Origin of the sequence: Pseudonocardia sp. ICBG162 (assembly GCF_020496225.1) — a bacterium.
Classification (GTDB): domain Bacteria; phylum Actinomycetota; class Actinomycetes; order Mycobacteriales; family Pseudonocardiaceae; genus Pseudonocardia; species Pseudonocardia alni.
This window is the reverse complement of sequence record NZ_JAHLJD010000013.1, coordinates 803843-1034528: the sequence shown is the minus strand read 5'-3', so window position 1 is coordinate 1034528 and position 230686 is coordinate 803843. Positions and strand designations below refer to the sequence as shown.

Annotated in this window: 171 protein-coding genes (2 of these 171 cut by a window edge); 85 read left to right on the top strand and 86 right to left on the bottom strand. The window is 74.8% G+C overall.

All coding sequences use genetic code 11. The features are described 5' to 3' along the window. The 7 genes from KPL60_RS07965 to KPL60_RS07935 form a co-directional block, all read left to right on the top strand. Window positions 1-539, top strand: partial view of a cytochrome P450 gene (locus KPL60_RS07965; RefSeq protein ID WP_226356749.1) — the end only. It extends 718 nt beyond the left edge of the window; the window shows 539 of its 1257 coding nt (coding positions 719-1257); the start codon falls outside the window, past its left edge; its stop codon occupies window positions 537-539. A gap of 161 nt (window positions 540-700) precedes the next feature. After that, window positions 701-913: a ferredoxin gene (locus tag KPL60_RS07960; RefSeq protein WP_226356750.1), complete on the top strand. Its 213-nt coding sequence runs from the start codon at window positions 701-703 to the stop codon at window positions 911-913. Between the two features lie 84 nt (window positions 914-997). Further along, entirely contained in the window at window positions 998-1930 is a 933-nt protein-coding gene (locus KPL60_RS07955; RefSeq protein WP_226357475.1) for a PDR/VanB family oxidoreductase, read from the top strand. A 67-nt stretch (window positions 1931-1997) separates the two neighbouring features. Then, window positions 1998-3254 carry an aromatic ring-hydroxylating dioxygenase subunit alpha gene (locus KPL60_RS07950; RefSeq protein ID WP_226365405.1) on the top strand — a complete coding sequence of 419 codons (1257 nt, stop codon included), beginning with the start codon at window positions 1998-2000 and terminating at the stop codon, window positions 3252-3254. Further along, window positions 3251-4234 carry a GNAT family N-acetyltransferase gene (locus tag KPL60_RS07945; protein WP_226365404.1) on the top strand — a complete coding sequence of 328 codons (984 nt, stop codon included), beginning with the start codon at window positions 3251-3253 and terminating at the stop codon, window positions 4232-4234. Before KPL60_RS07950 ends, KPL60_RS07945 begins: the two co-directional genes overlap by 4 nt. A 22-nt stretch (window positions 4235-4256) precedes the next feature. After that, window positions 4257-5000 carry a Zn-ribbon domain-containing OB-fold protein gene (locus tag KPL60_RS07940; protein WP_226365403.1) on the top strand — a complete coding sequence of 248 codons (744 nt, stop codon included), beginning with the start codon at window positions 4257-4259 and terminating at the stop codon, window positions 4998-5000. Window positions 5001-5012: 12 nt separating this feature from the next. Then, on the top strand, window positions 5013-6188 hold the full coding sequence (locus KPL60_RS07935; RefSeq protein WP_226356754.1) for a transporter: 1176 nt from the start codon (window positions 5013-5015) through the stop codon (window positions 6186-6188). Between the two features lie 48 nt (window positions 6189-6236). Here the strand turns inward: KPL60_RS07935 and KPL60_RS07930 are convergent, their stop codons facing one another. The 3 genes from KPL60_RS07930 to KPL60_RS07920 all read right to left on the bottom strand — a co-directional run bounded on the left by KPL60_RS07930 (window position 6237) and on the right by KPL60_RS07920 (window position 10389). Beyond that, complete coding sequence (locus KPL60_RS07930; RefSeq protein ID WP_226365402.1) at window positions 6237-6926, bottom strand: TetR family transcriptional regulator; 690 nt, start codon at window positions 6924-6926, stop codon at window positions 6237-6239. Window positions 6927-6991: 65 nt separating this feature from the next. Beyond that, on the bottom strand, window positions 6992-9202 hold the full coding sequence (locus KPL60_RS07925) for a molybdopterin-dependent oxidoreductase (RefSeq protein WP_226366051.1): 2211 nt from the start codon (window positions 9200-9202) through the stop codon (window positions 6992-6994). A gap of 143 nt (window positions 9203-9345) precedes the next feature. Beyond that, window positions 9346-10389, bottom strand: coding sequence for an ABC transporter ATP-binding protein (locus tag KPL60_RS07920; protein ID WP_226356756.1), 1044 nt, complete (start codon window positions 10387-10389; stop codon window positions 9346-9348). Between the two features lie 303 nt (window positions 10390-10692). On the opposite strand from KPL60_RS07920, the gene KPL60_RS07915 reads away from it, so the two are divergent. The 10 genes from KPL60_RS07915 (at window position 10693) to KPL60_RS07870 (ending at window position 21327) form a co-directional block, all read left to right on the top strand. Then, window positions 10693-11463, top strand: a complete 771-nt coding sequence (locus tag KPL60_RS07915; RefSeq protein ID WP_226356757.1) for an ABC transporter permease — start codon at window positions 10693-10695, stop codon at window positions 11461-11463. Window positions 11464-11474: 11 nt separating this feature from the next. Next, window positions 11475-12305: an ABC transporter permease gene (locus KPL60_RS07910; protein ID WP_226356758.1), complete on the top strand. Its 831-nt coding sequence runs from the start codon at window positions 11475-11477 to the stop codon at window positions 12303-12305. 4 nt (window positions 12306-12309) lie between these two features. After that, window positions 12310-13686, top strand: coding sequence for an MCE family protein (locus KPL60_RS07905; RefSeq protein WP_226365401.1), 1377 nt, complete (start codon window positions 12310-12312; stop codon window positions 13684-13686). Beyond that, window positions 13683-14861, top strand: a complete 1179-nt coding sequence (locus KPL60_RS07900; protein WP_226365400.1) for an MCE family protein — start codon at window positions 13683-13685, stop codon at window positions 14859-14861. Before KPL60_RS07905 ends, KPL60_RS07900 begins: the two co-directional genes overlap by 4 nt. Beyond that, on the top strand, window positions 14858-15919 hold the full coding sequence (locus tag KPL60_RS07895) for an MCE family protein (protein WP_226356761.1): 1062 nt from the start codon (window positions 14858-14860) through the stop codon (window positions 15917-15919). The genes KPL60_RS07900 and KPL60_RS07895 overlap by 4 nt, the downstream gene beginning before the upstream one ends. Next, window positions 15919-17166 carry an MCE family protein gene (locus KPL60_RS07890; RefSeq protein WP_226356762.1) on the top strand — a complete coding sequence of 416 codons (1248 nt, stop codon included), beginning with the start codon at window positions 15919-15921 and terminating at the stop codon, window positions 17164-17166. Before KPL60_RS07895 ends, KPL60_RS07890 begins: the two co-directional genes overlap by 1 nt. After that, the gene (locus KPL60_RS07885; RefSeq protein WP_226356763.1) at window positions 17166-18476 is read left to right on the top strand and encodes an MCE family protein; all 1311 of its coding nucleotides are present in this window, start codon (window positions 17166-17168) and stop codon (window positions 18474-18476) included. The genes KPL60_RS07890 and KPL60_RS07885 overlap by 1 nt, the downstream gene beginning before the upstream one ends. A 1-nt stretch (window position 18477) precedes the next feature. Continuing rightward, window positions 18478-19833, top strand: a complete 1356-nt coding sequence (locus tag KPL60_RS07880) for an MCE family protein (protein WP_226365399.1) — start codon at window positions 18478-18480, stop codon at window positions 19831-19833. Window positions 19834-20035: 202 nt separating this feature from the next. Then, complete coding sequence (locus KPL60_RS07875) at window positions 20036-20755, top strand: hypothetical protein (protein ID WP_226356765.1); 720 nt, start codon at window positions 20036-20038, stop codon at window positions 20753-20755. 8 nt (window positions 20756-20763) lie between these two features. Next, the gene (locus KPL60_RS07870) at window positions 20764-21327 is read left to right on the top strand and encodes a hypothetical protein (RefSeq protein ID WP_226356766.1); all 564 of its coding nucleotides are present in this window, start codon (window positions 20764-20766) and stop codon (window positions 21325-21327) included. Window positions 21328-21378: 51 nt separating this feature from the next. On the opposite strand, the gene KPL60_RS07865 is transcribed toward KPL60_RS07870, so the two are convergent. Continuing rightward, window positions 21379-22185, bottom strand: a complete 807-nt coding sequence (locus KPL60_RS07865) for an SDR family NAD(P)-dependent oxidoreductase (RefSeq protein WP_226356767.1) — start codon at window positions 22183-22185, stop codon at window positions 21379-21381. A gap of 232 nt (window positions 22186-22417) precedes the next feature. Here KPL60_RS07865 and KPL60_RS07860 point away from each other — a divergent pair, with 232 nt between their 5' ends. The 5 genes from KPL60_RS07860 to KPL60_RS07840 all read left to right on the top strand — a co-directional run bounded on the left by KPL60_RS07860 (window position 22418) and on the right by KPL60_RS07840 (window position 28717). Next, window positions 22418-23530 (top strand): NDMA-dependent alcohol dehydrogenase, encoded by a 1113-nt coding sequence (locus KPL60_RS07860; RefSeq protein ID WP_226356768.1) that lies wholly within the window; start codon window positions 22418-22420, stop codon window positions 23528-23530. Beyond that, a complete protein-coding gene (locus KPL60_RS07855) occupies window positions 23527-24312 on the top strand; it encodes an enoyl-CoA hydratase/isomerase family protein (protein WP_226356769.1) in 786 nt (261 codons plus the stop codon). Before KPL60_RS07860 ends, KPL60_RS07855 begins: the two co-directional genes overlap by 4 nt. A 31-nt stretch (window positions 24313-24343) precedes the next feature. Further along, window positions 24344-25324, top strand: a complete 981-nt coding sequence (locus KPL60_RS07850) for a nitronate monooxygenase family protein (RefSeq protein WP_226365398.1) — start codon at window positions 24344-24346, stop codon at window positions 25322-25324. Between the two features lie 101 nt (window positions 25325-25425). Then, window positions 25426-26940, top strand: a complete 1515-nt coding sequence (locus KPL60_RS07845) for a class I adenylate-forming enzyme family protein (RefSeq protein ID WP_226365397.1) — start codon at window positions 25426-25428, stop codon at window positions 26938-26940. An 88-nt stretch (window positions 26941-27028) separates the two neighbouring features. After that, entirely contained in the window at window positions 27029-28717 is a 1689-nt protein-coding gene (locus KPL60_RS07840; protein WP_226365396.1) for an FAD-dependent oxidoreductase, read from the top strand. A gap of 61 nt (window positions 28718-28778) precedes the next feature. Here the strand turns inward: KPL60_RS07840 and KPL60_RS07835 are convergent, their stop codons facing one another. Then, window positions 28779-29702 (bottom strand): TIGR03621 family F420-dependent LLM class oxidoreductase, encoded by a 924-nt coding sequence (locus KPL60_RS07835; RefSeq protein ID WP_226365395.1) that lies wholly within the window; start codon window positions 29700-29702, stop codon window positions 28779-28781. Between the two features lie 92 nt (window positions 29703-29794). On the opposite strand from KPL60_RS07835, the gene KPL60_RS07830 reads away from it, so the two are divergent. Both KPL60_RS07830 and KPL60_RS07825 read left to right on the top strand, forming a co-directional pair. Beyond that, window positions 29795-30958: a CaiB/BaiF CoA-transferase family protein gene (locus KPL60_RS07830; protein ID WP_226365394.1), complete on the top strand. Its 1164-nt coding sequence runs from the start codon at window positions 29795-29797 to the stop codon at window positions 30956-30958. Window positions 30959-31065: 107 nt separating this feature from the next. Further along, entirely contained in the window at window positions 31066-32208 is a 1143-nt protein-coding gene (locus KPL60_RS07825; RefSeq protein WP_226365393.1) for an aromatic ring-hydroxylating dioxygenase subunit alpha, read from the top strand. Window positions 32209-32229: 21 nt separating this feature from the next. On the opposite strand, the gene KPL60_RS07820 is transcribed toward KPL60_RS07825, so the two are convergent. After that, on the bottom strand, window positions 32230-32835 hold the full coding sequence (locus KPL60_RS07820) for a TetR/AcrR family transcriptional regulator (protein WP_226356776.1): 606 nt from the start codon (window positions 32833-32835) through the stop codon (window positions 32230-32232). Window positions 32836-32874: 39 nt separating this feature from the next. After that, window positions 32875-33903: an LLM class F420-dependent oxidoreductase gene (locus KPL60_RS07815; protein WP_226365392.1), complete on the bottom strand. Its 1029-nt coding sequence runs from the start codon at window positions 33901-33903 to the stop codon at window positions 32875-32877. Window positions 33904-33988: 85 nt separating this feature from the next. On the opposite strand from KPL60_RS07815, the gene KPL60_RS07810 reads away from it, so the two are divergent. The 3 genes from KPL60_RS07810 to KPL60_RS07800 all read left to right on the top strand — a co-directional run bounded on the left by KPL60_RS07810 (window position 33989) and on the right by KPL60_RS07800 (window position 36527). Then, entirely contained in the window at window positions 33989-34750 is a 762-nt protein-coding gene (locus KPL60_RS07810) for an SDR family NAD(P)-dependent oxidoreductase (RefSeq protein WP_226365391.1), read from the top strand. Window positions 34751-34839: 89 nt separating this feature from the next. Next, window positions 34840-35682, top strand: a complete 843-nt coding sequence (locus tag KPL60_RS07805; RefSeq protein WP_226365390.1) for an enoyl-CoA hydratase/isomerase family protein — start codon at window positions 34840-34842, stop codon at window positions 35680-35682. Next, window positions 35679-36527, top strand: coding sequence for a glucose 1-dehydrogenase (locus tag KPL60_RS07800; protein ID WP_226365389.1), 849 nt, complete (start codon window positions 35679-35681; stop codon window positions 36525-36527). The genes KPL60_RS07805 and KPL60_RS07800 overlap by 4 nt, the downstream gene beginning before the upstream one ends. 45 nt (window positions 36528-36572) lie before the next feature. Here KPL60_RS07800 and KPL60_RS07795 read toward each other — a convergent pair whose 3' ends face one another. Both KPL60_RS07795 and KPL60_RS07790 read right to left on the bottom strand, forming a co-directional pair. Beyond that, on the bottom strand, window positions 36573-38099 hold the full coding sequence (locus KPL60_RS07795) for a class I adenylate-forming enzyme family protein (protein ID WP_226356781.1): 1527 nt from the start codon (window positions 38097-38099) through the stop codon (window positions 36573-36575). Window positions 38100-38133: 34 nt separating this feature from the next. Further along, complete coding sequence (locus KPL60_RS07790; RefSeq protein WP_226365388.1) at window positions 38134-39510, bottom strand: MFS transporter; 1377 nt, start codon at window positions 39508-39510, stop codon at window positions 38134-38136. A gap of 339 nt (window positions 39511-39849) precedes the next feature. Between KPL60_RS07790 and KPL60_RS07785 the strand changes: the two genes are divergently transcribed. Both KPL60_RS07785 and KPL60_RS07780 read left to right on the top strand, forming a co-directional pair. Beyond that, window positions 39850-41310 (top strand): MFS transporter, encoded by a 1461-nt coding sequence (locus tag KPL60_RS07785; protein WP_226365387.1) that lies wholly within the window; start codon window positions 39850-39852, stop codon window positions 41308-41310. Window positions 41311-41312: 2 nt separating this feature from the next. Next, the gene (locus KPL60_RS07780; RefSeq protein ID WP_226365386.1) at window positions 41313-42461 is read left to right on the top strand and encodes an acetyl-CoA C-acyltransferase; all 1149 of its coding nucleotides are present in this window, start codon (window positions 41313-41315) and stop codon (window positions 42459-42461) included. Window positions 42462-43133: 672 nt separating this feature from the next. Here KPL60_RS07780 and KPL60_RS07775 read toward each other — a convergent pair. Beyond that, window positions 43134-43748, bottom strand: a complete 615-nt coding sequence (locus KPL60_RS07775) for a TetR/AcrR family transcriptional regulator (protein ID WP_226356785.1) — start codon at window positions 43746-43748, stop codon at window positions 43134-43136. A gap of 94 nt (window positions 43749-43842) precedes the next feature. Here KPL60_RS07775 and KPL60_RS07770 point away from each other — a divergent pair, with 94 nt between their 5' ends. Further along, complete coding sequence (locus KPL60_RS07770) at window positions 43843-44781, top strand: alpha/beta fold hydrolase (RefSeq protein WP_226356786.1); 939 nt, start codon at window positions 43843-43845, stop codon at window positions 44779-44781. Between the two features lie 207 nt (window positions 44782-44988). Continuing rightward, window positions 44989-45414: a VOC family protein gene (locus KPL60_RS07765; protein ID WP_226365385.1), complete on the top strand. Its 426-nt coding sequence runs from the start codon at window positions 44989-44991 to the stop codon at window positions 45412-45414. Here KPL60_RS07765 and KPL60_RS07760 read toward each other — a convergent pair. The 10 genes from KPL60_RS07760 to KPL60_RS07715 are packed head-to-tail and all read right to left on the bottom strand — an operon-like array spanning window position 45390 to window position 79125. Beyond that, window positions 45390-46190 (bottom strand): thioesterase II family protein, encoded by an 801-nt coding sequence (locus KPL60_RS07760; RefSeq protein ID WP_226356788.1) that lies wholly within the window; start codon window positions 46188-46190, stop codon window positions 45390-45392. The two genes, KPL60_RS07765 and KPL60_RS07760, sit on opposite strands and share 25 nt — an antisense overlap. After that, window positions 46187-47320, bottom strand: coding sequence for a class II histone deacetylase (locus KPL60_RS07755; RefSeq protein WP_226365384.1), 1134 nt, complete (start codon window positions 47318-47320; stop codon window positions 46187-46189). Before KPL60_RS07755 ends, KPL60_RS07760 begins: the two co-directional genes overlap by 4 nt. A 1-nt stretch (window position 47321) precedes the next feature. After that, window positions 47322-47627, bottom strand: coding sequence for a hypothetical protein (locus tag KPL60_RS07750; protein ID WP_208818543.1), 306 nt, complete (start codon window positions 47625-47627; stop codon window positions 47322-47324). A gap of 30 nt (window positions 47628-47657) precedes the next feature. After that, window positions 47658-51596, bottom strand: coding sequence for a bifunctional SDR family oxidoreductase/pyridoxal phosphate-dependent aminotransferase family protein (locus KPL60_RS07745; RefSeq protein WP_226365383.1), 3939 nt, complete (start codon window positions 51594-51596; stop codon window positions 47658-47660). Beyond that, the gene (locus KPL60_RS07740; protein ID WP_226356792.1) at window positions 51593-52711 is read right to left on the bottom strand and encodes a DNA alkylation repair protein; all 1119 of its coding nucleotides are present in this window, start codon (window positions 52709-52711) and stop codon (window positions 51593-51595) included. The genes KPL60_RS07745 and KPL60_RS07740 overlap by 4 nt, the downstream gene beginning before the upstream one ends. 45 nt (window positions 52712-52756) lie before the next feature. Continuing rightward, window positions 52757-58834: a type I polyketide synthase gene (locus KPL60_RS07735; protein WP_226365382.1), complete on the bottom strand. Its 6078-nt coding sequence runs from the start codon at window positions 58832-58834 to the stop codon at window positions 52757-52759. 1 nt (window position 58835) lies between these two features. Beyond that, the gene (locus KPL60_RS07730) at window positions 58836-67487 is read right to left on the bottom strand and encodes an SDR family NAD(P)-dependent oxidoreductase (protein WP_226365381.1); all 8652 of its coding nucleotides are present in this window, start codon (window positions 67485-67487) and stop codon (window positions 58836-58838) included. Next, window positions 67484-76687 carry a polyketide synthase gene (locus KPL60_RS07725; RefSeq protein ID WP_226365380.1) on the bottom strand — a complete coding sequence of 3068 codons (9204 nt, stop codon included), beginning with the start codon at window positions 76685-76687 and terminating at the stop codon, window positions 67484-67486. The genes KPL60_RS07730 and KPL60_RS07725 overlap by 4 nt, the downstream gene beginning before the upstream one ends. Further along, a complete protein-coding gene (locus KPL60_RS07720) occupies window positions 76684-77853 on the bottom strand; it encodes an SRPBCC family protein (RefSeq protein ID WP_226365379.1) in 1170 nt (389 codons plus the stop codon). Before KPL60_RS07720 ends, KPL60_RS07725 begins: the two co-directional genes overlap by 4 nt. Before the next feature lie 30 nt (window positions 77854-77883). Beyond that, a complete protein-coding gene (locus KPL60_RS07715) occupies window positions 77884-79125 on the bottom strand; it encodes an NAD(P)/FAD-dependent oxidoreductase (protein WP_226365378.1) in 1242 nt (413 codons plus the stop codon). 204 nt (window positions 79126-79329) lie between these two features. On the opposite strand from KPL60_RS07715, the gene KPL60_RS07710 reads away from it, so the two are divergent. Both KPL60_RS07710 and KPL60_RS07705 read left to right on the top strand, forming a co-directional pair. Beyond that, window positions 79330-80913 carry an acyl-CoA carboxylase subunit beta gene (locus KPL60_RS07710; protein WP_374228610.1) on the top strand — a complete coding sequence of 528 codons (1584 nt, stop codon included), beginning with the start codon at window positions 79330-79332 and terminating at the stop codon, window positions 80911-80913. Beyond that, on the top strand, window positions 80910-81191 hold the full coding sequence (locus tag KPL60_RS07705) for an acyl-CoA carboxylase epsilon subunit (RefSeq protein WP_308016691.1): 282 nt from the start codon (window positions 80910-80912) through the stop codon (window positions 81189-81191). Before KPL60_RS07710 ends, KPL60_RS07705 begins: the two co-directional genes overlap by 4 nt. Here KPL60_RS07705 and KPL60_RS07700 read toward each other — a convergent pair. After that, complete coding sequence (locus KPL60_RS07700; RefSeq protein WP_226365377.1) at window positions 81124-81453, bottom strand: hydroxyisourate hydrolase; 330 nt, start codon at window positions 81451-81453, stop codon at window positions 81124-81126. The two genes, KPL60_RS07705 and KPL60_RS07700, sit on opposite strands and share 68 nt — an antisense overlap. 281 nt (window positions 81454-81734) lie before the next feature. Here KPL60_RS07700 and KPL60_RS07695 point away from each other — a divergent pair, with 281 nt between their 5' ends. Further along, window positions 81735-84608 (top strand): BTAD domain-containing putative transcriptional regulator, encoded by a 2874-nt coding sequence (locus KPL60_RS07695; RefSeq protein ID WP_226365376.1) that lies wholly within the window; start codon window positions 81735-81737, stop codon window positions 84606-84608. 136 nt (window positions 84609-84744) lie between these two features. Here the strand turns inward: KPL60_RS07695 and KPL60_RS07690 are convergent, their stop codons facing one another. Both KPL60_RS07690 and KPL60_RS07685 read right to left on the bottom strand, forming a co-directional pair. Next, the gene (locus KPL60_RS07690; protein ID WP_226365375.1) at window positions 84745-85491 is read right to left on the bottom strand and encodes a Crp/Fnr family transcriptional regulator; all 747 of its coding nucleotides are present in this window, start codon (window positions 85489-85491) and stop codon (window positions 84745-84747) included. A 163-nt stretch (window positions 85492-85654) separates the two neighbouring features. After that, window positions 85655-87148, bottom strand: a complete 1494-nt coding sequence (locus tag KPL60_RS07685; protein WP_226365374.1) for an MFS transporter — start codon at window positions 87146-87148, stop codon at window positions 85655-85657. A gap of 78 nt (window positions 87149-87226) precedes the next feature. Between KPL60_RS07685 and KPL60_RS07680 the strand changes: the two genes are divergently transcribed. Further along, on the top strand, window positions 87227-87838 hold the full coding sequence (locus KPL60_RS07680) for a TetR/AcrR family transcriptional regulator (protein ID WP_226356803.1): 612 nt from the start codon (window positions 87227-87229) through the stop codon (window positions 87836-87838). 18 nt (window positions 87839-87856) lie between these two features. Here KPL60_RS07680 and KPL60_RS07675 read toward each other — a convergent pair whose 3' ends face one another. Continuing rightward, entirely contained in the window at window positions 87857-89062 is a 1206-nt protein-coding gene (locus tag KPL60_RS07675; RefSeq protein WP_226356804.1) for an NAD(P)/FAD-dependent oxidoreductase, read from the bottom strand. A 214-nt stretch (window positions 89063-89276) separates the two neighbouring features. Beyond that, window positions 89277-89738: a MarR family winged helix-turn-helix transcriptional regulator gene (locus KPL60_RS07670; protein ID WP_226356805.1), complete on the bottom strand. Its 462-nt coding sequence runs from the start codon at window positions 89736-89738 to the stop codon at window positions 89277-89279. Between the two features lie 87 nt (window positions 89739-89825). Here KPL60_RS07670 and KPL60_RS07665 point away from each other — a divergent pair, with 87 nt between their 5' ends. The 11 genes from KPL60_RS07665 to KPL60_RS07615 all read left to right on the top strand — a co-directional run bounded on the left by KPL60_RS07665 (window position 89826) and on the right by KPL60_RS07615 (window position 117322). After that, window positions 89826-90980, top strand: a complete 1155-nt coding sequence (locus KPL60_RS07665) for an NAD(P)/FAD-dependent oxidoreductase (protein ID WP_226365373.1) — start codon at window positions 89826-89828, stop codon at window positions 90978-90980. 254 nt (window positions 90981-91234) lie between these two features. Beyond that, window positions 91235-92227 carry an iron-siderophore ABC transporter substrate-binding protein gene (locus KPL60_RS07660; protein ID WP_226356807.1) on the top strand — a complete coding sequence of 331 codons (993 nt, stop codon included), beginning with the start codon at window positions 91235-91237 and terminating at the stop codon, window positions 92225-92227. A 662-nt stretch (window positions 92228-92889) separates the two neighbouring features. After that, entirely contained in the window at window positions 92890-93099 is a 210-nt protein-coding gene (locus KPL60_RS07655) for an MbtH family protein (RefSeq protein ID WP_226365372.1), read from the top strand. Window positions 93100-93167: 68 nt separating this feature from the next. Beyond that, on the top strand, window positions 93168-93575 hold the full coding sequence (gene panD / locus KPL60_RS07650) for an aspartate 1-decarboxylase (RefSeq protein WP_178375031.1): 408 nt from the start codon (window positions 93168-93170) through the stop codon (window positions 93573-93575). A gap of 36 nt (window positions 93576-93611) precedes the next feature. Next, window positions 93612-97067, top strand: a complete 3456-nt coding sequence (locus KPL60_RS07645; protein WP_226365371.1) for a non-ribosomal peptide synthetase — start codon at window positions 93612-93614, stop codon at window positions 97065-97067. An 87-nt stretch (window positions 97068-97154) separates the two neighbouring features. Beyond that, window positions 97155-111383, top strand: a complete 14229-nt coding sequence (locus KPL60_RS07640) for a non-ribosomal peptide synthetase (protein WP_226365370.1) — start codon at window positions 97155-97157, stop codon at window positions 111381-111383. Continuing rightward, window positions 111383-112741 carry an MFS transporter gene (locus tag KPL60_RS07635; RefSeq protein WP_226365369.1) on the top strand — a complete coding sequence of 453 codons (1359 nt, stop codon included), beginning with the start codon at window positions 111383-111385 and terminating at the stop codon, window positions 112739-112741. The genes KPL60_RS07640 and KPL60_RS07635 overlap by 1 nt, the downstream gene beginning before the upstream one ends. Next, window positions 112738-113421 (top strand): formyltransferase family protein, encoded by a 684-nt coding sequence (locus KPL60_RS07630; protein WP_226365368.1) that lies wholly within the window; start codon window positions 112738-112740, stop codon window positions 113419-113421. Before KPL60_RS07635 ends, KPL60_RS07630 begins: the two co-directional genes overlap by 4 nt. Window positions 113422-113508: 87 nt before the next feature. After that, window positions 113509-114876 (top strand): salicylate synthase, encoded by a 1368-nt coding sequence (locus KPL60_RS07625; protein ID WP_226365367.1) that lies wholly within the window; start codon window positions 113509-113511, stop codon window positions 114874-114876. Then, a complete protein-coding gene (locus KPL60_RS07620) occupies window positions 114873-116513 on the top strand; it encodes an AMP-binding protein (protein ID WP_308016689.1) in 1641 nt (546 codons plus the stop codon). Before KPL60_RS07625 ends, KPL60_RS07620 begins: the two co-directional genes overlap by 4 nt. Next, on the top strand, window positions 116510-117322 hold the full coding sequence (locus tag KPL60_RS07615) for an alpha/beta fold hydrolase (protein WP_226365366.1): 813 nt from the start codon (window positions 116510-116512) through the stop codon (window positions 117320-117322). Before KPL60_RS07620 ends, KPL60_RS07615 begins: the two co-directional genes overlap by 4 nt. On the opposite strand, the gene KPL60_RS07610 is transcribed toward KPL60_RS07615, so the two are convergent. Then, entirely contained in the window at window positions 117309-118331 is a 1023-nt protein-coding gene (locus tag KPL60_RS07610; protein WP_226365365.1) for an ABC transporter substrate-binding protein, read from the bottom strand. The genes KPL60_RS07615 and KPL60_RS07610 overlap by 14 nt on opposite strands. A gap of 223 nt (window positions 118332-118554) precedes the next feature. Here KPL60_RS07610 and KPL60_RS07605 point away from each other — a divergent pair, with 223 nt between their 5' ends. After that, entirely contained in the window at window positions 118555-120069 is a 1515-nt protein-coding gene (locus tag KPL60_RS07605; protein ID WP_226365364.1) for a class I adenylate-forming enzyme family protein, read from the top strand. 24 nt (window positions 120070-120093) lie between these two features. Here KPL60_RS07605 and KPL60_RS07600 read toward each other — a convergent pair whose 3' ends face one another. The 5 genes from KPL60_RS07600 to KPL60_RS07580 are packed head-to-tail and all read right to left on the bottom strand — an operon-like array spanning window position 120094 to window position 127052. Further along, entirely contained in the window at window positions 120094-121854 is a 1761-nt protein-coding gene (locus KPL60_RS07600) for an acyclic terpene utilization AtuA family protein (RefSeq protein ID WP_226365363.1), read from the bottom strand. Then, a complete protein-coding gene (locus KPL60_RS07595) occupies window positions 121851-122678 on the bottom strand; it encodes a TIGR03084 family metal-binding protein (RefSeq protein WP_374228609.1) in 828 nt (275 codons plus the stop codon). The genes KPL60_RS07600 and KPL60_RS07595 overlap by 4 nt, the downstream gene beginning before the upstream one ends. A gap of 11 nt (window positions 122679-122689) precedes the next feature. Next, the gene (locus KPL60_RS07590; protein WP_226365361.1) at window positions 122690-123451 is read right to left on the bottom strand and encodes an enoyl-CoA hydratase/isomerase family protein; all 762 of its coding nucleotides are present in this window, start codon (window positions 123449-123451) and stop codon (window positions 122690-122692) included. A 1-nt stretch (window position 123452) separates the two neighbouring features. Beyond that, the gene (locus KPL60_RS07585; RefSeq protein ID WP_226365360.1) at window positions 123453-125441 is read right to left on the bottom strand and encodes a biotin carboxylase N-terminal domain-containing protein; all 1989 of its coding nucleotides are present in this window, start codon (window positions 125439-125441) and stop codon (window positions 123453-123455) included. A gap of 9 nt (window positions 125442-125450) precedes the next feature. Then, window positions 125451-127052 (bottom strand): carboxyl transferase domain-containing protein, encoded by a 1602-nt coding sequence (locus KPL60_RS07580; protein ID WP_226365359.1) that lies wholly within the window; start codon window positions 127050-127052, stop codon window positions 125451-125453. A 305-nt stretch (window positions 127053-127357) separates the two neighbouring features. Here KPL60_RS07580 and KPL60_RS07575 point away from each other — a divergent pair, with 305 nt between their 5' ends. After that, window positions 127358-129076: an AMP-binding protein gene (locus KPL60_RS07575; RefSeq protein ID WP_226365358.1), complete on the top strand. Its 1719-nt coding sequence runs from the start codon at window positions 127358-127360 to the stop codon at window positions 129074-129076. Between the two features lie 78 nt (window positions 129077-129154). Here KPL60_RS07575 and KPL60_RS07570 read toward each other — a convergent pair whose 3' ends face one another. Beyond that, the gene (locus tag KPL60_RS07570) at window positions 129155-130078 is read right to left on the bottom strand and encodes a DUF5996 family protein (RefSeq protein WP_226365357.1); all 924 of its coding nucleotides are present in this window, start codon (window positions 130076-130078) and stop codon (window positions 129155-129157) included. A gap of 32 nt (window positions 130079-130110) precedes the next feature. Further along, a complete protein-coding gene (locus KPL60_RS07565; RefSeq protein ID WP_226356824.1) occupies window positions 130111-130857 on the bottom strand; it encodes a flavodoxin family protein in 747 nt (248 codons plus the stop codon). Between the two features lie 81 nt (window positions 130858-130938). Between KPL60_RS07565 and KPL60_RS07560 the strand changes: the two genes are divergently transcribed. Beyond that, window positions 130939-133734: a LuxR family transcriptional regulator gene (locus KPL60_RS07560; protein WP_226365356.1), complete on the top strand. Its 2796-nt coding sequence runs from the start codon at window positions 130939-130941 to the stop codon at window positions 133732-133734. 117 nt (window positions 133735-133851) lie between these two features. Here the strand turns inward: KPL60_RS07560 and KPL60_RS07555 are convergent, their stop codons facing one another. Next, the gene (locus KPL60_RS07555; RefSeq protein ID WP_226365355.1) at window positions 133852-134514 is read right to left on the bottom strand and encodes a TetR/AcrR family transcriptional regulator; all 663 of its coding nucleotides are present in this window, start codon (window positions 134512-134514) and stop codon (window positions 133852-133854) included. 141 nt (window positions 134515-134655) lie between these two features. Between KPL60_RS07555 and KPL60_RS07550 the strand changes: the two genes are divergently transcribed. From KPL60_RS07550 to KPL60_RS34575, 5 genes are read left to right on the top strand one after another with little or no spacing between them, the layout of a single operon-like run. After that, entirely contained in the window at window positions 134656-135936 is a 1281-nt protein-coding gene (locus KPL60_RS07550; protein ID WP_226365354.1) for an MFS transporter, read from the top strand. Between the two features lie 53 nt (window positions 135937-135989). Next, a complete protein-coding gene (locus KPL60_RS07545; protein ID WP_226365353.1) occupies window positions 135990-136922 on the top strand; it encodes a sugar phosphate isomerase/epimerase in 933 nt (310 codons plus the stop codon). Window positions 136923-136948: 26 nt separating this feature from the next. Next, window positions 136949-138517 (top strand): GMC oxidoreductase, encoded by a 1569-nt coding sequence (locus tag KPL60_RS07540; protein WP_226365352.1) that lies wholly within the window; start codon window positions 136949-136951, stop codon window positions 138515-138517. Window positions 138518-138551: 34 nt separating this feature from the next. Next, window positions 138552-139844, top strand: coding sequence for a Gfo/Idh/MocA family protein (locus tag KPL60_RS07535; protein ID WP_226365351.1), 1293 nt, complete (start codon window positions 138552-138554; stop codon window positions 139842-139844). Next, window positions 139841-140962, top strand: coding sequence for a GDSL-type esterase/lipase family protein (locus tag KPL60_RS34575; protein ID WP_226365350.1), 1122 nt, complete (start codon window positions 139841-139843; stop codon window positions 140960-140962). Before KPL60_RS07535 ends, KPL60_RS34575 begins: the two co-directional genes overlap by 4 nt. An 84-nt stretch (window positions 140963-141046) precedes the next feature. Here the strand turns inward: KPL60_RS34575 and araA are convergent, their stop codons facing one another. Genes araA through araB form a run of 3 tightly spaced genes read right to left on the bottom strand, consistent with a single transcriptional unit; the run spans window position 141047 to window position 144976 of the window. Beyond that, window positions 141047-142558, bottom strand: coding sequence for an L-arabinose isomerase (araA, locus tag KPL60_RS07525; protein ID WP_226365349.1), 1512 nt, complete (start codon window positions 142556-142558; stop codon window positions 141047-141049). Between the two features lie 31 nt (window positions 142559-142589). Beyond that, on the bottom strand, window positions 142590-143276 hold the full coding sequence (locus KPL60_RS07520) for an L-ribulose-5-phosphate 4-epimerase (RefSeq protein ID WP_226365348.1): 687 nt from the start codon (window positions 143274-143276) through the stop codon (window positions 142590-142592). After that, window positions 143273-144976: a ribulokinase gene (gene araB, locus KPL60_RS07515; protein WP_226356834.1), complete on the bottom strand. Its 1704-nt coding sequence runs from the start codon at window positions 144974-144976 to the stop codon at window positions 143273-143275. Before araB ends, KPL60_RS07520 begins: the two co-directional genes overlap by 4 nt. A gap of 554 nt (window positions 144977-145530) precedes the next feature. Between araB and chvE the strand changes: the two genes are divergently transcribed. The 3 genes from chvE (at window position 145531) to mmsB (ending at window position 149515) form a co-directional block, all read left to right on the top strand. Next, complete coding sequence (gene chvE, locus KPL60_RS07510; protein WP_255655606.1) at window positions 145531-146661, top strand: multiple monosaccharide ABC transporter substrate-binding protein; 1131 nt, start codon at window positions 145531-145533, stop codon at window positions 146659-146661. Between the two features lie 89 nt (window positions 146662-146750). Then, window positions 146751-148268 (top strand): sugar ABC transporter ATP-binding protein, encoded by a 1518-nt coding sequence (locus KPL60_RS07505; protein WP_226366048.1) that lies wholly within the window; start codon window positions 146751-146753, stop codon window positions 148266-148268. Further along, window positions 148265-149515, top strand: coding sequence for a multiple monosaccharide ABC transporter permease (gene mmsB, locus KPL60_RS07500; protein WP_226356836.1), 1251 nt, complete (start codon window positions 148265-148267; stop codon window positions 149513-149515). The genes KPL60_RS07505 and mmsB overlap by 4 nt, the downstream gene beginning before the upstream one ends. Window positions 149516-149595: 80 nt before the next feature. Here the strand turns inward: mmsB and KPL60_RS07495 are convergent, their stop codons facing one another. The 5 genes from KPL60_RS07495 to KPL60_RS07475 all read right to left on the bottom strand — a co-directional run bounded on the left by KPL60_RS07495 (window position 149596) and on the right by KPL60_RS07475 (window position 155480). Continuing rightward, window positions 149596-150603: an aldose epimerase family protein gene (locus tag KPL60_RS07495; RefSeq protein ID WP_226365347.1), complete on the bottom strand. Its 1008-nt coding sequence runs from the start codon at window positions 150601-150603 to the stop codon at window positions 149596-149598. After that, window positions 150600-151625, bottom strand: a complete 1026-nt coding sequence (gene yjfF / locus KPL60_RS07490; protein WP_226356838.1) for a galactofuranose ABC transporter, permease protein YjfF — start codon at window positions 151623-151625, stop codon at window positions 150600-150602. The genes KPL60_RS07495 and yjfF overlap by 4 nt, the downstream gene beginning before the upstream one ends. Next, window positions 151622-152635, bottom strand: coding sequence for an ABC transporter permease (locus tag KPL60_RS07485; RefSeq protein ID WP_226366047.1), 1014 nt, complete (start codon window positions 152633-152635; stop codon window positions 151622-151624). The genes yjfF and KPL60_RS07485 overlap by 4 nt, the downstream gene beginning before the upstream one ends. 148 nt (window positions 152636-152783) lie before the next feature. Further along, a complete protein-coding gene (locus KPL60_RS07480) occupies window positions 152784-154358 on the bottom strand; it encodes a sugar ABC transporter ATP-binding protein (protein WP_226365346.1) in 1575 nt (524 codons plus the stop codon). Between the two features lie 108 nt (window positions 154359-154466). Continuing rightward, window positions 154467-155480 (bottom strand): ABC transporter substrate-binding protein, encoded by a 1014-nt coding sequence (locus KPL60_RS07475; protein ID WP_226356840.1) that lies wholly within the window; start codon window positions 155478-155480, stop codon window positions 154467-154469. A gap of 451 nt (window positions 155481-155931) precedes the next feature. Between KPL60_RS07475 and KPL60_RS07470 the strand changes: the two genes are divergently transcribed. Next, complete coding sequence (locus tag KPL60_RS07470; RefSeq protein ID WP_226356841.1) at window positions 155932-156921, top strand: LacI family DNA-binding transcriptional regulator; 990 nt, start codon at window positions 155932-155934, stop codon at window positions 156919-156921. Between the two features lie 11 nt (window positions 156922-156932). On the opposite strand, the gene KPL60_RS07465 is transcribed toward KPL60_RS07470, so the two are convergent. Further along, a complete protein-coding gene (locus KPL60_RS07465; RefSeq protein ID WP_226365345.1) occupies window positions 156933-157928 on the bottom strand; it encodes an LLM class flavin-dependent oxidoreductase in 996 nt (331 codons plus the stop codon). A gap of 128 nt (window positions 157929-158056) precedes the next feature. Between KPL60_RS07465 and KPL60_RS07460 the strand changes: the two genes are divergently transcribed. Further along, window positions 158057-158431: a phosphotransferase gene (locus KPL60_RS07460; protein WP_308016745.1), complete on the top strand. Its 375-nt coding sequence runs from the start codon at window positions 158057-158059 to the stop codon at window positions 158429-158431. 25 nt (window positions 158432-158456) lie between these two features. On the opposite strand, the gene KPL60_RS07455 is transcribed toward KPL60_RS07460, so the two are convergent. After that, a complete protein-coding gene (locus KPL60_RS07455; RefSeq protein WP_374203877.1) occupies window positions 158457-158951 on the bottom strand; it encodes a MarR family winged helix-turn-helix transcriptional regulator in 495 nt (164 codons plus the stop codon). Window positions 158952-159019: 68 nt separating this feature from the next. On the opposite strand from KPL60_RS07455, the gene KPL60_RS07450 reads away from it, so the two are divergent. Further along, window positions 159020-159463 carry a Rid family hydrolase gene (locus tag KPL60_RS07450; RefSeq protein WP_226356843.1) on the top strand — a complete coding sequence of 148 codons (444 nt, stop codon included), beginning with the start codon at window positions 159020-159022 and terminating at the stop codon, window positions 159461-159463. Window positions 159464-159470: 7 nt separating this feature from the next. Here KPL60_RS07450 and KPL60_RS07445 read toward each other — a convergent pair whose 3' ends face one another. After that, window positions 159471-159953: a CGNR zinc finger domain-containing protein gene (locus tag KPL60_RS07445; protein ID WP_226356844.1), complete on the bottom strand. Its 483-nt coding sequence runs from the start codon at window positions 159951-159953 to the stop codon at window positions 159471-159473. A gap of 96 nt (window positions 159954-160049) precedes the next feature. Between KPL60_RS07445 and KPL60_RS07440 the strand changes: the two genes are divergently transcribed. Beyond that, window positions 160050-160916, top strand: a complete 867-nt coding sequence (locus KPL60_RS07440) for an alpha/beta fold hydrolase (protein WP_226365344.1) — start codon at window positions 160050-160052, stop codon at window positions 160914-160916. Window positions 160917-160944: 28 nt separating this feature from the next. Here the strand turns inward: KPL60_RS07440 and KPL60_RS07435 are convergent, their stop codons facing one another. After that, the gene (locus KPL60_RS07435; protein WP_226356846.1) at window positions 160945-161580 is read right to left on the bottom strand and encodes a TetR/AcrR family transcriptional regulator; all 636 of its coding nucleotides are present in this window, start codon (window positions 161578-161580) and stop codon (window positions 160945-160947) included. Between the two features lie 130 nt (window positions 161581-161710). Here KPL60_RS07435 and KPL60_RS07430 point away from each other — a divergent pair, with 130 nt between their 5' ends. Beyond that, on the top strand, window positions 161711-162328 hold the full coding sequence (locus KPL60_RS07430) for a hypothetical protein (RefSeq protein ID WP_226365343.1): 618 nt from the start codon (window positions 161711-161713) through the stop codon (window positions 162326-162328). A gap of 44 nt (window positions 162329-162372) precedes the next feature. Here the strand turns inward: KPL60_RS07430 and KPL60_RS07425 are convergent, their stop codons facing one another. The 6 genes from KPL60_RS07425 to KPL60_RS07400 all read right to left on the bottom strand — a co-directional run bounded on the left by KPL60_RS07425 (window position 162373) and on the right by KPL60_RS07400 (window position 171758). Next, the gene (locus KPL60_RS07425) at window positions 162373-163929 is read right to left on the bottom strand and encodes an FAD-dependent oxidoreductase (RefSeq protein WP_226365342.1); all 1557 of its coding nucleotides are present in this window, start codon (window positions 163927-163929) and stop codon (window positions 162373-162375) included. 100 nt (window positions 163930-164029) lie between these two features. Beyond that, entirely contained in the window at window positions 164030-165748 is a 1719-nt protein-coding gene (locus tag KPL60_RS07420; protein ID WP_226365341.1) for an ABC transporter ATP-binding protein, read from the bottom strand. A gap of 157 nt (window positions 165749-165905) precedes the next feature. After that, window positions 165906-167024, bottom strand: coding sequence for a histidine kinase (locus KPL60_RS07415; RefSeq protein WP_226365340.1), 1119 nt, complete (start codon window positions 167022-167024; stop codon window positions 165906-165908). Then, window positions 167021-167674, bottom strand: coding sequence for a response regulator transcription factor (locus KPL60_RS07410; RefSeq protein ID WP_226356850.1), 654 nt, complete (start codon window positions 167672-167674; stop codon window positions 167021-167023). The genes KPL60_RS07415 and KPL60_RS07410 overlap by 4 nt, the downstream gene beginning before the upstream one ends. Window positions 167675-167745: 71 nt before the next feature. Then, the gene (locus KPL60_RS34570) at window positions 167746-169077 is read right to left on the bottom strand and encodes an alpha/beta hydrolase family protein (protein ID WP_226356851.1); all 1332 of its coding nucleotides are present in this window, start codon (window positions 169075-169077) and stop codon (window positions 167746-167748) included. Further along, window positions 169074-171758 carry a phosphatidylglycerol lysyltransferase domain-containing protein gene (locus KPL60_RS07400; protein WP_226365339.1) on the bottom strand — a complete coding sequence of 895 codons (2685 nt, stop codon included), beginning with the start codon at window positions 171756-171758 and terminating at the stop codon, window positions 169074-169076. The genes KPL60_RS34570 and KPL60_RS07400 overlap by 4 nt, the downstream gene beginning before the upstream one ends. A 224-nt stretch (window positions 171759-171982) precedes the next feature. Here KPL60_RS07400 and KPL60_RS07395 point away from each other — a divergent pair, with 224 nt between their 5' ends. From KPL60_RS07395 to KPL60_RS07380, 4 genes are all read left to right on the top strand, one after another. Further along, the gene (locus KPL60_RS07395) at window positions 171983-172879 is read left to right on the top strand and encodes a cation:proton antiporter (protein WP_226365338.1); all 897 of its coding nucleotides are present in this window, start codon (window positions 171983-171985) and stop codon (window positions 172877-172879) included. Next, window positions 172768-173274, top strand: a complete 507-nt coding sequence (locus KPL60_RS07390) for a cation:proton antiporter (protein ID WP_226365337.1) — start codon at window positions 172768-172770, stop codon at window positions 173272-173274. Before KPL60_RS07395 ends, KPL60_RS07390 begins: the two co-directional genes overlap by 112 nt. 94 nt (window positions 173275-173368) lie before the next feature. Next, complete coding sequence (locus KPL60_RS07385; protein WP_226365336.1) at window positions 173369-175288, top strand: alpha/beta fold hydrolase; 1920 nt, start codon at window positions 173369-173371, stop codon at window positions 175286-175288. A 91-nt stretch (window positions 175289-175379) separates the two neighbouring features. Continuing rightward, window positions 175380-175736 (top strand): VOC family protein, encoded by a 357-nt coding sequence (locus tag KPL60_RS07380; protein ID WP_226356855.1) that lies wholly within the window; start codon window positions 175380-175382, stop codon window positions 175734-175736. A 9-nt stretch (window positions 175737-175745) separates the two neighbouring features. Here KPL60_RS07380 and KPL60_RS07375 read toward each other — a convergent pair whose 3' ends face one another. The 5 genes from KPL60_RS07375 to KPL60_RS07355 all read right to left on the bottom strand — a co-directional run bounded on the left by KPL60_RS07375 (window position 175746) and on the right by KPL60_RS07355 (window position 181980). Further along, on the bottom strand, window positions 175746-177791 hold the full coding sequence (locus KPL60_RS07375; protein ID WP_226356856.1) for a DEAD/DEAH box helicase: 2046 nt from the start codon (window positions 177789-177791) through the stop codon (window positions 175746-175748). A gap of 396 nt (window positions 177792-178187) precedes the next feature. Continuing rightward, on the bottom strand, window positions 178188-179183 hold the full coding sequence (locus tag KPL60_RS07370) for an amidohydrolase family protein (protein WP_226365335.1): 996 nt from the start codon (window positions 179181-179183) through the stop codon (window positions 178188-178190). Between the two features lie 82 nt (window positions 179184-179265). Next, window positions 179266-179889, bottom strand: a complete 624-nt coding sequence (locus tag KPL60_RS07365; protein ID WP_226356858.1) for a TetR/AcrR family transcriptional regulator — start codon at window positions 179887-179889, stop codon at window positions 179266-179268. A 32-nt stretch (window positions 179890-179921) separates the two neighbouring features. Continuing rightward, window positions 179922-181229: a cytochrome P450 gene (locus tag KPL60_RS07360; RefSeq protein ID WP_226356859.1), complete on the bottom strand. Its 1308-nt coding sequence runs from the start codon at window positions 181227-181229 to the stop codon at window positions 179922-179924. 91 nt (window positions 181230-181320) lie between these two features. Further along, entirely contained in the window at window positions 181321-181980 is a 660-nt protein-coding gene (locus tag KPL60_RS07355; RefSeq protein WP_226365334.1) for an HAD family hydrolase, read from the bottom strand. A 129-nt stretch (window positions 181981-182109) separates the two neighbouring features. On the opposite strand from KPL60_RS07355, the gene KPL60_RS07350 reads away from it, so the two are divergent. After that, on the top strand, window positions 182110-182607 hold the full coding sequence (locus KPL60_RS07350) for a bifunctional nuclease domain-containing protein (protein WP_226356861.1): 498 nt from the start codon (window positions 182110-182112) through the stop codon (window positions 182605-182607). A 16-nt stretch (window positions 182608-182623) separates the two neighbouring features. On the opposite strand, the gene KPL60_RS07345 is transcribed toward KPL60_RS07350, so the two are convergent. The 4 genes from KPL60_RS07345 to KPL60_RS07330 all read right to left on the bottom strand — a co-directional run bounded on the left by KPL60_RS07345 (window position 182624) and on the right by KPL60_RS07330 (window position 187452). Continuing rightward, the gene (locus KPL60_RS07345) at window positions 182624-183466 is read right to left on the bottom strand and encodes a glycosyltransferase family 2 protein (protein ID WP_226365333.1); all 843 of its coding nucleotides are present in this window, start codon (window positions 183464-183466) and stop codon (window positions 182624-182626) included. Beyond that, window positions 183463-184749 (bottom strand): bifunctional PIG-L family deacetylase/class I SAM-dependent methyltransferase, encoded by a 1287-nt coding sequence (locus KPL60_RS07340; protein WP_226365332.1) that lies wholly within the window; start codon window positions 184747-184749, stop codon window positions 183463-183465. Before KPL60_RS07340 ends, KPL60_RS07345 begins: the two co-directional genes overlap by 4 nt. Continuing rightward, complete coding sequence (locus KPL60_RS07335) at window positions 184749-185645, bottom strand: acyl-CoA dehydrogenase (RefSeq protein WP_226365331.1); 897 nt, start codon at window positions 185643-185645, stop codon at window positions 184749-184751. The genes KPL60_RS07340 and KPL60_RS07335 overlap by 1 nt, the downstream gene beginning before the upstream one ends. A 214-nt stretch (window positions 185646-185859) precedes the next feature. Then, window positions 185860-187452, bottom strand: coding sequence for an NAD(P)/FAD-dependent oxidoreductase (locus KPL60_RS07330; protein ID WP_226365330.1), 1593 nt, complete (start codon window positions 187450-187452; stop codon window positions 185860-185862). A gap of 162 nt (window positions 187453-187614) precedes the next feature. Between KPL60_RS07330 and KPL60_RS07325 the strand changes: the two genes are divergently transcribed. Continuing rightward, window positions 187615-188232, top strand: coding sequence for a DUF4383 domain-containing protein (locus KPL60_RS07325; protein WP_226365329.1), 618 nt, complete (start codon window positions 187615-187617; stop codon window positions 188230-188232). 32 nt (window positions 188233-188264) lie between these two features. Here the strand turns inward: KPL60_RS07325 and KPL60_RS07320 are convergent, their stop codons facing one another. Then, window positions 188265-188570, bottom strand: a complete 306-nt coding sequence (locus KPL60_RS07320) for a hypothetical protein (protein ID WP_226365328.1) — start codon at window positions 188568-188570, stop codon at window positions 188265-188267. Between the two features lie 127 nt (window positions 188571-188697). On the opposite strand from KPL60_RS07320, the gene KPL60_RS07315 reads away from it, so the two are divergent. Continuing rightward, window positions 188698-189882 (top strand): alcohol dehydrogenase catalytic domain-containing protein, encoded by a 1185-nt coding sequence (locus KPL60_RS07315; RefSeq protein ID WP_226365327.1) that lies wholly within the window; start codon window positions 188698-188700, stop codon window positions 189880-189882. 63 nt (window positions 189883-189945) lie between these two features. On the opposite strand, the gene KPL60_RS07310 is transcribed toward KPL60_RS07315, so the two are convergent. Beyond that, complete coding sequence (locus tag KPL60_RS07310; RefSeq protein WP_226356869.1) at window positions 189946-190215, bottom strand: hypothetical protein; 270 nt, start codon at window positions 190213-190215, stop codon at window positions 189946-189948. A 123-nt stretch (window positions 190216-190338) separates the two neighbouring features. Here KPL60_RS07310 and KPL60_RS07305 point away from each other — a divergent pair, with 123 nt between their 5' ends. Continuing rightward, window positions 190339-191367, top strand: a complete 1029-nt coding sequence (locus tag KPL60_RS07305) for a LacI family DNA-binding transcriptional regulator (RefSeq protein ID WP_226365326.1) — start codon at window positions 190339-190341, stop codon at window positions 191365-191367. Window positions 191368-191468: 101 nt separating this feature from the next. Continuing rightward, window positions 191469-193691 carry a cytochrome P450 gene (locus KPL60_RS07300; protein ID WP_226365325.1) on the top strand — a complete coding sequence of 741 codons (2223 nt, stop codon included), beginning with the start codon at window positions 191469-191471 and terminating at the stop codon, window positions 193689-193691. A 13-nt stretch (window positions 193692-193704) separates the two neighbouring features. Here the strand turns inward: KPL60_RS07300 and KPL60_RS07295 are convergent, their stop codons facing one another. The 8 genes from KPL60_RS07295 to iolC all read right to left on the bottom strand — a co-directional run bounded on the left by KPL60_RS07295 (window position 193705) and on the right by iolC (window position 202953). Next, on the bottom strand, window positions 193705-194862 hold the full coding sequence (locus KPL60_RS07295) for a Gfo/Idh/MocA family protein (protein WP_226365324.1): 1158 nt from the start codon (window positions 194860-194862) through the stop codon (window positions 193705-193707). Beyond that, window positions 194859-195212, bottom strand: a complete 354-nt coding sequence (locus KPL60_RS07290) for a universal stress protein (RefSeq protein WP_226365323.1) — start codon at window positions 195210-195212, stop codon at window positions 194859-194861. Before KPL60_RS07290 ends, KPL60_RS07295 begins: the two co-directional genes overlap by 4 nt. 22 nt (window positions 195213-195234) lie before the next feature. After that, a complete protein-coding gene (locus tag KPL60_RS07285) occupies window positions 195235-196653 on the bottom strand; it encodes a sugar porter family MFS transporter (protein ID WP_226365322.1) in 1419 nt (472 codons plus the stop codon). A gap of 125 nt (window positions 196654-196778) precedes the next feature. Further along, entirely contained in the window at window positions 196779-198284 is a 1506-nt protein-coding gene (locus KPL60_RS07280) for a CoA-acylating methylmalonate-semialdehyde dehydrogenase (protein ID WP_226365321.1), read from the bottom strand. Between the two features lie 14 nt (window positions 198285-198298). Continuing rightward, entirely contained in the window at window positions 198299-200218 is a 1920-nt protein-coding gene (iolD, locus tag KPL60_RS07275; RefSeq protein WP_226365320.1) for a 3D-(3,5/4)-trihydroxycyclohexane-1,2-dione acylhydrolase (decyclizing), read from the bottom strand. 1 nt (window position 200219) lies between these two features. Beyond that, a complete protein-coding gene (iolB, locus tag KPL60_RS07270) occupies window positions 200220-201089 on the bottom strand; it encodes a 5-deoxy-glucuronate isomerase (RefSeq protein ID WP_226365319.1) in 870 nt (289 codons plus the stop codon). Further along, complete coding sequence (locus KPL60_RS07265; RefSeq protein WP_374203878.1) at window positions 201086-201985, bottom strand: class I fructose-bisphosphate aldolase; 900 nt, start codon at window positions 201983-201985, stop codon at window positions 201086-201088. The genes iolB and KPL60_RS07265 overlap by 4 nt, the downstream gene beginning before the upstream one ends. Continuing rightward, the gene (gene iolC / locus KPL60_RS07260) at window positions 201982-202953 is read right to left on the bottom strand and encodes a 5-dehydro-2-deoxygluconokinase (protein WP_226365318.1); all 972 of its coding nucleotides are present in this window, start codon (window positions 202951-202953) and stop codon (window positions 201982-201984) included. The genes KPL60_RS07265 and iolC overlap by 4 nt, the downstream gene beginning before the upstream one ends. Before the next feature lie 134 nt (window positions 202954-203087). On the opposite strand from iolC, the gene KPL60_RS07255 reads away from it, so the two are divergent. Continuing rightward, a complete protein-coding gene (locus KPL60_RS07255) occupies window positions 203088-203840 on the top strand; it encodes a GntR family transcriptional regulator (protein ID WP_062402928.1) in 753 nt (250 codons plus the stop codon). Between the two features lie 29 nt (window positions 203841-203869). On the opposite strand, the gene KPL60_RS07250 is transcribed toward KPL60_RS07255, so the two are convergent. The 4 genes from KPL60_RS07250 to KPL60_RS07235 are packed head-to-tail and all read right to left on the bottom strand — an operon-like array spanning window position 203870 to window position 207762. Next, entirely contained in the window at window positions 203870-204751 is an 882-nt protein-coding gene (locus KPL60_RS07250) for a sugar phosphate isomerase/epimerase (protein WP_226356879.1), read from the bottom strand. After that, complete coding sequence (locus tag KPL60_RS07245; RefSeq protein WP_226365317.1) at window positions 204748-205749, bottom strand: Gfo/Idh/MocA family oxidoreductase; 1002 nt, start codon at window positions 205747-205749, stop codon at window positions 204748-204750. The genes KPL60_RS07250 and KPL60_RS07245 overlap by 4 nt, the downstream gene beginning before the upstream one ends. Before the next feature lie 43 nt (window positions 205750-205792). After that, window positions 205793-206575 (bottom strand): SDR family oxidoreductase, encoded by a 783-nt coding sequence (locus KPL60_RS07240; RefSeq protein WP_226365316.1) that lies wholly within the window; start codon window positions 206573-206575, stop codon window positions 205793-205795. Then, entirely contained in the window at window positions 206572-207762 is a 1191-nt protein-coding gene (locus KPL60_RS07235; protein WP_226365315.1) for a phytanoyl-CoA dioxygenase family protein, read from the bottom strand. The genes KPL60_RS07240 and KPL60_RS07235 overlap by 4 nt, the downstream gene beginning before the upstream one ends. 89 nt (window positions 207763-207851) lie before the next feature. Between KPL60_RS07235 and KPL60_RS07230 the strand changes: the two genes are divergently transcribed. Together KPL60_RS07230 and KPL60_RS07225 are read left to right on the top strand one after the other, a co-directional pair. Further along, window positions 207852-208862 (top strand): LacI family DNA-binding transcriptional regulator, encoded by a 1011-nt coding sequence (locus tag KPL60_RS07230; RefSeq protein WP_226365314.1) that lies wholly within the window; start codon window positions 207852-207854, stop codon window positions 208860-208862. A gap of 208 nt (window positions 208863-209070) precedes the next feature. Beyond that, window positions 209071-210471, top strand: a complete 1401-nt coding sequence (locus KPL60_RS07225) for an IS1380 family transposase (RefSeq protein ID WP_226365313.1) — start codon at window positions 209071-209073, stop codon at window positions 210469-210471. Window positions 210472-210607: 136 nt separating this feature from the next. On the opposite strand, the gene KPL60_RS07220 is transcribed toward KPL60_RS07225, so the two are convergent. The 4 genes from KPL60_RS07220 to KPL60_RS07205 all read right to left on the bottom strand — a co-directional run bounded on the left by KPL60_RS07220 (window position 210608) and on the right by KPL60_RS07205 (window position 214563). Continuing rightward, on the bottom strand, window positions 210608-211615 hold the full coding sequence (locus tag KPL60_RS07220; RefSeq protein WP_226356884.1) for a Gfo/Idh/MocA family protein: 1008 nt from the start codon (window positions 211613-211615) through the stop codon (window positions 210608-210610). After that, window positions 211615-212430, bottom strand: a complete 816-nt coding sequence (locus tag KPL60_RS07215) for an ATP-binding cassette domain-containing protein (RefSeq protein WP_226356885.1) — start codon at window positions 212428-212430, stop codon at window positions 211615-211617. Before KPL60_RS07215 ends, KPL60_RS07220 begins: the two co-directional genes overlap by 1 nt. A 7-nt stretch (window positions 212431-212437) precedes the next feature. Next, the gene (locus tag KPL60_RS07210; RefSeq protein ID WP_226365312.1) at window positions 212438-213520 is read right to left on the bottom strand and encodes an ABC transporter permease; all 1083 of its coding nucleotides are present in this window, start codon (window positions 213518-213520) and stop codon (window positions 212438-212440) included. 68 nt (window positions 213521-213588) lie between these two features. Then, a complete protein-coding gene (locus KPL60_RS07205) occupies window positions 213589-214563 on the bottom strand; it encodes a substrate-binding domain-containing protein (RefSeq protein WP_226356887.1) in 975 nt (324 codons plus the stop codon). Between the two features lie 180 nt (window positions 214564-214743). Here KPL60_RS07205 and KPL60_RS07200 point away from each other — a divergent pair, with 180 nt between their 5' ends. Then, entirely contained in the window at window positions 214744-215505 is a 762-nt protein-coding gene (locus KPL60_RS07200) for a GntR family transcriptional regulator (protein ID WP_226356888.1), read from the top strand. 7 nt (window positions 215506-215512) lie between these two features. Here the strand turns inward: KPL60_RS07200 and KPL60_RS07195 are convergent, their stop codons facing one another. Beyond that, window positions 215513-216550: a LacI family DNA-binding transcriptional regulator gene (locus tag KPL60_RS07195; RefSeq protein WP_226356889.1), complete on the bottom strand. Its 1038-nt coding sequence runs from the start codon at window positions 216548-216550 to the stop codon at window positions 215513-215515. 146 nt (window positions 216551-216696) lie between these two features. Between KPL60_RS07195 and KPL60_RS07190 the strand changes: the two genes are divergently transcribed. Genes KPL60_RS07190 through KPL60_RS07180 form a run of 3 tightly spaced genes read left to right on the top strand, consistent with a single transcriptional unit; the run spans window position 216697 to window position 219532 of the window. Further along, window positions 216697-217623 (top strand): sugar phosphate isomerase/epimerase, encoded by a 927-nt coding sequence (locus KPL60_RS07190; protein ID WP_226356890.1) that lies wholly within the window; start codon window positions 216697-216699, stop codon window positions 217621-217623. 35 nt (window positions 217624-217658) lie between these two features. Further along, window positions 217659-218648, top strand: a complete 990-nt coding sequence (locus KPL60_RS07185; RefSeq protein WP_226365311.1) for a Gfo/Idh/MocA family protein — start codon at window positions 217659-217661, stop codon at window positions 218646-218648. Continuing rightward, window positions 218645-219532 carry a sugar phosphate isomerase/epimerase family protein gene (locus KPL60_RS07180; protein WP_226365310.1) on the top strand — a complete coding sequence of 296 codons (888 nt, stop codon included), beginning with the start codon at window positions 218645-218647 and terminating at the stop codon, window positions 219530-219532. Before KPL60_RS07185 ends, KPL60_RS07180 begins: the two co-directional genes overlap by 4 nt. Window positions 219533-219538: 6 nt before the next feature. On the opposite strand, the gene KPL60_RS07175 is transcribed toward KPL60_RS07180, so the two are convergent. Further along, window positions 219539-220021: an Lrp/AsnC family transcriptional regulator gene (locus KPL60_RS07175; protein ID WP_226365309.1), complete on the bottom strand. Its 483-nt coding sequence runs from the start codon at window positions 220019-220021 to the stop codon at window positions 219539-219541. 81 nt (window positions 220022-220102) lie between these two features. On the opposite strand from KPL60_RS07175, the gene KPL60_RS07170 reads away from it, so the two are divergent. From KPL60_RS07170 to KPL60_RS33595, 3 genes are all read left to right on the top strand, one after another. Then, window positions 220103-220723: a LysE family translocator gene (locus KPL60_RS07170; RefSeq protein WP_226365308.1), complete on the top strand. Its 621-nt coding sequence runs from the start codon at window positions 220103-220105 to the stop codon at window positions 220721-220723. 30 nt (window positions 220724-220753) lie between these two features. Further along, the gene (locus tag KPL60_RS07165; protein ID WP_226365307.1) at window positions 220754-221317 is read left to right on the top strand and encodes a hypothetical protein; all 564 of its coding nucleotides are present in this window, start codon (window positions 220754-220756) and stop codon (window positions 221315-221317) included. Window positions 221318-221458: 141 nt separating this feature from the next. Beyond that, window positions 221459-221587, top strand: a complete 129-nt coding sequence (locus tag KPL60_RS33595) for a hypothetical protein (RefSeq protein ID WP_255655334.1) — start codon at window positions 221459-221461, stop codon at window positions 221585-221587. A 13-nt stretch (window positions 221588-221600) separates the two neighbouring features. Here the strand turns inward: KPL60_RS33595 and KPL60_RS07160 are convergent, their stop codons facing one another. The 4 genes from KPL60_RS07160 to KPL60_RS07145 form a co-directional block, all read right to left on the bottom strand. Beyond that, entirely contained in the window at window positions 221601-222401 is an 801-nt protein-coding gene (locus tag KPL60_RS07160) for a glycosyltransferase family 2 protein (RefSeq protein WP_226365306.1), read from the bottom strand. Beyond that, the gene (locus KPL60_RS07155) at window positions 222398-223438 is read right to left on the bottom strand and encodes a glycosyltransferase (RefSeq protein ID WP_226365305.1); all 1041 of its coding nucleotides are present in this window, start codon (window positions 223436-223438) and stop codon (window positions 222398-222400) included. The genes KPL60_RS07160 and KPL60_RS07155 overlap by 4 nt, the downstream gene beginning before the upstream one ends. Beyond that, complete coding sequence (locus KPL60_RS07150) at window positions 223435-224529, bottom strand: glycosyltransferase (protein ID WP_226365304.1); 1095 nt, start codon at window positions 224527-224529, stop codon at window positions 223435-223437. The genes KPL60_RS07155 and KPL60_RS07150 overlap by 4 nt, the downstream gene beginning before the upstream one ends. A 111-nt stretch (window positions 224530-224640) precedes the next feature. Continuing rightward, window positions 224641-225543 (bottom strand): WcbI family polysaccharide biosynthesis putative acetyltransferase, encoded by a 903-nt coding sequence (locus KPL60_RS07145; RefSeq protein WP_226365303.1) that lies wholly within the window; start codon window positions 225541-225543, stop codon window positions 224641-224643. Between the two features lie 75 nt (window positions 225544-225618). Here KPL60_RS07145 and KPL60_RS07140 point away from each other — a divergent pair, with 75 nt between their 5' ends. The 4 genes from KPL60_RS07140 to KPL60_RS07125 are packed head-to-tail and all read left to right on the top strand — an operon-like array spanning window position 225619 to window position 230002. After that, complete coding sequence (locus KPL60_RS07140) at window positions 225619-226632, top strand: glycosyltransferase family 1 protein (protein ID WP_226365302.1); 1014 nt, start codon at window positions 225619-225621, stop codon at window positions 226630-226632. After that, on the top strand, window positions 226629-227588 hold the full coding sequence (locus tag KPL60_RS07135; protein WP_226365301.1) for a hypothetical protein: 960 nt from the start codon (window positions 226629-226631) through the stop codon (window positions 227586-227588). The genes KPL60_RS07140 and KPL60_RS07135 overlap by 4 nt, the downstream gene beginning before the upstream one ends. Continuing rightward, window positions 227585-228838, top strand: coding sequence for a glycosyltransferase family 2 protein (locus KPL60_RS07130; protein ID WP_226356902.1), 1254 nt, complete (start codon window positions 227585-227587; stop codon window positions 228836-228838). Before KPL60_RS07135 ends, KPL60_RS07130 begins: the two co-directional genes overlap by 4 nt. Before the next feature lie 45 nt (window positions 228839-228883). After that, window positions 228884-230002 (top strand): hypothetical protein, encoded by a 1119-nt coding sequence (locus KPL60_RS07125; protein ID WP_226365300.1) that lies wholly within the window; start codon window positions 228884-228886, stop codon window positions 230000-230002. Window positions 230003-230349: 347 nt separating this feature from the next. Here KPL60_RS07125 and KPL60_RS07120 read toward each other — a convergent pair whose 3' ends face one another. Next, on the bottom strand, window positions 230350-230686 hold the final stretch of the coding sequence (locus KPL60_RS07120; RefSeq protein ID WP_226365299.1) for a hypothetical protein. It continues 905 nt past the right edge of the window; the window shows 337 of its 1242 coding nt (coding positions 906-1242); the start codon falls outside the window, past its right edge; the stop codon is at window positions 230350-230352.

The window sequence follows — 230686 nt, the reverse complement described above, 5'->3', positions numbered from 1 at the left end:
CCGACGACGAGCTGGCCCGGATGTTCTTCCTGCTGCTCATCGCGGGTCTGCACACCACGCAGGGGTCGTTGGCGTGGATGATGCTGCACCTGTCGCAGAACACCGAGGAGCGCGACAAGATCATCGACGATCCGGCCGCCGTGCCGGCCGCGGTCGAGGAGATCCTGCGTTTCGAGGCGGCGGTCGCGATGGGCCGCAGGGCTCTGGAGGACACCACCGTCGGTGGGGTCACCGTCCGGGCGGGCGACCAGCTGCTGCTGCTCCTCTGTGCCGCGAACCGGGACGAGCAGGAGTTCGAGGAGCCCGCGACGCTGGACGTCGAGCGGACGCCGAACCGGCACCTGACGTTCGGGTCCGGCCCCCACCGGTGCATCGGCTCGCACCTGGCCCGGCTGATGCTGACGATCGCCGCCGAGGAGATCCACCAGCGGATCCCGGACTACCGCCTCGACCCGGAGGACCCCCCGGTGGTCCTGCCGAGCCAGGTCCGGGGATTCGCCCGGTTGTCACTGCGGTTCACGCCGGTCACCACGGGCTGAGCGCCCGCACGGCCGGGTGCCGCGGGCGGGACCGGGCCGTACGGGCCGCGCCCGCCCGCGACCGTGGCGGCGCGCCCGGTCCTCCCGTCGCGGGAGGCCGGGGCGCCGGTGCCCGGGACGCGGCGGCGGACGGCCGCACGGTGTACGAGGAGGAGGACGAGATGGACCAGCATCTGACGGTGGACCGCACGGCGTGCGCCGGACACGGTCTCTGCTACAGCACGGCGCCCGCGCTCGTCGACTGCGACGACCAGGGTGACCCGGTCGTGCCGGCCGGTCCGGTGCCCGAGGAGCAGCTGCGCGACGCGCGGCGTGTGATCGACATGTGCCCCGAGCGGGCACTGGCGCTGCAGGCGGTATCCCAGCCGGCGTGACCGGCGGGCCGTCCGCGGCTCCGTGACGAGGAAGGTGGCATCGAGGTGGGACGGTCGGACGCGGCATCCGCGGAGACCCTGGAGATGGAGGTCGCCGAGCGCGAGCCGGTCGCCGACGGCGTCGTACGGCTCACGCTGCGGCGCCCGGACTCCGCGCCGTTGCCGGTGTGGGAGCCGGGCGCGCACCTGGACCTGCACCTCGGTGCGGACCTGGTCCGGCAGTACTCGCTGTGCGGTGACCCGGCCGACCGCACCGCCTTCCAGGTCGCGGTCCTGCGCGAGCAGGACGGCCGCGGTGGCTCCGCGCACGTGCACGACGTGCTGGAGAAGGGGACGGTCCTGACCGTCCAGGGCCCGCGCAACAACTTCGCCCTGGCCGGGTCGGACGAGTACCTGTTCGTCGCCGGCGGGATCGGCATCACCCCGATCCTGCCGATGGTCGCCGCGGCGGAACGCGCCGGCGCGCGGTGGCGGCTGGTGTACGGCGGCCGGGCCCGCGGCTCCATGGCGTTCGTCGACGGACTGGTGGACCGCTACGGGGACCGCGTGGACGTGGTCCCGCAGGACGAACGCGGCCTGCTCGACCTGGACGGTCTGCTCGGTGTGCCGCGCGACGGCGTGCTGGTCTACTGCTGCGGGCCCGAGCCGTTGCTGGCGGCCGTGGAACAGCGGTGCTCCGCCTGGCCGCCGGGTGCGCTGCACCTGGAGCGGTTCTCGCCGAAGGAGGTCGCCGAGCCGGGCACCGGGGCGACGACGTTCGAGGTCGAGTTCGCCGGGTCCGGCGTGACGGTCGAGGTGCCGCCGGGGGTGAGCATCGTCGACGCCGCGGCGGAGGCCGGGGTCGAGATCGAGACCTCGTGCCGCGAGGGGGTCTGCGGCACGTGCGAGTCCGCCGTGCTGGAGGGGGTCCCGGACCACCGGGACTCGGTACTCACCCCGGACGAGCAGGCGGCCAACGACGTGATGTTCCCGTGCGTGTCGCGGTGCCTGTCCGGGCGTCTGGTGCTCGACCGCTGAGCGACTCCCGGCGGCGACGCCGGGCCGGAGCGTGGACTCCCGCTCAAAACCTTAAGGCTGTAGGATAATGACCGGACCAGTTCTCGATCCGCGACGTCTGCTGTCGCGGGAGCAGGAGGCGACAGTGGCGACCGACCAGAACGGGGCCAGTGCCCGGCAGGCGGATGAGCTCGTCGCCCGCAACGATCGGATCCGGCGGGCGCTCGACCACATCCGCAACGACAGCACCGACGAGTTCGACGGCGTCTCCTCGTTCACGGCGGAGGAGTTCACCGACCCGGAGATCGCCCGGCGGGAGCGCGACGCGGTCTTCGGCACCGTGCCCTCGATCGTGTGCCACGGCAGCGAGATCCCCGAGCCGAACGACTTCATCACCCTGCAGATGCCGCGCAACAACGTGATCGTGGTGCGGCAGAAGGACCGCTCGGTGAAGGCCTTCGTGAACCTCTGCCGGCACCGCGGAGCGTTGCTGGAGGAGCAGGAGAAGGGCCGCTGCCGGCTGTTCTCCTGCGGCTACCACCGGTGGTCCTACGACACCGACGGCTCGCTGCGCGCGATCACCCGCGACAACACCTTCGGCACGATCGACCGTTCCCGGTACGGCCTGATCGAGCTGCCGACCGAGGAGCGCCACGGGTTCGTCTGGATGATCGACGACGCGGACGCCCGGATCGACGTCGCCGCGTGGCTGGGTGCGGAGATGGACGGCATCCTCGCCGGCTACGGCATGGACAAGCTGGTCTCGGCACAGGCCGAGGGCTTCGACGAGCCGGTCAACTGGAAGATCATGCAGGACGCGTTCCTGGACGGGTACCACATCCAGTACGCACACCCGAACACCGCGGCCAAGCACATCCACACCAACGTCATGGCCGCCGAGGACTTCGGTCGGCACGCGCGCTTCATCGCGCCGCGCAAGACGATCGACAAGTACCTCGAGGAGCCCCCGGCGCCCGACGAGGATCTCTCGCCCTACATCACCGAGACCCACTTCCTCCTGCCGAACAGCACCCTGCTGCGCCAGCCCGACCACTTCGAGCTGCTCACCTTCCGGCCGCACCCCACCGACCCGGGCCGGTGCCGGATGGAGATGCGGCTCGTCGTGCCCACGATCGAGGACTCGGGCATGACCGAGGAGCGCTGGCACAAGATCTGGGACAAGAACTGGAAGATCCTGCTGGCCGTGCTGCACCAGGAGGACTTCCCGCTGCTGCGCAGCTCCCAGCGGGGCATGACCAGCGCCGACGCCGGCGGGATGCTGCTGGGGCGCAACGAGATCATCAACCAGATCTTCCACCGTGAGCTGCGGAAGCTGGTCTCGTGATCGATGTCGAGTGGTACCGGCCCGACGGCCCGGGCCTCGCCCCCGACGTCGAGGCGGAGCTGCGGGAGATGCTCGTCGAGGCGGCGGAGGCCGACGTGGAGGCGGGCTTCCCCCGCCTGTCGGTCGACGACCCGGTGGAACCGGGCACGTCGTACCTGCTGATCTGGCTGCTGCCCGACGAGCGGTCCGGGCGCACCGTGCCACTGGTGCCGAGCCTGGCGGGATTCCTGCGCGTCGAGCCCCTGCGCGACGAGGACGCCGGGACCGGCGAGGTCTCCTACGTCGTGCGGCCCGCGTACCGCTCGCGGGGCATCACCACCCTGCTGATCGAGAAGATCGGGCTGGAGCTCGGGACCCCCGACGGCTGGCAGGGCACCGGTGTGTCCCGCCTGCGGGTCTGGGCCCGGGCCAACCACCCGGCCGCGCTGCGGATGGCGCTGCGGTTCCGCCGCTACGGGATCCGCACCGCGCTGCGCGAGTGGCAGATGCTCGCACCGGTGCGGATCGGCAGGGAGGTCGATCCCGGTGCCGAGTCCCGCGGACCGGACGTGCACGAGGTCACCGCGGGCGCCGGGCGCGCGGCCGCCGCCGAGCTGTGGACGGCGTCCGGGCGCAGGCACGCCCCGCCGGACCGCTGGGTGCTGCTGGTCGGCGGCCCGGACGAGCGGCCCGACGGCGCGGTCTGGATCGACCCGGACTCCGCCGAGCCCACCGAGTACGGCACCGCGGGCCGCCTGGTGGCCGTGGTGACCCGGGACGGTCGTGCGGACCGTGAGTCGGACCCGTTGGTGCGTGCGCTGCTGGTGGCCGGGCTGGAACACCTGCGCGACGCCGGTCTGCGGGTCGGCGCCGCCACGATCGACTCGGAGGACCGCTCGCTCGTGCACGAGGCACGGACCCTCGGGTTCATGCACGACCAGACCGACGTCCAGTACACCGTCGAGAACCGGACCGCCGAGCCCCGGCCGGCGGCCCGATGAACCCGCCGGAGGCGGCACACCGATGACCGACACACGATTCCCCGACGTCCCCACGGACCTGGCCGAGGGGGTGGAACGCCACGGCCGGGCCGTCGCCGCCGGCGAGAACGACGTGGTCCTGGCCGACTTCCGGCGTGACCGGATCGGCCAGCTGCTCGCCTCGGCGCGACCGCCGGACCGCATGAACGCATCCGAGCTGCTGTCGATCGAGCCGGGCCCGGACGAGCTCTACACCGCACACATCCGCTACACCGGCGCCGGCGGTGACCAGGCGGTCTTCCGGTCCCGCTGGATCGAGATCGACGGCACGTGGCTGGTCACCCAGGTGCGGAACGTGCCGGACACACCGCCGGTCACGCCCTTCGCCGAGCCGTCCGAGGACGGCCTCGACACCCCGCACTGGGAAGGGCTCGCCGCCGGCGAGCTCCGGATCCAGCACTGCCCCGCCTGCGACGAGTGGATCTGGTCCCCGCGCCCGATCTGCCCCGCCTGCCACCACGGCGAGCTGGAGTGGCCGTCGGTCGAACCCGTGGGAACGATCTACGGCTGGACCCGGACGTGGCAGGCGTTCCACCCCTCCGTCACCGGACACCTGCCCTATGTGGTCGTGGCCGTGGAGCTGCCCGCCGCGGGCAACCGCCGGGTCGTCGGAGTGCTGCTCGACGGTGACGGCGCCGACGTGCACGTCGGCCTGCACGTGAAGGCCGAGTTCGACAGCGCCCCGGATCCGGCGACACCGCCGTTGCTGCGCTGGCGCCTGTCCTAGGAACGGAGAAACATGACGACACCCGATCGGTTCCGCGGCGCCACCGCCGTGGTGGGAGCGGCGAACACGGCGTTCCACAAGCGGGGCACGGCGACGTCGACCTCACTCGAGCTGACACTGCGGGCGATCATCGACGCAGCGACGGACGCGGGTATCGACGCGCACGACATCGACGGCTTCGTCTCCTACGCGAACGACGACAACGAGGGACTCGCCGTCGGTGCGGCCCTGGGCGTCAAGGAGATCCGCTGGTCGAGCATGGTCTGGGGCGGCGGGGGCGGCGGGGTCGCCGCAGCGGTGAACGCCGCGGCCGCCGCCGTCGCGTCCGGCCAGGCCGAGACCGTCTGCGTCTACCGGGGCATCTCGGAGGCCGACGCCGGGCGGCAGAGCTACAGCAAGGGGCACATCGGTCCGCTCTACGGGGCGCACGGGGTGTTCGCGCCCGCGCAGATCTGTGCGCTGCGGACCCAGCGGATGATCGAGGTCGACGGCGTCCCGCGTGACGCGCTCAAGGCACTCGTCGCGGCGTCGTACCACCACGCCCAGAACAACCCCGCCGCCGTGGCCTACGGCAAGCCGCTCACCCCCGAGGTGTACGACGACTCCCGCATGATCTCCGAGCCCCTGCGGCTCTACGACTGCTCCCGGGAGAACGACGCCGCCGGAGCGGTGATCGTGACCAGCGCGGCCCGGGCCCGCGGTCTGCGGCAGAAGCCGGCGTTCGTCCTGTCCGGTGTGCAGGGCGCCGGACCGTCCTGGACCGAGTCGGTCGAGAACGAGAACCCCTACACCAGCGCCGGGTTCCATCCCGCACTGGTGTCGAGGCTCTGGGAGGGAGCGGGCCTGAAGCCGGGCGAGGTCGACGTGACCCAGGTCTACGAGAACTTCTCCGGGCCCGCCGTCGCCTCCCTGATCGACGTCGGTCTGGTCCCTCCCGGTGCGGAGGCGGGCCGGGTGATGCAGGTGGAGAACCTGGTCGCCCCGACGGGCCGGCTGCCGGTGAACACCGCAGGCGGCAACCTCGCCGAGGGATTCGTGCACGGGTTCGGCCTGATCGTCGAGGCGGTCCGCCAGATCCGGGGGACCTCACCGAACCCGGTCCCGGGAGCGGAGGTCTCCCTCCTGCTCGGTGGGCCGATGGCACCGTTGGTCAGCGCGACGGTGTTCGGGTCCGAGTCCACCCTCTGAGTGGACGGAGCCTCGCTCCTCGTCGCACATGGGCGAGGAGCGGGGCTCTCACGATGCCGCGGTCGACGGGAGGTCTGAGACCTTCCCTCCCGGGGCGCGCGCCGGTGCGGGGGCGTCGACCGGCAGCTCGGGCACCGCCCCGCGCAGGAAGCTGCGGATGGTCTCGGCGAAGGTCTCCTCGGCGGAGAGCCCGTTGTGCGCCACCGCGTCCGCGAGCGTCGGTTCGGTCCCGGGGTCGGCCGTCCCGAACAGCTCGCGTGCCTCACCGGGCTCCTTCGCGGCCTCGGTGATGGCGGCGCCGAGGGTCAGCTTGTCCAGGCCGTCGAGGACGAGCACACACCGGTCGACGGGCACGCCGAGCTCCACCAGCGTCCGTGCGCTCTGCTCGTAGGTGCGGATCAGCACGTCGCGGGGCATGAAGCTGAGCAGCAGCGGCGCGGCGTTGCGGTGCCGGAGCACGGCGTCGCGGAAGTTCATGCTGAGCGCGACGAACCACTCGATCCAGTTCGGCGTCTGCCGTGAGTCCGGCATCCGGGTCTCCACGACGATCGCCCGCGCGACGCCCCGCAGGATCTCCGCCTTGTCGGCGAAGTGGTGGTAGAGCGAGGGGGCGCGGACGTTCAGCTCTCGGGCGAGTCGCGGCAGGCTGAACGCGTCCAGGCCCTCCGCGTCGATGAGCCGCAGCGACGTCGTGATCACGACGTCGCACCTGATCAGCGGGCTGGCCGGACGGGGCATCGGGCCATTATCGCGCCCATGGTCCCGCCCGCACCGGTGGCACGGCCCACAACGACCACGACCGGTCAGACCGACCGTGCGACCGGTGCGATCCGCACCGGGATCGCGTTCATCTGGACGGTGCCGGACAGGGGGTCCAGCACCGTGCCGTCGGTCAGGGTGTTGCTGTTGACCCCGGGCCGGCGGGCGGCGACCCGCAGGCGGGCGTGGGCGTCGTCGTGACCCCAGCCGTGGGCCAGCGAGCAGACTCCCGGCGCCACCTCGTCGGTCACCCGGACCATGACCTCGATCCGCCCCACCGACGAGGACACCGCGACGGTCCCGCCGTCGTCGACGTCGTGGTCGCGGGCGTCGGCGGGGGAGAGGTAGAGCAGTCCCCGTTCGGGTCCCGCGGCGAGCCGGTCGACGTTGTGCAGCCAGGAGTTCTTGGAGCGCAGGTCGCGCCGGCCGATGAGCGAGAGCGTGCCCGGCTCGGCGACCGGCGGTTCCGCCTCGGCCAGCGCGTCCCGGATCCGTGGTGCGACGAGCTCGATCGTCCCCGACGGGGTGCGGATCACCTCGTCGAGGCGGGGGACGTGCCCGCCGAGGTCGATCCCGTGCGGGGAGTCGAGCACCCGGGCGAGGGTCAGACCGCCGGGGGACCGGCCGAAGTGGTCGCCGTAGGGGCCGGAGCGGATGCGCAGGTCGATCAGCCTGCGCGGCCCCCGGCCCGGGAATCCGGTGACGACCTCGTCCACGGGGATGTCGAGACCGCGGGCGACCGAGCTGCGCAGGCTCGCCGCGATCTCGTCGTCGATCTCGCCGGGATCGGCGTCCGGGCCGCGGCCCTCGTACACCGCACACAGCCGCAGCAGGATCTCCCACTCGGAGAGCATCCCGTCCGGCACGGGCCGGGCCGGCGGTGAGAAGCGGACGAAGTTGCGCTGGGCGAACTGGTAGAGGACCAGGTCGAAGTGGTCGCGGCTGAGCGAACCGGGCGGGGGGAGGACGACGTCGGCGTGGCGGGTGGTCTCGTTCAGGTAGGGGTCGACGCAGATCATCGCGTCGAGCTCGGTGAGCGCCTGCTGCACCGACGACGAGTCCGGCAGCGACCGGGCCAGGTTGCCGCCGTAGACGACGAGCCCGCGTACCCGCCCCGGACCGGGTGCGCGGATCTCCTCGGCCAGCGCCGCCACCGGGAACTCACCGAGCACCTCGGGATGGCCGCCGACCCGGGTGTGGTGGCGTCCGGTGGTGAACGGACGCGGCGGGCCGGAGGGCCGGCGGGTGGTCGGGGAGCCGGTGACCGGCCGGCTGAACAGCATGCCGCCCGGGCGGTCGAGGTTCCCGCACACCACGTTGAGGACCTGCAGCGCCCAGCAGGTGAGCGTGCCGTTCCGGTTCAGCGTGGTGCCGAGCCGGCCGTACAGCGCGGCGCGGTCGGTGCCGGCGATGTCGCGTGCCAGCTCGACGACGGTGTCCGGGGCGATCCCGGTGGCCCGCGCGGTCTCGTCCGGGGTCCAGCGGGCGACCAGTCCGGCGAGCTCGTCGAGACCCGACACCCTGCCCTGCGCGGCCCCCGGCCGGACGCGACCCTCCGTGAGGACCACGTGCAGCAGCCCGAGCAGCAGGAACAGGTCGGTGCCGGGACGGATCCGCAGGTGCAGGTCGGCCGCGGCCGCGGTCGCCGTCCGGGCCGGGTCGACCACGACGACCCGCCCACCCCGGGCCCGCAGCGCGCGGATGCGGCCGCGGTAGTCCGGAGCGGCCCCGACGCTCCCGTTGGACACCAGGGGGTTCCCGCCGACGATCACCAGCAGGTCCGTGGCGTCGAGGTCGGGCACGGGAGTGCTGGTCGGCTCGCCGAACAGGACCGCAGCGGTGACGGTCTGCGGGAGCTGGTCCATCGTCGCCGGGGAGTAGCTCTGCACCGTCCCGAGGGAACGGGCGAGGCGCCCGGCCAGCAGGGTGAAGGCGACGTTGTGCCCGGTGGGGTTCCCGGTGTACACGGCGACGGTGTTCCGGTCCTCGGCCAGCAGGGGGCCCAGCAGCCGGTCGACCTCGGCGAACGCCTCGTCCCAGGTCGCCGGACGGAGCTCCCCGTCGCGCCGGACCAGGGGCCGCGTCAGGCGGTCCGGGTCGTCGTCGACGGCACCGAGTGAGGCGCCCTTGGGGCACAGGTAGCCCTTGCTGTAGACGTCCTCGGGGTCGCCCCTGACCGCGACGACCTGGTCCGCGGCGTCGAGGGTGACGGTGAGACCACACATGGCCTCGCAGAGGGGACAGCCCCGGAGCACGTCCCGCCCGGGCCCCGGGATCGGCAGCGGTCTCGTCCTCCGGTCGGCAGACATGCCCCGAGCCTATGGCCTTTAGATTTCCGAGTCCATCCTTGCGCGGTGGCGGCGGCGGGCGCCTCCCGGGCGGCCGCCGCCACCGGGTCTCACCGGACGCGCGGGATCTCGGCCGTGGCCGGGCCGTCGACCAGGCCGTGTCGGCCCGCTCCGGCTCCCGCCGGAACCCTGTCCCCGTCCATGTTCGCGCGGATCGCCTCCTGGGCGGCCGGCGGGAGGGTGTGCATCATCGTGCGGACCCGCTCCTGGCGTCGCGCCACCGCGCGCCGCTCGGGCATCCCGGGGGAGGCCTGCAGCTGGGGCTTGAGCGGGGGGAGCCCCGCGAGCCCGCCGGACTCGGCCATCTCGCGCTCGGCCTGGGCGGCGTCCTTCTCCTCGGACATCCCGATCGGTCCCTGGCGACGCCCGTTGAGGAACTGGGCCACCACCGGCTCCTCGGAGGTGAGCAGCTGCTCCCGGGGCCCGAACATCGCCAGGTGCTTGCGGTACAGCAGGCCGATGTTGTCCGGGATCGTCTGGGCGGTGTTGATGTCGTGGGTGACGATCAGGAAGGTCGAGTCGGTCTGGGCGTTGAGGTCGATGATCAGCTGGTTCAGGTAGGCGGTGCGCACCGGGTCGAGCCCCGAGTCCGGTTCGTCGAACAGGATGATCTCCGGATCGAGCACCAGCGCCCGGGCCAGGCCCGCGCGCTTGCGCATCCCGCCGGAGATCTCCCCGGGCAGCTTGCCCTCGTCACCGCGCAGCCCGACGAGATCCATCTTCTCGAAGACGATGTCGTTGATCTGCGACTCGGTCTTCGAGGTGTGCTCCCGCAGCGGGAAGGCGATGTTGTCGTAGAGGTTCATGGACCCGAACAGGGCGCCGTCCTGGAACAGCACGCCGAACAACTTGCGGATCTCGTAAAGCTTCGACTCGTTGCACCGGACGAGGTCGGTGTCGTGGATCACGATGGACCCCTGCTCGGGCTTCAGGAGCCCGATCAGGGTCTTGAGGAACACCGACTTGCCCGTTCCCGAGGGGCCGAGCAGAACGGAGACCTCACCGGGAGGGAGCGTCAGTGTCACGTCCGACCAGATGTTGGCCCTGCCGAAGGACTTCGACAGGTTCTCGACCTTGACCTCAACGCCCTTCACGGCGCACCTCCTCGTGTCGCTGCCCCGGCCGTCCCGGAGGGCTCGATACTGAGACAACGAGACATCTAGCGTCGAGTGTCTCTCCGAACGGGTCACGATCGGGTGATCGCGACGGGCTTCGGTAGTCCGTTCGGGTTAACCATGAGACGAAAGACGAAACTTGTCAACGCGTAGCTCGTTGGCCTGGCACCGGAGCCCGCCGTCGACCGGAGGGCCGGTGTTCCCCCGTCGTCTCAGAGCAGAGGCCCCGATGCAGCCCGATGTTGTGACCTGCACCGCCGCCGTGCCGGACCGGGAGGCGTGATGGGTACGCCTCCGGTCGTGGCGCGGACGGTCGCGCCGCTCGGCACGTTCTTCGCGTTCACCGCCGACACCTTCGTCGCCATGTTCAAGCGGCCGTTCCAATGGCGGGAGTTCGTCCAGCAGACCTGGTTCGTCGCCAGCGTCTCCCTGGGGCCCGCGATCCTGTTGGGCATCCCGTTCGTCGCGCTGGTGACCTTCCAGTTCAACCTGGTCCTCGTCGAGATCGGCGCGATCGACCTCAGCGGGTCGGGCTCGGCGTTCGCCACGGTCACGCAGATCGGCCCGGTCGCGACGACGTTCATCATCGCGGGCGCGAGCTCCACCGCGATCTGCGCCGACATCGGCGCCCGCCGGATCCGGGAGGAGCTCGACGCGATGGAGGTGCTGGGCATCGACGTCGTCCAGCGGCTGGTCGTCCCGCGCGTCCTCGCGACCGCCGTCAACGCCTTCCTGCTGAACGGCGTGATGATCCTGATCGGTCTCGCCGGCGGCTACTTCTTCGCCGTGTACCTGCAGGACGCCAGCCCGGGGCAGTACATCGACTCCCTGACGCTGCTCGTCGGGTTCGACGACCTCGTCCACGGTGAGCTCCGGGCGGTCGTCTTCGGTGTCGTCGGCGCCCTCATCGGCTGCTACCGCGGCATGACCTGCAAGGCGGGTCCCCGCGGCGTCGGCAACGCGGTGAACGAGACGGTCGTCTACACGTTCCTCGCGCTGTTCCCGATCAACATCCTGCTGACGCAGATCCCCTACTCGCTCGGGCTGGTGTGACGACGTTGTCCGTGCTCTCCGCTGTCCGCAACGCCCTCGGAGCGCCGCTCCGGCTGCTCGACGACCTCGGCCGGCAGGCCGAGTTCTACGGCAAGGGCGTCATCTGGATCCCCAAGGCCGTCAAGAGCTACAAGACCGAGCAGGTCCGGCTCATCGCCGAGGTCGGCATGAGCACCGGCGCGCTCGCCGTCATCGGCGGGTCCTCGGTGATCACGTTCTTCATCACGCTGTTCGCCGGTGTGACCGGTGGCCTCCAGAGCTACGACGCCCTGTCCAACCTGCAGCTCGAGGCCCTCGGCGGCTTCGCCTCGGCGATCATCAACCCGCGCCTGCTCGTGCCGATCATCGCGGGGGCGGCGCTCGCGGCCACCGTGGGGAGCGGCTTCACCGCCCAGCTCGGGGCCATGCGGGTCTCGGAGGAGATCGACGCGCTCGAGGTGATGGGCGTCCGCTCCCTCCCGTACCTGGTCACCACCCGGCTCGTCGCGGGGATGATCACGATCATCCCGATCTTCGCGATGGCGATGGTGGGTGCGTGGGTCGGGTGGAAGACGACCCAGGTCGGCTTCTTCGGGCTCTCCGAGGGCACGTTCGACCACTACATGCAGACGTTCATGCAGTGGGAGGACGTCCTCTACTCCTTCGCCCAGGCGATCGGGATCGCGGTGGTCGTGATCTCGATCCACACCTACTACGGCTACACCGCGACGGGCGGGCCGGCCGGTGTCGGCCTCGCCGTCGGCAAGGCCGTCCGCACGTCGCTGATCGCCGTGCTGGCCGCCGAGCTGGCGATCTCGATGGCGCTCTACGCCGACTCCGACGCCTTCCGCATCACGGGATGACCAGGTGAACGACTCCTTCTTCACGCGGTTCAAGTACCGCGTCTACGCGCTGATCCTGATCGGGATCGTCCTCGGGTTCCTGGGCCTCTGCTCGGCGATGTACATGAACGCCTTCGCCTCCACCGTGCCCGTCACCCTGCGTGCCGACCGGTCCGGGCTGCAGATGTACCCCGGCAACCGCGTCCAGCTCAAGGGCGTCGACGTCGGCAAGGTCGGGTCGGTCTCGCTGGCCGACGGCGACCGCGGCGCCGTGGACATCGTCCTGGACATGGACTCCGACCGGATCGGTCAGGTGCCCGCCGACGTCCGTGTCTCCCTCGACCAGCTGACGGCGTTCGGTGCCAAGACCGTCCAGCTCGCGATGCCGGCCGCGCCGAACGGACGCATGCTGGCCGCGGGCGACCGGATCGACACCGGCTCGGTGACCGTCGAGGTCAACACCCTGTTCGACTCGCTGGACAGGATCCTCGACACGCTCGAGCCGCGCGAGGTCAGCGAGGTCATCGGCAATCTGGCGACCGCGCTCGACGGGCGCGGCGACGAGGTCGGTGCGACCGCCCAGCAGCTCGCCGCCTACCTGAAGCGGTTCAACGCGAACCTGCCGCAGCTGCAGACCGACTTCCGCAAGGGAGCCGACCTCACCAACCTCTACGGCGACGTCGCCGGTGACCTGGCGACGATCCTCGACAACGGCGCGGTGACGAGCCGGACGATCGTCGAGCAGCAGGCCGACCTCGAGAGCTTCCTGTTCCAGATCTCGAAGGTCTCCCGCACCGGCGAGACGTTCTTCCTGCAGAACCGCGACGGGATCCGGAACGTCACGCAGACCGCGCTGCCCACCACACAGCTGCTCCACGACTACTCCCCGATGTTCGCCTGCTGGCTGAAGGGGCTGGACAAGTCCCGCCGGCAGCTCGAGCAGCAGCAGGGCAACACGGTCCCGGGCTTCGTCGGCCTCGTGACCCTGCAGCCGGGAGACAGCCCCTACACGAGCCCACCCGTCGTCGGTGCCGACAACGGCCCGGACTGCCACGGCATGCCGGACCTCGACGGGTCGGTGTTCCCGGAGTCCCTCATGAAGAACGTGGACAAGGGCGGCGAGCCCAACCCCGACGGCGACAACACCCTGCGCATCGGGAACCCGCCGCTGGTCACCCAGCTGTTCGGTCCGTTCGCCGGTGCCGGTCAGGAGCTCGGGCTCCCGGGCGCCCAGGTCGCCCCGGTTCCCGGTCAGCCCGGTCAGCCGGGTGCCCCGGCCCCGGCCGACCCGACGGCACCCGCACCGCTCGCCCCCGGTGCCGAGACGGCTCCGCCGACCGCACCCGCGGACGACGGCGGCGGTCTGTTCGGTGGCCTGTTCGGTGGGGAGGGCGGCCAATGAGCGAGGTCTCGAAGGCCCAGAACATCACCGGGCCGCTGGTCAAGACGACGGTGTTCGTGGTCGTCACGATGTTCGTCCTGGTCATCGTCAGCATCCAGATGGGTGCCGGCGGGGCGGGGTTCGGCGACCAGCGCAGCTACTCCGGCGTCTTCACCGACACCTCGGGGATCAAGTCCGGTGACTCGGTCCGCATCGCGGGTGTCGAGGTCGGGACGGTCTCCGACGTCGAGGTCGTCGACAACACGCTCGGGCAGGTGAGCTTCACCGTCGATGCCGGCCGCGACCTGCCGACCGACACCCACCTCGCGGTCCGCTACCTCAACATCACCGGAGACCGGTACCTCGAGGTCGCCCGCGGCCCCGCGGCCACCGGGGTGCTGCCCGAGGGCGCGGTCATCCCCGTCGCACAGACCAGGCCCGCCCTCGACCTCGACGTGCTGCTCGCCGGGTTCTCGCCGCTGTTCGAGGGCCTGGCCCCCGACCAGATCAACCAGCTGAGCTCGGACGTGATCTCGGTGTTCCAGGGGCAGGGCGGGACGATCGAGTCCCTGCTGGCACGGATCGGCTCGCTGACCAACACCCTCGCCGACAAGGACGCGGTGATCGGCACGGTGATCACCAACCTGAACACCGTGCTGGGCACGCTCGACCGGCGCGCCCCCGAGCTGGAGTCGACGATCTCGGAGCTCCAGAGGCTCACCACCGGGCTCGCCGGTGACCGGGAGCGGATCGGCAACTCGCTGGAGGGGGTCAACCGGCTGACCACCAGCGTCGACCAGCTGCTGGGCAAGGTCCGCGGGCCGCTGAAGGGCACCGTCGACCAGCTCGACCGGGTGTCGAAGCAGGCGAAGGCCGGCGAGGCCGCCATCGACGAGAACCTGGCGCTGCTGCCGGGCGCGTACCTGCGGGTCAGCCGGCTGGGCTCCCGCGGCGCGACCTACAACCTGTTCATCTGCTCGCTGCGGGTGAAGACGACCGGCCCGACCGGTGACCCCGTCTACTCGCCGTGGCTCGGCCCGGCCGACAACGTCGACCGCTGCAAGTTCGGCAACTCCCCGCTGGAGACCCCCGAGCAGCGCGAGGCGAACCCGATCCCGCAGCAGGACGCCGCGGACCAGGGACAGGTCCCCGACCAGATCCTCCGCACCGACGACACCTCCGGGGGTGGCCGATGAAGCTGCGATTCCGGGAGAAGAACCCGGTCACCATCGCGATCGCGGGCCTGGCGATCCTCGTCGTGCTGCTGGTCGCCTCGTTCCAGCTCGCCGACCTCGAGGTGTTCTCGGGCAAGCACTACCAGGCCCGGTTCACCGAGGCAGGCGGGCTGAAGGCGGGCAACACCGTGCGGGTCGCCGGCACCGAGATCGGCACGGTCACCGGCGTCGACCTGGACGGTGCCGACGTCGTCGTCGACTTCACGGCCAAGAACGTCGTGCTGAACGACCTGACCTCCGCGACGATCGGCACCCAGACCCTGCTCGGGGAGCGCAACCTGGAGATCCGCCCGGACGGGCGGGCGCCGCTGCCCGACGACGTCATCCCGCTGGAGCGGACCGTCGCCCCCTACAGCATCACCCAGGGGATCGAGGACCTCACCCGCCGGACCGGCGAGATCGACATGCGGCAGGTCGGTCAGGCGCTCGACACCTTCAGCGAGGCGTTCGCGAACACCCCCGACGACATCGGGCCCGCGTTCGAGGGCATCACCCGGATCTCGCGCACCATCGCGAGCCGCGACGCCGCGATCGGGGACCTGCTGAAGCGCGCCGAGAGCGTCACCGGCGTGCTGAACCGCCAGACGGCCAAGCTCAGCACCCTGCTGATCGACGGCAACAAGCTGCTCGGGGAGCTGGAGGCGCGGCGGGAGGTGATCGGCGAGCTGCTGGTCACCACCCGCCGGGCCACCGACCAGATCGTCGGCCTCGTCGACGACCAGCGCGGCCGCCTCGCGCCGGCGCTGAACGAGCTCAACGGGGTCCTCACGATCCTCAAGCGCAACGAGGGCAACATCGTGTCCGCGATCCAGCGGGTGTCCAGCTTCATCACCGGCCTCGGTGAGGGGCTGGCCGGCGGGCCGTACTTCGCCGGACACGGCGACCTCGGCAACGCCGCGCCGACGCTGTTCCCGGCGGCCGACTTCGTGCCCAGCCTCGCCGTTCCCACGACGCCCCTCGAGGGCGCCGCCCCCACGCTGCCGTCCGTCGGCGGCCTCATCGGCGCCGGAGGCAACTGATGGCCCGACCGAAGACCGGATCGATCCTCTACCGGGCACTCGCCGCCGGCCTGGTGGCCGTGGTCGCGGTGGCCGCGGCGGTCGTCCTGTTCAACCAGTCCAAGACCGGCGTCGCCTACTTCACCTCGGTCAAGAACATCTACCCGAACGACCGCGTCAAGATCCAGGGCGTCGACGTCGGCAAGGTGACCTCCATCGAGCCGTCCGGTGACAAGGTGCGGATGGAGTTCTCCTACGACTCCAAGTACGAGCTGCCCGCCGAGGTGAAGGCGGCGATCGTCTCGCCGACCCTGGTCGCGACGCGGTTCCTGCAGCTCGCCCCCGCCTACACCGGTGGCCCCACGATGGCCGACGGCGGGGAGATCCCGCTGGAGCGCACCGCGTCGCCGCTGGAGTTCGACGACCTCAAGAAGGAGCTCGACGAGCTCAGCACCGCGCTCGGTCCCGACCGCATGAACCAGAACGGGGCACTGTCCCGGTTCCTCGACACCGCTGCGGCGAACGCCGCGGGGCACCAGGGCGCGAAGTTCAACGAGATGATCCGCCAGGCCTCGGCCGCGGTGGAGACCCTCTCGGAGGGCCGGGGCGACCTGTTCGGGACCGTGCGCAACCTGCAGGCCTTCGTCACCGCGCTCAAGCAGGTCGACGGTCAGATCGTCGAGTTCAACCAGCGTCTGGACACCGTGTCCGGGGTCCTCACCGACAACGAGGACGAGCTGTCGGCGGCGCTGGACGGCATCTCGCGCGCGGCGAAGTCCGTCGACGAGTTCGTGGCCGACAACGGCCCCGTGCTGAACGACTCCGTCACGCAGATCGGGGACCTGACCCGGACCCTGGCCAACTCCCGTGACGACCTCGCGACGATCCTGCACGTCGGCCCGAGCACGCTGATGAACCTGTTCAACATCGTGTCCCCGCGGACCCACGCGCTGTCCGGGAAGCTCGTCGTGGACAACCTCAACACCCCGGCGGACTTCGTCTGCTCGGCCTTCACCGCGGCGAGCCAGGACCCGATCCAGGGCATCGACTACTGCAAGAGCAACCTCGGTCCGCTGTTCAACCTGCTGCGGATCCAGCAGCCGCCGATCGGCATCAGCCCGATCGCGGTCCCCGGTGCCGGCGGGCCGACCGACAACCGGCCGTCCCGTGACGCGCCGTACCGCCAGCCGACCCCGGGGCCCGAGGCCCCGCCGGACGTCGACGCCCCCGGCCTCGGTGGCCTGCTCGTGCCCCAGGGAGGCAACTGATGCGACGGACCAGACGCGTTGCGGCGATCGCCGCGCTGCTGTCCTGCACGCTGTCGCTGACCGCGTGCGACTACCGCGGGCTCAACGACTTCACCCTGCCCGGCGTCCCGGGCGTCGGCGACGGCGCCTACACCGTGCAGATCGAGATGACGAACGTCGCCGACCTCGTGCCGAACAACCCGGTACGGGTGGGGGACCAGCCCGTCGGCAACATCTCCGACGTACGGCTCGACGGCTGGAACGCCGTGGTCACCGTGACCCTCGACCCCGACGTGGAGCTCCCCGCCAACGTCCGGGCGAAGATCGGTCAGACCTCGCTGCTCGGCGCGAAGTTCGTCGAGCTGACCCGGCCGACCGACGAACCGCCGGCCGGTCGGCTCTCCGACGGCGCCCGGATCGGTCTGGACCGGGCCGGCAAGTACCCGGAGACCGAGGAGATCCTCGCCTCGGTCGCCACCCTGCTCAACGGCGGCAACCTGCAGAACATCAAGACGATCACCCGGGAGCTCAACAAGGCCCTCGGTGGCCGGACCGACGACTTCCGCAGCCTGCTGACCGAGCTCGAGACCTTCAGCCGCGGCCTCGACGACCAGAAGCAGGACATCACCCGCGCCATCGACGGCATCGACCGGCTCGCGGCCCGGTTCGCCGAGCAGGACTCGAAGATCGACGGAGCACTGCAGTCGATCCCGCCCGCGCTGACCGTCCTGAACCGGGAGCGGGAGAACCTCACCGACAGCCTCGTGTCACTGGGCGAGTTCGGGAAGGCGACCGACGCCGTCGTCGCCGAGAGCTCGGACAACCTCGCGAAGAACCTCGACAACCTGACCCCGGCCCTGAAGGGCCTCGCCGACGCGGACAGGTCGCTGACCGACTCGCTGGGCCTGCTGGGCACGATCATCTTCCCGCTGCGCAACTTCGGGGAGACCTTCCAGGGCGACTACATCAACTTCTGGCTCACCCTGGACCTGACGCTGGGGACGCTCGACCAGAACTTCCTGACCGGCACACCGGCGCAGGGCCAGCTGATCCGGCTCCAGGAGATCATGAAGGCGGGCGGGAACGCGCTGGAGGCGGCGAACCCGCTGACCGCCCCGGTGCTCCCGCAGGAACCGGGTGCGCCGGTCGGCGAGCCCGGCCTGGACCTGCTCGACGGAGCCGTCCCGAACCAGCCCCCGCCCGGTCCGCCGTCCGGAACGCTCGAACGCCCGGCGCCGCCGGAGCAGACCGAGCGCGAGCGGCAGGAACAGGAACGACCCACGGAGGCGCCGCGCGGTGGCCTGCTCGACGGCCTGACGGGAGGCAACTGACGTGATCACCCGGTACGTCAAGGTGCAGATCGCGATCTTCGCGGTGCTGACGCTCATCGCCACACTGCTGATCGTCTTCTACTACGTGCGGGTACCGCAGGTGCTCGGCATCGGCCGGATCGCGGTCACCGCGACCCTGCCGGCCGCCGGCGGCCTGTACCCGAACGCGAACGTGACCTATCGCGGCGTGACCGTCGGGACGGTGACCGACGTCGACCTCGACCCCGAGGGCGTGCTGATCCGGATGACCCTCGACAAGGACCACCTGCCGCCGACCGGCAGCCGGGCCGAGGTCCACAGCGTCTCCGCGATCGGCGAGCAGTTCGTCGACTTCGTGCCCCAGGACCCGGCGGCCGCCCCGATGGCCGACGGCGACCACGTCCCCCTGGCGCTCACCTCGATCCCGACCCCCACCGCACAGGTCCTGCAGGGCACCGACAACCTGCTGACCTCGGTCGACCAGCAGAACTTCACCACGGTGCTGACCGAGTTCGCCGACGCGTTCCGGGACCTGGGCCCGGACCTCGGCCGGCTCATCGACAACACCGGCAGCCTGGTCGGCGAGGCGGGCGAGGAGCGGAACTTCGCCGCCACCGAAGGTCTGATCAACGACTTCGAGGGGTTCGCCGACCCGCAGCTGGCCACCAGCGACTCGATCCGGAACTGGGGCCGCAACCTGGCGTCGTTCACCGGACAGCTGCGGGAGAGCGACCCCGCGCTGCGGTCGGTCCTGACCGACGGCAACCGTGCGGCCCAGCAGGCCGACTCGCTCCTGACCGACCTCGGTCGCAGCACGCCGCCGTTGCTCAGCACCACCGAGGTGCTGACCCGCCTCGCCGAGGCCTACCACGCGCCCATCGAGCAGATCCTGGTCGTCTACCCGATGTTCACGGCGGCCTCGCTGGTCGTCGCTCCGGAGAGCGAGCCGGGGATCTTCCGGTTCAACCTGGAGACCAACGTCAACCAGCCCAACTGCGTCGAGGGGTGGATCCCCGCCGGGCAGCCGGGCGGACCGCGCAACGCGATGGAGACCGGGGACGTGCCGTTGCCGGCGAACAGCTATTGCAAGCTGCCCCAGGACGACCCGACCCTCGCCCGCAGCGCGCGCAACCTGCCCTGCTTCGAGCCGGGATCACCTCCCGGCCGGCGTGCCGCGACCATCTTCGAGTGCCGTGGGTCCGGCTTCAGCCCGACCGCGGCAGGCCGCCTGACCCTCCGGCCCGAGACCCCGCTGAACAACCAGCCGGCGTTCGAGCCGCTGGGCGGGATCGGAGCCGTGAGCTCGCCTGCCACCCCGTCGGAGCGCATGACGCTGGAAGGGCTCATGACTCCGTCACCCGCAGGGGCACCGTCCTGAACTGCGGAGACAGCGGGAGAGTGCCCCGCGAGCGATACAAGTTCAGTGATGTGTCACGATCGACCAGCTGTGACGGCCGTTACCCGACCGTCCCGCTGCCGGTGCCCGCCCGGGCGGGCACCTCCGACCGGCGCCGGCGACCCCCGCGTTCCGCCCACCCCCGGGGCGGGACGATCCGACGCCGCCGATGCGAGGAGCTGACGTGGTGAGAACCTTTTCCCTCGGCCGAGGGGCGACGACGCCTCCGGACGAGAACGACACGACCCCGGACGCCCCGGCGCCCGGCACGGGGTCGACGACGCGCGCCGCGGAGCCTGCAGGCGCCGCGGACGAGGCCTCCGGCCCGGCGTCCGGGGCGGGAGAGGCCGGGCTCCCTGCGGCCGCACCCGTCGACGCCGGGACCGAGGGCGACCACCCGGCCGACGTCCGGCCGGGGGAGGACGGGCCGCGTCCCGCCGTCCGGCGGGCGGTGCTCGTGGGGTTCGCCCTGGCCCTCGTCGCGGCCGTGGTCTGCGGGGTCTGGTGGAACGGCGGACGGGCGGCGGAGGCCGACCGCGCGGCCGCGCTGGAGAAGGCACAGGCGGCTGCCGTCGAGCTGACCTCGATCAACTACGAGACCGCGGAGCAGGACGTCCGCCGGGTCCTCGACGGAGCGACCGGGGACTTCGGGGGCCTGTTCGCCCAGAACCTGGACTCCTACATCAGCCTGGTGAAGGAGTCGAAGGTCGCCACGCAGGGCGAGGTGACGGGAGCCGGTCTGGAGAACATCGACGGTGACACCGCCCGCGCGATCGTCGCGGTGAAGGCGACCGTGCACAACCAGAGCGTCCCCGCGGGGGAGTCGCGCTTCTACCGGATGGTGACCGAGTTGCAGAAGAAGAACGGTGAATGGCTGGTCGCGCGGGTGGAGTTCGTCCCGTGAGGCGCGCGGTGCGATCCGTCGGCCGCGGGGCGAGGGCTCTGGCCGCGCTGCCGGTCCGCGGTACGCGGGCGGTCACGACCTGGTATCGGACCCGCCCCCGCACGGCGACGAGGGTCCTGGCCGTCGCGGCCGTCGCGCTGGTGGCGGTGGCCGTCACCTTCTCGGTGCTGCAGGTGCGGGCGACCCAGGCCGCGGCGGCACGGGACGAGGCGCTCGCCGTCGCGAAGGAGGCCGTCCCGAACCTCCTGTCCTACGACCACCGCAGCATCAAGAACGACCTGGACGCACGGCTCGGTCAGGTCGGCGGCCGGTTCAAGGACGACTACCAGGGTCTCGTCCGTGACATCGTCATCCCGGCGTCGGACCGGGACCAGCTCGTCACCCAGACGTCGGTCGCCGCGGCCGGGGTCGGTGAGCCGGCGTCGTCGGACCGGGTCCGGCTGACGATGTTCCTGAACCAGACCTCGACCCGTGCGGGGCAGCAGCAGCCCACCCTGTCCGGATCCCGGGTCCTGGTGACCATGGAGCGCGACGGCGACCGCTGGCTGGTGACGGCGCTCGACCCGGTCTGATGCCGGGGTGGGGACGCCGGGCGCGACCGGGCGTCCCCACCCGGCACGTGGTCAGTGGCCGCTCATCCCGCCGTCGACCGCGATCGTGGCGCCGGTGACGTAGCCCGAGGCGGGCGTAGCGAGGAACAGCAGCGCCGCGTCCAGCTCGCGCTGGGTGCCGAGCCTGCCGAGCGAGGTGGTGGCCAGGAACCCGGCCAGCGTCTCGTCCGGCATCTCCTGGGTCATCTCCGTCCGCACGAAGCCCGGAGCCAGGGCGTTGACGCGGATCCCGCGACGACCGGACCACTGCCGGGAGAGGTCCCTCGTGAGTCCGATCAGCCCGGCCTTGCTCGCCGAGTAGGCCGCCTGCGGCAGGGCCGAGGCGATCAGTCCCAGCACGCTGGACACGTTGACCACCGACGAGCCGGGCTCCATCCGCCGCGCGCACGACTGGGCCATCCAGTACGCCCCGGAGAGGTTGACGTCGAGAACGCGCCGGAAGTCCGCGGGGGCCTCGCGCAGTGCGGGGACGACGGTGCTGATCCCGGCGTTGTTCACGAGGACGTCGATGCGGCCGTACCGGTCCATCGCCGCGGCCGCGACGCGGTCGCAGTCCTCCGGGACGGCGACGTCGGCCTCCACCGCGTGCCAGCTCCGCCCCCGTTCCGCCACGGCCCGTCCGGTCCCGGCGAGCCGGTCGGCGCGGCGGGCGGCCAGGACCACGTCCGCGCCGGCCTCGGCGAGTGCGGCGGCGAAGCCGGCGCCGAGGCCCGAGCTGGCGCCGGTCACGACGGCGACCTTGCCCCGCAGCCGGAACAGGTCGAGGAGCGGGGTGCCGGGAGCGGGGGCGTCCGGGCCCGGAGGTCGTGGATCGTTCATGAGACGAATCTTTACATATGTTGCGAAGAAACGGTCGAGGTGGCCCCTGAGCTGCAGCTCAGCAGCACAGGTGATCGCTCGTGAGACATCTGGGCCGGAACGTATTGACGCGTATATCTACGAACATTAGGCTGACGAGCGCTTCGGGTCGACCGTCGTTCCCCGTCGACGGGCACGACCCGACGGTCGTACGACCGAGCCATCACTCCCCTTCCCCGAGAGGAACAAGACGATGAAGTCGAGGGCAGCTGTCCTGTGGGAGGCCCCGGGCGAGTGGGACGTCGTCGAGATCGACGTCGACGAGCCCAAGGACCACGAGATCCTGGTCCGATACGTGTCGTCCGGTCTCTGCCACTCCGACGATCACCTGACCAAGGGCGACGTACCGTCCGCGCACTACCCGTACTGCGGTGGGCACGAGGGCGCCGGTGTCGTGGAGAAGGTCGGGCCCGGGGTCCGCGGTCTCGAGGTCGGCGACCACATCGTGGCCAGCTTCATCCCGGGATGCGGCCGGTGCCGCTGGTGCGCCGAGGGCAAGCAGAACCTCTGCGACAACGGCGCCTTCATGATGACCGGCACCCAGCTCGACGGGACGTTCCGGCTCCACCACGGCGACACCGATGTCGCCCAGTGCTCGTTGGTCTCGACCTTCTCCGAGTACAGCGTCCTGCCCGAGTGGGGCGCCATCAAGATCGACAAGAGCATCCCCCTCGAGTCCGCGGCGCTCGTCGGCTGCGGTGTCCCCACCGGGTGGGGGTCGGCGGTCAACGCCGGTCAGGTGCGGCCGGGTCACGTCGTGATCGTCATGGGCGTCGGCGGTATCGGGATCAACGCCGTGCAGGGTGCGAAGCACGCCGGCGCGCTCCGCGTCATCGCGGTGGACCCGGTGGCCTTCAAGCAGCAGAGCGCACTGAAGCTCGGCGCCACCGACGCCGTGGCCACCATGGCGGAGGCGACCGAGCTCGCTCGCGAGCTGACCAACGGCCAGGGGGCCGACTCGGCGATCGTCTGCGTCGGTGTCGCCACCGGTGACCACGTGGCCGAGGCGTTCGCCTCGATCCGGAAGGACGGCATCGTCGTCCTGACGGCGGTGGCGAACTTCGCCGCGACCGGTATTCCGGTGAACCTCATGGAGCTCGCCATGTACCAGAAGCGGATCCAGGGCGCGCTGTTCGGGATGTCCTCGCCGACCCGGGACGTGCCCTACTTCCTGGAGATGTACCGGCAGGGCTACCTGCGGCTCGACGAGCTGGTGACCCGCAGGTACAAGCTGGAGGAGATCAACCAGGGGTATGCGGACATGCACGCCGGCGTGAACCTCCGCGGAGTGGTCGACTTCGCGTGACCGCCGTGGCGGAGCCGGAGGTGACCGTCCGGCGCGACGGCCCGGTCGCGACGGTGGAGCTGTCGAACCCCGGCCGGCGCAACGCACTGACCGGCGCAATGCTGGCCGAGCTGTCCCGCGTGTTCCCCGAGCTCGACGACGACCCGGAGGTCCGGGTCGTCGTCGTGACCGGGCGCGGGGAGGACTTCTGCTCCGGGGCCGACCTGTCGGCCGTGGACGGGGACAGGCACCCGCTGGGCTCGATGAACCGGACCAACCGGGCCGCGCTCGCCCTGCACCGGATGGCGACGCCCACCGTCGCCCGCGTCGACGGCGTCGCCGTCGGGGCGGGGCTGAACCTCGCGCTGGGCTGCGACCTGGTCGTCGCCTCCGACCGTGCCCGCTTCTCCGAGGTGTTCGTCCGGCGCGGCCTGGCCGTGGACTTCGGTGGGTCGTGGGTGCTTCCCCGGCTGATCGGCATGCACCGGGCCAAGGAGCTCTGCCTGCTCGGTGAGGTCCTGCCCGCGAGCCGGGCCGTCGAGATCGGGCTGGTCAACCGGTCGGTCCCGGTGGACGAGCTCGACGCGACCGTCGACGAGCTCACCGCGAGGCTCGCCGCCGGCCCGGCGGTGGCGATGGCACTGACGAAACGCCTGCTCGCCGACGGAGCCGGGCGCAGCCTCCCCGAGGCACTCGACGCGGAGGCCGCCGCCCAGGCGATCACGCTGCGCGGCGAGGACGTCGAGGAGGCGTTCGGAGCGTTCCGCGAGAAGCGCGACGCCCGGTTCACCGAGCGGCTCTGACCCGTTCGGCCACAGACACGAGAGGAGAGACATGCCGCTGCGCACGAGGTTCACCGAGGTGTTCGGGGTCGAGCACCCGGTGGTGCAGGGCGGGATGCAGTGGGTGGGGCGGGCCGAGCTCGTCGCGGCAGTGGCCGAGGCGGGCGGGCTGGGCTTCCTCACCGCGCTCACCCAGCCGACGCCGGAGGATCTGGCCCGGGAGATCGCCCGGTGCCGTGAGCTGACCGACAAGCCGTTCGGTGTGAACCTGACGATCCTCCCCTCGATCGAGCCGCCGCCCTACGACGAGTACCGGCGGATCATCGTCGAGGCGGGCATCCCGGTCGTGGAGACGGCGGGCTCGAATCCGGAGCCGCACCTGCCGCTGTTCCACGAGCACGGCGTGAAGGTGCTGCACAAGTGCACCAGCGTCCGGCACGCGCTGAAGGCGGAGCGGGTCGGGGTGGACGGCGTCAGCATCGACGGCTTCGAGTGCGCCGGTCATCCCGGCGAGGACGACGTCGCCGGGCTCGTGCTGATCCCGGCGGCGACGGCCCGCCTGTCGATCCCGGTGGTGGCCTCCGGCGGCTTCGCCGACGGCCGCGGCCTCGCCGCCGCCCTGGCCCTGGGCGCCGACGGCATCAACATGGGCACCCGGTTCATGTGCACGGTCGAGGCGCCGATCCACGACCGCGTCAAGCAGGCCATCGTCGACGCCGACGAGCGCGCCACCGAGCTGATCTTCCGGCCGCTGCGCAACACCGCGCGGGTCGCGAGCAACACGGTCAGCGCCGACGTCGTGCGGATCCTCGACGACGGTGGCGGGTTCGCCGACGTCCGGGAGCTGGTGGCCGGTGTCCGCGGCCGGTCGGTGTTCGAGACCGGGGACCTGGACGCCGGCATCTGGACCGTCGGCCAGTGCCAGGGACTGATCGACGACATCCCGACGGTGGCGGAGCTGTTGCACCGCATCGTGGCCGAGGCGGAGGACGTGCTCGGCCGTCTCGCCGGGCGCGTCGTCGCGTCCGCCTGACACAGGAGGACCCGGCCGCGGTGGCGGCCGGGTGGAGCAGTGGGAACGGACAGCCGGCCCGGTGGGAACCGGCCGCGCATCGTGGCGCGAGAAGGAGAGTCATGGCGACGTCGATCGCATCTGCCCTGCACTGGTGGGCCCGTCGCAAGCCGGACCAGCACGCCGTCGTCGTGGCGGACGACGCCGCGACCTACCGCGAGCTGCAGGACTGGTCCGGCCGGATCGCCCGCACGCTCGTCGACCGGGGCGTGGAACCGGGCGACAGGGTCGGCCTGATGGGTGTCAACAGCGTCGAGTGGGTCGCCGCGGCGTGGGGCGTCATCAAGGCGGGCGCCGTGCTCGTGCCCCTGAACTCGCGCCTGGTCGCGGGCGAGCTGCAGAAGGTGCTGGGCGACTCCGGGGCCGAGGTGGTCCTGGCGGCCGAGCCGCACGAGGAGACCCTCCGGCAGGTCGGCGAGCTCGGGCACCGGCACACCCGGTTCGGCTTCGAGGAGATCAGGGGCCTGCGCGCGGGGGAGCGGGAGGACTTCCGCATCGACCGCGGGCCCTCGGACACCGTGGCGATCCTGTTCACCAGCGGATCGACCGGGCTGTCCAAGGGCGTCATCTGCACGAACCGGACGCTGCTCGACATCGTCTTCGAGAACACGCTGACCGATCCCGGGATGCGGCCCGGAGCCCGCACGCTGCTCCTGCTGCCGCTGGCCTTCACCCCGGGCCTGGTCTACGGCCTGGTGATGACGGGTGTGCTCGGCGGGACGCTCGTCGCCGAGCGCGAGATGAACCCGTCGCGGGCGGTGCAGCTGATCGAGAAGCACCGCATCACCGTGATGTTCGGTGTGCCGCTGATCTTCCAGGCGCTCGCGTCGGCACCGGAGTTCGCCGGGGCCGACCTGAGCAGCCTCGACTGCGCCATCGTGGGTGGTGCGGCCGTCCCCGTCCCGCTCCTGGAGGCCTACTCGGCCAAGGACGTGGTGCTGCGCCAGATCTACGGCATGACCGAGGTCGGTGGCGTGGCGACCGCCACCTGGCCGGAGGAGGCGGGTGACCACCCCGACAAGTGCGGCAGCGGCAGCATCTTCACCGACATCAAGGTCGTGCGGCCGGACGGCACCGAGTGCGAGCCGGGTGAGAACGGCGAGATCCTGATGCGGGGCCCGGGCGTCACCCCCGGGTACTGGAACGACCCGGACAACACCGCCCGGGCGCTCCGGGACGGGTGGCTGCACGGCGGCGACCTGGGACAGCGCGACGAGCAGGGCCGGCTGACCTTCGTCGACCGGCTCAAGGACCTGATCATCACCGGCGGCATCAACGTCTCGCCGTTCGAGCTGGAGGCGGTGATCGCCGCGATCCCCGGGGTGAAGGAGGTCTCGGTGATCGCGGCGAAGGACGAGCGGTTCGGCGAGACACCGGCCGCGATCGTCTGGGGCGAGGGACTCGACGAGGCCACGATCATCGCGGAGTGCAACCGGAAGATGGCCGACTACAAGGTGCCGCGCTACGTCGTGGTCCGGGACGAGCCCCTGCCGCGGCTGCCGAGCGGCAAGATCGCCAAGCCGACCGTCCGCACCGAGTACGCGGACATCCATTCCACCCACGAGAAGGTGCGCTGACCCCAGCGCGACGCACCGGGCCGCCGGTGGCGGGCCGTCACCGGCCGCCACCGGGGCTCCGTGCCCGGCCCGGCCACGAGGACCCCCGATGACCCATGTGATCACCCGGTCGTGCTGCAACGACGCGTCGTGCGTCGAGGTCTGCCCGGTCGACTGCATCCATCCGACCCCCGACGAGCCGGGCTACACGACCGCGGAGATGCTCTACATCGACCCGGACACGTGTATCGACTGCGCGGCCTGCATCGACGTGTGCCCGGTGTCGGCGATCGTCCCCGACGACGATCTGGAACCGGTCGACCTGCGCTACCTGCGGATCAACGCGGCGTGGTTCGACGGCCACGAGCCGGGGGAGCGGTTCGAGCGGGTCGACCCCGAGATCACCCCGCCGGAGGGGTCCGGACCACTGCGCGTGGCCGTGGTCGGGACCGGCCCCGCGGCCTCCTACGCCGCCGAGAGCCTGGTGCGCCGTCGTGGTCTCGACGTCGAGGTCACGATGATCGACAGACTGCCGGTCCCCGGCGGGCTGATCCGGCACGGTGTGGCGCCCGACCACCAGGACACGAAGGGGGCGGGCACGGCACTGGCACGCACCTGGGGGCGGCGCACGGTGACCCTGCACCTCAACGTGGAGGTGGGCACCCACGTCGCGCACGCGGACCTGCTCGACCACCACCACGCGGTGCTCTACGCCGTGGGGGCCCCGGGGGGCCGCTCGCTCGGCATCCCCGGCGAGGACCTCGGCGGCTGCGCGTCGGCGACGGACTTCGTGGCCTGGTACAACGGCCACCCCGATGCCGCGCGGCACGCGTTCGACCTGTCCGGGCACCGCGCGGTGGTGGTCGGCAACGGCAACGTCGCCCTCGACGTCGCCCGCATCCTGGTCGCCGGGACGGACCACCTGGCGGCCACCGACATCTCCTCGGCCGCGCTCGACGCGCTCTCCCGGAGTGCGGTGCGCGAGGTCGTGGTGCTCGGCCGCAGAGGGCCCGCGCAGGCGTCGTTCACCACGCCGGAGCTGATGGCGCTCGGCGATGTCGAGGGCGTCGACGTGATCGTCGACCCGGACGAGGTCCGGCTGGACGAGGCGTCCGCGGCGCAGCTCGCACGCGAACCGGACCCCGTGGTCATGCTCAAGCTCGAGGCACTGCGGGAGCTGGCCGAGCGCGAGCCCGCGGGCCACGACCGGCGCATCGTCCTGCGGTTCCTCGCCTCGCCGGAGGAGGTGGTCGGCCGGGACCGGGTCGAGGGCCTGCGCGTCGCGCGCACCGCGACCGAGGTCGACGGGGGCCGGATCGTGGCCCGGCCGACCGGGGAGACCTCCGACATCGGGTGCGGCCTGGTCCTGACCTCGGTCGGGTACCGCGGCGCCCCGGTGCCCGGTCTGCCCTTCGACGAGCGACGCGGCGTGCTGCCGAACGACGGTGGCCGGGTGGTCGATCCCGGGACCGGCGAGCCGGTGCCGGGCACCTACACCGCGGGGTGGATCAAGCGGGGACCGAGCGGGGTGATCGGCACCAACCGCTGGTGCTCCGAGGACACCGTGCGCGCTCTGCTGGAGGACTACTCCGCCGGGCGTCTCGACCCGCCCGCCGCCGGTGGGCCGGAGTTCGCCGAGCTCGTCGCGCGGCGGCGCCCCGAGGCACTCGGTCTCGCGGCCTGGAAGGCGATCGACGCGCACGAACGACGGGCCGGCCGCAGCGCGGGCAGGCCACGGGTGAAGCTCGTCGACCTGCGGGACATGCTCGACGTGGTCGAGGCCGCGTCGAGCCGCTGAGCCCGGCGCACGTCGCACCGGCCCCGGCCGCGCTCCGGCGGGGCCGGGCCGGTGCGTGCGGTCAGGTCCCGGCCAGCTCCGCGACGACCGGTGCCATCCGGTCGAGCAGCACCTCGTTGACCGTCAGGTAGCCCACCCCGGTCTCCGCGCGGCGTCGGCGCAGCTCGTCGCAGATCGCGGCGGTGTCGCCCACGAGCACACCGGGGAGCCGGGGCACCTCGGCGGGCGGCACGTCGAAGGTGTCGGCCAGCTTGTCGATGCGGGCCGTGTCCGCCCGGTCGACGACAGCGGTGATCGACATGTGCAGCTCGACCGTGGCCCCGCGGCGGGCTGCGGCCTCGCGGATCCGGGCCGCCTTCGCCGCCACCGGACCGCGACCCGTCGTCCGTGCCGCGGCCCGGCCGATCCGCCCGGAGCGCATGTCCGGCGCGATGCCCACGATGTCGGCGTGCCGGGCCGCGAGATCCAGCACCCGTCGCCCGCCGCCGCCCACGAGCAGCGCCGGTGGGTGCGCGGTGGCGCAGCCCTCGGGCATCGCGTCCAGTGAGTAGTGCGTCCCGGTGAACGACGTCCGGCCCGCCCAGCACCCGCGGATCAGCTCCAGGGCCTCGCCGAGGCGGTCCACCCGCTCGGCCGGCTCCCGGAAGGGGTGGCCGAGCATCGTGTGGTCGGCGGCCATCCAGCCCGCGCCGATGCCCAGCTCGAAGCGGCCGCCGGTCTCGGCGGCGAGCCACGCCGCGTCCCGCGCGACGACGGCCGGGTGACCGGTCTCGTTGTCCAGCACCAGGGTGCCCACGGTGAGGTGCGTCGTGGCGGCCGCCGCCATCGCGAGGGAGGGCAGCGGCGGGACGGAGGGGACGCTGAAGTGCTGCGGCACCTGCAGCACGGAGAAGCCCGCGTCCTCGACCCGTCGGGCCAGCGTCGTCCAGCCCCCGGGGCTGCTGGTGGCACCGGTGCTGAGGACGCCGAAGCGGAAGATCGACACGCTCTCATCCTACGGCCATAAGGTTTCCCGCGGCCTGAGATGTTTGACGAATCTTGTCTCATGTGTCACCGTCGAACGGTGAGGGGAGAACGATGAGCGGGTACTCGTTGCTGGAGGGCGTGCGGATCGTCGAGGTCGCGCAGCTGGCCCCGTCCTCGGTCGGCGGCCACCTCGCCGACCTCGGTGCGGACGTCATCAAGATCGAGACGCCGGGCCGCGGTGAGGGGGTCCGCCACGCCGGGGCGCGTGCCGTCGGCGGCCCGGACGGCACCGGATTCATGCATCTGCGGTGGAACCGGGGGAAGCGCAGCGTCGAGCTCGACCTGCGCACCGAGGAGGGTGCCGCCACCTTCCTGCGGCTCGCCGCCACCGCCGACGCGGTGGTCGAGGGCACCCGGCACGGATACCTCGACCGTCTCGGGCTCGGCTGGGAGCGACTGCGTGCGCAGCGTCCGTCGACGGTGCTGTGCGAGGTCTCGGGCACCGGGGCCGACGGTCCGTACCGTGACCTCGCGACCGGAGGGATGTGGTTCGACGCCTACGCCGGGCTGCGCACGGTCGACACCCGGCGGCCCTCGCCGCCCGGGGTGATGGGCGGGTCGGGCGAGACCCCGCAGGCGATGTACGCCGTCGGTGCCTACGGCGCGATGGCGGTGCTGGCCGCGGTCCTGCGCGCCCGGTCGACCGGGGACGGCACCCGCGTGCAGGTCAGCAGCGCCGACGTCGCGATCGCCTGGATGCCCGACAGGATCGACGCCGCGCTGAACGCCGACCGCACCCATGCACGGCCCGGCTGGACCCCCGACGGGCGGCTGCCGGACTGGCCGCTGCTCGACGCGTACGCCACCGCGGACGGCGGCGCGATCGTCTTCGGCTCGCACACGCCGAAGTTCTGGCAGGCGTTCTGCGGCGCGGTCGGGCGGCCCGACCTGCTGGAGGTCGACCTCACGTCGGTGGACGAGGGCTCGGAGGACCGTGCCCGGCACGTGTGGCGTGAGCTCGATGCGCTGTTCCGGACCCGTACCCGGGCCGAGTGGACCGAGCTGTTCCTCGCGCACGACATCGCGGGGGGCCCGGTCAACACCGTGGCCGAGCTCCTCGAGGACCCGCACTTCACCGCCCGCGCCACCACCTACGAGCAGGACGGGCACCGCTTCGCCGCCAGCCCCGTCCGGGTCGTCGGCCAGGAGTTCGCGCCGGGACGGGCACCGGACCTGGGTGCCCACACCGAGGAGGTGCTGTCGGAGCTGCGGTGAGCGACCGCTCCGCTCCGCACGATCCTGCGCGCATGCCCCGCGCGCCCCGTACCAGGCGCCGCCCGACCCGGGTGACGCCGGCCACCACCACTCCGGGGGACCGAACCATGACCCTGTTGAACAACGACGTCGCCCACACCCTGGCCGAGCACCTCCGTTCCGGGACCACGGAGATGTCCCCGACCGACCTGCGGGTCCCGATCTCGCACTTCGTCAGCGAGGACCGGGCGGCTCGGGAGCGGGCGCTGCTCCAGCGGCTCCCGGTGATCATCGGACACGGCTCGGAGATCGCGGCCCCGGGCAGCTTCATGACCCGTGAGGTGCTCGGCATCCCGCTCATCACCGTCCGCCGGTCCGACGGCTCGGTCGCGTCCTACCTGAACATCTGCCGGCACCGCGGCGGCCGGGTGGAGGACCAGCCGTGCGGGTCGAAGCGCATCTTCACCTGCCACTACCACGGCTGGAGCTACTCCCGCGAGGACGGCGGGTTGCGCGGCGTCCCCTACGACGACTTCTACACCCACGTCGACAAGGACCGGCACTCCCTGCACCGGGTCCGCACCGAGGAGCGGCACGGGTTCCTGTTCGCCGTGCTGTCCGGCGACCAGGACTGGAACCTCGACGAGTGGGTGGGACCCGAGGTCGACGCCCAGCTCGAGCCGTTCGGCCTGGGCGGCGCGGAGATCTTCCTCGACAGGTCGTTCACCCTGGACATCAACTGGAAGCTCGTGCTCGACGGCGCGATCGACGTGCTCCACCCCAAGTTCCTGCACCCGAACGGCGTGGGCAAGCTGATCGAGACCAACACCAGCGTCTGGCGCCAGTACGGCCGGCACGGGCAGTCCTTCAGCCCCCGGACCCGGATGGGCGACCTCGCGCGTGCCGGCGAGGACGTCGACGCCGACTTCCGGCTGATGGGCTCCAACCTGTTCCTCTACCCGAACTCGATGGTGATCTCCACGCCCGACCACGTCGAGTTCTGGACGGTCTGGCCGGACGCCGACCCGAACCGGTCGACGACGCAGATCCGGTTCCTGGTGCGCCCGGAGAAGCGGACCGAGAAGATCGAGAAGCGGGTGCTGCGCAGCTGGGAGATCCTGGAGCAGGCAGCGGTCGAGGAGGACTGGCCCATGGAGCTGTCGATCCAGCGCAACGCCGGGGCGTGGCCGCACGGCACCTACCTCTACGGCCGCAACGAGCAGTCCTGCCAGCACCTGCACCGTCAGCTCGCCGCCGACCTGGGGGAGTGACCGCACCGGTGCCGGCCGGGATCACCCGGCCGGCACCAGCGCCGGCACGACGAAGTCGGCCACCAGCCTGCGGATCCGGTCGAAGTCGTCCGGTGTGTCCCTCAGCTGGATGATGAACATGATCTCGAGCCGGGAGATCCACTCGCAGAGCCCGACGAGGTCGACGTCCTCGCGGATCTCCCCGGCCTCCCGGGCGGCGGTCAGGATCGGCTCCCAGAACATGCGGGTCAGCTCGGTCGCCAGTCCGGTCGAGCTGAGCAGCGTGTTCGCCAGGGCCATCTGCTCGGGTGAGACCAGCGCGTGCATGAGCGGGTCCCGATGGCCCACCCGGACGTTGAGGGTGATCCCCTCGACCACGCGCTCGGTGAGCGTGTCCATCGCCATGATCCGCGACCGGCTGCGCGCGATGTTCATCTCCGCGCGGCGCCGGACGAGCGCGGTCAGCAGGCTCTCCCGGTCGGAGAACGTCCGGTAGAGGGTCGCGCGCGAGATCTCCGCCGCCGACGCGACGTCCTCCATCGTCGTCTTGCCGATGCCGTAGTGGGCGAAGCAGGCGTCGGCGGCGTCGAGGATCCGTTCGACCGCCGCGGAGGGCCGGGCGGTCACCGGAGGTGGGCGGTCGGGCACCGGCTCAGCATACGGAGCACCGGCCCGCGGTCCCGACGCTCACCCGCCGACCACCTCGGCGATCCGGGCCAGTCCGCGGGGTCCGGCCCGGACGATCAGGGTGTCGATGACGGTCTCCTCCCACCGGCACAGCTCCTCGCGCACCTTGGCCGGCGGCCCGATCAGAGCGGTGTCCTCGACCATCGCGGTCGGGACGGCGGCGGCCGCCTCCTCACGCCGCCCCTGGAGGAAGAGGTCCTGGATCCGTTCGCAGGCGGCCTCGTGGCCCAGCCGGGCGAACACGTCGCGGTGGAAGTTCGTGTCGCGCGCGCCCATGCCGCCCACGTACAGCGCGAGCATGGGCCGGATCCGGTCGGCGGCCCGCTCCACGTCGTCGTCGACGACCACCGGCACGGTCGCCGCCACGCGGAAGTCCGCGGGCGTCCGCCGGGCCCCCGGCCGGGCGAATCCCTCGGCGAGCGCGTCGCGGTAGAAGTCGTCGAGCCGGGGGGAGAAGAACAGCGGGAGCCAGCCGTCGGCGATCTCGGCGGCCAGCGCGACGTTGCGCGGTCCCTCGGCCGCGAGGTGGATGGGCAGGTCGGGGCGCAGCGGGTGCACGGTGGAGCGCAGCGGCGTCCCGAGCCCGGTCCCGCCCGGGTGGGGCAGGGGGTAGTGCTCGCCGTGGTTCGTCACGCGCTCCTCGCGGGCGAGCACGCGGCGGACGATCCCGACGTACTCCCGCGTCCGCGCGAGCGGACGCGGGTACGGCTGCCCGTACCAGCCCTCGACGACCTGCGGGCCGGACACGCCCAGGCCGAGGACGAACCTGCCGCCGGAGAGATGGTCGAGGGTCATCGCCGCCATCGCGGTGGCGGTCGGCGTGCGTGCCGACATCTGCAGCACGTTGGTCCCCAGGGTGATCCGCCCGGTCGACGCGCCCCACCACGCCAGCGGCGTCAGGCAGTCGGATCCGTAGGTCTCCGCGGTCCAGGCCGAGTCGAAGCCGAGGTCCTCGGCCCGGCGCAGGGACTCCTGCGCGTCGCGGGGCGGACCGGCTCCCCAGTAGCCGAGGTGCAGACCGAGACGCAACGGGACCTCCGGATGCTGTTGAAACAATAGACGACATTCGTATCACGTGTCACGATGCGGAGGAAACCGACGAGAGGATCTCCACGTGCCGTCGCCCCCTGACACGCCCACGCGGGTCGCGTTGCTGACCGGAGGAGCCCGCGGGATCGGCGCCGCCATCGCGCGTCGGCTCGCCGCGGACGGCCATGCCGTCGCCGTCAACTACGCCACGAGCGCCGCCGCCGCGGAGGAGCTGGTGGCGGAGATCGGGAGATCCGGGGGGACGGCCTGCTGCTGGCGCGCCGACATCTCCGACCCCGATGCCGTGACCGGGCTGGTCGAGGCGGTGACCGCGGCATGGGGCGCACCGTCGGTGCTGGTCAACAACGCCGGGCTCAACATCACCGCGTCCGCCCGCAGACTCGACCCCGCGGACTGGGACCGGGTGATCGGAGCGAACCTCAGCGGGGCGTTCTACTGCACGCACGCCGTGCTCCCCGCGATGTACGCCGCGGGGCGGGGGCGGGTGGTGTTCGTGGGCAGTGCGGCCGCGGGCCGCACGGTGCTGCCCGGCACCGGCGCCTACGCCGCCGCCAAGGCCGGGGTCGGCGCGCTGGTCGAGGTGCTGGCGAAGGAGACGGCCCGCCGGGGGATCACCGTGAACTCCGTGATCCCCGGTTTCGTCGACACCGACATGACCCGCGGTGAGGGCGACGAGGCGATGGCGGTCATGCGGGCGCAGTGGCCGGAGGTCCCGGCCGACGCGATCGCCGACGCGGTGTCCTACCTCGTGTCCGACCGCGCGGCACACGTCTCGGGGGAGCAGCTCGGCGTCTGGCTGGGCGGACCCTCCGGGCAGCTCCGGTGAGCCGCCCCGTCCCACCGCCCGCGCCCGGCGAGCACCTGCCGGCGCGCCCTCCACCCATGCCGGAGCATGACACCCGAGGAGCCGACACGATGACCACCGACCGGACCGCACCGGGGGAGGCCGCCCCCGCCGTCCTCACCGACCGCCCCGAACCGGGCATCCTGCGGATCACCCTGAACCGTCCCGGATCCCTCAACGCCATGAACACCGACCTGATCGAGGCCCTGCACGAACAGCTGCGTGCGGTCCAGGAGGACTCCGAGGTGCGTGCGGTCGTGCTCACCGGGGTCGGGCGGGCGTTCTGTGCGGGCATCGACCTGGGCGGGTACGGCGTCCCGCTGCAGAGCCCGGCCGAGGAGGAGGGGCGCTCGCAGGCCGGGATGCGCGTCCAGCAGCACATCTCCAGCCTCGGCGAGGCGTTCCGCCGTGTCCGGGCACCGATCATCGGGGCGGTCAACGGTGCGGCGGTCGGCGGGGGCATGGCCCTCGCGGTGTTCTGCGACATACGGCTGATGGCCCGTTCGGCGATCCTGGAGGCCTCGTTCATCCGGCGCGGGCTCGGCGGGACCGACATCGGCCTGAGCTGGCTGCTGCCCCGCATGATCGGGTTCGCGCGGGCGACCGACATCATCCTCACCGGCCGCAGGGTCGATGCCGAGGAGGCGGAACGGATCGGCCTGGTCTCCGCGGTCGTCGACGACGAGGTCCTGCAGGAGGCCGCGCTGGAGCGGGCCCGCCTCATCGCCGGGCACAGCCCGTTCGGTGTGTGGATGAGCAAGGAGGTGCTGTGGGCGAACCAGGAGATCGGGAGCTTCCAGGCCGCGGTCGAGCTCGAGAACCGCTCGCAGATCCTGACCGCGCTCACCAGGGACCACCGCGAAGCGGTGACGGCCTTCCTGGAGAAGCGCCCGGCCGTGTTCCGGAACCGATGACCGGCCCCGCACTGGCCGGCCGGGGCGCCCTGGTGACCGGCGCGGCCAGCGGTATCGGCGCCGCCGTCGCCACGCGTTTCGTCGCCGAGGGGGCCTCGGTACTGCTCTGCGACGTCGACGAGGAGCGGGGCACGGCGCTGGCCGCGGAGCTGGGGACCGCCGCGCGGTTCCGGAGGGTCGACGTGACCGACGAGGACGACGTGGCGGGCGCCGTCGCCGAGGCCGTGGAGCGCCACGGCCGGCTCGACTGCATGGTGAACAACGCCGGCGCGGTCGGGCGGTGGCGCTTCGTCGACGACGTGCCGGCCGCGGAGTGGGACGCCGCGTTCGCGCTGCTCTGCCGCTCGGTCCTGTTCGGGATCAAGCACGCGGTCGCGCCGATGCGGGCGGCCGGAGGTGGCAGCATCATCGCCACCGGAAGCGTCGCGGGACTGCGCACCGGCTACGGGCCGCACGCCTACGGTGCGGCGAAGGCGGCCGTGGTCCAGCTGGTCCGGAGTGCGGCGGTGGAGCTCGCCGCGGACCGGATCCGGGTGAACACGCTCGTGCCGGGCGGCGTGGCCACCCGGATCGTGGGGCACGGCGCCGGCCTGACGGGTGACGCGCTGGACCGTTCGGTGGACCTGGTCCGGGCCGACCTGCGCTCGTTGCAGCCGATGCCCCGGGCCGGTGAGCCGGACGACCTCGCCGCCGCCGCGGTGTTCCTGGCCTCGGACGCCTCGGGCTTCGTCACGGGGCAGGAGCTGGTCGTGGACGGGGGCGCCTCGGTCGGCCGGCAGTGGCCCGCGGACGCGGTGCGGATGGCGGAGCGGGCGCGGCAACGCGACCGCGAGCGCGGCCGGTGACGGTGCGGTCCCGGACCGGGGTCCGGTCCGGGACCGCACCTGCCGTCAGGCTCTGGCCTCGTCCTTCAGCGCCACCGCCTCGGGCGGCACCTCGGTGAACCGCTCCCGCAGCGCGGCCTTGGTCAGCTTGCCGGAGAAGGTCCGCGGCAGCGGCTCGGGCGAGGCGAGAGCATGCCGGGGCTGCTTGAACCGGGCGAGTCGCGTGCGGGCCGTGGCGGCGAGCTCGGCGACCACGGCGTCCGGGTCGCGCTCGGAGTGGAACACGACCATCGCCACCTCGCCCCAGGTCTCGTCCGGCACGCCGATCACGGCGAGGTCGCTCACTCCCGGTACCGCCGCCAGCACCTTCTCGATCTCGGCCGGGTAGACGTTGATCCCGCCCGAGATCACCAGGTCCTTGCTGCGGTCGACGATGTACAGGAAGCCCTCGTCGTCCATCCGGCCCAGGTCGCCGGTGCGCAGCCATCCGTCGACGACGGTCTGTGCCGTGGCCTCCGGCCTGCGCCAGTACTCGCGCATCACGTGCGGACCGCGCACGAGCACCTCGCCGACGTCGCCGACGGCGGCGTCGACCCGGATCGAGGTGCCGACCAGGGCCCGTCCGCAGGACTCCGGGCGCTGCAGGGCGTCGTGCCAGGCCAGGCTGGTGACGAGCCCGGAGGCCTCGGTCAGGCCGTACACCTGGTTGAGCGGCACACCCCGCTCCCGGTAGACGCGCAGGGTCTCGGTCGCGACCGGGGCGCCACCCGCGGCGGCGTAGGTGAACGCGGCGAGGTCGGCGTCGGCGAAGCCGGGGTGTGCGGCCATCCGCTGCCAGATGACCGGGACGAACGTCGCCGCGGTGACCCGTTCGCGCACCATGATGTCGATGCTGCGCTCCGGATCGAAGTCGGCGAGCAGGACCATGGTCGCGCCCGGGTAGATCACGAGCTGGACGAACACCGAGACGACCGACCCGGTGTAGACCAGGGGAGCGGGGACCAGGACGCGGTCCCGCCACGACAACGAGTGCGCGATCATCTGCGACTGCGCCGGTGCGAGCACACTGCGGTGGGTCAGCAGCGCACCCTTCTGCACGCCCGTGGTGCCGGAGGTGTAGCAGATGAAGGCGCCGTCGTCGTCGGCGATGTCGGCGGTGGGGGCCGGGCCGGGCGTGCCCTGGAGGGTGTCGAAGCCCGGGACGTCGGTCGAGCCGAGCGACACGACCTGGTGGCGCCCGGCCTCCGCGCTCCCGGCGACCAGGTGCAACAGCCTGTCCTCGGTCACGACCAGCACGCAGTCGGCGTCGGCCAGCAGCTCGTCGATCTCCCCGGCCAGCAGCCGGAAGTTCAGCGGCACGCAGACCGCGCCGAGCTTGAGGACCGCGATCATGGTGCGGGCCAGCTCCGGGCGGTTGTGCATCAGCACGGCGACGCGGTCGCCGTGCCCGACCCCGCGGGCCGCGAGACCGCGGGCGAGGTCGTCGGTCGCGGCGTCGAACGCGCTCCAGGACTCGGCGGTGCCCTCGAAGGCGATCGCGTCGTGGTCGGGACGGGTGCGCGCCCAGAATCGGACGAGTTCGGGAACGTTCATCGGCTGCTCCGGTGGTGGGTCGGTCGGGAACGGGTCAGGAGGACGTCGCGGCGGTGGACCCGGCCGCGGCGGGGGCCGTCGCCCGGCGGGCGCGGTGCACGCGGACGACGAGCAGGGCGAGCGAGACGGCCCCGATCGCCGCCGGGACGGCGATCAGCTGGAAGATCACGCCGCCGGCGACGCCCGCGGCCATCAGCGCCCCGCCGGCGAGCGGGGCGATCAGCGACCCGATCCGCCCGGCGCCGAAGGACCAGCCGACACCGGTCGCCCGGATGTCGAGCGGGTAGATCTCGGCGGTGATGGTCGACAGGGCCTGGTTGACGCCCACGGCGAAGAAGCCGATGAGGCAGATCAGGACGGTCAGCAGCACCGGCTGGTCGAACACCGCCGGTACGGCGAGGATGACCACGACCGCGACCGGCAGGCCGACGGTGAGCGAGGCGTAGTCGCGGCGGCGGTCGATGATCACGCCCTGGGTCAGGCCGCCGACGGTGTTGGCCAGCAGGCACAGCGACATGGCCAGGATGGCCACGCCGGGGTCGACGCCCACCTGGCCGAGCAGGGTGGGCAGCCAGCTGTAGAGGAAGTAGACGATCACGTAGGTCGCGAACCAGGTGATCCACAGCAGCGTCGTCGCCGGCGCGCGACCCCCGGTGAACAGGGCGCGGACCGGGATCCGGGTGGTGCGGGCGGGGGCCGGACCGGCCGCGGGGTCGTCGAGCCGCACCGTGGCGGCCTCGGGGGAGATGCGGTCGAGCAGTGCACGGGCGCGGTCGTGCCTGCCCCGCCGCACGAGCATGCCCAGGGAGTCGGGCAGCAGTCGCCAGCACACCAGCACGAGTACGACGGGGAGGACGGCACCGATCAGGAAGACCGACCGCCAGCCCAGTGTCGGGACCGCCGCACCGGCCACGATGCCGCAGAGGAAGCCGCCGATCGTGATGCCGCACAGGACGACGAGCACCGCCTTCCCGCGTGCCCTGGCCGGCATGTACTCGGCCGACAGCGCCACGAGGTTCGGCACCACCGCGCCGAGCCCGATGCCCGCGACGATCCGTACCGCGGCCAGTTCGCCGACCGTGGAGACCAGGGGGATGACGGCGGTCGCGGAGCCGTAGAGAAGGGTCGAGCCCAGGAGCACGGTGCGCCGGCCGATCCGGTCGGCGAGCGGTGCGATCACGGTGGTGCCCACGACCATGCCGATGAGGCCGATCGTGATCGCCGGTCCGAACGTCGACGCCGGCACCGCCCACTCCGCTGCCATGGCCGGCAGCAGGTAGCCGATCGCGAGTGCGTCGAACCCGTCGGCCAGGCCGAGCAGGAAACACAACAGGACGGTCCGTTTCTGGAACCAGGAAACGGGACTCCGGTCGATGACCTCACGCATCGACTGTCCGGGCTGCTGCGGCATTGCATCCTCCGCTCCGACGAGCGCTCCGGCGGCCGCAACGGTGCGACCCGGCCGGCGCTCGCCTGTCCAGAGTGACACGTGAGACGAAAGACGTCTACAGTCTCATGACGCTGCCCGGCCGACGGTTCGTCGGGCGTGCGAGGTTGGTCCGGATCGCCCTTGACGGCGTTTTATCTACGACCATAAGGTGAGTCGGGCGGTCCGGTACACGGCGAGTTCGTGCCTCCGGCGGCTGCTCCCGGCCGGGCGCCGCGACGGCTCAGCGCGTGTGCCCGGCGGTCCCTCGGCGATTCCGCGCCCCTTCCCGGTCGGTCGTACCGACGTACACGGAGGACAACGATGTCCAGATCCACCACACGGAGCGCCGGTTTCCGGACGGTCGTGTTCACCTGTCTCGCGGTGACGGTCCTCGACGGCGTCGACCTGCTCATGTTCGGCGCCGTCCTGCCGGTCCTGCTCGGCGAGCAGGTGTGGGGCATGACGACGGTCGAGGCCGGCTTCGTGGGCAGCCTGTCCCTGTTCGGGATGATGATCGGCGCGATGCTGGCCGGCTACCTGACCGACATCGTCGGGCGGCGGCCGATCGTGCTCGCCTGCGTCGCCAGCTTCAGTGTCTTCACCGGTCTGTGCGCCATCGCCCCCAGCCTGGAGATCTTCGGCCTGTTGCGCTTCCTGGCCGGTCTCGGCTTCGGTGGTGCGCTCCCGACGGTCATCGCCCTCACCATGGAGTACGTGCGGATCGACCGCCGCCAGTTCTACAACGGCGTGGTCCAGACCGGATTCCCGATCGGCGGCGCGCTGGTGTCGGTGGTGGCGATCGTGGTCATCCCGTTGTTCGGCTGGCAGTCCCTCTTCGGCGCCGCGGGCCTGATCGGGCTCGTGCTGTTCGCGGTCGCCTACCGCAACCTGCCGGAGTCGCTCGCCTTCCTCGTCGCCCGCGGCCGGCACGACGAGGCGGCCGAGCTGGCCCGCCGGTTCGACATCGGCACCGGCGCGGAGTCCGGCCTGGCCGTGGCCGGTGGCGACGCCCCGGCCGCTCGTCGTTCGGCGCTGCAGCTGCTCGCCGCGCCCAGGTTCCGCGTCGCCTCGCTGCTGTTCCCGCTGATCAGCTTCTTCGGTCTGCTGGTCGCCTACGGGATGAACACCTGGATCCCCCAGATCCTGCGCAGCACCGGCTACGACCTCGGATCCGCGTTGTCGTTCATGCTCGCGTTCAACCTCGGCAGCGCGGCGGGGATGGTCGTGCTGACCGGTCTCGCGGACCGTTTCGGGTCCCGCCGGGTCATCGCCTCCGGTTTCCTGGCCGGGGCGGCCGCCGTCGCGTCGCTCACCCTCGCACCGGTCCAGGCGGTCGTGTTCGCCATCGTGCTGGTCATCGGGTTCTGCTCGTCGTCGCAGTCGGCGGTGTACGGCTTCGCCGGCGTCTACTACCCCCCCGGCCGCCCGGGGCACCGCGCTCGGCCTGTGCGCCGGCCTCGGCCGGCTGGGTGGTGTGGTGGGCCCGATCATGGTCGGGATCGTGATCGTCACCCCGGCGGGGGCGGGCGGGGTGTTCTGGGCCTTCACGGTCGTCGGCCTCGCCGCCGCGTTGCTCGTGGCGGTGGTGCCGCGCAGCGGTCTCACCGACCGCCGGCGTCCCCCCGGCGTCGACGGGGACCGCGGAGCAGGTCGCGGCGTGACGAGCCCGGGCCGGGCTGCACCACGCAACACATGACGGACGACGTCATTGATCATCCGGTGGTTCCGGCGGCATCGCTCGTGGTGCGCCCGGAACCGCCTGACATCGAGCTCTGGAGGTAGTCGTGCGGGATGCGGTCATCGTCGAGGCGGTGCGGTCGCCGGTCGGGAGGCGCAAGGGGGGACTGGCCGGGGTGCACCCGACCGACCTGTCGGCCCACGTGCTGCGCAGCCTGGTGGAGCGGTCCGGTGTGGACCCGGCCCACATCGACGACGTCATCTGGGGCTGCGTGTCCCAGGCCGGGGAACAGACCCTCGACATCGCCCGCACCGCGGCACTGGCCGCGGGCTTCCCGGAGTCGGTCACCGGTGTGACCGTGGACCGGCAGTGCGGGTCGAGTCAGCAGTCGGTGCACTTCGCCGCGGCCGGGTTGATCGCGGGCCAGTACGACGTCGCCGTCGCCGGTGGTGTCGAGTCGATGACCCGTGTCCCGATGTTCTCCTCCAGCCAGGGGCAGGACCCGCTGGGCTCGGACTTCGCCGCGCGTTACGGGGTGGCCCCCAACCAGGGCGTGGGCGCGGAGATGATCGCCGAGAAGTGGGGCTTCTCCCGTACCCGGCTCGACGAGTTCGCGCTGCTGTCGCACGAGCGTGCCGCGCAGGCGCAGGACGACGGCCGCTTCGAGGGCCAGATCGCACCCATCGCGGGCGTTTCGGCCGATGAGGGCATCCGCCGGGGCGGCACCCTGGAGGGCCTGGCCCAGCTCAAGACGGTGTTCAAGGACGCCGACCAGGGTGGGGTGATCCACGCGGGGAACTCCTCGCAGATCTCCGACGGCTCGGCCGCGTTGCTGATGACCACCAGTGAGAAGGCCACGGAGCTGGGTTTGACCCCGATCGCGCGGGTGCACAGCGCGGTGCTGGCCGGTGCCGACCCGGTCATCATGCTGACCGCGCCGATCCCCGCGACGCAGAAGGCACTCACGCGGTCGGGTCTGTCGCTGGAGGAGATCGGTGCGTTCGAGGTCAACGAGGCCTTCGCCCCGGTGCCCCTGGCCTGGCTGGCCGACATCGCGGGTGAGGACGCCTCGGTCGCCGAGCGGCTCAACCCCAACGGCGGCGCGATCGCACTCGGTCACCCGCTGGGTGGTTCCGGTGCGCGGATCATGACGACCCTGATCCACCACATGCGCGACAACGGCATCCGTTACGGCCTGCAGACCATGTGCGAGGGCGGCGGCCAGGCCAACGCCACCATCCTCGAGCTCCTCTGACACCCGCACGACCCGGAGGGCAGCCACAGATGGACGTCGACGGATCGGCCGCCGTCGTCACCGGCGGTGCGTCGGGCCCCGGCGTCGGCGGGGTCGGGGAGCGGTCGGACGGCATGCACTCGTCCCGTGAGGCCCCCGGCGGGCCGGGGGAGTGCGCCGTCGACACGGGTCGACCGACGAGGCCGGGCTCCACGGTCGCGGGCGCTGCTCGGCCCACGGTCCACGCAGGTGCCGGCGACCACGCCCCGCCGCCCCACCACGGCCGTCGGTGCCGCCGGGGCGGCGCCGGCGTCGTGACCGTGGGCGTCGCATGATCGCCCACGGTCGACGCGGCAGGTGGTACGGGTTCACTGCGGACGAGGCGGCGGACGCCCGGTCGACCGACCGGATCCGTGTGGACGCGCCCGTGGTGGCGACGTACGACGACCGTCACGTGGACGGCCGTGGGACGCCCTTCGACTGCTTCAACAGTGGCGCGGGGTGTGGACGAGGCGCCGCGGTCGGCCGATCCTCGACCGAGGCAGGTCTCGGCCGGTCGATCCTGTCGCGTCCTCCGTCAGAAGCGTGAGCTGACGGTCGCCGACCTGGCGGATGCGTCGGGCTCACTCGGCAGGTTGCTGGACCTCGGTCTCCGGTCGACACGATGCCTCCTCGGGTGGGGTCGGCATGCGGCTACTGCTCGGTTCCGCCACACCGGCCAGGAACCGCTGCCAGCGCCTGCTGCACGGGAACGAGGGCGACGGCGACGACGGCACGCAGGTCGGTGGCGGCCGCACCGCCCCGGCTCAGGACGGCGAGCGACTGGTTGACCGCCGCGAGGTGCAGGGCGAGGTCGTCGCGCCGGGCGGACGCGACCGGGGCGCTGTCGAGGGCCCTCCGGAGCCGCCCGCGCTGGTGGCCGACGAGCGCGGACGCGCGCGCGGCGACCGCGACGGGCAGCGACGGTGCGGTCATCACGGTCTGTGCCACCAGGCAGCCGTCGGGACGTGACGGATCGGCGATGCGGTCCAGGGTGACGTCGAAGAAGGCGGCCACCGCCTCGGACGGATCCTCCGCAGCGTTCGCGAGTGCCGCGTCGTAGAGCTCGCCGTAGCGTCGCGCGTACCGCTCGAGGCACGCCAGGAACAGCGCCTCCTTGTCCCCGAACGTGGCGTAGAGCGAGCTGCGGCCCAGTCCCGTCGCCGCCGTCAGGTCATCGACGGTGGTGGCGGTGTACCCGCGCTCCCAGAAGACCGTCATCGCCTGATCGAGTGCCGCGTCGACGTCGAACTGCTTGCGTCCTGCCATCCGCCGTGCGCCTCCTGTCGCGTCGTCCCGGGCACAATCTTGGACTGATCAGTTCAAGATGCCATAGGCTCGTCCTCCCAGGGAGGAGAGCACGATGACCGCACCCGCTCACAGTGACGTCGACGTCCCGTTCGACGTTCTCCAGGGCTTCACCCACCGCATGGTCGACGTCGACGGGGTGTCGCTGCACGCCGTCGACGGTGGTGTCCCGGGGGCTCGCACCGTGGTCCTCCTCGCCGGCGCGCCGCAGACCTGGTGGGCCTGGCGCCTGGTGATGCCCGTCCTCGCCGGGGCCCACCGGGTCGTGGCCCTCGACCTGCCCGGGCAGGGACACTCCGACCGGCCCGCCGACGGCTACGACACCCGCAGCGTGGCGCGGGTCGTGCGGCGGGCCGTCGAGATCCTCGGGGTCGGCGAGCACTGGCTCGTCGCCCACGACATCGGGGCGTGGGTCGCCGTGACCTACGCCCTCGACGCGCCAGCGGCCGGCGACGGGCCCGATCTGCTCGGCCTCGCCCTGCTCGACGCCGGGATCCCCGGCGTCAGCCTCCCCACCAGCGTGTCCCTCGATCCCGCGAGCGCGCAGAAGCTCGCCCACTTCGCCTTCAACCTCGTGCCGGACCTTCCCGAGACGCTCATCAGCGGGCACGAGCGGGACTACGTGGCCTGGTTCCTGACCCACAAGGCCGCCTCGGCCGACGTGTTCTCCGATGCCGACATCGACCGGTACGCGCGTCTGTTCGCCGCGGCCGGCGGGGTCCGGGCGATACTCGCCTACTACCGGGCCGCGCCGGAGTCGGCGAGGCAGAACCGCGAGCTCGCGGCCCGCCGGAGGATCGACGTGCCCGTCGCGGCGGTCTCCGCCGAGCACGGCTCGATCCCCGACATGGCGGCAGCCGTGCGGCCGCTCGTCGGCGACGCGGCCGACGTCCTCGACGTCCGGGCGGCCGGTGCCGGTCACTTCGTGCCCGAGGAGGCCCCCGGCCAGGTGGTCGGCGCCATCGAGGAACTCGTCGCCCGCAGCCGCCCCTGAACCGGGGCCTCCGGCGCGGGCCGGGCCGGCGGAGGGCGGCGCCGACCACCGCAGGTCCCGTCTCCGTCGGGCCGGACGGACAGGGTGCGGCGTAGCCGCGCGACCGCCACGGCCGCGGTGCGCCCGGTCGAGATCGCCCATCCGGGACGGAGCGGACGCCGCGTCCCTCGCTATGATCGTCGGGTCTTCTGGACGACGGGGAGTGTCATGCGGCCTGCCAGTGTGTATCCGGTCCTGTGTACGGAGAAGATCGAACAGTCGAAGGACTTCTACGTGGGTCGCCTCGGCTTCGAGACGACGTTCGAGGCCGACTGGTACGTCAGCCTCCGGTCACCCGGCTCGCGTCCGTTCGAGCTCGCGTTGATCGCCCACGACCACCCCACGCTGCCGAGCGCCTACCGGCGGCCGGTACAGGGCCTGCTGGTGAACATCGAGGTCGACGACGTCGACGCCGAGTGGAAGCGGGTCGTCCTCGACGGCGGTGTGCCCGCCGAGCTCGAGCTGCGGGACGAACCGTTCGGGCAGCGACACTTCATCGTCGCGGACCCGAACGGTGTCCTGGTCGACGTCATCACCCCCATCGAACCCACGGCGGAGTTCGCGGCCCTCTACGCCGAGGACGCCACCGCCTGAGTGACGGTCGGCTCCACGCCCGGGTCTCCGCGCAGCGCGTCGACCAGGACCGGGACGACCACCTCCGCCACGGGGCGCCGGTACAGGTAGAAGTGTCCTCCGTCGAACGACAGGCGACGGAAGCCGGACGTCGTCTCCACCGACCAGAGGAACATGCGCTCGGCGATCACGATCGGGTCGTCGGTCGCGCAGAGCGCGACGATCGGGACCGAGGTACCGGTCGGTGGGCGGCGGTAGGTCTCCAGCGCCTCCAGGTCCGCCCGGATGGCGGGCAGCGAGGGGCGGAGCAGCCCTCCCACGTCGGCGACGCCGTCCGGTGCCCCGCCGATGCGGTGCACGTGCCGGACCAGCTCGTCGTCGGGTAGGCGGTGGGAGTAGGGCGGCCTGCTCGGGAAGCACGGCGGCTGCCGTGCCGACACCGCGACGAGCCGCGGCCCGGCTCCGCGTCGTTCGAGCGAGCGGGTGAGCTCGTAGGCCAGCACACTGCCGAAGCTGTGCCCCACGACGACGGTCGGCAGCGGGTCGCGCGCTGCGAGCGCGTCGGCCAGGGCCGCCACGATCGGCCCGGTCCGCCGGAGCGGCTCCTCCGCCGACCGTGTCCCGCGGCCCGGCAGCTGGGCGGCGAGCAGCTCCACGTCGTCCGGGACGAGCTCCATCCAGGACCGGAAGGCCGACGGCCATCCACCGGCGTGGGGCAGGACCACGATCCGGCCGACGGGCTCCGGCCGGTGCGTACGGCCGGACCGTCGTCCGAGCGCGGTGAGCCACCCGGTCACGACGCCACCGCCGCGGCCGAGAGCAGCGGGTGGTGCGTCCGGAGGTGGTCGAGGACGCGCCGCTGGTGCGCGGCGAGCCGCTGTCCCGGCAGGTTCTCCAGGGAGTGCAGGAACGGATCGTCCGGAGCGGGCAGACCGGCGACCGCGGCGGCGACCGCGAGCAGCAGGGTGGGCTGGTACCAGGCCGAGTAGCCACCCTCGTGGGCCAGGACGATGCGCCCGGCGCAGAGCTCGTCCGCCAGCTCGCAGAGCGAGGTGACGACGCTGTGGAAGGTGCGGCTGGTGGCCATCATCCGGCCCATCGGGTCGTGGGCGCCGGCGTCGAGCCCCGCCGCGACCAGAACGAGGTCCGGGGCGAACGCGCGGGCGACCGGGGCGACGACCGTCTCCATCGCCGCCAGGTACCCGCCGTGCCCGGTGCCCGCCGGGAGCGGCACGTTCACCGTGGTGCCCGCCCCCGCACCGGACCCGGTCTCGGCGGCCGTCCCCGAGGCGGGCGGGAACAGTCCGTCCTGGTGCAGCGACACGTAGCAGACGTCCGGGTCCTCCCAGAACACGTGCTGCAGGCCGTTGCCGTGGTGGACGTCGAGGTCGACCACGAGCACGCGGCGCGCCCCGTTCCGCTGGGCGACCCGGGTGGCGACGGCGAGGTTGTTGAACAGGCACAACCCCATCGCCCGGTCGGGCTCGGCGTGGTGGCCGGGTGGACGGACGAGGCAGTAGGCGCGCCGGTGCCCACCGGCCAGGACCTCCCGGACGGCCGCGGTGCAGGCACCGACGGCCAGACGGGCGGCGGCCGCGCTGTGGTGCCCCGCGGGGGCGTACACCCCGGCGTCGCCGCCCCGGGCGGAGGTGGCCTCCACCCGGTCGACGTGGGCGCGGGTGTGGACGAGGAGGAGGTCCGCGTCGGGGGCGGGTGCGGGGGTGTGGCGGGTGAACCGGTCGAGGACACCGGACAGCCGGACGAGCCCCTCCGCACGCCGGAGGTCCGGGTCGACCGCGAACTGTCGCAGCGGCTCCACCCCCGGGCCGACCGGGAGGTGGCCACTGCCCGCGCCCGGGTCGTGCCAGAAGCACAACTCGTGCGAGAACCATGCCGGTGGCGGCCCGGCCGGCCCACCCGCGGTCATCTCAGACCGCCGCGCCGGCGCGGACGACCGAGACGCCGGAGACCCGGGAGATGTGCCCGGTGTGGAACTCCCGGTCCGCAGCGGGGGTCCGCTTGGTGGTCAGGACCGTGTCGAGCAGCGCCAGCACCTGCTCGGCCTCGGACGTCGTCGGTGCCCGGTCGCCGATCTCGGCCTCGATCTCGCGGATCCGTCCGGCCGGGGCGATGACCCCCGCCTCGTACTCGGCCGTGTCGTCGTTGTGGTTGCGCGTGCAGGCCACCGCCCGCAGCACGGCACCGAAGAACGCCTTGCCGTTGATCTCACCCATGATGATTCCCTTCGGGACGGAGTGGACGGTTCAGACGAGCCCGAGCCGGCGGCCGGCGCGGGCGAGGACCTCGACGGCGAGATCGATGTCGTCGTCGGTGTGGGACAGGTTCACGATGGTCCGCAGCCGGGGGAGGCTGCGCGGCACCGCCGGGTAGACGATGGGCTGGACGAACACGCCGTCGGCCTGGCACAGCCGGGCGAGGTCCTGGGCCTGGGCGTCGTCGCGGCAGAGCACCGGCACCACCGGCGACTCGCTGTTCAACGTGTCGAAGCCGAGCCGGTGCAGCGCGTCGCGGTAGCGCCCGGTGCGGCGGCGCAGCTGCTCGGCCATCCCCGGCGCGGCCGTCATGACTTCGACGGCGGCCAGCGCGGCGGCCGCGTTCGCCGGGGTGACGGCGGCGGAGAACATCCAGCCGCGCGCGTTGTTCTTCAGCGCGAACACCAGGTCCGCGGATCCGGCGACGTAGCCGCCCGCGCTGGGAACGGTCTTCGACAGCGTGCCCATCTTGATCGCCACCCGCTCCGGGGCGATGCCGAAGTGCTCGGTGATGCCGCGGCCGGTCCGCCCGAGCACCCCCATGCTGTGGGCCTCGTCGACCATCAGCGGGGCGTCGTGACGCTCGCAGAGCTCGACGATGCCCGGCAGCGGGGCGAGGTCGCCGTCCATGCTGAACACGGCGTCGGTGACGACGAGCCTTCCGCCGTCGCCGGCCTGGCGCAACGCGCGCTCGAGGTCGTCGAGGTCGTTGTGGGCGTAGGTCAGGACCCGGGCCCCCGACAGCCGGTAGCCGTCGAGGATGCTGGCGTGGTTGTAGACGTCGCCGATCACCGTGTCACCGGGCCCCACCAGCGCGCCGACCGTGGCGACGTTCGCCATGTAGCCGCTGGAGTAGACGATCGCGTCCTCGGTGCCCAGGAACCGGGCGATCGCCAGCTCCAGCTCGCGGTGGAGGTCGAGGGTCCCCGCCAGCAGCCGGACGCCGTGTGCTCCGGTGCCGTGCCGGCGCACCGCCTCCTGTACCCGGGCCCCGATGTAGTCGTGCCCGATCAGGCCCAGATAGCTGTAGGAGGCGAAGTTCAGGTACCACCGACCGTCGAAGCGGATCCAGGAGCCCGTCTCCTCCTCGACGACCGGCTCGTAGAAGTAGCGGCCCTCGGCGACGACGGCCCTGTCCTCCCGGGACAGGTCGTCGATGCGGCGGTCGAGGAACCCGCCGGACGGTCGGTCGGTCAGCCTGCCCGGGAGGGTGCGTCCCGGGACGCCCGCGGGCGCGGCCGGGAGCGTGGGGGGCTCCGGGCGGCGCGCCGGCGCCGCGGGCCCGGGGAGTGTGTCCGTCCCGGCGGTCCGCGGGCCCGGCGCGGAGCCCGTGGGCGGCCCGCCCGCGGGAGACGCGGGAACGGCGGCCGGCGGGGGTACGGGGGCCTGCGCGGGACCGGAGGCTCCGGAGACCGCGACGGCGGGCGACGGGGCGGCGGACCCGTCCGGCCCGGTCCGGAACCGGTCCCAGTCCGGCCGGAAGGCCGCGGGGTCCGGCGTCGTCGACCGCTCGTCCCGCGGGGCGGTCCCGCCGGTCTGCGGCGCGGGGTCCGGCCCGCCGGTGGCGGAGACGGGCGAGGGCCCGCCGCCGGCCGCGGGCGTGGCGACCGGCGTGGGCGTGGCGACCGGTGCGGGTGGGGCGAGGGGCGTGGTGGTCGCGGCGGGGGGCGGTCCGAGGTGGTCGAGGAGGTCCTGCACCCGGGTGAGCTCGAACAGGAGTGCGGGGTCCACCTCGTAGCCCGCCTTCGCCAGGCCCGCGGTGATCTCGACGGCCATCATCGAGTCCAGCCCGAGCTCGAGCAGGTCGTCGCCCGGCGCGACCGCGGGCAGGTGCATCGTGGAGGTCAGGATGGAGCTCACGGACGTCCACGCCTCCGTGGTGCCCAGCGTGCTGGTCATCGGTTCGTCCTTCGGTCGGGCGGGTGCGGACAGGACGTACTGGCCGGGCGGGCGGCCCAGCACCTCGGACAGCAGGGCCAGACCCGCGTCCGATTCGAGCGCCGGGATGCCGCGGGCCGCGGCCGCGGCGACCACGTCCTCGCCCATCCCGGCGTTCCACAGGCCCCAGTCGAGGCTCCACCAGCGCTCCCCGTCGGAACGGCGGCGGGCGGCGTAGCCGTCGAGGAAGGCGTTCGCGGCGGCGTACGCGCTCTGCCCCAGGTTCCCCCGGACCGCGCTGATCGAGCCGAACAGGACCACCGCACCTGGGCGGTGGTCGCTGTCGAACAGCGCGTCGAGTGCCTGCACACCGGAGATCTTGGGGGCCAGGACCTGCGCGATCCGCTCAGGAGTGAGCGTCCGGGCCAGACCGTCCCGCAGCACCCCGGCCGCGTGGACCACCAGGTCGAAGCGGTCGCGGCCCAGAGCGGGGTCCGGGTCGGTGACGTCGGTGGTGAGCACCCGTACCTCGCACCGCCCACGCAGCCGGTCGACCCGGGCCGCCCGCCCGCCCGCGGGCGGGGTGCGCCCCACGAGCGTGAGGTGTGCGCACCCGAGTGCGGCGAGCCGCTCCGCGGTGAGCAGCCCCAGCCCGGTCAGACCCCCGGTGACCAGGACCCGCTGTCCCCGCGACTCGAACGGCGGCCCCTCCGCGGGGCCGGCCGGGCTCGCGTGCGGGACCAGGTGCGCCCCGTCGCGAAAGCGGTGCTCGCCGCCGTCGTACGGGACGGTGGGCGGTGCCGTCGGCGCGGACGTGTCGAGGTCGACCAGCGTGACCGGTGTCCGGGGGTGCTCGGTGCGCACCGAGCGGAACAGTCCCCACAGCGCGGTGTGGGACGGGTCGGGACGCACGCCGTGGGCGTCCCGGGTGAGCACGGTCAGTGCCGGGAACGGCCGCGCGGTGGCCAGCACCCGTACCAGTGCGGCCGCCTGCTGCACCACGGCCGAGGGGTCCTCGCCACCGGCCGGGGCGTACACGACGAGCCCCGGCGGGTCGTCGGCCAGCCGGGCCCGCAACGTCCCGTCGGCGACGGCGTCGAGACCGAGACGTCCGACCGGCCCCGCGGGCCCGGGGACCTGACCCAGGACCAGCGTCCGCGGGGGCGTCGACGGCGCCGGGGGAGCCGTCGCGGCACGCCAGCCGGGGACCGTCGTCGCACCGGGCGGGCGACCGGGCGCGGTCCCGGTGGCCGGCCGGGGCCGGGGGACGGCGGGCCGGTCCGGACCGCCGGGGACGGCCCGCAGCACGATCCGGTCCAGCTCGAGGACGACCTCACCCTGTTCGGTGCAGACCGTCGCCCTGCCCCGGCACCCTGCCGCGTCCGGGCCGCCCGGGGTCCGTTCGACGAGGGCGAGCAGCGTGCCGCGGACCGGGCGCCGGACCGTGACCCGCCCGATGTACCACGGCAGGCACGGACCGGCCGCCCCGTCGTCGAGCAGCCCGAGCCCCTGGAGGACGGCGTCGAGCACGGCCGGGTCGACGACGGCGCCCGGCTCGGCGGCCGCGGGGCGCAGCACCCCGAACAGCCGGTCGCCGTCGCGGCGCAGGGAGCGGATCACCCGGTACCGCTCCCCGTAGGCGATCCCGCTCCCCGCGCGCCACCCGTCCAGGACCGCCAGCGGGGTCTCCGGTCCGGCGGAGGCCTCCATGGCGGCGGTGTCGAGATAGGTCGGAGGGGGCAGCGGGGCGCCGGCGGCGACGGCGCGGGCGTGCAGCCGGGCCGGTGCGACCGGGTCGGCCGCGGGGCGCGAGCGCAGGGCGAGCGCACCGTCGTCGGCGACGTCGACGCCGAGCTCGACCCCGCCGTCGCCGACGGTGAGCGGCTCGGCCAGCACCACGTGCTCGAGCCACCACCGCCGCGACGACCGCCCGGCGCCGACGGCCTGCAGCATCAGGTCGATCTGGGCCGCCGCCGGCAGCACCCCCACCCCGCCGATGCGGTGGTCGGCGACGACCGGGTCCTCGGCGGTGACCGTGCGGCGGCCGGTCATGTGACGAGCTCGAATCCGTCGCCGGCGACGACCCGCCCGTTGACCTGGAGATCGACGACGTGGGTGCCGGGGTAGTACCGGCGGGTCGTGACCTCGCGGACGGGGTGACGCTTCTCCAGCACCCGGCTCTCGCCGGGCCCGAGCTCGACCGCGGCGAGCTTGAACACCTTGGGCAGGGTCCGCCCGTTGCCCCGCACGTGGTGCACCACGTAGTCGACGGCGACGGTGTGCGCCCGCCGGTCGGTGTTGCGGATCTCGGCGCGCAGGGTGACCGACTCGCCGAGCCGGATGGTGGCCGGGCTGAGCACCAGCCGGTCGGCCCGGACGTGCTCCCCGCCGGTCACGCCGGACAGGGCGAGCGCCCGCTGGTCCCCGTTCTTCACCAGCACCCGCAGCGCGTGCCTGCTGATCCACCCGGTCTCCGGGGTCGGGCTCTCCACCGCCCAGCGCTCCAGCACGTCCAGCACGGAGTCCGGGTGGTCGCGGGCGATGTCGTTGAGGTTGTTCGCGACCGACTTGCGGACGTAGGGCGACGGGTCCGAGCGCAGCACCTCCAGGACCTCCAGCACCGGAGCGGGGTCCTCGACGAACCGGTGCAGGGTCCGGGCCCACGGCAGCCGCGGCCGGATGCCCTCGCTCGCCAGACGTCGCACGTTGAGGCTGGGTGACCCGGCCCAGGACCGCACCCGGTCCATCGTGGCGTCGTGGTGGCGGTCCAGGTAGGGACGGATCGCGTACTCGCCGGTGTGCCTGCGGGTGATCTGCTCGATCGCGTCGAGCGACTCCTCCGGATGACCGAGGCCGTGGTCCTCCACGAACCGGGCCACCGGCATCAGGTACCAGCTGGTGTTGAACATGCCCTCGCCCTCGCCGAGCTCGTCGCCGAGCACCGACAGCAGGATCGCGAGTGCCTGCGGGTAGTCCCCGGGCAGCCTGGTGCGCAGGCCGTCGGACAGGACCCGGACGCGGTCCTTCAGCTCGAGCGGGGGCACCAGCGCCCCGACCTCGGCCACGTAGCCGTCGAGGTCGAACGGCGGGTGCACCTGTGCCACCAGGTCGCCGAGCAGGCGGGCCGCCCCGCTGTCGAAGTGTCGCTTCAGGCCGTACTCCGTCATGGACGTACTCACTCTCCGGGGTCGCTGGGGAACCGTGCGTCGACGCTAGAGGCTCGTCCTATCGGTCGGCTTTCGCTCCTGTCGTCCGGTGTCCCCGTCGCCGACCCAGTAGCGGCTACGGGCGAACGGGAACCGGGGGAGGTCCGCGATCCCGGGGCCGGGCCGCCGCGGCGCCCCCGCCGGGTCGATGTCGGGATCGGCGGTGTTGTGGTGGTCGCACAGGTGGCGGTGCAGGGTGTCGTCGCGTCCCCGCGCGAGGGTCGAGCGGACGAACCCGGCCTCCGGGGCCAGGTCCGCGGCCAGCCGGGCGAGCACGGGCTGGGGCCCGATCTCCCAGTAGCCGGCCGGGGCCGTGCGGTGCACCTCCGACAGCGCCTCGTGGAACAGCACCGGTGTCACGAGGCCGTCGGCCCAGGTCTGCGGGTCGGTCGCGGTCGCCGCGGTGTGCCGGGTCCCGGTCACCGTCGAGGTGAAAGCGATCTCCGGCGGCCGCAGCCCCGACGTCGCGAGCTCGGCCCGCAGCGCCGGGACCGCCCCCGCCATGTCCCGCGAGTGGAAGGCGTGGCTGACGCTCAGCGGCGTCACCGCCACCGGTCGTGCGGCGGCGGCGAGGCTCGTCCGCAGGGCCGCGACACGCTCGCGCGGTCCGGCGACGGCGGTGTTGGACGGGCCGTTGTGCGCGGCGATCTCCAGCTCCGGGTGGTCCCGCAGCAGCCCGGCGACGGTCGCCCGGTCGGCGTGCACCACGGCCATCGAGCCGGTCGCCGGCCGGTCGAGCATGGCCCGTCCCCGGCAGGCGGTGACCCGCATGAGCTCGGGCAGGGCCAGGCAGCCCGCGGCCCAGGCAGCGGTGAGCTCACCGACGCTGTGCCCGATCACGTGCCCGGGGCGGACCCCCCAGGAGTCCAGCAGCCGGACCAGGCCCACCTGGACCGCGACGATCGCGACCTGCGCATGGTCGGTGCGGGTCAGCACCCGGGCCTCGGAGTGGAACAGCAGGTCGTGCAGCCCGACCGTGAGCCAGGGCGCCAGCAGGGACGCGCAGTCGTCGACGGCCGCGCGGAACACCGGCTCGTCGCGGTAGAGCACGGACCCCATGCCCGGGTACTGCGAACCCTGCCCGGTGAACAGGAACACCGGCGGTCCGCCCGCTCCCGTACCGGCCCGGGCGACCGGTGCCGCGTCCGGAGCGGTCGCGGCGACGGCGTCGAGACGCGCGGCGAGCTCGGCGCGTGTCGTGCCGTGCACGGCCACCCGGTGCCGCTGGCGGGCCCGGCCCGCGCAGGCCGTCCACGCGACGGCCGCGAGGTCGTCGTCGCCGGGCAGGGCGGCGACCGTGCGGGCGTAGCGGCCGGCGAGGTCGCGCACCGCGTCCTCGGTCGGCGCGGACACGGTCACCACGTGGTTCCGTCCGGCAGGGGCGGCAGCACGGTCGGCGACGGCGGGTTCCTCCAGCACGACGTGGGCGTTCACCCCGCCCATGCCGAAGGCGGACAGCGCCGCCCGGCGGGGCCGGCCGTCGACCCGGTGCCAGGGCAGCGGGTCGACGGCGGGGAAGAAGGGCGTGTCCTCGAACCGGATGTGGTCGTTCGGCCTGGTCAGGTGCAGGGTGGGTGGGATCGTCGCGTGCTCGAGGGCGAGCAGGACCTTGACCAGCCCGGCCAGCCCGGCGGCGGGTTCGAGGTGGCCGATGTTCGACTTCACCGAGCCGATCGCGCAGAACTGACGACGGTCGGTGTGCGGACGCCAGGCCCGGGTCAGCCCGTCGATCTCGATCGGGTCGCCCAGGCTGGTGCCCGTGCCGTGCGCCTCGACCAGCGAGATGGAGTCGGGGGACACGGCGGCGTCGCGCAGGGCCGCGGTGATGACGTCGCGCTGGGCGGTCGGGCTCGGGGCGGAGTAGCGGCTCGTGCGGCCGCCGTGGTTGACGGCGGCGCCGATGACGAGTCCGCGGACCCGGTCGCCCTCGGCGGCGGCGTCACCCGCGCGGCGCAGCACGACCGCGGACGCGCCCTCGCCGGGGACGAACCCGTCGGCCTCGGCGTCGAAGGCGGCGCACCGGGCCCTCGGGGAGAGGGCCCGCATCGCCCCCATCGAGGTGAAGTACTCGGGGCTGATCGCGGCGTGGACCCCCGCGACCACGGCGGTGTCGATGTCGCCGGACCGCAGGTGCGCCAGGGCGGTGTGCAGCGCGACCAGGGCCGACGAGCACAGGGTGTTGACGACCATGCTCGGCCCGGTCCAGTCCATCAGGTGCGAGAACCGGTTCGGGATCATCGCCTCGAGGCCCAGCCCCCGGCCGTCGCCGACGCCCAGCCGGGCGCGTTCCTCGTGGTAGTGGTCGTGGCTGTAGGCGATCCAGAGTCCGGTCCTGCTGCCCTCGGCGCGCGGACCGATCCGGCCACCGTCCTCCAGCGCCTCCCAGATCGTCTCGTAGACGATCCGCGCCTGTGGGTCGATCATCGGGGCCTCGCGCGGCGAGATGCGGAACGGTGCCGGGTCGAACCGGTCGATCGACGGCAGGAACGACGCGCGGGGCCCGTCCCCCTCGTGGCCGGTCCACCGTCCGGGTGGGAGCCCGTCGACGGTGTCGACCCCGTCGCGCAGCAGCTGCCACATCTGCTCGGGTGTCGAGGCGCCGGGCACCCGGATCGCCATCCCGACCACAGCGACGTCACGCGACGGGTCCCGGTCCGTCCGCCCGGCCGGATCCGGCTCGGCCGGGGCCACCGCCGCCGGTGCCGCCACCGGTGCCGCCGCGGGTGCTGTCGCCGCCGGCGGGGTGGCCGCCGGAGACGGTGTCCGGGTGGGGGCCGCGGGTGGGGGTGTCCCGGCGACGGGAGGCCGCCCGGTCCCGCCGCTCCCGGCACCGGGGGTGACGGGCCGCTCGCTGCGCAGCGCGCGCACCAGCGCCGGTGCATCCTCGGCCAGGAACGCGGCGAACCGCTGCGGGGTCGGGAACTCGAAGAACACCGTCGGGTAGAGCGACAGGTCCCGTTCGCGGGACAGACGCTCGCTCAGCTCCACCAGCCCCACCGAGTCGAAGCCCGCGGAGAGGAACTCCTCGTCCGCGGCGTCGCGGCCGAGTCCGGTCTCGGCCAGGAACCAGTCCAGCACCACGGCGGGTGCCGGCCGCCCGTCCGGGCCGGACGGGTCGCCGGCCTCCGCGGCCTTCGCGGTGACCGGAGCCGGGGCCGGCGCGGCCGCCGGAGCCCGGGCGGGCCCGTCGGCCGTCCGCACGGACGCCTCCGTGTCGGCCTGCGGGGCGAAGGCCGTGGGCGGAACCCGCTTGGAGGAGATGTCGCGCAGGACGAGCAGGACCTCGCCCTCGTCGTCGGTGACGGTCTGGGTGACCCGGCACGCCTCCTCGTTCCAGAAGCCGACCCGGGTGTGGACGAACGCGGCCCGCTCCAGCGACCCGTGCACCTGCACCGCGCCGATCGACAGCGGGATGAACACCGGTGCGTCGGCCCGGCCGGCGATCGGGTGGTCGAGGTCGAGCGCGGCGATCGTGACGCTGTCGAGGAGCCCCGGGAACAGCTCGACGTCGGCGTCGTTCCAGCGGCGCTGCCGTGCGCCCTCGATGCGGGCGAGCGTGCCGTCGAGGACGGCCGCGACCCAGGAGATGTTGCGGTAGTAGCGGCCGTGCCGGTAGCCGAGCGCCCGCAGCCTGCGGTACAGCGTCGTGCCGGACCGCAACGGCCCGCAGGTCCCCAGCAGGGGAGCGAGGTCCAGCCGGTCCGGTGGCCCCCCGGCGCCGGGGAGGTAGCGCCCGTGCGCGTACGGCCCGTCCGGGCCGCGAAGCTCGAACGCGCCGTCGCCGGTCGCCCGGCACGTCACGAGCTCCGGGTGGGGCGCGCGCAGCGGGCGGTGGAAGACCAGGTCGGCCAGCCCGCCGAAGCCGCCGGTCGCGGCGACCGCCCCGGCCCGCAGCAGGTCGAGCCAGGCCATCCCGGGCAGCATCGCCGTCCCGAAGACGGAGTGCTGGGCGATCGGGGTCTCACCGGGGCCGTGGAGACGCTCGAACGCGAATCCGTCCGGACCCTGCGGCTCCAGCACCCGCAGCGGCCCGCCGGGCGTGGCCGAGCGCTGCGGTTCCCGCAGGTCCAGCACCCGTCCGTCGGCCTGGGCGACGGGCACGTCGGCCCGCCGGAACCAGCGGCCACCGCGATGGCCGTCCCAGTCGAGGTCGTGTCCGTCGGCGTACAGCGCGGCCAGGACCGCGTCGAGCCGTCGGACGAGGTCGTCGGGGCCGGTCGTGCCGTCGAGGGGGCCGGGACCGCCGATCGGGCTCCCGGTGGCCAGCAGCGCCGCGACCGTCGCGGTGGGGTCCGGGTCGTCGCCCAGCGCGAAGGCGGCGGCCGCGGCGCCCGGGCCCTCGGCGGGCAGCGCCGCGCCGGGTGCCCCCAGTGCGGCCAGCGCGACCGGCCAGGCGATCGCCCCGCAGAGAGCGGCCCGGCGGCCCCCCCAGCCGTCGACCGGGTCCCCGGTCGCCGCGACGAACCGGTCCACCAGACGTGCCACGGCCGGCACGTGCGCCGACAGCCAGGGCAACCACCGCGCGGCGTCGCCGCCCGGCACCGACGGCGCGGTGGCCCGCCGCGGTGCGGGCCCCGGCCCGGTACGCAGCAGGGTGCGTCGCAGGGCCGCGCCGAGTGCGTCGGCGTCGTCGCCGCACACGGCGACACGCACGGCGCGGTGCGGCCGGGACAGCCTGCTGGTGGCGCAGGCGTCGTCGAGCCCGTCGCCGAGCCGGGGGAGTGCCTCGAGCCACTGGGCCGCCAGCTCGCGCAGTCCGTCGTCGGTCCGTGCGGACAGCGTCAGCACGAACGGTCCGGTGCCGACCGACGGCGGCGCGGGGGCCGCCGCGGTGACCACGGCGTGCACGTTCGTGCCGCCGAACCCGAACGCGCTCAGCCCGGCGCCGCGGACCGGGACGGCCGGCCACGTCTCGGCGGCACCGGTCAGCCGCAGCGGGCCGCCGTCGATCTGCAGACGCGGGTTCGGCTGCTCGACGCCCACGCCGGGGAGGACCCCGTCGCCGAGCGCGCAGAGCAGCCCCGCCAGGCCGGCGAGACCGGCGGCGGAGTGCAGGTGCCCGATGCGGCGCTTGAGCGAACCCAGCGCGACCGAGCCCGGCGCGACCCCGTGCCGGGTGAACACCTCGGTGAGGGCGCGGACCTCGATCGGGTCGCCGATCGCGGTGCCGGTGCCGTGCGTCTCGACCATCTGCACGGTGGCGGGGTCGACCCGGCGGTAGACCTCGTCGAGGAGCTCGACCTGGGCCTCCAGGTTCGGGGTGGTGACCCCCATCGTCGCGCCGTCGTTGTTGGCGGCGACGTGCGCGACGGTCCCCAGCACGCGGTCACCGTCCCGCCGCGCCGCGGCCAGCGGTTTCAGCACCAGCGCCACCGCGCCCTCCCCGGGCACGTAGCCGTCGGCGCGGCGGTCGAAGGTGCGGCACAGCCCGTCGGCGGACAGCGCCCCGGCTCCGTCGAGCAGCCGGTAGGTGAGGGGGTCGACGAGCAGGTCCACCCCGCCGACCACGGCCAGGTCGCAGTCACCGCTGCGCAGGCTCAGCCCTGCCAGCCACAGGGCGGTCAGCGACGACGAGCACGCCGTGTCGACCACCAGCGCCGGACCCGCGAGGTCGAGCCGGTCGGCCAGCCAGGCCGCGGCGAAGTTCTGGGACCGGCCCCACAGCGTCGCGGCGGGGGGTCCGGCGGGGACCTGCGGGCCGGGCGTGCCCGCGTCGTAGCCGTAGGCGTTCATCCGGCCGCCGACGAAGACCCCCGCCCGCAGGCGTCGGCGACCCCGGTACCCGGACTCCTCGAGCGCACGGGCACCGACCTCCAGCATCACCCGGTGCTGCGGGTCGATGCGGACCGCGTCCTCGGCGGACAGACCGAACGCCTCGTGGTCGAACGCGTGCGGGTCCTGCAGGAACGCGCCCCGCAGATCCGGGCGCGGGAGCAGCTCCGGGGCCCAGCGCGCGGCCGGGACCGGCGACACCGTGACGGTGTCCCCGGCCAGGAAGGCGCGCAGGTCGGTGACGTCCTCCGCCCCGGGGAGCCGGACGGCCAGTCCGATGACGGCCAGGTCGTGGGTCGGGTGGTCGGTCATGTCAGGCCTTCCCGTCCGTGCGAGGGTCGTCGAGATCGCTCAGCAGGCTGCGCAGGTCGCCCGGCGCATCCGGCGCCGGATGTGGCGCCGGCATCGGCGGCGCCGGGGCCGGTCCGGGTGCCGTACCGCTGACGGCGGTGACGAGGTCGGCGACCGTGTGGGCCCGCAGCAGGACCGAGGGGTCCAGTGACCGGCCGCTGCGGGCCTCGATCGCCGCGGTCAGCTCGGCGACGGTGATGGAGTCGAGGCCGAGTGAGCCGATCGTGACGTCCCCGGGGTCCTCGCCCAGGACGGCGTCGAACGCACCGGACACGGCCGCGGCCGCCGCCGCGCGGCCCGGTGCGGCCGGGCCGGCCGGGTCCGGGGCCGCGCCGGGGTCGCGGGGTGCCGCGGACGCCGGAGCCGGGGCGGGTGTGTCCCCGGTGGGCTGCGCGGCGGTGCCGAGGACCACGACCGCGCCGCCGTGGTCGAACGAGGCGGCGAACGTGGCCCGGCCCTGCTGCGGGGTGAGCGAGTGGCGGACGGCGAAGGCGGGGTCGGCGGTCATGCCGGTGCCGGTCCAGTCGGGCCAGGCGTGCGCGGTCACCCGCAGCGCGGGGGTGTCCTCCCGCTCGGCCAGCGCGAGCTGGTAGGCGTTGGCGGCGGCGTAGTCGACGACACCGCGGCCCGCCTCCGGCAGCCACCCGGCCACCGAGGAGGCCAGGGCGACCCAGCGTGCCCCGTGCCGGCGGGCCAGCGCGACGACGGCGTCGGATCCGGTGGTCTTGGGGGCGAGCACGCGTTCGGCGTCGGCGGAGCTCCGGCGGATGAGTGCACCCACCGGGTTCACGACCCCGGAGCAGTGCACGACCCCGCGCAGCGGTCCCCACCGTTCGGCGGACCGAGCGACGACGGCGTCGAGTCCGGAGGGGTCGGTCACGTCCGCGCGGGCGCAGGCCACCTCCGCCCCGGCGACGGCGGGCGGCTCGACGACCGACCGGCCGACCACGACGATCGCCCGGGCCCCGCGTGCGGCCAGCGCGGCGACGAGCTCGCGGCCCACCGCGCCGTGACCACCGACGACCAGGTGGAAACCGGAGGCGTCGGCGTCGCGGGGCGTCTGCTGCGCCAGCCGCTCGTGGTCACGGTGGAGCCGGCTCCCGGCCCGCAGCGCCCGCTCGGCCGGCTCGCCCGGCTCGGCCGCCGCGAGCGCGTACAGTTCGGCGGGCAGCTGCTCCACGGCGGCCGTGTCGTCGCGCCGGATGTCCACGGTGGCCGCCGACCAGCGGCGTTCCGCCGCGGCCGCGCGCACCGCCGCGCCACGGGCGACCGCCCACGGTCGCAGGTCGGCTCCCTCGCGCGGATCGACGGCCGCGGCGTCGTGCAGCACCCAGAGACAGACCGCGCCGGTCCGCAGCCCGGCGGCGACGCCGCGCAGCCGCTCCCAGAACCCGGCCGTGGTGGAGCCGGGGTCGTCGAGCACGACGACGGCGTCCGCGGCGGACAGCCCGTCGGCCGGGAGGCACCCGTCGGCGACGAGCCGGTCGAGCAGCGCGGCCCGCCGGTCGGGCCCGCCGCCGTCGACGAGCACGGCCAGGCCCACCGGGGGCCGCCCCGCCGGGGTGGACCCCGTGCGCCACACCGGTCGCGCCACCGTGGGCGGAGGCGCCGGGTCCCGCGGCCGGTCACCGGTGGTGTTCCAGTGGGCCTCGTCGGCGAAGGGATAGCCGGGCACGGTGGTCCGCCGCGCGGTCGGCGCGGAGAACGCCGCCCAGTCGAGCCCGTCGGCGCCGGCCAGGGCCGCGGCCACGAGGTCGTCCGGGCCCGCGGGTGCCGACGCCGGCGCCGCCGCGCCGCCGCGCACCACCGGGGCGGCGCCGGAGGCCACCGCGAGCAGCCCGGTCCGCAGCTCGGCCGCGGACCGGCCGGCGACGGCGGCGCGCCGGGTGAGCTGGGCGCGGCCGGTGTTCGCGGTGTGCACGACGTCGGCGAGCTCGGTGTCGTCCCCGGCGGCGCCGATCCGGTCCGCATAGGCGCGGGCCAGCCGCCGCACCCCCTCCTCGGTCGCCGCGGAGATCCGCAGCGCGTGCTCCCGGGCCGGGATCGGTGTGCGGGGCCCGCCCGCGAGCGGTTCCTCGACGATCACGTGGGCGTTGACGCCGCCCATGCCGAAGGCGGAGAGCGCGGCGCGGCGGGGGGCACCGTTGCGGTGCCACGGGGTGGGGGTGAGGACGGGGTGGAACGGGGTGTGCTCGAAGCGGATGCGGTCGTTGGGCCGATGGAGGTTGCGGGTCGGGGGAAGGGTGTCGTGGCGGAGAGCCAGGATGATCTTGGCGAGCCCGGCGAGGCCCGCGGCGGGCTCGAGGTGGCCGATGTTGGTCTTCACCGAGCCGATGGCGCAGTACTGGCGCCGGGTGGTGTACGGGGTCCACGCGCGGGTCAGCGCGTCGATCTCGACGGGGTCGCCCAGCGCGGTCCCGGTGCCGTGGGCCTCGAGGTAGCCGATGGTGTCGGGGGAGACCCCGGCGTCGTGCAGCGCCGCGGACACCACCTCCTGCTGACCCGCCACCGACGGCACGGTGAGCCCGGAGGTCCGGCCGCCGTGGTTGACCGCGGTGCCGGTGACGACGGCGTGGACGGGGTCGCCGTCGGCGAGCGCGTCGCGCAGCGGCTTCAGGACGACGGTGACGACGCCCTCGCCGGGGACGAAGCCGTCGGCGTCGTCGTCGAAGGCGCGCGCGGAACCGCTGGGGGACAGCGCCCCCAGGTTGCCCATCGCCGTGTAGTGCAGCGGTGAGAGCGCGAGCCGGACCCCGGCGACGACGGCGTGGTCGCACTCCCCGTCACGCAGGCTGCGGACGGCGGTGTGCAGGGCCACCAGGGACGACGAGCAGAGCGTGTCGACGGTGAGGCTGGGGCCGTGCAGGTCGAAGAACCAGCTGACCCGGTTCGCCAGGAACGCGTTGTGGTTACCGAGGCCCGCGGCGGCGTCCAGCTCGCGGTCCACGTTGTACTCGCGGTAGTGCTGGTAGCTGGCGCCGACGAACACCCCGGTGCGACGGGGAGCGGCGGTCGGGTCGACGCCGGCGGACTCCCACGCCTGCCACACCGTGCGCAGCAGCCACCGTGCCTGCGGGTCGAGCAGGCGGGCCTGACGCGGGTGGAGCTCGAACAGGCCTGCGTCGAAGCCTGCGATCCCGTCGACGAACCCGCCGAGCGGCCGGTCCTGCCCGTCCCACCGCTCCGGCGGCGCCGGGCGCAGGGCGTCGCGCCCGTCGCGCAGCAACGGCCACAGCCCGTCGATGTCGTCGGCGCCGGGCAGGACCCCGGCCAGGCCGATGACGGCGACGTCGTGCCGGTCGCCGGTGGGCCGGTCGGGGAACGTGCGGCGGGCCGCGACCGCGGGAGCCACCGCCTCCTCCACGGCCTCGACGAGTGCGGCGTCCGCGACCGGCGGCGCCTCGTGCCCGGCTCCGGCCGTGTCCCCGGAGGCCGTGTCCCCGGAGGCCGTGTCCCCGGAGGCCGTGTCCGCGGAGGCCGGTGGCCCGTCCGGGAGCCCGAGGGCGACGGCGAGGGCGCGGCCGTCGCGGGCGGCCAGGACCTCGACCGGCGACACCGGGGCCCCTCCGGCGGCGCCGAGCTCCGCGGCGACCTCACCGGCGAGCATCGAGTCCATGCCCACGGCGGACAGCGGTGTCGTCGCCGCGACCGAGGGGTCGGCCAGGACCCCGCGCAGGATCTCCAGCAGCCCGGTCGCGGTGAGCGACGACCCGGGAGCCGTGTCGTGGGCGTCCGCCGTCCGGGAGGGTCCGCCGGTCCCCGCCACGGGCCGGAACCGGATCCCCTCCAGGACGAGGACCGGCCCGTCGGCGCCGATCAGCCAGGCGTCCGCGACGTGGGTCCCGTCGTGCCAGCCCCGTGACCGCAGCCGGACCGCGACCGCGTCGGCGGGGTCGCCGGTCGCGACGACCCGGGCGATGCCCACCGGGAGCAGGGCGGTGTCGGACAGCGCCGGGTCCCCGAGGGTCAGCACCGCCATCGCCTGCAGTGCCGCGTCGACCGCGGTGACCCGGTCGGCCGCCGACCCGTCTCCCGGCAGCAGTTCCGCGGTCACCGCACCCGTCCCGTGCCGGATGCCGTCGATGCGGCGCAGCGCCGGCGCGTAGCGGGTGCCGTGGGTGTCGAACCAGGCGTAGAGCCCCGCGGGGTCGAGCTCGCGCGGGCACGGGGTGTCGTCGGGTGCGGGCGGCCGCACCGGTCCGGGCTCCGGGCGCAGCCGGGCGATCACGCGGCCGTCCTGGTGCAGGGTCGCCACCGCGCCGTCGGGGAGGTCGTCGAGATCGTGCTCGGGACGGGTGGTGCCCGTGCCGCGGGTGGGGAAGGTGACCTCCCGCAGTACCGGCGCCCGGTCGAGCCCCAGGCACAGCAGCAGCGCCGCGGGCACCGTCGGCCGTCCGAAGACCTCGTGCCCGGCGATCAGGGCGGCCGACGCGGCCGCGTCCGGCGCGGTGGGCGACGGCTGCGGGCGCGGGGTCCGGAAGGGGTAGGGCGGCAACGGCGCACGCCGGTCGGCGGCGCCCGGCCCGAGGGGCCCGCGAGGTCCGCCGGCGGCCCAGGCCCGGGCCGCCCCGGCGAGGCGGGCGACGGTGTCGTCGGTGTCGTCGGGGTGGACGACGGCCCCGGCGCCGCGACCGGCGGCACGGTGCAGCCCGTCGGCCAGCTCGCCGGCGCCGCGGGCGACGACCGCGACCCGCAGGGCCAGGTGCCTGCGGCCCTGCCCGGCCGCGGTGTACAGCACGCCGGGGTCGGTCCCGGCGCGTACCACCGCGAGCAGGTCGGCGATCCGCCGGGTCAGGGCCTCCGGCGTGTGCGCCGACAGGTGCAGGACACCGGCGGCGCCGGGGTCGTGTCCGGCCCCGGTGGCCTCCGGCCAGTCCTCGACGACGACGTGGGCGTTGGTGCCGCCCATGCCGAAGGCACTGATCCCGGCCCGTCGCGGCCGGTCGCCCGGGGCCCAGCCGGTCGGTGCGGCGGGGATCGCCAGGACCCCCTCGGGCATCCGCAGCCGGTCACCGGTCCCACGGTGCCCGGCGACCGGCGGGATCTCGCCGTGGCGCAGGCACAGCAGGACCTTGACCAGGGAGGCGAGGCCGCTGGCCGGTTCGAGGTGGCCGATGTTGCCCTTCAGCGCCCCGAGGAGCACCGGGGCGGCCCGCTCCGGGCCGAACACCTCGGCGAGCGCCGCGATCTCGATCGGGTCGCCGAGCGGGGTCGCCGTGCCGTGGGTCTCCACGAGGTCCACCGACGACGCGTCGACGCCCGCGTCGGCGAGCGCGGCCCGCAGGACGTCGGCCTGCGCGGCGCTGCGCGGCACCGACAGTGCGCCCGCACGGCCGCCGTGGTTCGTCGCGACCCCACGGATCACGCCGTGCACGTGGTCGCCGTCGCGGAGCGCGTCGGCCAGGGGGCGGAGCAGGACGGCCACCGCGCCCTCGCCGGGGACGAAGCCGTCCGCCGCCGCGTCGAACGGGCGGGGCAGGTCGGCCGACAGCGCGCCGAGCCGGCTGAGGCTGCGGTAGTACCAGGAGGTCAGGCCGACGTGGCAGGCGGCGACGACCGCCGTCCCGCACCGGCCGTCCCGCAGCGCCGACACCGCCTGCTCCAGGGCGACCAGCGACGACGAGCACAGTGTGTCGACGGTCAGCGAGGGCCCGGTCAGGTCCAGCGCGTAGGAGATGCGGTTGGCGAGCAGTGCGTTCATCGAGCCGAGCGCGGTGTGCGGACCGACCCGGTCGAGGCCGGCCGCGTCGCGGTGGTGGGTGTAGGTGGCCCCGACGAACACCCCGACGTCGCGCCGGTCCGCGGCACCGCCCTCCTGCACGACCGACCAGGCGTGCTCCAGCAGCAGCTTCTGCTGGGGATCCATCTCGGCGACCTCGCGGACGGCGAGCTCGAAGAACCGGGGGTCGAGCCGGTCGATGTCGTGGAGGAAGGCGCCGGTGCCGCAGTAGGTGCCGGTGGTGGCGGTGTCCCTGTCCTGGAGCACCTCGCCGACGTCGAAACGCTCGGGCGGCACCGGACCGAAGGCGGTGTCGCCGCGGCGCAGCATCGCCCAGAGACCGTCGAGGTCGTCGGCGCCGGGCAGGTCGCCCGACACCGCCACGACCGCGATCGCCCCGTCGGGCACCTCGCGCGGCCCGGGCCCGCCGGCGGCGGGCGCGGCGGGTGCGGTGGCGGGGACCGGCGCCGGAGCGGGGACCGGCCCGGGCTCCCCGCCGGCCGGGGCGACGCCGTGCCGGTCGCGGAGCGCGGCGACGACCGCACGGACGTCGGGATGTTCGAGGAACAGGGTGGGGGGCAGCGTGACGTCCCAGCGCCTGCCGAGGGACTCGCTCAGCTCCACGCTCGTGATCGAGTCCATGCCGAACTCGGCGAATGCGGTGTCCGCGGCCAGGTCCTCGGCGCCGAGCCGGGCGACCAGCGCGGCGGTGACCTCGGCGGCGAGCGGATCGGCCGGGCCGGAGCCCGACGGCGGTGCGGTGCGGGCGGACGTGGTCCGGGCCGGCGGGGGTGCGGCGGCGGGAACGGGCTCCGGGGACCCGGGTTCGCGGTCCGGGTGGGCCACCACCACCTGTCGTTCGCCGGACAGGACCGCGGCGGTGAGCGCGTCCAGGCCCTCGGTGGTGCCGAGCGGGTGCACGCCCCGGCGGCGCAGCCGGTCGGCCACCTCCACCCCCATCCCGATCTCGCCCCACAGACCCCAGTCGATGCTGGTCCAGGGCGCGCCGAGCCGGTGTGCCGCGGCGTCGAGGTGGGCGTTGGCGGCGGCGTACCCGGCCTGGCCGAGGTTGCCGAAGGCGCCCGACACGGAGCCGAACAGCACGGCGAGCTCCAGCTCGGTCCCGGCGACGGCGGCGACGAGCTCGCGCAGGCCGTCGGCCTTCGGTGCGACCACCGCCCGCAGGTCCTCGGCGGAGACGCTCCGCAGGAGGCCGTCGCGCAGCACCCCGGCCGCGTGGACGACGCCGCGCAGGGGCCGTCCGCCCAGGTCCGCGACGAGCGCGGCGAGCGCGCCGGGGACCGCGACGTCGATCGCGTGGGACCGCACGAGCGCACCGTGCGCGGTGATCGGGGCCGTCGCCGACGGGTCCAGCCGGGACCCGCCCGAGCGGCTCACCAGGTGGATCTCGCCCGCACCGTCGCGGGCGAACCGCTCCGCGACCGCGAGCCCCAGCCCGCCGTGCCCGCCGAGCACGAGGTAGGCGCCGTCGGGCCGCACCGGCAGGCGCGTGCCGGGTCCGGCGGGCAGCGGCTCCCAGACCGGGCTCAGCCGCGCGTCACCGCGGATCGCGCTCTCCGGCGGGCCCGCGCCCAGGTCCGGGCCGGTGACGGCCCCGCCGGGCGCGGTGTCGACCATCCGCAGCGACAGGCCCGGGTACTCGATCGCCGCGGTCCGCAGCAGCCCCCAGACCGACGCGCGGCCGGGGTCGGGCCGGTCCCCGGGCGCGGCCGCGGCGGCCCCCTCGGTCAGCACGACGAGGCGCAGCCCCGGCCTGCGCCGGGCGGTCAGCGACCGGACGACCCGCAGTGTGTCGAGCAGGTCCCGGTCCCCGGAGGGATCCCCGGTCGCGGTGGCCAGCACGACCCCGTCCGGGCGGTCGTCCGCGGCCGGATCGCCCCAGAGCCGGGCGAGGCCGTCGTCGTCGGGGACCCCCGTCGTGACCTCCTCGACCCGCGACCCGGCCGATCGCAACGCGTCGGCGGCCGACGCGCCGGCGCATCCGGGGGCGCCGGGGTGCAGCACCACCCAGCGGCCGCCGGGGGCGGGTGCCGGGGCGGGCCCGGACGGCACCCAGCGCAGCGCCCGCATCGGCGCGGGCGCCGGTTCCGGTACCGCTGCCGGCCCCGAGAGCGCGGTCGCCACGACCGCCGCGCGCATCCGCAGCCCGAGCAGCTCGGCCACGACCCGGCCGGTCCCGTCGACGACCACCGCGTCGCACCGCCCCGTCCCGTTCCCGGCCGGCTCCGGACACCGAGCGCGCACGGTCACCTCCGGACCCCGCAGCGGCGCGTGCACCACGACCCGGTCGACGCCGACCGGGTACAGCGGGCGCACGTCCTCGGGTGCCGTCGCCCCCTGGAGGACCAGGGCGGACAGCTGCAGGACACCGTCGAGAAGCAGGGGGTGCCCGATCCACGGGCGCGTGTCCTCGCTGCGCAGCACGGCCTCGGCCGCCCCGTCGCCGACGACCAGCGAGGACAGCGTCCGGAAGGACGGCCCGTACTCCAGCCCGGCTCCCGACCAGGCCGCGTAGACCCGCTCCGGGTCCCAGGACGTGCCGTCGACCGCGGGTGGCGGCGCCGCCGCGGCCGGCGCCGCCACGGTGCCGGCGGGGGTCGCCGTGCCGACCGGCCCGCCGATCCCGTCGGCGTGCAGCCGCACGGTGCCCGGAGCGGCCCCGGAGCCGACCAGCCGCACCGTCGCGGAACCGCCGTGGGGGAGGACGACCGGCCTGCGGAACGACACGTCCCGCAGCGCTGTGCCCCCCGTCGCGACGAGCGCCAGCTCGATCTGGACGGCGGCCGGCAGCAGCGCCCGGCCGTCCTTGCGGTGGTCGCCGACGAGCGGGTCGGCGTCGGTGAAGGTGAGCTGGAGCAGCTCCGAGTCGGTCATGACGCCAGGCCTCCGGAACGTCCGTCGAGGAAGGGGTGACGGGCCGCTGCCGCGGCGCCGTCGGTCGGGGCGGCCACCGGGGGCACGCCGGGCAGGGCGGAGTGCCGGACGCGGGCGAACGGGTAGGTCGGGATGCGGACGGTGACGTGCGGCTTGCCCCGGTGGTGGGCGGCCGGGTCCAGGCCCGCGTCGGTCTCGTCGTGGTGGTCGGCCAGCGCGCGGTGCAGCGGCGCCGTGCCCTCGTCGCGCCGCAGCGTGGCGCGGAACCGGGTCCGGCCCTCGCGCGGGGCGACGATCCGGCGCAGCAACGGCAGCAGCGCGGGCTGCGGACCGATCTCCCACCAGACGTGGGCCTGCTCCTCCGGCACCCGGGCGTCGAGCTCCGCGGCCGCCGGCCCGAACAGCACCGGGGCACGGACCGCCCGGGCGTAGGACGCCGGGTCGGTGGCGGTCTGCGACGTGTGCAGCCCGCCTGTCAGGGTCGAGGCGAACGGGATCGACGGCGCCCGCAGCCCGAGACCGGCGAGGTGCTCGGCGAACGGGTCGACGACACCGGCCATCGCCGCGGAGTGGAAGGCGTGCGCCACCGGGAGCGCGGTGGCCCGCACGGCACCGGAGGCGAGGAGGGCGGCCACCGCGTCGGCGGGACCGGTGACCGTCGTCGCGCCCGGGCCGTTGTCGGCGGCGATCTCCAGGCCCGGGTGGGCCGCGATCGCGGCCCGGGTGAGGTCGAGGTCGCCGCGGACGACGGCCATCGCCCCCGGTCCGGGCGCGGACGCCATCAGCCGCCCCCGCAGGGCGGTGGCGCGCAGCAGCTCCGGCAGGTCGAGCACCCCGGCGGCCCAGGCGGCGGTGAGCTCGCCGACGCTGTGCCCGACGACGGCGTCGGGGCGCACCCCCCAGCTTGCGAGCAGGGTGACCAGGGCGATCTGGGTCGCCACGATCGCCGGCTGGGCGTGGTCGGTGCCCAGGAGCGGGTCGCGTTCCAGCAGCGTCTCCAACGGCACGTCGAGGTGGCCGCGCAGTGCGGCGGCGCACTCGTCGAACACGGCCGCGCAGACGGGTTCGGACCGCCACAGCGCGCGGGCCATGCCTGCCCACTGGGCGCCCTGGCCGGTGAAGGCGAAGGTCACCGGGGTGGGTGCGCGCCGGGCCGGGGCGGGCGCCGGCCCGGTCCCGTCGGCGACGGCGTCCAGCGCCGCGACCATGCCGTCCCGGTCGCGGGCGTGCAGCAGCCGCCGCCACCGCTGCCCGGCCCGCCCGGTGTTCGCGGTGCGGGCGACGTCGTCGAGCCGGTCGCCGGGGCGGGTGCGCAGGTGGTGGGCGTAGCCGGCCGCGACGGCACGCAGCCCCTCCTCGGTCGGCGCGGTCACCCGCAGCACGTGCGACCCGGCCGGCTCCTCGGCCGGACGTGCGGGTCCGCTGCGCAGCGGTGGTTCCTCGACGATGACGTGGGCGTTCACCCCGCCCATGCCGAAGGCGGACAGCGCCGCCCGGCGGGGGGCGCCGTCGCTCCGGTGCCACGGCATCGGCTCGACGACGGGGAAGAAGGGCGTGTTCTCGAACCGGATGTGGTCGTTGGGCCGATGGAGGTTCCGGGTCGGGGGGAGGGTGTCGTGGCGGAGAGCCAGGATGATCTTGGCGAGTCCGGCGAGGCCCGCGGCGGGTTCGAGGTGACCGATGTTGGACTTGACCGAGCCGATGGCGCAGTACTGGTGACGGCCGGTGTGGGGGCGCCAGGCCCGGGTGAGCCCGTCGATCTCGATGGGGTCGCCCAGGCTCGTACCGGTGCCGTGGGCCTCGACGAGGGTGATGGTGTCGGGCGAGACGCCGGCGTCGCGCAGGGCGGCGGTGACGACGTCGCGCTGGGCGTTGGTGGTCGGCACCGTCACCCCGGCGGCCCGGCCGCCGTGGTTGACCGCGGTGCCGGTGATCACCCCGTGGACGGGGTCGCCGTCGGCGAGCGCGTCGCGCAGCGGTTTGAGGACGACGGTGACGACGCCCTCGCCGGGGACGAAGCCGTCGGCGTCGTCGTCGAACGCCCGCGAACCACCGGTCGGGGAGAACGACCGCAGACGGGATCCGAGCTGGAAGTACTGCGGCGACAGGGCCATGTGCACGCCGGCGACGAGCGCCACCCGGCACTCGCCCTCGCGCAGGCTGCGGACGGCGGTGTGCAGCGCGACCAGCGACGACGAGCAGAGCGTGTCGATCGTCATGCTCGGGCCGCGCAGGTCCATGAACCAGCTCACGCGGTTGGCGAGCATCGCGTTGTGGTTGCCCAGCCCGGCAGCGGTCTGGACGACGTCACCGACGACCTGGTCGCGGTAGTGCTGGTAGCTGGCCCCGACGTAGACGCCGACGGTCGTGTCCGCGGTCCGTCCGGACAGGCCGGCGTCCTCCAGCGCCCGCCACGCCGACTGGATCAGGTGGCGCTGCTGCGGGTCCATCCAGCCGGCGTCGTTCGGCGCGATCCGGAAGAAGGCCGCGTCGAAGCCCTCCAGGTCGTCGACGAACCCCGCACGGCGCAGGTAGACGGTGCCGGGGGTGGAGTCGGTCGCGTAGTACTCGTCGAGGTTCCAGCGGTCGGTGGGGACCTCGGTCAGGCAGTCCCGGCCCTCGACGAGCACGTCCCAGAGCCCGTCGACGTCGCCGGCGCCGGGGAACACCCCGTCGACGCCGATGATCGCGATGTCGTGCAGGCCGCGGTCGTCGGTGGGCCGGTCGTCCCGGCCACGGTCCGCCGGGGCCGGCTCCGGTGCCGCCGGCTCGGTCGTCGACGGCGCGGGCGGCACGTCCGGTACCGGGACCGTCCCCGGCCGGACGACGTCGGAGCCGCCGGGGCCGGTCGCGGAACCGTCGTCGGTCCCCTCGGCGGGCGTCGAGGTCACGCCGTAGACCTCGCGCAGCTCCCGCACCAGGCCGTCGAGCGTGCCGACCTCGAGCACCAGCGTCATCGGCAGGTCCACACCGAGACGGTCACGCAGGTCCTGGGCGACCGAGACGGCCAGCATGGAGTCCAGGCCGAGCTCCTGCAGCGGCCGGTCGGGCTCGACCTCGGCCGTGTCGATCTCCAGCACCCGGGCGATCCACTCCGCCACGACGGCCCCGAGGTCCCGCCCACCGGCGTCGGGGCGGTGCGCCCCACCGCCGGCCGGCGCCGGGTGCCCGTTCGTCGCCGGTGACGCGGTCACCGCGGGGACCCCGTTCCGCACGGGCCCGTCCCCGGTGGACCCGGCCGCGTCGTCGTCGGACGGGACCGGCCCCGTCGCGGCGAGCCGGGTCCAGGTGACCCGTTCGGCCCGCAGCAGGACCTCGCCGCCGGCGTGGACGGTGATGTCGGCGACGACGGTCCGGTCGTCCCCGGACCCGCGGTCGGTCCGCTGCGCAAGCACGGTGAGGCGCGGCGGCAGCGGGCCGTGGACGGTCAGCCGGTGCACCGAGAACGGCACGTAGAGGCCCCGCGCCCCGCAGGCGGCGAGCGCGACCTGGAACGCGCCGTCGAGCAGCGCCGGCTCGAGCACACCGGTGACGTCGCCGTCGAGCGCGAGCTCGCCGGTGGCGACCCCGTCGCCCACGACGAGCGTGCGCAGGCAGCGGAAGCGCTCGCCGTAGGCCAGGCCGTGCCGTTCCAGGTCGCGGTAGAACGCGGCGATGTCGGCCGCGTCGCCGGTGGCCGGTTCCACGGCGGCGGGGCGTGCCGGGACGGTGTCGAGAAGCCGGGCGTCGCACACCAGCACCCCGTCGCCGTCGCGGAACCGGACGGTCCCGTCCGCGAGCCGTGCGGACAGGAGCGTGGGCGGACGGACCACCGCCCGGAACGTCATGTCCTGCAGGGCGAACGGCAGTCCGCCCCGCAGCTCCGCGACCTTCTGCGGGTAGGCGGCGCCGGGCAGTACCGGTGCGCCCAGCACGACGTGCCCCTCGGCCTCGGGCAGCTCGCCCCACTCCCGGTCCCGTGTCCCGCCGAAGACCGACGCGGCGGCTCCGAGGGCGGCGCCGGGATGGACCTGGCCCCCGCGCCGTGCCGCCCGTGCGGCGGGGCGTTCCAGCCAGAGCCTGCGCTCCTCCAGCGGGACGGTCGGGATCCGCACCGCCCGGGCGGTGCCGGTGACCACGGGTGCGCCGCCGGCGACGAACCGTCGTGCGGCCTCGTCCAGGGTCGCCCGGTCGTCGCCGTGCACCCCGAACCGCTCCGGCGGCGACGACGGGTCGGCCGGTGCCACCCCGGTGTGGCTGGAGCGGCTGTCCCGGTTCCCGGCGAGGAACAGCATGAGCTTGTCCTCCAGCTGCTCCGCCGAGTCGACGACGCAGGCGAACCGGTGGGCGCGGTGGTGCCGGCGCAGGGCGGTGGCGCACAACGCCGCCAGGCCCGGTCGGTGCTCGGACCGCAGGAACAGCAGGAACCGCTCCGCGAGGCGGTGCAGCGCGCGCTCCGAGCCCGCGGACAGCACGAGCAGGCCCGGGCCGCGGTCGTCGTGGGTGGGGGCCGGGACGGCGGCGAGCACCGCGTGGGCGTTCACCCCGCCGAACCCGAAGCTGCTCACCCCCGCCACCCGGGGTCCGGTCCAGGGCACCGGCCGGTCCGGCACGAACAGCGGGGAGGCCTCGAACCGGAACCGGGCGTTGGGGGTCTCGATCCCGGGGGTCCCCGGAACGGTGCCGGCCTGCAGCGCCAGGACGGTCTTGATCAGACCGGCGAGCCCGGCCGCGGGCTCCAGATGGCCGACGTTGCTCTTGACCGAACCGATCGGGACCGACCCCGCGGCGGCGGGGCCGAGGGCCTCGCCGAGCGCCTCAAGCTCGACCAGGTCGCCGAGCCGGGTCCCGGTGCCGTGGGCCTCGACGTAGCCGATGCCGTGCGGGCCGACCCCTGCGGCCGACAGGGCCTCGCGGACGACCTCGGTCTGCGCGGGGCCGCTGGGCGCGGTGAGGAACCCGGCCCCGGCGCCGGTGTGGTTCACCGCGACGCCGCGGACGACCGCGAGGACGGCGTCGCCGTCACGGACGGCGTCGGAGTACCGCTTCAGGACGATCGCGGCCGCACCCTCGCCGCGCACGTAGCCGTCGGCGTCCTCGTCGAAGGCCCGGCAGCGGCCGCGCGGCGAGAGCATGCCGTTGCGCGCGAACGACTGCGACTTGGACGGCGTGAGGATCAGGTTGGCCGCCGCGACCACCGCGGCGTCGCTCTGCCGGGCACGCAGCTGCAGCACGGCCTGGTGCAGGGCGACGAGCGACGAGGAGCAGGCGGTGTCCAGGCAGAAGCTGGGCCCGGTCCAGTCGAACACGTGCGACACCCGGTTCGCCAGCAGCGCCATCGCCGAGCCGGTGGCCGCGTGCGGGTCGGCGTGGCCGTCGGCGGCGGCCACGAGCTCGCCGAAGTCGCCGGCGATGGTCCCGACGAACACCCCGGTGCGGCGCCCGAGGGACGCCGGGTCGTGCCCGGCGGACTCCACGGCCTCCGCGGTGACGGTGAGCAGCAGCCGCTGCAACGGGTCGGTGCGGCGGGCCTCGCGGTCGGACATGCCGAAGCGGTCGGGGTCGAACAGCTCCACGTCGGCCAGCCAGCCGGCCCGCGTCTCGTCGTCGTCGGACCACAGGGAGTCCCAGCCCCGGTGCCCGGCCGGGGCCGGGCCGACCGCGACGTGGCCCCCGGTGAGGGCCGCCCAGAACTCGTCCGGGGTGGCCGCGCCGGGGAACCGGCAGGCCATGCCGACGACGGCGACCGGCTCGTCGGCGGCCGGCCCCTGCGCCGGGGGCACCTCGTGCGGGGCACGCTCCGTCACGGCCGCCGCCGGGCCGGTGGGAGCGGGGACGGGTGCCGGGGTGGGTGCGGCGGCGACCTGCTGCTCCCGGGGTGCGCCCGCCCGACCCAGGAGCGCGGCCAGCCGCGCCGGGGTGCCGGTCGCGAGGATGCCGGTCGGTCCCACCTCGGACCCCAGCCTGCGGGTGAGCGCGGTGGCCGCGGTGACCACCGTGATCGAGTTGCCGCCGAGGTCGAAGAAGTTGTCGGTGGGCCCCAGGGCGGCGATGCCCAGCACCTCGCCGAGGACCTCCCCGATCGCGGCGACCGGGTCGTCCGTCGTGGCCCCGGCGGGCGGCTGCCCGGAGCCCGCCCGCAGGATGGTGTCCCGGGTGGGGACCGGCAGCCGTGCCCGGTCGACCTTGCCGTTGCCGGTGAGCGGGAGGTCCGCGACCGGGACGAACGCGGCGGGGACCATGTAGCCGGGCAGCTCGCGGCGCAGCGCCGCGGTCAGCTCCTCGCGGTCGCAGGGCCCGGTCGTCGTGATGTAGGCGGTCAGCTGCGGTTCGCCACGACCCTCGAACGCCGCCGCCACGACCACGGCCGCGCCGACCGTCGGGCGGCGCTCCAGCACCGCCTCGATCTCGCCCGGCTCGATGCGGAAGCCGCGGATCTTGACCTGCGCGTCGGCCCGGCCGAGCCACTCCAGACGGCCGTCGGTGTGCAGCGCGACCAGGTCACCGGTCCGGTAGTACCGGGTTCCGGAGCGCGGGTCGTGGACGAACACCTCGGCGGTGCGCTCCGGGCGGTTGACGTACCCGCGGGCCAGGCCGGTGCCCGACAGGTGGAGCTGACCGGTGCCGCCGGGGGCGACGGGTTCGAGGTCGTCGTCGAGCACGTGCAGCCCGATCCCCGGCAGCGGTGCCCCGAGACCGATCACGGCGGCGTCGTCGATCCGGGCACAGGTCACCCAGATCGTGGCCTCCGTCGGGCCGTAGAGGTTCCACAGCGCCCGGCCGCCCAGCAGGCGTTCGGCGACCGACCGGGGGAGGGCCTCCCCACCGGACAGCACCGTCAGACCGGGGTGCGGGGTCCACCCGTCGTCCAGCACGATCCGCCACAGGCTGGGGGTCGCCTGGGCGACGTCGACACCGGCCAGCAGCCCGGCCAGTGCGCCCGGGTCCGCCGCCTCGGAGCGCGACGCGAGCACCACGCAGCCACCGGTGGTCAGCGGCAGGAACAGCTCGAGCAACGAGATGTCGAACGCCGTCGTCGTGTGGGCGAGGACCCGGTCACCCGGTGCGCTGCCCAGCACCCCGGCGATGCCGGTCAGGAAGTTGCCCAGCGCGGCGTGCCCGATCTCGACGCCCTTCGGCTCACCGGTCGAGCCGCTGGTGAACAGCACGTAGGCGAGGTCGGTGGGGTCCACCGCGGGCGGCACGGCCAGCACCCGGCCGTCGTCGGCGCCGATGCGTCGGACGGTGCCGAGCTCGTGGCCGAGCTGCTCGCAGGCCGCGTCGGCCAGCACCGGACCGGCGCCGGCCACCTCGAGGTAGCGCCGTAGCCGCTCCCGGGGGAACCCCGGGTCGAGCGGGAGGAACGCCGCCCCGCAGCGCAGCACGCCGAGGACGGCGGGCAGCAGGTCGGGACCCCGTCCGGACAGGACCGCGACGATGTCGCCGGGGCCGACGCCCTCCTCGTACAGCGAGGCCGCCACCGCGTCGGCCCACCGGTCCAGCTCGGTGTAGCTGAGGGTGCGTCCCCCGCAGCGCACCGCGTCCGCGTCGGGGTGGGCCGCGACGGCGGCGTCGAACAGCTCCAGCACGGTTGCCGGAGCCGCGTCCGGGGCGGGGTCCGCCTGCGCGGCCGGGGCGGGGCCGGCGGTCGACGGCGCGGTACCCGCGAGAGCCCGACGGGCCTGTTCCTCGACCTCCTCGGCCAGGTCCAGGGCCGCGGCCCCGTCGAGCCATGTCGCCCGCACGCACAGCAGCGGTGCCGTCCCCGGCACCGACACCAGCGCGACCTCGGTGTCCGGGTCGATGGACGCGTCCTGGTCGTGCTCGCGCCGCAGCAGCGCGGCGCGGGTGAAGGAGGGCGTGTCCGAGCCGAGCGGGCGCGGCGCGAGTCCGGCCCGGATCTCCAGGTCGGCGGCGTAGCCCACCCGCTGGTCCGCCTCGGCACAGGCCCGTTCGAACGACGACGGGGTCGTGGCGTCCCAGCGGACCGGGACGCGTTCGGCGACCAGCTGCGCGGTGACCTCGCCGGCCGTTCGCGCGGCGATGGTGGACCACGCCACGTCGAAGACCGGTGCGCCGGTGCGCCGGGACAACACTTGCAGCAGTGACTGCTCGACGAGCGCGGTCTCCTCGGGAGCGGCGGGGACGACGGCCAGGGGGAGCCGCGCGTAGTGGGCCGTCGCGGCGGAGAAGTCGTCGGCCGCGAGCGGGACCGGGCGGATGTCGTCGAGCCGGTCCCGCCACCAGGTCTCGTGGGGGCGCACCGCGCGCAGCGCCGCGGTGACGGCGGCGAGCCGCGCGGGGTCCACGGGGGGCAGCGGCGAGCCCACGACGGCTCCCAGCCGCTGCGCGGCCGCGGTCCCGGACAGTCTGCTGCCGTCGGCCGCGGTGAGGTCCGAGAGCACGAGGTCGGCGTCGGTGCAGGCCACGGTGATGGAGGAGGGGAGCACCGAGGTGACGGTCGGTCCGGCCCGGTGCACCTCCCGCGGGACGGCGCGCAGCTGCCGGCACAGCACGGCACCGGCGCCGGTGAGCACGGCCGGGATGCCCAGTGGGTTCGGGAACGACCCGAAGTCCATCGCCCGGCCCAGCCGCTCCGCCCGGTCGGCCGGGGTACCGGGGTGGACGAGCCCGTCGTCCATCCGCGCCGCCCGTCGGTGGAACCGCCGCTCGCGGCCGCCGACGTCGACCGGCGTCGGCAGTGTCCGCCGGACGAGGTCCCCGACGATCCCGTCGAACAGCGCGATCCCCGCCTCGGTGGCCTCCCAGGTGAGCGAGAGCCCGGTCGAGTGCGGGCGCACCGGGAACCACCGCTCGGCCAGCACCGGCCCGGCGTCGACCCGGTCGGCCATCACGTGCCAGGTCACCGCGTGCCGGGGCGCGCCGTCGAACACCGCCCAGGCCGCGACGTTGCTGCCGGCGTAGCGGGGCAGCGGGCCATCGTGGAAGTTGACCGCCGCGATCGACGGCAGCGCGAGGACCTCGGCCGGGAGGACCCGCTGGTTCACGATGCTGAACAGGAAGTCGGCCGGCTCGGCGGTCAGCGCCGCGACGAGGTCGTCCGACGCGGGACGGCAGGGGACGCCGTGCTCAGCGGCCCAGGCACGGACCAGCGGGTCGTCGCTGAACACCCCGCGGACGGTCGCACCGGCGGCGAGCAGCGCGTCGCCGCAGCGGGTCAGCACCCGGGTGCCGCCCAGGAGGTGGCAGGTGGCGCTCACGTCGCGGTCCCCGTTCCCCCGGCGGCGGGGTCGGTGGCCCGTGCGACCCAGGCGTCGATCTGGGAGACGACCTCCTCGTCGAGCGAGAGCTGACCCGGGCTCCACAACGGGTTCGACAGCCCCCGGTGGGTGCGCTCGCACAGTTCCCAGTCCTCGTGGTTGGCCTTGTCCCACAGGGCGAAGACCGCCTCGTGGGAGAAGTCCGGGCGCGCGGTCTCGGAGGGGTGGAACAGCCAGAAGTGGCGGACGGTGCAGGTTCCGGGGCTCTCCGGCCACACCCACTGCGCCATCACGTAGTCCGCGGTGAACCCGAAGAGCAGGTTCGGCAGGATCGTGATCCAGTTGATCTTCTGCAGGTCGCCCTCGGGGACCGACGGGATGGGACGACGGTCGCTGCGGCCGGTCGAGGACACCGAGTTGTAGCCGTCGCGGATGACCTGCCAGGCGCCGACGAGGTCGCCACCGAGCATGTAGGTGCCCGCGTCGTCGAAGTCGGTGACGCGGTGCAGGTCCTTGTGCGCGGTCGGGAAGTGCAGGCTCTCGTTGACGTTGTGCGCCACCAGCTTCCAGTTCGAGGCGACCGGGTAGTCCTTGGCCTGTACGACCTGCAGGTCGGCCAGCTCGTAGGCGCGGGCGAACTCGCCGAACTCGGCGAGCGCGTCGTCCAGGTCCGGCGCGTCGTCGGAGAAGCTGACGAACACCATGCCGAAGCGGACCTCGGTCCGGATCGGGATCAGGCCGTTCTCGCCCTTGTCGAAGAAGTGGTCCAGGTAGGTGCCGTTGAGGCTCTTCAGCGCGCCGTTCCGGTCGTAGACCCAGCAGTGGTAGAGGCAGACGATGCTCTGACGCCGCCCGCTCGGCTCCTCGACGAGCTTGTAGCCCCGGTGCCGGCAGTAGTTGTGGTAGGCGCGGACGCCCTCGTCGCCGTGGAGGAGCAGGATCGACCCGGTGCCGATGTCGAGCGTGGTGTAGCTGCCCTTGTCGCACAGCCGGGAGACGTGGTCGACGGGCAGCCAGCGGCGCCCGTAGATCTCCTTCATCTCCCGGCGGAACTGCTCCTCGCCGGTGTAGAAGTCGTGGGAGCGACCGGTACCGCCGGTGGCGAAGTAGTCGCGGTCGGGGTCCTGCTCGCCGATCCGGTCGAACATGCTGGGGACGCTGGTCATCGTGGGCTCCTCGCGGCGGGCTGGTGGAGGTCAGGCCGTGGGGTCGTAGACGCGCCGCTCCTCGGGGAGCCCGGCGTCGTCGTAGAGGGACTGGAGGCCCTCGGGGGAGAAGATCTCGTGGTCGGGGACCCCGCCCGCGATCCAGCCGAGCATCGCCCGGGTCCACTTGTCACTGGACCCGGCGGCCTCCAGGACCGCCTGGAAGAAGGGCGGTAGCTCCGCGAGCTCGGCCACGGTGGTCGTGTAGTCGTAGAGCACCGCGGTGTCCTCGTCGCGGCGCTTGCCGTACTCCGCGAGCGCCGCGGAGGGGTCGGTCTCCCCGGACGCCGACCGGGTCACCGCGTCCGCGAGCATCTCCGCCTGCAGGAACGCGTCGGTGATGCCCCAGCCGGTCAGCGGGTCCTTGTGGTAGCCCGCGTCGCCGACCAGCGCCCAGCCCGGGCCCGAGGCCTGCCGGTAGAAGTTGTCCGGGTACCGCATCGGGACGAGGGGCTCGAGCGCCCGCCCGCGGTCGCGCATCTGCTCGCCGAGCTCGGGTGCGACATCGTCCAGCACGGCCTGGAAGTGGCGCGGCACGTCCTGGCGGAACTCGCGCAGCAGTTCCTTGCGGCCGATCACGGCGACGAGCTGGCCACCGTTGGTGGGCCAGGTGCCGGCCCAGGTGCCGTGGTGCCCGGTCCGGTGGTGCAGGCCCCAGTCGTCGAGGCCCTCGAAGTAGGAGTAGTAGGTGAAGCCCGCGGCCGGACGGACGTTGTAGGTCTCCGCGTCGACGCGCTTCGCGACCGTCGAGTGGGCACCGTCGGCGCCGACGACCAGGGCGCCCCGGAACTCGCTGTCGACACCGGAGGCCGAGCGCCCCCGCACCCCGACCACGCGCCCCTCGTCCCAGATCACGTCGGTCACGGTGAAGCCGTCGACGACCTCCGCTCCCGCCCGGCGCGCGGCGTTGACCAGGATCTCGTCCAGGACGACCCGGCGCGGGCAGTAGACCGCGTCGATCCCGTCGACGGGGTCGGCGAAGCCGATCATCGTGACGTCGCGGTGGGCGTAGTGCATCGACCGGGACGCGGGCGTGCCCGCGGCGACGACCTCGTCCAGCAGGCCCCACGCCTGCAGCCGCGCCAGACCCGCCTGGTGGAGGTAATGGGTCGACACGGTGTCCGAGGGCAGCGCGGCGCGGTCGAGGACCAGCACGCGGTGGCCGCGCCGGGCCAGCAACATGGCCAGCGGGGACCCCCCGCACCGGGCTCCCACGATGATCGCGTCGTACATGCTGGTGCTCCTTGTCGGTCGAACGCCGGGCGAGCTGCCCGAACGGGTTCCGGTGCAGTTGGTACGCATGCCCGGCACGGGCGGCCGCTCAGAACTGCGCGTCGACGCGGACCGCCGCGAGGCTGCTCAGAACTGGGCAGGGCACCGGACCGCCGCGTCCTAGCGTCGGTCTGCGCGAACCGTGCAACCGAGAGGAGCGGCCCCGTGACCGTCCTGAAGAACCGTCCGCCCGACCGTGCGGCGCCACCCACCCTGCGCGGACTGGTCGAGGAGCTGCACCGGCGGCGGGAGGCCGTCGTCGCGGGCGACGCCGAGGCCACCGCCCGGCAGCACGCACGCCGCAAGCTGACCGTGCGCGAGCGGCTGGACCTGCTGTTCGACGAGGGGTCGTTTGTCGAGGTGGAGGCGATGCGCCGGCACCGGGCGAGCGCGTTCGGGATGGACCGCAGGCGCCCCGAGACCGACGGCGTCGTCGCCGGGTGGGGCACGGTGCACGGGCGCACGGTCTTCGCCTACGCCCACGACTTCCGGATCTTCGGGGGCTCGCTGGGCGAGGCGCACGCCGAGAAGATCCACAAGGTGATGGACCTGGCGCTGTCCGCCGGCGCCCCGCTCGTGTCACTCAACGACGGGGCCGGCGCGCGCATCCAGGAGGGGGTGACGGCCCTGGCGGGCTACGGCGGCATCTTCCGGCGCAACGTGGCCGCCTCCGGGGTGATCCCGCAGATCAGCGTCATGCTGGGTCCGTGCGCGGGCGGGGCCGCGTACTCGCCGGCCCTCACCGACTTCGTGTTCATGGTCCGTGACGTGGCCCAGATGTTCGTCACCGGGCCCGACGTGGTCGCCGCGGTGACCGGCGAACAGATCGGGCACGACGCCCTGGGCGGCGCCGACGTGCACGCGACGACCGGCGTGGCCACCTTCGTGCACGACGACGAGCGGTCCTGCCTGCTCGACGTCCGCCACCTGGTGGCGCTGCTGCCCGCCCACGGGGACGAGGCCCCGCCCGCGACACGGGTCGAGGACCCGCCCGGGCGGCTCTGCGAACGGCTCCTGGACCTGGTGCCGGCCGACCCGTCGAAGCTCTACGACATGCGGGAGGTCGTCGAGGAGATCGTCGACGACGGCGAGCACATGGAGCTCCACGAGTTCTGGGCACCCAACGTCCTGTGCACCCTCGCGCGGATCGGCGGGCGGGTCGTGGGGATCGTCGCGAACCAGCCGCTCGTGCAGGCGGGCGCACTCGACATCCCGGCCTCGGAGAAGGCGGCCCGCTTCGTCCGCACCTGCGACGTCTTCAACATCCCGCTGGTCACGCTCGTCGACGTGCCCGGGTTCATGCCCGGTACCCGCCAGGAGCACGGCGGGATCATCCGGCACGGCGCCAAGCTGCTCTACGCCTACTGCGCCGCCACGGTGCCCCGGATCCAGGTCATCCTGCGCAAGGCCTACGGCGGGGCCTACATCGTGATGGACTCCCGCTCCATCGGGTGCGACGTGTCCTTCGCCTGGCCGGGCAACGAGGTGGCGGTCATGGGGCCCGACGGGGCCGCCAACGTCATCTTCCGTCGGGAGATCGACGCCGCGGACGATCCGGAGGGCGTCCGCGGCCGGCGGACGGCCGAGTACCGGGAGGAGCTGGTCCACCCGTATTACGCGGCCGAACGCGGCCTGGTGGACGACGTGATCGACCCGCGGGACACCCGTCGGCTGCTCCACCGGACGCTGGAGATGCTGCACGACAAGCACGTCGGCGAGGCCGCCCGGCACGGGAACCCGCCGCAGTGAGCGGCCGGCCGGTGGTCGATCTGCGAGTCCTGCGCGGTACCCCCACCGACGACGAGCTGGCCGCACTCGTCGCCGTGCTGGCGGCGCTCACCCCGGTGGCACCGTGCGTGCCGCGCCGGTTCGCGCCGCGATCGGCCGCGCGCTCGCGCCGTCGCGGACCCGGACGGCCCGCGCGCGCGGGCCGGGCGCCGTCCGGCAGGCGACCGCCGCTCACCCGGTCTGGCCGGCCCAGACCGCGTACCCGTGCGGGGCGATCTGGAGGACGACGGTCCGGGTGACGCCGGGACCGACGGTCCCGGCGTTCACCGTCACGTCGTCGGTCGTGCAGCGGACCCCCTGCGCGGCGAAGTAGCGGCGGGTGTCGAGGACGACGCGTACCGCTCGGCGGTGCCGGTGGGGCGCCGCGCCGGTCAGCACGCCCGAGCCGTCGGTCAGGGTGGTGTGGACGACCTCCCACCGGCCGCCCACCTCGTGCTCCACCCGGGCGTGCAGCTCCACGGCCGGACGGCCGTGGAGCAGGTCGTACACCTGGACCGTCACCGACACCGGATCACCTCTCCACATGGGTGAGTCGGTGCGACCGTTCGGCCCAGGGGGGACGAGGCGGGGCGGGCGGACCTGGGGAACAGGGCGACGTTTCGTCCGATGTGCACCACTCGTTCGTGGACTTCTGTAGACGATCTCTCTACTGTCGGTGACGGTTTCACGACGGATCGCGGCAGTGGCCATGGGGGGCGTCGGTGCGGCTGAGGGTTCTCGGTGCTCTCGACGTCCAGCGCGTGACGGGTGACGTCGTCGATCCGGGAGGTCCACGACTCCAGGTGGTCCTCGCATGCCTGCTCCTCGAGTGTCCGGCGGCGGTCTCCACCGAACGTCTCGTCGACGCGGTGTGGCCGGACGCCCCGCCGGCGACGGCCCGCAGCCAGATCCAGATCTGCGTCTCGCACCTGCGGCAGCGCCTGGGGACGAGCAGCGCCCGGATCGTCACCCGGCGGTCCGGGTACGCGCTCGAACCGGGCGGGGCCGAGCTGGACCGGCTGGAGTTCGAGCGCGCCGTCGACCGCGCCCGCGAGCTCGTGCGGTCCGGCCGGATCGCGGAGGCGGTCACCGTCCTGCGCGGGTCGCTCGACCTGTGGCGGGGACCCGTCGTCCTCCCGGAGATCAGCAGCCCCGTGGTGCGTGACCGGGCGGTGGTGCTCGAGGAGAGCCGCGCGATCGTCGTCGAGGAGCTGGCCGCGCTGATGCTGTCGGGGGGCAGGCACTCGGAGCTGGTGCCGCTCCTCAGCCGCGAGATCCTGGACTACCCGCTGCGCGAGCAGATGCGCAGCCAGCTCATGCTGGCCCTGTTCGGGGCGGGCAGGCAGGCCGACGCGCTGCGGGAGTACCGGCGCGCCCGTGACGTGTCGATCGCCGAGCTCGGCATCGAGCCCGCGGAACCGCTGCGCTCCCTGGAGGCCGCGATCCTGCGCGGCGACACCTCGCTGCTGCAGGGGCAGTCCCCGGCGACGACCCCCGCACCGGCTCCCGCGATGCTCCCGGCGGGCGTCGGTGACTTCACGGGACGGGCCGACGCGGTCCGGGACATGCTCGCCGCGGTCCACGGGGGAGCCCGCAACGGGACCGGCGCCGCGGTGCTCGTCCTGTCCGGCCACGGCGGGGTCGGCAAGTCCGCGCTGGCACTGCACCTCGCCCACCGCATCGCCGACAGGTTCCCCGACGGCCGGTTCTACGCCTCGATCGGCAGCGACCCGGCGGGCACGGACCGGGCGCTCGAGCGCTTCCTGCGCGCGCTGGGGACACCGCCCAACTCCATCCCGGAGTCGGCCGAGGAGCGGCAGGCGGCCTTCCACGAACGCATCGCCGGCCGTTCGGTCCTGATCGTCGTCGACGACGCCACCATCGAGTCCCAGCTGCTTCCGCTGATCCCCCCGGACTCGTGCGGTGCGCTGATCGTCACGAGCAGACGCCGCCTGACCGCGCTGCCGGGGGCGACCCGATTCGAGATCGGGGCCTTCGACCCCGCCGAGTCGCTGGCGCTGCTGGAGCGCATCCTCGGGAGCGAACGCATCCGCGCCGACCCCGACGCCGCGAGCACCCTGGCGCGGTACTGCGGGCACCTCCCGCTCGCGGTGCGGATCGCGGCGGCCCGCCTCGCGGCTCGGCCGCACTGGACCCTGCGTGCCATGTGCGCGCGGTTGGCAGACGACTCGGCGCAGCTGGACGAGCTCCAGCACGGGGACATGGCCGTGCGGGGGAGCCTGCTGCTGACCTACGAGTCGCTGGCCCCGGAGACCCGCCGGCTGCTGCGGTTGCTGTCGCTGCTCGACAGCCCCCGGATCGGCGGGTGGACGTGCGCGGTGCTGCTGGGCTGCGACGCCCGCACGGCGGAGGGCCGTCTCGACGAGCTCGTCGAACTGCACCTGCTCGAGATCGTCGCGGTCGACGCGGACGAGCCGCTGTCCGGGCAGTTCCGGCTGCACGAGCTGGTCCGGCTCTTCGCCCGGGAACGGGCGATGGCCGAGGAGACGGCCTCCGGGCGCGTCGAGGCCATCACCCGCGTCGTGCGGGCCTTCCTCCGGCTGGTCGAGCAGACCCACCTGCACGAGTACGGCGGGGACCTGCTGCTGCGCGGCGACGGTCCGCGGACGGTGCTGGACAGCCGGATCACCGACCGGCTGCTCGCCGAACCGCTCGTGTGGCTGCGCCGGGAACGGGCCGCTCTGGTCGCCACCGTCTCCCAGGCGTCGGCCCTGGGGCTGCACACGGAGTGCTGGTCCCTCGCGGTCACCGCGGTCGTGCTGTTCGAGGCCTACGGGTTCTACGACGAGTGGCGGTCCACCCACCTCACCGCGCTGAGCGCGGTGGTCCGGGCGGGGGACCGTCGCGGCGAGGCGGCGGTCCGCTACTCGCTCGGGTCGCTCGAGCTGTTCGAGCAGCACTACGGCAGTGCGCGGGCCGACCTCGACCGGTCCTCGGCGCTGTTCGCCGAGCTCGCCGACGACTACGGCGGGGCGCTCGTGGGTCGCAATCTCGCCATCCTCGACCGGCTCACCGGGGACTACGACCGTTCGGGTGCGCGATCCCGGGCCGCGCTCGCGGTCCTGCGTTCGCACGGCGACCACTCCGGTGAGGCCCACGTCCTGGCCAACCTGGCCCAGCTCGCCATGGACACCGGCCGGGTCGACGAGGCCCTGGCCGTCATCGAGGGCGCCGCACGCGCGGCGGAGGACCTGCCGAACCGCAGGCTCGCCGCGCAGATCACCCACCGGCGCGGGCTCGTCCACCTGCGGCGTGGCGAGGGCGAGACCGCGGAGGCGCTGTTCGGCGAGGTGCTCACCTTCGCCCGCGCCGTCGACGACCGGTCGGCGGCGCTGCACGGGATGGTCGGGTTGGGCGAGGCACTGGAGCTGCGAGGTGACCCGGTCGCGGCGCGGCGCTCGTTCGAGCAGGCCGCCGCGCTCGCGGCGACCCTGGGCGAGAAGCGGATGCGGGCCCACGCGCTGCTCGCGATCGGTCGGCTGGACCTGCGCCTGGGCGACCGTGTCGCGGCCGCCGCGGCGGCGGTCGAGGCGCTGCGGGTGGTCGAGGGGAGCGGCCTGCCGCTGCTGGAGCAGCGGTGCCGCTCCGCGTTGGCGGCGGCGCGTGCGGACACCACCCCCGGAGGGGCGGCCGGCGGTGCGCGGCCGCCGACCTGACCCCGGGGGCGGCACCGTCAGTCCCAGACCGTGTTGCGCGGTCGTCGCGGGGCGGTGACGGTTCCGGTGGGAGTGTGCGTCATGACCGGCTGGCTCCTTCGTGGTGGTGGCGACCGCGTCCGGCGGTCCGGAGCGGTCAGCCGGCGTCGGCTCGGGCGTCGAGGTAGAAGCGGAGGGCCGCCGGTCGCACCCGCAGGACGCGCCCGGTGCGGAACTCGACCGCTCCCGCCTCCTCGAAGCGGCGCAGGAAGTACCCGATCCGTGACCGGGTGGTGCCGACGATGTGCGCCAGCTCCTCCTGCGTGATGCGGTCGTGGATGGTGACCCCGACGGGCCCCGGGCGTCCCAGCCGGTCGGCGAGGTCGAGCAGGGTCACGCCCAGCCGTTGCTCGCTGTCATCGGTCACGAGGTGGCTGATCGAGGTCTGCTGTTCGGCCAGCCGGCCCGCGAGGTGCTGGATGAGGTGCCGGTGGAGCACCCGTCCGTCCAGGGCGCGGAAGAGCGACTCGGCGGAGAAGCGCAGCATGTCCACCGGGTCCATCGCCACGGCCGTCTCGGTGCGTGCCCCGTCGAGGAGGGCGAGCTCGCCGACGACCTCCCCGGCACCGTAGATGCGGAGCAGGCACATCTTGCCCGACCGGGAGTGCACGATGGTCTTCACCCGTCCCGCGAGGACGAGGTAGATCGACTCGTCGGGATGCTGTCCGCGGTAGACGGTGCTCCCCCCGGCGAACGACGTCCGTGTGTAGGAGAGCTGTCCTCTCCGGACGAGGTCGCCGAGCAGTTCCGGGAACTCCGTCCGGGCCGTCGTCCCGGTGTTCCCGGGACGACGGCTCGGCAACGGTTCCAGCTGCCCCACCATCACCTGCGCGAGGTCCCCCACAGCGCCTCCATGGCGTCTCGGACTCCTGCCCGGTCTGGGCGGTGAGTTCGGTACGTCCGACGGTAGGTGTGTGGGCTATCGGGGCCCTATCGAGTTGTATGTCCGGTACGGGCCTGATGGTGACGATCGGGTGTGTCCGGTCGTCGCACCCGGGCCGGGCCGGTCAGCTCCTGCTGCGCAGCCCGAGCACGATGGCCACGGCCATCACCGCGGAGAGCACGGCGCTGACGAGCCCGATCGTCGAGAGCGCCGAGGTGAACGCCTGGGTTCCGGCCGCGACCAGCTCCGCGCCCTCGGCACCGGGCAGCCCCCCGGCGGCCTCGACGGTGCCGGCGAAGGTGTCGGTGCCACCCGCGACCGGTGCGTCCGCGAGCTGGGTCCGGTAGATGAACGTGCCGAGCGCGCCCAGCACCGCGACACCGAGCGCCATGCCGAGCTCGGTGCTGGTCTCGGAGACGGCGGCCGCGGAGCCCGCCTTCTCCGGCGGGGAGGACCCGACGATCAGGTCGGTGCCCAGTGCGATCAGCGGACCGCCACCGGCGTAGGTCAGGCTGAAGCCGACCACGGCCACCCACAGGGCGCTCTCGGGGCCGACCGTGGCGAGCATCAGGTGCCCGACGATGGAGATCAGCAGACCGCCGGCGACGATGTGCGCCGGGGCGAAGCGGCCGGCCAGGGCCGGTGCGGCCATCGAGGTCACGATCAGGCCGAGCGCCGCGGGGAGCAGCCAGAGGCCGGCCGTCATGGGGGACTGGCCCTGGGCCAGCTGCAGGTACTGGGTGACGTAGAGGTAGGTGCCACCGGCGACGAACATCGCCATCAGCATCGCCACCGCCGCGGTGCTGAACGCCGGGCTGCGGAACAGGGTGAGGTCGATCAGCGGCGTGGTCAGGCGACGCTGCCGGCGGGCGAAGACGTAGCCGAGTGCCGCGCCGACGACGATCGCGACCGCGGCGACGACGGTGTTGCCGCCGACCGCCAGCTCCTTGAGGCCGTAGACGACGGGCATGATCGCCCCGAGGGACAGGGCGACGCTCACCAGGTCGATCGGGTCCGCCTCCGGGGCGCGGTACTCGGGCAGCAGCAGCGGCCCGGCGACGAGCAGCAGCACCATGACCGGGACCGCGATGAGGAAGACCGATCCCCACCAGAAGACCTGCAGCAGTGCGCCACCGATCACCGGGCCGAGTGCGATGCCGACCGAGAACATGGTGACCCACAGCCCGATGGCCATGCCCCGCTGGCGCGGGTCGACGAACATCGCGCTGATCAGCGACAGCGTGGAGGGCATCAGGGTCGCGCCGGCGATGCCCAGGGCGGCCCGGCTGATCAGCAGTGCCTCCGGCGTGGTGGCCAGGGCGGCGACGATCGACGCGACGCCGAAGGCGGCCGCACCGATGAGCAGCAGCTTCCGGCGCCCGATGCGGTCGCCCAGGCTGCCCATCGTGACGAGCAGGCCGGCGATCATGAAGCCGTAGATGTCGATGATCCACAGCATCTGCTGTGCCGTGGCGCCGAGGTCCAGGGTGATGGCCGGACCGGCCAGGTGCAGGACGCTGACGTCCATCGAGACGAGGAGGGTGGGCAGTGCCAGTACCGCGAGGCCGAGCCATTCGCGGGTACCGGCGCGCTGCTCGCGAGGCGCGACGGTGGTCATGACGGGACTCCTTGGGGAGATTTGGCGTACCATCGGTACGTACGAGGAGACCGTAGCAGATTCACATACCGTCGGTACATGAGTTCGGGAGGGTTGATGACCGGAGTGCGGATCCGGCAACGGGAGCAGACGCGGAAGGCTTTGATCCACGAGGCGCGGACGTTGTTCGCCCAGCGTGGCTACGGCGCGGTCGGGCTGGCCGAGATCGTGGCCGCCGCGGGCGTCACCAAGGGCGCCCTCTACCACAGCTTCGACGGCAAGATCGGCCTGTTCCGCGAGGTCCTGGCCCAGGTCCAGGCGGAGGTGGCCGAGCGGGTGTCCACATCGGTCTCCTCCGATGCGGACCCCTGGACCTCGTTCGTCGCCGGCTGCCGGGCGTTCCTCTCGGTGTCGAACGACCCGGAGCTGTCGCGGATCATGCTCATCGACGGGCCTGCCGTCCTCGGCTGGTCGGAGTGGCGCCGGCTGGACGAACAGACCTCCGCGCGTCACCTGGCGGAGTCGCTGCAGCAGCTCGTCGACGACGGGGTGATCGTGTCCCAGCCCGTCGAGCCGCTGACCCGGCTGCTGTCCGGCGCGATGAACGAGTCCGCTCTGTGGCTGGCCGAGTCCGGGCGCGCGGGGGACGGGGACGCGGTCTGGGACGCCTTCCACGGTCTGCTGTGCTCGCTCCGCGAGCGCCGGCTGTAGCCGGACGCAGACGCCCTATCAGGTTCCTCCGCCGGACCGTGCGCGTCGTAGGGAGGCCGATGGGCTCCGTCCCGGCTCAGGCCCGCGTGGTCCGGTGGGCTCCCGGCCGGTGATCAGTGCGAGGAAGCCGTGCGGGCTGTCCTCGCCGAAGAGGAGTCCCTGGTTGCGGTCGGACTCGGCGGCGAACTCCGCGCTGCGGGGGAACAGCGCACGCTCGTAGTCGTCGAGCGCCGCGTCGGTGTCGCGGGGACGGGCGGCGATGGCCCTGCCGAGCTCTGCGCCGTCGAACATGGCCAGGTTCGCGCCCTCCCCGGCGAAGGGGGACATCAGGTGTGCGGCGTCGCCCAGCAGTGTGACCCCGGGGACCCGGTCCCACCGGTGGCCGATGGGCAGGGTGTTGATCGCACGCAGCACCGGGACGGCGTCGGTCTCGGAGATCAGCGCGGTCAGCTCGGGGGCCCAGCCGTCGAACTCGGCGACGGTACGCGCGACGACGGCTGCCCGGTCGGTGGCGTCGACACCGTCGATCCAGTTCAGCGGTTTGGCGAGACCGACGTAGGTGTGGATGACGTCGCCGGCCTCGCGATGGACCATCAGGCCCCGGCCGGGCTCGAGAGCCGTCATGGAGCCGGTGCCGACCACGGCGGCGCTGGTGGCGTGACGACGGTCCACGTCGTGCAGGAAGGTCTCCACGAAGGAGATCCCGGTGTAGCGCGGTCGGGCGTCGCTCACCAGGGAACGGACCGTGGACCAGGCGCCGTCGGCCCCGACGAGCAGGTCGGTGGTGACCGTGTCGCCACCGGCGAAGCGGACCTCGTGGCGGCCGTCCCCGAGTGGGGTGACGGCCGTGACCTTGTGGCCCCACCGGATCGTGTCCGCGGGCAGGGAGTCGAGCAGGATCCGCCGCAGGTCGCCACGGAGCACCTCGGGCCGGGTCCCGGTCCCGTCGTCGGGCTCGTCGAGCAGCGCGGAGGCGTGACGGTCGACGACGCGGGACGCCTCACCGCCGACGTGGATGATGCTGCGGAACTCCTCGGTCAGGCCGGCCGCCTCGATCGCGAGCTGTCCGTTGTACTCGTGCAGGTCGAGCCGGCCGCCCTGGGTGCGGGCGTCGGGAGAGGCCTCGGCCTCGTGGATCGTCGACGCGATGCCGTGCACGTGCAGGACGCGGGCCAGCGTCAGGCCGCCGAGGCCCGCGCCGATGATCGTGACCGGATGTCCCATGACGTTGCCTCTCGTGGGCGGCGTGCTGCCGGAGTCGGCTCTGCCGGTACGTCGTACCACCACCATCGGTACGACGTGTCGACCCTGCCGCCCTGCGTCACCGGGGCCGGCGTGCGGGTCCGGCTCCGCGACCGCCGGGGGAGTGTCCGACGGTGCGGGCCCTGCGTCGCGGGTGGCGGGAGCCGACACGGATCGCCGGGCGGTCGGCGCTGCCTCAGTCGCCGAACTCCAGAACGAGCTGTCGGCTCCAGGCCCCGATGGCCGCGGCGGCGTCCGGCGACAGCCGGTCGAGGGCGAGCCGGCGGATCGTGGCGCCGTGGCCGGTGATCGCCCGCACCGCCACGTCGCGACCCGTGTCGGTGAGTGCGACGCCGGTCCGGCGCCCCGCGGCGCCCGCCTCGCGGCGCTCCAGCAGGCCACGGCGCTCCATGCGGGTCAGCTGATGCGCGACCCGGCCCTTCTCCCAGTCGAGCGACGCAGCGAGATCGGTGACGCGCACGGCTGTGTCCCGGGCCCTGTACAGGGTCACCAGGATGCTGAACTCGGTCTTCGAGATCCCGAAGTCGCGCTGCAGGGAACGGTCGACCTCACGCAGGAGAAGGCGCTGCGCCGTCATCCATGTGTCCCAGTAGGCCCACTGCTCCGGGGACAGCTCCGATGACGACGACTCGAGCACGGGGCGAGACTACCCGGGTATGAGTTGACGCATCAACTGTTTCGTCTAGAGTTGATGCATCAACTCTTCGAAGGGTGTGGACACGACATGAGTTCCACTGTGGTGATCGTCGGCGGCGGCTACGCCGGCACGATGGTCGCGAAGGCGCTCGACGACAGGGCCGACGTCATCCTCGTCGACCCCCGCGACGCCTTCGTCAACGTCTCCGGTTCGCTGCGCGCGACGGCCCGGCTCGACTGGGCCGACCAGCCGTTCTTCGACTACGGGCCGCTGCTCACGCGCGGGCGGGTGATCCGCGACTCGGTCGTCGCCGTGCAGCCCGGTGGCGTCACGCTCGCCGACGGGGGCCGGGTCGACGCCGACCACATCGTGCTCGCGACCGGATCCAGCCATTCCTACCCCGCGCGCCCGCGGACGACGGCGACCAGCGCGGCCGCGGCCGCCGACGACCTGCGTGCCACGAACGAGCAGCTGTCGCGGGCCGACCGCGTGCTCGTCCTCGGTGCCGGGCCCGTCGGTCTCGAGCTGGCCGGCGAGATCCGCGACGCGTGGCCCGGCAAGCGCATCACGATTCTCGACCCGTCGCCCGAGATCCTCCCCGCCTGTCTTCCCGAGGTGCGCGACGAGCTCCGCCGCCAGCTGGAGGAGCTGGACATCGACCTCCGGCTCGCCACGTCGCTCGCCGACCTCCCACACGCCGCGGCCGCGACGGCGTCGACGTTCACGGTCACGACGACCGACGGCGAGGAGATCACCGCCGACATCTGGTTCCGGACCTTCGGGTCGCGCCCGCACACGGCCTATCTCGCCGACGGCGCGCTCGTGCGACTCACCGAGCGGCAGACGGTCCCGGTCGACGAGCACCTCAACGTCATCGGACACCCGACCGTCTACGCGCTGGGCGACATCGCCGATCTGGCCGACCCGAAGATGGCCACCCAGGCCATGACCCAGGCGCCGACGGTGATCGAGAACATCGCGGCCCGGCTGCGGGGCGAGCAGCCCGTCGCCGTCCACGAGCCGGCGACGACGCATCGGATCCTGGTGCCGCTGGGCACCCGGTACGGCGTCGGCCAGCTCACCTCCCCCGACGGCGGAGCGATCGCCGCGCCGGTCGACGTCGTGGTCGCGCGCAAGGGGACGGACCTGTTCACCGCCCGCTTCGCCGAGCGGTTCGGGAGGACGGCGACCGCCGGCATCGACTCCACCGGCACCGCCGGTGACGGAGAGGGCAGCGGGTGAGCAGCGGCGTCCGTCCCGGCCCTCCTGCTCCCGCGGCTCGGGCCGGTTGATCGGCCCTGTGTGCTGGTCGACGGCGACCCCGACCTCGGCCGGTCCTCGGTGAGGGCGGCCGCGTGGCGGGGCGGGCGTCGGTGCAGACGGCCCCGAGGGCGGGGCCGTCGAGTCCTCTTCGGACCTGTGTGACGGGCGCGGCACCGTACCGATGCCGCCGCGGATCTTCCCCCGGGGAATCCTTCCTGCGTAGTTTAGGAGGTATGCCTAACTTAAGTCGCCGGGTCTTCCTCGGTGCCGCCGTGTGCGGCGCACTGCTGTTCGGGACCGTCGCCTGCGGCAGCGAGCCCTCCGGTGCCCCCGACACCGCCCAGGGCTCGGTCGCGGTCACCCACGCACTCGGCACCACGACGGTGCCGCCGGGCGTCGCGCGGATCGTGGCCCTCGGACCCACCGGGTTCGACGTCGCGCTGGCCCTCGACGCACCCGTCGTCGGAGCGTCCTCCAGCGGTAGCGAGTCCGGTCTCTCCCCGTGGACGTCGCAGGCCCAGGGGGTCTCGGACGTCGAGGTGCTCCCCGTGACCGGCGAGGCCACCGAGGTGGACATCGAGCAGGTCGCGGCCCTGAAGCCGGACCTGATCTTCGCTCCGGGCTACTTCGCCCTGGAGAAGTCCTACCCGCAGCTCAGTGCCATCGCGCCGACGATCGGCTACCAGAAGGGTCCGGCCCAGGACACCTGGCAGGAGATGACGACGCAGCTCGCGACGGCGCTCGGCCGGCCGGCCGACGCCGAGCAGGTCATCGGCCGGGTGCAGACCACGCTCGACGAGACGCGGGCGGCGCACCCGGCCCTGCAGGGCGCCACCTACACCTTCGGCTTCGTGCAGCCCGGCGCGGTGACCGCACTGCGTGACCCGGACGACGCGATGAACTCGGTGCCCACGGCGCTGGGGCTGTCGCTCTCGCCGCAGATCCTCGCGCTGCCGAAGGGGGAGTCGTTCGGCGTGCAGATCTCCTCCGAGCAGATCGCCTCGCTCGACGCGGGCGCCCTCGTCCTGTTCGACGGCGGCGACGCGGAGGCACGCAGGACGCTCGAGCAGAACCCGCTGTTCGAGCGGCTGCCGGTGGTGCAGCGCGGGGCCGTCGTGAACTACGACTACGACGAGTTCATCGGGCTGCGCAACCCCTCGCCGCTGTCGATCCCGTGGATCGTCGACCGGATCGCCCCCCGCCTGTCGGAGGCCGTGTCGAAGTAGTCCGGAGTGGTCCTCGTCCGTCCCCAGTGGCCGGCACCGGTGTCCCGGTGCCGGCCGCTGTCGTGTGCGGAGGGTGCGTCCGCGGGCCCGGGGTCCCGCCGAACGGGGTGGGAGGGCCCGGGGTCCGGCGCACCGCAATGACCTAACGCTAACGCTGGGTAGCGTCACTCGAAAGAGTGACAGCGTCTCCGGATCGGGGCTCCGACCTGGGGTTTCGGGCGGTGTGGGGTTTTTGGGTGATGTCACTCTCTAGGCGGGACGGTGATCCTCGTGCTGAAGTTAGCCTCGCCTTAGAGAAGTGCAGCCGACCTTGTGCGAAGGACCAGGACCGTGATGGCCGACCCCGTGGGCGTGCGAACCCGTACCGACCAGGAGATCCTCCACGTCCTGGGCGTCGGGTCCGGATCGGCCGACCCGGGCGTCGCGATCGCACCGCCCGTGCACGACCGGTCGGTGACCGGTGCCGGTCGGGTGACCGGTGGCGTCGTCGGGCGCCGGGACCCGGTCGGGTGGCACCGCGGCACGCCCCTCGGGGACGCCACGGGGCAGGTATCGCGCCCCACGGATCTGATCACTGTGCGTGATATCGGAAGTGGCCGCCCGCGTCCCGCCGGCCGCGCCGCGCGCTGACCCGACCCGACCGGACGACCGAGGAGACAGCCATGTCCGAGAACCCGTTCGACGACGAGACCGGGACGTTCCACGCCCTGGTCAACGACGAGGGCCAGTACTCCCTGTGGCCCGCGTTCGCCGCCGTCCCCGCGGGCTGGCAGGTCGCGCACGGTCCGGCCGACCGCGCGTCCTGCCTCGCGCACGTCGAGCAGCACTGGACCGACCTGCGTCCGCGCAGCCTGGTCGACCGCACCGGCTGACCGGCCCACCCCGCACCCCCGAAACGGAAGGAACCCCCATGTCCGGCGTCGCCGATGTCGTCCCACAGGTGTACCGCACGCTGCTCAGCGGCAAGATCCACCGCGCCACGGTCACCCAGGCCGACCTGCACTACGTCGGTTCGCTGACCGTCGACGAGGACCTCATGGACGCAGCCGGGCTGGTCGAGGGCGAGAAGGTCCAGGTCCTCGACATCGACAACGGCAACCGTCTCGAGACCTACGTCATCACCGGTGAGCGCGGCACCGGCGTGATCGGGGTCAACGGGGCCGCGGCACACCTCGTGCACCCCGGCGACCTCACGATCATCGTCGCCTACCAGCAGGTCCCGCAGTCCGCCGTGGCCGACCACGTGCCGCGCGTCGTCCACGTCGACGCCCACAACCGGATCGTCGAGCTCGACACCGACCCCGCCGCGCCGGTGCCCGGGGCCCTCGACCAGCTCGCCGGTCGCTGAGCGTCCGCCCCGAACCGCGCAGGAGGAGCACCCCTGATGAGCCCCGTGTCCACCGACGAGCTCCGTGAGCTGATCGCCGACCTCGTCGACGAGGAGCCCGAGGACGTCGGCGACGACGACGACCTGTTCGAGCTCGGCCTGCAGTCCATCGCGCTCATGCGCCTGGTCTCGCGCTGGCGCGACGACGGGTTCGACGTGGGGTTCGGCGACCTCGCCGCCCGCCCGACCGTCGCGGCGTGGGCCGCGCTGCTGGCCCGTCGTCCCGACGCCGCCCCGGCGACGGACGGCCCCGACGAGCAGCCCACCGGGGCCGGGCAGCCCGCCGCGACCGACGGGGCCGCCGAGTTCGGGCTGGCCCTGCTCCAGCACGCGTACTGGGCGGGCCGCGACCCGGCCCAGCCCCTGGGCGGGGTGGCTCCGCACCTGTACCTGGAGTTCGACGGCCCCGGTCTCGACCCCGACCGGCTGGCCGCCGCCCTGCGCCGGCTCGTCGACCGGCACCCGATGCTGCGCGCCCGCATCACCGACAACGGCCGCCAGGAGATCCTGCCCGCCACCGGCCAGGGCGCGCCCACCGTGCACGACCTGCGCACGGTGCCCGACGCCGAGCGCGCCGAGCGCCTGGCCGCGACCCGGGACGCGATGTCGCACGAGATGCTCGCGATCGAGCGCGGCGAGGTGTTCCGGGTCGCGGTGAGCCTGCTGCCCGACGGTGCCCGGCTGCACGTCGACGTCGACATGGTCGCCGCCGACGCCGTCAGCTTCCGGGTGCTGCTCGCCGACCTGGCCCGCTGCTACGAGAAGGGCCTCGACGCGCCCGAGACCGAGCCGATCGGCGTCACCTACCGGGAGTACCTGCAGGCCAGGCCGGGTGCCCGGCGGGCCGCCTCCGAGGCCGCCCGCGCCTACTGGGAGGGGCGCGCCGCGGAGCTGCCCGGCGCTCCCGAGCCGCCGGCGCTCGAGCACGGCACCGGCCGCCCGCGCGCGCAGCGGCTCGCGTTCACCCTGGCCGGCGACGAGCGGGACGCGGTGTTCGCGGCGTGCCGCCGCCACGGTCTGACCGCCGCCGCCGTCATCGCCACCGCCTACGCCGAGGTCGTCGGCGCGTGGAGCGCGCAGCCGCGGTTCGTGGTGAACGTCCCGCTGTTCGACCGCGACCCGGTGCACCCCGAGATCGACCGGGTCGTCGGCGACTTCACGGGGTCGGTGCTGCTCGAGGTCGACCTCACGACGCCCGCGACCTTCCTGGAGCGGGCGCGCGCCGTCCAGCACCGGCTGCACGCCGACGCCGAGCACGCCGCGTTCTCCGGCGTGGAGGTGCTGCGCGACCTCGGCCGCCGCGCGGGCGAGCAGGTCCTGGCGCCGGTGGTGTTCACCAGCGGGCTGAACCTCGGCGAGCTGTTCGACGAGCGGGCGCGGGCGCTGTTCGGCGACCCGGTGTGGATGATCTCGCAGGGGCCGCAGGTCCTGCTGGACGCGCAGATCACCGAGGTCGGCGGGCAGATCCTGGTCAACTGGGACGTCCGCGCGGACCTGCTGCCCGACGGCGTCGGCGAGGCCATGTTCGCCGCGTTCAGCCGGCTCGTGCGCGGCCTGGGGGAGGAGCGGACCTGGTCCGTGCCCGTCCCGGCGCTGCTGCCCGGCGGCCAGCTCGCCGTGCGCGAACGCGTCAACACCACCGCCGGCCTGCCGCCGGCGCGGCCGCTGCACCACGACTTCTTCACCGGCGCCGCCGCCCGCGGGGACGCCCCCGCCGTCGTCGCCGGCTCCGGGGTGCTGGGCCACGCCGAGCTGGCCGACCGGGCGCTGCGGGTGGCGGCCGGGCTCCGCGAGCGCGGCGTCGCACCGGGCGAGCCGGTCGCGGTGACGCTGCCCCGCGGACCGGAGCAGGTCGTCGCGGTGCTCGGGGTGCTCGCCGCCGGCGGCACCTACGTGCCGCTGGGCGTCGAGCAGCCGCCCGCCCGGGTCGAGCGGATCCGGGCGGTCTCCGGGCACCGGTGGGCGATCACCGCCGAGCCGGGGGAGGACCGCGTCACCCTCGCCGAGCTCCTGGCGCACGCGCCGCTGCCCGAGGCGGCCGCCCCCGACCCGGAACAGGTCGCCTACCTGCTGTTCACCTCCGGCTCCACCGGCGAGCCGAAGGGCGTCGAGGTCCCGCACCGGGCCGCCGTCGCCACCCTCGACGACCTGGTCCGCCGCTACCGGATCGGCAGCGGCGACCGCACCCTCGCCGTCTCCGCGCTCGACTTCGACCTGTCGGTGTTCGACCTGTTCGCGGTGCTCGGGACCGGCGGCGCCGTCGTCGTCCTGCCCGAGGGCGCCCAGCGCGACCCCGACCACTGGGCGGGCGCGGTCCGCGAGCACGGCGTCACGATCCTCAACTGTGTGCCCGCGCTGCTCGACGCGCTGCTGTCCACCGGGCACGACCTCGGCCCCACCCTGCGCCAGGTCCTGCTCGGCGGTGACCGGGTGGGCACCGACCTCCCCGGGCGGCTGCGTGAGCGGGTGCCCGGCTGCGGCTTCGCCGGGCTCGGCGGGACGACCGAGACCGCGATCCACTCCACCGTCACCGAGGTCGGCGACGGCCCCGGCGCCGTCGACCCGGACTGGCGGTGCGTCCCCTACGGCACCCCGCTCGACGGGGTCGCGCTGCGCGTCGTCGACCACCTCGGCCGCGACGCCCCCGACCACGTGCCCGGCGAGCTGTGGATCGGCGGCGCCGGGGTGGCGCACGGCTACCGCGGTGACCCGGACCGCTCCGCGGACCGCTTCCTGACCCTCGACGGGCGGCGCTGGTACCGCACCGGGGACCTCGCCCGCTACCGGGCCGACGGCACCGTGGAGTTCCTCGGCCGCCGCGACGACCAGGTCAAGCTCAACGGCTTCCGGGTCGAGCTGGGGGAGGTGGAGGCCGCCACCGCCGCGGTCGACGGGGTCGCCCGCGCGGTCGCCGTCGTCGTCGGCGACGCGGTGCTCGCGGTCGCCGTGCACGGCACCGCCGACCCCGACGCCGTCGCGGCCGCGCTCCCGGACGCGCTGCCGCCGCACATGGTCCCGCGGGCCGTCGTCGCGCTGGACCGGGTGCCGCTGACCACGAACGGGAAGATCGACCGCCGGGCCGTGCGGGCCGCCGTCGCCGAGCGGGTGGCGGCCGGCGCGGACCGGGTCGAGCCCGGCTCCGCGCTGGAGCGGGTGGTGGCCCGGGTGTGGGCCGAGGTGCTCGACCACGACGGCCCGGTCGGCGTCGAGACGCCGCTGTTCGCCCTCGGCGGGGACTCGGTGCTGGTCACGGTGATCGTCTCGCAGCTGCGGGAGCTGCTCGACACCGACGCCGTCTCCGCGCGCACGGTGTTCGCCCACCCGACGGTGCGGGAGCTGTGCCGGGCCCTGCGCGCGCAGGAGCCCGAGCGTGTCGACGCCGTCGCCGAGGTCGTCGACGAGATCGAGTCGCTCGCCGAGGACGACGTCGACCGGGCGCTGGCCGACCGGTGAGCCACCGCCCGCGCGGCTGAGCCCCGCCGCCCCGTACCCGCACGACCGCACCCATCCGTCCCGCCCGGGACACCGGAGGCCACCACCATGACCAGTCTCGACGAGCGCAAGCGCGCCCTGATCGCCCGGCGCCTGGCCGAGGCCGGCCTGCGCCGCAGCGACCCCGCCGCCGCGCCGCGCCGGGCCGGTCGGACCGAGTTCCCGCTGTCGTTCGCGCAGCGGCGGATGTGGCTGCACCACCAGATCGTGCCGGGCAGCACCGCGTTCAACCTGTGCATCGAGCTGACCGTCGACGGCGACCTCGACGAGCGGGCCCTGCGGGCGGCCTTCGACGCGCTGGTGGCCCGGCACGAGGTGCTGCGCACGACCTACCACGCCGGCGACGACGGCGACCCGTTCCAGCGGGTGCACGACACTCTCGACCACGGCTGGGAGGTCCTCGACGCGCCCGGGACCGACGCCGCCGCGCGTCGCGCGTGGGTCCGCGAGCTGGCCCGCGAGCGGGCGTCGCGGCCCTACGACCTCGCCGCGGACTCCGCGCTGCGGGTGGCGGTGGTCCGGGAGGGCCCGGCGCGCACGACGGTGCTGCTGCAGGTCCACCACATCGCCTGGGACGGCCTCACCTTCGCCGTGATCTCCCGCGACCTGGAGCGCGCCTACCGGCAGGCGCAGGCCGGGGACGTGACCACGACCCCGCCGCCGCGTCAGGTCGCGGACTTCGCCGACGCCGAGCAGCGGGCGTGGGCCGGCGGCGACGGGGGCGCCGGGGCCGACGCGGCGTTCTGGCGGGAGCAGCTCGCCGAGCCGGTGCCCGCGCTGTTCGACCGGCTGCCCGCCGAGGACCCGGCGGCGGGCGTCGAGGCCGGGGGACGGGTGGACCGGCGCTTCTCCCCGGCCGCCGCCCTGGCCGTGCGGGAGCTGTCCGCGCAGCTGGGCACGACGCCGTACACGGTGGTGCTCGCCTGCTACAGCGCCGTGCTGAGCCGGTTCGCCGGCACCGGCGACGTCGCCGTCGGCACCGCCGTGGTCAACCGCGAGGACAGCGGGGTCACCGAGCTCGTCGGCAACTTCGGCAACCTGGTGGTGCTGCGCTCGGCCGTGCGGCCCGACGACACCGTCCGCTCGCTCACCGGCCGGGTCGCGGCCGTGGCGGCCGACGGGTTCGGGCACCAGGGTTTCCCCTACGACCGGCTCGTCGAGCTGCTGAACCCGTCGGCGTCCGGACAGGCCCGCTCGCTGTTCGAGGCCCAGCTGCTGTTCCTCACCCAGAAGCTGCACGGCCCGCAGCTGCCCGGCGCCACCACGAGCTGGCTGCGCACCGACAACGGCACCGCCCAGCACCCGCTGGCCCTGGAGGTGTTCCTCACCGACGACGGCTTCGACGTCGAGGCCACCTACGCCGCGGCCCACCTCACCGCGGACGCGGTGTCGACCCTGCTGGCCGACCTGGAGGCACTGCTCGAGGACGCCGGGGACGACCCGGACCGCCGGCTCGCCGACATCTTCACCACCCGCCCGGTCCACCGGTCGGTCACCGGCACCGACGGCGGACCCCGCTGGACCCCGGCGGACGCGCTCGGCCCGGGCGCCGCCGCCCGCGCCGGCGAGGTGGCCCTGGTCGGCGCGCCCGCCCCCGGCCGTGCGCCGGTGGAGGTCACCGTCGCCGAGCTCGACGACGCCGCCGACCCTGTCGCCGCCACGCTGCGGGCGCGCGGCATCGGCCCGGAGGACCGGGTCGCCGTGCTGCTGCCCCGCACCACCGGCCTGGCCGCCGCGGTGCTCGGTGTGCTGCGCGCCGGCGCCGTCCTCGTGCCGGTGGACCCCGGCTACCCGGCCGCACGGATCCGGCACGTGCTCACCGACTCCGCGCCCGCCCTGGTGATCACCGACAGTGCCGTCACCGCAGCCGCCACCGCAGCCGTCGCCGCGACCGGTGCGGCCACGGCGACCGTCGCGGACCTGTCGGCGGGCCCGGCCCCGGACCGGCCGTTCGACCGGCCGCGTCCCGAGCAGGCCGCCTACCTCGTCTACACCTCCGGCTCGACCGGTGTGCCGAAGGGCGTGCTCGGCACGCACCGCGGCCTGGCCCGGCGGCTGGACTGGGCGGACCGCGCCTGGCCGGTGGAGCCCGGCGACGTCCGGGTCGCCAAGAGCTCGATCGCCTTCATCGATGGGGTCACCGAGCTGCTCGCCGCACTGTCCGGTGGGGCCCGGGTGCTCGTCGCCGACGACGCCACCGCGACCGAGCCGGAGGCGCTGGCCCGGCTGCTGCGCACCGAGCCGGTCGCGCAGGTCACCGCCGTCCCGTCGCTGGTGTCGGTGCTCGCCGAGACCCCCGGCCCGGTCGCGGTGCGCCGCTGGGTCTGCTCCGGCGAGCCCCTGACCGCCACGGCCGTTGCGGCCGCGCGGGCGTGGGCGCCCGGCTCGGCCGTCGTGAACTCCTACGGCTCCTCCGAGGTGGCCGGTGACGTGCTCGCCGGCGAGGTCGACGGCGACGAGCGCGTCACCGCCGGACGCGTGGTGCCCGGCAGCACCGTCGTGCTGCTCGACCGGTTCCTGGCCCCGGTGCCCGACGGCGTCGTCGGCGAGCTCTACGTCGGCGGTGAGCAGGTGGCCCGCGGCTACGCCGGACGGCCCGCCGAGACCGCCGCCCGGTTCGTCGCCGACCCCGCGGTGCCCGGTGCCCGGCTCTACCGCACCGGTGACCTCGCCCGCCGCCTGCCCGACGGCCGGTTCGAGCTGCTCGGCCGCGCCGACGACCAGGTCACCGTGCGCGGCGTGCGCGTCGAACCCGGCGAGGTGGAGGCCGTCCTCGTCGCGCAGCCGGGCGTGCGCTCGGCCGTGGTCGTCGCCCGCACGGTCGGCGACGGACCGTCCCTGGTCGCCTACGTCGTCCCCGCCGACGACGCCGACGGGCCCGTGGGCGAGGACCTGCGCGCTGCCGTGGCGCAGCGGCTGCCGTCGCAGTTCGTGCCGGCCGCGGTCGTCGTGCTCCCGGAGCTGCCGCGCACCCCCGGCGGCAAGATCGACAAGCGGGCGCTGCCGGTGCCCGGCCGCGTCCACGCCGGCTCGCGGCCGCCCCGCGACGACCGCGAACGCGCGCTGTGCGCGCTGTTCTCCGAGCTCCTCGACCGCACCGGCATCGGCGTCGACGACGACTTCTTCGCCCTCGGCGGGCACTCGCTGTCCGCGCTGCGGCTGGCCAACCGGGTGCAGGCACGGCTCGGCGCCCCGGTCACGGTGCCCGACGTCTTCGCCCACCCGACCGTCGCCGGTCTCGCCGCGCTGGTCGCCGACCTCGACCCCGCCGGGACCGAGGACCGGGACCCGGCGACGGCCGACGGCCCGGTCCGCCGCCCGGACACCGCACCCGCGGTCCTCGCGCCCGCCCAGCATCCGATGTGGACGCTGTACCGGATGCAGGGCCCCGGCGCGGCCTACAACGTCCCCCGCGAGTGGACCGTCGACGGCCCGTTCGACGCCGGGGCGTTCCGCGCGGCGCTGCACGACGTCGTCGCCCGGCACGAGGCGCTGCGCACCACCTACGGCGAGACCACCGACGGCACGGTGACCGTGCACGTCCACCCGGCCGGCGAGCTGCCGGTGCACGTCGGGACGGGTGCCCGCGACGAGGCGGGCGCCGACGCGACGCTCGCCGCGCTCGTCGGGCACCGCTTCGACCTGGAGCGCGAGGCCCCGGTCCGCGCCGAGGTCGTCCGCACCGCCGCCGACCGCCACCGCATCGGGCTCGTGTGCCACCACATCGCCGTCGACGAGTGGTCCCTGCGGGTCCTGCTCGCCGACCTCGGCACCGCCTACGCCGCCCGCCGCGCCGGGAACACCCCCGCCCTGCCCGCACCGCCGCTGCGCTACGGCGACGTCGCCGCCTGGCAGGCCGGGCTCGTCGGGACCCCGCAGGAGCCGACCGACCGCGCCCGGCGCCAGCTGGAGTTCTGGGCCGACCGGCTGACCGGCGCGCCGCCGGTCACCACGCTCCCCACCGACCGGCCCCGGCCCGAGACGCCCGGCGGACGCGGCGCCGAGGTCCGCACCGAGTTCGGCCCCGAGCTGGCCGCGGCGCTCGGCGCCGCCGCCCAGCGGCACGGGACCAGCATGTTCATGCTGCTGCACGGCGCGCTGGCCGTGCTCCTCGAGGCGCACGCCGACGCCGACCGCGACCCCGGCGACGACGCCGGTGACGCCGTCGTCGTCGGCACCCCGGTCTCGGCACGGCGGCACGCGGGCGCCGAGGACGTCGTCGGGTTCGCGCTGACCACCCTCGCGCTGCGGCTGGACCTGCACGGCGACCCGACCCTGGCCGAGGTCCTGGACCGGGCCCGCACCGCGGACCTGGCCGCGATGGAGCACGCCGACGTCGGTTTCGACAGAGTCGTCGACCGGGTCGCCCCCGAGCGGGGCGCGGCCTCGCCGCTGTTCCAGGTGGAGCTGCTCTACCTGCGCACCGACCCCGACCGCAGCGAGCTCGACCTCGACGACGCCGTCACCACGGCCCGGCGCACCGGCACCGGCTCGGCGAAGTTCGACGCGACCTTCGCCTTCCACGAGTCCGTCACCGACGCGGGCGACCCGCGGCTCGGCGTGATCGTCGAGTACGCCACCGAGCTGTACGACGCCACGACGATCGAGGCGGTCCTCGCACGGCTGGAGCGGCTGCTGGAGCTGGTCGCCTCGGCCCCCGGGACCCGGCTCTCGCAGCTGCGGCTCGACCCGCCCGCCCCGGCACCCGCCCCGGCACCGACCGGTGCCGACGGTCTCCCGCCCACCCTCGCCGCGCTGTTCACCGCGACCGTCGCGGCCCGGCCCGACGCCCCCGCACTCGTCGCGGGGGCGGATCGGCTGACCTGGGCCGGCCTCGCCGACCGCGCCGGGCGGCTCGCCGCCGTGCTCGTCGCCGACGGGGTCCGCCCGGGGGACCGGGTCGCCGTCGGCGTCCCGCGCGGCGCCGACATGGTCGTCGCGATGCTCGCCGTCGCCCTGGCCGGGGCCACCGCGGTGCCGCTGGACGTCGAGTCCCCGGCGAGCCGCCTCGCGCTGATCGTCGGCGACGCCCGGCCGCACTGCCTGCTGGCCGTCGCCACGACCCCGCGGGCCGTGACCGGACTCGGCCCGCGCGTCGTCGCCGTCGACGCGGTCACCCCGGACCTCGCCCCGCTGCCCGGGCCCGTCACCGTGCCCGCCGCACAGCCGGCGTACGTCGTCTACACCTCCGGGTCCACCGGGCGCCCCAAGGGCGTCGAGGTCCCGCACCGCGCGGTGCTGTCGCTGCTGGCGGCGACCGTGGCACCCGGCGGCACCATGGACGTCACCGCCGACGACGTGTTCTCCCTGGTCCACTCGATCGCCTTCGACGTCTCGGTGTTCGAGCTGTGGGGCGCGGTCGCCACCGGCGCGACGGTCGTCGTCGTCGACGGCGACACCGCCCGCGACCCGGAACGCCTCTGGGCGCTGATCGCGGCCGAGCGGGTCAGCGTGCTCAGCCAGACGCCCTCGGCGTTCGGGCCCCTGGCCCTCGCCGAGCCCGCCGGCTCCGCCGTCGCCGACAGCCTGCGCTACGTCGTGTTCGCCGGGGAGGCCCTCGAACCGCGGCTGCTGCGGGACTGGTGCGCCCGGCACACCCCCGGCGCCCCGGTGCTGGCCAACCTCTACGGCATCACCGAGACCACCGTGCACACCACGTACCGCGAGATCGGCACCGCGGACCTCGACCGGCCGGTCAGCCCGGTCGGTGGCCCCCTCGCAGGGCTGCAGGTGCGGCTGCTCGACCGGCGGCTGCGACCGGTCCCGCCGGGCGTCGTCGGCGAGATCCACGTCGCCGGTGCCCAGCTGGCCCAGGGCTACGCCGACCGCCCCGACCTCACCGCCGTCCGGTTCGTCGCCGACCCCGACGGCCCGCCCGGCACCCGGCTCTACCGCTCCGGTGACCTCGCCCGGTTCGACCGGGCCGGTGAGCTGGAGTTCGCCGGCCGCGCCGACGAGCAGGTGAAGATCCGCGGCTACCGGGTCGAGCTCGGCGAGGTCGACACCGGCCTGCTCGCCCTGCCCGGGATCGCGCAGGCGGTCACCCGGGTGCACACCGGCACCGACGCCGCCGACCGGCGGCTCGTCGGCTACGTCGTGCCCGCCCCCGGCGCCGCGGCCGACCCCGCCGCGCTGCGCACCGCCCTGGGCGAGCTCCTGCCCGGCTACATGGTCCCCGCCGCGATCGTCGTCCTGGACCGGCTGCCGCTGACCGTCAACGGCAAGCTCGACCGCCGCGCACTGCCCGCGCCCGACTTCGGCGGCGGCCCCGCCGCCGCGGACCGCGAGCCCGCCGACGACGCCGAGCGGACCCTGTGCGCCGCCTTCGCGCACGTGCTCGGAGCCGGCCGGGTCGGCCCGGACGACGACTTCTTCGCCCTCGGCGGCGACAGCATCCTCGCCACCCGCGTCGTGCGGACCGCGCGCGAGGCCGGACTCGACGTCCGCACCGCGCACGTGTTCGCCCACCGGACCCCGGCCGGGATGGCCCGCGCCGCGGGCACGGCGCCGCGGGCGGCCCACGCCGACACCCGCCCGCTGCGCGACCTGCTCGGGCTCGGCCCGGCCGACGTCACGGCGCTCGGCGAGCGGGTCGGCGGCACCGCGACCGACGCCTGGCCGCTGTCGCCGCTGCAGGAAGGGCTGTACTTCCAGTCCGTCTACGACACCGCCGACACCGCCGGGTCCACGGCGGGCAGCGACGTCTACATCCTGCAGACCGTGTTCACCCTGGACCGGGTCCTGGACCGGGAGCGGCTGGAGGGTGCGCTGGCCCGCCTCGTCGCGGCCACACCGCTGCTCCGGGTCGGGTTCACCACCGACGACCGGGGCCGCCCGGTCCAGGTCGTCCGCGACCACCTGCCGGCGCTGCCGGTCGGGGAGCGGTCCGCCGGATCCGTGGACGAGGCCCGTGCGCTCGCCGCGGCCGAGCGGGCGCGCCCGATCCCGCTCGACGCGCCGCCGCTGTTCCGCCTGCTCCTCGTGCACCTGCCCGACGGCCGGGACCGGCTGGTGCTGACCAACCACTTCCAGCTGTTCGACGGCGCCTCGGCCATGCGCGTGGCGGACCGCCTGCTCACCCTGCACGACGGCGGCGAGCCCCCGGCGGCGCCCGGCTACGACGCCTACCTGCGCTGGACCGCCGACCAGGACGAGAAGACCTCGCGCGAGGTGTGGGCGCGCGCCTACGCCGACCTCACCGCCCCCACCCTGGTCGCGGGCGAGGAGCAGCGGTCCTTCACCGAGCCGTCGTCGCGGATCGGGACCCGGCTCGGGGTCCCGCTGTCCGACCGGGTCCGGGCCGTCGCCGCCGGGCACGGGGTCACCGTCAACACCGTCCTGATCGCCGCGCTCGGCGTCGTGCTCGGGCACGCCACCGGCGGCGACGACGTCGTGCTCGGCACCCCGATGGCCGTCGCACCGGACGAGATCGCCGGGATGGAGCACGCCGTCGGGCTGTTCCTCAACACGGTCCCGGTCCGGGTCCGGCTCGCCCCCACCGACACCGGCGCCGACGTGCTGCGCCGGCTCGGCGACGAGCGCGCCGGGCTCGTCGCGCACGAGTACCTCGGGCTGGGACAGATCCAGCAGGCCACCGGCCGGCCGCGGCTGTTCGACACCCTGTTCACGCTGCGCAACGCCTGGGACTCCTTCGCCGAGGCCGCGCAGCGGCACGGGATGGCCGACGTCGAGACCCTCGACGACTCGCACTTCCCGCTGTCGTTCGCGGTGAACCCGTTCGACGACATGGAGCTGACCGTCGACCACCGGCCGGAGGCGGTCGACACCGGCACGGCCCGGCAGCTGATGGACCGCTTCGTCGCCGTGCTCGACGCCCTCACCGCCGCTCCCGGCGCGCCGCTGGCCACGATCGACCCGGGCGTCGCGCCGCACGCCGACGACACCGCCGCCCCGGTCCCGGACGCCACGATCGCCGAGCTGCTCGCCGAGCGCGCGGCGCGGTGCCCGCAGCGCACCGCGCTGGTCGCGGGGGAGTCCCGGCTGAGCTTCGCCGAGCTCGACGCGCAGGTCACCCGCACCGCGCGGGTCCTGCGGTCCCGCGGCGCCGGACCCGAGACCGTCGTGGCACTGGGGCTGCCGCGCTCGACGGCCAACGTCGTCGCGCTGTTCGCGGTGCTGCGTGCCGGCGCGGCCTACGTGCCGCTGGAGCTGGACCACCCCGACAAGCGGCTCGCCGAGATCCTCGCCGCCTCGGGTGCGTCGCTGCTGGTCACCGACTCGACCGTCGCGCCGCGCTTCGACCGGGCCGTCCCGCAGGTGCGCCTGGACGAGCCGGGCCTGTTCGACGGTGTCCCGGACACCCCGCTGACCGACGACGAGCTGGGGTCGTTCGCGCCCGGCACCCCGGGCCGCCTCGACCACCCCGCGTACGTGATCTTCACGTCGGGGTCGACCGGGAAGCCCAAGGGCGTGGTGACCCCGTTCCGCGGGCTCACCAACATGCAGGTCAACCACCGTCGGGAGATCTTCGCGCCCACCATCGACGCGGCGGGCGGCCGGGTGCTGCGGATCGCGCACACGGTGTCGTTCGCGTTCGACATGTCCTGGGAGGAGCTGCTCTGGCTCGTCGAGGGCCACGAGGTCCACGTGTGCGACGAGCAGCTGCGCCGCGACGCCGAGCGCCTGGTCGCCTACTGCGCCGAGCACGCCGTCGACGTCGTCAACGTGACCCCGACCTACGCCCACCACCTGTTCGCCGCCGGCCTGCTCGACGGCCCGCACGTCCCCCCGCTCGTGCTGCTCGGCGGCGAGGCCGTCCCGGAGTCGGTGTGGACCCGGCTGCGCGACACCGACGGCACCTGGGGCTACAACCTCTACGGCCCCACCGAGTACACGATCAACACCCTCGGCGCGGGCACCAGCGACAGCCCGACCTCCACCGTCGGCACCGCGATCACCAACACCACGGCCCACGTCCTCGACGGCTGGCTGCGCCCGGTGCCCGACGGCGTGATCGGCGAGCTCTACATCGCCGGGACCGGCCTGGCCCGCGGCTACCTCGACCGGCCCGGCCTCACCGCGGAGCGGTTCGTCGCCGACCCGTGGACCCCGGGCCGCCGCATGTACCGCACCGGCGACCTGGTGCGCCGCCGTCCCGACGGGAACCTGGACTTCCTGGGCCGCAGCGACGACCAGCTCAAGATCCGCGGCTACCGGGTGGAACCGGCCGAGATCGAGACCGCCCTGAGCGCCGCCGACGGGGTCTCCCAGGCCGCCGTCGTCGCCCGCCCGCACCCCGAGGTCCCCGGCCAGCGGCGCCTCGCGGCCTACCTCGTCGGCACCACGACACCTGAGGCGGCCCGCGAGGCCGTCGCGCGGACCCTGCCCGACTACATGGTCCCGACCCTCTGGGCCGTGGTCGAGAAGCTCCCGCTGACCGTCAACGGGAAGCTCGACATCGCCGCGCTGCCCGAGCCGGCGGCGATCGCCCCCACCGGCGGCCGCGCACCGCGCACACCCCTGGAGGAGACCCTCTGCTCGATCGTCGCCGAGGTGGTGGGCGTCGACGGGGTCGGCCCCGACGACGACTTCTTCGACCTCGGCGGGGACAGCATCTCCGCGCTCGCCCTGGCGAACCGGGCCCGCAAGGCGGGGATCCGGATCCGGCCCCGGCACGTGTTCGAGGCCCGCACCGTCACCCGGCTCGCCCCCTACGGCAGCCGCACCGCCGCCGCGCGCCCGGCCCTGCAGCCCGTGCACCACGACGGACCCGAGCGGGAGATCTCGGCCGGGCAGCGGCAGATGCTCGCGCTGTCGCGGGTCGGCGGCCCCGGCGCGGTCTACAACGTGCCGGGGGTCCTGCGCCTGCACGGCCCGCTCGACACCGGCGCGCTGAGCGCCGCCTGGCTCGACGTCCTCGGACGCCACGAGGTGCTGCGCACGACCTACCCCGACGGCGCGACCACGGCCCGGGTGCTCGAGCTCGACGCCGTCGGCCCGGCGGTCACCACCGAGCCGATCGACGCCGGCGACCTCGACGCACGGATCGAGGCCGCGGTGCGCACCCCGTTCGACCTCGCCCGCGAGATCCCGGCCCGTGTCACCCTGTTCGAGCTGGGCCCCGACGAGCACGTCCTGGTCGCGGTGCTGCACCACATCGCCGTCGACGAGTGGTCCTGGCGCCCCCTCATCGACGACCTCCAGACCGCCTACCGGGCGCGGCTGCGGTCCGGCCCGGACGCGCCGTCGTCGCTGCCCGAGCCGGCCGTCCGCTACGCCGACTTCGCCGCCTGGCAGCGCGCCTGCCTCGCCGACGGGTCGGACACCTCCGCCGCGGCGCAGCTGGACTTCTGGCGGACCACGCTGGCCGGCGCCCCGGTCGAGACCACGCTGCCGGGCGACCGGCCGCGGCCCGCCGCCCCCACCGGAGCCGGCGACGCCGTGCCGGTCGAGGTCGGCCCGGAGCTGACCGCCGAGCTCCACCGGCTCGCCCGCTCGCACGACGTCACCGTGTTCATGCTGCTGCACGCCGCGCTCGCGGTGCTGCTGTCCCGGCACACCGGGTCACCCGACGTCGTCGTCGGCACCCCGATCTCGACCCGCTTCGACCCGGCGCTCGACGACGCGGTGGGCTACTTCCTCAACACCCTCGCGCTGCGCACCGACGTGGCGCCGGACCACACCGTGGCCGACCTGCTGCGCGCGGTCCGCGGCGCCGACCTCGACGCCTACGACCGCGCCGACGTGCCCTTCTCCGACGTCGTGGCGGCCCTGGCCCCGGACCGGGCGCCCGGGCGCAGCCCCCTGTTCCAGGTCATGGTGGTGTGCCTGGGCGGCGACGCGAACGCCCTGACCCCCCGCCTCGACGGCGTGGACGCGAGCGCCGACGTGGTCCGCACGGGCACGGCGAAGTTCGACGCGTCGTTCAACTTCACCGACACCCCCGACCTGTTGTCCGGCGTCGTCGAGTACTCCACGGACCTGTTCGACCGGTCCACGATGGAGCGCGTCGCCGACCGGATGGTCGCGGTGCTGCGGGCCTTCGCCGAGGACCCGGCCCGTCCGGTCGGGTCGATCGACGTCGTCGCCCCGGCCGACCGGGCCGACGCGGTCGCGCGTGCGGCGTCCGCGGTCGTCGACGTCCCGGACGTCACGATCGCGGAGCTGCTCGCCGAACGGGCGGTGACCTGCCCGGACCGCACCGCACTGGTCTCCGGCGACGAGCGCGTCACCTTCGCCGGGTTCGACGCCCGCGTCACCCGGCTGGCCCGCGTCCTGCGCTCCCGCGGGGCCGGCCCGGAGACGGTCGTGGCGCTGGGGCTGCCGCGGTCGGTGGCCAACGTCGTCGCGCTGTTCGCGGTGCTGCGGGCCGGGGCGGCGTACGTGCCGCTGGAGCTGGACCACCCCGACGAGCGGCTGGCCGAGGTCCTCGCCGCCTCGGGTGCGTCGCTGCTGGTCACCGACTCGACCGTCGCGCCGCGCTTCGACCGGGCCGTTCCGCAGGTGCGTCTGGACGAGCCGGGCCTGTTCGACGGTGTCGCGGACACCTCGCTGACCGACGAGGAGCTGGGGTCGTTCGCGCCCGGCACCCCGGGCCGGCTGGACCACCCCGCGTACGTGATCTTCACGTCGGGGTCGACGGGGAAGCCGAAGGGTGTGGTGACCCCGTTCCGCGGGCTCACGAACATGCAGGTCAACCACCGTCGGGAGATCTTCGCGCCGACGATCGACGCGGCGGGTGGGCGGGTGCTGCGGATCGCGCACACGGTGTCGTTCGCGTTCGACATGTCCTGGGAGGAGCTGCTCTGGCTGGTGGAGGGGCACGAGGTGCACGTGTGCGACGAGCAGCTGCGCCGTGACGCGGAGCGTCTGGTGGCCTACTGCGCCGAGCACGCCGTCGACGTCGTGAACGTGACCCCGACCTACGCCCACCACCTGTTCGCGGCCGGGTTCCTCGACGGGGCACACGTCCCGCCGCTGGTCCTGCTCGGTGGGGAGGCGGTCCCGGAGTCGGTGTGGTCGCGGCTGCGCGACACCGACGGGACGTGGGGCTACAACCTGTACGGCCCCACCGAGTACACGATCAACACCCTCGGGGCGGGCACCACCGACAGCGCCACGTCGACCGTGGGCACGGCGATCACGAACACCGTCGCGCACGTCCTCGACGGGCGGCTGCGGCCGGTGCCCGACGGCGTCGTCGGGGAGCTGTACATCGCCGGGACCGGCCTGGCCCGGGGCTACCTGGACCGGCCGGGCGCGACCGCGGAGCGGTTCGTCGCCGACCCGTGGACACCGGGGGAGCGGATGTACCGCACGGGTGACCTGGTGCGTCGCCGTCGCGACGGGAACCTGGACTTCCTGGGGCGCAGCGACGACCAGCTCAAGATCCGCGGCTACCGGGTGGAACCGGCGGAGGTCGAGACCGTGCTGGGCGCGGTGGACGGGGTCTCCCAGGCCGCCGTCGTCACCCGCACGACCGGGACGACGAAGCGGCTCGCGGCCTACCTGGTGGGCGAGCCCGACGTGGAGACGGTCCGCGACGCGGTGGCCCGCGTGCTGCCCGACTACATGGTGCCCACCCTGTGGGCGGTCGTCGACGCGCTGCCGCTGACCGTCAACGGCAAGCTCGACACCGGCGCACTGCCCGAGCCCGCCCCGGTCGCCCGGCGTGCCTCCCGCGCCCCGCGCACCCCGCTCGAGGAACGGCTGTGCGCGATCGTCGCCGACGTCCTCGGGCTCGACACGGTCGGCATCGACGACGACTTCTTCGGCCTCGGCGGGGACAGCCTCGGCGCCATCGACATCGCCACCACCGCCCGGCGCGAGGGCATCGAGCTGCGCGTGCGGGACCTGCTCGTCGCCGGGACGGTCGCCGCGGTCGCGGCGGCGCTCGACGACAGCGGTGACGGCGACGGCGGCGATGGCACCGTCGGCACGGCCGGCACGGCAGGCACGGCCGGTGCCGGGCCGTCGGCCACCCCGGCCGCCGGGGAGCCCGGCACCGCGCCGCTCACCCCGGTCCAGTCCTGGCTCGGGTCCCTGGGCGGCCCGGTCGCCGGCCGGGCGCAGGCGGTGCTCGTCACCACCCCCGCCGGGTTCGGCGCCGACGACCTCACCGCGCTGGCCGACGCCCTGCTCACCCGGCACCCGGTCCTGCGCTCGGCCCTGGAGACCGACGCCGGCGGGCGCTGGACGGGCCTGCGGATCCTCCCGCGCCGCGACGCCGACCCAGCCGCGCTGGTCCGGCGGGTCCCCGTCGACCCGGCCGCCGGGGACGACGCGCTCACCCGCGCCGTCACCGCGGCGACCCGCACCGCCCGCGCCGAGCTCGACGCCGGACCCGGCGGGATGCTGCGCCTGCTCTGGTTCGACCGCGGCACCGCACCGGGCAGGCTCGCGGTCGTCGCGCACCACCTCGCGGTGGACGGGCCGTCGTGGCGGGTGCTCGCCGAGGACATCGCCACCCACGGCACCGGGGCCGAACCGGCACCCGAGGCCACCGGCGTCGCCGCGTTCGCCGCACGGCTGCACGCGCACGGCGCGGGCCCCGAGGTCCGCGAGGAGGCCGGGTTCTGGCAGGAGGTCCTCGACGCGGCCGCCCCGCTGCCCGTGCGGCGCCCGCGCGACGGGGACACCCGTGCGACGGTCCGCGAGACCACCGCGTCCTGCCCCGGCGACGTCGTCACGGCGCTCGCGCGGCGCCACGGCACCGGGACCGAGGCGGTGCTGCTCGCCGCACTCGGCGAGGCCCTCACCGTCACCGGACCCGACGGGCCCGTGCTGGTCGACCTGGAGCACCACGGCCGCGCCGAGGAGCTCGGACCCGACGTCGACCTCGCCCGCACGGTCGGCTGCCTCACCGTTCTCGCCCCGGTCCCCGTGCACGGCACCCCCGGCCCGGAGGTGCCCGACGCGGCCGCGGCGCTCACCCGGGCCCGCGACGCCGTCGCCGCGCCCCCCGGGCGGGGCCTGGGCTGGGGCCTGCTGCGGTACCCGGCCGACGGCCCGCCACGGGTCACCGGGCCGGGAGCGGAGGTCGCACTGAACTGGCTCGGTCGCACGACCCGGCCCGCCGGGACCGCGGGCGGCGGCTGGGAGCTCGCCCCCGAGCAGGACGCGGTGCGGGTCGGACCCGCGCCCGGGGTGCGCACCGGGCACTCGCTCGTCGTCGACGTGCTGGTGCGCGAGAGCGCCGGGGGCCCCGTGCTGGAGGCGACGTTCGGCCACCCCACCGGTGTCCTCGACGCCGCCACGGTCGACCGGGTCGCGGCCCGCTGGGCCGAGGTCCTCACGACCTGGGCGGGGCGTCGCTGATGGCGTCCCTGCTGGTCGACGTCAGCCCGCTGCGCGAGGACCGGACGTTCCGCAACCTGTTCGTCGCCCGGACCATCCTGCTGTTCGGGGTGGGGATCGTCGCGGTCACCGTGCCGCTGGAGGTGTACGCCCGCACCGGGTCCACCCCGGTCGTCGGGATGGTGACCGCGATCGAGTCGGCGGCGTTCGTCGTCGGCTACCTCGGCGGCGGGGTCCTCGCCGACCGGGTCGACCGCTGGCTGCTGGTGCGGGTCACCTGGCTGGTCAGCGGGACGACGTTCGCCGGGCTCGCGGTGAACGCCGCCTGGATCGGCTCGACCCCGCTGACCGCCGCGCTGGTCGCCGCGAACGGGCTGTCCGGCGCCACCTGCATCACCGCCATGCTCGCCGTGACCCCGTCCATCGTGGACCGGGCGAAGCTGCACGCGGTCGGCGCGCTGAACACCGTGTCGCTGCGCCTCGGCGCGGTGGTCGCCCCGGCCGTCGGGGGCATCGTGTTCGCGGTCGCCTCGGCCGCGTGGAACTACACCGCGGGCGCCCTCGCCGCCGCGGCGACCTGGGTGCTGCTGATGGTCGCGCCACCGCCCGGCCGGGGACGGACCGTCGCGGCCGGCCCGCCGCCCACCGGGCCCGGGACGGAGGTGCCGCCCGGCACCCCCACCGGCACGGGCACCGACAACGCCGACGCCGGCGGCGACCGGGCCGTCGCCGACGGGCCGCCGGAGCCGGCCGAGAGCCCGCTGGCCGCGCTGCGGTCGGGCGCCCGGTTCGCCGTCCGGGAGCCGGTGGTGTCCGGCGTGATGGTGGCCGGACTGGTCGGGATGATCGGGGGCGGCTCGTTCGTGCTGGTCCCGGCCTTCGTCGAGGCCCGCTTCGGGGGCTCGTCCACCGTCGTCGGCCTCATGTACTCGGCGCTCGCCGCCGGGGTCGTGCTCGGCTCGCTGGGCAGCGGCTGGGTCCGGCGCAGCCCGCGGCCCGGTCGTCTCCTGCTGGTGCTGATGGTCGCCTGCTACGCCTGCTACGCGCTGGCGGGAGCGGCCCCGACCGTCGCGCTGGTGCTCGCCGCGCTGGTCGCCGCCGGCGCCACGAACGCGATCGAGGAGGTGCTGCGGTACACGCTGCTGCAGCTCCGCACCCCCGACGCCCTGCTGGGCCGGGTGAACAGCCTGTTCGCCGCCCAGGCCATGACCGGCGCCGCGATCGGCGCCGTCGTCGCCGGGTCCGTCGGCGGCGTCGTCGGCGACGGCGACGCCCTCTGGGTCTACAACACCGTCACCGGCCTGGTCGCCGCGGCGACCGGGCTGCTGCTCGGACCGCTGCGCCGGGTCACCCGCGCATCCATCGAGGAGGAACGATGATCTTCGTCGGCGACGGCGCCCTGCTGTGGCGCGCCGTCCGGCACGCCCGGGCCGACGGCCACCCCGTCGACCTCGTCTGCCACGGTCCCCGCACCACCCCACCGCCCGGGTGCGCCCCCGAGTCGGCCCGCACGGTCCACAGCGGGCACGACCTGGAGGAGCTCGCCGGCGAGCTGGCCGCACGCTGCACCGACGGTCTGCTGTGGTCGATCGACAACCCGTTCCTGTTCCGGGAGAAGGTGCTGGCCTCGGGGCTGCGGCTGCTCAACGTGCACGGGGGGCCGCTGCCGTCCTACCGGGGGCTGCCGCCGGTGACGGCGGCCTACGCCGTCCTGCACGGCGAGACCACCTTCGCCGCGACCCTGCACGAGATCGACGCCGGCATCGACACCGGTCCGGTGCTGGCCGAGGCACGGTTCCCGGTCGACCCCGACGCCGTCCTGGAGGACGTGCTGTCCGATCTCGTCGAGGCCGCGCACCGGGCGTTCACCGAGAACCTCGCCGCGGTCGCCGACGGCACCGCCGGACCGGCCCGCACACCCGAGGGGGACCCCGGCTACTACGGGCTCGCCGAGGGACTCGAGCTCGCCGGGATGCGCGACCACCCCCGCTACGACCAGGCCACCGACCTGGGGATGTTCGCCGACTACTACCCCGACGCCGCGGCGGCCTGGGGCTGACCCGGCGACGACGCCACCCACCACGTGCCGGCACCCCCACGACCCCACCCCCGGTGGCGCGAGCGCCGGTCCGAAGGAGATCCGACCATGTCCACGACCACCGAGGCGGCCGGCCCGCCGCGCACCCACCCGGCCCCCACCGAGCGGACCCGGACCGCCGCCGACCGGATCGCCGGTGCCACCGCGATCGCCCGCGCGGTACCCGACGGGGACCCCTACGTGCTCTACGAGCGCGGCGACGACGTCTTCCTGGCCGCGGGCACCGCCGCCGAGCTCGTGCTGGGCCCGGACGGCCTGACGGTCACCTCGCCCGCGGGCACCCGGCACGAACCCCTCGGCACGGACCCGCTCGGACAGGTCGCCGCCGCCCTCGCCGCGGTCGGCGGCACCGGGTGGCAGGCCTTCGGCTGGGCGTCGTTCGAGCTGGCCCACCTCCTGCACGGCGGGGAGCTGCCCGCGGGCACGGGCACCCTGCTGCACCTGCTGCTTCCCCGCCACCGCGCGCACCTGCACCCCGGCGGCGCGGACGTCGACACCGCCGACGACGCCGTCGCACGGTCCTGGCGCGACGCGATCCTCGGTGCCGGGCCCGCCGGGTCCGCCGGGCCGCGCACCGGTCCGCCGGTGACCGTCGACGAGTCCGCCCGCGCCGAGGCCTACCGCGGCTCGGTCGCCGCGGCCGTCGCCGAGATCGCCGCGGACCGCTTCCGCAAGGTCATCCTGTCCCGCACCGTCCCGGTCACCGAGCCGGTCGACCTGCCCGCCACCTACCGGCACGGCCGGGCGCACAACACCCCGGCCCGCTCGTTCCTGCTGCGGCTCGGCGGGCTGGAGGCGGCCGGGTTCAGCCCGGAGACCGTCGTCGAGGTCGCCGCCGACGGCACCTTCTCGACCCAGCCGCTGGCCGGGACCCGGGCCCGCTCCGGCGAGCCGGGCCGCGACGCCGAGCTGTCCGACGAGCTGCGGCGCGACCCCAAGGAGATCTACGAGCACGCCGTCTCGGTGCAGGTCGCCCAGGACGAGGTGTCCGAGGTGAGCGACCCGGACGCCGTCGTCGTGGAGGAGTTCATGCGGGTGGTCGAGCGCGGCAGCGTCCAGCACCTCGCGTCCCGGGTCCGCGGCAGGCTGCGGCTGGGCGCCACCGCCTGGGACGCGCTGGGACGGCTGTTCCCCGCGGTCACCGCCTCCGGGCTGCCGAAGGCCCCGGCGTGCGCGGCGATCAGCCGCCACGAGGGCGCGCGCGGGCTCTACAGCGGCGCGGTGCTGACTGTCGACCACACCGGGGCGCTCGACGCAGCGCTGGTGCTGCGCGCCATCTACCGCGCGCAGGGCCGGACCTGGCTGCGGGCCGGGGCCGGCATCGTCGGTGCGTCCACACCGGAACGGGAGCTGGAGGAGACCCGGGAGAAGCTGCGCAGCGTCAGCCGGTTCCTGGTCGGGGAGGAGACGACGTGACCGTGCTGATCGACGGGGCGCTCGGCTGGCCCGCCGAGGCCGTGGAACGCTACCGGCGCGAGGGCTACTGGGGCGAGGACACCCTCGGTGACCTGCTGGGGGAGTGGGCCGGCCGGTACGGCGACACCGTCGCCGTCGTCGCGGGGCCGAGCCGGCAGACCTACGCCGAGCTGGACCGGGCCGCCGACGCCCGCGCCCGCTCGCTGCGGGCGCTCGGCATCGCCGAGGGCGACCGCGTCGTGGTGCACCTGCCCAACGTCGCCGAGTTCACGGTGACGCTGTTCGGGCTGCTGCGGGCCGGTGCGGTGCCGGTGCTGACCCTGCCCGCGCACCGGCAGGCCGAGATCGAGCACCTCGCGGCGCTGTCCGGGGCCGTCGCCTACGTCGGTCCCGACGTGGTCGAGGGCTTCGACCACCGCGGGCTCGCGCTCGCGGTGGCGAAGGCGGTGCCCTCGCTGCGGCACCTGCTCGTCGACGGCGACGCCGTCGCGGGGACGACCGCGCTCGCGGACCTGCCGGCCGGCACCGCCGACCCGCTGCCGCGGCCCGACCCCGGCCAGGTCGCGGTCCTGCTCGTCTCCGGCGGCACCACCGGCAAACCGAAGCTCATCCCGCGCACCCACCGCGACTACGCCTACAACGCCCGGGCCAGCGCCGAGGTCTGCGCGCTGACCGCGGACGACGTCTACCTCGCCTGCCTGCCGCTGGCGCACAACTTCCCGCTGGCCTGCCCGGGCCTGCTGGGCGCGCTCGGGGTGGGGGCCACGGTCGTGCTCGCGCCGGTCCCGAGCCCCGAGGTCACCCTCGGGCTGGTCGCGGCAGAGGGCGTCACGGTCACCGCGATGGTGCCGCCGCTGCTGCGGCTCTGGGCCGACCTCGCCGGCGACGGCCGCGGGTCCTGGGACCTGTCGACGCTGCGCCTGGTCCAGGTCGGCGGGGCCAAGTGCGACGCGACGCTCGCCCGCCGCGTCCGCCCCGAGCTCGGCGCCACGGTCCAGCAGGTCTTCGGGATGGCCGAGGGACTGCTGAACTACACCCGGCTCGACGACCCCGACGACCTCGTCGCGGTCAGCCAGGGGCGACCGCTCAGCCCGGCCGACGAGGTCCGGGTCGTCGACCGCGACGGCGCCGACGTCGCGGAGGGGACGGCGGGGGAGCTGTGGACCCGCGGGCCGTACACGCTGTGCGGCTACTACCGGGCCCGGGAGCACGACGCCACGTCGTTCACCCCGGACGGCTACTACCGCACCGGTGACCTGGTGCGCCGCCTCCCGACCGGGCACCTCGTCGTCGAGGGCCGGATCAAGGACGTCGTGAACCGCGGCGGCGAGAACGTGGCCGCCACCGAGCTGGAGGAGCACCTGCTCGCCCACCCGGACATCGCCGGCGCGGCCGTCGTCGGGATCCCGGACGACGACCTGGGCGAGGCGGTGTGCGCCGTGATCGTCCCGGCGCCCGGCGCGACGCCGCCGAAGCGACGTCACCTGCGTAGCTTCCTCACCGAGCGCGGGCTGGCCCGGTTCATGTCACCGGACCGGGTCGTCGTCCGCGACGACCTGCCGCTCACCGCCGTCGGCAAGATCGACAAGCGGGCGCTGGGTGTGCTGCTCGCCACCGAGGGGAAGGTTCCCCGATGACCGTCACGCACCTCAACGGCATCCGGCTGTCCTGGACCGACCACGGCGGCGACGGCCCGCCCGTCGTCCTCGTGATGGGCACCGGCAGCCCGGGCCGGGTCTGGCAGACCCACCAGGTGCCCGCGCTGCGCGACGCGGGCCACCGGGTCCTCACCCTCGACAACCGGGGCATCCCGCCGAGCGACGAGTGCGCGCACGGGTTCACCGTCGACGACATGGCCGCCGACGTGCTCGCCCTCGTCGCGCACCTCGACGCGGGCCCGGCCGCGCTCGTCGGCACCTCGCTCGGCTCACGCGTCGTGATCGAGGCGGGACTGGCCAGGCCGGACCTGGTCTCCCGGGTCGTCGCGATGGCCGCGCACGCCCGGCTCGGCCCCGTGCAGCGGGCGGTCACCGCCGGCGAGATCGCGCTGGCCGACGCCGGGGTCGAGCTGCCCGAGGACTACCACGCCGCGGTGTCCGCGCTGCAGTACCTGTCACCCGCGACCCTGCGCGCCGACCGGGAGGCCCAGGACTGGCTCGACATCCTGGCGTTCGCCGGGGCCGGTGTGTCCAAGGGGCACCGGGCCCAGCTGCAGGTGTCGATGGCGCTGCGCGACCGCACCGAGGCCTACCGCGCGCTCGCCGTGCCGCTGCTGGTGCTCGCCTTCGCCGACGACGCCGCCATCCCGCCGCACCTGAGCCGCGAGGTCGCCGACGCCGTGCCCGGCGCCCGCTACGTCGAGATCGCCGACGCCGGGCACTACGGCTACCTCGAACGGCCGGACGAGGTGAACCGGGCGACGGTCGAGTTCCTCAGCGACCGGTAGCGGGCGCGGCCGCCACCCGGGGCAGCGCGGGGCGGAGCCGGTCGAGCAGCCAGCCGGTGGACACCACGTTCGGTGCCTGCAGGGCGATCGCCTCGTCGAGGCCGATCGGGACGTACGTCGTGCGCGCCAGCGCCCGCGCGACCACCGGGTCGCCCTCGAAGCGCCGCCGGTCGGCCGCGGTCGGGAAGCTCATGACGACCAGATCGGCCTCGGCCAGGCGACCCGCCTCCTCGTAGGACAGCGCGACCGTGCCGGGGGCGACCCCGTCACCGGCGGGCGGGTCGGCGGCGAAGGTCGGCGGCAGGCCCAGCCCGAGCGCGCGGGTCAGCGCCGTCGACTGGTTCGCCGGGTCGACGATCACCGGGATGACGTCGCCCCGCGCCTGCCCGACCAGCACCGACCGGCCGGCGAGACCGGGCAGCTCCGCCCGCAGCGCGGCGACGGCGCGGTCGGCCCGTGCGACGAGCTCCTCGGCCCGGTCCGGGACGCCGAGGGCCGCCCCGATCCGCCGGGCGTCGTCCTGCATCGTGGCGCCGAACAGCGTGTCGCGGTGGACGACGGTCGGGGCGATCGCGCTCAGGCGCTCGTAGGCGTCGCGGTCGGTCACGAGGTAGGACGACACGGCCAGGACGACGTCCGGGCGGTACGCCGCGATCCGCTCCAGCGGCAGCGGCTCCAGCTCGTCGATCGTCAGCACCCCGTCCGGGAACGGCGCGAGATAGGGCGCCTGCGGCTGCGACTCCCCGGCGTTGCGCAGCCCGCCGACGACATCCGCGCCGAGCTCCCGCGCGACCGCGACGTCGGCCGCCCCCAGCGCGACGACGCGCCGCGGGCGGGCCGGGAGCGTCGTCGTCCCGAAGGCGTGCTCCAGCGTCAGCGGGAACCCGGCTCCCGGTTCCGCCGGACCGGGGCCGGGTGGTGTGCCGGTGCACCCGGCGACGAGCAGCAGGGCCGCGACGACGAGCGCGACGGTCGACGAACGGGCCGAGGAGACCGGTGGGGGACGCACACCCCGGCAGTCGTCCGCGGGCGGCTCCGGGTTCCGGGGAGCGGTGTTCCCCACACCCGAGGCGGTCCGGCAGCCCTGCGCGGGGACGCGCCGTGGGCGGGTGGCTCCCGTGACGACCACCGGGGAGTCCATCAGGGCGCGTGACGTGCCGCGTCGTTCCCGGTAGGTTCCGCTAGTGAACAGCTGATCACCTCACGACGGCGTGGGTGCGCGGAGCGCGGTCGTGGCCGAGGAGGACCCGCCGATGAACATCGCCACGCTCCTGCGCCGCAGTGCGGCCGACCACCCGGCGGACGTCGCGCTCCGGCTGGACGACGACGAGATCGACTACGCCGGGTACGCCGAGCGTGGCGCCCGCTTCGCCGCGCACCTGAGGCACACCGGGGTCGAGCCGGGGGAGCGGGTCGGGTTCTTCCTGCCGAACTGTCCCGAGTACCTGGTCGGGCTGCTCGGTACGTGGCAGGCCGGCGCGGTCGGCGTGCCGCTCAACCGGATGTTCCCCGACGCGGCGCTCCGCCACGTCGTGCGCGACTCCGGGCTGCGGGTGCTCGTGCTGCCCCCCGAGGACCGGGACCGGGTCGCCGCGCTGCTCGGCGACGAGTGCCCGGAGCTGCTGACGACCGACGGGTTCACCGCGGCCCTGGCGGCCCACGAGCCCGCGGCCGACGTGCTGCCCCGGCTCGACGGCGAGGACGCCTGCATCATGTACACCTCGGGCTCGACCGGGGTGCCGAAGGGCGTGCGGCAGACCCACCGCAACCTCGTCGCCGAGGCGGAGGGCGCCATCGGCCGCTACCGGCTCACCGCCGCCGACCACGTGCTGAACTGCATGCCGCTGTTCCACGTCGGCGGCCTGCAGCTGGCGAGCCTGCCGCTGCTGCTGCTCGGCGGGCAGATCACGTTCATGCCGCGCTGGGACGTCGTGCGGTGGCTGGAGCTGGCCCAGGAGCTGCGTCCGACCTTCGGCGGCCTGATCTCCACGATGATGATCGACGTCGGCAACCGGACGGTGGGGTCGCCGGTGGTGCTCGACTCCTTCCGGATCTGCATGTTCGGCGGTTCCCGCACCCCCACCGCCGCGATCGAGCGGCTCGAGGCGGGGACCGGGATCGCGGGCGTGGAGATCTACGGCCAGACCGAGCAGAACGGCCTGGTGGTCACCTACGGCCCGGACGACGTGCGGCGTCCGGACTCGATGGGCACCCCGCTGGAGCAGATCGTGCGCACGCGGCTCGTGCCCGTCGACGGCGGCCCGGACCTGCGCCCGGGGGACGAGGGCGTCGGCGAGCTCTGGGTCCGGGGGGACGCGGTCACCCCGGGGTACTGGAACATCGACGTCCCCGAGAAGTGGTCGGCGGACGGCTGGTTCCGCACCGGTGACCTGATGTCGCAGGACGCGGACGGCTACCTCTACTACGTCGACCGGATCGACGACATGATCGTCTCGGGTGGGGAGAACGTGTTCCCGCAGATGGTGGAGGAGCACCTCGCCGACCATCCCGACCTGGCCGAGGTCGCGGTGATCGGCACGGCCCACGAGCGCTGGGTCGAGCAGGTGACCGCGGTGGTCGTCCCCAACAGGCCCGGTGTCACCGTGGAGCAGATCGCCGCCTGGTGCGCCGCCGACCCGAACCTGCGGGGGATGCACGGACCCAAGCGGATCGAGATCGTCGACGCGCTGCCCCGCACGGGCAGCGGCAAGCTGAACCGGCCCGAGCTGCGCGCGATGTTCCCCTGACCCGGCGCGGGGCCGCCGCCCCGCTCAGCCGGGCAGCAGGGCTTCGGGGATGTCGACGAGGCGGCTGCGCAGGTACTCGCCCAGCCCCTTGGCCTGCGGGTCGGGGCGGGTGGCGGACGCCACGCCCGCCCCCAGGATCCCGACCACGACGAAGTTCAGCGCACGCAGGTTCGGCAGGTCGAAGCGGCGGATCTCCAGCCCGGCGGCCTCCGGCAGGAGCGCGCGGACGCGCTCGACGGTGAGGTGGCCGCGCAGCCACGCGTACTCGTCGTCGGTACGGGTCCAGAGCCCGATGTTCGCGTTCCCGCCCTTGTCGCCGGAGCGGGCCGCCGCGATCTCGCCCAGCGGCAGCCGCCGGGTGGGCCCCGGCACGGGTGCCGGCACGACCGGCTCGGCCGGGGCGGGGATCCCGGCGGTGACCGGGCTGTGCGGCACCGGCGTCGTGGTGCCGTCGGGCAGCGTGACCAGGTGCTCCACCTCGGAGGCGGGCACCAGGGTGGGCCAGTAGACGCCGAAGGCGCTCTCGGCCGACGGCGGGGTGGTGGTGTGGAAGCCGGGGTAGCCGCCGAGGGCGAGCTCCATGGTCGTGTTGGAGAAGGCACGGCCGACCTTGCGCCGGTCCGGGTCCTTGACGGTGACCCGCAGGTGGGCGGTCGCCTGCGGGTTCGTGGGCGCGTCGGGGTGGTCGAAGCGCAGCAGCTGGATGTCGAGCTCCTCGAACCGGTCCGCGCCGCCGAGCAGCTCGGTGAGCTGCTCCGACGCCCAGGCCGCCTTCTCCTCGATCCTCGTGCCGGTGAGCACCAGCGTCATGGTGTTGCGGTAGCCGCCCTCGTAGTTCAGCGCGACCTTGAGCCGGTCGGTCGGCGCGCTGCCGCGGGTGCCGGAGATGCGCACCCGGTGCTCCCCGTCCTGGGTCAGCCGCAGCGAGTCGAAGTGCGCCACCGCGTCCGGTCCGGGGTAGGCGGGCTCGGCGATCTCGTAGAGCAGCTGTGCAGTCACCGTCCCCGGCGAGACGAGCCCGCCGGTGTCCGCGTGCTTGGTGATCACGCTGGAGCCGTCGGCGGCGACCTCGGCGATCGGGAAGCCGGGGTAGCGGCGGTCGGTGATCTCCTCGAAGAAGGAGTAGTTCCCGCCGGTGGCCTGCGGGCCGCACTCGATGACGTGCCCGGCGGCCATGGCGCCGGCGATCGCGTCGAAGTCGGTGCGCTCCCAGCCGTGCCACCACGCGGCGGGGCCGACGACCACGGACGCGTCGGTGACCCGCCCGGTCACCACGACGTCCGCCCCGGCGCGCAGCGCCTCGGTGATGCCCCACGCGCCGAGGTAGGCGTTGGCCGACACCGGGGTCACCCCGGCGTCGGCCAGGGTGGCGCCGGTGTCGAGGTGGGCCAGGGCGTGCCCGGCGCCCTGGAGCTCGTCGAGCCGGTGGACGAGGTCGTCCCCGTGGACGTGGGCGATCCTCGGGGCCAGGCCGAGACGCCCGGCCAGCGCGGCGAGGTCGGTGGCCAGGCCCGCGGGGTTGAGCCCGCCCGCGTTGGACACGATCGCGATGCCGCGGTCCAGGCAGGTGCCGAGCACGTGCTCGACCTGGGTGAGGAACGTCTTCGCGTAGCCTCCGGTCGGGTCCTTCTGCCGCGCCTTGTAGAGGATCAGCATGGTCAGCTCGGCGAGGTAGTCCCCGGTCAGGACGTCGATCGGCCCGCCCTCGACCATCTCCCGCGCGGCGGTGATGCGGTCGCCGTAGAAGCCGGAGCAGTTGCCGATGCGCACCGGTGCGCGGGTCATGCGGGCCCTCCTGCGGGGGTACGGGTCGGGGCGGGGAACGCCGCGGCGACGGCGCCCGGGGCGCGGCCGGGGCCGGGCGGGTTGGCGAAGGTCTGGGCGATCGAGACCCAGTCGGCGGCGATCGGCCCGGTCGTGGCCACGTCGGTGTCGTCGGGGTGCCTGCGCTGGGTCGCGACCAGGCAGAAGCCGAGCGCGGACCCGGTGACCCGGTCCGCGGCGTCCTCCGGGCCCCAGGTCCACAGCGCGCCGGAGGGGGCGACCAGTTCCACCCGCACGGGCACCTCCGGGACCTCGCGGCCGTTGTTGCGGAAGGTGAAGCCGAAGGTCTGCACCCCCAGGTGGGCGACGTGGCGCAGCCGGTCCGTCGGCTCCCGGAGGACTCCGAGCGCGTCGGCGACGTCCTGGCCGTGCGCCCAGGTCTCCATCAGCCGGGCGGTGACCGAGGACAGGGCGCTCATGTCCGGCCCGTACCAGGGCAGCCGGGTCTTCGGCCCGATGCCGCGGAAGGTGCCGACGAGGGCGTCGCGGGCCCCGGCGAACCAGGCCCGGACCTCCTCGGCGCCGAGCCCCGCGTGGTCCGCGGCGATCCGGTCGGGGAAGCCGGGCCCGAGCTCCTGCAGCCCGTCGGCCCGCGTGCGGAAGGTCTCCGGGTCCGTCGCGGCGAGGGTGGCCGCCTCGTCGAAGTAGGCGAGGTGGGTGAGCTGGTCGCGGACGGTCCAGCCCTCGGCCGGGGTGGGGCCGCCGATGGCGGCGTCGTCGAGGTCGGCGACCATCGCGCGGACGACCGCGCTCTCGGCCTCCAGGTCGTCGAGGACCGCGTCCATGGACACCATGGTCAGACCCCCTGCCAGACGGGGGCACGCTTCTCCCGGAAGGAGAGCGGGCCCTCCTGGGCGTCCTGCGAGAGGTAGACCGGCTCCCAGATCTCCTCGGCGCGCTCGTAGGCCTCGGCGCGGGTGTGGCTCGCCGACAGGTACGCGGTCCGCTTGGCCGCGAGCACCGACAGCGGGGCGTTGGCGGCGATCCGCTCGGCGAGCCGCTGGGTGTGCCCGCGCAGCTCGGCGGCGGGCACCACGTCGTTGACCAGCCCGTGGCCCTGCGCCTCGGCCGCGCCGATCGGGTCGCCGGTGAGCAGGATCTTCATCGCGACCCGCGGCGGGACCAGCCAGGACAGCGGCGCGGCCCACGGGGAACCGCGGCCGATCCGGACCTCGGACACCGCGAAGCGGGCGTGCTCGGCGGCCACCACCAGGTCGCACTGCTGGGCCAGGAGGAACCCGCCGCCGTAGGCGATGCCGTTGACCGCGGCGATCGTCGGCTTGGGGACGTCGATGTTGCGGCCGAGCTGGGGCAGGAAGTCCGGGGGCGGGACCCGGAGCGCGACGTCGTTCATCTCCTTGAGGTCGCCGCCCGCGCAGAACGCCTTATCCCCGGAGCCGGTCAGCACCAGGACCTTCGCCGTGTCGTCGGCGTTGAACCGGTGGACGCCGTCGAACAGGCCCTCGCGGACGGCCCTGCTGAGGGCGTTGCGGGCCTCCGGGCGGTCGATCGTCAGCCAGGCGACGCCGTCGGTCACCTCGTAGGTCACGTCGCTCATGTCAGGCCTGCGCCTCCTCGATGACGGCGAGGACCTCGCCGGACTCCACGGTGTCGCCGACCTGCACGCCCAGCTCGGCGACGGTGCCGGCGACGGGCGCGCGCACGAGGTGCTCCATCTTCATGGCCTCGAACACCACGACGACCGCACCCTGCTCGACCTGCTGCCCGACCCCGGCCGCGACCCGGACGACGGTGCCGGGCATGGGGGCGAGCAGCGAGCCGGGGGCGGCGTCGGTGCCGGGCTCGGGCAGCCGGGCGCGCTCGGTCAGCGTGGTGGCGCCGAGCGCGCTGTCGACGTGGACGGTGTCGCCGACGCGGTGCACCCGCACGGCGCGCCGCACACCGCCGACCCGCAGGTCGACCCGGTCCGCGGTGGCGGCGAGCACGGCCACACCCGGGAGAGCGGTCCCGTTCACGCCGGCCTCGAGCGTGCCGCGGCCGAGCCGGTAGGTCACGTCGAGGTCGGTGTCGCCGGCCCGGTACTCCGCGTGCTGGGCGGCGCTGCGGACGTTCCGCCAGCCCGACGGCACCGGCTGCTGGACCGCGGCCCCCGCGCGGCGGCCGGCCTGGTCGGCCAGGGCGGCGGCGAGGGCGTGCACGGCGAGGGTGGACTCCGCCGGGGTGCCGACGAGTGCGGTGGGCTCGTGGCGGGTGAGGTAGCCGGTGTCGGTCCGCCCGGCCAGGAACTCCGGCTCGCGCAGGACGGCGACGAGCAGGTCCCGGTTGGTGACCGGGCCGTGGATCTCGGCCTCGGCGAGGGCCCGCGCGAGCTTCCGGGCGGCCTCGGTGCGGGTGCGGCCGTGGGCGATCACCTTCGCCAGCATCGGGTCGTAGTGCGTCCCGACCACCGAGCCGTCCCGCACACCGGTGTCGACGCGCACGCCGGGCAGGGCGGGCACGGAGAACCGGTGGAGGGTCCCCGAGCCGGGCAGGTAGTCCCGGCTCGGGTCCTCGGCGTAGAGCCGGGCCTCGATCGCGTGGCCGGTGATCGTGGCCCCGGTGACCTCCGCGGGCAGCGGCTCGCCCTCGGCGACCGCGATCTGCAGCGCCACCAGGTCGAGGCCGGTGATCTCCTCGGTGACCGGGTGCTCGACCTGCAGGCGGGTGTTGACCTCGAGGAAGAAGAACTCGCCGTCCTGCGCCATGACGAACTCGACGGTCCCGGCGCCGGTGTAGCCGATCGCCGCGCCCGCGGCGACGGCCGCGTCCCCGAGACGGGTGCGCAGCGCGTCGTCGACGGCGGGGGAGGGCGCCTCCTCCACGATCTTCTGGTAGCGGCGCTGGATCGAGCACTCCCGCTCGAACAGGTGCACCACCGTGCCGTGGGTGTCGCCGAAGATCTGCACCTCGACGTGGCGCGGGTCCTCGACGAACCGTTCGAGGAACACGGTGCCGTTGCCGAAGGCCGACGCGGCCTCGCGCCGGGCCCCGGTCACGGCGTCGACCACCTCGGACGCGGAGCGGACGATGCGCATGCCGCGCCCGCCACCGCCGAAGGCGGCCTTCACCAGCAGCGGGTAGCCGATGCCGTCGGCGAGGGCGGAGACGGCGGCGGCGTCGACCTGTTCGGCGTCGTCGATCGTGGCGCCGGGCAGGACGGGCACGCCCGCCTTCTCCATCAGCTCCTTCGCCGCGATCTTCGAGCCCATCGCCTCGATGGCCTCGACCGGCGGGCCCACGAAGGTGATCCCGGCGGCCGCGCAGGCGCGGGCGAAGTCCGCGTTCTCGGACAGGAAGCCGTAGCCGGGGTGGATCGCGTCGGCGCCGGTGAGCAGCGCGGCCTCGATGATCAGGTCGGCGCGCAGGTAGGTCTCCGACGGGGCGGCGCCGGGGAGCCGCACCGCCTCGTCGGCGGCCTCGACGAACAGGGCGTCGGCGTCCGGGTCGGAGTGGACGGCGACGGTGGCGATGTCCAGCGCGCGGGCCGAGCGGACGACCCGCTCGGCGATCTCCCCGCGGTTGGCCACGAGCAGCTTGTGGACGGTCATCTCCTCACCTCACATCCGGAAGACGCCGTAGCCACGCTGGCCGGCGACGATGTTCGAGTGCGCGGTCGACAGGGCGATGCCGAGCACGGTGCGGGTGTCACGGGGGTCGATCAGGCCGTCGTCGTAGAGCCGGGCCGTGACGAAGAAGGCGTGCGACTCCTGCTCGATCTGGGCCTCGATGGCGGCGCGGTTGCGCTCGTCGGCCTCGGCGTCGAACTCCCGGCCCGACGACGCGGCGGACTGCCTGGCGACGATCGACATCACGCCAGCGAGCTGGGCGGCGCCCATGACGGCGAGCCGGGAGCCCGGCCAGGCGAACATCAGCCGCGGGTCGTAGGCGCGTCCGGACATGCCGTAGTTCCCGGCGCCGAAGGAGGCAGCCAGGTTCAGCGTGATGTGCGGGACCTTGCTGTTCGCCACCGAGTTGATCATCTTGGAGCCGTCCTTGATGATCCCGCCCTGCTCGTAGCTCTTCCCCACCATGTAGCCGGTGGTGTTCTGCAGGAAGATCAGCGGCGTGTCCGTCTGGTTGGCCAGCTGGATGAACTCCGAGGCCTTCTTGGCCTCCTCGCTGAACAGCACGCCACGAGCGTTGGCGAGGATGCCCACGGGGTAGCCGTGGATCGACGCCCAGCCGGTGACGAGGCTGGTGCCCCACAGCGGCTTGTACTCGCCGAACCGGGAGCCGTCGACGACGCGGGCGATGACCTCGCGCGGGTCGAAGGGCACCTTGATGTCCGACGGCGCGATGCCCAGCAGCTCGTCGGGGTCGTGGACCGGGTCGTCGGCGGGCAGTGTGGGGCCGGGGCCGAGCTTGTGCCAGTTGAGCTCGGAGACGATCCGGCGCCCGATCCGGATGGCGTCGCGCTCGTCGACGGCGAAGTGGTCGCAGAGGCCGGAGACCTTGGCGTGCATCGCGGCGCCGCCGAGCTCCTCGTCGTCGGACTCCTCGCCGGTGGCCATCTTCACCAGCGGCGGTCCGCCGAGGAACACCTTGGCCTGCTGGTCGACCATCACGGCGTGGTCGCACATGCCGGGCACGTAGGCGCCGCCCGCGGTGGAGTTGCCGAAGACGAGCGCGATCGTCGGGATCGCCATCGACGACAGCTCGGTCAGGTCGTGGAAGATCTTGCCCGCGTGCACGAACAGCTCGGACTGGGTGGGCAGGTCCGCCCCGCCGGACTCGACGAGGTTGATCGTGGGGAGCCGGTTGATGCGCGCGATCTCCAGGGCGCGCAGCGTCTTCCGCAGCGAGTACGGGTTCATCGCGCCACCGCGGACGGTGGGGTCGTGGGCGATGATCATGCATTCGACGCCGGAGACGACGCCGATCCCGGTCACGATGGAGGCGCCCACGGTGAACTGGGTGCCCCAGGCCGCGAGCGAGGACAGCTCGAGGAACGCGGCGTCGCGGTCGAGGAGCAGCTCGATGCGCTCCCGCACGAGCAGTCGCCCGCGGTCGCGGTGGCGCTGCTGGTAGCGCTCGCCGCCCCCGGCGATGGCGGTCCGGACCTGCTCGTCGAGCTCGGCCAGGACCTGCTCCGCGTGCGCGCGGTTGGCGAGGTAGACCTCGTCGGAGGTGTTGAGCGCGGAGCGCAGGACGGTCGTCACGGGTGTCCCCCCTGGTCCGAGCGGGCCGGGCCCGGGCCGTGTTCCCGGAGGTCCCTGTGCCCGGAGCTCTCCCGAACGTCCACATCGACTCCTCTGCGCATCCGGCCGGCCGGGCGTCGTCGCCCGCACGAGTGCATCGTCGTTCACTAACCATGCCCGTGGCAAGTCCTGTCGCCGCCACCGGCCGGGCTCGGCGCGTACGCGTCCGGACCCGCGTGGGCGGCCCGGTCGCGGCGTCGCGCCGGCGCCCTCCAAGTTGTGAACGACGAGTGACTAAGGGCTTGTGGTCGGCAGGTGATGCCGCGATGCTGTCCGCCTCAGGTGAGCTCGGCAAGGAGGCTGGTGTGGACCTGCAGGGACAGCTCGGGAAGATCGATGTCACGCGCCTGCGCGGACGACGTGCGGTGAACCGGTGGGAGCGGACCTCGGTCGGGGACGTGTTCGAGCGTCTGACCTGGAGCTACCCCGACAAGACCGCGATCACCGGCCGGCCCGGTGCCTACGGTGAGGAGCGGTTCGCCTCCGTCACCTACCGCGAGGCCGACGGGATCACCAGCCAGGTCGCCCACGCCCTCGCGGCCCGGGGGTTGGAGCCGGGCGCGCGGGTGCTGCTGTTCTGCGAGAACTCCGTCGAGGCCTACCTGGCCAAGGTCGGTGTCGCAAAGGCGGGGATGGTGGCCGTACCGGTGAACCCGGCCCTCGCCCCGGACGTGCTCGAGCACCTGATCGGCCAGGCCGAGCCGGGCCTGGCGTTCGTCGACGCGGAGCTGTGGCCGCGGGCCGAGCAGGCGTTCACCGCCACCGGGCTGCGCGTCGGCGCCACGATCACCATCGGCGGCGGGCCCGTCGCGGGGAGCCCGAGCTTCGGGGGCCTCCTCGAGGGTCTGCCGACGACCGAGCCCGACGTCGAGATCCACTCCGACGACATCTGGGAGATCCTCTACACCTCGGGCACCACGGCGATGCCCAAGGGCGTGATGATCTCGCACGGGTCGACCCACCTCGCCGCGCTGAACTTCACGGTCTCGCTGACCCGCGGCCTGCGGGTGGAGACCGACCTCAGGGTCGCCACCGCGCTGCCGATGATCTACCACGTCGGCGACCAGATCTTCACCTTCTCGGCGTTCCTGGCCGGTGGCTCCCTGGTGCTGAGCCGGCGCCCGCTGCCCGACCAGCTCGTGGCCACGATCGCCGAGGAGCGCCCGACCGCGCTGTGGGCGGGCTCCCCGCAGTTCGTCGCCGCGATCGACGCCGTGGCGGAGCGGACCGGCGCGGACCTGTCCAGCCTGACCGTGCTGGTGTACGGCTGGGGCGCCCTCGAACCGGCCGTGTACGCGCGACTGCAGGACCGGGCCCCCGGCCTGGTGGTGCTGGGCATCTTCGGGCAGACCGAGGCGATCGCCTGCCACCGGTTCTGGCCCGCCACGTGGAACGAGGTCTACGCGCGGACGGCTCCGTCGGTGAACTACGTCGGCGTCCCGAGCCCGCTCCTCGCCTCCGACGTCGTCGACGAGACCGGGGTGTCGGTCCGGGACACCCCGCACGTCCCGGGCGAGGCGGTGTACCGCAGCCCCATCGTCACGGCGGGCTACTACCTGAACGAGGAGGCCACGCGGGAGGCGTTCCGCGGCGGCTGGTTCCACTCCGGGGACAGCGCATCCGTCGACGAGGACGGTCTGCGGATCATGGTGGACCGCTTCAAGGACATCGTGAAGTCCGGCGGGGAGAACGTCTCCAGCCTGCGGGTGGAGTCGGTCCTGCACGGGCACCCGGCCGTGGAGAAGGCGGCGGTGATCGGGCTCCCGCACGCCCACTGGGGCGAGGCCGTCACGGCGGTCGTCGTGCTGCGGGAGGGCGCGGCGGCCGACGCGGAGTCGATCATCGCGCACTGCCGGGCGAAGCTGGGCGGGTACGAGACGCCGAAGGCGGTCGTGTTCGTGGACGGCCTGCCCGAGACCGTGGGCGGGAAGGTCCTGAAGTACCGGCTCCGCGCGCAGCACGGAGCCCTGTTCGAGCAGGTCTGAGCGCGGGCGGGGCGCCCACCGGCGCGGCCGACCCGCGGCCGCGCCGGGCGGGCCGCGGGACGGCCGGCACCGCGCCGGTCACGCCCAGCGGAGCGGGTGGTCCTCCAGCGCGGAGCGGTCCCAGCGCCCGAGGTCCGCGGCGGCCTCGTAGGTCGTGCGGAGGAACTCGGCGACCGCGCGGTCCGGGTCCGGTGCGGCGCGGGCGACCTCGTAGGGCAGCAGGAACTGCTGGAAGTCCGCGCTGTAGAAGGCACCGTCGGGGCCGACCGGGGCCTCGGCGAAGCCGTCGGGCGCGGGGTAGGCGTAGGAGTAGAAGGCGCCCTCCTCACCGCCACCGGGCCAGAACCCGCAGCTGGACAGCTCCCGCGAGTAGCCCTCGACCATGACCCAGTCGCCGCAGTTGGGCACCCCGCCCGGGTGCGGCGGCGCCGTCCGCCCGGAGAAACGGGTGCAGGCCAGGTCCATGCCGCCCCAGAAGAAGTGCACCGGGCTGACCTTGCCGACGAAGTGCGACCGGAACTCACCGATCACCCGGTTCGCCTGCAGCAGCTGCCGCCAGAACAGGGTGGCCGCCTCGGCGTCGTAGGAGGCGTGGGTGTGGTCCTCGGCGAACGGGATCGCCGGGTCGACCTCGTTGGGGTGCGGCCGGATCGGCGCGGCGACGCCGAGCCTGCCGAGCACGTCCAGGACCCTGCCGTAGAACTCGGCGACCGGCATCGGCGCCAGCCCGAAGCCGAGCGCGCCGCCGTCGCTGCTGCGGACCTCGAGCCGGTGGCCCAGCAGGTCCAGCTCGATCTCGAAGGCCCCGGCGCCGTACGGGACCGCCGACGTCGTCAGCCCGCGCGGGGCCACGTACAGCGTCACCTGCCACCAGTGGTTGAGCAGCGGGGCGTGGGCCATGCGGATCTTGCCCACGATCTGGGTCCACATGTGCAGGGTCTCGCGGGTGGCGGTCCAGTCCGCCACGCGCAGGCTCGGCCAGCTCGTCGTCGTGCTGCTCATCGGGTCTCCTCGTGGGTCGGCCGTCGCCCGCGTCAGCGGTACTCGGGGTTGGTGTGCCCGGGGTGGGTGCCGGCGTCCCAGGCCGTGCGCTGGTTGCCGTGGGCCGGGAACCCGCCCGCGCCGCGCATCATCGCGGCGAGGTGCATCAGGTTGTAGGTCATGAACGCGATGTTGCGGTTGGTGAAGTCGTTCTCCGGGCCGCCGGAGCCCTCGTCCAGGTAGGACGGGCCGGGGCCGACCTCGCCGAGCCAGCCGGCGTCGGCCTGGGGCGGGACGGTGAACCCGATGTGCTGGAGGCTGTAGAGGATGTTCATCGCGCAGTGCTTGAGGCCGTCCTCGTTGCCGGTGAGCAGGCACCCGGCGACGCGGCCGTAGTAGGCGTACTGGCCGCTGGGGTTCAGCACGCCGGAGTGGCCGTACAGGCGCTCGATCACCCGCTTCGTCACGGAGCTGTTGTCGCCCAGCCAGATCGGCCCGCCGATGACGAGGATGTCGGCGGCGAGGACGCGGTCGAGCAGTGCGGGCCACGCGTCGGTGTCCCAGCCGTGCTCGGTCATGTCGGGGCGGACGCCGGTGGCGATGTCGTGGTCGACGGCGCGGAACCGGTCGACGTCGACCCCGTTCGCCTCCATGATCGCGATGCTGCGGTCGATGACGCCCTGGGTGTGGCTGCGGCCGGGGGAGCGGTTGAGGGTGCAGTTGACGTAGGTCGCGCGGAGCCCGGTGAAGTCGGGGCTCCCGGACGTCGCGGACGCATCGGTGGGTGCGGGGCGGGTCACCCGGCGAGTGTCGGGCCCGGCCCGTCCCGGCGGATCGGTCACCGGATCGGTCGCCGGGACGATCCGGACGACGTGGTTACGGTGGTGCGACGGATCGGCCGTGCCACGGTGGCCGGCGGGACGGGGCTGCGGGGGGTCATGGAGCTGTTCGGGCGGCGTGCCGAGACCGCGGCACTGGAGCGGCTGCTGGCACGCGCGGCCGACGGCGTGGGTGCCGCGCTCGTGCTGTGGGGCGAGCCGGGGATCGGCAAGACCGCACTGGTCGACCACGTCGTCGACGCCGCGTCCGGGGTCACCGTGCTGCGGACCCGGGGCACCCGGATGGAGACGGGACTCGCCTTCGGCGCGCTGCACGCGCTGCTGTGGCCGGTGCTGGACCGGCTCGACGAGCTCCCCGACCCGCAGGCCGCCGCGCTGCGCGGCGCGTTCGGGATCAGCCGGGACCCGGCCAACCGCTTCCTCATCGGCGCGGCCGTGGTGTCGCTGCTCTCCGGCCTGGCCCGGGAGCGGCCGGTGCTCGTCGTCGTCGACGACGCGCAGTGGGTCGACGAGGCGACCGCGCACTGTCTGGGTTTTCTCGCGCGCCGGGTGCGGACCGAGCCGGTCGTGGTGATCCTGACCGACCACGCGGACCCGTCCCCGGGCCCCTGGGAGGGGGTGCCGGCGCTGGAGGTCGTGGGCCTCACCGACGACGACGCCCGCCGGCTGGTCGCCGCCGCCGTCCCCGACGCCGACGAGGCCCTCGTCGAGGGCACGGTCGCGATGGCGGGGGGCAACCCGCTCGCGCTGCAGGAGCTGCCCACCGTCGGGCGCGACCCCGCCGACGGGGCGTCCGGGGAGCCGATGCCGGTGGGGCCCCGGTTGCGGCAGGCGTTCTGCGCCCGTGCCGAGGCGCTGAAACCGGCCACCCGGGCGTTGCTGCTGCTGGCGGCCGCCGAGGGGCGGGGCGACCGGCACGTCCTCGACCGGGCCGGTGCCGGGTGGGGTGTCGACGCCTCCACCTGGGACGAGGCGCTGCGCTCCGGCCTGCTGCAGGCCTCGGGCGCCCGCCTCCGGTTCCGCCACCCGCTGGTCCCGGCCGCCCTCTACGACGGCGCCCCCTTCCCGGACCGCCGGGCCGCGCACCGCGCGCTGGCCGCGGCGCTGCCGGCCGAGGACACCGAGCACCGCGCCTGGCACCTGGCGGCCGCCGCGGACGGCGCCGACGAGGACGTCGCGGCGCTGCTGGAGCAGGCGGCCGCCCGGTGCCTGGAGCGCAGCGCCGGCCCACTGGCGGCACGCACGCTGCGGCGGGCCGCCGACCTGTCACCGGACCCCGCGGACGCCGCGCGCCGGCTGGCGGTCGCCGCCCGCGCCGCCTGGGACGCCGGCGACGCCGAGGGGGCCCGGCGGCTGCTCGACGACGCCGAGCGCCTGGGCGGGGTGGAGCCCGTCGTGCGGTGCAGCGGCGGGCTGCGCGGGATCCTCGAGTTCACCGTCGGCCTCTCCGAGCGCGCCCACCACTACCTGGTGGGGGACATGGCCGTCGTCGACGGGACGCGCACGGCGATGGAGCTGGGCACGGTGGCGGCCCGCGCGGCGTGGTCGGCGGGCCGCCCGGACCTGCAGCAGGCGGCGCTGGCGCGGCTGCTCGCCCTCGACCCCGGCGGCGAGCTGGCACCGGTCATGCCGACGCTGCGGGCCTGGTGGGCCTGCTACGACGGGACCGGCCGGGCGGCCGGGCCGCTCCCGGCCCCGGACGCCGCCGCCGTCGGCCTGCTCGGGACCGTGCCGTGGGAGCTGCTGCCGCCCGTGCCGCTGGCCCAGGCCTGCGGGGTCGAGGGGCCCCTGCACGACGTGCTGCGGGTGCAGGCCGCGCAGCTGCGGCGGCGGCACGAGCTCGCCGCGCTCGCGATGGTGCTCGCACAGAGCGCGGTCCTCGACGCCGCGGCGGGCCGGTGGGAGGCGGCCGAGGCCGGGGCCACCGAGGGCCTGCGGCTGGCCGAGGAGGTCGGAGCGGACCACGTGGCGAGCCAGTGCCGGCTCTGTCTGGCCAACCTGGCCGCGGCCCGCGGCGACGCCCCCGGACTGGACGGACACACCACCCGGGCGCTGGCCGTCTCGGTCCGGCAGGAGGTGCGCGCGCTCACCGCGTCGGCGTACTGGGTGCGCGGCCGGGCGGCGCTGTTCGACGGCAGGCCCCGCGACGCCCTGCACCACCTGATGCCGCTCGACGAGCCCGGCCACGAGGCCGCCCACCCCACGTTCGCGCTGCTCGCCGCCCCGGACACCGCCGAGGCCGCGACGCAGGAGGGGCGCACGGAGACGGCCGCGGCCCGGCTGGCGGCCGTCGAGACGTGGGCCCGGCGGACCGGCGCCCACTGGGCCCGTACCGCCGCCCACCGGCTCCGCGCCCTCGCCGCCGGCGGGCCGGACACGGAGGCCGCGTACCGGGCCGCGCTCGACGGCGCGGGCACCGCCCCGGACCCGTTCGAGCAGGCCCGCACCCGCCTGCTGTACGGCGAGTGGCTGCGGCGGGTCCGCCGGCGCGCCGACGCCCGGCACGAGCTCACCGCGGCGGCCGAGACCTTCGCCCGCCTCGGCGCGGCGCCGCTGCGGGCACGGGCGGTGCGGGAGCTGGGCCTGGCCGCGCAGACCGGGGCGCGGCACGAGCCGGCCGGGGCCGGGCTCACCGCCCAGGAGCTGCGGGTCGCCCAGCTGGCCGCCGAGGGGCTCACCAACCGGGAGATCGCGGCCCGGCTGCTGATCAGCCACCGCACGGTCGGGCACCACCTGGGCAGCGTCTACCCCAAGCTCGGCGTCACCTCCCGTGCCGAGCTCGCGCGGATCGACATGGCGGGAGACCTGCGGTTCCGCACCCCCGGGCGCGGGGAGTGACCCGGCCCGCCGGCCGGTGACCGGACGCGCGCTGCGGCCGCCCTGCAGGTCGACGGCGTCGCCGGTCGGCTCGCGGAATTCGAGCTCGTCGCCGGCTGAGACGCGACGCCGGAGCGCTCAGATCGCCGGTGAGCGGGACGTCGACCGGACCGCCGGTGCGCCCGGGGACGTGCTCACCGCGGTCGCGCGTCCGGTCGCCGGGAGGATGATCTCGGACCCGGGAAGCCCGGCGAGCACCTCCTCGAGCGACGCCGAGGCGGACGGGGTGTAGTCCCGCGCCCGGCGCAGCTCATCGCTGATGACGAGGACATCCAGGGCGAACGACGCCGTGAGCCGCACCGAGAGATCGCTCGCGGGCCGCCCCATCCGCTCCGCCAGTGCGGCCTCCAGCTGTGTCCGCGCGCTCAGGTGGAAGTCCCAGAGCCGCGCCCGCGGGACCGGCGCGACGTCCACCAGCTGCCGGATCTCCGGTATGCGCAGGTCCGGCGTGTCGAAGTCCGCCGCGGCCTCGCGCAGCACCGCGGTCAACGCCTCGCCGACCGGCTCGTAGGCCGGCCGGCCCCGCAGACGCTCCCCGAGGTCCATGCCGCGCACGACCCGGTCGAGCAGGAGGAGGTCCTTGGTCGGGAAGTACCGGTAGAGCGTCGTCGTGCCGACCTCGGCCCGCTCGGCGACCTGTTCCATCGTCGTGTCGTCGTAGCCCTGCTCGAGGAACAGCTCCACGGCGACGTCGATCATCCGCTGCCGTGTACGTGCCGACTTGATCTCCCGCAGGCCCATGGCGCGACCCTACCCGGCGCCGACTCCCATGCGGGCTTGACAACGTATGGGGGATGACTTCAATGTGGTAGTCACTACCGATCAGGAGTCGGTACCACACAAGGGAGTGTCGATGTCGGTTCCCGTTCCGGCGCCCCGGTGGTGAGCGGCCCTCCTGCGGCCGAGACCCCCACCGGCCGGCTCATCTCCGCGATGTTCCTCTCGAACGCGAGTGCCTTCGTCGGGCTGCTGACCCCGCTGCAGCTACTGCTGACGCTGCACCTGACGCGCATCGAGGGCCCGGGCGCCGCAGCGGCGTTCGGTGTCGTCACCGGCTTCGGCGCGGTGTTCGCGCTGGTCGCCAACCCGCTCGGCGGTCGGATCAGCGACCGGACGGCGGCGCGGTTCGGCCGGCGCCGCACCTGGATCCTGACCGGATCGCTGGCCGGTGCACTCGTCGTCGGGGCCATCGGGTTCACCACCGAGGTGTGGCAGGTCGCGGTGCTGTGGTGCGCCGCGCAGACCCTGTTCAACTTCCAGCTCGCCGCGACCAGCGCCCTGATGGCCGACCAGGTCCCGCAGGCCCGGCGGGGCACGGCCTCGGGAATGCTCGGACTCGCGGCGGCACTGGGCCCGCTCGCCGGTATCGGTGCGGTGAGCGCCGTGCGGGACCCGCTGCTGCAGTGGGCCGTCGCGGCCGTCGCCGTCGTGCTGCTCGGTCTGCTGGCGCTGGCGCTCATCCGGGAACGGCCGCTGCCCGGGCGCACCGGCGCGGCGCCGCTGGGTGCGGTCGAGCTGGTGACCTCGCTGTGGCTGAACCCGCGTCGGCACCCCGCGTTCGGGTGGGCGTGGCTCGTCCGGTTCCTGCTCGCCTGCGGGGTGGCGAGCGCGACCTACAACGCCTTCTTCCTGATGGACCGGTTCGGCCTCGGCACGGACGAGGTCGGGGGGACGGTGCTGGTCCTGGCCGTGATCAACGTCGCGATGCTGGCCGTGTCGAGCGCGGTCGCCGGACCGGTGTCGGACCGTCTCGGCCGGCAGAAGCCGTTCGCCGTCGCCGCGGGCGTCCTGGCCGCCGTGGCGCTGGTCCTGATGGCCCTCGCCACCACCCTGTGGGTGGTCTACGTCGCGGTCACCCTGCTCGGGATCGCGACCGGCCTGATGGTCTCCGTGGACACGGCGATGTGCGTGCGGGTCCTGCCGAGCCGGGAGAACGCCGGGAAGGACCTGGGCGTGGTCAACATGGCGAACACGCTCCCGCAGTCGATCGTGCCGTTCGTCGCCCCGGCCCTGCTCGCGCTGGGCGGGTTCACCGCCGTCTACCTGGTGCTGGCGGTCGTCGCGGTGCTCGGCGGCGTGGCCGTGCTGCGGATCCCCGAGATCGGCCGGGAGGGCGATCCCCGCTGGGCCCCCATCACCCGCGACGAGCGGGCTCCGGCATGACGCCCTCCGGCCACGAGGCCCCGCACGGCGGGGCACCCCACGAGAGGAGACCGATGAACATCCTGTCCGTGTCGTCCTACAGCCTGCGCGAGCAGCTCGGACCGACCGATCTCGCCGTCGTCGCCCCCGACGGGCGCGAGATCCGGTTCACCACCGACTTCCCGGCGCTGGTCGACATCGCCGAGTTCCCCCACCTGGCGGCCGACCGGTTCGGTGTCGCGGGGGTCGAGACGGTGGCGTTCCAGTTCACCGGCCCGGACGACCCCCGGCTCGACCGGTTCGCGACCGAGTCGGCGGCCGCCGGTGCGCGGCTGCTCAACGTGGCCGTCGACGTCGGCGACCTGCTCACCGAGGACCCCGTCCGGCGCGCCGCCGACGTCGCGGCCCTGACGACCTGGATCGACCGGTGCGCCGAGCTGGGGTCGGCCTTCGTCCGGGTGAACCCGGGCTCACCGCTCAGCCCGCACCACGGGACCACACCGCCGGAGCACCTCATCGAGGCACTGACCGGCCTCGGTGCCCACGCCCGCGCCCGGGGCGTGCGGCTGCTCGTGGAGAACCACGGCGGGCCCTCCAGTGACGCCGGGTGGATGAACCGCCTGCTCGACGCCGTCGGCCGGGAGAACCTCGGCCTGCTGCTCGACCTGGGGAACTTCGACGTGATCATGGCGCCGATGATGGCCGCGCTCACCGGAGATCCGGACGGCCCGCCGGTGCCGCTGCGCGGCAGCCCCGAGCTCGAGCCCGTCTACCGGGGGATCGAGGCGCTCGCCGGACGCGCCGAGCTCGTCCACGTCAAGGCGCACGACGTCGACGACGACGGGACCGTCGGGCTCGTCGACCTCCCGCGGGCGTTCGGGATCCTCGCCCGGCACGGCTACACGGGCCCGCTGACGGTCGAGTACGAGGGCACCGGCGGCGACCCGTGGGCCCGGACGCGGCGGGTGCTGGACCTGACCGCCGCGGCGTTCACCACCACGAGCTGACTCCACCGACTCCGGAAAGGACCGAGATGACCTCCATCGACGCGGACACCCGGGTCGACGTGCTCGTGATCGGGAGCGGCCCCGCGGGCTCCACCTACGCCCGGACGATCGGGGACGCCGTCCCGGCGGCCCGGATCCTGATGGTCGAGGTCGGCCCGGCCGTGCCCGGTGTCCGCGGCGACCACACCCAGAACATGTCGGAGTCCGACCGTGCCGCGGCCCAGCTGCTCACCCAGGGGCCGGACGCCGGCGTCGAGCGGGCGGCGGCGCTGTCCGACGTCGCCGCCGGCATCGACCCGAGCCTGGAGTTCCGGCACACCATCCTGCCGGGCCTGTTCTTCGCCGACCCGCGGCCGGCACCGGCCGCCGGGGAGGTCGGGCTGCCCGCGGCCAGCATGGCCAGCGGCGTCGGCGGGATGGGGATCCACTGGGGGACCTCGAGCCCGCGGCCGCAGCAGTCCGAGCGCATCCCGTTCGTCCCCGCGGCCGAGATGGACGCCGCGCTCGACCACGCCGAGCAGCTCCTGGGCACCACGACCCCGCCCGTCCCCGGGCACGGGCTGCCCGAGGCGGTCCGGGCGGTGTTGGCCGACGAGTTCGACGGGCCGGGGCTCACCCCGACCGGGTTCATGCCGACCTCCACCCACCGGGAGGGCGACACGCTCCGGTTCACCGGGACCGGGAGCGTCCTGGGCGACCTCGAGGCGACGGTGCCCGGCTTCGAGCTTCGGACCGAGACCCTCGCCCGCCGGGTGATCGTGGAGAACGGCACCGCCGTCGGCGCGGTGCTCGAGGACCGGCGTTCCGGGCGGACGTACGAGGTCCGGGCCGACCACGTCGTCGTGTGCGCCGACGGCCTGCGCACGCCGCAGGTCCTGCACGCCTCCGGCATCCGTCCGGCGGCCCTCGGACGCCACCTCAACGAGCACTTCCAGGTGAGCTCGTTCGTGATCCTGGACGACGGGTTCGACCCGTCGCTGTTCCCACCCGAGCCGCGCAACGTCCGCTCGGTGCTCACCCCGTTCTCCGACGCCCGCCCGATGCAGGGCGGGGCGATGCTGCTCGCGAACTCCGCGTACCGGATCAGCCTGGGCGACGGAGACCCGCTCGACGGTGCCGGGTCGGACCGGCTCGCGGTACTGGCCTGGTACGGGGCGAAGGACATCCGCCCCGACGACGCCGTCGAGTTCAGCGACACCGAGACCGACTTCTACGGCATGCCGCGGATGCGGATCCGCTACTCCCACACCGCACGGGACCGGGCGACGATCGAGGAGATGACGGCCAACTCGGTCCGCGCCGCGAACCGGCTGGGCACGCTGGTGGAACCCCCGGCACTGGCCGCGGGCGGGTCCTCGCTCCACTACCAGGGCACCGTCCGGATGGGCGAGGTCGACGACGGCACCTCGGTGTGCGACCCGTGGCTGCGGGTCTGGGGGGTCGGCAACCTCCACGTCGGCGGGAACGGTGTCATCCCCACCGCGACCGCGTCCAACCCGACCCTGACGACGGTCGCGCTGGCGTGGCGGGCCGCCACCGCGATCGCGGAGACCCTGACCGCGGCCCGCATCGACACCTCCGCGGCCACGGCGTAGACCGGGCCCGCGAACCACGAACGAGGAGCACGTCATGGCCACCCGTACGACACTGGGCGTCGGCATCGTCGGCGCCGGATTCATCGGCCGGTTCCACGTCCGGTCGTGGCAGGGCGTCCGCGACGGTGACGTCGTCGCCACCGCCTCCCGCACCCGGGCCTCGGCCGAGGCGCTCGCGCGCGAGGCCGAGGGGCTCGGCGTCGGGACCGGTGTCACCGCCTACGACGACGTCGCCGCGCTCGTCCGGGACCCGCGGGTCGACGCGGTCTGGGTGCTGGTCCCCAACCACGCCCGCCTGGAGGTCGTCCGCGCGATCTGCGCGGAGGTGACCTCCGGCCGGGCGCAGCTGCGCGGCATCGCGATCGAGAAGCCGGTCGGACGCACGGTCGCCGAGGCCGCCGAGGTGCTGGGGCTGGTCACCGGTGCCAGCCTGCTGCACGGCTACCTGGAGAACCAGGTGTTCGCGCCGGCGATCACCCGCTCGCACGCCCTCATCTGGAGCCGGGCGGTACCGGGGGCGGGGACGCCGTACCTCGCCCGGGCGGCCGAGGAGCACTCCGGGCCGCACAACACCTGGTTCTGGAACGGCGAGCAGGAGGGCGGCGGGGTGCTCAGCGACATGCTGTGCCACTCGGTCGAGGCCGGCCGCTACCTGCTCACCCCGCCCGGGACCGACCCGGCCACCTGGCTCACCCCGGTCTCGGTGTCGGCGTCGGTCGCGTCGCTGAAGTGGGGCCGGTCCCGCTACGCCACCGAGCTGCTGGAGCGGTACCCGGGCGTCAACGACTACCGGCGCACGCCGTCGGAGGACTACGCGCACGCCGTCTACGAGTTCCGCAACGGCGACGGCGAGCCCGTGGTCGTCGAGGCCACCACGTCCTGGAGCTACGTCGGCGCGGGGCTGCGGCTGTCGTTCGAGATGCTCGGACCCGAGTACTCGATGTCCGCGGACACCCTCGACACCGAGTCGAAGGTCTTCCTGTCCCGCAGGCTGATGCAGGACGAGGGCGAGGACCTGGTGGAGAAGCAGAACGCCGAGCAGGGCCTGATGCCGATCGTCCCCGACGAGTCCGCGAGCTACGGCTACACCGCGGAGAACGCGGCGTTCGCGACGGCGTTCCTGCGCGGCGAGCAGCCCGCGGAGTCCCTCGCCAACGGCCTGGAGGTGGTGCGCCTGCTGATGGCCGCCTACGCCTCGGCCGAACAGGGCCGCACCGTCTCCCTGGAGGAGGGGTTCGAGGACTTCGTCCCCGCCGTCGCCCGGGGAGCGTGGAACCCGCGGGCCGCGGGCCCGCCGGCCGGGCCGTCCGGGGACGCGCGGTCGTGAGCCCGGCCTGGACCGCGAGCTGGACCCAGGCCGTCACCGATGTGGCCGTGGCCGACCTCGAGCTGCGCGACGTGACGGTGCGGATCACCGTGGAGGCCGGCGTCGGCGGTGAGCGGCTGCGGGCGGGCCTCAGCAACCGCTTCGGGACCACGCCCCTGCACGTCGGCCGGGCCGCGGTGCGGGTGGACGGACGCGCCGCCCCGATGCGGTTCGGCGGACGGTCCGCCGTGGACGTCCCGGCCGGGGAGGACCTCGTCTGCGATCCGGTGGACCTCGCGGTCGTCGCCGGCGCCGCGGTCGAGGTGGACCTGTACCTGCCGGGGCCCTGGCGGTACGCCACCGCGAACGTGTCCACCGCGACGTGGCACCCGTCCGCACCCGGCGACCACGCCGGGTCCGACCACTTCCCGGGCCGGGCCACGCCCGTGCTGACGCTGCCCGACGGTGCCGAGATGGAGCTGCCCGCACCGGTGCTGCGCGACGTCGAGGTGCTCCGCGACGTCCCCACCCCGGTGGTGGTCTGCCTCGGGGACTCCATCACCGCGGCGGGCTGGCCGGAACGCACGGCCCGGCGGCTGCGGGACCGGCCGGTCGCGGTGGTCAACCGGGGCATCGCGGGCAACCGGCTCCGGCTCGACGGGGCCGGGCCCTTCGGACCGGTCTTCGGGGCCTCGGGCCGGTCGCGGTTCGACCGCGACGTGCTCGCGACCGCCGGGCGGACCCACGTCGTCGTCGCGCTCGGGGTCAACGACCTCGGTCATCCGGGGACGATGGCGCCCGAGGACCAGCTGCCGAGCTCGGAGCAGCTGATCCGGGCGCTGGACGGGATCGGCGCCCGGGCCCGGGACGCGGGCCTGTCGGTGCTGACCGCCACCGTGACCCCGTTCGACGGGGCCGAGGGCTTCGACCGCGAGCGCGAGCTGCGCCGCGCCGAGGTCAACGAGTGGATCCGCGGCCTGGGCAGCGGCGTCGTCGACTTCGACGCCGCCCTGCGATCCGGGCCGGGCGCGATCGCGCTCGACCCGCGCTTCGACAGCGGGGACCACCTGCACCCGGGCGACGCGGGCCTCGACCGCATGGCGGACGTGGCGGCCGAGGTGCTCGGTCGATCGGTCTGAGCCCGGGGGAGGGTCCTCGGCCCCGTGGACCACGGTGCCGGCCACCCGTCGGGGGCGGCCGGCACCGGGGCCGGGGAGCGGAGCTCAGAAGCCCCGCGCGAGCCGGTGGTAGGCGTTGTTCCAGCGCAGCTCGTGCAGGAAGGTCCGCGGGCTCGTGCTGTCGCCTATGTGCACCAGCTCGGTCCCGACGATCTCGGCCAGGTCGTCGAGGGCCTCGACGCCGACGGCGGTCGAGAGCACCGTGTGGTGCGGGCCGCCCGCCATCAGCCAGCACTCGGCCGAGGTGGCCAGCGACGGCTCCGGGACCCAGGTCGCCGTCGCCACCGGCAGCCTCGGCATGGGCTCGTCCGGGTCGACGACCTCGACGTCGTTGCTGACCAGGCGGAACCGCTCGCCGAGGTCGCAGATGCCGAGCACCACGCCCGGGCCCGGGTCGGCGGTGAACCGCAGCCGGACGGGGTCCTCGCGCCCGCCGATGCCCAGCGGGTGGATCTCCAGCGACGGCCGGGACCCGGTGATGCTCGGGCAGACCTCCAGCATGTGCGCCCCGAGGATGCGTTCACGGCCGGGCCGCAGGTGGTAGGTGTAGTCCTCCATGAACGACGTGCCGCCGGGCAGCCCGGTGGCGACGACCTTCACCGCGCGCAGCATCGCCGCGGTCTTCCAGTCGCCCTCGGCGCCGAAGCCGTAGCCGTCGGCCATCATGCGCTGCACCGCGAGACCGGGGAGCTGGCGCAGTCCGCCGAGGTCCTCGAAGTTCGTGGTGAACGCCTGCGCGCCCGCCGCCTCCAGGAACGAGCGCAGCCCGATCTCGACCCGCGCGCCGTAGCGGAGCGCCTCGTGCCGGTCGCCGTCGGGGAGCAGCTCGGGGGCGACGGCGTAGACCTCGGCGTACTCGGCGACGAGCTTGTCGACGTCGGTGTCGGGGACTTGGTCGACGACGGCGACGAGGTCGTTCACGCCGTAGGTCTGCACCGACATCCCGAACACCCGGGTGGCCTCGACCCGGTCGCCGTCGGTCACGGCGACGTCGCGCATGGAGTCGCCGAACCGGACCAGCCGGAGCGCGCGCAGCTCGGCGGCACCGGCGGCCGCGCGGGTCCAGGTCCCGATGCGGTCCCGCAGCACCGGGTCGGAGACGTGCCCGGCGACGGTCTTGCGGGCCAGGCCGAGCCGGGTCTGGACGTAGCCGAACTCGCGGTCGCCGTGCGCGGCCTGGTTGAGGTTCATGAAGTCCATGTCGATCTCCGACCAGGGGAGGTCGACACCGGCCTGGGTGTGCAGGTGCAGCAGCGGGCGGGTCAGCGCCTCGAGCCCGGGGATCCACATCTTCGCCGGGGAGAAGGTGTGCATCCAGGTGATGACGCCGAGGCAGCGGTCGTCGGCGTTGGCCTCCAGGCAGATCCGCCGGATGGCGTCGGCGTCGGTGAGGACGGGCTTCCACACCACCCGCACCGGGATCTCGTCGGCGGTGTCGAGCCGGTCGGCGACGACCTTCGACTGGTCGGCGACCTGGGCGAGGGTCTCCTCGCCGTAGAGGCCCTGGCTCCCGGTCAGGAACCAGACCTCGTAGCTGTCGAGCAGCGAGCCACTCATCGGACATTCCTCCTTCGGGGGCCTGCGGCGCTCAGCGCTGCCCGTAGACGTTCTGGTAGCGGTCCCAGAGACTGTCGATCTCGTCCTGGGGGATGGGCACGGTGTCGCCGAGCTGGCGGGCGAGGTGCACGGTGCGGGCGACGTCCTCGCACATCACCGCGGCCTTCACCGCGGCGCGGGCGTCGGCGCCGATGGTGAACACGCCGTGGTTCTGCATGATCACGGCGGGGGAGCGGCTGCCGGTCAGGGTCTCGACGACGCCGCGGCCGATCGACTCGTCGCCGATCAGCGAGAACGGGCCGACCGGGATGTCCCCGCCGAACTCGTCGCTCATCGCGGTGAGCACGCACGGGATCGGCTCGGCGCGCGCCGCCCACGCGCTGGCGTAGGTGGAGTGGGTGTGCACCACGCCGCCGACCCCGGGCATGGCCCGGTAGACGTGGGCGTGCGCCGCGGTGTCCGACGACGGCGTCAGGTCACCCTCGACCGGGGTGCCGTGCAGGTCGCACAGCACCATGGTCTGCGGGGTCAGGTCGTCGTAGGAGATCCCGCTGGGCTTGATGACCATCAGGTCGTGGCCGGGGACGCGGGCCGAGACGTTGCCCGCCGTCCAGACGACCAGCCCGTAGCGGACCAGCTCGGCGTGCAGCGCACACACCTGCTCGCGCAGCCGCGCCACGGTGGCGGCGACGCCGGGGGAGGCCAGGGTGTCGGTCATGCGTCGAGGTCTCCTTCTCGCTGGGCGCGCGCCTCGCGGCGGATCGCGCGCAGGCGGTGCATCACGTCGTCGCCGCCCCGGCCGAAGTGGTCGTGCAGGCGCGTGTACTCGGCGAACAGGGCGTCGTAGGACTTCGCCGACTCCTCGTCGGGCAGGTGTGCGCCCTCCCGGACGCGGCCCATCGCGGCGGCCGCGGTGGGCATGTCGGGGTGGACCCCCGCGGCGACGGCCGCGTGGATCGCCGAGCCCAGGGCCGGGCCCTGCCCGGTCTCGACGACGGTGAGCGGCAGCCGGGTCACGTCGGCGTAGATCTGCATGAGCAGGGCGTTCCGGGTGAGCCCGCCGGAGACGATCAGCTCGGTCACCGGGACGCCGGAGGCCGCGAAGGTCTCCACGATCATCCGGGTGCCGAACGCGGTGGCCTCCAGCAGCGCCCGGTAGGTGTCCTCGGGCCGGGTCGCGAGGGTCTGCCCGACGACGACGCCGGACAGCTCGTGGTCCACCAGCACCGACCGGTTGCCCGAGTGCCAGTCCAGCGCGACGAGCCCGTGCTCGCCGACCGCCTGCCCGGCGGCCAGCTCGGTCAGGTACTCGTGCACGCCGAGGCCCCGCGCCCGGGCGGCCTCGTGGTACGCGGGCGGCACGCCGTGCTCGACGAACCAGCCGAAGATGTCGCCGACGCCGCTCTGCCCGGCCTCGTAGCCCCAGAGCCCGGAGACGATGCCGCCGTCGACGACGCCGCACATCCCGGGCACCTCGCGCAGCACGTCGGAGCTCATGACGTGGCAGGTGCTGGTCCCCATGATCGCAACCATCTGCCCGGGCCGGACGGCGTTCGCCGCGGCGGCGGTGACGTGGGCGTCGACGTTGCCGACGGCGACCGCGATGCCCTCGGGCAGCCCGGTCCAGCCTGCCGCCTCGGCGGTCAGCGTCCCGGCGACGGCGCCCAGCTCGCCGATCTCGTGGGCGACCTTGGTCTCGGCGAACCCGGCGAAGGCCGGGTTCAGCGCACCGAGGAAGTCGCGGCCGGGATAGGCGCCGTCCTGCAGGATCCCCTTGTACCCGGCCGAGCAGGCGTTGCGGACGTAGCGGCCGCACAGCTGCCAGACGATCCAGTCCGCGGCCTCGACCCAGCGTTCGGTCCGGGCGTAGACCGCGGGGGCCTCCTCCAGGACCTGCAGGCCCTTCGCGAACTCCCACTCCGAGGAGATGAACCCGCCGTAGCGGGGGAGCCAGCTCTCGCCGCGCTCGGCGGCGAGGGCGTTGATGCGGTGGGCCTGCGGCTGGGCGGCGTGGTGGCGCCAGAGCTTGGTGTAGGCGTGCGGCTCGTCGGCGAGATCGGGCACCTCGTTCAGTGGGGTGCCGTCGTCGAGGGTCGGGACCATGGTGCAGGCGGTGAAGTCGGTGGCGATGCCGACCACCCGTGCCGGGTCCACCCCGGCGGCGGCGACCGCCTCGGGGACGGCGTGGCGCAGGACGTCGACGTAGTCCGACGGCACCTGCAGCGCCCAGTCCGGCGGCAGGCGCAGGTCCGGCCGGCCCGGCAGGGCGTCGGTGACGACGGCGTGGGTGTAGGCGTGGACGGCGGTGCCGAGCTCGGCCCCGTCGGCGGCACGGACGACGACCGCCCGTCCGGACAGCGTCCCGAAGTCGACGCCCACCACGAGGGCGTCGGCGGGGTCGACCGGTGGTCGGATCATGAGCACTTCCTCGGGTCACGAAACGGCCGGCCGAACGATCGGGCGGCGAGCAGATGTTATCGCTAACAGCATACGAACTCAACGGTCCGATCCCGGTCCCTGCTCGCAGCGGGGTCGATCGTGCGGCACGTTCACCTGCTGTGCGTCGCCGCCGGCCGGGTCGTCGGGGCCGGTCGCCGGGCCGGGGCGCCGGGTCGGGCGGGGCCGGCGCCGGTGGCCGGCGGCGCCGGCGTCGGGGGTGTCGGCGGTCGCGGCGGCCCGTTCCGGCACCTGCCGCTTCGGCTCGAGCCGGGGGCCGGTCGCGTCCCGGCGGTTCCTCGGCTCGTGTTAACCCTCACGTGAGGCGGAACGTTCGCGTCGTCGTGGGCGCCGCCCGCACCGGGCGGTGACCGGTACGGGACTGATCGACTCTGTTCAAGGCGGTACATAACGGACGGATAACGACACTTCCGTCGCTCTTCGTCGCTGGTTAGCGTTCACATTCAGGGTCTCTCCCGACCTGACCGGTGAGACCCGCTGCCGTCTCGACGAGGAGATCGCCTGTGTTCACGAGGATGCGCACCGTCGCCGTCGGTGCCCTGCTGGTGCTGGGACTGGCCGCCTGCGGCGGCCAGGGAGCCGGGGGAGGTGGCGGCGCGGGGGCGGGTGCGGCACCCGGTGACCTGACGGTCGGCGTGTCGATGCCGACCCAGACCTCCGAGCGCTGGATCGCCGACGGCAACGCCGTCCGCGACCAGCTCACCGCGGCCGGCTACCAGGTCGACCTGCAGTACGCGGGCGACGACATCCCGACCCAGTCCCAGCAGATCGACCAGATGGTCACCAGCGGTGCCGACCTGCTGCTCGTCGCGGCCATCGACGGGACCGCCCTGTCCGGGCAGCTGCAGGCGGCCAAGGACGCCGGCATCCCGGTCATCGCCTACGACCGGCTGATCCGGGAGAGCCCGAACGTCGACTTCTACGTCACCTTCGACAACTTCCAGGTCGGCGTCGCCCAGGCGAAGGCCCTGCTGCGCGGCATGGGCCTGCAGGACGCCGACGGGGCGCCCGGCCCGAAGAAGGGCCCGGTCGTCGTCGAGCTGTTCGCGGGCTCGCTCGACGACAACAACGCCTTCTACTTCTTCGACGGCGCCATGTCGGTGCTCAAGCCGCTGATCGACAACGGCACGGTCCGGGTGAAGAGCGGCCAGACCACCATCGAGCAGGCGGCCACGCTGCGCTGGGCGCAGGAGACCGCACAGAAGCGCATGGAGGACCTGCTCACCTCCTCCTACAACGACGGCAGCCGCCCCGACGGCGTCCTCTCGCCCTACGACGGCATCTCTCGCGGTGTCATCACCGCCCTGCAGAACGCGGGCTTCGGCACCGCGGCCAAGCCGATGCCGACCGTCACCGGCCAGGACGCCGAGATCGCCTCGGTGAAGCTGATCGACGACGGGGTGCAGAGCTCCACGGTCTTCAAGGACACCCGCAAGCTCGCCGAGCAGGCCGTCACCGCGTCGAAGGCGTTCCTCGACGGCGGCACCCCGCAGGCCAACGACACCACCACCTACGACAACGGGGTGAAGGTCGTGCCGTCCTTCCTGCTGCCGGTCCGGACCGTGTTCAAGGCCGACATCCGGCAGGTCCTCGTCGACTCGGGCTACTACACCGCCGAGGACGTCGCCCGCGGCCGCCAGGGCTGAATCAGTCGAGCCGGCCCATCCCTTCCGCGACGGAGGACGACGTGACCGACCACGACCCCGGCGGCGACCCGCCGGAGAACATCCTCGAGATGCGCGACATCACCAAGACCTTCCCGGGGGTGACCGCGCTGTCGGAGGTCTCGCTCGCGGTGCGCCGCGGCGAGATCCACGCGATCTGCGGTGAGAACGGCGCCGGGAAGTCGACGCTGATGAAGGTGCTCTCCGGGGTGCACCCCGCAGGCACCTACGACGGCGAGATCGTCCTCGACGGCCGGCCGGCCCGGTTCGCCGGGATCCGCGACTCCGAGGCCGACGGCGTCGTGATCATCCACCAGGAGCTCGCGCTGGTGCCGCACCTGTCGATCGCCGAGAACGTGTTCCTCGGCAACGAGCGGCGCGGCCGGCTGGGACTGGTCGACTGGCGGCGCACGCACGCCGAGGCCGCCCGCCTGCTCGCCGAGGTGGGCCTCACCGAGAACCCGGCGACGCCGGTCGGGCGGCTCGGCGTCGGTAAGCAGCAGCTCGTCGAGATCGTCAAGGCGATGACCAAGGACGTGCGCCTGCTCGTCCTCGACGAACCCACCGCCGCGCTCAACGACACCGACTCCGCCCACCTGCTCGAGCTGATCCGGCGCTTCCGTGACAACGGCATCACCTCGATCATCATCTCGCACAAGCTCGACGAGATCGTTGCGATCGCCGACCGCACCACCGTCGTCCGCGACGGCCGGACCGTCGAGACCTTCACCGTCGCCGACGAGCCCGCCCCGCGGAACCGCATCATCCGCGGGATGGTCGGCCGCGACCTCGCCTCCTTCTACCCGGACCGCGTGAGCAGTCCGGGGGAGGAGCTGCTGCGGATCAGCGACTGGACGGTCTGGCACCCGACCCAGGACCGCAAGGTCGTCGACGCCGCGTCGCTGTCGGTGCGGGCCGGGGAGGTCGTCGGCATCGCCGGGCTGATGGGGGCGGGCCGCACCGAGCTCGCGATGAGCGTGTTCGGGCGGTCCTGGGGCCGCGACGTCAGCGGCACCCTGCGGGTCGGGGGCCGCGAGGTCCGCGCCCGCTCGGTGTCCGACGCGATCGAGGCCGGGCTGGCCTACGTCACCGAGGACCGCAAGCACCTCGGCCTGAACCTGGTCGACGACATCCGGCGCAACGTCTCCGGCGCGGGCCTGCGCCGGCTCGCCCGCCGCGGCTGGGTCGACGGCGACGCCGAGCTGCGCGTCGCCGAGTCCTACCGGCGCGACCTCGGCATCCGGGCGGCGAGCACCAGCGTCGGGGTCGGGACCCTGTCCGGCGGCAACCAGCAGAAGGTCGTGCTGGCCAAGTGGCTGTTCACCGAGCCGGACGTGCTGATCCTGGACGAGCCGACCCGCGGGATCGACGTCGGCGCCCGCTACGAGATCTACGTGATCATCAACCGGCTCGTGGAGGCCGGCAAGGCGGTCCTGGTGATCTCCTCCGAGCTGCCCGAGCTCCTGGGGATCTGCGACCGCGTCTACACCCTGTCGGCCGGACGGATCACCGGTGAGGTGCCGGTCGCCGAGGCCACCCAGGAGGGCCTGATGGCCCTCATGACCCAGGAGGCGGAGAGCTCCGCATGACCAGCACCCTCCCGAAGAAGGACCCCTCCTCCGACGAGCGTCCCGGCGCCGGGGCGGCGGCCCTGCACTCCGGCACGAGCGACCTGCGACGACTGTTGGCCGGCAACGTCCGCCAGAGCGGCATCGTGATCGCGTTCGTGGCGATCGTCGCGCTGTTCGCGGTCCTCACCGGCGGCGTCTCGCTCAGCCCCGGCAACATCACCAACATCGTCCTGCAGTACTCCTACATCCTGGTCCTCGCGATCGGGATGGTGATCGTCGTCGTCGGCGGGCACATCGACCTCTCGGTGGGGTCGGTGGTCGCGCTGACCGGCGCGGTCGCCGCGGTCCTGGTGATCGGCGGCGGGCTGCCCTGGTGGGTCGGCGTCGTCGCGGCCGTCGGCGTCGGCGTGCTGGTCGGTGTCTGGCACGGCTTCTGGGTCGCCTACGTCGGCATCCCCGCCTTCATCGTCACCCTCGCCGGGATGCTGCTGTTCCGCGGGCTGACCCTGCAGGTGCTGGGCAACATCTCGCTCTCGCCGTTCCCCGCGGGCTACCAGCAGATCGCGGGCGGCTTCGTCAACGGGCTCATCGGCGGCCGGGGCTACGACGCCTTCACCGTCCTGATCGCCGCGCTCGGCGTCGCCGGGTACGCGGTGCTCGCCTACCGGAGCCGGGTCGCGAAGGTGCTCGACCTGCAGCAGGTCGAGTCCTTCCCGCTGTTCGCCTGCCGGATCGCACTCGTCGGGCTGGTCGTCATGGCGTTCGCCTGGCAGCTGGCCTCCTCCCGCGGGCTGCCCGTGGTGCTGGTCGTGCTCTCGGTGCTGGTGCTCGCCTACGGGCTGCTCACCCGGCACACGGTGTTCGGCCGGCACGTCTACGCCCTCGGCGGCAACGCGGCCGCGGCCCGGCTGTCCGGGGTGCGGGTCAGGGCCGTCACGTTCTGGATCTTCGTGAACATGGGCTTCCTGGCCGGCGTCGCCGGGGTCATCTACTCGGCGCGGTCCAACGGCGCCCAGCCCGCGGCGGGCACCATGTTCGAGCTCGACGCGATCGCCGCCGCGTTCATCGGCGGTGCCGCGGTGACCGGCGGGGTCGGGACCGTGGTCGGCGCGCTGGTCGGTGGCCTGATCATGGCCGTGATGAGCAACGGCATGCAGCTCATGGGCGTCGACCAGTCCGTGCAGTCGGTCGTGAAGGGACTCGTGCTGCTGTTCGCCGTCGCGTTCGACGTGTGGAACAAGCGCCGCGCCCGCGGCGACGGCTGACCGCGTCCGGGTGCGACGACGGACGGGCCGGTCCGCGAGGTGCGGACCGGCCCGCCGGGGTCGGTGGGGACGGGGTGGGCTCAGGCCGTGTCGACGCCGCAGCGCAGCAGGATCCGGCTGCGGTAGGTGTCGCCGGGCCGCAGCACCGTCGACGGGTAGTCGGGACGGTTGGGTGCGTCCGGGAAGTCCTGCGGCTCCAGGCAGAAGGCGTCGCCGCGGCGGGCGGGCCGCCCGTCGGGGAAGGTGATCGAGCCGTCGAGCATCGTCCCCGAGTAGAACTGCACGCCCGGCCGGTCGGTGAACACGGTCAGGGTGCGGCCGGTGAACGGCTCGGCCACCCGGGCCGCGCCGCGCAGGCCGTCGACGACCGGGCCGCCGTCGTCGAGGACGAAGGTGTGGTCGAAGCCGCCGGCCACCGCCAGCTGCGGGTGGTCCCGGCCGAGCCGCTCGCCGACCCGGACCGGGACGCGCAGGTCGAACGGGGTGCCCGCGACCGGGGCCGGGGGACCGGGGAGCGGGACGAGACGGTCGTCGACGGGCAGGTAGCGGTCGGCCCAGACGGTGATCTCGCAGCCGGCCACCCCGGCCCCGCCGAGGGTGAAGTAGGCGTGGTTGGTCAGGTTCACCACGGTCGGGGCGTCGGTCCGGGCGGTGAGCTCGATGGCCACGTCGGACCCGGTGACGGTGTAGACGACGGCGACGTCCAGGGTGCCGGGGTAGCCGCCGTCGCCGTCGGGGCTGCGGTGGGTCAGCGTGACGCGCCGTCCGCCGGGCACCTGCTCGACGGGCCCGGAGGCGAAGTCGGCGTGGTCGAACCCGGCCGACCCGCCGTGCAGCGACGCCCCGGGCTCGTTGCGCGTCAGGACGTGCTCGGTGCCGTCGAGGACGAACCGCCCGCCGGCGATGCGGTTGGCGAAGCGCCCGACCGTCGCGCCGCGGAACGCCGGGTCGGTGCGCGGGTCCGCGCAGCCGAGCAGCACCTCGTCGACGACGCCGTCCCGGTCGGGCGCGCGCAGCCCGGCGAGCCGGGCGCCGTGCGGGTCGACCGTCACCGCGACCGGCCCGCCGGGCCCGCCCAGGTCGATCACGACGCGCCCGGCCCGCGCCGGGCGAACGCCCGCTGCAGCAGCACGAACACCAGCAGCAGGGCCCCGATCACGATCCTGGTCCACCACGAGCTGAGGGTGCCCTCGAAGGAGATGAAGGTCTGGATCAGGCCGAGCACCAGCACCCCGAGCAGCGACCCGACGACCAGGCCGACACCGCCGGACAGCAGCGTCCCGCCGATGACGGTCGCGGCGATGGCGTCGAGCTCGGTGCCGACGGCGGCCAGGCTGTACCCGGACAGCGAGTAGAAGGTGAACAGCAGCCCGGCCAGCGCCGAGCAGAACCCGCTGATCGCGTAGACCGCGACTCGGGTGCGCCCGACCGCCAGTCCCATCAGCATCGCCGAGTGCCGGTTGCCGCCGACGGCGTAGACGGTCCGGCCGAACCGGGTCCGGTGCAGCACCCACGCGGCGACGGCGACGACGACCAGCGCCACGACCACCGACGGGCTGACGAAGGACCTGCCGCCCAGCGGGATCGCGGCCTGCGCGATCGCGGTGAACGTCGGGTCGGTCACCGGGACCGACTCGACGCTGATCACGTAGCAGAGCCCGCGGGCGAGGAACATCCCGGCGAGCGTCACGACGAACGGCTGGATCTCCAGGTGGTGGATGACCAGCCCCATCGCCGTCCCCAGCGCGACGCCGACGACCAGCACCGCGAGCATCACCGCCGGCGCGGGCCAGCCGTCCGCGAGCAGCGTCGCGGCCAGCACCCCGGACAGCGCGACCACCGACCCGACCGACAGGTCGATGCCGCCGGTGAGGATCACGAAGGTCATGCCGACCGCGAGGACGATCAGGTAGGCGTTGTCGACGAACAGGTTGAGGAAGACCTGCGGGGACAGGAAGTTGTCGTAGCGGACCGACCCCGCGCCGAACAGGAGCACGAACAGCACGAACGTCGCGAGGACCGGCAGCACCTGCGTCGAGGGCCGGGGCAGGCGGGACAGCAGCGATCCGGTGGGGTCCGGCCGGGTGGGCCGGGGCGTCGTGGTCGTCATCGGGACACCGCCTGGAAGGTGGTCGGGGTGCCGGCGGGCTTCCGTCGCCTGCGGGCGAGGGCGGACCGGACCTTCGGGGACTGGAGCAGGCAGACCGCGATGATCACGACGGCCTTGAACACCAGCGTCACCTCGGGCGCGATGCCGACGGTGTAGACGGTGGTGGTGAGCGTCTGCAGGATCAGCGCGCCGACCAGCGTGCCGCCGATGGAGTACCGGCCGCCGGACAGCAGCGTCCCGCCGATCACGACGGCGAGGATCGCGTCGAGCTCGATCCAGAGCCCGGCGTTGTTGGCGTCGGCCGCGGTGACGTTCGAGCTGATCAGCAGCCCGGCGACGCCGGCGCAGAGCGCGACGAACAGGTAGACCGACCAGACGATGCCGCGGGCCCGCACCCCGGCCAGCCGGCTCGCGGTGGGGTTGATGCCGACCGACTCCAGCAGCATCCCCAGCGCGGTGCGCCGGGTGAGCAGGGCGACGGCGAGGTAGACCAGTGCGGTGAGCACGACCGCGACCGGCAGGCCGAACCAGAACCCGCTGCCGAGCACGGCGTAGGTCGGGTTGGACACGGTGACGATCTGCCCGTCGGTGATCAGCATGGCGATGCCGCGCCCGGCGGTCATGAGGACCAGCGTCGCGATGATCGGCTGGATCCCGAGCACCGAGACGATCGCTCCGTTCCAGACGCCGAGCACCAGCGCCAGCACCAGGGCGACGCCGATCCCGGACAGGGCCGCGCCGGGGGAGGTGGGGTCCGGCGAGGACGCGATCCAGGTGCAGGCCACCGCCCCGGAGATCGCGACCGTGGCGCCGACCGACAGGTCGATCCCGCGGGTCGCGACGACGAGGGTCATCCCGAGCGCGATCAGCGCGGTCGGGGCGCCGTTCTTGGCGATGTCGACCAGGCTGCCGTAGAGGGCGCCGTCCTGGACGGTGATCGTGAAGAACCCGGGCGACCACACCAGGTTGGCCAACAGCAGCGCCGCCAGGGTCAGGACCGGCCAGAACAGCGACGACCCGACGACGCGCGACCAGGGGCGCGGCCCGGTGCCCCGACCCGGTGACGGGGGAGCGGCCGGGGCGTCCGGCGCCGCCGTCGCGGGGGCGGCCGCCGTAGGTCCGTCCGGGTCGCCGGTGGCGGTCCGGGTGGGGGCGGGGTCAGGCAGCAGGGGTGCCACGGTGGGTGCCTCCCTCGGCGACGATCTCCATGACGGCGGCGGTGGAGGCCTCGGCGCGGCTCAGCTCCGCGACCTTGTGCCGGTCGCGCAGCACCGCGATCCGGTCGGAGAGCCGCACGACCTCCTCCAGCTCGGCGGAGACGAAGACGACGGCCATGCCGTCGCCGGCGAGCTCCGCGACCAGCTTCTGGATCTGGGTCTTGGCGCCGATGTCGATCCCGCGGGTCGGTTCGTCGAGGATCAGCAGCTTCGGGTCGGTGATCAGCCAGCGGGCGAGCAGCACCTTCTGCTGGTTGCCGCCGGAGAGGTTGCCGACGAGTGCGTCCGGGTCCGCCGGGCGGACGTCCAGCGCCGAGATCCACTTCGCGACGAGCGTGTCGGCGGTGCGGCGCGGGATCCGGCGGGCCCAGCCGCGCCGGGCCTGCAGGGCGAGCACGATGTTCTCGCGCACCGACAGGTCGGCGATGATGCCCTCGCCCTTGCGGTCCTCGGAGCAGAACGCGATGTGCTCGGCGACGGCCGCGGTCGGGCCGCCGAGGGTGACCTCGCGGCCGTCGACCCGGATCGACCCGGTCTCGGTGCGGTCGGCGCCGAACAGCAGCCGCACCAGCTCGGTGCGGCCCGACCCCAGCAGCCCGGCGACGCCGACGACCTCCCCCGGGTGCACCGCGAGGTCGGCGGGGGCGACACCGCCGGCCCGGCCGATGCCCCGGGCGTCGAGGAACGGGGTCCCGGTGCGCGTGGCGCCCTCGCCCGCGGGCTGGCGGTCGAGGTCCTCCAGCTCCTCCAGGGCGTGGCCGACCATCTTCGACACCATCTCCAGGCGCGGCAGGTCGGCGATCGCGTACTCGCCGACGAGACGGCCGTTGCGCAGGATCGTGGTGCGGTCGGCGAGCTCGTAGACCTGGTCGAGGAAGTGCGAGACGAACAGGATCGCCACCCCGGCGTCGCGCAGCTCGCGGATGACGCGGAACAGCTCCCGGACCTCACCGGCGTCGAGGCTGGAGGTGGGCTCGTCGAGGATCAGCACCGACAGGTCGGTGGCGACGGCCCGGGCGATCGCGACGAGCTGCTGCACGGCGAGCGGGTGGTCACCGACGAGCGAGGCCGGGTCGAGGTCCAGCCCGAGCCGCCCGAGGACCGCGACGGCGGTGCGCCGCACCGCGGCCCGGTCGATCCGCCGCCCGCCCCACCACGGGGCCCGCGGCTCGCGGCCCAGCATGATGTTCTCGGCGACGGAGAGGTTCGGGCAGAGGTTGACCTCCTGGTAGACCGTGGTGATCCCGGCCTCCTGGGCGTGCCCGGGCCCGGTGAACTCCCGGCGTTCGCCGCGGACGGTGAGGGTGCCCGCGTCGATGCCGTGGACCCCGGTCAGGGCCTTGATCAGGGTGGACTTGCCGGCGCCGTTCTCGCCCATCAGGGCGTGCACCTCGCCGGGGAACAGCCGCAGGTCGGCCCCGTCGAGGGCCTTCACCCCCGGGAACCCGATCTCGATGCCGTGCAGTGCCACCACGGGATCGGTCGTGGCGGCCGGGGGTGGTCCGGTCTCGGTCATCGCGTCTCCGGGAGTCGTCCCGGGCGCGGCCGCGCGCGGCACCCGGGAGTGGGAACCGCCCGGTGCCGGTGGATCGTGCTCCACCGGCACCGGGCGGACGGTGCGGGATCAGTACTTGCGCTCGGCCAGGACGGCCGCGGCCTGGGCCTGGTCGAAGGTGGTCTCGGTGACCTCGACGCGGGCCGGGACCTGCTCCCCGGCGGCGACCTTCTTCACCATGTCCATCAGCTGTCCGCCGAGCAGCGGGTTGCACTCGACCATGTAGTTGATCTTCCCGTCGGCGGTCGCCTGCATCCCGTCCTTGGTGGCGTCGACAGAAATGATCGTGATGTCCTTGCCGGGCACCTTGCCCGCCGCGGTGATGGCCTCGATGGCGCCGAGAGCCATGTCGTCGTTCTGGGCGTAGACCACGTCGATCTTCGGCTGGGACTTCAGGAACGCCTCCATGACCTGCTTGCCGCCGGAGCGGGTGAAGTCACCGGTCTGCGAGGCGACGACCTTGATCGCGGGCGTGCCCGCCGTGGCCTGCTTGAACCCCTCGGTGCGGTCGATGGCCGGGGCGGCGCCGGTCGTGCCCTGGAGCTCGACGACGTTCACCTCGGGCTTGCCCGCCGAGTCCTTCACCAGCCACTCGCCGGCCTTCTCGCCCTCCTTGACGAAGTCGGATCCGATGAAGGACTTCACCAGCGACGGGTCGGCGGAGTCGATCGAGCGGTCGGTGAGCACGACCGGGATCCGGGCCCGCTTCGCCTCCTGGAGCACGGTGTCCCAGCCGGTCTCGACGACCGGGCTGAACGCGATCACGTCGACCTGCTGCTGGATGAACGACCGGATCGCCTTGATCTGGTTCTCCTGCTTCTGCTGGCCGTCGGAGAACTGGAGCTCGATCCCGGCCTGCTTCGCCGACTCCTGGATCGAGGCGGTGTTCGCGGTGCGCCAGCCGGACTCCGCGCCGACCTGGGCGAAGCCGAGGGTCAGCGTGTCCGGGGCGGCTCCGCCGGACCCGCCGGAGCCGCAGGCCGCGATCCCGGCGGTGAGGGCGATGGCCGCGGCGACGCCGGCCAGCCGGCGGAAGACGCGGCGCCCGGTGGGTGCCGTCGGGGTGGGTGTCGTCGTCGACATCGGGATCCTCCGTGTGGTGCGCGGCGGTGCGCGGCCTGCGGGGTGAGGGCCGGAGCCGGATCCTGTGCGGTCCGGTGTGCCGGCGGTCTCGGTGGTGAGCAACTGTTAGCGCGAACACGGCGGTGGGTCAAGGGTCGGTGTGGCCGCCGGACCGATCGTCCGTCGATAGGTGATCGCGTCCGCTGCCGGTCCTGGACATCGTTGATGTGAAGGTTAACAATCACGCTGTCCGGTTCCCGCGGTCCGCGGGCGCCGGACGGTCTCCCGGCCGCCCGGGGGACGCGTCGGCGGGGTGGCCGGGAACGTCCCGGTCGTGCAGGGGTCCGGCGAACGCCCTCCGTAGGGGAGACGGTCACGGACGGCTACGCTGCACCGATCGGAGGGGGACGGCGTGGGGATCGCGATGGAGCCGGGGTCGGGGCCGAGGCCGGGGCCGGGACGGGCACCGTCCATGTTCGACGTGGCCCGTCGTGCCGGGGTCTCCCACCAGACGGTGTCGCGGGTGCTGAACGCGCACCCGAACGTCCGGGAGAGCACCCGGGTGCGGGTCCGGACCGCGATCGAGGAGCTCGGTTACCGGCCGAACCGTGCCGCCCGCACCCTGGTGACCGGCCGCGACCGGGTGCTCGGCGTCGTCGCGCCGCGGTCCACGCTGTTCGGCCCGGTGTCGCTGCTCGCCGCGTTCGAGGAACAGGCGGTCGGCGCCGGGTTCGGCGTGAGCGTCGTGCGGGTGCGCGAGATCGACGGCGAGTCGGTGCGCCAGGCCGTCCAGCGCCACCTCGACGGACAGGTCGCGGGCATCGTCGTGATCGCGCCGGTGGCGTCGGTGGCCGAGGCGCTCGACACCGTGCCGCGTGACGTCCCGCTCGTCACCGTCGACGGCGATCCCGACCAGCAGCTGCCGATGGCCACGGTCGACCAGGTGGAGGGCGGCCGGATCGCGACCGAGCACCTGCTGGCCGCCGGCCACGCGACGGTCTGGCACGTCGCGGGCCCCACCGACTGGTTCGACGCGGCGGGCCGTGCGGCCGGCTGGGCCGCGGCGCTGCACGCGGCCGGGGCCGAGGTGCCGCCGGTGATGGCTGCGGACTGGAGCGCGGACGCCGGGTACCGGGCGGGTGAGCTGATGGCCCGGATGCCCGAGGTGACCGCGGTGTTCGCCGCGAACGACGCGCTGGCCACCGGCCTGCTCCACGCCTTCCACGACCGCGGCCGGAGCATCCCCGGGGACGTCAGCGTCGTCGGGTTCGACGACGTGCCCGTCTCGGCGCACCTCATCCCGCCGCTGACCAGCCTGCGCGCGGACTTCGAGGCCGTCGCCCGCGAGGCGCTCGACCTGCTGCTGAACCACGAGGCCGGGCCGGACGTGTCGCAGGCGGTGCACCGGAAGATCGCCCCGGTGCTGGTGTCCCGCGACAGCGTCGGCCCGCCGCCCCACTGACGGCGTCGCCGTCAGCTCGTGTTCTGGACCTTCGTCGCCAGCAGCTCCCAGCTGCGCCACCAGCTCTCCCGGCGCGGCGCCGGACCGGTGACGATCAGCTCGTCGGCGTCGGCGCGGGCGGCGAACTCCTCCAGGTAGGTGGTGACGGTCTCCGGTGTCCCGACCGCGGTGTAGCGGGTCATCGACCGGATCTGCCCGCCCGAGGCGCTGTCGAGGACGGCGTCGGCCTCGGCGTCGGTGAGCGAGGCCCCGCGACGGCCGGTGAACAGCCGGACCCGGGACCGCTGCACCTCACGCTGGATCTGCTGTGCCTCGTCGTCGGAGTCGGCGGCGATGACGTTCACCCCGGCCAGGACGTGCGGGGCGGACAGCTGCTCCGACGGCCGGAACTCCCGGCGGTAGAGCGCCACGGCCTGCTCCAGGGCGTCCGGCGCGAAGTGCGAGGCGAAGCCGTAGGGCAGCCCCAGTGCGGCCGCGACCTGGGCGCCGTAGAGCGAGGACCCCAGGATCGTCAGCGGGACGCCGGTGCCGCGGCCCGGGTGGGCCTCGACGCCCCGGACCAGGCTGGTGGTCCCGAGGAACGCCTGCAGCTCCTGCACGTCCTGCGGGAAGGTCTCCGACGCGCGCGGGTCCCGCCGCAGCGCCGCGACGGTCGCCTGGTCGGTGCCGGGCGCGCGGCCGAGCCCCAGCTCGATGCGGCCGGGGTGGAGCTCGGCGAGGGTGCCGAACTGCTCGGCGATCTGCAGCGGCGAGTGGTTCGGCAGCATCACACCGCCGGAGCCGAGCGTGATGCGCTCGGTGTGCGCGGCGACGTGGGCGATGAGCACGCTCGTCGCCGCCGACGCGATCGAGCCCATGTTGTGGTGCTCGGCGTACCAGATCCGGCGGAACCCCCACTCCTCGGCGCGTTGCGCCAGCTGGGTGCTGGCCTCCAGGCCCTGGGCGACGGTCTCACCCCGGGCGACGGTGGCCAGGTCCAGAATCGACAACGGCAGCGGTAGCGGCATGACAGCACCTCACGATCGACACGGTGACCTCTCCGTCAACGAACCGGAGGCGCATCCTCTTCCGCTCCGCGGGATCCGGAACGGAAATGTGGTGAGGCCGGCTCCGGCACGGGGGCGAACCCCTCGACATCGGCGCCGCGACCGCGGCCTGGGAGGCGGCGCTCGCCGTCCCGGGGCCGACCGGCCCGCCGGTATGGGTGCACGCCGACCTCATGCCCGGCAACCTGCTGGCGCGCGGTGGCCGGCTCGCCGCGGTCCTCGACCTGGCGACCGCGGGGCTCGGCGACCCGGCGGTGGACCTCGTCCCCGCGTGGAACCTGCTCCCGCCGCCGGCCGTCGCGGCCTTCCGGGGCGCCGTCGACGCCGACGACGCGACCTGGGCCCGCGGGCGCGGCTGGGCGCTGGCCATGGCACTGGTGCAGCTGCCGTACTACCGCGACAGCCACCCGGTCATCGCCGCCAACGCCCGTCACGTGCTGGGCCGGATCCTCGGCGACGGCTGACCGGCGCCCTCCCGGTCGCGCCGGCTCAGGACGGCGGGAGGTCCTGCACCCCCAGCGCGACGGCGATCCGGCCCAGCGCCGCCCGGTCCGCCGCGTCGAGCCGGTCGAGGACGAGGGCGCGGACCGCACGCAGATGGGTCGGCGCCGCGGCGTGCACGACGTCGAACCCGGCGTCGGTGAGGGCCGCGAGGGTGTAGCGGCCGTCGTCGGGGTCGGGGGAGCGGTGCATCCAGCCGCGGCCCTCCAGCCGTTTGACCACGTTGGACAGCCGGGACAGCGAGCCGTTGGTCAGGAAGGCGAGCTCGCTCATCCGCAGGCTGCGCCCAGGCGCCTCGGACAGGTGGCTGAGCGTCAGGTACTCGAACAGCGTCAGGCCGTGCGCCTGCTGCAGCGGTGCCTCCAGCCTGCCGGGCAGCAGCATGATCAGCGAGACCAGGCCCGTCCACGCGGCCTTCTCCCCGCCGTCGAGCCACGTCGGCCCGTCACCGCCTGCCTCCGGTGTCGCCCGGTCCGTCGTCACCCGTCGCTCCTGTCCGTGGGTACCGGAGCGCACTTTACAGGTGAACTCATGACTTGTAGCTTGAATTCATGGATGAAGTCATCGACCGCGAGACCGCCACCTTCCACGTCACGCCGGGCTACGGCGTGACCGCCCGCGACCTGCTCGGCTACAGCCAGGCGGTCCGGATCGGCAACCGGGTGGAGACCTCGGGCCAGGGCGGCTGGGACGACGACCTGGTCGTCGCCGAGGACCTGGAGCAGGAGATCGTCCAGGCGTTCGACAACGTCGGGCGCACGCTCGCCGAGGCGGGCGCGACCTGGGCCGACGTCGTGCACGTGAACTCGTACCACAAGGTCGCGCCCGGGTCCGACGCCATCGGCGACGAGCACAACCGGATCATGGTCCGGGAGTTCCGCAGCCGGCTCGGCGGGCGGGCCCCGGTCTGGACCCAGACCGGCGTCACCGTGCTCGGGGTCGCCACCATGCGGGTCGAGATCCGGGTGACCGCCCTGGTGGAGGGGACCGGCTGAGGGTGCCTCAGTGGGTCCGCTCGTAGTGCCGGCGCGCCTTGGCGCGGTTCCCGCAGACCGCCATCGAGCACCACCGGGCGCGGTTTGCGCGGCTGCGGTCGAGCAGGAACAGCCGGCACGCGTCGTTCGCGCAGGGGCGCAGCCGGCCGGGCAGCTCCTCCTCGACGGCGGCCCAGGCGAGGACGGCCTCGACGGCGAGCCGGGCGTGCGGGGGGGCGACGGTCCGCCAGGTCAGCCGCCCGTCGGTGAGCTCCGGCGTCCGGTGCACGCCGTCGAGGAGCGGGGCCAGTGCGACGCCCGGGTCGGTGTCCCCCCGTGCGACCCGGGTGAGGGCGTCCCGGGTCTCGCGCAGCGCCGCCAGCTCCTCCGGGCCGCCGTCGCCGCCGTGTGCCCGGGCCCAGCGGCTCCCGGCGACGGGGTCGCGGAGGGCGTCGCGCTCCGTGCCGTCGACCAGGGGTCTGCTGTTGAGCAGGTCCAGCAGCAGGTCCACGTCGTCTCCTAACCGCATCGAGTCCTTTGACAGGTTACATGCGGGCGTGCTTCCGTGGGGAAGTCTAACCACATCAAGCATGTGAAGGAGTTAGTCATGCCGCTCGTCCACCACCGGACCGCGACCGTCGACGGACACGAGATCTTCTACCGGGAGGCCGGTCCCGCCGACGCGCCCACGATCGTCCTGCTGCACGGCTACCCGACCAGCTCGTCGATGTTCCGGCAGCTGATCCCGCTGCTGGCCGACGACCACCACGTGATCGCGCCGGACCACCTCGGCTTCGGGTACTCCGCCGCCCCGTCGGCGTCGGAGTTCGACTACACCTTCGACGCGCTCGCGGACATCACCGACGGGCTGCTCGAGCTGCTGGGCGTCGACCGCTACGCCCTCTACGTCCAGGACTACGGCGCACCGATCGGCTGGCGGCTCGCACTCGCCCACCCGGAGCGGATCACCGCGATCGTCACCCAGAACGGCAACGGCTACGAGGACGGGTTCGTCGAGTCGTTCTGGACCGACGTCTGGGCCTACGGGGACGCGCCCGGCCCGGAGACCGAGCCCGCCGTCCGTGCCGCCCTCGGCCTCGACGCGATCCGGTGGCAGTACCTGCACGGGGTGTCCGACCCGGGCACGGTGGACCCGGACACCTGGCACCACGACCACACGCTCGTCTCCCGCGAGGGCAACGACGCGGTCCAGCTCGCGCTGTTCCGCGACTACCGCAACAACCGCCCGCTCTACCCGCGCCTGCACGGGTTCCTGCGCACCACCGGGGTCCCGGTGCTGGCGGTGTGGGGGCGCAACGACGAGATCTTCGGACCGGACGGGGCGCGGGCGTTCGCCCGCGACGCCCGGGACGTCGAGGTGCACCTGGTGGACGGCGGCCACTTCCTGCTCGAGAGCCACCTCGACGTCGTCGCCGGCCACCTGCGACGCTTCCTGGAGCGGGTCCCGGCGTGACGCGTGCACCCGGGGGCCGGATGCGCGATCAGGACCGGCCGTCGTCCTGGGTCTCGCCGCCCGGGTCGCCCAGGACGGCGTCCACGGCCAGGTAGAGGGTCTCGGTCTCGGTCCGCAGGATCGAGTCGGCGGCGGGCAGTGCCCGTTCCATGCCGAGCCCGTCGACCACGGTCATGAGGAACCGTGCCCGCCGGGCGTTGTCGCCCGGGGCGAGTGCGCCCTCGTCGACCAGGGTCGTCAGCCAGTACTCGACCCGGCGCCGCACCTCGCGCTCGATGGCGAGGTAGGCCCGCCGGTTCTCCTCGGTCGGCTCGGGCACGACGAAGGTGTCGACCGCGGTCCGCAGCGCCCGGCGCGCCTGCTCTCCGACCCCGGTCCGGGTCAGCACCTCCCGCAGGCAGGCGGCGAGGCGGTCCCGGGCCGGCACCGCGGTGTCGTGGATGGCGTCGTCGGGGGCGACGAGGTCGTAGACGCGGGTCAGGACCTCGTCCTGCAGCGCCCGCTGGGTCGGGAAGTGGTGGCGCAGCGAGCCGGTGCTGACCCCGGCCCGCGCGGCGACCGCGCGCACGCTCAGCCGGGTCCCCGGGTCCTGGCCGAACAGCTCCATCGCGGCCAGGAGCACCCGGTCCCGGCTGCCGAGCCTCCGCCGCTGCGTCTCGTCCACCCCCGGCAGCCTACTAGTACACCGTGTTAGCGTGCCGGCGCACGGACCAACACAGTGTGTTGGTCAAGGACACGGGTTCGGGGGGGACCAGATGCTGACCGAGTGGCGACGACACCGCGCCGTCCGACGGGTGAGGCCGGGCGACGGCAGTCCGCTGAAGCGTTTCCGCTGGTGGCAGATGTTCCTGGGGCGCGCCCTGCTGCACCTGGACCTGGTCGGCGCCGACGGGCGGCCGGTGCGGTACTCCGTCGACGTGCGCCACCAGGGCAGCGGGGAGAACGGGCAGGTCGTCGCGCAGGTGTACCGCGACGGGCGGCACCACGCGTCGTCGCGGGTGCCGGCCGTCGTCCCGGTCGAGGGCGGCGCGATCGAGGTCGCGACGAGCGGGTTCGGGGTGAAGCGCTGCCGGTACGTCACCGCGGCCGGTGCGGTCCGGCAGCTCGTCCCGGACCCGCGCTCGGCGGAGGGCCGCCGGGCCCGCCTGGAGCGCGAGCACCCGTCGCTCAGCCGCGTGCTCGGTGTCGTGTCGGTGGTGGCGCTGGTCGTCGGCGTCGGGCTGAACCTGCTGCAGCTGCTGGAGCCGCTCAGCCGGATCCCGCCGGTCGCGGCGGCGGTCGGGGTGTTCGAGTCGCCGGTCCACCTGCCGATCTGGCTCAACATCGCGCTCGGTCTCGCGGCCGCCCTGGCCAGCACCGAACGGGCGCTGCGGCTGCGCTACCACTGGCTGCTCGACGGCGTCGGCAACTGAGCCGGGCGTGCCCCGGCGGTCCGCCCGCCGGGGCACGCCCCCGGTCAGGCGGCCGGCTCCCCGAACCAGCGGCGGGCCGCCCGCCCGAACGCCGCGGGATCGGGCCGGTCCCCGCCGACCCAGGCCACGACGCCGTCGGGGCGCAGGAGGACGGTGCCGGTGCCGAGGTCGTCGCGCAGCGGGCCGGTGACGCGGCGGATCCGGTCCGCCCAGCCGCGCGCCGCGGTGCCCAGTGCGGGGTCGGCCCCCGGGTCGAGCAGCACACCCGAGCCGGTGGTCGTCAGCTCACCGAGCCAGGTGCCGTCGGCGAGGCGGAACTCCGGCGCGACCCGCCCGACCATCGGGTGTGCGTCGCCGAGGTCGAGACGCAGGCCCGCGCCGGAGGTCCGCAGGTAGACGTAGCCCGCGCCGTCGCGGGTGGTGAGCAGGTCGCGCACCACCGCCTGGAGGGCGGCGGCCTGCGGGCCGGGCCGCATGAGCGCCACCTGGGCGCGGGACCAGTCGAGCACGGCGGCCGCGACCGGGTGCCGTTCGTCGTCGTAGGTGTCGAGCAGGCCGTCCGGGGCGGTGCCCCGCGCCGTGGCGGCCAGCTTCCAGCCCAGGTTCAGCGCGTCGGCCAGGCCGGAGTTGAGGCCCTGCCCGCCCAGCGGGGAGTGGATGTGCGCGGCGTCGCCGGCGAGCAGCACCCGTCCCCGCCGGTAGGTCGTCGCCTGCATGGAGCGGTCGGTGAAGCTGGAGGCGTTCCACACCTCGAGCAGGGTCACGTCGGTGCCCGACACCCGGCGCAGGACCTCCTGGAGGTGCTCGGGCGTCGGCGGCCGCGAGCGGTCGAAGGCACCGCCGTCGAAGTCCATGATCCCGAGGTGCCCGTCGGTGGGCATCCGTAGGTACATGCCCTGCGGGGTCAGGGTGAAGCCGCGGTCGAGCTTGTCGAGGTCGTCGACCCTGGCGTGCAGCACGTAGCCGGTGAACTGCGGCTCCGTGCCGACGAAGTCGAACCCGGCGAGCCGCCGGACGGCGCTGCGGCCGCCGTCGCAGCCGACCACCCACCGGGCGGGGAACGTGCCGGTGCCGCTGTGCACGACCACCCCGTCGTCGTCCTGGTCGAGGCCGGTGACCGGGGTGTCGCGCAGGATCCGGACCCCGAGCTCGCCCGCGCGCCGTGCCAGCATCCCCTCGACGTCGGCGAGGTGGATCATCAGCCGGTCCGTGGCCGGGGTGGGGAGCCGGGGCGGGAGCGCGGTCTCGTCGAGCTCGACCCCGCCCAGCATGATCCCGGCGAAGTGCCCGGCCCGCGGCGGCGGCAGCACCCCGTCCCCGGCCTCGGCACCGGGGTCGGTGCGGTCGTCGGCCGCGGGGTCCGGGCCGAAGCCGGCCGGGGTCGGGCCGACCGCCTCCCGCAGCGCGGGCAGCAGCCCTCGCCGGTGGAAGGCCTCCACCGAGGCCGCGGTCAGCCCGCGCATCCCGAGCGGCGCGGTCCGCCAGGGGTTCTCCCCGCCGGGCTCGCGTTCGAGCACCGTCACCGAGCAGCCCGCGAGACCCAGCTCGCAGGCGAGCAGCAGACCGACCGGGCCCGCTCCCACGATCACCACGTCGTCCACACCGATCGCCTTCTTCCGTCGTCGAGGTCGTGACCCGAGACTGCGCCCGGCCGCTGGCGCGGGGCACGCACGCGGCACGCACGGCCCTGGCACCGCCGGGTCAGGCCCCGGCGCCGACGGCCTGGGCGGCGGCCAGCGAGCGGTACAGCTCGTCGGAGGCCAGCAGCTCCTCGTGCGTGCCGACCGCGCGGACCCGGCCGCCGTCGAGCACCACGACGGCCTCGGCGTCGCGCACGGTGCGCAGCCGGTGCGCGACGACCAGCACCGTCGCCCCCGTACGGCGCCCGGACAGCAGCTCGTGCAGCGCCTCCTCGGTGCCGCTGTCCAGGTGCGCGGTCGCCTCGTCGAGCAGCAGCAGACCCGGCCGGCGCAGCAGCGCGCGGGCGATCGCGACCCGCTGCCGCTCCCCGCCGGACAGGGTGACCCCGCGGGCCCCGAGCGGGGTGTCGAGCCCCCGGGGCAGGCGTTCGACCAGCTCGGTGAGCCGGGTCGCCCACACCACCTCGGCCAGTGCGGGGGCGGTGGCGTCCGGGGCGCCCAGCAGCAGGTTCTCCCGCAGCGTCCCGTCCAGCACGGGCGAGTCCTGCTCGACCACACCGACCCGGCTCCGCCAGGTCGCGCGCGGGACCGCGGCCAGGTCGACCCCGTCGACGGTCACGGTCCCGCCGGTCGGCGGGTGGAAGCGCAGCAGCAGCGACAGCAGCGTCGACTTCCCCGCCCCGGACGGCCCGACCAGCGCGACCCGGGACCCGGCGGGGACGGCGAACCGGACCCCGCGCAGCACCTCGGCGCGGCCCGGGTGGGCGAAGCGGACGTCGTCGAACACCAGCGACGGCGGGCCGGTCCGCGGCGGGACCGGGAACGCGCCGGGGTCGACGTCGTCCTCGACCGGGATGTCCTCCACCTCGGCGAGCCTGCGGGCGGCGCCGAGTCCCTGCTGCAGCGTCCCCACCGCCGACACCAGCTCGGTCAGCGGCGTGGCCAGGTAGAACAGGTACAGCAGGAACGCGACCAGCGTGGACACCGTGAGCGCGCCGGTCGCGACCAGCCCGCCGCCGACGGCGAGCACCACGAGGAACGACGCCTGCAGCGCGAACTCCGCCCCGGCGACGAGCAGCGCCTCCCAGCGCGCCTGCACCACACCGGCCCGGAACGCGGCGGTCGCGGCGTCGTCGACGGCGGCCTGCTCGCGGCGCTCGGCCCCGTACGCCTTCACGGTGCGGGCCGCGCCCAGCACCCGGTCCAGGACGGACCCGACGGTGCCGACGGCGGACTGGGCCTGCTCGGTGGCCCGGCGGATGCGCGGCAGCACGAGCGCCGCGGGGGCACCCACCACGACCAGCACCGCGACGGTCACGCCGAACAGGCGCAGGTCGAGCACCGCCATCAGCACCAGCGCCCCGACCATGCCGACCGCACCGTTGACCAGGGTGACCGGCGCCGAGGTCGTCGCGTGGCGGACCAGGCCGGTGTCCGAGGTCGCGCGGGTGACCAGGTCACCGGGGGCGCGGGTGTCGAGCTCGGGCACCCGGATGCGGACCAGCCGCGCGGCGAGCCGCCGCCGGATGCTCAGCACCACGTGCTCGCCGGTGCGGTCGAGCAGGTAGCTGTTGACGCCGTTCGCGACCGCGCTGCCGAGCACCAGCAGGCTGAGCAGGACGACCGGGACGAGCAGCGAGCCGCCCCCGCCGAGCGAGTCGATCACCGACTGCGCGGCGAGTGGCTGGGCGAGGCCGGCGGCGCTGCCGAGCAGCGCCAGGACCAGGCCCGCGGCGAGCAGCCCGCGGTGGGCGGCGGCGTGCCGGAGGAGGTAGTGCATCGTGCGGTCGTCTCCCTGTGCTCCCGGCCGCGATCCCGGGGGCGGCCCCGGCCGGACCCCCAGTCCACCGGGTGCCGGGCGTGCGGGGGACCGGCCGGGGTGCCGGAGCGGTCCGCCGTCCGGCGGGGACCGGCCCCCTCCGGGTGGCGGGTCCGCCTCAGCTCCGGCGGGGGAGCGGCAGGTGCAGCGCCAGGCGGAAGCCGCCGTCGTCGTCGGGGCCCGCGGAGAGCTCGCCGCCCGCGAGCTCGGCGCGCTCGCGCAGCCCGACCAGGCCCTGGCGGGACCCGGGCAGTCCCAGCGGCCCGCGGTCCGGGCGGGTGTTGTGCACCGTCGTCGTCACCCGCCCGCCGGCCCGGGCGACCCGGACGGTGACCCGGGAGCCGGGGGCGTGCTTGCGGGCGTTGGTCAGTCCCTCCTGGACGGTCCGGTACACCGCCCGCTGCGCGTGCGGGTCCAGGTCGATGCCCGGCTCCTGCGCCAGCTCCGCGTCGACGCCGGCGCCCGCCACCAGCGCGGCCAGCTCGGCGAGGCCGGGCTGGGGCTCCAGCGGCGTCCCGTCCCCGCTGGGCGCCCGCAGCACCGCCACCATGTGCCGCAGCTCGTCGAGTGTGGACACCCCGAGCCTGCGGATGGTGCGGGCCGCCTCCCGGGTGGTGTCGTCGACCGCCCCGACCTGCAGCGCCCCCGCCTGCACCGCGATCAGTGACACCTGGTGGGAGACGACGTCGTGCATCTCCCGGGCGAGCCGGTTGCGTTCGCGTTCGAGCACCTGCTCCTCGCGCAGGTCCTGCTCGACGCGGTGGGAGTCGGCGAGCTCGCGCAGCCGCCTGCGCAGCGAGTCCTGCGCGCGCACGAGCTGCCCGAGCGCGGCCGGGGCGGCCCCGGACATGATCCCGTAGACCAGGTCGAGCAGCGACTGGCGGTCGAGCAGGTCCAGCCGGACCGGGAAGGTGATGCCCGCGCCGACCGCGGTGGCCGTCGCGGCGAGCACCACCAGCGTCCGGTTCGAGGTGCCCCGGGCCAGCGTGTACAGCGTCACCAGGGTCGCGATCAGGGCGTAGGAGGTGACCAGGCCCGGCAGCGTCGCGAGGAACCCCAGCACCGGGTACCGCCGGCGCAGCGGCACACCGAGCAGCGCCAGTCCCGCCGCGACCCACGGCCACGCCTGGTCCGACGCGGTGATCTCGAGCAGCGAGTCCAGGGCGGCGACGGCGAACAGCGCCACCTCGGTCGCGACCGTGAGCGCCGGGCCGCGCCACCGCGCCGGGACGCTCACGCGTCGTCGCCGGGGCGGCGGAGCCCGGCCAGCTGGGCGAGCAGCGCCGCGCGCACCCGGCTGGTGACCCCGAGCTTGCCCAGCAGCGTGCTGACGTGGTCCTTCACCGTGCTGGGGGACAGGTAGAGCTCCCGGCCGATCTCGGCGTTGGACAGTCCCTCCGAGACCAGCGCCAGGACGTCGCGTTCGCGGTCGGTCAGCGCCGCGACGTCGCGCTCGGCGGCGCGGCGGTCCGCCGAGAGCCGCCCGCCGACGACGGGCCGGGCCGCGCCGGGGGACAGCACGACCGCACCGGCGGCGAGCGCCCGCACCGACTGCACGAGCTGGTCGGGGTCGGTGTCCTTGAGCAGGAACCCCGACGCGCCCGCGGCGAGCGCCTGCTCGATGTACTCGTCGGTGTCGAAGGTCGTCAGCATGGCCACCGCGGGGGCGTCGCCCGCCGCGAGGACCCGGTCGAGCACGGTCAGCCCGTCCACCCCGGGCATCCGGATGTCGAGCAGGACGACGTCGGGCCGGGCGAGCGCGATCTCCCGCTCGGCGTCGGCGCCGGTCGCGGTCGCCACCACCCGGATGTCGCCCGCGGCCTGCAGGATCATCGTGAACCCGGACCGCACCAGGGCCTCGTCGTCCACCACGACCACCCGGATCATCGCCGTCCCCCGCCCGTCCGTGCCGATCCCGCCGTGTGTCCCGCCGGCGCCGCCCCATCCTGTTCGGTCGCTCATCGGGGCGGGCCGGGGACCAGACCACCGCGGGCGGCGACGCCGGGCAGCGCGAGCTGCAGCGCGGCCGTCGCGACCGCCCAGGAGTGCCCGCCCGGCAGGACCAGGTAGCGCACGTCCATCCCGGAGGTGCGGGCGAGCTCGGCGAGCCGCCGGGCCCGCTCCACGTCGCCGCCCTCGTCCGCGCCGACGACGACGGTGCCGCTCACCCCGTCGTAGCGACGGGTGCGCAGCAGCTCCTGCGGGTCGGCGGCCCGGAACGCGGCGTCGTCGCCGCCGAACAGCGCACCCACCGTCTCCTCCCGGGTGCCCAGCGACGGCTGGTCCTGACCGCCGACGTCGAGGAACGCCGGGTACACCTCGGGGGCGCGCACGGCGAGCTGCAGCGCGCAGGTCCCGCCGTAGGAGAAGCCGCCGATCGTCCAGCTCCGCGGGTCGGGGTCCACGTCGAACGTCCGCCGGATCCAGTCCGGGACGTCGCGGCGCAGGTAGGTCTCGGCGGCGCCGCGCCGGGAGTCCATGCACAGCGGGTTGTCGAAGGTGCCGCCGGTCGCGTCCGGCACCACGACGACCGGGGCGAGCCCGCGGTGCGCCGCGGCGAACTCGTCGAGCACCGCGGCGAGCCGCCCCGCGGTCAGCCAGTCCGCGGGGCCGCCCGGTGCGCCCGCGACCAGGACCAGCACCGGCAGCCTCGGCCCGCCGCGGACCAGCGCGGCCGGTGGCAGGTAGACCACCCCGGGCCGGGCCGGGAAGCGCGAGACGGTGCCGGGGATGGCCATCCGGGCGACGCCGCCGTGGGCCGGCAGGTCCGCGGGCGGCACCCACCGGGCCGCGGTGACCGCGCCGCCCGCGCGGGGCGGGATGCGGGCCGGGTCCAGCGCGTTCGCCTCGGGCAGCCCGAGCAGCTGCCGGGGAGTGGGGTAGTAGCCGTAGATCGCGTTGACCTTGACGCCGCTGGTGGCGAGAACGAGCAGCACCGCGGGCACGACCAGCAGGCGGGCGGCGCGTCCGCCGCGCCGCAGCACGAGCACCCCGCCGAGCAGCGCCGCGAGCGCCACCCCGGACCAGACGAACAGGCGGGCGGGCAGCTGGTCGGGGATCGGCCGCCACAGGTCGTTCAGGACGAACGCGGCCAGTGCGGGCAGCGCCGCCGCGACGACGACCGCGAGCAGCGCCGGTCGCCACCAGCGCGGCCCGCGCGGCCACAGCAGGAACGCCGCCGCGAGGACCCCGGCGACCGAGATCACCAGCGGCAGCGTCCCGGCGACGAGCGACAGGTCGAGCGGTGTCGTCGCGGGCACCGGGGGCGGCGGGAGCGGGGTCACGGTCACCGGGCGTCGTCCCCTGCCGGGAGCGCCGGGAGCGCGGGGAGCGCGGGGAGCGCGGGCAGGGCGGCGAGCGCCGCGAGGTCGGCGCGGGCCGTCGCGAACGGCAGCACCCCGCGGTCGAACACCGCGGCCGCCGGGCCGGTCCCGAGCGCCCCGCCGAGCAGCGCCGGGTCGGTCAGCCCGGTGGCGGCCGCGGCGACCTCGTGGCCGTCGAGGGTGACCCGCCACGCGTCGGCGGTGTCCGGGGCGTCGTCGCGGGGGCGGGCCAGCGGCTCCGTCGCCACCGGCGGCGCCGTCTCCACCACGGGTACCGGCCCCCCGGTCCGGTCCCCGGCCGCGGGGAGGGCGGCGGCGACCCGGTCCAGCACCGACCACAGCGCGTGCGCGTCGGCCAGCGACGCCCGCAGGTGCAGCACCGGCCGGGCGGACCGGTCGAGGTGGAACAGCCGCTCGACCATCCCGTCCGGGGCGGGCCCGGCGCCACCGGGCAGCGCCGGGTGCACCGGCGGGACCGCCGACGCGGCGAAGCCCGCGGTGAGCAGGGCCCGCTCGGCGGCATCGGCCAGTGCGTCGGCGGGTGCGGGGTGCGTCGCACCCGCGAGCCGGGTGAAGGCTCCGGCCAGCACGGACAGCTCACCCGAGCGCGAGGTGACGACCTCGCCGTGGACCAGGACGAGGTCGTCGGGCCCGACCGTGGCCTTCCACCCGGCGAGCGCGTCGGCGCCGGTGGTGGTCTCGTCGACGATCACCTGGATCCGCCCGGTACCGGCGTGCAGCGTGGCGAACGCCAGCGCGCCGAAGGTGCGGCGGGCCCGCACCCGGCCCACGACCGTCGCCGGGCGGCCGGTGCGGACGTCGCGGTCCAGCCCGGCGTGCTCCCGGCGCAGCGCGGCGAGGTCGTCGACCCGGGTCGCGACGGCGGGGTGGGAGGCACGCCGCGGCGCCGACGGCCCGGGACCGCAGGCCGGGGCCGGAGGACGTCCCGGGCCGCGGACCGCGGGCCGGGGCAGCGGCAGGAAGCCCTCCGCCGCGGCGGCGGCCACGGCGGCCCGGGCCGTGCCGCCCGACCAGCACAGCAGCCGCGGTGTCCACTCCGGCTCGAAGGTCAGGCTGAAGCGGTGCAGCGACTCCAGCTGCACGAACGACGACGCGGCCCGCAGCACGGCCCGCCGGGCGCGCTGCACGGGACCGGCACCCAGGCGCCCGCCGGTCTCCAGCGACTCGCGGAACAGCACGAAGTTGAGCGAGGCCCGCCGGATCCCGTGCGCGGGACCGGCCGCGGCCAGCTGACCGATCATGAACTCCATGATGCCGGGTGGCGCTCCCGGAGCCCGCCGCATCACGTCCAGCGACACCCCGTCGGTGCCCCAGGGCGCGAACGTCAGCACCGCGCACGGGGCGCCGTCCGGCCCGGTCGCCTCGACCAGCACGACGTCGGCGTCGGCGGGGTCGCCGACCCGGCCCGAGGCCATCGAGAACCCGCGCTCGGTCGGCCCGTGCCGCCAGCGCTCCGCCCGGCCGGCGACGGCGGCCAGCTCGGCCTCCGGCACGTCGCGGACCCGCCGGACCGTCGCCCGGCAGCCCTCGGCGGACAGCCGGCGCACCGCGCGGCGGATCCGGCCCTCCCGGCCCCCGGTGTGCAGCAGCCGCGGCAGGTCGACCACGGCCTCGTCCCCGATCCGGCGGACCCGCAGCCCGTGCCGCCGGTAGAGCGCCGCACCCTGCTCCCCGGCCGCGAGCACCACGGGCTGCCACCCGTAGCGGCGGGCCTCGGCGAGCCAGGCGTCGACGGCGCCGGGCCACCGTCCCGGCGCGCCGACCGGGTCGCCCGCGGCGACCGAGGACCCGCCGACCACCCGGTACGCGACGGCCGCGCGGCCGTCGGGGGAGAACACGACCCGCTTGTCGCGGCGCGTCGCGAAGAAGGCCAGCGGGTCCGCACCCCCGTGGTCGGCGACGAGCGCACGCACCCGTTCCTCGTCCCCGGCGGTCGCGGTGCCGTGCGCCCGTGCCCCGCGCAGGAACGTCGCGAGCGCCGCGACCAGCACCGCGCCGCCCACCAGGTCGAGCGCGGCGGGCAGCCACCCGTCGTCGACGCCCGCGGCGGTCAGCTCGAACGCGCCGCCGGTGAGCCGGTCGGCCACCCACACCAGCCGCGGCCACGCCCCGGCCGGGGTGCCGGGTGCGCCCGGGGCCAGCAGCCAGCCCGCCGCGACCGCGGCGCCGAGCCCGGCCACGGCCACGACCGCGGCGCGGCGCCGGGCGCCCGGCGCGACCCGGGCCCCGAACTCCGCGCGCCGCGCCACCAGCGTCGCCGCCCACAGCGCGGGGACGGCCACCGCCGCCGTCCCGGTGGGCGGGACGAGCCCGGCGAGCGCCGAGACCACCAGCAGCACGAGCAGCACCCCCGCCCCGGCACGCCTGCCGGCCCGCAGCGCCGCGCCCAGCAGCAGCAACGCGAGCCCGACGAGCAGGCTCGGCCCGGTCGGGACGCCCAGCAGCCCGAACGCGTCGTCGACGGCGGTGACCGGCGGCGCCCCGAGGACGACCTCGGCCAGGCAGGCCACCCCCGCCACGGTGACGACGAGCGCGGACACCGCCCGCACCGGGGTGCGCCGGACCGGCGGGCCGGACGCCGCCACCGGGGGACCGGCCGGTGCCGGTCGGGTCGTGGTCGTGGTCATGTGCGGGCCCCCGTCGGTGTCGGAGCCCCGAGCCTGGCCGCGCGGCCCGGGGGACCGGCACCCGCCGTGGGCGGGACCGGGGCCGCCGCCGGGCGGGTGCCGACCCGCCGGGTGGCGGGTATCGACGGCGGGCGGGGTCCGCCGCGTCACACCCGCCGGGACGGTGGGGCCGTGCTCGCTAGCGTCGGGACGGCCCGCACCGCGCCGACACCCCGGACGACACGATGATCCCGACCCTGCTGGCCGCCGCCGTCGCGGCCGTCCTCTGTGCCCTCGCCGCGCGACGGCTGGAGCGCTGGAACATCGCCGTCCCGGCGGTGATGGTGGCGGCCGGGGCGGTCGTCGGGCTGACGGTGGAGGGGTCCGTCGGGGCCGTCCTGAACACCACCGCCGCGCAGCGCGTCGCCGAGATCATCCTGGCCGTCCTGCTGTTCGTCGACGCCACCGAGGTCCGCGGCGGGCGGCTGTGGGGGCGCGCGCCGGGGACCGCCGCCCGGATGCTGCTGGTCGCGATGCCGCTGAGCATCCTCGCCACCGTCGTCGTCGGTGGGCTGTTGTTCCCCGCGCTGCCCTGGCCGGTGCTGCTGGTGCTCGCCTGCGTGGTGGTCCCGATCGACTTCGCCTCCAGCGAGCGGGTCGTGCGCGACCGGCGGCTGCCCGCCCGGCTGCGCAGCGCGCTGAACGTCGAGGGCGGCTACAACGACGGCATCGTCTCGCCGGTCTTCCTGGTCGCGCTCGCCCTGGCCGGCGGTGCGGCCACGCAGGGCTCCGGTCCGTGGCACGCGCTGTCCACGGCGGTGCCGCACGCGGTCACCGCGATCGTCGTCGGACTGTTGCTGGGCACCGTGCTCGGCGGGGCGCTGGAGCTGGCCACGGTGCGCGGCGCGACGACCGACCGGTCCCGGCGGACCGTCGTGCTGATCGCCCCGGTCGCCACCTACACCGCGGCGCTCGGCCTGGGGGGAACGGCTTCGTCGCCGCGTTCGTGTGCGGCATCGCGTTCCGGTACGTGCACCGTGTGCTGCTGGCCCGGCGGCTGCGCGGCACCGACGGCGGCGTCCGCGCCGCGGGCGGTGCGGCGGTCGCGATGGGCCGCGACTTCGTGCTGCTGGAGGACGTGACGGCGATCCTGACCGCGGCGATGTGGTTCGTCGTCGGCATCGCCGGGGTGTACCTCGCCTCGGCCGTGGACCTGCCGATCCTGGTGTTCTGCGTGCTCGCGCTGACCGTGCTGCGGATCGTCCCGGTCGCGCTCGCCCTGGTCGGCAGCGGTCTGGGTGCCCGCGAACGGCTGCTCGCGGGCCTGCTCGGCCCCCGCGGCACGACGACGATCGTGTTCGGCCTGCTGGCGTTCAACGGGCTGCCCGACGGCGACCCGGCCGACACCATCCTCATCGCGACGGTGCTGTGCGTGGCCGGGAGCGTCCTGCTGCACGGACTCGGCTCCTCCGCGGCGATCGCCCGGCTCGCGCCCGAGCGGACCCGGGAGACCGCCGCACCCCGCGCCGGCGGGTGACCCGGGTCACGATCGCTGGAGTGTGCCGCGACGGCCGACGGTGCCATGGCCCCCAGGCACCGGGGACGGTCCCCGGCTCCGTGAGGAGGCACCGATGACCCACGCACCGATGACCCGGACACCCACCCGCACCCGCATCAGCCTCGAGGACTTCTTCGCCGACCCGGAGTTCGCCGGGCCGTCGCTGTCGCCGGACGGGACGCGCATCGCCTACCTCGCGTCGCACCGCGGACGGCGCAACCTCTGGGTCCGGGGCGTCGACGAGACCCACGCCGACGCCGTCGCGGTCACCCACGACACCCGCCGCGGGATCTCCCGCTACCACTGGACCGGCGACCCGCGCTGGATGCTCTACGAGCAGGACACCGACGGCAACGAGGACTGGCACCTGTACCGGGTCGACCTCGACGCCCCCGGGGAGCCCGCCGTCGACCTCACGCCGATGGCGCCGGGCTCGCGGGTGTTCGGGGTCGAGCCGGCGCACGAGCGCCCCGGCACCGTGCTGGTCTGGATGAACCCCGACCCGATGTCGATCGACATGTTCCGGGTCGACCTCGCGACCGGGGAGACCACCCTGGAGCTGGCCCAGCCCGGGCTGCGCGAGACCTGGCTGACCGACCGCGAGGGGCGCCCGGCGTTCCACTCGGTCATGACCGAGGCCGGCGACTACGAGTTCTCCGCGGTCGACCCCGACGGCGGGCGACGGCTGCTGCTCACCGTCGGCGGCCCGGAGCACCCGGTCGGCGTGTACCCGCAGATGGTCACCCCCGACGGCACCGGCCTGCTCCTGGGGCTCCACCAGGACTCCGACGACCTGCGGTTGGTCCGGATCGACCGGGAGACCGGCGAGCAGACCGTGGTGTCCGCGGTGGACGGGAGGAGCCTGGACACGCTGGGGATGCTCGGCCCCGGCCTGCCCCAGACGCTGCTCACCGACCGCGCCACCGGCGAGGTCGTCGCCGCCCGGTACGTGGGGGACCGGCCGCACCTGGAGATCCTCGACCCGGAGTTCGCGCCGGTCTACGAGGCCCTGTCCGCGCTGTCCGACGGCGTGCTGGAGTCGGTCTCCTCCGACGAGTCCGGGCGGCTCTGGATCGCCGGCTGGACCCACGACCGCGAGCCGGGCGTGTACCGGCTCTACGACCACGCTACGGGGGAGAGCCGGGAGCTGTTCCGCGGTCACCCGCAGCTCGACCCGGCCGACCTCGCGCCGATGGACGCGGTGTCGTTCACCGCCCGCGACGGCCTCCCGCTGCACGGCTTCCTGACCCTGCCCGTCGGCACGACCCGGCAGGACAGCGAGCGCCTGCCCCTGGTCCTGGTCGTGCACGGCGGGCCGTGGGCGCACGACACCTGGGGCCATGACCCCGAGGTCCAGTTCCTCGCGAACCGCGGGTACGCCGTGCTGCAGGTCAACTTCCGGGGCTCCACCGGCTACGGCCGCCGCCACCTCACCGCCGCGATCGGTGAGCTCGCGGGCGCGATGCACGACGACCTGATCGACGCCTGCGACTGGGCCGTCGGGCAGGGCTGGGCCGACCCGGACCGGATCGGCATCTACGGCGGCTCCTACGGCGGGTACGCCGCGCTGGTCGGCGTGACCGTCACCCCGGACCGCTTCGCCGCCGCCGTCGACTACGTCGGCATCTCCGACCTGGCCAACTTCATGCGCACCCTGCCCGAGTTCGTCCGGCCCTACCAGGTCAACGCCTGGTACCGCTACGCGGGCGACCCGGACGTGCCGGAGCAGGCGGCCGACCTCGCGGCCCGCTCGCCGATCACGATGGTCGACCGGATCCGCACGCCGCTGCTGGTCGCCCAGGGCGCCAACGACGCCCGCGTCGTGCAGGCCGAGTCGGACAACATCGTCGCCTCGCTGCGCGAGCGCGGGGTGCCGGTGGAGTACCTGCTCGCCACCGACGAGGGGCACGGCTTCGCCAACCCGGAGAACCGGATCCGGCTGTTCCGGGCGATGGAGCGCCACTTCGCCGAGCACCTCGGCGGCTCCGCCTGAGCCCGTCGTTTCGCCGCACCGCCCCGGGGTAGCCGTCCGGGGACAGGGTGTCGAGCGACACGTCGGCGCACGCCGGCGGAACGGAGTGGACATGGCGAAGCACGTGGCAGCGGTCTGGGTACCGGTGACCGACATGAAGCGGGCGACCGCGTTCTACCGGGACGTCCTCGGCCTGACCGTGACGATGGAGAGCGACGACTGGACCGAGCTCGACGCCGGCGGCCTCACCATCGGGCTCAACGGCCGGGAGACCGCGGAGACCGCCGACCACGGCGGCGCCGTGATCAGCTTCCACCCGGAGACGTCCATCGAGGAGGCCCTGGACGACCTCAAGCAGCGCGGCGGCCACGTCCAGGGCGACATCAGCGAGCACTCCTGGGGACGGATCTTCCCGTTCCGCGACACCGAGGGCAACGACCTGCAGTTCTACACGCCGCCGGCGAGCTGACCCGGCCGCTCACGCCGCCAGGTCGGCCTCCAGCGCCTCGGTGAGCAGCGCGACCAGGGCCTCGCGCTGCACGTCGGCCGACGACCCGGACACGTCGTCGGCGCCGTCGAGCGCCGCCGCCGCGAGGCCGGCCTTGGAGTCGATCAGGTCGGCGATCCGGGCGTCGATCGTCTGGGCGGCGAGGATCCGCCACGCGGTCACCGGTTCGGACTGTCCGATCCGGTGGCTGCGGTCGATCGCCTGGGTCTGCTCGGCCGCGGTCCAGGACAGCTCCGCGAGCACGATGTTCGAGGCGACCTGCAGGTTCAGCCCGACCCCCGCCGCGGTCAGCGAGCACACCGCCACCGCGACGCCCGGGTCGTTCACGAACGCGTCGATGTTGCGCTGGCGCACCGACGGCGTCTGGTCGCCGCGGATCGAGGAGTACCGCACGCCCTGCTTGGCGAAGGTCTGCTCGGCGGCGTCCATGACGTCGACGTGCTTGGCGAAGAACACGACCTTGCCCGCGCTGCGCGCGATCTGCACCGCGTAGTCCGCCGCCAGCCCGGCCTTGGCCCGGCCGAGGCGGCGCATCATCGTGAACACGTTGTCCCCGGAGCCCGCCTCCGCGGCGTCCTTCTGCTCCCAGCCCGCGACGTCGCGGACCAGGCCGTGGTCGATGCCCTCGACCGTCGGGCCGGACCGGCGGGCGGCGAGCGCGGCGGTGTAGCGGGCGACCATCCGCCGGGCCAGTGCCTTCTCCGCGGCCCGGATGGACCGGCCGGTCGGGCCGTCGATCTCGACGGGCAGGTCGGCGATGCGCCGGGCCGGGATGTCCGCGGCGACGTCGATCTTGCGACGGCGCACGATGCCCATGTCGACGACGCACTGGCGGGCGGCGCGCTCGAACAGCCCGTCGGCCGGGGTCATGCCGGTCGCGGTCAGCGCGTCGAGCAGCTGGGCGCGCGGCTTGGTCGCGTCGATCCAGCCGAGGAACTGCCAGATGGCCAGGAAGTCCTCGACGTCGTTGATCAGCGGGGTGCCGGTCAGCGCCATCAGCAGCGGCCGCGGGATGAACGCCCGGATCTTCTCGGCGATCTCCAGGACGTGCTTGGACCGCTGCGAGGTGCGGTTCTTGATGAAGTGCGCCTCATCGACGACCATCCCGCGGAACCCGAAGTCGCCCAGCCAGCCGATGTGCCGGTCGAGCACCTCGTAGTTGACGACGACGATGTCGGCGAAGCCGTCGACGGAGTCGCCGTTGCCCTGGATCGCGGTCGCGGCCCGGCGCGGCGCCCACAGCGCGGCCTCGCGCACCCAGTTGGTCTTCACCACGTTCGGCACGACGACCAGCAGCGGGTAGGCGTTCGCCGCCTCCGCCGCGCGCAGCGCCTGCGCGGTCTTGCCCAGGCCGGGCTCGTCGGCGAGCAGGAAGGTGCGGTGCCCGTCCTCCGCGGCGGCGACGAGCTTCGCCTGGTGCGGCATCAGCTCCCGCCCGCCGGGGACCGGACGGGTCGAGGGTTCGGGCAGCTCCATGCAGGCCGGGGCACCCGCCCCGGCGCGCTCGAAGGAGCGCAGCAGCGGGCCGAGCAGCTCCCAGCCGGTCAGCGGCGTCGGGCGCGGGCCGCTCGGCGGCGCGGCGGAGAAGTCGGGCGCGAGGAACGGGTTCGCCATCTGCCGGGCCACCACGGACTGCGGCACGACCTGCGGCTTCGCCGGGACCAGCGGGACCTCGACGGGCTCCGGCTCCGGCTCGGGCTCGTCGACCTCGATCCCGGCCGAGCGCAGCATCTCCCGCTTGAGCGCGCGCGCCGAGTCGGAGACGACGGCGTCGTCGGCGAGCAGCGCCAGCAGTCCCGCGTCGCGGACCGCGTCCATCGCCAGTGCCTTCGCGATCTCGTCGAGACGCTGCAGGGTCTCGGCCCGCTTCGCGTCGTCGTGCCGGTCGCGGACCCGGGCCCGTTCGTCGCGCAGCAGCAGCGCCACCGTCTGGAACTTGGTGCGGGTGGCCGGGGTGACCCGGCCGGTCCGCAGGGCCGTCCGCACCTCGCGTGCGGCCCCCGTCAGCACCGACATCACGTCGTTGCCGCGCGGGCGGCGACGTCGCTGGGGGGTGCCCTGGCGAGCCCCGGTCCGGGGCCTGCCTCCTCGCGCCACGTACTGCTCCTGTCGACGTCCTGCGGCGCCGGTCCGTGGCCGCGTCCCGTTGGGGGCCGCGGCCGGACGTGCTCGACGTGACGAAGGGCCGGATGGCCCCTCCGCACCACGAACCGGCCGGTGGGGGATCGCAGTCACGGAGGTCGGCGGTCCGGCTGCGGGAAGCGCCACAGGCCGTCGACGGTGTCCGGGACCCGCCGTACGACCCGGCCGTGGAACACCCGGGACGGTCGGCAGATCTGATCCGTGTCCCACCCTACCCCGCGCGGGCCCGTACGGCGCGTGACACACCGGTGGCGGACGACACCACCGCCGCTACCGGTCCGGGCCGACCGGTCCCTCGATGCGGAACAGCCGTCGCGCGTTGCCCTCGGTGAACAGGTCGCGGTCGGCGGCGGTGAACTCGTCGAGGAACCCCGCGACCTCCGCCCGCGACGGGTGCTGGAAGGGGTGATCGGTGGAGAACAGCAGCCGGTCGGGCGTCGTCACCGCCAGCGTGTGCCGCAGGTGCGCGGGGTCGAGCATCCCCGAGCAGGTGAGCACGATGTTCTCGCGCACGTACTCGGGCACCGAGCGCTCCAGCCCGGCGACCCGGGCGACGCCGTTCGCGCGGTCGGCCCAGTAGGGCAGCAGCTCGCCCCAGTGCCCGAGCACGACGGTCAGGCCGGGGTGCCGGTCGAAGGTGCCGCGGGCGATCAGGCGCAGCACCGCGACGGCGGCCTCCACGTGCCAGCCCCACCCGAACGTCGCGAGCGCCAGGTCGGTGGTGTCGCCGAACCCGGAGTAGGACGCGTCGCGCACGGCGGGCGGCGGGACCTGCGGGTGCACGAACACTGGCAGCGCGCGTGCCGCGGCGACGGCGAACAGGTCGTCGAGGCGGGGGTCGTCGAGCAGGATGTCGCCGCTGCGGCCGTAGACCATCGCCCCGACCAGGCCCCGGTCGGCGGCGCGTTCCAGCTCGGCTGCGACCGCCGACGGCTGCGCGGTGGGCAGGGTCGCCATCGCACGCAGGCGCCGCGGGTGCTCGGCGACGGCCGCGGCGGCGGTGTCGTTGAGCTCGCGGCACAGCGCGACCGCGTCCGCCGGGTCCAGCGGCCCGGTCGACGGCGGGGCGACCGAGAGCACCTGCAGGTCGACGCCCTGGGCGTCCATCGCGGCGAGCCGGCCCGCGCCGAGGTCGTGCAGCTGCGCGAGGTGGTCGCCGATGTCGTTGAGGGCCGTGCTCGGGTCCCGGCGGTGCGGTGGCAGGGCGGCCAGTGCCGCGTCCAGCGCGGGGGAGGTCCAGTGCTCCTCGACGGCGATGATCGACATGGGTGCTCCCGCGGCTGTCGGAGGACCGGCCGCGCGACCGCGGCGCCGACGACGATGCTGCCAGCGCGGAGACGGCGGGGCCTCAGCGTTCGGTGCCCCCGCCCGGCGGGTCGACGCGCAGCAGCCGCAGCGCGGAGTCGATCTCCGCGGCGAGCCGGGCCGCGTGGTCGGGGCCGCCGGAGGCCAGGCCACGGGCCTGGGCCACCCGCAGCGCGGCGAGCGCGACCGCGGCGAGGACCTGCGCGTCCCCGGCGGGTGCCCGGTCGGCGATCGCCGCGGCCAGCGCGGACTCCTGCTCCAGGAGGACCGCCATCTGCCGGGCCTGCAACGCCGGGTCGTGGTGGGCCAGGTGGAGCGCGGTCCGGGTGTCCGGGTCCCCGTCGTCGCCGGCGAGCACGCCCAGCGCGGCCTCGCGCACCGCGTCGAGCACCGGCTCGTCCGCGGGCCGGGCGCGGAACGCCTCGACCAGGTCCGCGGCCCGGGCACGCACGACGGCGAGGACCGCGTCCTCCTTGCTGGGGAAGTGGTTGAAGAACGTCCGCACCGACACCCCGGCCTCGTGCGCGATCATCTCCACGGTGACGCCGTCGAGGCCGTGCCGTTCCGACAGCCGGACCGCCGCGGAGCGCACCCCCTCGCGGGTGGCGAGCTTGCGCCGCGCACGCACACCGGGCGACGGCGGCCGGGTCCGGTCGGAGGTGTCCACCCCGGGCATCCTGCACTCCGGACGGCGGGTCCTCAGCCCCAGGTCACCGGCAGCGCGTGCACACCGAAGATCAGCATCTCGTTGCGCAGCGGCACCTGCTCGGCCTCGACGGCCAGGCGCAGCCCGGGGATCCGGGTGAACAGACGCTCGAAGCCGACCTGCATCTCCACCCGGGCCAGCTGCGAGCCGATGCACTGGTGCACCCCGTGCCCGAACGCGAGGTGCGGGACGCGCCGGCGGGACAGGTCCAGCTCGTCACCGGCCTCGACGGTGCGCGGGTCGCGGTTGACCTCCGGCACGGCGACGACCACGGTCGACCCGGCCGGGACGGTGACCCCGCCGACCTCCAGGTTCTCGGTGGCGACCCGGCTCACGCCGAGCTGGATGATGCTGAGGTGGCGCAGCAGCTCCTCGACGGCGTCGTCGACGCGGTCGGGGTGCTCGCGCAGGAAGGCCAGCTGCGCGGGGTTGCGCAGCAGGGCGAACGCGCCCAGCCCGAGCATGTTCGCCGTCGTCTCGTGGCCCGCCCCGAGCAGCACGAGCGCGATGTCGACGAGCTGGTTGTCCGGCAGCGGCGGGTCGGTGTCGTGCACGAGCCCGGACAGCAGGTCGTCGGCCGGGTTCTCCTTCTTGTGCGCCACCAGCCCGGCCAGGAAGGTGTACAGCTCGCCCAGGGCGCGGGCCCGGTCGGCGTCGGACGAGGCGGAGCTGAGCCCGACCGCGGTGTTCTCCTGGAACCGGGCCCGGTCGGCGTAGTCGACGCCCAGGAGCTCGCAGATCATCTGCGACGGCAGCGGGAGTGCGTAGGCGGTCACCAGGTCCGCGCCGGGGCCCGCGGCGAGCATCGCGTCGATGTGCTCGTCGGCGATGGCCCGCATCCGCTCGGTCAGCGCCCGCATCCGGCGCACCGTGAACTGGCCCTGCAGGAGGCGGCGGATCCGGGTGTGCTCGGGCGGGTCCATGAAGACGAACATGCCGTCTGTGCGCTCGACGTCGGCCGGCCGGACCGGCTCGCCCCGCTCGGCCGCGGCGGCGAGCTCGGCGACCTCGTGCGGCTGCAGGGCGGTGGCGTCCTTGTAGCGGACGCGGTCCGAGCTGAACCGGGTGTCGGCCAGCACCTCGCGGGCCTCCTCGAAACCGAGGACGAGGAACGCGCGCGCCCCGTTGCGCAGCTCGACGGTCTGCACGGCGCCGCCACCGCGGCGGGCGGCCAGCCCCGGGGCGGGGTCGAACGGGCAGCCGGGAGGCCGTTCGAGCAGGTCCTCGGGCACGATGCTGCGCAGCCCGACCGGCGAGCCGGTCGTCTCGGTCGTCCCGGGCGCGGCGGCGTCACTCGACATGGGGCTCCCTGCGGTGGGTCGGTCGGTCCGTGGTGGGGCGCCGCCGACGCTACCAACTCGCTGCACGGTGTGCAGCGAAATCGGCGCCGGGTCAGCCGCGCAGGATCCGCGGGATCGCCTGCCGCACCGCGGCCAGGTCGGTGAGGACCTCGACGGCACCGGCCGCGGTCAGCTCGTCGACACCCGCTCCGCCGGTGCGCACCGCGTAGGCGGGGTGCCCGGCGGCCGCGGCGGCGCGCACGTCCCACTCGGAGTCGCCCAGGACGAACGCGGTCGACCCGGCGACCCGGCGCACCGCCGCCTTGACCAGGTCCGGGTCGGGCTTGGTGCGGCGCGCGTCGGACCGGGTGAGGCAGGCGTCGGCGAGGTCGCCTCCGCCGAACAGGTCCAGGTAGGCCTCGACGTGCTCGGGATCGCCCGAGCTGGCCAGCACCACCTTCATCCCGAACCCGTCGCGCAGGTCGACGAGCAGCTCCGCCGCCTCGGGCAGGGCGACGACCTCGCCGAGCAGCGGGTCGAACTCCTCCTTCCACGCGGCGCGGGCGTCGTCGCCGTGGGTGTCCTCGAACCCCTGACCGGCGACGGCGGGGACCAGCTGGTCCCCGCCCATCCCGACCGCACGGTGCAGCCGCCACAGCGGCACCGTGACGTCAAACCGGCGCAGGGCGCGGGACCAGGCGATGGTGTGGTGGTAGTTCGTGTCGACGAGCGTGCCGTCGACGTCGATCACCGCGGTGTCGGGGGTCGTCATCCGCGCGGGGTACCCACGCGCCCGGCGTCCACGCGGTACCGGCCGGTGAGTTCGGACCCGCGCGCCGCGCGGGTGTGGACCGTCGCCCGGCGGGTACCCCGTGCGACGCCGAGGACGGGATGTGCGCAGATGCCGCAGGTACGGGTGAAGGCCGTCGGCACCGACGCGGCCACGACCAGCCGGGTCGTCCTGCTGGAGGAGACGTCCGGGGCGGGGCGGATCGTCGTCGTCGCGGTGGGGGAGGCCGAGGCGCTGGCCGCGGCCGCCGCGCTGGAGGGGGTGCAGAGCGCCCGCCCCGGTACGCACCGCCTGATCGGCGCCGTGCTGCGCGCCGCGGGCCGCCGCCTGGTCCGGGTCCGCGTGCACACCCTGCGCGACGCGGTGTTCCACGCCGAGCTCGACCTCGACGACGGCACCCGCGTCGACTCGCGCACCAGCGACGCGGTGGTCCTGGCGCTGCTGCTCGGCGCCGACATCGTGGTCGCCGACGCGGTGCTGACCGTGGCCGGGGTCGACCCGTCGACGGTCGTGGTGGAGGGGCTGGGCACGGGCTCGGGCGAGCTGGAGGCGTTCCGCCGGTTCCTCGACACCGCCACGCCCGACGACTTCGACGAGCCTCCGCGCTGACCCCCGGCGGCCGCGTTCAGGCGACCGGCCGCCCCGTCCCGCCCGCGCCGACACCCGGCCCGGCCTGCGGGTGGGCCGCCGCACCGGCGTCGCGCAGCAGGTCGGCGAGCCCGCCACGGGCCCGGCCGCGGGTGCGGGCGCTGGTCCGCACCGTCGCGGGCGCACCCGCGACGACCCGGTAGCCGCCGGCCCGCAGCCGGGCGACGAGCCCGTGGTCCTCGCCGCAGGCCAGCGGCGGGAACCCGCCCACCGCGGCCCACGCGTCGGCGCGCACGCCCAGGTTCGCGCCGTACACCGGGTGCTCGGGCGGCGCGGGCTCCCCGGGCGGGCGCGGCAGCCCGGGCACGTCGAGCACCACCCCACCGGCGACGGCGTCGGCGCCGGCCGCGGCCAGCGCCAGGTGTGCGGCGACCCAGCCGGGGGCCACGGTGCCGTCGGCGTCGGTGCCGAGCAGCCAGGTCGTCGCCGGGGCGGCGCCGTCGGCGGCGAGCAGCGCGGCCAGGGTGACGGCGGCGAGCTCGCGGACCGCGCCGATCGTGACCGGCCCGGCGACCTCGTGCGGCCGCGGCGCGGACCGGCAGCCGGGCAGCGGGGCCACCCCGGCGGTGGGTTCGAGTACCGTCACCCGCACCCGGTCCGCGGCCGGGTGCGTCGCGGCGGCGGCCCGGGCGAGCGCGGCGGTGGCGTCGGAGCAGCGGTCGGCGACCACGCACAGCGCCCGCGCGGTGAGCCCGGGCGTGTGGTCGAGGGCGGTCAGCACGGACCGGACGCAGGCGGTGATGGTGCCCGCCTCGTCGTGGGCGGGGACGAGCACGCCCGCGGCGGAGGGTGCGGTCCCCGACCGCGCGGTCCGGCTCACCGGCGCCGGACCACGTGCAGGAGGAACTGCTCGTCGGTGTGCTCGACGAGGGTGTCGAAGCGGTCGTCGGCCAGCACCCGCGCGTGCACGGTGGCGGCGTCGGCGGGCGCCTCGGCGGGCCACTGCCGCCAGTGCACCAGCACCAGGTCGCCGCCCGGCACCAGCGCGCCCGCGATGCGGTCGAGCACGGCGCCCACCCGCGCGGCGGGCAGGTAGTAGAGGAACTCGGCGAGGACGACGAGGTCGACGCCGCCGGGGACCGCCCGGTCGTCGTCGACGTCGGCCGCCACGACCTCGACGCCCGGGGTCCCGCCGAGGGCGTCGGTGGTAGCGGCGACGGCTTCGTCGACCACGTCGGAGGCCACCACCCGGTCGCAGCGCGCCGCCAGGTCACGGGTCAGCTCGCCGAGCCCGCAGGCAGGTTCGGCGGCCAGCGCGTAGCGCTCCCGCGGCAGGCAGGCCAGCAGCACGTCGCGCTTGCGCCGCTCGTAGAACGACGTGCGCACGGCCCAGGGGTCGGCGCCGTCGCGGTAGAGCCCGGCGAACAGCTCCGGCGGCGCCCCCGAGGGCGGCGGCTCCCGGAAGTAGACCTCGTGACCGCCGTGGAAGTGGGCGAGCGTCGCCGCGGACAGGACCGCGCGGGTCCCGCCGGGCGGCACGGCGGACTGCGAGGCGTGCGCGGCGATCGCGCGGCGCTTGGCGTCCCGGTCGTCGGCGGACAGCGTCAGCCGGTGGGCGCGGTCCCACGGCACGCCCGGATCGGTCGGCGCGATCCGGGTGCGGGCCCAGATCGGGAACCCGAAACCGTGCGCGGTCACCGGGGCCGCCGCCGGGCAGGCCCGGCCGACCGCGGCGTGGTCGGGGTGCGGGTCGTCCCGCCACGGGCTCGCCCACGCGTCGGCGCCGGCGAGCAGCCCGGTCAGCGGACCGACCAGCTGGTCCTCGCGCAGCGCCGAGTCGGGCAGCCCGAGCCGGTGCACCGTCGCGGGCACGCCCAGCTCGGCCAGCGCCGCGTCGAGCTCGGCGCGGCGGGTGCGGGCCAGCCCGGCCCGGTCGATAGTCCCGACCTCGGGCAGGGCGGCCTCACCGTCGCTGGCCAGGACGATCTCGACGGTGCCGCCCGCGGCGACGACCCCGCGCATGAGCCCGGCCGCGCCGAGGGTCTCGTCGTCGGGGTGGGCGCACACCACGACCAGGCGGCCGAACGACGACGGGTCGAGACCGCGCCGGGCGAGGGTCGCGGCCGCGTCCTCCCAGACGTCCGGGGACTGCACGGGCTCCATCAGGTCGCCGGGGTGACCAGGGCGCGCCCGAGGGCGGCGAGGTCGCGTCCGCCGTGGTGCTGGCGCAGGTAGATCTGCAGGTCCGCGAGGCGTGCGGTGAGCAGCGGCGACCCGGCCAGCACGGCGACCCCGGCGATCTCCGGGGCGGCGTCGAGCACGCTCCGGCACGCCCGCTCCACCGCGGCCCGCACGGTGGCCACCGCGTCGTGGTGGGCGGTGGCGGGGTCGGCGTCGATCCGGGCCGCGGTGACGGCGAGCAGGGCGTCCGCGGCGGCGACGGCGGCGTGCACCGCCCCGAGCGCGGCCAGCCGGTGCGGGTCCGGGTCGGCCGTGCGCAGCGGCGCCGCGACGTGGTCGACGATCGCGGCCGCCGCGCCCAGCCACAGCGCGGCGACCCCGGCGCCGCCGTGGGCGAACCCGGGGCGGTCGGTGTAGGCGTCCGGTCCGCCGACCACGGCCTCGGCCGGCAGGGGCACGTCGTGCAGGACGACGTCGTGGGTGTCGCTGGCGGCCATCCCGGCGGCCCGCCAGGCCGTCACCCGTTCCACCTGCGGGGCACGCAGGTCCAGGTCCACGAGCCGGGTGCCGGCCCCGGACCCGGCGACGACGAGTGCCCGGTCGAGCAGGTGGGTGCCCGAGCAGAACCGCACGGTGCCCGACAGACGGAGCCCGTCGTGGCCGCCGTCGAGCCGGGCCCCGCCGCCGGACCGCGACGCCCAGACCCCGTAGCCGGCGCCCGGGACGGGGGAGCGGTGGTGGTCGGCGAGGATCGCGACGGCGTCGGCGTGCCCCTCGGCCAGCCGCGCGACCGGCAGGTCGCGTCGTGCGATCCGGGCCAGCCGCGCCCACCGGGTCGCGGTCGCCCCCCGAACCGGGCAGCGGGAGGTCGAGCCCACCGGCGGCGACGGCGGCGGCGAGCGTGGCCCCGGCCCCGCCCGGGAACGGCTCGGCAGGGCCTGCGGGTGCGGGCACCGGGTCCAGGACGCCGGTGGCGGGCCCGGATCGGCCACCCCGGTGGTCGGCGCCGGGGACGTCGGGTCGGTGGTCGAGGCTCACGGGCTGCCGTATGTCCGGTCCCGGCGGGTCCAAACCCGACCGCGGGGCGGGGGCTCAGCCGTACAGCCGCCGGTGGGCGAACCGCACCGCGCCGCGGTAGAGCACCCCGGTCGCCCCGGACGCGGCCAGCGCGGCCCGCGCCGCGTTGGCGCCGGGCCCGCCGTGCACCGCGCCGCCCGGATGCGCCGACGCCCCGGCCAGGAACAGCCCCGGCACCGGGGTGTCGGCCCGGCCCAGGCCCGGCACCGGGCGGAACACCAGCTGCTGGTGCACCGCGGAGGTGCCCGCGGTGATCGCCCCGTCGACGAGGTTGCCGTCGCGGCCCTGCAGGTCCGCGGGCCCGGCGACGGCGCGGGCCCGCACCCGCGACCCGAACCCCGGCGCGTGGTCCTCGACGACCTGCTGCATCCGGTCGGCCCAGCGCAGCACCTCGTCGCGGCCCCAGCCCAGGCCGCGCGGCACGTGGGTGTAGGCCCAGGCGGACTCGGTGCCGGGCGGGGAGCGGGTCGGGTCGGCCGTGGTCATCTGCCCGAACAGCAGGAACGGGTCGCGGGGCAGCCGGCCGGCGGTCAGGTCGGCGGCGTAGCGGCGCAGGCCGTCGACGTCGGCGCCGAGGTGCACGGTGCCCGCCGACCGGGCACCCGGCGCGGTCCAGGGCACCGGCCCGTCGAGCGCCCAGTCCAGCTTGACCGTGGAGAAGTCCCAGTCGAACCGGGCGAGGTCGGCGACGAAGCGGGCCGGCAGGTGCTCCTCCCCGACGAGGTCGCGGTAGAGGCGGGGCGCGTCGACGTCGGCGAGCACCGCCCGGCGGGCGAGGACCCGCCGGCCGTCCGTGTCCACGACGCCGCAGGCCCGGCCGGACGGTCCGACCAGGACGGTCCGGATCGGCCGTCCGCAGTCGATCCGCCCGCCGCGGGCCGTCAGCCGGGCGACGAGCGCACCGGTCAGGGCCCCGGCCCCGCCCGCCGGGACCGGGAAGCCGACACGCTGGCCGAGCATCGCCAGCAGCCAGCCGTAGGCGGCGCCCGCCGCGGAGTCCGGCCCGAGGTCGGTGTGCAGGGTGTTGCCCGCCAGCAGCAGCGGGGCGGCCCGGCCCCCGAAGTGCTCCTGGGCCATCCGCGTCACCGGCTGCACCAGCATCCGGGCCAGCCGCAGGGCATCGCCGGTGCCGAGCGTGCGCAGGAGCCGGGAGGCCGGCCGGACCGGGGGGAACGGGCGCAGCGCGGCGGCGACGACGTCGTCGCCGATCCGGTCCCACTGCGCGACCAGCGCGCGCCAGGCGTCGCCGTCGCCGGGGTGGTCGTCGTCGAGGGCGGCGGCGGTGTCGTCGAGGCGGCGGTGCAGCACCGCGCACCGGCCGTCGGGGGTGGGGTGGGCGAGGACGGTGGGGGCGTGGCGCCACTGCAGGCCGTGCGCGCCGAGGTCGAGCTCGCGCAGCACCGGTGAGGCGGCGCCGAGCGGGTGGAACGCGCTGGCCAGGTCGCTGACGAAGCCCGGCGCGGTGATCTCCGCCGAGCGCACGGCGCCGCCCGGCGCCTCGGCGGCCTCGCAGACCAGGACCTCCCAGCCGGCGTCGGCGAGCAGGTTCGCCGCGACGAGGCCGTTGTGCCCGGCCCCGACCACGACGGCGTCAACCCGTTCGGTCACCCCGTTCCCCCTCCCGTGCCGGCGGCCCGCGCGGGGCGCCGTGCACCGCGCTACCCGGGCCCGCGGGGGTCATGCCCGTCACGATCGGCATCCGCTGCCGGTGGGCGGGTAGCCGGGCCGTCACGCGGGACCGACCGGTGCCGCACCACCCGGAGGACGAGTATGCCCACCCAGTCCCAGCACCACTCCCACGGCCACGCGGTGTTCCCCTGGCCGCAGCTGCTGGTGGTCGTCGCGGCGTTCCTGCTCCTGCTCTACGGGCTCCTCGGGTTCCGCTACAGCGGCCTTCCCGGGTTGCCCGCGGCGAGCGGGGAGCTGCTGGGCATCGGGGTGGACCCGCTGCGCGACCTGGTGCACCTCGTCCTCGGCGTGGCCGGGCTGCCGTGCGCCACGCGGCTGCCCTGGGCGCGGGGCTTCGGGGTGGTGCTCATGGTCCTGGGCACCGCCGAGGTCCTGCTCGGGCTCCTGACCGGCGTGCTGCGGCTGGTCCCGGCCGGGCCGTTCGCCACCAACACCGGTTCGGTGCTGGTGGGGGTCCTGCTGCTGGTGCTGGGCGCGGTCGCCGTGTTCGGACGCGCGTTCAGCGACGCCCCGTACGCGGGTCTCCAGCGCGCGGTGGAGGCGGCGGGCCGCCGGGTGACGGGGCTGCGCGACCGCAGCGTGCACGCGGGCACCGACGACGTGGGAACCGAGGACGGGGACCCCGCGGCGTGGACCGACGAGCCGGCCGGTGACGGCGACCGGCCCGGCGGGCGCGGCGCCGCCCGCGGGCCGCGGTGAGGCGGGCGGGGCGGGCGCGCGCTGCCGCGGCCTCAGGCGTCGAAGGGAAGCGTGCACCGCACGACGGCGTCGTACTCGACCAGGCGGTCCATCGCGGCCCGCGTGGTCTCCGGAGCGGCCCGGTCGCGGTGGGCGACGACGAACCGCTGACCACGGGTTCCCGGCGCACCCCGGTCCGCGGCGGAGAAACGCAGGAACGCCTCGGCGACCTCGCGGTAGCGGCGCCGCGTCGCCTCGTCGCCGACCTGTGTCGCGAGCCAGGCGACGTACGGCGCGAGGCGGTTCGTGACGCCGTCGGCCGGACCGGCCGGGTCCTCGGTGACGGGCTGGGGCTCCATGGCGGTCCTCCGGTGGTGGGGGTGTGACCGTCGACGCCTACCCGCCGGCCGGGCGCCCATGCCGGTTTCGCCGGGAGGCGGCCGGGTAGCCGGGCGCCGCACCACCGGCGACACCGAGGAGGACCCCATGCGTGCCCTGACCTGGCACGGCCGCCGCGACGTCCGGGTGGACACCGTCCCCGACCCGGTCGTCGAGCAGCCCGACGACGTGGTCGTGCAGATCACCAGCTCCGGCCTGTGCGGCTCCGACCTGCACCTCTACGAGGTGCTCACCCCGTTCCTGTCGCCCGGCGACGTCCTCGGCCACGAGCCGATGGGTGTCGTGGCCGAGGTGGGGCCCGCCGTCACCGAGCTGTCGGTCGGCGACCGCGTCGTGATCCCGTTCAACGTCAGCTGCGGGCACTGCTGGATGTGCGGGCGCGGCCTGCAGTCCCAGTGCGAGACCACGCAGAACCGCGAGCAGGGGACCGGCGCGTCCCTGTTCGGCTACACCGCGCTCTACGGTCAGGTGCCCGGCGGGCAGGCCGAGTACCTGCGGGTGCCGTTCGGCAACTCGTTGCCGATCCGGGTGCCCCAGGGGCCGCCGGACGACCGGTTCCTGTTCCTGTCCGACGTGCTGCCGACGGCGTACCAGGCCGTGCAGTACGCCGCGACCCCCGCCGACGGGACGCTGGTGGTGCTGGGGCTCGGACCGATCGGGGACATGTGCACCCGGATCGCCGCCCACCTGGGCGTGCGGCAGGTGGTCGGCGTCGACCTCGTGCCCGAGCGGCTGGCCCGGGTCGAGGCGCGTGGGATCCCGGCGCTGGACCTGAGCCACGGCGACGACGAGGTACTCGGCGCGATCCGGTCGATGACCGGGGGCCGCGGCGCCGACGCCGTCATCGACGCGGTCGGCATGGAGGCGCACGGGTCCCCGGTCGCGGCCGCCGCCCAGAAGGTGGTGGCCGCGATGCCCTCCGGGCCGGGCCGCACGGTCATGGAGACGGCGGGCAGCGACCGCACCGCGGCGCTGGAGCTGGCGATCGGCGCGGTGCGCCGGGGCGGCACGATCTCCCTGTCGGGCGTCTACGGCGGCAGCGCCACCCCGCTGCCGATGCTCACCCTGTTCGACAAGCAGGTGCAGATGCGGATGGGGCAGGCCAACGTGTGGCGCTGGGTCCCGGACCTGTTGCCGCTGCTCGGCGACGACGACCCGCTCGGCGTCGACCACTTCGCGACCCACCGGGTCCCGCTGGAGGAGGCCGCGCAGGCGTACTCGATGTTCCAGGACAAGACCGACGGTGCGGTGAAGGTGCTCTTCACCCCCTGAGCCCGGCACCGCCCCCGACGTCCGGTCCCCCCGGGGTACGCTCCGCGCCCCGGGGGGACCCGGTCAGCGGGTCTCGTCCTCGCGGTGGTCCTCGGCGAGCGCCTCCGCGCGGGCCTCGGCTCCGGTCCGGCCCGCGTAACCCTCGTCGCGGCCGGCGACGCGGCCCACGAACTCGCCCGACGCGCCGGTGCCGGTGGTGGACGCCGAGTCGCCGTCCTCCCGGGGCAGGCCGCCGGTCTCGCGGGAGTTGGCCAGGTTCGGGTCGGGCTCGACGTCCTCGGCCGGGCCGCGTCCGCGCAGCCGGTCCACCAGTCGTCCCAGGAAGGAGGTCATACCGGGGGGTACCTCCGCGGGCCGCGTCCACACCCGCCCCGGCCGGGCGGGCGGCGAACGGCCGGGTGTGGAGCGCTCCACTGCTACGGTGACCGCCTCCCCGGACCGGACAAGGAGCACGCCGTGGCCGACGCCGCCCGCCGCCCGGCCCGACGGGCGGGTCGCCGCCCCACCCTCGACGACGTCGCGGCCGCCGCCGGGGTCTCCCGCGCCATGGTGTCGATCGTGCTGCGCGGCGCCCCGGGGTCGCGCCCGGAGACCCGGGAGCGCGTGCTCGCCGCGGCCGAGCGCGTCGGCTACCGGCCCGACACCCGGGCCCGGCTGCTGGCCAGCGGTAGCTCGCGCCAGCTCGGCGTCGTGCTGGGGATGTCCGGGCGCTTCCACGCCGAGCTCCTCGACGGCCTCTACGACGCCGCCGCGGCGTGCGGCTACGAGCTGTTCCTGTCCGCGCTCACCCCCCGCCGCGACGAGCGCACCGCCGTGGAGACGCTGCTCGACCTGCGCTGCGAGGCGGTCATCCTGCTCGGCTCGGGGCTCGACGGCGTCCCTGTCCTGGCCGGTCGGCTGCCGGTCACCGTCGTCGGCTGGCGGGTGCCCGACCCGGGCATCGATGTCGTCCGGACCTCCGACACGGCCGGGCTGCGGCTGCTCACCGACCACCTGACCGGGCTGGGCCACCGCCGGATCGCCCACGTCGACGGCGGCCCCGGCCCGATCGGCGCCGCGCGCCGGACGGCGTTCCGCACCGCGCTGCGCCGGCACGGCCTGGCCGCGGACGGGCTGGTCGTCCCGGGCGGGGACAGCCTGGAGGCCGGGGTGCGCGCCGCCCGGGAGTTGCTGCGCCTGCCGGCACTGCCGAGCGCCGTCGTCGGATTCAACGACGACGTCGCCGCCGGGCTCGCCGAGGCGCTCGGGGCGCACGGTGTCCGTGTCCCCGTCGACGTCTCGGTCACCGGCTGGGACGACAGCTCACTGGCCCGGCTGCCGGAGCAGGGGCTGACGACGTTGCGTCAGGACCCGGTCGAGCTGGCCCGGCTCGCCGTGGAGCGCAGCGTGGCCCGGCTGCGCGGCGAGGAGCCGGAGCGTCGCGAGATCGTCCTGGCCCCCGAGCTCGTGGTCCGCGGCTCGACGGCGCCCCCGCCCGCGGCCTGACGCCCGACGCACGCCCGGCCGGAAGCATTGACGCGGGGTTGTTAGAGCGCTCTAATCTTAGATGTTGGAGCGCTTCAACCACCCGACTGCGAGGAGGCCCCATGACGGCGGTCGAGTACGACCCGTTCGACCCGAGCTTCTACACCGACGACCCGTTCGGGACCTACCGGCGGATGCGCGACGAGGAGCCGGTCCACCACAGCGAGCGGTACGGCTGGTACGCCCTGACCCGCTTCGACGACGTCCGCGCCGCCATCACCGACGCCGACACCTTCCTCAGCTGCGAGGGCATGGACATCGACGACTCGCGCCTCGAGCACGTCCCGCCGGGGTCGATCGGGTCGATGGACAACCCGCGCCACGACCAGGTCCGCCGGGTCGTGCAGCCGTTCTTCGTGCCGCGGCGGATCGCCCGCCTCGAGGAGGGGATCCGCGGCGTCGTCCGCGAGCTCGTCGGCTCCTGGGCCGGGCGCGACCGGGTCGACGTCGGCCGTGAGCTGGCCTGGCCGATGCCGTTCGACGTGTTCTTCCACCTCATGGGCTTCCCGAGCCGGGCCGAGGCGGGCGACGCCGAGCGTGCCCGCCGCGAGCAGCTCGAGCACTGGACCCACGAGCTGAAGGACCGGATCCCCGGCACCCCGCACCTGGGGCCGAAGGCGAAGGCCGCCACCCCGAAGGTGCAGCAGTACTTCGTCGACGTGCTGGAGTCCCGTCGTCGCGCCGGCCGCGACGACCTCATGACCTCGATGGTCACCGCCGACGTCGACGGCGAGCCGTTCGTCCCGGGGGAGATCACCCCGACCTCCGAGATCAGCGGCCTGATGATGATCCTGTTCCTGGGCGGGGTCGAGTCCACCGCCGGGCTGGTGACCACGCTGTTCAAGCTGCTCGCCGAGAACCCCGACCAGCTGGCGCTGCTGCGGGCGGACCCGTCGCTGGTCCCGGCCGCGGTCGAGGAGGCGATGCGCTGGGCGACCCCGCTGCAGCTGACCGCCCGCACCACCAGCCGCGAGGTGGACCTGCACGGCGTCACCCTCGCCGCGGGCTCGCGGGTCGTGCTGGTCCCCGGCGCCGCGAACCGCGACGAGCGCCGCTTCGCCGATCCCGACCGGTTCGACGTCACCCGCCCGCCCGGGCGCCACGTCGGCTTCGGCGAGGGCGTCCACGGCTGCCTCGGCGCGCCGCTGGCCCGGCTGGAGGCGCGGATCGCCCTGGAGGAGGCGCTGCCGCTGCTCGGGGACTTCACCCTCGACGCGACGCCGCGGTTCTACGCCAGCTCACCCAACATGTACGTCTGGCGGACGATGCCGCTCGCGCTCGCCGCACCGGTCCCCACGGCGGGGCCCGCGTCGCCGCCGCGCCGCCGACCGGCGCCCGGGGCGGAGACCGAGACCGAGGCGACCGTCGTCGCGAAGGACGCCGCGTCCGACGGCGTGGTCACCCTGACCCTGCGCGCCGCCGACGGGTCGCCGCTGCCGGCGTGGCAGCCCGGCGCGCACACCGACCTGCTCTGCGGCGGGGCCACCGCCCGCCAGTACTCGCTGTGCGGCGACCCGGCCGACACCACCACCTGGCGGCTGGGCGTGCTGCGCGAGGACGCCGGGCGCGGCACGTCGCGGCACGTCCACGACGCGCTCGCGGTGGGCGACACCGTGCGGCTGCGCGGCCCGCGCAACAACTTCCCGCTGGCCTGCTCCCCGCGCTACCTGTTCGTCGCGGGCGGCATCGGGATCACCGCGATCCTGCCGATGGTCGCCGCCGTCGACGCGTTGGGCGCCGACTGGCAGCTCGTCTACGGCGGGCGTCGCCGCGCGTCGATGGCCTTCCTCGACGAGCTCGCCCGCTTCGGCGACCGGGTCGTCGTCGCCCCGCAGGACGAGGTCGGCCTGCTCGACCTCGACACCCTGCTCGGCACCCCGCGCGAGGACACGCTGGTCTACTGCTGCGGCCCCGAACCGCTGCTGGCCGCGGTCGAGCAGCGCTGCGCGGCCTGGCCGGACGGCGCGCTGCACGTGGAGCGGTTCAGCCCGAAGCCGGTCGGCGAGCCGGCCCGGGCGGAGGCGTTCACCGTCGAGCTGGCCCGCACCGGGGTGAGGCTGGAGGTCCCGCCGGAGCGGACGGTGCTCGACGTCGTCGAACGGGCGGGGGCGACGGTGCTGTCGTCGTGTGCCGAGGGGACCTGCGGGACCTGCGAGACCCGGGTCCTCGACGGCGACGTCGACCACCGCGACTCCGTGCTCGACGACGCCGAGCGGGCCGCGGGGGACTGCATGATGATCTGCGTCTCCCGGGCCCGCTCGGCGCGGCTCGTGCTGGACCTGTAGCCCCCCGGTGTCCTCAGCCCAGGTCGACCCAGGCGCGCTTGTCCACCGACTCGGCGACGGCGTCCAGCACCCGGGCGGCGGCCAGCGCGTCGTCGATCGTCGCGCCGCCCGACCGGCCCTCGGCGATCCCGCGCACGAACGCGGCGCACTCGGAGACCTTGAGGTCGTCGAAGCCGGTGGGGTTGCCCGCCCCGGGCTGGAACAGTGCGAAGTCGCCGTCGCCGGGGGCGGCCGCCCAGGTCGTGGCGGGCTGGTCGACGTACGACCCGCCCGCGGCGACCACGAGCTCGCCGGGTCGCCGGAAGTCGAACGACAGGTACCCGCGGGTGCCGTGGATCTCGAAGCCGTAGTCGTTCTGGTCGCCGACGGCGACCCGGCTGGCCTCCAGCGTCACGATCGCCCCGCCGACGGCGCGGCCCAGCACCGAGACGAAGTCGAGGTTCTCGACCTCTCCGGTGGGGGCGTCGGCGGCGGCACGGACGTACTGGCTCGCCCCGGCGGGGGCGACCGGGCGGCGGGGGACGAACCGGTCGCCGTCGGCCACGACCGCACCGAGGTCGCCGACCAGGTGACGGACGAGGTCGACGCCGTGCACCGCGAGGTCGTTGAGGACCCCGGAGCCACCGTGCTCCCGGGTGAAGCGCCAGCTCAGCACCCCCGACGGGTCGGCCGCGAAGTCGGTGAGCAGCCGGAACCGGGCGTGCGTGAGGGTGCCGAGGCGACCGTCGTCGATCAGCCGCTTCGCCCGCGCGACGGCCGGCACCATCCGGTAGTTGAACCCGACGGTCGCCTGCACACCCGCGGCGTGCACCGCCCGGGCCACGGCGGCGGTGTCGCTGGAGGACAGCCCGACCGGCTTCTCGATCCAGAGGTGTTTGCCCGCCTCGGCGACGGCGACACCGACCTCGCGGTGGGTGCTGTTCGGCGACGCGACGCTCACCGCCGCGATCGAGGGGTCGGCGACCAGCTCACGCCAGTCGGTGACGGCGCGGGCGAAGCCGTAGCGGGCGACGTGGTCCGCCCCGGCGGCGGCCACCGGATCGGCGACGGCGACCAGGCGCGGCCGCAGCGGCAGGTCGGTGACGTGGTGCGGCAGCCGGGCGTACGCGCGTGCGTGCAGGTGGCCCATCCACCCCGCGCCGACGACGCCCACCCCGATCTCGGTGGTCATGCGGTTCCCTCCGGTTTGACGGCCAGCACCGGGACCGGGCTGTCCAGCAGCAGTCGCTGCGACACGCTGCCGAGCAGCGCCTTGCTCACCCGGCTGCGCCGGCGCAGCCCGATCACGAGCCGCGCCACGTCGCCGCGCTCGGCGATCTCGTCGAGGACGGCGTCGACCGGGTCCCGGTCGCCGGGGCCGTGGCGTTCCAGCACGGCGGCCGCGGCCGGGAGCGGTCCCAGCGGGTCGAGCGTCAGGTTGACCACGACCAGGTCGGTGCCCAGCCGGTCGGCCTCGGCGGCCCCGGCGGCCAGGGCCGCGGCGCCCTCCGGGCCGGCGGCGACGGCGACGAGCACGCTCATGTGCACTCCCTCCCTGTCGGGCTCACGCGTAGCGGGTACGGAACTCGGCCTCGAGCTGCTCCAGCGACCGTCCGCGGGTCTCCGGGACCACCCGGTAGACGAAGACGAGCGCGGCGAGCCCGAGGGCGACGAAGACGAAGAACGAGCTGGCGATGCCGATCGCGGCGACCATCGGCGGGAACAGCAGCGCGACCAGTGCGTTGGCGATCCACAGCACGAACACGCTGATGCCGATGGCCAGGCTGCGGACCTTCAGCGGGAAGATCTCGGACAGGATCAGCCACACCAGCGGGCCGATGGTGCCCTGCATGGAGAACACGAACAGCACGACGAACACCAGGATGAACCAGGCCTTGGCGGTGCCGTCCGGCAGCAGCAGCGCCGACAGCCCGACGAGCAGGTGGAAGGTCGTGGTGAGGACGAACCCGCCGAGCAGCATCGTGCGGCGGTCGATCCGGTTGATCAGCAGCAGGCCGACGGTGACGCCCAGCACGGAGAACAGCCCGTTGAGGGTGTTCGCGACGACGGCGGCGTTCGCCGAGAAGCCGGCGTCACCCAGCAGCTGGGTGCCGTAGTACATGATCGAGTTGATGCCGGTGGCCTGCTGGAAGATCCCCAGCCCGGCGCCGATGAGGATGAGCCGACGGATCCAGCGCACCCCCAGGTCGGTGGCCCCGCCGGTGCGCGAGGCGCGCTCCTCGTCGGCGAGCCGATGCACCTCGGCCATCTCGGCGCGGGCCCGCTCGTCGGAACGGACCTGGCGCAGCACGGCCAGCGCCTCCTCCTCGCGGCCGCGCGAGACCAGCCAGCGCGGGCTCTCCGGCATCCGCAGCATCCCGACGAACAGCACGATCGCGGGCAGCAGCGCGACCAGCAGCATGACCCGCCAGATCGCGTCGACCTCGCCCCAGACGCTGTAGATGGCCGCGTTCACCACGAACGCCGCGAACTGGCCGGAGACGATCATGACCTCGTTGCGGGTGACGAGCCCGCCGCGGCGCTCCACCGGGGCGATCTCGGCGAGGTAGACCGGGACGGTGGCCGACGCGCCGCCGACGGCGAGGCCGAGCACGAACCGGAAGACGGCGAGGACCTGCCAGCTCGGGGCCAGGACGCAGCCGACGGTGCCGACCATGAACACCAGCGCGAGCAGCAGGATGTTGTGCCGCCGGCCGTGCCGGTCGGACAGCGACCCGCCGACGATCGCGCCGACCGCCGCCCCGAAGATCAGGATGCTGACGACGAAGCCCTCGGTGAGCGGGGTGAGCCCGAGGTCGCGGCTCATCGGCTCCAGGGCGCCGTTGATGACGCCGGTGTCGTAGCCGAAGAGCAGCCCGCCGAAGGTGGCGACGACCGTGATCAGGCCGAGCCGCGACGAGTGCGGTCCCCGGGTGTCGGGCGGCAGTCCGGCGGGGGCGCCGGTCGCTCCGTGCGTGGTCATGGGTCCTCCGCATCGAGGGTGCGTGGCCGGATCCGGGTGGGTCGGGACGCCGGACGGACGGCGGCGGACGGTGTCCGGGTGCACCGGCGCCGGGCGGCCGCGCGGCGGCCACCCGGCGGGTGAGGTCAGGTGTTGGTCGGGAAGCCGAGGTTCAGCCCGGCGTGGCTCGGGTCGAGCCAGCGGGTGGTGACGACCTTGCCCCGGGTGAAGAAGTGCACGCCCTCGGTGCCGTGCGCGTGGGTGTCGCCGAACAGCGAGTTCTTCCAGCCGCCGAAGCTGTAGTAGGCCATCGGCACGGGCACCGGCACGTTGATGCCGATCATGCCGACCTCGACCTCGTTCTGGAAGCGGCGGGCGGCGCCGCCGTCGTTGGTGAAGATCGCGGTGCCGTTGCCGTAGGGGTTGGCGTTGATCAGCTCGACGGCGCGCGCGTAGGTCTCGACGCGCACCACCGACAGCACCGGGCCGAAGATCTCGTCGGTGTAGACGGTCATGTCGGTGCCGACGTGGTCGAGCAGGGTGGGGCCGACGAAGAAGCCGGACCCGTCGGCGTCGAACTCGCCCTGCCTGCCGTCGACGACGACGGTGGCGCCCTCGGACTCGCCGGCGTCGATGTAGCCCGACACCCGCTCCTGGGCCGCCCGGGTGACCAGCGGGCCCATGTCGCAGGAGCGGCGGCCGTCGCCGGTGCGCAGGGCGCGGGCCCGATCGGCGATCTTGGAGACCAGGGTGTCGGCGACGTCGCCGACGGCCACGAGCGCGGAGACGGCCATGCAGCGCTCGCCCGCGGAGCCGAACCCGGCGTTGACCGCCTGGTCCGCGGCGAGGTCGAGGTCGGCGTCGGGCAGCACGACCATGTGGTTCTTCGCCCCGCCGAGCGCCTGGACGCGCTTGCCGTGCGCGGTGCCGGTCTCGTAGACGTAGCGGGCGATCGGCGTGGAGCCGACGAAGCTGACGGACTTGACGTCCGGGCTGGTCAGCAGCGCGTCGACGGCGGTCTTGTCGCCGTTGAGCACGTTGAACACGCCGTCGGGCAGGCCGGCCTCGGACCACAGCTCGGCGATCCAGAGCGCGGCGGAGGGGACCTTCTCCGAGGGCTTGAGCACCACGGTGTTGCCGGTGGCGATCGCGACCGGGAAGAACCACATCGGGACCATCGCGGGGAAGTTGAACGGGCTGATGATCCCGACGACGCCCAGCGGCTGGCGGATCGAGTGCACGTCGACGCCGGTGGAGGCGTTCTCGGTCGCCGAGCCCTTGAGCAGGTGCGGCATCCCGCAGGCGAACTCGACGACCTCCTGGCCGCGCGCGACCTCGCCCGCGGCGTCGGAAAGCACCTTGCCGTGCTCGGCGGTGATCAGCGCGGCCAGCTCCGGGGCGCGGGCGTCGAGCAGCTCGCGGAAGCGGAACAGGATCTGGGTGCGCTTGGTGAGCGAGGTGTCGCGCCAGGCCGGGAACGCGGCCTTCGCGGCGGCGATCACCGCGGCGGCCTCGTCGGCGCTCGCGAGGGGCAGGTGCGCGGTGACCTCGCCGGTGGCCGGGTCGGTGACCTCGGACGTCCGCCCGGAGGTGCCCTCGACCCGCGCTCCCGCGACCCAGTGGTGGAGCGTCTTCTGCAGCGTGCTCGTCATGGTCCTCTTCTTCCTCAGCTGCTCGGGCGCAGGAACGGGCGCTGCGTCGCCTTGTGCTCGTCGTAGACGGTGCGGGCGGCCCGGGTGGAGTCGAGCCCGCTCACCTCCGACACCGGGACATCCCACCAGGACCGCGAGTCCGGCGCTCCGACGAGCGGGTCGGTCTCGACGTGGATCACGGTGGAGTCCTCGGCGGCCTTGGCGGTCTTGACCGCGTCGGCGAACTCGCCGGGGGTGGCGACCCGCAGCACGCGCAGGCCGAAGCTCTCCGCGTTCGCCGCGAGGTCCAGCGGCAGGACGTCGCCGTCGAGCCGGCCCGACCGCGCCGAGCGGTAGCGGTAGCGGGTGCCGAACCGCTGGGAGCCCAGCGACTCCGACAGCGCGCCGATCGAGGCGAACCCGTGGTTCTGCACCAACACGGTGATGATCTTGATGCCCTCCTGGACGGCGGTGGCCAGCTCGGTCGCCATCATCAGGTAGGAGCCGTCGCCGACCAGGACGAACACGTCCCGGTCCGGGCAGGCCAGCCGCACGCCGAGCCCGCCGGCGACCTCGTAGCCCATGCAGGAGTAGCCGTACTCGACGTGGTAGCCCTTGGCGTCCCGGGTCTGCCACAGCTTGTGCAGGTCACCGGGCATCGACCCGGCCGCGCACACCACGACGTCGCGCGGGTCGGACAGGTCGTTGACCATCCCGATGACCTCGCCCTGGGTCAGCAGGCCGCCGGCGCCGGCCGCCGGGACCGCCGGGTGGTAGGCGGCGTCGACGGTCGCGGTCCACGCGGCGTCGAGCCGGGTGTACTCCGCGACGTAGTCCTCGTCGACGCGGTGGCCGGCCAGCAGGGCGGTCAGCTCGGTGAGGGTCTCCCGGGCGTCGGCGACGACCGACACCCCGGAGTGCTTGACGGCGTCGATCGGTGCCACGTTGACGTTGACGAACCGGACGTCGGGGTGCGCGAAGGCGGTGCGGCTCGCGGTGGTGAAGTCCGAGTACCGGGTCCCGACGCCGATGACCAGGTCGGCGTCGCGGGCGATCGCGTTGGCCGCGGTGGTGCCGGTCGACCCGATCGCGCCGAGGCACTGCGGGTGGTCCCAGACCAGCGTGCCCTTGCCGGCCTGGCTCTGCCCGACCGGGATCCCGGTGGCCGCGCAGAACGCGGCCAGCGCCGCGGTGGCGCCGCTGTAGTGCACCCCGCCCCCGGCGACGACGACCGGCCGCTGCGCCGAGCGGATCAGCTCCGCGGCGCGCTCCACGGCCCAGGTCTCCGGGCGCGGGCGGGCCACGTTCCAGGTGCGCTCGGCGAACAGCTCCACCGGCCAGTCGTGCGCCTGGGCCTGCACGTCCTGCGGGAGGCAGACGGTGACCGCGCCGGTCGCGGCCGGGTCGGTGAGCACCCGCATCGCCGACAGCAGCGCGGCGGGCAGCTGCTCCGGGCGCCAGACCCGGTCGAAGTAGGCCGAGACGGGCCGGAACGCGTCGTTGACGGTGACGTCGCCGGCGTCGGGGCGTTCCAGCTCCTGCAGCAGCGGCGACGCCGCGCGGTCGGCGAAGGTGTCGGCGGGCAGCAGCAGCACCGGCAGCCGGTTGATCGTGGCGAGCGCGGCGCCGGTGACCATGTTGGTCGCGCCCGGCCCGACGGACGAGGACACCGCCCACGTCCTCAGCCGGTCGCTCGCCCGGGCGTAGGCGACGGCGGTGTGCACCATCGCCTGCTCGTTGCGGCCCAGCACGTAGGGCAGCAGGTCCGGCTCGGTCAGCTCGGCCTGCAGCAGCGCCTGGCCCAGCCCCGCGACGTTGCCGTGGCCGAAGATGCCGAAGCAGCCCTTGAACAGCTTCTGCCGCACGCCGTCGCGCTCGCTGTACTGCGCGCCCAGGAACCGCACGGTCGCCTGGGCGACGGTCAGCCGGACGGTGCCGCCGGTCGCAGCGCTCATGTCAGTGGCCTCCGTGTCCGGTGAGACGGGGATCGACGGCCTGGTCCGCCCACGTGTCGCGGACCCAGGCCTGGTCGGGGTGGTCGGTGATCCTCCAGGCGCGTTCCTCGCCGGGGCCGGCCATCACGTTGAGGTAGTACATGTCGTGCCCGGGTGCCGCGGCGCACGGCCCGTGCCAGCCCCAGGGGATGAGCACGGTGTCGCGGTCGTGGACCTCGACGGTGATGTCGATGTCGTGCCCGGGGGAGCTGGACGTGCGGTGGAACCCGAGGCCGGGCTGCCCGGCCGGACCGGGGGCGACCTCGAAGTAGTAGATCTCCTCGAGCTCGCACTCGTGAGCGGTCGTCTCGTCGTGCTTGTGCGCGGGGTAGCTCGACCAGTTGCCGCCCGGGGTGACGACCTCGACGCAGATGGCCGACGCGGCCTCGAACACCCCGGCCGCGCCGAAGTTGCGGACCTGCCGCGACGACTGCCCGGCGCCGCGCAGCTCGACCGGCACGTCCTCCCGGGGGCCGTACCGGAACGGCAGCGCGACCTCGGTGCGGGCGCCGCAGAGGGCGAACCGGCCACCGGCCGCGGAGGCGACGGTGACCGACGAGCGCACCGGGAGGTAGGCGAAGTCGGTCGGGCCCTCGAACACCCCGGACCGGCCGGCGAGCTCGTGGGTCGTGCCGTCGCAGGTCACCGTGGCCGAGCCGGACAGCGGCACGAGGAACATCTCCTCCCCGCCGGTCCCCACGACCCGCGACCCGCCCGGGTCGAGCGCGAGGATGCGCAGCGAGGAGTGCTCCCAGCCCGCGGACCCCTGGGTGATCTCCAGCTCCCAGCCGTCGCCGGGGGAGCTGCCTGCGGGGAGGACGTAGCCGGTCACGCCGCCCTCACCTCCTGCGGGCGCACCAGCGACACGGCGGTGTCGACGGCCGCGGCCACGTCGCCGTCCTCGGGGTACAGCAGTGCGCGGCCGACGATCAGCCCGCGCACCGACGGCAGCTCCAGGGCCGCCTTCCAGGACGCGTAGGTCTCCTCGGGACGGGTGGTCGGGTCCCCGCCCAGGAGCAGGGTGGGCAGCGTCGTCGACTCCATCACCCGCTCCATCTCGTCGACCACGGGCAGCTTCATCCAGGTGTACGCGCTGGACGCGCCGAGGCCCTGGGCGATGTGCACCGAGCGGATGACGGCCTCGGGGGACAGGTCGTTGACCACGCGGCCGTCGATGCGGCGCGACAGGAACGGCTCCACCATCGCGACCAGCCCGGCCCGGTTGGCCTCGCTGACGACCTCGGCGCAGGTCTCCAGGGTCCGGACGCTGGCCGGGTCGGCCAGGTCGATCCGGGTCAGCATCTTGATGGCCTCGAAGCCGGCGTCGACGGTGCCGCGCACGTCGTAGCCGGTGAGCCGGTCGTCGAGCTCGAAGCTCGCGCCCTGCAGGCCGCCGCGGTTCATCGACGACACCACGACCTTGCCCTCCAGCGCACCCAGCAGCAGGAGGTCCTCGAGGATGTCGGCGGTGGCCAGCACGCCGTCGACGCCCGGGCGGGCCAGCGCGGTCCGCAGCCGGTCGAGCAGCTCCGGGCGGCTCGCCATCGCGTCCGCGCGGCCGCGGGCGGCCAGCGCGCCGCGGGCGGGGTGGTCGGCGGCGACGATCATCAGCCGGCCGTCGGCGGGGACGAACGGACGGCGCCGTCGTGCCGCCAGCAGGGCGGGGATGCGCTCGGGCGCCGAGGCCCGGATCTCGCGGACCTCGTCGTAGTCGCGCGCGAAGCTCACGACGCCTCCTTCTGGTTCGGGTCGCCGCCGGCGAGCAGGACGTCGATCTCCGCGGCGGTGGGCATGGCGGTGGAGCACTCCAGGCGGGACGCGACGATCGCGCCCGCCGCGTTCGCCCGGGCCAGCACCGTCTCCAGCGGCCAGCCGGCGAGCAGGCCGTGCGCGAGCGAGCCGCCGAAGCTGTCGCCGGCACCGAGGCCGTTGTAGGGGGTGATCGGGATCGGGGGGCTCACGACGCGCTCGGTGCGCGACTTCGCGAGCACCCCCTTCGGGCCCTGCTTGACGACCGCCAGCCCGACGCCCGCGTCGAGCAGCGCGTCGGCCGCCCGCTCCGGGTCGGTCTCGCCGACCGCGACCTCGCACTCCTCGCGGTTGCCGACGGCCACGGTGACCTGGCCGAGGATCTTCTGCACCTGCTCGGTCGCGGCGGCGGGGGAGTCCCAGAACATCGGCCGGTAGTCCAGGTCGAGCACCGTCGGCCCGCTGCCCGCGGCCCGGGCGGCGAGCGCCTCGTGGTGCGCCGAGCGCGAGGGCTCCTCGGACAGCCCGGACACGCTGAGCCAGAACAGCCCGGCGGCGGCGATCGCGTCCCGGTCGAGGTCGGCGGGGGAGACCTGCAGGTCCGGGGCGGAAGGCCTGCGGTAGAAGTACAGCGGGAAGTCGTCCGGCGGGAAGATCTCGCAGAACGTCACCGGCGTCGGGAACTCGGAGTTCGTCACGACGTGCCGGTCGTCCACGCCCAGCCGGTTCAGCTCGCGGCGCACGTAGCGGCCGAACGGGTCGTCGCCGACACCGGTGACGATCGCGGCACGCCGACCGAGCCGGGCCGCGGCCACCGCGACGTTCGCGGTGGTGCCGCCGAGGAACTTCCCGAACGAGGTGACGTCCTCCAGGCCGACACCGACCTGCAGCGGATAGATGTCCACCCCGGCGCGGCCGAAGGTGAGGATCTCAGCGGGGGCGTTCATGGTCCTCGGTGACCTCTCGTGGGCGGTGTGCAACGGAACGGGCGACGAGGAGAACGGTAGGCCGCCCGACCGCCCCGGTCAAGAGTTTGTACAGACATAAGGACAACCGGACCTGGGCCGGTAGAGTGGTGGACATGGCCACCCGCTCCGACGCCGTCCAGGTCGACGTCCGTCTCGACCGGACGAGTCCGGTGCCGCTCTACCACCAGCTCTCCCAGGCCATCGAGGCAGCGATCGACAACGGCGACCTGCGCCCCGGGGACCGGCTGGAGAACGAGCTGTCGCTCACCGAGCGCCTCGGGCTGGCCCGGCCCACCGCGCGCCAGGCGATCCAGGAACTCGTCCGCAAGGGGCTGCTGGTGCGCCGCCGCGGTCTCGGCACCCAGGTGGTGCGCCCGGCCATCCACCGCGACGCCCGGCTGACCAGCCTCTACAGCGACCTCGCCTCGGGCGGGCGCGAGCCCGACACCCGGCTGCTCTCGCACGACACGACCACACCGACGGCGGCCGGCATCGACCTGGGCGACGTGATGGCGCCGGACGCGCCGCTGCACGTCGTCCGCCGGCTGCGCTGGGCCGACGGCGAGCCGCTGGCGATCATGACCAACTACGTGCCGGCCCGCTTCGAGCTCGACGACGTCGCCCTGGCGGGGCGCAGCCTCTACGACCTGCTCCGCGAGCAGGGGGCCCAGATCGCGATCGCGCACCAGACGATCGGGGCGCGCCTCGCCGACGCCGAGGAGGCGGGACTGCTGGAGCAGCCCCGCCCGCTGGCGTGCGTCACCGCCGAGCTGATCGTCTACGACGACGCCGGCGCCCTGGTCGAGGTCGGGCGGCACCTGTACCGCTCCGACCGCTACACCGTGCAGACCTCCCTGGTGGTCTGAGCACGGACCGTGCGGTGCCCCGGCCGGTCTCAGCGGCCGAGGGCCTTGCGCAGGTTCTGCACGCTGGTGTGCACGTCGCCCGCCGGGCCGACGCCGGTGGGCGGGCCGTGCAGGATCGTGTCCTGCTCCAGGACGTGCCAGCCGTCGTAGCCGTGGGCGTCGAGGGTGGTGAGCACGCCCTCGAGGTCGACGTCGCCCTCGCCGAGCGGGCGGTACATGCCCGCACCCACGGCCTCGGTGTAGGTCAGGCGGCCGTCCTGCACCTGGCGGGCGAGGCCGAGGTCGACGTCCTTGAGGTGGGTGTGCGCGACCCGCTCGGGAGCCTGGCGGGTCAGCGCGGCGGGGTCGGTGCCGCCGATGAGCAGGTGCCCGGTGTCCAGGCACAGCGCGATCGACGAGCCCTCCAGGACGCGCGCGACGTCGTCGCCGGTCTCGACCATCGTCCCGACGTGCGGGTGCAGCACGGCGACGACGCCGCGGGTCGCGGCGTACTCCGCGATCCGGTCCAGGTGCGACAGCAGCAGCGCCCAGCCCGCGCCGTCGAGCTCGGGGCGCGAGTCGTAGCCGGTGCCGCCGGAGTCGGCGGACAGCACCAGGGTGCCGGCGTGCGCGGCGTCGTAGCCGGCGAGCAGCGCCTCGACGCCGGGCAGCGGGTCGTGCCCGGGCACGTGCAGCAGGGTCGGGGTGAACCCGCCGACGGCGGACAGGCCGTGGGCCTCCAGCGTCGCGGCCTTGGCGGCGGGCGCGTCGGGCAGGAAGCCGTCCGGGCCGAACTCGGTGGCCGACAGCCCGACCTCGCGCATCTCGGTGAGCACACGCTCCGGGTCGAGCTGGAAGCCCCAGCCCGGGACCTCGCAGACGCCCCAGGAGATGGGGGCGCCGGCGATCCGGGGACCGGTGGGAGCGTTCATCGGACGACCTCCTCGAGGCGCACGGTGCGCCCGGACTGCAGCGATGCGGTGGCGGCCTCGGCGATCCAGCCCGCGGCCATGGCGTCGGCGACGGTGCACGGCGAGTGCGTGGTCCCGGCGACCAGCCCGGTGAACGCGGTCAGCTCCGCGCGGAAGGCGGGGGCGAGCCGGTCCATGAAGAACGCGTACGGGGTGCCGCCGGGGAAGGTGACCCCCGGCTCGACCGAGCGCAGCGGCAGCCCGGCGTCGAGGCCGACGGCGACCGAGTCGGCGTCGCCGTGCAGCTCCAGGCGCACGTCGTAGCCGCGCGGGTTGTAGCGGGAGTTCGAGACGACGGCGTGGCTGCCGTCGTCGAGGGTCAGGATCGCCTGGGAGGTCGAGACGTCGCCGATCTCGGCGAACACCGGGTCGCCGTGCGTGTCGCCGACGGCGTGGACCTCGACGACCTCGCGGCCGGTGACCCAGCGGATCGCGTCGAAGTCGTGCACCGAGCAGTCGCGGAAGATCCCGCCCGAGACGCGCAGGTACTCGGCGGGCGGCGGGGAGGGGTCCAGGGTGGTGGCCCGCACGGTGTGCACCCGGCCCAGCTCGCCGCCCGCGACGGCGGCCCGCGCGGCGGCGTAGCCGGCGTCGAAGCGGCGCGGGTAGCCGATCTGCACCCGCTCGTCGCGCCCGGCCAGCTTGGCGGCGAGCGCGACGGCGTCGTCGATCCGGCCGGCCAGTGGCTTCTCGCAGAACACCGGCAGCCCGGCCTCGACCGCGGCGAGCAGCAGCTCCGGGTGCGCCGGGGTGGCGGCGGCGATGACGACGCCGTCGACGCCGGAGGCGAGCAGCTCCTCCGGCGAGCCCGCGGTGCGGGCGCCGACCTGCGCGGCGACGGCGTCGGTGACGTCCGGGCGGGCGTCGGTGACGACCAGGGTGTCGACGGTGTCCAGCCCGGACAGGGTCCGCGCGTGGAACGCGCCGATCCGGCCGAGGCCGATGAGTCCGATCCTCATGAGGTGTCCTCCGGGTGGTTCGTGGTCGGGTCGGTCGTGGAGCTCAGTCGTGGGCGCCGACGACCTGCTGGTCCCAGTCCAGGACGGAGCCGGTGACCACGCCGGAGCGGTCCGAGAGCAGGAAGACGACGGCCTCGGCCGCGTCCTGGGGTGCGGCGAGGCGGCCCATCGGGAGCCGGGCCCCGGCGCGCTCGCGCCAGTCGTCGCCCGCGCCGTGGAAGCGGCGCTGGGTGGCGTCCTCGCCCTCGGTGTCGGTCCAGCCGATGGCCAGGCCGTTGATCCGGACCCGGTCGAAGCGGTGCGCGTGCGCGGCGTTGCGGATCAGCCCGGCCAGCCCGGCCTTCGCCGCGACGTAGGGCGCGAGCACCGGGGCCCCGCCGTGCGCGGCCTCGGACACGATCGCGACGACGGTGCCCGGGGCGCCGCGGCGCACCATGTCGGCGACGGCGGCCTGCATCAGGAAGAACGGGCCGCGCAGGTTGACCGCGATGTGGGCGTCGAACAGCTCGGGCGTGGTGTCGAGCAGGGTGCCGCGGTCGGTCAGCCCGGCCGCGGTGACCAGGCAGTCGACCCGCCCGAACTCCGCGACGGTGGCGTCGACGGCGGCACGGCAGGCGTGCGGGTCGGCGATGTCACCGGGCACGGCCAGTGCGCGCACGCCCTGCTCGCCGAGCTCGGCAACGAGCTTCTCGCCCGGCTCCGGGCGGCGGCCGGTGACCACGACACCCACGGCGCCCTCGCGCGCCGCGGTCCGGGCGCAGGCGGCACCGACCCCGGTGGTGCCACCGGCGACGAGCACGACCCGGCCGTCGAGCAGCCCGCTCACGACGCCACCCCTCGGCGGCGTGCAACCTGCCCGGCCAGCACGTCGTCGAGCCGCTCGGGGGCCCAGCCCTCGCGGACCGCCCGCAGCAGCACGTCCGCGGGCGAGGGCGGGGCGAGCCCGTCGACCGGCGGGTCGGCGTCGAGGTCGGTGGGGAAGGCGTAGCCCTCGGCGGCCGCGGCGACGGCGTTGGCGACCAGGTCGTCGGCGACCCCGGCGGCCCGCATCGCGGTGAGCGCGCCGAACACGGCGCGGGCGACGACGCCGCGGTCGACGCTCTCCATCGCCCGGCCGAACGCCGAGGAGACCTGCAGCAGGTTCGCCGTCCGCCGGACGTCGGCGGAGCGGTTGTGTCCGGCGCCGTGCAGCAGCGCGGGGTTGAAGAACACGGCGTCGCCGCGGGACAGCGGCAGCTGCACGTGGTGCTCGGCGAAGTAGGCGCGGAAGTCCTCGCGGTCGGCGACGAGGTAGCCGTGCGGGTAGGTCTGCGAGCCGGGCAGGTACATCGTCGGCCCGGTCTCGACCGGCATGTCGGTGTGCGCGACGGCGCCCTGCAGGGTCAGCGCGGGGGACAGGCGGTGGACGTGCGCGGGGTAGCGGGCGGCGCCGACGGCGTCCATGAAGCCGAGGTGGTAGTCGCGGTGCGGGCTCTGCGCGGCCCCGCCCGGGTTGACCACGTTGACCTGGGAGGTGACCTGGTAGCCGGGTCCGAGCCAGGCCTCGCAGACCAGCGCGGTCGCGGGGTTGGCGTAGTAGGCGGTGAACGCGGCGGGCGCGCGCACCGCGAGCTTCTCCAGGGCGTTCCAGATCCGGTCGTTGGCGCCCGCGGTCGCGAAGTGGTCGCCGACCGTCGCGCCGGACGCGCGCTGCTCGGCGACGATCGCCTCGAACTCGGCGGTGACGGGGTCGAGCTCGGCGGCGGCGAACGCCCCGGCCAGCACGACGATGCCCGGCCCGTCGGCCAGCGCCCCGGCGAGCTCGGCCTGCACGGCGCGACGCCCGGCCGGGCCGGTGGCGGCCTCGGCGACGAGCGCGGCGGCGTCGTAGACGGGGACGCCCTGGTCGATGTGCCGGGCGCGGGGGAGCGCCGCCGGGTCGGCGGGACGCTCGACGTGGGCCCGGAGGTCCACGACGCGGGCGTCGGCCGGGTCGAGCCAGGCGGCGGGGGTGGGGGTGACGGTGCGGGTCATACCGCTCTCCTCGGGCTCGGCGGTGAGCTACCGGTCAGCGCTTTAAAGCGCTTTAATACCGGGACGAGTCTGCGGTGCGAGGGGAGATCATGTCAAGACAAAGTCCGGGAGCGGGGCGTCCGCGGCTGGCCGACGTCGCCGCGCGGGTCGGGTTGTCCCCGGCGTCGGTGTCGCTGGTGCTCCGTGGCGCCCCGGGGCCCAGCCCGGCGACCCGGGCGCGGGTGCTGGCCGCGGCCGACGCGCTCGGCTACCGGCCCGACCGCGCGGCGAGCATGCTCGCGAGCCGGCGCAGCGGCACCGTCGGCGTCGTGCTCGACATCCGCTCGACCTACCACGCCGAGCTGGTGGAGGAGCTGCTCGCCCTCGCCGAGCGGCGCGGCCGCGACCTGCTGCTGGGCGCCCGTTCCCCGGCCCGCGACGAGCGCCGCGCGGTCGAGTCCCTCGTCGACTCCCGCTGCGAGGCGCTGGTGCTGCTCGGCAGCGACGCCCCGGCGGACCGGCTCGCCGAGCTGGGCGCGACGCTGCCGGTGGTGGCGGTCGGGCGGCGGCTGCCCGGTGCCGGGGTCGACGTCGTCCGGGTGCCCGACGACGACGGCGCCGCCGAGCAGACCCGGCACCTGCTCGACCTGGGGCACCGCGAGGTCGTGCACGTCGACGGCGGCGCGGGCTCGATCGCCGCGGAGCGCCGCGACGGCTACCGGGCGGCGATGCGCGCCGCCGGGCTGCCCGGGCGGGTGGTGGCCGGCGGGCACGGTGAGGCCGACGGCGCCCGTGCCGCCCGCACCCTGCTGGCGGGGGAGTCCCTGCCGACCGCGGTCGCGGTGTTCAACGACCGCTGCGCGGTCGGCCTGCTCGACACCCTGGCCCGGGCCGGGGTCGACGTGCCCGCCACGGTGTCGGTGGCCGGCTACGACGACAGCCCGCTGTCCCGGCTCGCGCACGTGGACCTGACCACGGTCAGCCAGGACGTCCCGGGCACCGCCGAGCACGTGCTCGACCTGCTGGCCGAGCGGCTCGACGGCGGCCGGGACACCGCGCGCGAGGTCGTCCTCGCGCCGCGGCTGCTGCCCCGCGCCAGCACCGCCCCACCCCGGAGCTGAGCCCGGCGGACGGGGCGCAGGCGCGTTCCGCGGAACGCGGTCCGGGGGTGCGGTGACCGGCCCGGAGCGGCGGTGCCGCGCCCTCAGCCTGGATCCACCGCAGGTATGCGCCGGTAGGGGCGGGTCGTGACACACGAATGCCCTTCTGAGCTGGGAAGATGTGCTTACCACGGCAACATCGATCCCTGCAGAGAAGGGCATCCGCTGGATGCGACTATCCCACGCCTGCCGCGCGATCAGCGTGCGCTTCGATGATCCGAATCTCGTGTCGTGTGTCGGGCTGGTCCCGGTCATGGCGCTGGCCGCCAGGTGCGGGCTGCGGTCCCTGCTGGCCGAGACGTTGACCCTGACCGGGACGGGCGCCGCGAACGCGGCCGCGAAGATCACCGCGCTGATCGGCGGGATGGTCGCCGGGGCGGACTCGATCACCGACATGGACATGCTGCGCCACGGCGGCATGGGCCGGGTGTTCGACCAGGTGCGGGCTCCATCGACGCTGGGGACGTTCCTGCGCCGGTTCACCTTCGGTCACGTCCGCCAACTCGACGCCGTCGCCGCGCGCCTGCTGGCTCGGCTCGCCGCGGCGACCCCGCTGCTGAGGAGCGCCGATCAGGTCGCCTACCTCGATCTGGATGACACGGTGCGCCGCACCTACGGGTACGCCAAGCAGGGCGCCGGACGCGGCTACACCGGGGTGAAAGGGTTGAACGCGCTGCTCGCGGTGCTGTCCGCCCCGGCCGCGGCGCCGGTGATCGCGGCGACCCGGCTGCGGCGCGGCGCGACGAACTCCGCCCGCGGCGCGCCCCGGCTGCTGGCCGAAGCGCTGGGCACTGCACGCCGGATCGGTGCCGGCAGCGCCCGCCACGCGATGCTGCTGGTCCGCGCGGACTCGGCCTACTACGGCCACGACATCATCAACACCTGCCGCCGCGCCGGAGCCCGGTTCTCGGTCACCGCCCGACTCACCAAGACCGTGACCAGGGCGATCAGCAGCATCGACGACGATGCGTGGACCGCGATCCGCTACCCGAACGCGATCTACGACCAGGACGAGCAACGCTGGATCTCCGACGCCGAGGTCGCCGAAGTGTCGTTCACCGCGTTCACCGGCCGCCGCAAGGCAGACCACGTCACCGCCCGGCTGATCGTGCGCCGCGTGCGGCGTCTCAACCCCCGCACCGTCACGGCCGGGCAGTCGGAGATGTTCGCGGTCTACCGCTACCACGCGGTGTTCACCGACACCCCCGAGCCGATGCTGGCGGCGGAGGCCACCCACCGTGACCACGCCATCATCGAGCAGGTCATCGCCGAACTGAAGAACGGCCCGCTCGCCCACCTGCCCTCCGGGGTGTTCACCGCGAACGCCGCCTGGCTGGTCTGCGCCGCGATCTCCCATAACCTCACCCGCGCCGCCGGTGCCCTGGCCGGCGGCCGGCATGCCCGTGAACGCGCCGCGAGCCTGCGCCGACGACTCATCGTCACCCCCGCCCGGGTCGCGCACTCCGCGCACCAACAGGTAGTCCACCTCCCCCGGGACTGGCCCTGGGAACCCGGCTTGGACGAACTGTTCCGCCGCGCTCTGCACGACCCCCTCCCCGCAGCGTCCTGACCACCCCCCACCAGGGCCGACCGGAGAACACCAGTGGAACAGCCGGACAGTCCGGCGGCTCACCCGCGCCCCGGCACCACTACCAGTCCCAAAAGATCAACAACCTGGCGGCTCAAGATCGACGGTGGATCCAGGCTCAGTGCACGGGCGCCGGCAGGCGCGGGTGCGGTGCCATCCCGGCGGCCGCGTAGGCGGCGTCGATCAGCTCCGCGTTAGCGACGGCGTCGTCGAGGTCCAGCGGGAACGGCGCCCCCTCGCGCAGGTGCGCCCGCAGCGCCTCCAGCTGGTAGAGGTAGGTCGGCCGGGTGCCGAGGTGCTCGGTGCGGGTGGTGCCGTCGACGGTGACCTCCACCCGGTCGTCGCGGGTGGGCAGGCCGAAGTTGCGGGCCAGGACCTCGCCGCGGTCCCCGACCACCCGGGCCGGCAACGCGAACCCGGCGGCCTCCATGTCGCAGCGCGCCCGGCCGGTCGCCCCGGACGGGAACTCCAGGTCCGCGGCGAGGCGCGCGTCGACGCCGGGCGAGCGCTGCGTCGCCTCCGCGGCGGTCACCCGGGGCTCCCCGCCCAGCACGACGCGTCCGAGCGTGCGCTGCACGTGGAGGGCGTAGCAGCCGATGTCCATCACCGCGCCGCCCGCGAGATCGGCGGACCAGCGTGGGTCGTCGTCGGCGGGGGCGGGCATCTCGAAGGTCGTCTCGACCCGGCGCACGGTGCCGATCTCCCCGGACGCGGCGATCTCCACGACCCGGCGCAGCACCGGGTGGTGCACGTGGTGGAACCCCTCGACCACGACCACCCCGGCCGCCCGCGCCGCGGCGGCGACCTCGCGGGCCTCCTCGGCGTTGGCGGCGAACGGCTTCTCGCTCAGCACGTGCTTGCCGGCCGCGATCGCGGCCAGGTTCCACGGCCCGTGCAGCGCGTTGGCCAGCGGGTTGTAGACGACCTCGACCGACGGGTCGGCGAGCACGGCGGCGTAGTCGTCGTGCACCCGCTCGACGCCGTGCTCGGCGGCGAAGGCCTCGGCGCGCCCGCGGTCCCGTGCGGCGACGGCGACGAGCCGGTCACCGGTGACGGCCGCGGGGTCGACCAGCGCCTCGCGGGCGATCCGGGCGGCTCCCAGGATCCCGATGCGCAGCGGCTCCATCAGCGCTTCAGCTCGTGGGCGAGCTCGGCGAGCTCCTGGCCGCCCGCCATCTCGGCGGTCAGCTCCTCGAGGGTGACCTCGGAGCGCTTGCGGTCGAGCACCCGGCGGCCGAGCTTCAGGATGATGAAGTGGTCGCCGACCATGTAGGCGTGGTGCGGGTTGTGGGTGATGAACACGACGCCCAGGCCGGCGGCGCGGGCGGCTGCGGTGTACTTGAGCACCACACCGGACTGCTTGACGCCCAGCGCCGCGGTCGGCTCGTCGAGGATCAGCACCCGGGCGCCGAAGTACACGGCACGGGAGATCGCGACGCACTGGCGCTGGCCGCCGGACAGCGTCCCGATGGGCTGGTTGATGTCCTTGACGTGGATGCCCATCTTGCGCAGCTCGGCGTCGGCGATCTCGCGCATGCCGGCGATGTCGAGCGGAGCCAGGGGGTAGTTGCCCTTGCGCAGCTCGGAGCCGAGGAAGAAGTTGCGCCAGACCTCCATCAGCGGGACGACGGCGAGGTCCTGGTAGACCGTCGCGATGCCGAGGTCCAGCGACTGGCGCGGCGAGGAGAACGTGGTGTCGCGCCCGTGCACGGTCAGGGTGCCCTCGGAGTGCGGGTGCAGCCCGGACATGATCTTGATGAGGGTGGACTTGCCGGCGCCGTTGTCCCCCAGCACGCAGGTGACCTCGCCGGCGTTGACGGTCAGGTCGATGCCCTCCAGGGCCCGGATGGCGCCGTAGGCCTTGCCCACCCCGCGCATCCGCACCAGGGGCTCGCCCGCGCGCAGGTCGGAGGCGGCGTTCTCGGCGATCGTGTCGGTCATCTCGGGCTCACTTCCGCGTCGTCGCGTAGTTCTTGATGTAGAGGTTCAGCACGACCGCGAGCAGCAGCATCGCGCCGAGGAAGGCGTAGAACCAGTTCGGGTCGAAGCCCGCGAACACGATGCCCTGGGTGGTCATGCCGAGGATGAACGCGCCGATCGCGGCACCGATCGCCGAGCCGAAGCCACCGGTCAGCAGACAGCCGCCGACGACCGCCGCGACGATGTAGATGAGCTCGTTGCCGACACCGAGGCCGGACTGCACGGAGCTGAAGTTGAACAGGATGTGCATGCCCAGGATCCAGCCGACGAAGCCGACCCCCATGAACAGGCCGATCTTGACCTTCTTCACCGGGACGCCGACGGCGCGGGCGGACGGGGCGTTGCCACCGACCGCGAAGATCCAGTTCCCGAGACGGGTGCGGAACAGGATCCAGGAGGCGACCGCGGCCAGCCCCAGCCACCACAGCACGGTGACCTTGACCGTCATGAAGCCCAGCGGGATGTCCGAGGCGAAGATCGCGTGTGCGGAGGCGAAGCCGTCCAGCTCGGAGGCGTTGTTGGTGGCCACCGTGCCGGTCACGGCCTTGGTGACGCCGATGTTCGCGCCGCGCAGGACGAAGAACATCGACAGCGTGATCAGGAAGCTCGGGATGCCGGTGGTGACCACCAGCCAGCCGTTGATGAAGCCCACCAGCAGCGCCGCCACCAGGCTGAGCACCACGCCGACCCACATGTTCAGCGAGAGCTGGTAGGCGAACAGTGCCGCGGTCAGCGCCGAGGTGGTGACCCCGACCCCGGACGACAGGTCGAACTCGCCGCCGATCATCAGCAGCGCCACACCGACGGCCACGATCCCGATCGTCGAGGCGGCGTAGAGCACGGTCGCGAACGAGTCCAGCGTGCGGAACGGCTCGGCGATCGCGAAGAAGAACACGAAGATCACGACGGCGGCGATGATCGTCCCGAACTCGGGGCGGGTGAACAGCCGGGCCGAGAGCGAGCGGGACTGGGGGGCCGCGGGCGCCGGTTCGGGCGCGGGCGGGGTCGGGGTGGACGCGCCGGCCTCGCCGGCGGCGGTGGGTGTGCTCATGGGAGGCTCCTGGTCGAGGCGGACGTCCGGGGGCGGCCGGTGCGCGGGCCGCCCCCGGACGCGCCGGGTCAGCGCTTGTTGGCCTGGGTGTAGGGCAGGATCTGTCCGATGTTCGAGCTGTCCACCAGCGACGGGCCGGTGAGCACGGGCTTGCCACCGCCGAGGTCGTTGCCGTTGGAGAGGTTCAGCCACAGCGACTCGACGGCCATGTAGCCCTGGACGTAGGGCTGCTGGTCGACCGAGAAGAGGATCTTCCCGTCCTGGATGGCCTTGGCCGCGTCCTGGTTGAGGTCGAAGGTCGCGATCTTTGCGGTCGAGCCGGTGCCCTCCTGGGCCTGCATCGCGGCCAGCGCGATCGGGGCGCCGAGCGTGACGATGTCGGTGATCGACTTGTCCTCGGAGAGCTTGGCGTTCAGCGTCTGCTGCACCGACGGCAGGTCAGCGCCGTTGACCTGGATGTTCTCGGTGTTCGGGTAGGCCTTCTTGACACCCTCGCAGCGGGTCTCCAGCGCGACCGAGCCCTGGGCCTGGATCACACAGAGGACCTTGCCGCCGGGGCTGGTCTGGGAGAGCTTCTGCCCGACGGTCTGGCCGGCCAGGCTCTCGTCGGACCCGAAGTACATCTTCGCGCCGGCGGCCTTGTACTGGTCGATGCCCTGGTTGAAGGCGACGACGGGGATGCCCGCGTCGGCGGCCTTCTTGGCGACCGGGACGACGGCGTCGGCGGAGGAGAGGGTGACGGCGATGCCGTTCACCTTGGAGTCGATGGCGTTCTGGACGAGTGTGGCCTGCTCCGGGCCCTGCTCGTTGTTCGAGTACTTCAGGTCGATGCCGTGGGTGGCGGCGGCGTCCTCGGCCCCGGCGCGGATCTTGTCCCAGAAGGTGTCGCCCGCCTGCTCGTGGGTGATCATCGCGATCGTGTAGCGCTGCCCCTGGGTCGCCGCGGCGTCGTTCTGCGCGCCTCCCTGGCTGCTGCAGGCCGTCAGTCCGAGGACCAGCGACGCTGCGGCCAGTCCGGCGCCGATCTTCCGAATACTCCTCATCGAGCATCTCTCTCTGTGATCGCGACGCGGGTCGACCGGTCGCGGCGAGTGTGGCGGTCTCCTCCGAGGGCCCCGATGTCGGAGGGTGATGCGGACCACGCATAGATGTACGCTCACCGCACTGTCTCGTCAATGGTTTGTCAGGACAAACTGACGCCCTCATCAGAAATGGGGAGTGCCGTGCCCGACCCGGTCGGCGTCCGCGTGGACCGCGGCAGCCCGGTGCCGCTGTACTTCCAGGTCGCGAGCCGGCTGCGGGCGATGGTGGAGTCCGGCGAGCTGCCCGCCGGGTCCCGACTGCCCGGCGAGGCCGAGCTCGTCGGGCGCCTCGGGGCGACCCGCCCGACGCTGCGCCGGGCGGTGTCCTACCTGGTGGAGCAGGGGGTACTGGCGCGCAAGCGCGGCGCCGGGACGCGGGTGCTGCCGCCCCCGCTGGCGCGACCCGCCGACCTGACGAGCCTGCACGACGACCTGCTGCGCGCCGGCCGGACGCCCGCGACGGTGCTGCGGCGGTGCACCACCGGGCCGGTCGACGACGGCGTCGCGCGTGCCCTCGGGGTGCCGCCCGGCACCGTCGCCACCCGGATCGAGCGGCTGCGCCTGGCCGACGGCGAGCCGCTCGCCCTGATGACCAACGTCGTGCCGGTGTCGGTCCTCGCGCCGCGCGTGGAGGACCTCGTGGCGCACGGGCTCTACGCGCTGCTGCGCTCCGCCGGTCACGCTCCGCGACTGGCCCGGCAGGTCGTCGGGGCCCGGGCGGCGACCGCGGACGAGGCGTCCGCGCTCGGCGAGCCGCCCGGCGCGCCGCTGCTGACGACGGTGCGCACCGCCTGGGACGAGTCCGGGCACGCCGTCGAGTACGGCACGCACCTGTACCGGCCGAGCCGCTACGCCATCGAGGTCACGCTGCCCGCCGGGGCCGCCGCGCCGGCCCCGGTCTGACGGCCGCTCAGCGGACGGGGCCGGTCGTGCCCCGCACCACCAGGTGCGGGTCCAGCACCAGCTCCACCGGCCCGGCCGCCGGGTCGTCGAGCCGGGCGCGGACGGCGTCGACCGCGCCCCGGGCCAGCGCGGCCGTGTCCTGGCGGACCGTCGTGAGGTCGACGTGCGCGAGCCGGGACACCCGGTCGTCGTTGTAGCCGGCGACCGACATCCGCCCGGGGACGTCCACCCCGGACCGGCGCAGCGTGTCCAGCAGGCCGATCGCGCACCGGTCGTTCCCGGCCACGACGGCCGTCGGCGGCGCGGGGTCGCCGGGCCCGCCGGCCAGCAGCCGGTGCGCGGCGGCGATGCCGGCCTCCTCGTCGTAGGCGCCGGGCAGCACGCGCACCTCCCCGGACAGCCCGGCGGCGGTCATCGCGGCGGTGTAGCCGTCGCGGCGGGCCGCGGCGTTCGGGCCCGGGCCGCCGTCGACGTGGGTGATCCGGCGGTGACCGGCGGCGATCAGGTGCTCGGTGACGGCGCGCAGGCCCGCCTCGTCGTCGGTGTGGGCGCTGTCCACCCCGCGCACCCCGCGCCCGACGACGACGAGCGCGGTCCGCCGGGCCAGCGCGATCAGCTCCGCGTCCGGGGCCTCGGGGCCGAGCAGGACCAGCGCCTCGCAGCGGTGGGCGAGCAGCTCGTCGACCGCGGTCCGCTCGTCGTGCCCGGGGGTGCGGGCGCTGAGCAGCACGCCGTAGCCGTAGCGGCCGGCCTCGGCGTAGAGGCACTCGATCAGCGCCGCCTCGAACGGCTCGCCGACCGTGGTGAGCACGCCGATGGTGCGGCTGCGCCCGCGGGCGAGCAGCCGTGCGGCGCTGTCGGGGGTGTAGCCGAGCTCGTCGGCGGCGGTGAGCACGCGGGCCCGGGTCGCGTCCGAGGCCCCGGGCCGGTCGCGGAACACGATCGACACCAGGGCGCGCGATACGCCCGCGCGCTCGGCGACGTCGGACATCGTCGGGCGCCGCCGCCGGGGCGTCGCGGCGGCGGGGGGATCCAGCTCGGGCACGGGGCCTCCCGTTCGTGCCGACGCGGCCGATCTTTGTCTTGACATAGTCGGTACGGCGCCGGATAGTTGCCGACCGAGCGTACTAGCGCGCTCTAGTTATTTGCCGGTGGTGCCCCACCGGCGCACCGAGGACCGGGAGAGACACCGTGGCCACCCCCTCCAGGATCACCGTCGGTTCGGCACCGGACTCGTGGGGAGTCTGGTTCCCGTCCGACCCCGAGCAGACGACCGCGGACCGCTTCCTGCGCGAGGTGTCCGGCGCCGGCTACGACTGGATCGAGCTCGGGCCCTACGGCTACCTGCCCACCGACCCATCGGAGCTGGCCGATGCGCTCAGCACCCACGGGCTGCGGGTCTCGGCGGGCACCGTGTTCGAGCACCTGCACCGCCCGGACTCCTGGGAGGACGTCTGGAAGCAGGTCACCGACGTCGCCGCGCTGACGAAGGCGGTCGGTGGCGGGCACATCATCGTCATCCCCGAGCCGTGGCGCGACCACCGGACCGGGGCGGCCATCGAGAGCCCGGAGCTGCCCGCGGAGCAGTGGCGCGCGCTCACCACCGGCATGGACGAGCTGGGCCGGCGCATCCTCGACGAGTACGGCCTCCACGTGCAGTTCCACAGCCACGCCGACTCCCACGTCGGGTACCAGCGCGACATCGAGCGCTTCCTCGCCGACACCGACCCCCGGTACGTGAACCTCTGCCTCGACACCGGGCACGTGTCCTACTACCGCGGGGACAACGTCGACCTGATCCGCCGCCACCCCGACCGGATCGGCTACCTGCACCTCAAGCAGGTCGACCCGGCCGTGCTGGACCAGGTCGAGGCCGAGGACCTCACCTTCCCCGAGGCCGTGCGCCGCGGCGTCATGTGCGAGCCCCCGCACGGCGTGCCCGCGATGGAGCCGCTGCTCGACGCCGTCGCCGCGCTCGGCCGCGACCTCTACGCGATCGTCGAGCAGGACATGTACCCCTGCCCGCCCGACGCGCCGCTGCCGATCGCCCGGCGCACCCACACCCACCTCGCCGGCTGCGGCAACCGCGCCGTCGAGATCGGCACCCCCCGCCCCTGACCACGGGCACCGAAGACCGAGCAAGGAGGCTCACCATGTCCGAGCTGCGCGTCGCCGTGATCGGCGTCGGAGCGATGGGCGCGTTCCACGTGGACTCGCTCGCCCACCGGGTCCGGGGCGCCCGCGTCGCCGTCGTCGCCGACGCCGACCGGGCCGCCGGGGTCGCCGCCGGGGTCGGGGCCCGGGTCGAGACCGACCCGATCGCCGCGATCACCGCCGACGACGTCGACGCCGTCGTCCTCGCCAGCCCCGGGGCCGCCCACGAGAAGCAGGTGCTGGCCTGCCTGGAGGCCGGCAGGCCGGTGCTCTGCGAGAAGCCGCTGACGATGGACGAGCCGAGCGCGCTCGCCGTCGTCCGCGCCGAGGCCGCGACCGGGCGGCGCCTGGTCCAAGTCGGGTTCATGCGCCGCTTCGACCGCGAGTACGCCGCACTGCGGGCGCTGGTCGAGTCCGGCGGGATCGGGGATCCGCTGATGCTGCACTGCGTGCACCGCAACCCGGCGGTGCCCGAGCACTTCACCTCGGTGTTCGCGATGGCCGACTCGGTGGTGCACGAGGTCGACTGCACCCGTTTCCTGCTGGGCGAGGAGATCACCGCGGTCACCGTGCTGACCCCCCGCGCGAGCTCGGCCTCGCCCGCGGGCAACGCCGATCCGATGCTGGTGCTGTTCGAGACCGCGTCCGGCCGGCTGGTCGACGTCGAGTCCTTCGTCCGTACCGGCGTCGGCTACGAGGTCCGCACCGAGCTCGTCGCCGAGCGCGGCCAAGCCACCATCGGGCTCGACCAGAACCTCGTCCTGCGTTCCGCGGGACGCTGGGGAGGGTCCCTCGCGCCGGACTTCGTGGTCCGCTTCGGGCAGGCCTACGACACCCAGATGCAGGCGTTCGTCGACGCCGCCGCCCGCGGCACGGTCGCCGGCCCCGGCGCCTGGGACGGCTACGCCGCCGTCGCCGTCTGCGCGGCCGGGGTGCAGGCCGTCACCACCGGCCGCCGCGTCGAGGTCCGGCTGGGGGAGCGGCCGTGAAGCTGGCGCTCGACCCGCAGATGTTCCACGCGACGCACGCGGTGCACGAGCTGCCCGACGTCGTCGCACGGATGGGCTACTCCTGGATGGAGCTCTCGCCCAAGGACGACTTCCTCCCGTTCTTCCGCTACCCCCGCGCCGACGACGCCGCGGTCGCGCGGCTGCGCAGGCGGGCCGCCGACGCCGGGGTCGGGATCGCCTCGGTGCTCCCGGTGCTGCGCTGGTCCGGGCCCGGTGAGGACGAGCGGCAGGCCGCGGTCCGGGCCTGGAAGCGGGCGATCCGGATGACCGTCGACCTGGGCGTCGAGGTCATGAACTCGGAGTTCAACGGGCGCCCGGAGTCCCCGGAGCACGCCGAGAGCCAGTTCCTGCGCTCGCTCGACGAGCTCGCGCCGGTGTTCGAGCGCGAGGGAGTGCGGCTGGTGCTGGAGCCGCACCCCGACGACTTCGTCGAGGACGGGCACGCCGCGGTGAACCTGGTGCGCGGGCTGAACGCCGACTGGATCGACTTCCTCTACTGCACCCCGCACACCTTCCACCAGGGCGACGACGCCGCCGGGATCATCGCCGCGGCGGGCGGGAAGCTCGCCCACGTCCACCTCGCCGACAGCCTGGACCACACGGCGTCGCACGGGCTGCGCTACATCGTCAACCCGCCCGGGTCGACGGTCCGGGTGCACCAGCACGCCGAGATGGGACGCGGCGAGGTCGACTTCGACGCGGTGTTCGCCGCGCTCGCCGCGACCGGGTTCGACGGCGTGCTGTCCAGCTGCGTGTTCGGCTGGGAGGAGCACGCCGCCGAGATCAGCGTGCGGCAGCGGGAGACGATCGTCGCGCTGGTCGCGAAGCACTTCGGCGAGGGGCACCTCCCGGCCGGCCGCTAGCCCGTCTCACCCCGCCCGGCCGGGGGCGAGCCCGTGCTCCAGCGGCAGCCCCCGGTCGGCGACGACGTCCTTCATCACCAGCGTCGAGGACAGCCGCTGCACCCCGGGCAGCGTGGTGAGGCGCTCGTCGTAGAGGCGCTGGAACGCGGGCAGGTCCCGGGTGATGATCCGCAGCAGGTAGTCCGGGTCGCCGAACAGCCGCTGGGCGGCGACGACCTGCTCGATGGCGTCGACGGCCGACTCGAACGCCTGCACCGTGTCCTGCACCGCCTCGTGCATGGTCACGAACACCAGCGCGTCGAAGCCCAGGCCGAGCCGGTGCGCGTCGAGGTGGGCGCGGTAGCCCGCGATCGCCCCGGAGGACTCCAGGGCACGCAGCCTGCGGTGGCACGGCGACACCGACAGCCGCACCCGCTCGGCCAGCTCGGTGACGGTCAGGCGGCCGTCGGCCTGCAGCTCGGCAAGAATCTTCCGGTCGATCGCGTCCACAGAGAGGAATCTTGCACCATCCGGGGCACGCGGTGGGAACATCGGAAACACCTGTCGGCACATCCTGCCTAGCGTCGAGGCATGCCGATCGGAAGCGTGCTGGGGTTCTCCGGCCTGTCGTTGCTGCTGGTCCTGACGCCCGGCGCGGACTGGGCGTACATGATCCGCGCGGGGCTGCGCGGGCGGACGGTGCTGCCGTCGCTGGCGGGTCTGCTCAGCGGGCACCTGGCACTCGCCGTGCTCGTCGCGGCCGGGATCGCGGCGGTCGTCGCGCGCCGGCCGGAGGTCCTCACCGTGCTCACCGCCGTCGGTGCCGCCTACCTGCTGGTCCTCGGCGCGACGACGCTGCTCCGTCCGGCCGGCCCCGCCGCCGCGGCCGTGGACACCGGCGGGTCCGGGCTCGGCGACCTGGTCCGCGGCGCCGGGGTCAGCGGGCTCAACCCGAAGGCGCTGCTGCTGTTCCTGGCGCTGCTGCCGCAGTTCACCGACCCGGCCGCCGCGGTCCCCGTCGGCGGGCAGATCCTCCTGCTCGGTCTCGTGCACGTGCTGGGCTGCGCCCTCGTCTACACCGGCGTGGGCGTCGGCGCCCGCACCGTCCTGGCCGCGCGGCCCGCCGCGGCGCGCGTGGTGTCCCGGGTCGCGGGCGCGGCGATGGTGACCCTCGGCGCCGTCCTGCTGGCGTCCCAGCTCGTTACGGTGTAATCCTGTGATCATCGATGCAGGAGGTGCGCGATGACAGGACGAGGACGCGGACGGGGTGGCTGGCAGCAGGCCGACCTCCCCCCGGCCGACGACGCCGCGGCGTGGTTCACCGGACGGCTGCCCGACGGGTGGTTCACCGGTGCGCCGGAGGTGACGGTCGACCGGGACGAGATCGTCGTGGTGGGGGAGCTGCCCCCGCCGGGCGGCGACCACCCCGACACCGATGCGGGACGGGCCGACGCCGCGGCCGCCGAGAGCGGGCGGATCTCGCGGTTCCGCGAGGAGACCCGGGACGGGCGGATCGAGATCGCCCGCCAGGCCGAGAGCCGCTACCGGCGCAAGGTCGCCTGGGGCGCGCGGATCGGCGGGACCACGGAGCTGTTCACGACGATCTCGGTGCCGGTGATGACCCGGCTGCGCCAGCCCGAGCGGGCGGTGCTCGACACCCTCGTCGACGCCGGTGTGGCCCGGTCCCGGTCGGACGCGCTGGCCTGGTCGGTGCGCCTGGTCGGCCGGCACGCCGACGAGTGGCTGACCGAGCTGCGCGAGGCGATGGGACGGGTGGAGGAGCTGCGCTCACAGGGCCCGGAGTGACCCCGCGCTGAGACGGTCGGCCGCAGCCGCTCGCCCGGACGTCGCGGCGGCTGCGGCCGTCCGCCGCAGCTGCGGGGCCGCCCGTCCCCTCGACCGGTCCGGTCGCGTGTGACGGCGGTGTCCCCGGGAAAGGTTCCGGTCATGTCGATCCTCGCGTTCGCACACCGGGCCCTGACCCGCCGTGCGCGGCCGGGCCGGGCGTCGGACCTGTGCTACTCGTGCATGCGGCCGGTGCAGTTCTGCGCCTGCCCGCCCCGCACCGCCCGCTGAGCCCCGGCCGGTCTCACCCGACCCGCAGCACGTCACGCCGCGGGTCGAACTCCACTGCGCCCGTCGCGTGCAGCTCGCGCAGCCAGCCCGCCATGGGCCACCACCCCCAGCGGTCGTGGAACAGCCGGGCGTTGCCGACGATCTCGGCGATCCGGGCCGGGTCGGTGCGGGCCGGCGGATGGTGCTGGTGGTACGCGTGCGCCCCGCCCACCCACACCAGGTCCAGCCCGCAGGACAGCGCGAAGTCGGTGTCCTCGCCGCCGTAGCCGGCGTAGTCCTCGCAGAACCCGCCGCCGGCCCGCCACGCGTCGGCGGAGACGGCGAACGACAGGGACCAGAACAGCTCCCGGCGCGGCTCCGGGACCAGCGCCCCGTCGGCCGGTGCCGGGCGCGCCGGGTGCGGGTCGGTGTGGTGGTGCAGGTCCCGCTCCGGCAGCACCCCCGCCGGCAGGTAGGTGACCGGCCCGCACAGCAGCGCGTCCGGGCGTCGTGCCGCGGCGCGGAGGTAGCCGTCGACCAGGCCGTCCCCGGGCAGGCAGTCGACGTCGAGGAACATCAGCAGCGTCGCCCCGCCGGCGAGCGCGGCGCCCGCCCCGGCGTTGCGCGCCGCCGCCAGCGGCAACGGCCCCGGCGCGGGCACGGTGAGCATGTGGGTCGGCGGGCCCGCACCGTCGGTGGCGGGCTCTTCGCCCATCCCGACGACGACGTGGGTCACCGGCGGTCCTGCGGCGAGCACCCGGCGCTGGCGGGCGAGGTGGTCGGCGCGGCCGCGGACCACGGTGACCACGGCGACCCGCGCTCCGGTCGCGCTCACGTGGCGATCCGGTCGAGCACCGCGGCCGCGCGTTCCGCGGCCCGCCCGTCGGACCAGCGCGACCAGCCCGCCCCGCCGCGGGAGACCGCCTCGTCGAGCACCCCGGGCCAGTCGGCCGCTGCGGGCCAGTGGTCGCGGACCGTGGCGAGCCCGGCCGCCCGCAGCACCGCGCCGGTCGCGACCTGCTCGCCGTAGGGACGCTCGGCCGGGACGATGACGGCGGCGCGGCGCGCGGCGGCGATCTCGGCGACGACGTTCTGCCCGGCGTGCCCGACGACGACGTCGGCGTCCTGCAGCTCGGCCCACACCCCGCCCGTCCACCCGGCGCAGGCGAGGTTCGGCGGGGCGTCGCGCAACGCGCCGGTGAGGCCGCCGGCGACCCGCCAGGTCCAGTCCGGGGTGGCGGCCGCGGCGGCGGCGAGTGCGGCCGGGTCGGCGCCGCCGTCGCCGCTGCCGGTCAGGACCAGCACCCGGCGACGGCCCGGACCCGGGCGGGCGGTGCGGTCGTCGTAGCGGGACAGGCCGCCCAGGTGCACCGTGCGGCGGGTCAGCTCCGGGCGCCACGGCCGCGGCGGATCGGCGGGCCACGGCGCGAGCAGGACCTCCGCCAGGTCGTAGACGGTGCGGTGCGCCCGGTCGAGCCGCTCCCCGGGCTGCGCGACGACGGCGACCGGCACCCCGTGCAGCCGGGCCAGCAGCGCGATCTCCACCGACACGTCGGCGACGAGCAGCCGGGCCGGGCCCGCGGCGAGCAGCGCCGAGACCGCGGCGGTCCGGGCGCGCAGACCGTCGTGGTGGCGGGGCACCCAGTGCAGCGTCCCGCCCGCGGTCACGTCGGCGGTCTCGCTACCGGCGGTGTCGCTGTCGCTGCCGCCGGTGTCGAGGGGCAGCTCGTGCCAGGTGCCGGGCCAGCCGTGCGGGGCGGGCCGGGACCCGACCCCGACGACCGGGGTGCGGCAGTGCGCGGCGATCGCGGCGGCGCGGTGGGCGTGCCCGCTGCCGTGGTGGTGCACGTAGTAGACGATCGTGCCGGTCATGCCGCGGCCAGGGCCTGGTAGAGCCGCTCGTAGCCGTCGATCATCACCTCGGCCGAGCAGGTCGCCTCGGCGTGCCGGCGGGCGTCGGTGCGGTGGAGCAGCGACGCCGCGCGGATCGCCTCGGCCAGCCCCTCGACGTCGCCGGGCTCGGCCAGCACCCCGCTGAGCGGGTCGACGATCTCGGGCAGCGCACCCCGGGCGAACCCGGCGATCGGGGTGCCGCACGCCAGCGCCTCGGCGACGACCAGGCCGTAGGGCTCGTCCCAGCACGGCGACACCACGGCGACGGTCGCGTCCCCGACCAGGCGGGCCAGCGCCCGGTGGTCGAGGTGGCCGAGGTAGTCGACGCCGTCACCGAGCAGCGGGGCGACGCAGGAGTCGAAGAACGCCCGGTCCGGGCACGGCCCGGCCAGGCGCAGCCCGGTCCCGGCCAGCCGCGCCGCCCGGATCGCCTCCACCGGGCCCTTCTCCGGGACGACGCGGCCTGACCACACCGGGACCCCACCGCCCGGCCCGTACTCCCAGGCCGCGGTGTCGACCCCGTTGCGGACCACCGTCGCGCGGGCACCGGTCGGCGCCCAGGCGCGCGCGGTGTGCGCGCTGACCGCGGCGAACCGCAGCCGCTGCGGGTCGCCGAGCCGCACCGCGGACTCCATCCACGGCGTCGGCGGGGTGTGCAGCGTGGTCAGGACGGGCGCGTCGAGGGTGTCGGCCAGCGCCAGCGGCAGGTAGTGCAGAGAGTTGTTGTGCACCACGTCGTAGCGGCCGCGTTCGCGCGAGAGCGCCAGCAGCAGCTCCAGGTAGGAGTGGTGCTCGGCGAGGAACCACTCCGGCGGCATGCCGACGTCGCTGCGGGCGGCACCCGAGATCGGGGGCAGCACCGCCATCTCCCGCACCCGCAGTCCGGGGTCGGAACCGGGCGCGCCGAAGACGGTCACGTCGTGACCGCGGCGTCGCAGCCGGGACGCGAGCCCGGCGGTGTGCGCCTCGAGCCCTCCCGGGAACGGTTCACGGATCGGGTAGCGGGCGGAGGCGATGAGCGCGATCCGGGCGGTCACCGGTGGAAGGCGGGCGGGGTCATGGGTCGACACGCTCCGAGGCTCGTAGGGCGGAACCGTGCGAGCTGGCGGCTGAACCCGGACGTTCCACCGATCATGCGGTGCCCCGGGCCCCCCACAACTCGACCTTGGGCCCCGGCCCGGCTACAGCCCCAGCAGCTCCAGCGTGTCGGCGTGCCGGGCCAGCCCGGCGTCCACCCATCCGGGGTGCGTGGCGTACCAGGCCCGTTGCGCGGCGGCGACCTCGTCCTCGCCGATCGCCCGGTCGGCGACGCACCAGTGCGGGCGCGGCGGCGTGTCCGGCCCGAGGGCGTCGACGACGTCGGCGCGCAACGGGGACCGGATCCCGCCGAGCAGGGTGCGTCCGGGGTCACACACGACGCCCGGCATCCCGGCGGCGTCGAGGATCCGCCCGGCGAGCAGCATCAGCACCCCGTTGCCGGGGTGGTTGAGGGTGTGCGCGGCCGCCGCCCCGAACCCGGCGATCGCGTCGGACACCCCCGCGTCGGTGTCCCGGGCCTCCCGCCGGGCGAGCTCGGCGACCCCGCGGCGGCCCACCTCGCGCAACGCCTCCGGCGTCGGCGGCGGCCCCGGCTCGCGTCCCACGGCGGCCGCCAGGGCCCGCAGGTCGTGGTAGGGCACCCCCGGCGGGACGGCGGCCGGGTCGGCCGCGTGGCGCACGATCGCCGACCACGGGTGCAGCGCGGGATGGCGGATCACCGGCCAGCGCACGACGACCGCCCCCGGCGCCAGCCCGGCGGCGACCTGGGCGGTGCCCAGGGGCAGGTCGCGGTAGTCGTCGCGGACCGGCTGGGACGCCAGCAGCCGGGTCCGGGACAGCAGCCGGCGCAGGTGGGGCAGGTCGTCGGCGGTGAGCTCGTGCACCGGCGGGATGCGCACGGGGGTGACCGGCAGGCCGTCGACGCCGGCGAGCAGCACCCGGACCGACTCTGCCTGGCAGTTGCCCCACACCAGGGCGAGCGGTCCCGGCGGCGGGGTCTCGAGGCCGTAGAGGACGCCGTAGTGGCGGCGGCGCGGATCGGTCACCCGGTCATCGTGACCCGTGCGGTTGATCCGCGCCCGGACGGGCATCCCGGGGGACCCGAGGAGAGGAGCCGTCGCGTGCGCGTGGCGTCCGTGCCCACCGCCCATCCCTACGTGGCGTCGCTGCACCACCCCGAGGTGGTCCGGCTCCCGGACCCGCCGGTCCCGGGTGCCCGTCCGGGGGTGTGGTGGCCCTCGCCGTGGCTCGACGCCGACCATCTGCGCGCGCACGCCGCGGACGTCGACCTGCTGCACGTGCACTTCGGCTTCGACGACCGCACCCCCGACCAGCTCCGCGCACTCGTCGCGGCACTGGGGGAGACGGGTGTCCCGCTGGTGCTGACCGTGCACGACCTGCGCAACCCGCACCACGCCGACCCCGCGCCGCACGCCGCGGCCCTCGACGTGCTGGTACCGGCCGCCGCCGGGCTCGTCACGCTGACCCCGGGGGCCGCCGCGCGGATCCGGGAACGCTGGGGCCGCGAGGCACTGGTGCTGGGGCACCCGGCCGTCGTCGGGCCGGAGTGGCTGCGCCGCCCCCGGCCCCGCCGCGCCGACGGGTTCGTCGTCGGCCTGCACGCCAAGAGCCACCGCACCAACGCCGACCCGGTCGGGGTGGCCCGCGCGCTCGCCGCGACCGCCCCGCCCGACGTCCGGCTGCGGGTCGACGCGCACGACGACGCGCGCGGCCGCGCCGTGGCCCACGCCCTGCGCGACGAGCCCCGCCTGGAGCTGCGGGTGCACCCCCCGTTCGACGACGACGCCCTCCACACCTACCTCCAGGAGCTCGACGTGTCGGTGCTCCCGTACCGGTGGGGGACCCATTCCGGCTGGCTGGAGGCCTGCCACGACCTCGGCACGACCGCGCTGGTGCCCGACGTCGGGCACTTCCGCGAGCAGGCGCCCTGCCTGACCTACACCCTCACCGACGACGGTCCCGACCGCGCCTCGCTGCGCGCCGCCGTCGCGCTCGCGCACCGGACCCGCCCGGCCTGGCGGGCCGACCCCGGCGACCGGGAACGGCGCCGCGCCGAGGTCGCCGACGCCCACGCCCGCGAGTACCGCCGCGTCCTGGCCGGGGTGGCCCGGTGACCGTCACCGTGCGGGTCGTCGCGCCCGGGGCGTCCGGGCACGGCGTGGTCCGGCACGCCGCCGCCGTCGCCGCCGCGGTGGTCGCCGACGGCGTCGTCCCGGTCGGCTCCGGCCAGGCCGACCTCACCCACGCCCAGTTCACCGACGCGCTGTGGGGCGCCGGGGTCGCCGCGGCCGCCGACGCCTTCGTCGAGCAGGCGCAGGTCCTGCCGCGGCCGCTGGTCGTGACCCTGCACGACCTGCCCGGCGCCGACCCCGACCCGGCCCGCGACGTCCGCCGCTGCGCCGGGTACCGGCGCGTGGTCGCGGTCGCCGACGTGGTCGTCGTGTCCGCGGGGCACGAGGCCGACAAGGCCCGCGCGCTCGGCGCGACCGACCCGGTGACCCTGCCGCTGCCGCTGCCGATCGTCGTGCCCGCCGAGCAGGCCCCGGGCTGGGCGGGGCGCCCCACGCTCGGCGTGCTCGGGTTCGTCTACCCCGGCAAGGGGCACGAGGCCGTCATCGACGCGGCGGCGGCGCACCCGGACCGGCCCGCGGTCGTCGCCGCGGGGGCGGTGTCCGACGGGCACGACGAGCTCGCCCGGTCCCTCGCCGGGCACGCCCGATCCCGCGGGGTGGACTGGATCCTCACCGGACACCTGGAGCCGGCGGCGCTCGCCGCGGCCACCGCCGCGGTCACCGTCCCGGTCGCGCCGAGCCGCACCGTCAGTGCCAGCGGCTCGCTGCTGGCGTGGCTGGCCCACGGCCGCTACCCGCTGGCCGCGGCCGGTGCCTACGCCCACGAGGTCGACGCCGCCGCCCCGGGCGCGGTGGCGCTCTACGACGACGACACCCGCCGCGACGCCCTCGTCGCCGACGCCCTGACCCGGCCCGGCGCGACCCGCGGCCCGGTCCCGGACTGGCCGGACGCCGGGGCCGGGCACGCCGCCCTCTACCGGAGGATGGTCGCCCGGTGAGCGTGCCGGGGAACCGCTGGGACCTGCTCGCGCCGCACACCGGGCCGCCGCCGTCGGTGGGGGTGGTGGTGTGCCACTACCGCCAGCCCGCGCAGCTGGCCCGCACCGTCGCCGCGCTGCAGACGCAGACCCGGTCGCCGGTGTCGGTGGTCGTCGCCGACGACGGGTCCCCGGAGCCGCCCGACCCGGGCGCGCCGGCCGGGCCGGTCCCGGTGCGGGTGGTGACCCAGGAGGACCGCGGCTTCCGCGCCGCCGCTGCGCGCAACCGCGGCGCCGCGCAGGTCGAGGGTGACGTCCTGGTGTTCCTCGACGCCGACACCGTCCCCGGGCCCGGCTTCGTCGCGGCGCTCACCGCGCGGATCGCGGCCTGCCCGGACGTGCTCGCCGTCGGGCGTCGCCGGCACGCGGACCTGTCCGGCACCGCCCCCGGCGACGACCCGGCCGCCGCGCCGCAGCTGCCCGACCCGGCCTGGCTCGCCGACGGCTACCGCCGCACCCGCGACCTGCTCGACGCGTCGGGCACGGACTGGCAGCTGGTCATCAGCGCCGTGCTCGCCCTGCACCGCAGCCTGTTCGACGACCTCGGCGGCTTCGACGAGCGCTACGTCGGCTACGGCGGCGAGGACTGGGATCTGGCCTACCGGGCCTGGAACAACGGTGCGCTGCTCGTCCACGAACCGGCCGCGGTGGCCTGGCACGACGGCCCCGACTGGGGTGCACGTCCGGAGGACCACGACGCCGTCGGCGGGGGCAAGGACGGCGAACGCATCCGGATCGCCGCGCTCGTCCCCGACCCGGGAGTGCGCGGCGCACCGCTGCCCGGCGCGGTCCCGGACGTGCTCGCGACCGTCGACGCGGATGCGCACGGCTGGGAGCTGGTGGAGATCGTCGACGCGGTGCTGAACCAGACCCATCGCGACGTGCGGGTCCGGCTGCCCGGCGGCGACCCGCGGCTCGACGAGCTCTACCGCGGCGTCGCCGACACCGGCCCGTGGAGCCCCGACCGGCTGCGTCGCGCCCGGGCCCGGCTGCACGTCCACGCGCCGCTCCCGCCAGACGCGCTGGCCCGCGCCATGGACCTGCTCACCGGCCACGACCTCGGTCGCGTCGAGATCGCCGGTCCGGACGGGCGGACCCTCGCCGCACTCGTCTCCAGCCGGGCGGCGGGCCGGGCCCGGCGCGGGCGGGTCGACGACGCCGTCACCCAGCACCGGCAGGGCGTCGCGACCCTGCTCGCCGGGATGCCGTAGCCCTACGGAGGCCCGACCGCCCCGGATGGCCCTAGCCTCGCCGGCATGACCGCACCAGCTGCCTCCCCGGTCCGCGGGGCCCGCCGCGCGATGATCGTCGCGGTGGTCGCCTCGCTGCTCGTCGCCTCGCTCTGCGGGATCGTCGCCCTGCTCGGCGGCGGCTTCGGTGACCTGCAGGCCCGGATCGTCGCGACCACCCTGATCGTCGCCGCGTTCGGCACCTCGGCGCTCTGCCACCTCGCCGTCGTCACCCGCGCCGTGCGGGCCCTCGGGTTCGCCGGCCTGGCGGCGAGCGTCGTCGCCGCGGGGGCCGCGCTGTGGCTGGTCTGGGGCGGCGACGGGCTCTTCGAGGGCGACGGCGACGGCTCGGTGCTGAAGACCCTGCTGGTGGCGACGATCGTCGCGATCAGCCTGGCGCACGCGAACCTGCTCCTGCTGCTCGCCGAGCGGCGCCGCACCGTGATCCGCGCGGGCCTCGGGCTGACCCTGGCCGCGATCGCCGTCGTGGCGACGATGCTGGCGCTGCCGGTGATCACCGACGGCGCGGTCGGCGACCGCGAGTGGTACTGGCGCTGGTTCGGTGTCGCGGGGATCGTCGACGCGCTCGGCACCATCGCCCTGCCCGTGCTGGCGCTCGTCCTGCGCGGCCGGCGGCACGAGCCCGCTGCCACCGAGCCCGCCGCCACCGAGCTCGCGCCCACCGAGCCCGCGCCCAGCGAGCCCGCCGCCACCGAGCCCGCGCCCACCGAGCCCGCGCCCACCGAGCCCGCCGCCACCGAGCCCGCCTCCGCCGGGACTCAGCCCGCCTCCGCCGGGGCCGCCACCGAGGCGGTGTCGTCCGGGACCGCCTCCGCCGGGTCCACGTCTCCCGGGCCCGCGTCCGCCGGGAACACGGCCACGCGGGCCGCGACCGCCGGCACCGCGTCGGCCGGTGCGCGGGCCGACGGTGAGGCGACGACGGCACCCACTGCCGCTGTAGTGGGTTCCGACGGCGCCGGGGGCGACGACGCCGGTACCCCGAGCGCGGAGTCGGACGTGGCGCCGGTCCGGATCGTGCTCGACCTGCCTGCGGACCTGGTCGCCCGGCTCGACGCCGCCGCGGACGGGCAGGCACGGGACGCCGCGGCGCTGCGCGTTCTGCGGAACGCTCTCGCCCAGGGCTGACCCGCCGGATCCACCCCGGTTCCGGGTTCACCGCACCGCACCGCGCGTGACGGACGGCGTCCTCGATGCGGTGCTTGCGCTCCTTGAGCTCGACCTCGGTCGCCGCGCCGGCCTCGCCAAGCTGGCCGGCGGCGTCGCCGTCCGCACCGCACCGCGACACACCGCGCCGCACCGCCGGTCCGGCCGTCACGACCGCTGCCGGAGCCGCGCGGACACCGTCGTCATCGGCACTGTCGCCGCCACTGCCCGGGAGTGCAGTCGGTGCGACAGCCGGTCCGCCGTCGTCAGGGAGCGACCGCAAGCCGCAGCCGCGGCCGTGGCCGGAGCGGGCGCGTGGCCGGTGTCGGTCAGGCCGGGGTGCCCCCGCCGTGGTCACCGTCGTCGGCCCGGTCCAGCCGTGCCCGCCGTTCCTGCTCCCGGCGGCTGTATGCGGCCTGGCGGACCGCGCCGTCGTCGGCGAACCCGGAACCGAGTGCCCCGGCGACCGTCCCCATGGACGTCGACAGCCAGGCGATCATGATCCAGTCGTCCGGCCCGGACTCGCGCATCAGCGTCGAGGAGAGATAGTCCGGCGGGATGACGAGGACCGCCGCCACCAGCGCCAGGACGAACAGCAGCGCGAACATCGCCAGCACCCCGCACGCCACCGTGATCACCGTCGACAGGTTCGACAGCAGCATCTCC

Coding starts and splice junctions, on each gene's coding strand:
- KPL60_RS07960 (WP_226356750.1), top strand. CDS start 701: ATGGACCAGCATCTGACGGTGGACCGCACGGCGTGCGCCGGACACGGT.
- KPL60_RS07955 (WP_226357475.1), top strand. CDS start 998: ATGGAGGTCGCCGAGCGCGAGCCGGTCGCCGACGGCGTCGTACGGCTC.
- KPL60_RS07950 (WP_226365405.1), top strand. CDS start 1,998: ATGACCGGACCAGTTCTCGATCCGCGACGTCTGCTGTCGCGGGAGCAG.
- KPL60_RS07940 (WP_226365403.1), top strand. CDS start 4,257: ATGACCGACACACGATTCCCCGACGTCCCCACGGACCTGGCCGAGGGG.
- KPL60_RS07935 (WP_226356754.1), top strand. CDS start 5,013: ATGACGACACCCGATCGGTTCCGCGGCGCCACCGCCGTGGTGGGAGCG.
- KPL60_RS07930 (WP_226365402.1), bottom strand. CDS start 6,926: ATGCCCCGTCCGGCCAGCCCGCTGATCAGGTGCGACGTCGTGATCACG.
- KPL60_RS07915 (WP_226356757.1), top strand. CDS start 10,693: ATGGGTACGCCTCCGGTCGTGGCGCGGACGGTCGCGCCGCTCGGCACG.
- KPL60_RS07900 (WP_226365400.1), top strand. CDS start 13,683: ATGAGCGAGGTCTCGAAGGCCCAGAACATCACCGGGCCGCTGGTCAAG.
- KPL60_RS07895 (WP_226356761.1), top strand. CDS start 14,858: ATGAAGCTGCGATTCCGGGAGAAGAACCCGGTCACCATCGCGATCGCG.
- KPL60_RS07890 (WP_226356762.1), top strand. CDS start 15,919: ATGGCCCGACCGAAGACCGGATCGATCCTCTACCGGGCACTCGCCGCC.
- KPL60_RS07885 (WP_226356763.1), top strand. CDS start 17,166: ATGCGACGGACCAGACGCGTTGCGGCGATCGCCGCGCTGCTGTCCTGC.
- KPL60_RS07865 (WP_226356767.1), bottom strand. CDS start 22,185: ATGAACGATCCACGACCTCCGGGCCCGGACGCCCCCGCTCCCGGCACC.
- KPL60_RS07860 (WP_226356768.1), top strand. CDS start 22,418: ATGAAGTCGAGGGCAGCTGTCCTGTGGGAGGCCCCGGGCGAGTGGGAC.
- KPL60_RS07850 (WP_226365398.1), top strand. CDS start 24,344: ATGCCGCTGCGCACGAGGTTCACCGAGGTGTTCGGGGTCGAGCACCCG.
- KPL60_RS07845 (WP_226365397.1), top strand. CDS start 25,426: ATGGCGACGTCGATCGCATCTGCCCTGCACTGGTGGGCCCGTCGCAAG.
- KPL60_RS07840 (WP_226365396.1), top strand. CDS start 27,029: ATGACCCATGTGATCACCCGGTCGTGCTGCAACGACGCGTCGTGCGTC.
- KPL60_RS07830 (WP_226365394.1), top strand. CDS start 29,795: ATGAGCGGGTACTCGTTGCTGGAGGGCGTGCGGATCGTCGAGGTCGCG.
- KPL60_RS07825 (WP_226365393.1), top strand. CDS start 31,066: ATGACCCTGTTGAACAACGACGTCGCCCACACCCTGGCCGAGCACCTC.
- KPL60_RS07805 (WP_226365390.1), top strand. CDS start 34,840: ATGACCACCGACCGGACCGCACCGGGGGAGGCCGCCCCCGCCGTCCTC.
- KPL60_RS07800 (WP_226365389.1), top strand. CDS start 35,679: ATGACCGGCCCCGCACTGGCCGGCCGGGGCGCCCTGGTGACCGGCGCG.
- KPL60_RS07795 (WP_226356781.1), bottom strand. CDS start 38,099: ATGAACGTTCCCGAACTCGTCCGATTCTGGGCGCGCACCCGTCCCGAC.
- KPL60_RS07790 (WP_226365388.1), bottom strand. CDS start 39,510: ATGCCGCAGCAGCCCGGACAGTCGATGCGTGAGGTCATCGACCGGAGT.
- KPL60_RS07785 (WP_226365387.1), top strand. CDS start 39,850: ATGTCCAGATCCACCACACGGAGCGCCGGTTTCCGGACGGTCGTGTTC.
- KPL60_RS07775 (WP_226356785.1), bottom strand. CDS start 43,748: ATGGCAGGACGCAAGCAGTTCGACGTCGACGCGGCACTCGATCAGGCG.
- KPL60_RS07770 (WP_226356786.1), top strand. CDS start 43,843: ATGACCGCACCCGCTCACAGTGACGTCGACGTCCCGTTCGACGTTCTC.
- KPL60_RS07765 (WP_226365385.1), top strand. CDS start 44,989: ATGCGGCCTGCCAGTGTGTATCCGGTCCTGTGTACGGAGAAGATCGAA.
- KPL60_RS07755 (WP_226365384.1), bottom strand. CDS start 47,320: ATGACCGCGGGTGGGCCGGCCGGGCCGCCACCGGCATGGTTCTCGCAC.
- KPL60_RS07750 (WP_208818543.1), bottom strand. CDS start 47,627: ATGGGTGAGATCAACGGCAAGGCGTTCTTCGGTGCCGTGCTGCGGGCG.
- KPL60_RS07745 (WP_226365383.1), bottom strand. CDS start 51,596: ATGACCGGCCGCCGCACGGTCACCGCCGAGGACCCGGTCGTCGCCGAC.
- KPL60_RS07740 (WP_226356792.1), bottom strand. CDS start 52,711: ATGACGGAGTACGGCCTGAAGCGACACTTCGACAGCGGGGCGGCCCGC.
- KPL60_RS07735 (WP_226365382.1), bottom strand. CDS start 58,834: ATGACCGACCACCCGACCCACGACCTGGCCGTCATCGGACTGGCCGTC.
- KPL60_RS07730 (WP_226365381.1), bottom strand. CDS start 67,487: ATGACCGACTCGGAGCTGCTCCAGCTCACCTTCACCGACGCCGACCCG.
- KPL60_RS07720 (WP_226365379.1), bottom strand. CDS start 77,853: ATGACCAGCGTCCCCAGCATGTTCGACCGGATCGGCGAGCAGGACCCC.
- KPL60_RS07715 (WP_226365378.1), bottom strand. CDS start 79,125: ATGTACGACGCGATCATCGTGGGAGCCCGGTGCGGGGGGTCCCCGCTG.
- KPL60_RS07685 (WP_226365374.1), bottom strand. CDS start 87,148: ATGACCACCGTCGCGCCTCGCGAGCAGCGCGCCGGTACCCGCGAATGG.
- KPL60_RS07680 (WP_226356803.1), top strand. CDS start 87,227: ATGAGTTCGGGAGGGTTGATGACCGGAGTGCGGATCCGGCAACGGGAG.
- KPL60_RS07675 (WP_226356804.1), bottom strand. CDS start 89,062: ATGGGACATCCGGTCACGATCATCGGCGCGGGCCTCGGCGGCCTGACG.
- KPL60_RS07665 (WP_226365373.1), top strand. CDS start 89,826: ATGAGTTCCACTGTGGTGATCGTCGGCGGCGGCTACGCCGGCACGATG.
- KPL60_RS07660 (WP_226356807.1), top strand. CDS start 91,235: ATGCCTAACTTAAGTCGCCGGGTCTTCCTCGGTGCCGCCGTGTGCGGC.
- KPL60_RS07655 (WP_226365372.1), top strand. CDS start 92,890: ATGTCCGAGAACCCGTTCGACGACGAGACCGGGACGTTCCACGCCCTG.
- KPL60_RS07645 (WP_226365371.1), top strand. CDS start 93,612: ATGAGCCCCGTGTCCACCGACGAGCTCCGTGAGCTGATCGCCGACCTC.
- KPL60_RS07640 (WP_226365370.1), top strand. CDS start 97,155: ATGACCAGTCTCGACGAGCGCAAGCGCGCCCTGATCGCCCGGCGCCTG.
- KPL60_RS07635 (WP_226365369.1), top strand. CDS start 111,383: ATGGCGTCCCTGCTGGTCGACGTCAGCCCGCTGCGCGAGGACCGGACG.
- KPL60_RS07630 (WP_226365368.1), top strand. CDS start 112,738: ATGATCTTCGTCGGCGACGGCGCCCTGCTGTGGCGCGCCGTCCGGCAC.
- KPL60_RS07625 (WP_226365367.1), top strand. CDS start 113,509: ATGTCCACGACCACCGAGGCGGCCGGCCCGCCGCGCACCCACCCGGCC.
- KPL60_RS07615 (WP_226365366.1), top strand. CDS start 116,510: ATGACCGTCACGCACCTCAACGGCATCCGGCTGTCCTGGACCGACCAC.
- KPL60_RS07600 (WP_226365363.1), bottom strand. CDS start 121,854: ATGACCCGCGCACCGGTGCGCATCGGCAACTGCTCCGGCTTCTACGGC.
- KPL60_RS07595 (WP_374228609.1), bottom strand. CDS start 122,678: ATGGACGCGGTCCTCGACGACCTGGAGGCCGAGAGCGCGGTCGTCCGC.
- KPL60_RS07590 (WP_226365361.1), bottom strand. CDS start 123,451: ATGAGCGACGTGACCTACGAGGTGACCGACGGCGTCGCCTGGCTGACG.
- KPL60_RS07585 (WP_226365360.1), bottom strand. CDS start 125,441: ATGACCGTCCACAAGCTGCTCGTGGCCAACCGCGGGGAGATCGCCGAG.
- KPL60_RS07575 (WP_226365358.1), top strand. CDS start 127,358: ATGCTGTCCGCCTCAGGTGAGCTCGGCAAGGAGGCTGGTGTGGACCTG.
- KPL60_RS07570 (WP_226365357.1), bottom strand. CDS start 130,078: ATGAGCAGCACGACGACGAGCTGGCCGAGCCTGCGCGTGGCGGACTGG.
- KPL60_RS07555 (WP_226365355.1), bottom strand. CDS start 134,514: ATGGGCCTGCGGGAGATCAAGTCGGCACGTACACGGCAGCGGATGATC.
- KPL60_RS07545 (WP_226365353.1), top strand. CDS start 135,990: ATGAACATCCTGTCCGTGTCGTCCTACAGCCTGCGCGAGCAGCTCGGA.
- KPL60_RS07540 (WP_226365352.1), top strand. CDS start 136,949: ATGACCTCCATCGACGCGGACACCCGGGTCGACGTGCTCGTGATCGGG.
- KPL60_RS07535 (WP_226365351.1), top strand. CDS start 138,552: ATGGCCACCCGTACGACACTGGGCGTCGGCATCGTCGGCGCCGGATTC.
- araA (WP_226365349.1), bottom strand. CDS start 142,558: ATGAGTGGCTCGCTGCTCGACAGCTACGAGGTCTGGTTCCTGACCGGG.
- KPL60_RS07520 (WP_226365348.1), bottom strand. CDS start 143,276: ATGACCGACACCCTGGCCTCCCCCGGCGTCGCCGCCACCGTGGCGCGG.
- araB (WP_226356834.1), bottom strand. CDS start 144,976: ATGATCCGACCACCGGTCGACCCCGCCGACGCCCTCGTGGTGGGCGTC.
- chvE (WP_255655606.1), top strand. CDS start 145,531: ATGCGCACCGTCGCCGTCGGTGCCCTGCTGGTGCTGGGACTGGCCGCC.
- KPL60_RS07505 (WP_226366048.1), top strand. CDS start 146,751: ATGCGCGACATCACCAAGACCTTCCCGGGGGTGACCGCGCTGTCGGAG.
- mmsB (WP_226356836.1), top strand. CDS start 148,265: ATGACCAGCACCCTCCCGAAGAAGGACCCCTCCTCCGACGAGCGTCCC.
- yjfF (WP_226356838.1), bottom strand. CDS start 151,625: ATGACGACCACGACGCCCCGGCCCACCCGGCCGGACCCCACCGGATCG.
- KPL60_RS07480 (WP_226365346.1), bottom strand. CDS start 154,358: ATGACCGAGACCGGACCACCCCCGGCCGCCACGACCGATCCCGTGGTG.
- KPL60_RS07475 (WP_226356840.1), bottom strand. CDS start 155,480: ATGTCGACGACGACACCCACCCCGACGGCACCCACCGGGCGCCGCGTC.
- KPL60_RS07470 (WP_226356841.1), top strand. CDS start 155,932: ATGTTCGACGTGGCCCGTCGTGCCGGGGTCTCCCACCAGACGGTGTCG.
- KPL60_RS07465 (WP_226365345.1), bottom strand. CDS start 157,928: ATGCCGCTACCGCTGCCGTTGTCGATTCTGGACCTGGCCACCGTCGCC.
- KPL60_RS07450 (WP_226356843.1), top strand. CDS start 159,020: ATGGATGAAGTCATCGACCGCGAGACCGCCACCTTCCACGTCACGCCG.
- KPL60_RS07440 (WP_226365344.1), top strand. CDS start 160,050: ATGCCGCTCGTCCACCACCGGACCGCGACCGTCGACGGACACGAGATC.
- KPL60_RS07420 (WP_226365341.1), bottom strand. CDS start 165,748: ATGCACTACCTCCTCCGGCACGCCGCCGCCCACCGCGGGCTGCTCGCC.
- KPL60_RS07410 (WP_226356850.1), bottom strand. CDS start 167,674: ATGATCCGGGTGGTCGTGGTGGACGACGAGGCCCTGGTGCGGTCCGGG.
- KPL60_RS07400 (WP_226365339.1), bottom strand. CDS start 171,758: ATGACCACGACCACGACCCGACCGGCACCGGCCGGTCCCCCGGTGGCG.
- KPL60_RS07395 (WP_226365338.1), top strand. CDS start 171,983: ATGATCCCGACCCTGCTGGCCGCCGCCGTCGCGGCCGTCCTCTGTGCC.
- KPL60_RS07385 (WP_226365336.1), top strand. CDS start 173,369: ATGACCCACGCACCGATGACCCGGACACCCACCCGCACCCGCATCAGC.
- KPL60_RS07380 (WP_226356855.1), top strand. CDS start 175,380: ATGGCGAAGCACGTGGCAGCGGTCTGGGTACCGGTGACCGACATGAAG.
- KPL60_RS07375 (WP_226356856.1), bottom strand. CDS start 177,791: ATGTCGGTGCTGACGGGGGCCGCACGCGAGGTGCGGACGGCCCTGCGG.
- KPL60_RS07370 (WP_226365335.1), bottom strand. CDS start 179,183: ATGTCGATCATCGCCGTCGAGGAGCACTGGACCTCCCCCGCGCTGGAC.
- KPL60_RS07360 (WP_226356859.1), bottom strand. CDS start 181,229: ATGTCGAGTGACGCCGCCGCGCCCGGGACGACCGAGACGACCGGCTCG.
- KPL60_RS07355 (WP_226365334.1), bottom strand. CDS start 181,980: ATGACGACCCCCGACACCGCGGTGATCGACGTCGACGGCACGCTCGTC.
- KPL60_RS07350 (WP_226356861.1), top strand. CDS start 182,110: ATGCCGCAGGTACGGGTGAAGGCCGTCGGCACCGACGCGGCCACGACC.
- KPL60_RS07340 (WP_226365332.1), bottom strand. CDS start 184,749: ATGGAGCCCGTGCAGTCCCCGGACGTCTGGGAGGACGCGGCCGCGACC.
- KPL60_RS07325 (WP_226365329.1), top strand. CDS start 187,615: ATGCCCACCCAGTCCCAGCACCACTCCCACGGCCACGCGGTGTTCCCC.
- KPL60_RS07320 (WP_226365328.1), bottom strand. CDS start 188,570: ATGGAGCCCCAGCCCGTCACCGAGGACCCGGCCGGTCCGGCCGACGGC.
- KPL60_RS07315 (WP_226365327.1), top strand. CDS start 188,698: ATGCGTGCCCTGACCTGGCACGGCCGCCGCGACGTCCGGGTGGACACC.
- KPL60_RS07310 (WP_226356869.1), bottom strand. CDS start 190,215: ATGACCTCCTTCCTGGGACGACTGGTGGACCGGCTGCGCGGACGCGGC.
- KPL60_RS07300 (WP_226365325.1), top strand. CDS start 191,469: ATGACGGCGGTCGAGTACGACCCGTTCGACCCGAGCTTCTACACCGAC.
- KPL60_RS07295 (WP_226365324.1), bottom strand. CDS start 194,862: ATGACCACCGAGATCGGGGTGGGCGTCGTCGGCGCGGGGTGGATGGGC.
- KPL60_RS07290 (WP_226365323.1), bottom strand. CDS start 195,212: ATGAGCGTGCTCGTCGCCGTCGCCGCCGGCCCGGAGGGCGCCGCGGCC.
- KPL60_RS07285 (WP_226365322.1), bottom strand. CDS start 196,653: ATGACCACGCACGGAGCGACCGGCGCCCCCGCCGGACTGCCGCCCGAC.
- KPL60_RS07280 (WP_226365321.1), bottom strand. CDS start 198,284: ATGACGAGCACGCTGCAGAAGACGCTCCACCACTGGGTCGCGGGAGCG.
- iolD (WP_226365320.1), bottom strand. CDS start 200,218: ATGAGCGCTGCGACCGGCGGCACCGTCCGGCTGACCGTCGCCCAGGCG.
- iolC (WP_226365318.1), bottom strand. CDS start 202,953: ATGAACGCCCCCGCTGAGATCCTCACCTTCGGCCGCGCCGGGGTGGAC.
- KPL60_RS07255 (WP_062402928.1), top strand. CDS start 203,088: ATGGCCACCCGCTCCGACGCCGTCCAGGTCGACGTCCGTCTCGACCGG.
- KPL60_RS07250 (WP_226356879.1), bottom strand. CDS start 204,751: ATGAACGCTCCCACCGGTCCCCGGATCGCCGGCGCCCCCATCTCCTGG.
- KPL60_RS07245 (WP_226365317.1), bottom strand. CDS start 205,749: ATGAGGATCGGACTCATCGGCCTCGGCCGGATCGGCGCGTTCCACGCG.
- KPL60_RS07235 (WP_226365315.1), bottom strand. CDS start 207,762: ATGACCCGCACCGTCACCCCCACCCCCGCCGCCTGGCTCGACCCGGCC.
- KPL60_RS07230 (WP_226365314.1), top strand. CDS start 207,852: ATGTCAAGACAAAGTCCGGGAGCGGGGCGTCCGCGGCTGGCCGACGTC.
- KPL60_RS07225 (WP_226365313.1), top strand. CDS start 209,071: ATGCGACTATCCCACGCCTGCCGCGCGATCAGCGTGCGCTTCGATGAT.
- KPL60_RS07220 (WP_226356884.1), bottom strand. CDS start 211,615: ATGGAGCCGCTGCGCATCGGGATCCTGGGAGCCGCCCGGATCGCCCGC.
- KPL60_RS07215 (WP_226356885.1), bottom strand. CDS start 212,430: ATGACCGACACGATCGCCGAGAACGCCGCCTCCGACCTGCGCGCGGGC.
- KPL60_RS07210 (WP_226365312.1), bottom strand. CDS start 213,520: ATGAGCACACCCACCGCCGCCGGCGAGGCCGGCGCGTCCACCCCGACC.
- KPL60_RS07205 (WP_226356887.1), bottom strand. CDS start 214,563: ATGAGGAGTATTCGGAAGATCGGCGCCGGACTGGCCGCAGCGTCGCTG.
- KPL60_RS07185 (WP_226365311.1), top strand. CDS start 217,659: ATGTCCGAGCTGCGCGTCGCCGTGATCGGCGTCGGAGCGATGGGCGCG.
- KPL60_RS07170 (WP_226365308.1), top strand. CDS start 220,103: ATGCCGATCGGAAGCGTGCTGGGGTTCTCCGGCCTGTCGTTGCTGCTG.
- KPL60_RS07165 (WP_226365307.1), top strand. CDS start 220,754: ATGACAGGACGAGGACGCGGACGGGGTGGCTGGCAGCAGGCCGACCTC.
- KPL60_RS33595 (WP_255655334.1), top strand. CDS start 221,459: ATGTCGATCCTCGCGTTCGCACACCGGGCCCTGACCCGCCGTGCGCGG.
- KPL60_RS07155 (WP_226365305.1), bottom strand. CDS start 223,438: ATGACCGGCACGATCGTCTACTACGTGCACCACCACGGCAGCGGGCAC.
- KPL60_RS07125 (WP_226365300.1), top strand. CDS start 228,884: ATGACCGCACCAGCTGCCTCCCCGGTCCGCGGGGCCCGCCGCGCGATG.